This window comes from Streptosporangium sp. NPDC000239 (genome assembly GCF_040300765.1).
Taxonomy (GTDB): domain Bacteria; phylum Actinomycetota; class Actinomycetes; order Streptosporangiales; family Streptosporangiaceae; genus Streptosporangium.
Window position 1 is genome coordinate 170,806 of record NZ_JBEPEI010000006.1, and the last position, 223,048, is coordinate 393,853.

A 223,048-nucleotide genomic window follows, 5' to 3' on the forward strand; every position below is an offset into this window, starting at 1 on the left:
CAGGCTCTTCGCGACACGGGCGACGAGCTCGTCGTCGAGCGGGGTCTTCGGCGTCCCGGCGAGGTCGTGGGCCACGGAGGCGGCCTCGGAGTCCGGTAGGAGCTCCCACAGGTGGGCGATCAGGACCCTCCTGAACTGGTCTCTCACCTGCAGGAAGCCGCGGTTCTCCCCGGTTCCCGGCGCTCTGTCGAGCAGGGAGGCGAGGGTGCGGGCCCCCGGCGTCGCGAGCTGGGCGTGGCTCTCCGGCAGCTCGCCGCGGCCGAGGTTGCCCCACTCCCTGACGAAGAACGTCCGCCAGTCCAGTTCGGCCTCCTGCGGGCTGTCCGAGGCGTGCAGCAGGCCGAGGATCGTGTTGACCGCCCCGTAGCGCAGCCGCAGGGAGGAGGGGGAGGCCCGTTCGAGCGGTCCGGAGCCCTTCATCTCGGTGAAGCGCCGGTGGATGTCGGGCCCGCCGGTCAGCAGGAGCGCCAGTGAGGGCCCGAGCCGGTACAGCGCGTCGATCGCGCGGTACCGGTAGGTCCCGAAGTGGATCCTCCTGAGGGCCAGGTCGTCGTAGATGACGTCGAGCAGGAGACTTCCCGGCTGGACGACCCGTGCCGCCACCTCCTCGCAGCCGGCGTTCAGCACGTCGTCCACGATTCGGCGCCCGAGCCCGCGAATGAAGGAATCGGGGCTCACGACGACCACAAGATTACGGGACCAGTCCACGGCCTTTCACCTCTCGTACGCTCAATAGAATTTCAAGAGGTTGTGCAGTGTTTCCGGACGGGCGGGAAATGAGGGTCGCGCGTCCGTTTGTCATCTTTCCGGAAACGCGGAGGGAACCCTTCCCGAGAACCGTTCCGCTATAAGGAAAGCACTGTCCCGCACGCCTGGCTGAAAAACGGCTCCCGGTGCGAGTGAATATGTTCGACTTCAAGAGCATGCGACATGTCAAGAAAGCGCGTCAACCGTGAACGGGCGATTGACGCCACGGGTCCGGCCGGTCCGGCTCGTCCCGTGTGTGACGGATGTCTCCGTTCGCGGGTGGGACCTGGGGTTTCGCGGATCATGTCCCGGCCCGACGCGCGCCCGGCGGATGAAGTGTGATCTACGTCACTCATGGAGCCCGGCGGATTCCGGCGGAGGGTGGACGCGCGGTCCTTCACTCCCGCCGGAAAGAGGCGTACGCTTCGTAAAGTACGTACTTGACGTTCATTGCGGAGTTGGCGCTTGTGGACCCTTCGGAGACCGAGTTCGTCGATCGCATGGGGCTGATCATGGAGCGTATGGGCAGGACGCGCACGATGGGCCGCCTGCACGCGTGGCTCATGATCTGCGACCCGCCCGACAGGTCCCTCACCGAGCTGGCGGCCGAACTGGGCGTGAGCAAGACCGCGGTCAGCACGGTCGCCAGGCAGCTGGAGCTGAGCGGGATGGCGGAGCGCGTTCCGACCGCCACCCGTGAACACCGCTACCGGACGGCCAGCGGCGAGTGGGCCGAGATCGTGCGGGCCCAACTGGCCGCCGTCAGGCAGAGCCTCGACACGCTCGACCTCGGACTGTCGATCGTCGGCGACGACCGGCCGGACCAGCGCGCCCGGCTGAAGGAGACCCGGGACTTCTACGCCTTCGTCCTGCAGGACGCGGACGGGATGCTCGAGCGCTGGAAGGAGTACCGCGAGAAGACGTCCTGACGTACCGCATCAGGCAGAGGGATCCTCAACCAAGGAGAGGCGATGTCAGGCATCGTCGAACGGTACGACATCCCCAAACAGCACTTCTGGCTGCACGGGCCCCGATCGGGCCCGGCGGTCGAGTTCGACAGCCGGACCGGGCTGTGGAACGTCTACGGATACCAGGAGACGCACGAGGTCTTCAGCGACCCCGCGACGTACTCCTCCGACACCATGCGGGTGATTCCCCAGGAGATGTCGTTCGGCGAGGAGTTCTCGCTGGACGGCTTCATCACCCAGATCGACCCGCCGGAGCACGGCAAACTGCGCAAGCTGGTCAGCAACGCCTTCACCAGGAAGGTCGTGGCGGACCTCGAACCGAGGATCGCCGCCCTCACCAACGAACTGCTCGACGCGGCACGTGAGCAGGACCGCTTCGAGCTCGTGCGCGACCTGGCCTATCCGCTGCCGGTCATCGTCATCGCCGAACTGCTCGGCGTGCCCAGCGGCGACCGCGCCCTGTTCAAGCAGTGGGCCGACGCGCTGTTCCAGCGTGACGCCGAGATCTCGCTCAACCGCTCGGAGGAGGAGCGCAAGGCGGACGTCGCGGCCACGTTGAAACCGTGGCGGGAGATGACCGCCTACCTCGCCGCCCACGCGGCCGAACGCAGGCGACAGCCGCGCGCCGACCTGCTCACCAGGCTGGTCCAGGCCGAGGTGGACGGCGAACGCCTGCCCGACGACCAGGTGGTCAACTTCGCGATCATCCTGCTGCTCGCGGGACACATCACCACGACGATGCTGCTCGGCAACACGGTGCTGTGCCTGGACGCCTTCCCCGAGCAGCAGGCCAAGGTGCGCGCCGACCGGTCCTCGATCCCGGCCGTCATCGAGGAGGCGATCCGGTACATGACCCCCTTCGCCCTTCTCGGCCGCGCCACCACCCGGGAGGCCGAACTGGGCGGCGTGACGATCCCGGCCGACAAGATGGTCATGGTCTGGCTCGCGGTGGCCAACCGGGACCCGCGCCAGTTCCCCGATCCCGGCGTCTTCAACCCGGGCCGTGACCCCAACCCGCACCTCGGGTTCGGCCGGGGCATCCACTTCTGCCTGGGCGCGCCACTGGCCAGGCTGGAGGGACGGGTCGCGCTGGACATCCTGCTCGACCGCTTCGAAACCCTGCGGACCGACCCGGACGACCCCGTGCTGTTCATCCCCACCCCCTCTCTGACGGGGGTGCGCCGCCTCCCGCTCATCCAGGGATAGGCACCGTACGGCCGCCCCCGGAAACTCGTCTCCGGGGGCGGCGCCTGTCCCGGCCACGCCGCTCGACGGTCCGGTGGTGGGTAGCCGCCGGCATACGGGGCAGGGGCAGGAGTATGAACTCGGAAAGGGGACCAGAGATGGAACGGGGAAGCACCAAGCACGGTCCGCGGCTGGACGACGAGCAGAAACACGAGGTCCAGGGGATCGTCCAGGGAGGAGAGGACAGCAGCGTCGAGGAGTGGAAGGAGCCGGAGCCCCTCGATGCCCCCGGCGAGAGGGATCTGGCCCCGGGGCCCCGGCCACCCGGTCACGAACCGGGCTCCCCGGAGGAGATGACCCCGCAGGAGGTGGACAGCCGTAGCGTCCTGGCCCGCTGGATCAGCGGCACCCACGCGTTTCCCGCCGACCGCGCGACCCTGCTGGCCCGCGCCGAGGCGCAGTCCGCGCCGGATCCGGTGCTCTCCGCCCTGCGGGCGCTGCCCGACCGGACCTTCGCCAACGTCGAGGAGATCGCCGAAACGCTCGGGTTCGGCGGTGGGGAGCAGCGGGACTGACCGGTGGGTACGGCCCCGCCGTACCCGGGAGGGGGGACCCGCCGGAGATGGGCGACATGACGCCGGAGAGGAGCGGGGCGGACGGGCCGAGAGTGACGGTCGTGGTCGCCAGCCGCGACCGCCGCGCCGAGCTTGAGCGCTCCCTGCCTCGCCACGAGGGGCCGGTGATCCTGCTGGACAACGGCTCGGCCGACGGCAGCGCGGAGATGGCACGACGGCGCCTCGCGCACGTGCGGGTCGTCGAGCTGGGACGCAACCTGGGCGCGCCCGCCAGGAATCTGGGGGTACGGCTCGCCGGGACGCCCTACGTCGCCTTCGCCGACGACGACTCCTGGTGGGCAGAGGGCGCCCTGGAACGGGCCGCCGACGTGCTGGACGCCCATCCCCGGCTGGCGGTGCTGGCCGGGCGCGTCCTGGTCGGCCCCGAGGGCCGGCCCGACCCGGTCTGCGCGGAGATGGCCGCCGGTCCGCTGGGTACGGAGCCGGACCTGCCGGGGCCGAGCGTGCTGGGTTTCCTGGCGTGCGGGGCGGTGGTACGGCGGGAGGCCTACCTGGCCGCCGGAGGCTTCGACAAGGTGGTGTTCTTCTTCGGGGAGGAGGAACGCCTGGCCCTGGACCTGGCGGCGGCCGGATGGGGACTGGCCTATGTCGAGACCGTGGTCGCCCACCACCATCCCTCCCCGGCGCGGGACCCCGGGGGCAGGCGGGCGCTGGCCGCCCGCAACGCCATCCTCACCGCCGTCATGCGGCGGCCGTGGCCGGTGGTCGCGCGTGCGGTGTCGTCGGCCGCGCGTGGCGGGCCCGCGGGGCGACGGGGAATCCGGGACGCCGTGGGAAGGCTGCCCGCCGCGCTGGCGAGCCGCCGGACACTGCCGCCGTGGGTGGAGGCGGCCCGTGACTCACTGGAACGACCCGAACGGCGCCGTGACCGGCCACGGAAGGCCGGGGACGCCTGAGCCCCACGCACGCGCACGCCCGCGGGGCCCCTCAGGCCGTCCGCGTGAGCAGGAGGTCCCAGTCGGACAGGAAACGGCCCAGGCCGTACCGGGCGAGGGCGGCACGTCTGGCGGCCTCGCCCGTCCGCCTCGCCAGGGCGGCGTCGGAGGCGAAGGACTCCAGGGCGGCGGTCAGGGTGGCGACGCGGGTCGAGATCACCCCCGCTCCGGCGGGGACGGCCTCCACGGCCTCCGTGGTGGCCAGCGCCACGACGGGCATGCCGAGCAGCATGGCCTCGATGAGGGACAGGCCGAGCGAGGTCCACCGGTAGGGGTGCAGGTAGACGCGGCGCCGGGCCAGTTCGGCGTGCATCGCCCGCTGGGGAAGGTCCTCGAACGTCCCGGCGGGCACCCCCAGTGCCTCCGGCAGGCCGGTGGTCCGCATGCCGAAGACGTCGAGCGGTACGGTCGCGGCGAACAGGGGGAGCAGGTCGGTCCCGGCGACCCGCTCGCGCCTGACGGGCTCGTTGACGACGACCCCCGCACGCGGTAGCTCGCCGGTGTAGCGGTGGCCGGGGTCCACGACGCCGTGCTCGATCACGTGTGTCGGCGCCCGGCCGCAGTCCCAGAACAGGTCGTTGAAGTGGGTCACGTGGACGACGGGGACGCCGGACTGCCCGGCGAGGGGATGGCGGGTGCGCGGGACGTCGCCCACGGGGGTGTTGTGCTCGACGTAGACGGCGGGCACGTCCCGCCCGGGACGGCGGCCCAGCCAGCCCTCGGCGAGTTCGAGCTCGTGCGGCCGTTGCAGGACGACCAGGTCGATCTCCTCCTCGCGCAGCCGGTCCCAGGAGACCTCGCGCACCGGATCCGGCCAGGGGTAGGTCCGTGCCCGGCCACGTCCGTCGGGGCCGCGGTCGGGCACGAGCGGCACCAGGTAGTCGTGGTCGCCCTGGACGAACGCGGTGGTCCAGGAACCGTGCACGTGCCACAGCAGGATTCTCATGTCGGTTCCCCGGGGTCGGTGGACGTGTCAGGAGGCGGGCGCAGCGCCCGTTCGACGGCGCCGGGGAGATCGGCGGCGACCTCGGGCGCCGCGGCCACCTCCTCGGCAAGGGTGACGGGGGTGGGGACGAGGATGCCGCGGGCCCCGGCGGCTCGGGCGGCCTCCACGTCGCGCCCGATGTCCCCGATGACCACGCAGTCGCGGACGTTCACCCCGAGGACGGCCGCCGCCCGAAGGACGAGCCCGGGAGCGGGCTTGCGGCAGCCGCATCCGTCGTGCTCGCCGTGGGGGCAGACCGCCCACACGTCGAACGGGCCGAGGATCTCCTCGACGCGGGCGTTCACCGCGCGCAGTTCCCGCGCGCCGATGAGTCCCCTGGCCACCCCCGACTGGTTGGTGACCACCCCGACGGGCACGCCCGCCCCGCGCAGCCGGGCGAGCGCCCGCCGTGCCCCGGGCATCGGCCGTACCCGGTGCGGATCGGCGTTGTAGGGGACGTCGACGATCAGTGTGCCGTCACGGTCGAACAGGACGGCGGCTGGGCGAGGGACGGTCAACGGCACCTCCGAGGACGGACTCGCACGAGAACCTCCCCGCGACAGGGCCGTGCTCTACCCCCGAACAGGTCAAGCAAACGATGCCCTTCACAGGCCGGAGCCGCCCGTGGCGTCGACGACCCGGCCGCTCACCCAGCGGGCGTCGTCGGAGGCGAGGAAGGCCACGATGTCCGCGACGTCCTCGGGGGTGCCGACCCGGCCGAGCGCCGACAGGGCCGCGGCCCGCTCCCAGGCCTCGGGGTCGGCGCGCAGCCAGCCCGCGTTGACGTCGGTGTCGATGATCCCCGGTGCGACCGAGTTGACGGTGATCCCGCGCGGGCCGAGCGCCTTGGCGAGGTTGAGGGTGAAGGTGTCCAGCGCGCCCTTGGTCGAGCTGTAGGCGATGATCTCGGGCAACGCCATACGGGCCGCGCCGCTGGAGACGTTGATGATCCGGCCGCCGTCGTTGAGCCGGGGCAGCGCGTGCTGGACGACGAAGAACGGTGCGCGGACGTTCACCGCGAACACCTTGTCGAACTCCTCCTCGGTGAGGGTGGCGATGCCAGCGCTGCGCCCGATGCCGGCGTTGTTGACCAGGATGTCGACCCGGGCGTCGCCGGTCACGGCGTCGAAGGCCGCCCACATGGCCTCGGCGTCGCCGTGCTCGCCCAGTTCGGCGCGGAGGGCGAAGGCCCGTCCGCCGTCCTTCTCGATGCTCTCGACGGTCTCCGCCGCCGCCGCGCCGCCCTGGGCGTAGGTCAGCACGACGGTGGCCCCGTCGCCCGCCAGCCGTCGCGCGACGGCCCGGCCGATACCCCGGCTGCCCCCGGTGACCAGCGCGACCTTGTCCGTGAGACGTCCCATGACGAAACTCCTTTGTTGAGTGATTGCTCAAAAAATACGGTAGCACGGATTATTGAGTGAGTGCTCTAGAATTTGTGCCATGACCGAGAGCCGCCGGGGCCGCCCCCGCACCTTCGACCGTGACGAGGCGCTGGCCAAGGCCGTCCGCCTGTTCTGGGACCGCGGCTACGAGGCCACTTCGGTCAGTGACCTGACGGAGGCGATGAACATCAGGCCCGCGAGCCTCTACGCGGCCTTCGGTGACAAGAAGTCCCTGTTCAAGGAGGCCGTCGTCGCCTACCAGAGGGCGGCGCCCGCCACCTTCGCGAAGATCGCCCTGCGTGAGGAGCGCACCGCCCGCGGCGCCTTCGCGCGCATCCTGCGCGAGGCCGCCGAGGCCTACACCGACCCGTCCCACCCGGCGGGCTGCCTGATTATTCGCTCGGCGACCAACGTCAACCCGAGGGACGCCGACATCGAGGCCTTCCTCCGCGACATCCGCAACGCCAACGTCGCCGTCTTCACGGCCCGTCTCGACGAGGCCGTCCGTGCGGGCGAGCTGCCGGACTCCGTCGACACCCGGGCCCTGGCCCGGTACTTCGGAGCCGCTCTCCAGGGTCTGTCACAACAGGCGGCCGACGGCGCGACCGCCGCCGACCTGCGCCCGGTGGCCGAACTCGCCATCGGAGTCTGGCCGGCGCCACCGGAGGCTCCCTGAGCGGCCGCAGGCGCTACGTGGAGTCCTGGCCGACCTGGAAGCACCGCCGGTAGCGGCGTTTCGCCTCGGCGATCGCGCTCTCGCCGATCCACGCCACCGGTACGGTGTCCACGACCAGAGGTTCGTGGTCGGGGCCGGAGGCGACGACACGTCCCTCCAGCAGCCACGGGCGACGGCGCTCCTCCTGCCCCTCGTCCAGGTCGCCGTACTTGCAGAGCCGCCGTGCGATCCAGTCCTCGGCGGGCCTGGTCCACCACGGCTCCGGGCCGATGGTCGTGACCGACAGGCCGGGCAGGTCCACGTCGGCCTCGTAGTCGCGGCTGCTCTCCTCGGCGTCACGCTCGGGCCCGTGAGAGTAGCGGACGAACAACCCCGGACGTTCGGCGACCAGGTCGACCAGCTCGCGGAACGTCCGGACGACCGGAAGGCCGGCCCGCGAACCGGCGGATCGCCTCATACCCCTGGTTCCCGCCGCGGTGCCCGGCGTCCCGCGGACGGTTCTCCGCCACCGGGGACGTGTCCGGTCCGCGCCGCGCGAACGGTGATCTCCTGAGGGTGGCCCATCGATGTCTCTCCTCCCCATGGATACCGGCACTACTTTCCGGTCGCCGGGGGCGGTTAACCACTTCCGGTCGATCCTTGCGGCAAAGGTTGACAAATGCCGTAAGTCACCAAGTCGTCCGCCGGACACGCCCGCCACCCCTCATGAGCCTCCGCCCGGACCCTTTTCCTGCCCGTTAGGCCGTGGATGGAGAGGTTTTCCACGCGGCGCGGGCGTGCCGCAGATAAGGGGAGCGGGTGGGGGTACGGCCAGCCGTACCGAAGGGAGAGTTCTATGAGCCAGGCTCAGACCATCCCCGAGCTCATGGGGGAGAACGACGTGATCGACCTGCTGCTGCGGCAGCACGCCCTGATCCGTGACCTTTTCGACGAGGTCGAGCGGGCGGCCGAGGGGGAGCGGGACGAGCCGTTCCGGCGGCTGGTGCGGCTGCTGGCCGTACACGAGACGGCGGAGGAGGAGGTCGTCCACCCGTACGCCCGCCGTAAGATCGACGGCGGTGAGGAGGTGGTCGAGGACCGGCTGGCCGAGGAGAACGAGGCCAAGCGGCTGCTCACCCGGATGGAGAAGGCGGGGACCACCGATCCCGCCTTCCCGGCGAACCTGGCCACGCTGCGCGAGGCGGTGACCGCCCACGCCCGTGCCGAGGAGCGGTACGAGTTCGTCAGGCTGCGGGCGGAGACCACCGAGGCGGAACGGCGCGCGATGGCGGCCGGAGTGAAGGCGGCCGAGGCGATGGCGCCGACCCACCCGCATCCGGGCGTGGAGTCGGCGGTCAAGAACCTGCTGGTCGGCACCCCGACCGCGATCATGGACCGGGTTCGTGACGTCATCCGTGACGCCATGGGTGGAAAGGGCTGACGCAACGGCGCCGCCGTTCGGAAAGGTCCCTCCGCCGCCACGGTCCCGTGATCATCGGGCCGTGGCGGCGGAGCCCCGGACGTCCGGTGCGGAGGTCCCGCTCAGCCGAGCCTGCGGTCGGCGCGCAGACTGGGCACCGGGTGCGGTCCCTCGGTCTCCAGCCGGTACTCCTCGCCGGACTTGGCGCGGTTGTCGTCCATGACGATCTCGCTGGGCGGCCGCTCCCCGCCCATGATCTCCTCCTGCCACCTCTCGAAACGCTCGTGCGCCTCCTGGACGTAACCGGTGCCGAGGGTGGTGTAGTCGATCTGGGTGGCCAGCAGTTCGCGCAGGTAGGCCTTGTTCGGCTCGAAGGTCACCGGCGCGGGCAGCGCGGGGGCGACGACCTCCTGGGGGTCACGGCCGTCGTGCCGCTCGAACAGCTCGGCGGCGATGCGCAGGTGTTCGAGCTCCATGTTCAGGTGCAGTTCCCAGATCGCCTTGACCCTGGGGTCGGACTCGGTCTCCATGAACGAGTGGTACAGGTAGCACTCGTTGTACTCGTGGTTGAGCAGCATCTCCCACCAGGTCTCGCCGGGATCGACCAGTGACTCGTAGTGGGTGACGTGCTCCTCCTCGACCAGCCCGATCTCCTGGTAGAGCCGGCGGGCGATCGGCTCCATGTAGGTCGGCCCGACGTTCATGTAGAAGTTCATGGTCTGCTGCTCGGCGGACATGATGGTCAGCGCGTGCAGCTTGGAGATCGGCGCGGCGGCGGACCTGTCGTACGGCTCGCGCAGATTGTCGATCGGGTGCCGGTGGTGCAGGTAGGTCGGTCTGCCCGGCATGACCTCCGTCAGGTTGTCGACGATCTTCTCGGCCCTGCGGTGCTCGATCATCTCGTACAGGTTGGCGTAGCGGTACAGGTGATCGAAGTCCTCAAGCACGCCGAACTGGTAGGCCTGCTTGAGGTAGGGGTCGGGTTCGGATCGGGCCACCCAGGCGGTCAGGTCGACCGCGACCTGCTCGTAGGCGATGGTGGTCTCCAGCACCGAGGCGAGCCCCGGCAGCAGCCAGTTGACGGCCTTCTGCTGCTGGGCCTCGATGTAGCGGACCTGCGCCAGCTGCTGCTTGACCGCCGGGTCCGGGCAGTGCCGGGAGAACTGGTGGCTGAACAGGATCGCCTCGACCTCGATGCCGTTCATCGTGATGATCCGGCACCGGGTGTACGGGTCGGTGTGGTCGGGGTCGATCGGCGTCACGTCCAGTTCACGCCAGTTGCGTAGCTGCCGGTCCAACGGAATGCCGCGTTCCCGCAACGGATTGAAGGACATCTCGTCCCTCCTCTGTAGGGTGTGAGGCGCGCCCTCCATACCCTCCCGATGAGATGTCAACCGGGCGGTGTCCTTCCTTGGGGAACGGACCCGGCTCTCGTGACCCGGTCTTACACCGGCCTTGCCGGACGCGTCCGGCAAGGCGTGCGACCTTCGAGGGCGACGTTGCGTTCCCCGGAATCCGGGAATCCCGTCTTTAGTGATGATTAACGACAAGTCGCTCGGGGTGGGGAGGCGCCACAGGCTGACGCGGCCGGCCACGATGCGGACAGGGGGTGGCCGATGTCCTCCTCACGCGATGTCACGGGGATGCTGACCGGCCTGCTGGAGGCCAGTCATCTGGCGGAACTGGAGCGCCTGCCGTTCCTGGTCAGCGAGTACGCCGCCCGCGCGGGACTTCGGGAGGTGGCGATCTACCTGGCCGACCTCCAGCAGACGGTGCTGCGGCCCCTGGCCGGGCCGGAGGAGGCCGGTGGGGAACCGGAGGAACTGCGCATCGACGCCACCCTGGCCGGGCGCGCCTTCCAGGAGGTGCGCCCGCTGGCCAAGGCCGGCGCCGACGGGCGGGCGGACCACTGGTGGGTGCCGGTGCTGGACGGCACGGGACGGCTGGGCGTGCTGCGCGTCCGGCCGCCGGAGGACGACCAGGCGGATCGGGACGCCATGCGGCATCTGGCCTCGATGGTGGCGTTGCTGCTGGTCAGTTACCGCGAGCACAGCGACTCCTACGCCCGGTTGGTGCGCACCCGGCCGATGAACGTGGCCGCGGAGATGCAGTGGAACCTGATGCCGCCGCTCACCTTCGCCAACCGCCGGGTCACGGTCAGCGCGGTCATGGAACCGGCCTACGAGGTCGGCGGGGACGCCTTCGACTACGCCATCGCCGGTGAGACCCTGCATCTGGCCGTCTTCGACGCCATGGGACACGACACCTCGGCGGGGCTGACCGCCAACCTCGCGATGGCCGCCTGCCGGAACCACCGCCGTCAGGGCATGGGACTGGCGGACAACAGCGAGGCGATCGAACGTGTGCTGATCGGCGAGTTCGGCAGGACCACCCGGTTCGTCACCGCGATCATGGCCGACCTGGACATGACCACCGGCCTGTTCGGCTGGGTCAACCGCGGCCACCACCCGCCGGTGGTGATCCGCCACGGTCGCTGGGTCACCACCCTGCGGTGCGTCCCGGCCCACCCCATGGGGCTGAACCTGAACCTGCCGGTCACCTCGTGCCGGGAACAGCTGGAACCCGGGGACCGGGTGCTGCTGTACACCGACGGCATCACCGAGGCCAGGGGCCGTACCGCACAGGAGTTCGGGCTGCAACGGTTCGTCGACTTCGTCGTCCGTCACGACGCCGCGGGCCTGCCGGTGCCCGAGACGCTGCGCCGCCTGACCCACGCCGTGCTGGACTACCACGGCGGCCGTCTGCAGGACGACGCCACCGTCCTGCTCGTCGAGTGGCACGGCACGGAGGGCCGCCGGTACGACGGGCCGGAGGGCCTGCGTTCCGCGCTGACCGGTGAGCGCGCGTGAGCGGCCGTCAGGACAGGTTCCACATCCCCACCCGCACCCGCACCCCCGAGGAGGCGTGCAGGAGCGGATCACCCTCGGGGGAGGGAAGGCCCCCGGCCCGCAGGAGGTCCTGGTCGAGACGGACCAGGCGGGCGCGGCGCAACGGCCACGGCCGGTGCTCGACCTCGGCGTGGGCCGGCCTGCCTCCGACGACGGTGAACAGCCGGTAGCGCTCGGTGAGGAAGTCGGTGAGTTCGTCCCGCTCGGTGTCGAGCAGCGGGGCGCCGAGTTCCACGTCGGCGTCGCACCGGGCGCCCGCGGGGCCGATCAGCCGGCGCCGGCAGCGGTAGGCCCGCCGTTCCCCCTCGACGCGCACGGACATGTCGGACCAGTGGTAGGGCAGCCCGTAACCGGCCCTGCCGCCCAGGGCGGGAAGGAGCCGCCCGGCGTCCAGCGACAGGAACCACAGGCCACGGCGCCCCCGCGCGTCCCGCACGTAGGTGCGCACGTTCGTCTCCGGGAACCGCGACAGCCATGGCAGGGCCGGTGTTCCGGGCACCCGTACGTCCTCCATGAGGAAGGGCGTCAGGCCGACCCACGCCGAGCCGTCGAACTCCTCGGCCGTGAGCCAGCCGGGAAGCAGCGCCTGGACCTGGGCGGGGGAGTAGCGCCAGTGGATGAAGGTCATCTGGGACCACCCGTGGTACATCACCGGCCGGGTGATCCGTGGAGGCTGTGTCGTCCGCATCCTGTATCGCTACCCAGGAGCGGCCGGTTCAGGGGTGTTTGAGAAGGTCGATGACCGCGCGTTCCGCCGCGCCGTGCGTGGCCGGGCCGTCGGCCTCGCCGAGGCCGGTCAGCGCCCGGTGGATGGTCCTGCCCCGTTCGTAGGCGGTGACGACGCGGGGGTCGACATAGGAGGCGCGGGCGACCGCGGGGGTGTTGCCCAGGTGCCCGGCGACCTCCCGCATGACACGGGCGACGGCCCTGCGGCGCCCGGCCCGGCTGCGGACCCGCCGCGAGACCGCCAGGCCGACGGCGGCGTACACCGTGGCGTGCCAGGTACGGAAGTCCTTGGCGCTGACCTCGGTCTCCATGCGTTCACGCAGGTAGGCGTTGATGTCGTCGCTGCGGACGTCGACCCAGGAGCCGTCGTCCTCGTAGCGCAGCAGCTCACCCTTGGCGCCGGTTCCGCGCAACGCGGTGACGACCTCGCACACGTCCGGATCGTCCAGTTCGACCTCGCGCAGCCTGTTGCCCTTCGCCGGGTAGCGGAAGGAGACCCGTCCGCGTGAGCAGGTCACGTGCTCCATCCGCATCGTCGCCAGCCCGAAGGACTCGTACGCCTCGCCGCCCACCCGGAACAGCCCGATGTCGAGCATGCGGGCCGCGGCGGCCAGCACCCGCTCGCGCGTCAGGCCCGGCTGGTCGAGGTCGGCCTGCACCTTCTTGCGGAAGTCCGGCAGCCTCTCCGCCAGCTCGGCGACCCGGGCGAACTTGAGCCGGTCCTGCTCCTCACGCCAGACGTCATGGTAGCGGTACTGCCGCCGCCCGGCCGCGTCGGTGCCCACGGCCTGGATGTGGCCTTCCGCGTCGCGGCAGATCCACACCTCCCGCCAGGCTGGTGGCAGCGCGAGCGCCCTGATCCTGGCGAGCGTCCCACGGTCCCTGACCGGGCGCCCGTCGGCGTAGGCGTAGGAGAAGGAACGCCCGCGGCGTCTGCGGGTGATGCCGGGCTCGGCCGGGTCGCTGTGGCGCAGTTCGTGCATGCCGTTCCCACTACCCCGGGAGCGGCTCTCATCCAGATGGCGCGTGTTCGGTGTGGACAGCGCGACGTGCAGATGCAGCTGCGGCGCGCAGTGGCCGGAGACCTGCAGGTTCCAGGCGGCGGCGACCGTCGCGGCGCACCGCCGCCGCGGGAGGCCGCCGCAGCGGGTGACGTCGGCCTGGAGGCAGTTGACGGCACCGGCCATGCGCCGGAAGTAGCGCAGGTCGTAGCCGTACTCGCCCGCGGCGACGTCGGCCCGTACGGCCTCGCGCACCCGGCGCAGCCCGGAGAGGTCGTCGGAGGAGACCGGCTCCTCGAACCAGCGCACGTCCCACTCCTCAGGCTCGGCGGCGAGCCGGATCGCCTCCTTGGCGGTGTAGGCGCCGTTGGCGTCGACGTACAGCTCCGCCCTCCGCGCCGATCGCCTCACGTGCCCGCCGTACCGGACGGACGTCCCTGCCCCGCCCTATCTTGAGCTTCACCCTGGGGATGCCGTCCCGGTGGACCCAGCCGCCGAGCTGCCCGGCCAGTTCGGCGTCGGTGGGCACGGTGCAGACGGCCGCGGTGATCTCCTCGACCGTGGTCACGGCGTCCTCCTCTCCGCCGGTTCCGGCCCGATCGTGGGTCCGGCCGGTGGGGGAGTCCGGACGCCCGCCGGTGTTCCCGGTGGGCGCGCGCAACCCTATGTCCGAGTTGTCATGCTTTGTCGTTTGGTGTGCCGGGGTGGGGGTAGGGCGGGCCCTGACCTGCGGATCGGGGGACGCCATGCGCGAGATCGTGGGAGAGAGCCTCGCCGAACGGCTCATCGACTGGGGCGTCGACACCGTCTTCGGACTTCCTGGGGACGGCATCAACGGCCTGATGGAAGGCTTCCGGCGCCACCAGGACAAGCTGAGGTTCCTCCTGGTGCACCACGAGGAGGCGGCGGCCTTCATGGCCACCGGATACGCCAAGGCGACCGGCAGGCTGGGGGTCTGCGTGGCCACGTCGGGGCCGGGAGGCATCCACCTGCTCAACGGCCTCTACGACGCCAAGCTGGACCACGTGCCGGTGCTGGCGATCACCGGAATGCAGGAGACCTCCCTGCTGGGCAGCCACTACCAGCAGGAGGTGCACCTGGACCGGCTGTACCAGGACGTCGCCGGATACAACCTGATGATCACCAACCCGCAGCAGATGCCGGGCGTGGTCGACCTGGCGATCCGCGAGGCACTGGCCGGGCGGACCGTGTCGCACCTGACGTTCCCCAACGACATCCAGATCGCGCCGGTCGAGCAGGACCCCTACCGGCACCCCGCGCCGGGCGCGCCGCCGTCGAGCCTGCCCACACTCGACCGCCCGCCGCCGCCCCCCGAGGAGGAGGCGCTGCGCGCGGCGGCACAGGTGCTCAACGCCGCGAGCAAACCGGTGATCCTGGTGGGCGCCGGGGCCCTGCACGCCCGCGACGAGGTGATCGCGGTCGCCGAGAGGCTCGGCGCGCCGGTGGTGAAGACCCTCCCGGGCAAGGCGGTGGTCCCCGACGACCACCCGGTGACCACCGGGGGCATCGGGCTGCTGGGGACGAAACCCAGCGAGGAGGCCATGGAGGAGTGCGACACGCTGCTCATGGTCGGCACGTCCTTCCCCTACGGCAAGTACCTCCCCGAACCCGGCAAGGCGCGGGTGGCGCAGATCGACGTCGACCCCGCGCTGATCGGGCTGCGGCTGCCCGTCGAGGCGCCGGTCGCCGCCGACGCCAAACTGGCGCTGCGGGCGCTGCTGCCGCTGCTGACCGGGACGGACGGCTCGTTCCTGGCCAGGTACCGGGGTGAGATGGACTCCTGGCGGGCGAGGATGGCCGCGTTGTGCGACGCGAGCCGGGACCCGATCGCCCCGCAGTACCTCATGGGATGCCTCGACGAACTGGCGGCCGAGGACGCGATCCTCACCTGCGACTCCGGCACGATCGCCACCTGGGCGGCCAGGCACTGGACGATCCGCGGCGACCGGCGCTTCTACCTGTCGGGCAACCTGGCCACGATGGCGCCCGGCCTGCCGTACGCGATCGCCATGCAGCACGCCTTCCCCGGGCGGCAGGTGATCGCCTTCGTCGGGGACGGCGGGTTCGCGATGCTGATGGCCGAGTTCCTCACCGCCGTACGGCACGAGCTGCCGATCAAGGTGGTCGTCAACAACAACAACTCCTACGGGCAGATCCTCTGGGAGCAGATCGTCCTGGGCTACCCGGAGTACGCGGTACGGCACCGGCAGCCCGAGGCGGACTTCTCCTCCTGGGCCCGGGGCTGCGGCGCCTACGGCGCGAAGGTCACCGCCCCCGGTGAGGTGGCAGGCGCCGTGCGCGAGGCACTCGCCCACCCCGGCCCCGCCCTGGTGGACGTGGACGTCAACCCGAACGAGCCGCCGATGCCGGGGAAGGTGAGCTACGAGCAGGCCAAGCACTTCACCGAGGCCTTCCTGCGCGGTCAGCCGCACAAGGTGGCCACCCTCGCCACCGTCGCCCGCGACAAGATCAGCGAGCTCAGGTCATGACCGCCCAGGTGGTCCTGCCCGGCCCCGTGACACGCGTTCCGGCCCTCGCCGTCGACGTCGCGGCACTCGAAGGCGACCTGTCGGCGGAGGTGGACGGCGAGGTCCGCTTCGACGCCGGATCCCGCGGCGCCTACTCGACGGACGCCCCGAACCACCGGCAGGTCCCCATCGGCGTCGTGGTGCCCAGGACCGTCGAGGCCGCCGTCGCCGCGGTGGCCGCCCACCGGCCGCTCACGGCGGCGGTCGCCCCGCTTCGAATGCGGTCGATCGGCACCCGCGCGGCGCGGCCGTGTCAGACGAGGGCCGTAGGACCTCCGCCCAGGAGGGTAGACGGGAGATCATCCGGCGGGAGGAACCGGGAGCGCGATCACCGGCCGAGAATCAGCAGTGCGGCACCGGAGATCATCGGGGCGTCCGGTGACCGCAGCCACAGAATCCGCACGCCGCGTTCTTCGCGTATCCAGCACAGGAGTCCACGTGACCCGTCTTCGTCCCGCGTTCACCGTCGTCGCCGTCACGCTGTCGGCCGTGGCCTTCGTGGGGGCGCTGTCCTTCCCGGCCCAGGCGCAGGCCCAGCCTCCGCAGCCCTGCACCACCGGCCCGAACGGCCCCGCCTGCCACGCGCCCGGCGTCGACCCCAAGTAGCCCGGCCGGTCCGTTCCTCACACACAGGTCAGGCACGGCTCAGCCGGGGCACGGGCCCCTCGCCCGGGTCCGCCGGAGCGCCGTGCCGCCTGTGACCCCCCACCCCGGAAAGGAACCCGCACCATGCGTATCCGCCCCCTGATCGCGGCGGCCCTGGTCACCGTGTCCACCACGGCCACGCTCGCGATCTCCGCCGCACCGGCCGGCGCCGGCACCGACTGCGTGCAGGCGGCCAACTACGCCTACCAGCTCTGGCGCTCCACCGGCATGGGCGAGCTCGCCGCCGCCGAGCGGGCGAGCGCCACCTACAACGCCTGCGTCCAGATGACCTGATCGTGCCGGGGCGGGTGAGGCGACCCTCACCCGCCCCGATCACCCCGGCGTCCGGGATGTCCGGGATGTCAGCCCAGGCCGCCCTCGGACTCGTGAAGAAGGTGGGCGACGACGTCCGCGGCCGTGTAGTCGCCGGGCAGGTCACGCAGGAACCCGAGGTCCTGGCCGAGGGTGAGCAGGGCGGGCTCGGCGTAGCCGTCGAGGCGGCGCTGCCCGAGCCCGATCGCGCTGACGAGCCCGTTGCACAGGCACCTGCGGCCGGCCGTGTCGCTCTCCGGCCGGTTCTTGCGGACGTAGGTCTCGACCGGCTCCGCCGGGCAGCGGTAACCGACCTCACCGTCGGCCTTGAGGTACGGCGCGCGCAGGTGCCCCATGTCGCACAGACGCGGCCGGGCGGCGTAGACGTCGGGGTCGGCCACGGTGCCGGGCAGGGAGGCGACCTTGAAGGGGAACCCGGCCGGTGAGGCGCCGGGGTCGTTGCGGACCGGCAGGGTGCCGCCGGAGGCGGCGTCCAGCAGACGGCGCCGGAGCGTCTCCTCAAGGCCGGACTCCCTGCACAGGGCGAAGGCCGTACCCACCTGGACGCCGGTGGCGCCCGCCCGCAGCGCCCGCGCCAGCCCTCGCCGCCCTGCCTGGCCACCGGCCAGCCAGAACGGCAGCCCGAGTGCGGTGATCCTCCCGGTGTCCACCCGGTCGCGGGGACCGTAGAGAGGTTCGCCCTCCTCGTCGAGACGGAGCCTGCCCCGGGGCGGGGCGCTGTGGCCACCGGCGACGGGACCCTCGACCACGAACCCGTCGGGCCGTGTCTCGGGCCTCCTGGCCAGATAGACGGCCAGCACGTCGGAGGAGACGACGGCTAGGAGGCGGGGGCGTTTGAGCGGGGGCGGCCTGAGGGGGCCGTACAGGGCGGCGGGGTCGACGCCGACGGTGTGCCGCCGCCCGGACTCGGCCCCGGCGACGGTGACCGAGATCTCGGCGGGCCGGTGGGTGGCGAGGGCGTCGAGCAGGCCGGGGATCTCCGAGGGGATGCCCGCGCCCATGAGCACGTAGTCGACACCGGCGAGCATGGCGCCGTAGACCGCCGCGGGCGTGGCCAGCTGGATCTTCTCCAGGTAGTTGACGCCGACCGGGCCGTCGTGACCTTCGCGGGCCAGGAACACCTCGGCGAAGTTGGCGGCCACGGTCAGTTCGGTCCGGCCGGAGTGCGGGCGCAGCCCGAGCCTGGGCACCGGCCGGTACGGCTCGCCGGGCAGGATGCCGCCGGGCACGTGGTAGCGCCTCCAGATCCGTTCCGCGACCTCGGGGAAGGGGAAGGCGTCCAGGGCGCGGCGCAGGTCACCGCCCGGATCGCCCTGTTGCAACCGGCGGGCCAGCACGACGTCCAGGGCGACGCCGGACACGACACCGAGCTGCCCGGTGGTGGAGACGGCCCGCGCCAGCCGCCATCCGGACACGCCGACCCCCATACCGCCCTGGATGATCGTGGGAAACGCGGTGTCGAGCGGCAAGACGGGACCTCCCGGTCGTCGGTGTCTGGAACGGGGCGTGGCGGTCATCCGCCGGAGGACATCACGGCGCCCACCGTGACGAAGGCGGCGCCCGCGCCCATCAGGACCGCGCCCAGGCCGACGGTCAGGGAGGTGATCTGCCAGGCCTGGTAGGCCGTCATCAGCGAGGCGCGCAGCGTCTCGCCCATGAACGCGGTCTGGCGCAGCGCGGCGAGGGAGTCGTCCTGGCCGCCGGCGGCGTGCAGCTCCGCGGTGACCTCGGAGTAGGTGCGGCCCCGTGTGGCGTGGCGCACGTTGCCGCCGATCATGTCGGCGAACGCGCGGGCCTGGACGCCGTTCTCCACCGGGTGCCCGGCGTACGCGGTGAGCTCCGGAGGCAGTCCCTTCTCCGGGAAGGTGATCCGCTGCCGGGAGAGCTCGTCGCGGATCTCGTCCCTGCCCCGCAGGCCGCGGGCCGTCATCACGGCCCCGGCCGTCAGGGTGGTGACGCCGACGGCGCCAACCAGCGTCGCCGCCAACCGGCGCGGGTCGTTCATGGGGGTCTCCTTCGTCGTGACGGCAGGGGCTCTGTCAGGAGTTTTCGGCGGCGGGCGGGGCGCGATGAAGGGGCGCAGGCCCCTGCTCGGCGGGCCGAAAGTCCCAAATCCCGGTAAAGGAGCGGCCGGAAGGACTTTGGTCCCACGGGTGATGGTCCTTGAGCCCATGCCCGCCACCGTCCTGAGGATTTACCGTGAGGTGAATTCAGCGCCCCGTGACATCCGGCGGAGGAGAACGGCCATGCCCGCGGAACCGGCGAGGGCGGAGTCCTCGGACCCCCTCCCCGCGCCCGCGTCCGGACGCGCCGTCACGCCGGTGCTCCGGCCGCCGAGGGAAGGGCGACGAGGGTGACACCGGTCGAGGTTCGCATCGAGAAGAGACCGCCGTCAGGACCGGGCGAGCCCGTACGCCGCCGCGGACCGTGGCACCTGCGGGCCAACGCGCTCGTGGTGGCGTGGCTGGGACTGACGGTCACGGCCGCGCTGACGGGGGAGGCGCTGCCCGCGCCGCGCTGGCTGCTGGTCCACGTCCTCCTGCTCGGCGCGGTCACCACGGCCATCCTGATCTGGAGCGAGCACTTCACCGTGGTGCTGCTGCGCGCCCGCACACCGGACCCGCGTCTCGGCCTGACCCGGCTCGGGCTGCTCAACGCCGCCACGGTGGCCGTGCTGTACGGCGTCTCGGCCGGACCGGTCGCGGTGGCCGTGGGCGGGGCGGCCGTGATCGTGGCGGTCGTGCTCTGGCACGCGGCCACGCTGGTACGGCTGGCACGCGGCGCGCTGCCCGGCCGGTTCGGCCATGTCGTCGCCTGGTACGTGTGCGCGGCCGGGGCCCTGGCGGCCGGAGGCGTCCTCGGCGGGCTGCTGGCCGCGCAGGCCGGTCCCGGTGTCCCGCACGAGAGGATGCACGCGGCGCACGCCCAGGTGAACCTGCTCGGCTGGGTCGGCCTGACCGTGCTCGGCACGTTGTTCACGCTCTGGCCGACGGTGCTGCGCACCCGCCTGTCCGAGCGGACCCGCGGGGCCTCCTCCGCCGGACTGAGGCTGGCCGTGCCCGGCCTGGCGCTGCTGACCGGCGGCCTGCTGGCGGACCTTCGCTGGGTGGCGGCGGCCGGGCTGGCGGCCTACGCGGCGGGGACGGCGGCGGCGCTGGTGCCGCTCGCGGAGGCGGTGCGTTCCCGCCGTCCGCACACCGGCGCGGCCTGGACGATGGGGGCCGCCGTCGTCTGGTTCGAGATCGCCCTCGTGATCGACGTGGTGATCGTCGTCACGCGGCCGACCGGCGAGGTGGCCGGGGCGCTTGAGCCGCTGCTGCCCCTGGTGCTGGCCGGGTTCGTCGCCCAGGTGCTGCTCGGTTCGCTGCTGCACCTGCTGCCCGCGGTGCTGGGCGGCGGCCCGGCCCGGTTCAAGGAGAACGCGGCGTTGCTGGAACGCGGCTGGGTGGTACGGCTGGCCGCGTTCAACCTGGGCACGCCGCTGCTCGCGCTTCCCGTGCCGCGTCCGCTCGCCGTACTGGGCTGGGCACTGGTGCTGGCCTCCGGCTCGGCGTTCGTCGTGCTCGCCGCGCTCACCCTGCTGCGGGCGGCCACCCCGGCCACCGCGCCCACCGCGCCCGGCACAGGAAAAAGGCGCGGCGTTCCCGCCCTGGCCGGGGTGGCCGCCGGATGTCTGCTGACGGCCGCCGCGGTCGTGGTGGCCGTCGACGGCGGGTCCGGTCCCGCGACGACGGTCGTCGCCACGGGCGCCAGAACGGTCGAGGTGACGCTGTCGGGGATGCGCGTCCGGCCCGCGGTGATCGAGGCCGCTCCGGGCACCGTGCTGACGCTCCGCGTCACCAACGCCGACGCCCAGCGCCACGACCTGCGGCTGGCGACCGGTGAGCGCACCCCGACGCTGGCGGCGGGGCAGAAGGCCACGCTGACGCTGAAGCCGCTCGGCGAGGCGGTCGACGGCTGGTGCACCGTGGCCGGGCACCGGGCCGCGGGAATGACGATGCGGATCATCCCCTCCTCCGTCCCCGTCGTCTCCCCGGAGGCCGGGCAGGCCACGGGGACGGCCGGGCCTGGAGCACACGGCGAACACGGCGGGGCGGGGAACGGCATGGGGGACGGCACACCCCTCCTCGACCTCGCCGCGCCGATGTCACCGGGCTGGAGGCCGTACGACGCGGCGCTCGGGCCCGCGCCGGGCGGCGGCGAGCACGCCGTGGAGATCCGGGTGGACGACAGGGTCGTGCGGGAGGTCGCGCCGGGGGTGCGGCAGCGGGTGTGGACGTTCGGCGGGACGGTTCCCGGGCCGGTTCTGCGGGGCAGGGTCGGCGACGTGTTCACGGTGACGTTCGTCAACGGCGGGTCCATGGGGCACGGCATCGACTTCCACGCCGGTGCGACCGCTCCCGACGGGCCCATGCGCACGATCCAGCCGGGTGAGCGGCTGACCTACCGGTTCCGCGCCGACTTCGCGGGAGCGTGGCTGTACCACTGCTCGACCATGCCCATGAGCCAGCACATCGCGAACGGCATGTACGGAGCCGTGATCATCGATCCGCCGGACCTGGCACGTGTGGACCGTGAGTATCTACTGGTCTCGGGGGAGCTGTACCTGGGGGAGCCGGGCAGTGAGGCCCAGGTCGTCAAGCTGCGCGAGGGCCGCCCCGACGGGTGGATGTTCAACGGGACCGCCGCCGGTTACGACCACGCCCCGCTGGAGGCCAAGGCCGGTGAGCGGGTGCGGATCTGGGCGGTGGCGGCCGGGCCGAACTCGGGGACGGCGTTGCACGTGGTCGGGGCGCCGTTCGACACCCTCTACGAGGAGGGGTCCTACCGGCTGCGCGCCGGGGACCCGGGCGGCGCGCAGGTGCTGGACCTGGCCCCGGCGCAGGGAGGCTTCGCCGAACTGGTCTTCCCCGAGCCGGGTACCTATCCGGTGGTGGACCACCTGATGCGTAACGCCGAGGCCGGAGCGCACGGGCTGTTCCGGGTGAGCGCGTCATGACGTGGTGGACGGTGGTGCGCTTCGCGCACGTGCTGTCGGCGGCACTGTGGGTGGGCGGGCAGCTGACGGTCTCCCTGGTGCTGCTGCCCCTGGCCCGGCGGCTGCTGGACGCGGAACGGCGTGGCCGGGTGCTGACCGCGGTCGGCCGCCGCTTCGGGATGTTCACCGGCGCGGTGTTCCTGCCGGTGCAACTCGGTACGGGCGTCGCCATCGCCTGGCACAAGGGCGTCACCTGGGCCTCGCTGGCCGAGCCCGGCTACGGGCGGATCCTGGCCGCGAAGCTGGCGTTGTTCTGCGCGGTCATGGTCGCGGCGGCCCTGCACGGATGGGCCGTGCGCGCCGGACGCCCCTCCTTCGCGCGAAGCATGGCGGTGACGGCGCTGGTCGGCTCGGTCGGCGTGGTGCTGCTGGCCACCGCCCTGCCCGCCACCTGAGCCCGTCTCCCCGGGTCCGTCCTTCCCGGGTCCGTCCTTCCCGGCAGGGCGGGGACGGTCATCTCCGTGGTCGTCTGGTGGCCGCGGAGACGACGCTGTCGAGCAGGCCGGGGAAGAGCTCGTCGAGGTCGGCCCTGCGCAGAGAGTTGATCTTCGAGGTGCCCTGGTAGACCTGGTTGATGACCCCGGCCTCGCGCAGGACGCGGTAGTGGTGCGTCCCGGTGGACTTGCTGACGGCGAGGTCTATCTCCGAACAGGCGGCTCCGTTCTCCGTCGTGGCGAGGAAACGCACCACCTCCAGCCGCATGGGGTCGGAGAGCGCGTGCAGCACCGACTCCAGCCGGATCTCCTCGACGTCCGGGTGCTCCAGGACTCTCATGTGTGTCTCCCCTCCGCGTTCCCCTCGATATTACGTCACTTGTCGTACTACGATGAATCTCGTACTACGATGAACGTCGTACAAAACACCGAACCGGGAGTCCCCATGCTGTTCGACCCCATCACCCTGCGCTCGCTGACGATTCCCAACCGCGTCTGGATGGCGCCGATGTGCCAGTACTCGGCCGCCACGGACGGCCCCGAGGCGGGAGTGCCGCACGACTGGCACCTGTCCCACCTGGCGGCCCGCGCGGTGGGCGGCGCCGGGCTGATCCTCACCGAGGCCACGGCCGTCTCCCCGGAGGGCCGGATCACCCCCGCGGACCTGGGGCTGTGGAACGAACGCCAGGAGCGGGCGTTCACCCGGGTCACCCGGTTCCTCCAGGAACACGGCACCGTACCCGGCATCCAGCTCGCGCACGCCGGGCGCAAGGCGTCGACGGACCGGCCGTGGCGCGGAGGCGGACCGGTCGGCGTCGCCGACGGCGGCTGGCAGCCGGTCGCGCCGAGCCCGATTCCGTTCGCCGAGAACCATCCCGTGCCGAGGGAGCTGACCGTGGAGGAGATCCGGCGCGTCGTCGACGACTTCGCCCAGGCGGCCCGGCGTGCCCTGCGGGCGGGCTTCCAGGTCGTCGAGGTGCACGGCGCGCACGGCTATCTGATCGGGGAGTTCCTCTCTCCGCACAGCAACCGCCGTACCGACGCCTACGGTGGCTCGTTCGGCAACCGCATCCGTCTCGCGCTTGAGGTCGTCGAGGCCGTGCGCGCCGTCTGGCCGGAGGAACTCCCCGTGTTCTTCCGCGTCTCGGCCACCGACTGGCTCACCGAGAACCCCGAGGACGAACGCGAGGGGTGGACCGTCGAGGAGACCGTGCTCCTGGCCGGGGAACTGCTCTCCCGCGGCGTCGACCTGCTCGACGTCTCCAGCGGCGGGAACGCGCCCCGCGCGAGGGTCCTCACCGGTCCCGGCTACCAGGTGCCGTTCGCGGCCCGGGTCCGCGCCGAGACCGGCATGCCGGTGGCCGCCGTCGGCCTGATCACCGAACCGCGTCAGGCGGAGGAGATCCTCACCTCCGGCCGGGCCGACGCCGTACTGCTCGGCCGCGAACTGCTCCGCGACCCTCACTGGCCCCACCGGGCCGCCCGTGAACTGGAGCCCTCCTCGTCCCTTTCCTGGCCCGAGCAGTACGGCTACGCCGTCTGACCGGGCCGGCGCGTGCGCGCACCGGCCACCGGCCCCGGTGTGCGAAAGCCCACCGGCGCTCGGGGCTGGGCGTTTCTGTGAAGTCCTCGCTCTTTCCCGGGAATCTCCGTGGAACGGCGAGACCACCCGAAGGCGAAAAAGACCGGGGGCGAGGGGAACGCCGTTTGCTGTGACTTTCCGTTATATCATCTGCCTCACCGTGACGGCGTTTCCGGTCCGTGGCCGGCGATTGAAGGGAAACGCTGTGTGAACGGCGCGTCCTCGGGTACTCGCGTCGAAACGTCAACGCAGCTCGCGGGGTCTTATACAGGAAATATACGGACTCTGCACAAGGCTCTCCTAGGGTTTCTCAAGCCTGCAACCGAACTGGGGGAGAATGGTCATGCTGGTAGGTGTAGACGTTGTGCACGCCTCCGTCTGGTCGCTCGATTTCCATCGGAAACCGGGACCGGGGCGGCCTGCTGATTTTTCCGATCTCGGTGTCATCGGGCCGGTCACCGAACTGGTCGACGTATGCTTCGGCGACACCGTCCACTCTCTGGAGCTCGGCTGGGACGAGGCGGCCCTGAGAGAGCTGGACCTTCTGGTGATCCCCGCCGCCGGGGGAGACGGCGCGTCGTTCACCGAGGCCGAGTGCCGGCTCCTGGAGACGTATGTGCGCGAGGGCGGGTCGGTTCTGATCCTCGGTGACGGCGAAGGCCGGTCGGCCACGTCCGGCCACCACCCCTTCGGGATCACCGTGAACGGCCTGCTTCCCGGAACACGCGGTGATTCGCCTGACTCGCACCTCCTCACCTACGACTTCACGGTCGAGGCGAACAGCACGCATCCGGCCGCCCCGGGAGTCGGCGGCGTGCACCTGTACCGGCCGAAGGGCGTGGAGAGTTCTCTGGTAAAGCTGGTCCCGGTGGTGGAGTACGACGGCCACACCCTGCTCGGAACGGCGCAGTACGGCGCGGGCCGGATCGCGGTGATCGGCAACGCGGAGATGTTCGCGCTGCCGTTCCTCGGCCGCGAGGACAACGCCCGGCTCCTGCTGTCCCTGCTGTCGTGGCTGTACCGCGGTGAGGCCGTCCAGCACATCGACCAGAAGGTGCTGCACGTGGTCGACGAGCACCGGTTCACCACCCGCACCCTTCCGCAGGGGGAGAACCTCAAGGAGGAGCCAGGGCCGCACGTCGTCGACGCGCGTCCCTACGCCCACCTGCTGGCGAGCCTGGCCGACGGATATCTGCCCGATTCGCGGGAGGACCAGGAAGCGTTCCTGGCCGAGGCCGAACTTCGCTTTCACGAGTTTCCCCGGGTGATCCGGCACGCCCTCGCCAGGTTCCGGCGGAACAGCACCGACAGCGGCGTCCTGCTCATCAGAGGACTGCCCGTCGACCCGGATCTCCAGCCCACGCCGGCGAAACCGGCCGAACCGTTGCCCAGGCCGACGCCGATGAGCGAACTGTGGCTGGCCGGATTCGCCCAGGCGCTGGGCGAGCCCATCGCCTATGTTCAGGAGAAGCAGGGACAGCTTTTCCAGAACGTGGCTCCGACGAGGCACAACGCGGAGAAGCTCTCCTCGGAGAGTTCCTCGTTTCTTCTGGACTTCCACACCGAGGCGGCCTTTCACCCCTTCATGCCGGACTACGTGCTGCTGCACTGCCTGCGTCCCGACCATGAGCGCTCGGCCAAGACGATCAGCGCGAGCCTGCGCCTGGCGGTGTCGCGACTGAGCCTGCGCGAACGGGCGATCCTCAGCGAGCCGATGTTCCAGACCGGTATCGACTACTCCTTCGGCAGCGCCAACGGCCAGAAGGGCAACGGTCCGGTGCTCCGGGTTCTGTACGGAGACCCCTTCGACCCCTACATCACGGTGGACCCGGACCTGATGGTCGGTCTGACACCCGAGGCCGACGCGGCCCTGAAGCGGCTGCACGTCGCGCTGAACGAGGTCAAGCAGTGGGCCCGGCTGGACACCGGCGACCTACTGATCATCGACAACAGGCGGACCGTCCACGGGCGGTCCGAGTTCCAGGCCAGATACGACGGCCTCGATCGATGGCTTCAGCGAGTGTGCGTGGTCCGCGACCTCGTGCCCTCCGCGGCGCACCGCAGGCTCCGCCGCCGTGTCATCGAAACCGCCTTCGCCGTCTGATGGACCTCACGGGGAGAGACTTTCCAGATATGCGTGATCTATCGTTCGCCCGGGTGCTGGTCGTGGAACCGGTCTCTTCCGGAAACGCCCTGGTCACAGCGGCGCGTGACCTCGGCCTGCAGGTCGTCGTCGCGTCCTACGACGCCGACGACCGCACGCTTCCCGATGAGATCCGCGCGCTGGCGCACGCCGTACTCGTGGTGGACACCAACGACCAGGCCGCACTCGAGCAGGCGGTGCTCGACATGCACAGGGACGCCCCGTTCTCGGCGGTCCTGGCCGGTTGTGACTTCCACGTGCCGGCGACCGCCAGACTGGCCGCGGCTCTGGGGCTGACCGGACTGCGGCCGGAGACGGTCGAGGAGGTCAGGGACAAGGTGCTCATGCGGGCGCGTTCGGCCGAGGCGGGCCTGCGGACCCCCAGGTTCGCCCAGGTGACGTCGCTCACGGAGCTGGAGCAGGCCGCGGAGCACGTGGGCTACCCCTGCGTGATCAAGCCGGCCGGCTCCTCGGGAAGCATCCACGTCAGCCGTGCGAACGAGTGGGCGGAGCTGCGCGCGGCCTTCGATCGGCTCTCCGCCGACCAGAGCCTCGACCTGGGCAGGCCGCTGGAGCACCGGGCCATCGTCGAGGAGTACATCGCGGGACCGGAGTTCAGCGCCGACGGATACGTCGCGGAGGGCCGCACGACGGTCGTCGCGCTCACCCGGAAACTGCTGGGACCGGAACCCGCCTTCGTGGAGATCGGACACCTGACCCCCGCCGACGAGAGCGTGGAGGTGACGGCCCAGATAGAGAAGTACGTGCGTGCCGTCGTGGACGCGGTGCACCTGACCGTCGGCGCCTTCCACTGCGAGCTGAGGATGACCCCCGACGGGCCGGTGCTGATCGAGATCGCGGCCCGCCTCCCCGGAGACCGGATCGTCGATCTGGTTCACCTCGCCACCGGCGTCAGCCTCCCCAAGGCGATGATCGCGGCGCATCTCGGATGGACGCTCGAGGACGTCGGGGCCATCGGCGTGCCACAGGCGAAGAACGCCGGAATCCGCTTCTACCTCGCCGACGGTCACCACGCCTACCGGCGGTTGAACGGATGGGACGATCTCCTCGCCCTGCCGGAGGTGCTGGAGACGAAGCTCACGATCGCCGCCGGGGAGCCGATCCCGGAGCCGGGAGATTTCCGCTCCAGAATCGGACACGTCATATTCACCGCCGACTCCTTCCAGGAGGCGACGGACATCTGGCAGGCGGTTGGCAGAGCCGTCACGGTGGAGTAGGCATGCTGTTCTATCTCGCGCTCCGCGGGGTCGGCTGGCTGGCCAATCAGACGCTCCAGTTCGTGGTGCCACTCATGATCTACCGGATGACGGGCAGTCTGATGTGGTCGGGCGTCGCCCTGTTCGTTGAGTGGACGCCCAGGCTGGTCGCGCTGCCCCTCGCCGGCTACCTCGCCGACCGGTTCGAGAGCCGCCGAATCCACATCCTGAGCGATGTGGTGCGCACGGCGGTCGGGGCGGGGGCCGTGGCCGCCGTCGCCCTCATGCCGGGGAACGCGGGAGTGGCCCTGGTCGTTCTGGCCCTCGTCGCGGGCGCGGGGTTCGAGCTGACCTTCGTGGCCGGTGAGAAGGCGGGACTCTCCCTGGTCTCGGCCAAGGAGATGCCCCGCCTGCAGACCATGCTGAGCGCGATCGAGCAGAGCTGCATTCTCATCGCACCGGTCCTCGGCGGTGTCCTGCTGCTGGTGGGGACGACCGCGACGGTCGCCGTTCTCACCGTGCTCTTCGGGACGAGCCTGCTGCTGGCCCGGAACATGAAGCCTGCGGCGGTGGTGGCCGCGAAGCCGCCGCCGGTGATGGCCGGGGTACGCCAGGTGATCGCCAACACGCTCCTGCGAGACGTGGTGGCCATCACCATGGTGATCAACCTGATGCTGGCCCTGCTGCTGGCGGCCGCGCCGGCCCTGGTGCGGCACCACTACGGGGTGGACGAGGGGCGACTGGCCCTTGTGTACACCGGAGCCGCCCTGGTCGCGCTGCTCGTGCTGGCCCTGCTCACCCGGTTCATCCGGAGGTTCGGCCTTCTGATCGCCGGAGCGGCCAGCGCCCTGATCCAGTGCCTGGCCTTCCTGGCGATCGGCGCGTCCAACGAGTTCGTCGCCTTCGTCGCGATCGTGATGGTGTTCATGGCCGCCGACGCGGCCTTCAGCGCCTTCATCAGGACCGTCAGGGCCCGGGCCGTCCCGGCCGCCGAGTTCGGCAGCACCGCCGCCGCCATCTCACTGCTCAACTGCGTGTCGATGCCGCTGGCGGGCGGGCTGCTCGCGGTCACCGGCGCGTCCGTCGACCCCGTGCACCTGTTGACGATCACCGGTGGCCTGGCCCTCCCCGTGGTCGTCGGGCTGCTGATCCACCTACGAGCCGCCACCCGCACGAGAACGGAGGTCATGGCATGAACGCCTTGTCCGCAGGCCTCCCCCAGGGCATCGAGAGCCGCGCCGCGCGTCGTCCGCGTCCTGGAGCGCCCGCGGACCCGCAGGCCTCCGAACCCGTCGGGCCGAGGCCGTTCGCACCGCTGCGAAGCAGTCGTAAACCGGTGATCCTCACAGCTTTTCCCTGAAGGGACCGTGCAGATGACTGATCTAGACGGATTATCCGTTCTCATCGTGGAACCGGTCTCGGGCGGCGCGGCCCTCGCCCGGGCCGCGCACCGTCTCGGTGCCAGGGTGGTGACGGCTTCTCAGGACGCGGGTGACTGCGAGATACCCGCGAAGCTCAGGGAGATCGTCGATGAGGTCCTGGTCGTGGACACCAACGACGAGGCGGCTCTGGCCGAGGCGGTCACCCGGCTCCACCGCCGCAACCCGTTCGACGCGGTGCTGCCCGGCTGCGACTTCTACGTGGCGACGGCGGCCAGGCTCGCCGCGCGGCTCGGCCTGCCGGGCCTGCCGGTGGAGACGGTGGACTCCGTACGCAACAAGGCCCTCATGCGGGAGAGCGTCACGCGCGCCGGGCTGCGTTCGCCGCGCTTCGCCGAGGCGGACACGACGGACCGGCTGAGAAGCGCCGCCGAGCACGTCGGATTCCCGTGCGTGATGAAGCCGGTTGAGTCCTCCGGGAGCATCCATGTGAGCCTGGCGCGGGACTGGCCACAGCTCCTGAGGGCGTTCACCGAGCTCGCCCAGGACGAGACCCTCGATCTCGGACGCCCGATGGGGCACCGGGTCATCGTCGAGCAGTACGTCCCGGGCGAGGAGATCAGCGCCGACGGCTACGTCGCCGACGGGGTGACGACCGTCGTGGCCGTCACCCGGAAGGTTCTGGGGGCCGAGCCGAGATTCGTGGAGCTCGGCCACCTGACGCCTGCGGACCTGCCCGGCGACGTCACGGACCAGGTGAAGGCCTACACCGAGGACGTCGTCCGGGCGCTCAACGTCACAGCGGGTCCGTTCCACTGCGAGCTCAGGCTCAGCGACCAGGGGCCGGTACTGATCGAACTCGGCGCGCGGCTGCCGGGGGACGGCATCCCCGAACTCGTCAAACGGGTGACCGGCGTCGACCTGACGCTGATCATGCTCGCCGCGGGACTCGGAGCCGACCCCCGGCGGCTGGGGGCCTTCGGCGAACCCGTCGCGGCGAGCGCGGCGGTCCGGTTCCTCACCCTCCCCGAGGGGGACTCCTACTCCGGCATCAAGGGCTGGGACGAACTGTCCGACCTGCCGAACGTCGTCGAGACACACGTCGCCATCCCGCCCGGTGTCCCCGTTCCCGAGGTCCGGGACTGCCGGTCACGCCTGGCGCACGTCCTCTACACGGCGGACTCCCACCGCGCCGCGCTGGCCTTCTGGGACTCCCTCGACAAGAGGGTGGTCATCCAGTGACCGCCGCCGAGCCGTACGACTACGCGGCCGTCGGCATGGGGCCGGCCAACCTGAGCCTCGCCGCGCTCGGAGAGCCTCTCCCGGACCTCAGGCCGATCCACCTTGAGGCCAGGGAGAGCACCGCCTGGCACCCGGGGCTTCTGCTGCCCGAGGCGACCCTGCAGGTCTCACCGTTGAAGGACCTGGTCACCCTGGTCGACCCGACCAGCCGTTTCTCGTTCCTGGCCTTCCTCGCCCAGGAGGACCGGCTCTACAGGTTCCTCACCGCGCGCTTCCCCGCCGTCCACAGGACGGAGTTCAACCAGTACCTCCAGTGGGTCTCCCAGTCGATTCCGTCCATCGAGTACGGAACCCACGTTCAGGACATCGACCTCCGCGACGGCCTCTTCCGGCTCCGCTCCGAGCGGGGGGAGGTCCTCGCGCGCAACGTCGTGCTCGGCACCGGCCCGGTCCCCAGGATCCCGCCGCACCTGCGCAACCACCTGTGCGCCGACGTGTTCCACGCGGGGGAGTTCCTCCTGCGCGAGCGGACGACCGCTGACCGGGACGTCACGGTGCTCGGCGGAGGCCAGTCCGGCGCCGAGATCGTACGGCACCTGATGCGGCTGGACAGGGTCCCGCGGAGCATCACATGGATCACCCGGCGGCCGGGGTTCCTGCCGCTGGACGACTCCCCGTTCACCAACGAGTACTTCTTTCCCCAGTACGCCCGCGAGTTCCACAAGATGCCGGGGGAGCGCAGGCGGACCCTTCTCGCGGAGCAGAAGTACGCCAGTGACGGAATCGACACGGCGACCCTTGAGGACATCTACCGGGAGCGTTACCGGCACGAGTACATCCTGGGCCGCAAGGACTGGATCCGTCTGATGCCCGGGATGGAGGTGACCGGCTGCACCCGCCTGCCCGACGGATGGGGACTGACCGTCGAGGGCGCCGAACCCCGCGTTGTGACGACCGACGTGGTGATCCTCGCGACCGGTTACGAACACCGCCTCCCGTCCTGCATGGACACCCTCACCCCGCGGTTGTCCACCACCGGGGGGACTCCGGACGTGGGGGAGGACTTCTCACTCCGGCTGGACGGTGACGTCAGGGGCAAGGTCTACGTCCAGAACGGCGCCCAGCACGCCTGGGGGATCGCCGACCCCAACCTCAGCCTTCTGGCCTGGCGCAGCGCGGTCATTCTCAACGACATCCTCGGATATCGGAGGTACAACACATGAGCCTCCCCCGAGTCGGGCTCCGTGCCCTGCCCGCGGAGTTCCCCGCGCTTGAGGAGTGGGAGATCCCTCTCGACGAACTACCGGGCGACCGGCCGTTCAGCATGGCCCGCTTCACCGTCGCCCCCGGAGGACGGACACCGCCCGACAGCCACGCCGTCACCGAGATCTGGCTGCTGCTCGACGGCAGGGGGACGCTCCACTACGGAGGCGTTCCGCACGAGGTGGGCGCGGGCGACGTCGTGGGGTTCGCGCCCTTCGTCGAGCACATGTTGCTGGCCGACCGCGGTACGCCGGTGTCCGCGCTTTCCATCTGGTGGCGGAGCAGCTGATGGGGAGGCCGGAGAAGGAGTTCGACCTCGCGATCATCGGTTCCGGGATCATCGGGGCGATGATCGGCCATCTCGCCGCGGAGGGGAACCCGGGGCTCCGGGTCCTCACGATGGACGACGGCAACACCGGCGCCACGCACCTGTCAGCCGGACTGGACGTTCCCACGGGACACACTGCCGGGCAGCGGGCGTTGGCCGCGCGGGGATCGGCTGTCTACGCCAGGCTGAGGGCCGAGCTGCCCGCACTGCCGATCCGGCCGGTCGACACCTACTGGGTGATCGACAAGGCGAACCTCCACAGGCTGCGGGAGAGCATGGCCGGTCCCCGCCTGACCGAGGCCGACGCGGAGCGGCGGGACTGGCTGGCCGGAGTCCTGCCCGGACTGCGAACCGCCGACCGGCTGCTGCTGCGCTCCGACGGGGGCGCCCACGCCGACGTGGGACGCCTGGCGGGACGACTGCTGGACGAACAGCGGCGGCGCCCGGGGAGCGAGGTGCGCGGTGGTTCGCCCGTCACCGGTGTACGGCCCCGCGACGGCCGCTACGAGCTGACCCACGGCGACGAGGTGTACGCGGTCGCGGGAAGGGTCGCCGTGGCGACCGGGGCGCGGGCGCCCTGGGGGCCGTTCGGTGACGTGGCCCGGGCGCGGGGGCTCCGAGTCAAGAAGGTCGCCGCCCTCCACCTCGGCGTACGGCCACCGGGCGACGCGCCGGTTCTCGTCTTCGACGACCACGACGCCTTCCTGCTCCCCGTGCACGAGGAGGGGTACTGGCTCCTCAGCTTCACCTCACGGCATTGGGACCTCTCTCCGGGCGACGGCCCGCCGGACCTGAGTCCCGAGGACCGGGCGACGGCGGCCGGCGTCCTCGACGCGTACGTCCCCGCCCTGGCCGCGGAGACCTGCGGTGGCCGGGCCTTCTACGACGGTTACACCCCGGACCGGATGCCGCTGGTCGAACCGGTGGACGGATGGCCGGGCGTCGTCCTCGCGCTCGGCGGCAACGGATCGGGCTACCGGCTGGCCCCGGCCATCGCTGAGCGCGCACTGGAACTTCTCAGTCTCGACACACGTAAAGGCGACCGTTCGTGACCGTGCCAACCGAGGGTCTGATCAGGACCTCGAAAACCGCTCACCCCAGGCACTACCTGCTGGCTCCCTCCGAGCCCACTCCGAACGGGCGCCTGCACCTCGGCCACATCGCGGGGCCCTTCCTGCGTCTGGACATGCTCAGCCGCTTCCTGCGCATGCGCGGTGACCTGCCGCTGATCATCACCGGGAGCGACGTCTACGAGCCGTACATGACGTTCAAGGCCGTGGCCGAAGGACGTTCCGAAGCGGAGATCGCGGCCGAGTACGACGCGCTCATCGCGCAGGACCTCAGCGCCGTGGACATCGGCGTCGACCAGTTCATCAACCCCTGTGAGGACCCCTGGCGGAAGGTCTTCGAGGAGGAGGTCGACGCCTGCGTGCGGCGGCTGCGCCACCGGGGAGCGGTGGTCGAGCAGCGGGAACGCGTTCCGTACAGCCGCTCCGCCGCGCGGTACATCGTCGGGCCATGGCTTACGGGCGGGTGCCCGGACTGCGGGAGCAGGGTCTCCAGCTACTTCTGCGAGACGTGCGGCGGTCATTTCCGCCCGGAGAACCTGCTGGAACCGCAGGGGCCCGACGGCGCAGGCCCACTCGAATGGCGGGAGATCTCCTCACTCTTCCTCAGGGTCGCGGAGCCGGAACCGCTCCGGCGCCGGATGGCGGAGATGCGGGTGCCGCCGCGTTTCCAGGAGGCGGTCGAGCGTTTCCTGGCCCGCGAGGGCGGTACGGTCCGCCTGAGCGCGCCCCAGCAGTGGGGTGTGGCCCTGGAGGGAGGCGTGCCCGGCGTGCCGCGCACGCTCTTCTCGTACGCGGGGATCTTCATGTTCGCCAGGCTCATGGGCGCCGTCCACGGGGAGATGAGCGGGACCGGGGTCAACGCCTTCGATCCAGGCTCCGGGGTCACCACGGTGACCAGCTTCGGTATCGACAACGTCATCCCCACCATGGTCTGCATCGTGGGGACGGCGCTGCGGCACGGCGACATGAAGGGCTACGACCGCGTTCTGGTCAACGACTTCTACCAGCTCGAAGGGGAGAAGTTCTCGACGAGCCGGGGACACGTCATCTGGTCCGCCGACATCGCGCGGGCCCCGCGGATCAGCGCGGACGCCGTACGGTACTTCCTGGCCGGGACGAGACTGGAGGAGGGGCCCGAGAGCATGGAGCCCCGGTCCTTCGTCGAGGTGAACAACACGCGGCTGGCCGGCCGGTTGACGTCCCTTGTCCGTGCCGCCTCGGCGGTGTCCGCCGACGTCCTTCCCGAACCCATGGGGCAGGATCGGCTGGCCCGGCTTGAGGAGCTGTTACGCCGGCAGGAAGCGGCTCTGGACGGGTTGGTCATCGCGACGGCGGACGCCGTCGCGGCGTTCGACCTCTGGTGGCGGGAGACGCCCGGCGAGTGGGGTTCTGCCTCCCAGGCCTACTGGTGGCTGAAGGGCGTGGCGGTCCTGGCCTTCCCGATCATGCCGCGGCTCGGCCGGCGGTTGTGGGAGTCGCTCGGGGGCACGGGCGAACCACGCCTGGCGGCCTTCCTGGAGCCCACCCGGCCGCGTGCGAGCGGTGGGCCCGGTGGCTTCGAGCCGATCACGCTGGGTGATCTGGTGTCCGTCCTGCCTGTCTCGTCGCGTCATGTTCCGGCCTGACGCTCGCCATCGAGCAAGGAGAGCAATGTGAGAGTCCTCGTCGTGAACCGGTGGGACGATGAGTTCTCGGCCTACGGCGACTACGTCGACCACCTCCGTCACGAGGTGTGTTACGTGACCGTGCCCACGCATCTGCCGTGGATTCCGGAAGAGGCGCGGCACGTCACCGTGCTGGACGGCCTCGACGACGAGGCTGAGGTGGTCGCCGCGGCCCAGGCCGTCCAGGAGGCCTGCGGAAGGTTCGACCTGGTCCTCGCGCTGTCGGAGTTCGACCTGACCACCGGTGCCCGCATCCGGGAGGTCTGCGGTGTTCCAGGAGACGACTCCTCCCGGGTACGGCGTTTTCGCGACAAGGTGACCATGAAAACCGTCCTGGCCGACGCCGGCGTACGGGTCCCGCGTTTCGCGACGGTGAAGTCACCCGCCGATATCGGGGAGTTCCGGCGACGCGTGGGCGGGCCCGTCGTCGTCAAACCGCGCGCGCAGACCGCGAGCAAGGGCTGCCACATCGTTCACAACTCCTTCGAACTGTCGGAGGTTCTCACGGAGCTCGAACGGTCCGGCCACGACGACTACGAGGTCGAGGAGTACGTCGACGGCCCGATCTGGCACGTCGACGGGATCGTCGAAGCCGATCGGTTCCTTTTCGCCCGCGCGTCGCGCTACGTCAACACCTGCTACGAGTACAGCCGTGGCACACCGCTCGGGTCCGCCGTGCAGGAGGGGCCGGTGGCCGACGCCATGCTCGCCTTCACGCTGCGTTGCCTGACCGGGCTCGGTCTTCACCGTTCGGCGTTCCACCTGGAGATCATCGAGTCCGCGTCAGGGCCGGTGTTCCTTGAGGTGGCGGCACGGGTGGGCGGTGGCGAGATCGCGTTCGTCCTGCGGGACGTCTACGGGGTGGACGTCATCGGCGACTGGATCCGGCTGCAGCTCGGAGAGCGCCCGCAGACCATCGGCGTTTCGTCCGAGAGCCGGGAGATCGCTGGATACCTGCAGGTTCCCGGCCCCGCGGGACACCGGTTGCTGTCGCGGCCCTCCCTCGCCGGGACGATCGAAGGGCTGTACGGCGAGGACCTCCTCGAACCCGGCCACTGCTTCGACGGCCCGTCCGGTGGCGAGGAGCTTCTCGGCCGCTTCCGCTACCGTGCCGGGACCGTCGCGGACGTCGAGTCGGCGATCAACGCCACCCTGGACGCCTTCGTCTGCGTCACGGAACCGGTGCAGCGGTCATGCGTGTGATCTCCTCGCCGCTGGCTCCCTACGCGCGGGTGCTCGCGGTTCCCGGCGCCAGAGGGATGGCGGTCTCGGGGGTGCTGGCCAGGCTTCCCGTGGCCGTCATCGGCGTCAGCATAGTGATCATGGTCGCCGCCCGGTACGGTTCCTACGGGCTGGGCGGTGCCGTCACCGCGACCCAGACGCTCTGTTACGCCGTCTTCGGGCCACCGCTGTCGCGAGCGGCGGATCGCCTGGGGCAGCGCCGGGTGGTCGTGCCGGCGTCGCTGGCCGCCGTCACCGGGCTGACGGGCCTGGTGGTCTGCGGTTCGCTGCGAGCGCCTGCCTGGACGCTCTTCGGCTGCGCCGCGCTGGTCGGTCTGATGCCCAACGTCGGCTCCATGGTGCGTGCCAGGTGGGCTCACCTGCTGCAGGGAACCGATCGGCTCCACACCGCGTACGCGATGGAGTCCGTGGTCGACGACCTCATCTTCATCGTGGGACCGGTGCTCGCGGTCAACCTGTCCCTGGTGGCGGGAGCCGAGGCGGGGCTCGTGGCGGCGGCCGTGCTGTTGTTCACGGGATGCCGGCTGCTCGCCTCGCGGACAGCCACCGAGCCGCCGGTCGTGACCGTCTCCGAACGCCGTGGCGGCGTGCTTCTCAAGGCGCGGGGGCTGTGGGCCGTGGTCGCCGTCTGCACGGCGATGGGGGGTCTTTTCGGGTCCGTTGAGGTGGCCGTCGTCGGCTTCGCCACCGAACACCGTCAGACCGTGCTGGCGAGCTGGATTCTCGCGCTTTACGCGCTGGGGAGCGGGATTTCCGGCGTCCTCTTCGGCAGGCGCCGGCTTTCCTGGAGCGTCCCCAGGCAGCTGACGGCCGCGGCGATCCTGCTGACGCTGACGACGGCGCCCATGCTGGTGACGGACAATCTCTACGTCCTGGGCGGTGTGCTCCTGGTCTCCGGTGCCGCGTGCGCGCCGATCCTCATCCTCGCCACCGGCCTGGTCGAGCGGCTGGTTCCCCCGGAGAGGCTGACCGAGGGGATGACCTGGATCAGTACCGGTCTCGGGGCCGGGGTGGCGCTCGGCGCGCCGATGGCGGGATGGACCGCGGACGAGTACGGCGGTAACCGGGTTTTCCTGACGCCGCTCCTCTGCTGTGTCGTCGTCGCACTCGCCGCCGTCATGGGAACGCGTCGTCTTTCCGCGGCACAACACCCAGCTCCCGGAAGATGACGCCCGCGATGTGGAACTGCCCCGCCGCCTCGGCCGCCCGGCCACGGGCGTGGGCGAGTTTGCCGAGGTACTGATGGATCTCCGCTTCGACGATGCGCTCGTTGGTGTCCTCGGCGTGCGTCAGCGCGAGGGCGAGCGTCTGACCGGATTCCTGGAGCCGCCCCATGGCCGCCTGCGCCCGGCCCAGTCCGTAGAAGGCGTAGGCCATGCCGACCCGGTCCCCGATGGAGCGGCAGAAGTCCAGTACGGCCTCGAAACGGGGGACGGAGGCCTGCGGCCGTTCGCATTCCACGTCAAGTTCTCCCAGCCGGTAGTTGATCTGCTGGACGAGGCGGGACGCTCCGGCCTGTTCGGCCGCGCTCAGCGCTCGTTCGAAGTGTTCCCGGGCTCGACAGTGCTCGCCGAGCTGGGTGTGTATCTGCCCGATCTGCCGAAGGGCGAGTGCCTGGTTTCCCAGGTCACCCAGATCGTTCAGGACGGTCACGCTGTCCTGCGCCCGCCGCAGGGCCATGTCGAGCCGCCCGCCCAGCCGGTCCAGTGCGGCCAGCTTCAGCTGGGCGAGGGCGTGGGCGTGCCTGTCCTGCAGGCCGGTGAGGATGCGCGCGGCGTCCTCCAGGAAGTCGACCGCCCTGCGGTGGTCGTGAAGCCCCAGGCTCAGCTCGCCCAGCTCGGTCAGGATGACGGCCTCCCCGCGCGGATTGCCGGCGGCCCTCACGGTGGCGAGCGCGATCTCGTGCATGTGCTGCCACTCGTCCAGATGACGGCGTACCTCCAGAAGGGGAGCCGCCGTCACCGCGATGTCCCAGCACAGCTCGTCAAGGCCCAGCGCCGCCGTCTGCTGCACCGCGGCGGAGATGTTCGTCAGTTCGGTCTCGCACCACGCCACGGGATCGGTGACGATGTCGTCCAGCACCTCGGGGCCGACCTCCCAGCGGGGGGCGTTACTGTGCACCACCAGGTGGTCGCGGCCCGCGAGGAGCGTGTGGGCGTGTTCCGTGACGGTCAGCAGCGCGCCGAAGGCGCGTTGCAACGCCTCCCGGAGATCGTCGGGCGCGAGCTCCTGCTGGGCGCGCTCACGCGCGAAGATGCGGATCAGATCGTGCAGGCTGTAGCGGACCCGCCCGGAAGGCGTGGTCGCGGTGTTGACCAGATGGCTGTCCACGAGCTGGTCGAGGAGGTCCTCGGCCTCAAGGAACGAGCTGTCCAGCAACGTGACCGCCACCCACTCCTCAAGGTCCACGGCGTCCAGGGCCCCCAGGAGCATGAGCAGGAGACGTGCTCGCGGCTGCAGCGCCCTGTAGGAGACCATCAGGTTGGCCCGTACGTCGAGCTCTCCGTGGACGAGTTCGTCGAATCGCCGGTGCTCGTCGGTGAGCCTGCTGACCATCCGGGCCAGCGACCAGTGCGGCCTGGCGGCGAGACGGGCTCCGGCGATTCGCAACGCCAGCGGATGCCGTCCGCAGAGACGGGTGAGCGCGAGGCTCGCCTTGGAGTCGGCGTCCATCCGGTTGGAACCGACCATGTGCCGCAGGAACCTGAGTGCCTGGTCCTCGGTGAAAGGCTCCAGTTCCAGCAGGCGCGCTCCGGGGATGGCGGTGAGCCTGCGTCTGCTGGTGACCAGCATGGCGCATCCGCCCATGCCGGGTATGAGAGGCATCACCTGACTCTCGTCGCCGGCGTCATCGATGATCAGCAGGACTCTCCGGTCAGAGAGTATCGCCCGGAGCATGCCCCCACGCTCGTCGTGGTTCTCCGGAATCCGGGTGTCGGGTACCCCGAGGGCGCGAAGCATGCTGGCCAGCGCGACCTCGGGCATCGTCCGGTGCGTCGTCTCGGCGCCGCGCAGATGGACGTAGATCTGACCGTCGGGAAACCTGTTCCGCAGACGGTTGGCCATGTGGACCGCCAGGGTGGTCTTTCCCGCGCCTCCGCGTGCGGACACGACAACGATCGGAGGAGTGCCTCCAGGAGAGCCGGTCAGCCACTCGGACAGCAACGCGACCTCCTTGTCCCGGCCGGTGAAGTCGGCGGTGTCCGCGGGGACGATGTTGCGAGGGGGTGACGTCACGACGGGCTCCGCAGGCTCCCCCTCCGCCAGGGAGCCTCCGCGCAGTACCAGTTGTTCCAGTTCCCGTAGTTCCTGGCCCGGTTCGATGCCGAGCGATTCGATGAACAGCGCCCGTGTCTCCCGGTACACCTCCAGTGCCTCCGCCTGCCGGTCGGCGCGGTAGAGGGCCTCCATCAGCTGGGCGCGCAGCTTTTCGCGCAGGGGGAAGTCTTCGATGAGCTGGAGAAGGATCGGTATCATTTCCGCGTGGTGCCCGAGTTTGATCTCCAGCTCCACCCACCGGTGAGCGGATCTGAAACGTTGCTCCTCCAGGACCGCGGCCTCGGTGCGGAGCGGGCCGCTGGCGTGAAGCCCTGAATAGGCTGGGCCGCTCCACTTGTCCAGTGCCTGCCGGAGCAGGTCGGCCGCCCGCCTGATGTCCCCCTGTTCGATGAAATGATCACTCTGGGCGGTCAGCTCGGCGAAATGCAGAACGTCGATCTCGTGAGGCTCCGCCCGCAGCAGATATCCGCGCGACATGCGCGCCACCCTCTGCGGATCGCCGAGAAGCTGCCGCAGGCTGCGTATGTAGGCGCGGAGGTTCGCGGCCGCCGACGGCGGGGGATTCTCCGGCCACAGTCCGTCGATTAAATGACTGTCCGAAACCGCCTTGTTCGGCTGGCTCAACAGCAGGCCGAGGGTCGTCTGCAGTCTGGTGCCGCGCAGGGGGACACAACGGCCGTCGACCGTCAGCTGGAGAGGCCCCAGGACCTGGAACAGGAGGCGAGGGGGGAGGTGATCCACTGCCGAAGCCGGAGGCGACCCGTCGACGGCTCTTCGATGAATCTCATCATCCACCATGATCCATTCCATGACGAAGGCCCCAACGGGGCGTCAGACATAACTGTCGGACGAGTATGTATATCTCATGCGGGATTTTCGGGCGGAAAACCTTCTAGGATGCGGTCGGGCTTTAATCAGCCAAGTGCTCAACTTCTCTACGAACCCCGTCTCCCGACATTGTAGGTCGTCTGTTGATTGGTTATGGGTTGGTAGGTTCGGTGTTTATTTGCTGATTTCGGATGGCCTATGGCGTGTCATCCGCTGCGGTACGCCCTGTCTGATCCGGGCGGAGACGACTACTCCAGGTGAGGGGAGCGGCGCGGACGGCAGGGGGCGCCGACCTACGCCCGCGCCGGGCGGCTCCGTCCCCGCGGTGGCACGCGCGCCCGGCGTCCTGGCGTGCTCGCCTCGGCGTGCCTGGGAACGCGCCGCCCCGGCACGCGCGGTGGCCCGGAGGCGCCGCTCGCGGGTTCGGGTCAGTCCGCGCTCGTACCGGGCCTACCGGGCCACCAGGGGCGGTTCACTCAGTCGAGCACCGTGTCCCTGGTCTCGCGCATGCGGATGTAGACGACGGTGGAGACAAGAGTGAGCGCGCTGGCGTACCAGCCGAAGACCTGTCCGTGCCCCCCGTCGGCGAGCATCGTGGCGACGTACGGTGCGGTGCCGCCGAACAGCGCCACGGTGAGCGCGTAGGGAAAACCGATGCCCGTCGTGCGGACCTTCGAGGGGAACAACTCGACCATGACCGCTGAGCACACCGAGGTGTAACCGGTCAGCAGCACCATGGCCACGCACGAGATGAGCAGCAGATTCCAGAAGGAGTCCTGCAGCATGCCGAGCATCGGGACCGTCAGCACGGTGAAGCCCGCTCCGAAGACGACGAGCAGGGGCTTCCTGCCCACGCGATCCGCCAGCAGCCCTCCGAGGGGCTGGATCGCCGTGAAGAACACGAGCGCGATCGTGCTCACCGTGAGCGCCCGCGCCGGGTCCGCGCCTGCGGTGATCGTGGCGTACGTCGGCAGGTATATGGACCAGGTGTAGAAGCTGACGGTGGCTCCCGCGGTCATGCCGACGATGAGCATCGACTCCTTGGGATGCCTGCGAAGGAAGTCGAAGAGTCCCGGCCTGTCCACGGCGCCCTTCCTGATCGCCTCGGCGTGGACGTACGTCTCCTCGGCTCCGTATCGGACCCACAGGCCGAGCAGGGAAAGCAGCGCCCCCAGGGCGAAGGCGAGCCGCCATCCCCAGGAGGACATCTGGTCCATGGAGAGCATGTTGCCGAGCAGGCTCGCCACGCCGGCCGCCATGAGCTGGCCGAGGTTGGAGCTGAAGTAGCTGAAGCTGGAGAACAGCCCGCGCCGGCCGGGGGGTGCCGACTCCACCAGGAACACCGACGACACGGCGAACTCGCCGCCCACGGAGAATCCCTGGACCAGGCGTATGACGATCAGCAACAGCGGGGACAACAGCCCGGCCTGCGCGTAGGTGGGCAGAAGGACCATCGCGAGCTGGCTCACGCCCATGAGTGCGACGGTGAGGGTCATGGCCGGGCGCCGGCCGGCGCGGTCGGCGATCGCACCGATGGCGAGGCCGCCGATCGGGCGCATGACGAAGCCGACCGCGAAGACGGCGAAGGCGCTGAGCAGGGGGACGAGGCTGTGCCCGGTGTCGGGGAACACCTGATCCGCGAAGTAAGTGGTGAGAAACGCGTACGCCAGCCAGTCGTACCACTCCACCAGGTTTCCCGCTGAGGTGGACAGTAACTGGCGTGTGCGGCTGCGGAGGGTGGGAGTGACCGCGGAGTCGACCGTCACCACTGAACTCCTTCGTCGTCTGACGGCTGGCTGTATGCCGAGAAGTTTGCACCTGATGACATATTGAGGCAAGGAGTGGTATTAATGTTTACGAAAGCGCTATATTGAGGTTCTGGATGTTAGATTCCGACATACTTGATGAATTGGATCGTCGTCTCGTCGCGGCGCTGCAGATCTCACCCCGGGCCACCTGGGGGGACCTGGGGCGGGTGCTCGGTGAGAACGAACGCACGGTGGCGCGGCGCGTGCAGCGCATGCTCGCCGTCGGCGCCATCCGGATCACGGCCACCTACGACGACCTGCGCGCCGGTGTCGGCAGCCCCGTGCACGTACGCGTCAGCACGGAACCGGGATCGGTGGACGCCACGGCCCGTGTCCTGGCCGCCCGGCCGGACGTACGCGGGGTCTTCGCGATCACCGGGGCCGCCGATCTGTGGTGCGAACTCGTCGCCTCGGGAGAGGGTCCGCTGCGGAACCTGCACGGGATCCTCGCCGACGAGATACCGGCCGTCCCCGGGGTACGGGCCACCGAGGCACAGGTGGTGCTCAGGACGTTCACCACGGTCGCCGACTGGCACGCCCCCCTGCTCAGCGAGCAGGAGTGCGCCGCGGTGGGGGCCCTGGGTGTCCCGCTGCTCGCCGAGCTACCGGATCGGGTCGACTTCGGGGGCGTCGACCGCCAGGTGGCGGAGATGCTCGTGCGCGACGGCCGCATGAGCTACACCCAGATCGCCGACGAACTCGGCATCTCGGTACCGACCGCTCGGCGTAAGGTGACCTCGCTGCTGGAACAGCAGATGGTCCACCTGCGCGTCGAGGCGGAACCCGCGCTGCTCGGCCTGCGCGTCGAGGCCCAGCTCGGCCTGGAGGTGCGTCCCGCCGGCCTGGACGAGGTGGGGAGGGCGCTCGCCCGCCATCCCGGAGTCCGCTACTGCGCGGCCATCGCGGGCAGCCATGATCTCCTGGTCGAGGTCTGCCTGGCCCACGAGGCGGACCTGTACAGATTCGTCACCCGGGTCGTCGGAGGACTGACCGACGTGGTCGATGTGGACATGGCGTTCATCACCCGGGCCTACAAACGAGGGCACCTGCCGAAGGACGGCCTTCTGACAAGGAGTCCGCATGACGGTCCTTGAGGACGAGACCGTACGCATGTGCGCCGAGCTCATCCGGATCGACACCAGCAATCTCGGCAGCGACGGCCCCGGCGAACGCGAGGCGGCCGAGCTGGTCATGCGGTGGCTCGGCGAGGTCGGCCTCGACCCCACCTACATCGAGAGCGAGCCTCGCCGGGGCAACGTGATCGTCCGCATGAGCGGGACCGTGCCCGGGCTTCCCGCGCTGCTCGTGCACGGGCATCTCGACGTCGTCCCGGCCGACCCGCGTGACTGGACCGTGCCCCCGTTCGCCGGTGAGGTGATCGACGGCTGGATATGGGGCCGCGGGGCCGTCGACATGAAACACATGGACGCGATGATGGTCGCCGTCGTGCGCGACATGGTGCGCAGGGGAATCCGGCCGCGGCGGGACCTGGTCTTCGTCTGGCTGGCCGACGAGGAGGCCGGCGGGGACCACGGCGCACGGTTCCTGGTGCGCGAGCACCCGGAACTGTTCGAGGGATGCGCGGAGGCCATCGGCGAAGTCGGCGGTTACTCCGTCTCGATCGCCCCCGACCTGCGGCTCTACCTGGTGGAGACGGCGCAGAAGGGGCTGGCGTGGATTCGCATGCGCGCCGAGGGCCAGGCGGGTCACGGCTCCATGATCCACCCGGACAACTCGGTGACGGAGCTGGCGGCGGCCGTGAGCCGGATCGGCGCCCACCACTGGCCGCAGCGGCTGACCCCCACGACCCTCCGCATGCTCAAGGAGATCTGCCACGCCTGCGGCGTGCCGTTCGACGAGGACGACATCGACGGTGTCCTCGGCAAACTCGGGCCGACGGCCCGTTTCATCGGGGCCTCACTGCGCCACGTGGCCAATCCGACACAGTTCCACGCCGGGTACGCCACGAACGTCGTGCCCGAACTGGCCGTCGCCGAGATCGACGGGCGTTTCCTTCCGGGGCTGAAGGACGACTTCCTCGACACGCTCCACCGGCTGGCCGGGCCCCGGGTGTCCAGTGAGCGCATCGACTTCGAGGAGGCGGTGGAGGCTCCGTTCGACACCCCGCTGGTCGAGGCCATGCTGGGCGCGCTCAGGACCGAGGATCCACAGGGGCGCGTCGTGCCCTACTGCCTGTCCGCGGGGACCGACAACAGGACCTTCCATCGGATGGGGATCCACGGGTACGGGTTCGTCCCTCTGCGGCTCCCGCCGGAGATGGACTTCGCCGCCATGTTCCACGGGGTGGACGAACGTGTTCCCGAGTCCGCGCTCCGCTTCGGCGTGCGTGTCCTGCATCATCTGCTCTCGACCTACTGACGTCGCGGGGTCCGGCAGCCGGGGCGCGCCGTCCCGGCTCGTCCGCGGCTCGCGCGCCCTGGACCGGGCCGCCGGAGCGAGAGCCGCCTGGCATGATCCACTGCTGGGGCGAAGCCCCGGAGATCCCCTGGCAGGCTCAGCAAGACGAAGGAATTCAGCCACGTGAGAACCCCCAGCGGCGGTCAGGCCGGGACACGGAGCAGACGTGTCGCCGAGCTCGGCCTCGTCGGCGTCGCCCTCTGTTTCGGCCTGACGTTCACCGTGACCCAGGACGCCATCCGGGACGTTCCGCCGTGGTCGTTCATCGCGCTCCGGTTCCTGTCGGCGGCGGCCGTACTGCTGGTGCCCTACGGCAGGGACCTGCGGCGGCTTCCGGCGGCCGGCTGGCGGGCCGGTCTCACGCTGGGGGCCCTTCTCACGGCCGGGTACGGTCTCCAGACCGTCGGACTGGCCTACACGACCGCGTCCAACTCCGGATTCATCACCGGCCTGTCCGTGGTCTTCACCCCGATCCTCGCCTGGCTCGTGCTGCGCCAGGCGGTCAGCGGCCGGGTGTGGGTGTGCATCGCCCTGGCCGCGTGCGGGCTTCTGCTCCTGTCGGGGTTCGGCGGCGCCTGGAGCCCGGACGGCGACGCCCTCACGCTGGGCTGCAGCCTGGGCTTCGCCGCGCACATCATCGTCACGGACAGGACCGTCCGCCGTTTTCCCGTGGGCTCCATGGTCGTCGTGCAGCTGGGCGTCTGCGGGATCGCCGCGCTCGCGGTCGCCTCGGCCACCGGCGGGCTTGTCACACCGACGGCCACCGACACCTGGTGGGCCATCGCCTTCACCGCGGTGGTGGCCAGCGCCCTGGCCTACTTCGTCCAGTCCTACGCGCAGCGGCACACCTCACCGGTGCGCACGTCCCTGCTCCTGACCACCGAACCCGTCTTCGCGGGGCTGTTCGGCTTCTGGCTCGCCGGTGACCGGCTGACCGTCGTCGGATGGTCCGGCGCGGCGCTCATGCTGCTGGCCGTACTCGCGGCCGAGAACGGCGGCGCGTCCGCCCGCCTGCTCCACGCGCTGCGCACGCGGCGGCCCACCGTGCGGGGGAGGACTCCGGAACCGGCGTCACGAAGCGAGTCCTCCCAGGACGCGGGCGGAGCGGCGCGGCGGTAGGCCGCTCACGAGGCGACCACCAGGGCCTGGGGGGCGGCCTGCTTCATGCGGGTGCGCAGCCACAGCAGCTGGACGGCGGTCTCCTTCTCGCAGACCTCGACGACGCCGAGCAGGTCCTCGTCCCGCGCCCCCTGCGCGGCCTGACCGATCAGGGTCCAGGAGATGTCGCACTCGGCGGCCATGAGGTAAAGGTCGTGCAGGTCGCGCAGCAGTCCCAGGCCGCCGGTGCGGGTGCCGGAGAACAGGGTGGCGTGCAGTCTCTCGGGCTCGTCGGGAGCCTTCTCGGAGTAACGCCGGGCGAAGGGCGCCAGCCTGCGGGCGTGCTCGTCGCACTGCCCGGCCAGCCGCTCGCAGACGTGATGGACGTCGGGCTCGTCACGATGGCCCCGCCCGACCTCGCGGAAGGCGTCCGCCAGCTCGGTCTGCGACCTGTGCAGCAACCCAAGATAGTGCGCCAGGTGCATGTCACGCCTCCTCGACGCGTTCGCGGACCTGCGCGGCGGGCCCGCCCCTCGTGGCCGGGACCCGTGGGTCGGCGGGGACGACGCCGACGGTGGGGGCGGCGGAAGGCACCCCGCCCCCGGAGGAGACCCTGGTCACCCGGACCGCGGCGACCTTGAAGATCGGCTGCTTGGACACCGGGTCCCAGCCGGTGAGCGTCAGCTCGTTGGCCGCGCGGGGGGCCTCCCCGCCGGGGCCGGGCTCGCCACGGTCCCAGTAGCCGTAGTGGAACGGCACGAACACCACCCCGGGACGGGTCCCGCACACCCTGGCCCTGGCCTCCAGCGCCCCCCGGGGAGACTCCACACGAACCAGGTCCCCCTCGGCCACCCCCAGCGCGGCGGCGTCACCGGGGGCGATCTCCACCCAGCATTCGGGGGCGGCGTCGTTCAGCTGGGGCGCGCGGGCGGTCTTGGTGCGGGTGTGGAAGTGATAGACGGTGCGGCCGGTGGTCAGCAGCGCCGGATGCTCCTCGCTCGTCACCTCGGGGGAGGGCTGGTACGGCGCGGCCCGCAGGAACGCCCGCCCCCGCGGTTCCATGGCCCGGTGGCGTTCCTCGTCGTAGGCGGCGCCGGTGAGCAGGTCGTGCCCGTAGTCCTCGCAGTAGCCGGGGTCGGTGTTGAAGCGTCCGCCGGTGTAGAGCCTTTCGGTGCCGCGCGGAGCCGAGGGCGTGCACGGCCACTGGACACCGCTTCCGCCGCGCAGCAGCTCGTAGGTGATGCCGGTGTAGTCGCACGGACGCCCGGCCGAGCACGCCTTCCACGCCTCGAACGCCGACTCGGGATCGTGCCATTTGACCAACGGCGCGCCGTCCTTGTCGCGGAAGTCCATCCGGCGGGCGTAGTCGAGGAAGATGTCCAGGTCGGAGCGGGCCTCGCCGGGCGGCTCCACCGCCTTGTCGGCCAGGTGGACGGTACGGTCGACGCTGGTGAACGTGCCCTGTTTCTCCCCCCAGGTGGCCGCGGGCAGCACCACGTCGGCCAGCATCGCGGTCTCCGTCAGGAAGATGTCCTGCACGATGAGGAACAGGTCCTCCTTGGAGAGGATCCGGCGGACGCGCGCCAGGTCGGGCAGGGAGACGGCGGGATTGGTCGCCGAGACCCACAGCAGCTTGATCGAGCCCTGTTCGGCGTAGCGGAAGACCTGCATGGCGTGCGTCGGGGGAGCCCAGTGCGGGATGACCGAGGGCTCGACGTTCCACAGTTCGGCGAGCTGCCGAACGTGCTGGGGATTGTCCCAGTTGCGCATCCCGGGCAGGTCGCCGTCGGCCCCGGTCTCGCGGGTGTTCTGCGCGGTCGGCTGGCCGTTCATCTGGTAGAGCCCCGCTCCGGGGCGGCCCAGCATGCCGCGCAGCAGATGGATGTTGTTGACCTGGCAGGCGGCGGCGGTGGCCTGGTTGGACTGGTAGAAGCCCTGCAGCACCGTCGACAGCAGCCTCCTGGAGGACCCCAGGATCTCCGCGGCGTGCTCGATGGAGCGCACCGGCACGTCGCAGATCTCCGCCGCCCATCCGGGCGGGCAGTCCCGCACGACCCGGCACAGCTCCTCGAATCCGATCGTGTGCGAGCGGACGTACTCCTCGTCGTACCACCCCTTGTCGATCAGCCGGTGGATCAGGGCGTTCATCAGCGCCATGTTCGTGCCGGGCCGTACCGCCAGGTGCACGTCGGCCTCCCGCGCCACCGGCGTCTCCCGAGGGTCGACGGCGATCATGGCCGGGGGCCGGGGGCCACGGCGCCGGTCCAGCATCCGCATCCACAGCACCGTCTGCGTCTCGGCCACGTTGTGACCCCACAGCGCGATCGCGTCGCAGTGGTCGACGTCGGTGTAGGAGCCGGGCTGCCCGTCGGTGCCGAAGCTCTCCTTCAGCGCCGCGGCGGCGGTCGCCGTGCACAGCCGGGTGTTGCCGTCCATGTGCGGCGTGCCGATCCCGGCCTTGCCGATCACGCCCAGGGTGTAGTACTCCTCCAGGAACAGCTGGCCACTGGTGTGGAAGCCGAAGTGGCCCCAGCCACCCGGTCCGTCGAGCAGTTCCCTTGAGCGGGCGACGATCCGCCCCATCGCGGTGTCCCAGTCCGTCTCGACCAGCCGGTCGCCCTCACGTACCAGGGGACGTGTGAGCCGGTCGGGGCTGTTTGCGGCCTGCCAGCCGTACAGGTCCTTGGGGTCGAGCCGCCCGTGGTTGACCCTGTCGCCCGCCCGGCCGCGTACTCCGACGATCCGGCCTCCGGCGACGGCGATGTCCATCGCGTCGCCGTTGGAGTGCAGGATCGAGGCGGCCTGCACCCACTTCTCGACGTCCTTCTCCTGGACGCCCTCCTCAAGGAAGGCGTCCACCCGCACCGGCCAGGCACTGTGCCGGACCGGATCGCCGGGCAGCAGGGCGCGCACGCCCTCGGGAAGCGAGGCGGCGATCCGCTCGGCCGCGCCAGGAGGGCCGTACGGCGTACGCGCCCCCCACGGGTCGGTGATCCGGTCGGTCATACCGGCGGCTCCCTCCAGGAGGACGCGACATGGGGATGACAGATGCGCTACCCCGCCTGGCGCCCGTCACACGACGTGCTCAACGCGAGACGCACGTGGCGACCGGCACGGGGCGGTCCGCACAGTGGTCTGGAACCCCAGGTCGGGAGGGTAACGGCACTCCGTCCATCCGCCGCTCCGCAGGCCCGGCGCCGCCGCCCGGCGGCCCGGGATCCGGAGGGAGAGGTGGGCTCAGACGGTCTCCAGGGTGGTGGTGATCTCCACGCAGCCGCCGATGGTTCGCGCGATGGGGCAGTGCCGGGTGTGCCGGTCGTGGGCGCGTGCCACCTCGGCGGGGTCCACCCCCTCGGCCAGGCGTACCCGGTAACGCACGTGGACGGCGGCGATCCGCAGCACCCCGCCGTCGTTGACGATGGTCCCCTCGGCCTCGGACGTCAGCGCGCCGTCGGTGGTCGGCTGGCCGAGCTGTCCGAGCATGCCGGACAGGGTGCCGGTCAGGCATCCCGCGGTGGCGCCGACCAGGTAGTCCAGGGTGGTGGCGTGCGGCTCGATGGTGTCGAGCGGCACCTTGTAGTGTTCGGCCACGCCGCCGTGCATGCCCATGGGCACCTGCCCGTCCAGGGGAACGGTGACCAGCTTGGTGCGTCCGGGCGCGGCCTCGACGCTCACCCGGGAGGTCTCGACGACGGCGCTGCTGTCGATCATGGTGCTGCTCCTTGTTGGGGCGGGATGGTGGTCAGCCGGCGGCGTTGGACGCCTCGGCGGTCAGCGCGCCGAAGTCGACGGGGGTGCCGTCCAGCGGGACGACGGCCGCCACGTAGCAGTCGGGGCGCACGAGGTAGACGACATCCTGCTCGCCGGCGTAGATGTCCCACATCTTGTCGGACAGCACGGTGAGCGTGCCGGGGCCCGCGGGCGCGGGGGCCAGGACGCGGCGCCGGACCCAGGCGGGGGCGGGGACGGCGTCGAGCGCGGCGCTCAGGCCGGGGGTGAGGCCGTCGCGACCGGGTACGGCGAGCAGGGTCAGCGACCCCGCCGTGATGGCGCGCAGCGTGGTCGCGCGGCCGCCCTCGGCGCAGCGCAGGTCGGGCAGCGGCGCACCCGGCCGTACCCGGGGAGAGGACAGGACGGTCGGCGCGGTCAGCGGCGAGTCGTAGTAGGGGAAGGGTTCGTACAGCCTGCCGCTGTCCACCCGGTGGGCCTGACCGGGGTCGTCGGCGGCGGCCGCGAGCGCGGCGTCGCGCTCGCGGCGGCCCGGCTCGCCGTCGGGGGTCATGAACTTCATGGAGGCCCCGGTCAGCTCCAGGTTGTGGTCGGCCGCCGCCGCCCGCTCGGTCTCGTAGCTGTCCAGGAGCGCGTGCCCCGCCTTGCCGTTGAGCACGAGGCCGAGCTTCCAGGCCAGGTTCTCCGCGTCCTCCATGCCGCTGTTCATGCCGCGGGCGCCGAACGGCGAGACGACGTGCGCCGCGTCGCCCACCAGGAACGCGCGGCCGCTGCGGAAGGCCGAGGCCCTGCACTGCTGGAAGGTGTAGGTGTTGCTGCGGACCACCTTCACCGGGTGGTCGCCGATCACGGTGGCGATCCGCGCCCGCACCCGCTCGGGCTCGGTGAGGACGTCGGCGTCGGCGTCCAGCGGGATCTGCCAGTCCAGCCGCCACAGTCGCCGGCTCACCCCGTGCATGAGCACGATCCCCTCGGGATAGAAGGGCGGGTTGAACCACAGCCGCCGCTCCCGCCTGAACGGCAGTTCGGCCTCGAAGTCGGCGACGAGGAAGCGTCCTTTGGTCTGCCAGCCGTCGAAGGTGATGCCCAGGCGGCGCCGTACGCCGCTGCCGATGCCGTCGGCCGCGACGAGGTAGGCGCCGGTGTGGGTCTCCGGTCCTTCGGGGCCGTCTGCCGTGACCCGCACGCCGGAGTCGTCCTGCTCGAAGCCGGTGACCGTGCGCTCCAGCCGGATGTCCACCAGACCGGTCGCGAGCGCCGCGTCGTGGAGCAGCTCCTCGATGCGGAACTGCGGGAAGTTCACGAACGGCGGGTAGATCTCCTCGCCGTGCGGCGGGAACCTGAGCTGGAGTATCTCCTTGTCGCCGTAGTACGTGCGGCCCAGCGACCAGCTCATCCCGTCGTTGACGATCTCGTCGGCCACGCCGAGACGGTCGTACAGCGCGAGGATGTCGCGTTGCACGGTGACGGCTCTGGACTGCCGGCAGCTCGGCTGGTCACGGCGTTCCAGCACCACCGAGCGCACGTTCTGCCTGGCGAGCAGGATCGCGGTGGCCATGCCCACGGGCCCCGCGCCCACGATCACCACGTGCGGGAAAGAACCTGAGCTGTCCGGCAGAACCATCGCCACCTCCGAAGTGACCGATATCCGGTTACTACGACCGTATATTGGTCATAGATTGCCCTGTTTGCGGCGGGACTTCAAGAGGGGCGACGGGATGCGACGCGAATCGATGTTGGCGTGCGAGCGGGGGAGGCGCGATAATCGCTCGTGTAGCCCGATTTTCGACTAGGAGTGAGACCGTGACCGAGGAACCGGCCAGATCTGGCGAAATCGCGCAAACGCTCGATCGGGGGCTGCGCCTGCTGGAGATCCTCGCGGAGGTGGACCAGGGGTTGTCGCCGACCGAGGCCGCCGCCCGGCTCGGCGTCCACCGCTCCATCGCCGCCCGCCTGCTGGCGACCCTGCTGCACCGTGGATTCGTCCGGCGCAACCGTGAGGGACGTTACCTGCTGGGCATGGGGCTGTTCACCCTGGCGCGCCAGGTCTCCCAGAATCTCATGGTGGTCGCGGGGCCGTTGCTCACCGAGATCGCCGAGCGGCTCGACGCCACCGCCGTCATGCATGTCGCCGACGGGGACGGGGCCGTCACCCTGGCCTCGGTCGAGCCCAAGCGGGCCAGTTTCCACATCGGCCTGCGCACCGGCTCCCGGCATCCGCTGGGCACCGCCGCCACCGGTATCGCCATCCTGGCCGGGCGTCCCCCCGAGCCCGGCGAGAGCGACAAGGTCAGCCACGGGCGAAGCCGGGGGTACGTCGTCACCACCGGCGAACTGGTCCCCAACTTCACCGGCATCGCCGCCCCGATCGTGGTCAACGGCTGGTGTGACGCCAGTGTCGGTGTGGTGATCCCGAAGGAGCGCAAGCACGACGAGAAGGTTCTGGCCGGCGAGGTGATCGCCCTGGCGGGGCGCATCGCACTCGGCCTGACCTGACCTCCGGCCTGCCCTGACGCAGGCGCGACGGCCCCGGAGCCCCGAGCGGGCACCGGGGCCTTTCGCATGTCCGGGCGATTGACAACCCTCTGTCCGTGCGCAAGGATCGCCGATATACGGTCTATGTAACCGATAATAGAACGCCAACAGAGCGCAGGGCTCGACCCCGGATTGAGGTGGGCATGGTCTACTACAGGCGTCTTGGCGAGGTGCCACGTAAACGGCACTCCCAGTTCCGCGGCGCCGACGGCGCCCTCTACCACGAGGAGATGCAGGGCGAGGAGGGGTTCAGCTGGACCCAGTCGTTCCTGTACCACCGCAGGATCCCGACCGCCATCACCGCGGCGGAGAGCCATGCCGACGACGGCGGGCCGATGCGGCCCAACGATCCGCTGCTGCCACGGCACCTGCGCACCCACGCCTTCGAGCCGGGCGGGGACCCGATCCTGGGCCGGCGGGTCCTGATGGGCAACTCCGACCTGACGATCTCCTACGTCGCCGCCGACGCCGACAGCCCCCTGTACCGCAACGCGGTCGGCGACGAACTCGTCTACGTCGAGGCGGGCTCGGCCGTGCTGGAGTCCCCCTACGGCCGGATGGAGGTCGGCGACGGCGACTACGTCGTCATCCCCACCTCCACGACGCACCGCTGGCGGCTGCTCGGCGGCGAGCTACGGCTGTTCGTGGTGACCGCGTCCGGCGGCGGGCACATCAGGCCGCCCAAGCGGTTCATGTCGCCGTTCGGGCAGTTCCTGGACGGCTCGCCGTACAACGAGCGGGACATCCGCGGCCCCGAGGAGCTGACCTCCGCCGACGGACCGGCCGAGGTGTACGTCAGGCACCGGCGTGGCGTCACCCGTTACACCTACGCCTACCACCCCTTCGACGTGGTCGGCTGGGACGGCTACAACTACCCCTACGCGCTGTCCATCCGTGACTTCACCCCCTCGACCGGCGCGCTGCACCTGCCGCCGCCCACCTACATCACCTTCGAAGGGCCGGGCTTCGTCATCTGCTCCTTCGTGCCGCGCATGTACGACTACCACCCGGACGCGGTGAAGGTCCCCTACAACCACGCCAACGTGGACTCCGACGAGGTGCTGTTCTACTGCGGCGGCGACTTCATGAGCCGTGCGGGCACGGGCGTCGGCATGGGGTCCATCTCCCTGCACCCCGCCGGTTACATCCACGGCCCGCAGCCGGGCAGCGCAGAGAAGAGCATGACGGTGACCAGGACCGAGGAGTACGCGGTCATGGTGGACACCTTCAAACCGCTCGACCTCGGCCCCCACCTCGACGAGGCGGAGGACCCCGGTTACGCCTGGTCGTGGGCCCGCGGCGCCGGCGTCGACGTCGGCGGGTGAAACGCCCGCCCACCCGCTCAGAAGGGCCCCGCGACCACGGTCGCGGGGCCCTTCTGAGCGGGAAGGCCGTCATGATGCCCTCATGGGCCCGTCATGAGGGCGTCATGACGGGCCCATGAGGGCCGTCACGACGGCGCCGCGTGGTCGGCCGGGACGGGGCGGCGGGACGTCAGCGCCTTACGCGCCCGGGTGGCCAGCGCCGCCAGCCCTCTGGGCTCGTAGAACAGGATGACCACGATCAGCCCGCCGTACATGATCTGCGCGACGTAGGCGGGCCCGAAGTCGGACACCGCGCCGCCCATGCCCGGGATCGCGTCGCTGTAGCGCTGCAGGAGCAGCGGCAGCGAGGACACGAACGCCGCGCCCGCGATGGCTCCCGCCACCGACGCCTGCCCGCCGATCACGACCATCGCCAGGTACTCCAGCGACAGGAACAGGTCCCAGTACTCGGGCACCACCCGCTGGAACAGCAGGGCCAGCAGCACGCCGGCGAGTCCCGCGTACACACTCGACAGGGTGAAGGCGACCGACCGGTACCACGCCACCCGCACGCCGAGCGCCGCCGCGTGCACCTCGCCGTCGCGGACCGCGGCGAACGCCCTGCCCACCCGGCTGCGCAGTACCAGCACGGCGAACACCGTGGTCAGCACCAGGATGATCAGGGTGACGTACCACCCGCGCTCGGCCTGGCGCAGCGGCACCCCGAGCAGCGAGAGCTCGGGCTCGGCGCCGAGCACCTGGAACGAGCCGACGGTCAGCTCGGGCACGTTACGCCCGTTGTAACCACCGGTGAGCGGCTCGGCGGTGAACAGCACGTGCTGGCCGATGAACACCAGCGCCAGCGACGCGACCCCCAGGTAGATGCCCTTCAGCCGGCCGGCCAGCGGGCTGAAGGCCAGCCCCGCCAGTCCTGCCAGCGCCACCGCGATCACCGCGGCGGGCAGGCTGGGCAGGCCGAGCCCCCAGGAGCCCTCCTTCGCCGGTGAGCCGAGCCAGATGTACCCGTAGGCGCCCACGGCCAGGAAGAACGAGTGCGCGAGGGAGAGCTGACCGACCCGGCCGACCAGGATCATCAGCCCGACCGCGCCGATGGCGGCGGCGAAGGCGAAGGAGCCCAGATTGAGCCAGAACCGGTCGGCGTACAGCGGGATGGCGAGCAGGACGACGCCCGCCACGACCGCGACCGGCGTGCGCCACCGGACCCCCGCGCGCGCACCGCGCCGTGTCTCCTCTGATGTGTTCGCCGGCTTAAACACGGACGGCCTCCCGTATCCCGAACAGCCCGGCGGGCCTGATCAGCAGCACCACCAGCATCAACACGTACGGCGCGGCCTCCTCGAACCCCTGGCCGAGGAACGTCAGGTACTCTCCGTACCCGCGGACCAGGACCTCGCTCAGCCCGACCAGCAGCCCTCCGGCGATGGCGCCGGTGGTGGAGTCCAGGCCACCGATGATCGCGGCGGGCAACGCGCGCAGCGCCACGGCCTCGACCGAGGTGTCCAGACCCGGGCTCGGATAGGCCACGATGAACAGCCCCGCGCACACGGCCAGGGCACCGGCCACGGCCCACGCCGTGGCCGAGACCCGGCCGAGCCGGATGCCCATCAGGGACGCCGTCTCCGGGTCCTCGGCGGTGGCCCGCATCGCCACGCCGAAGTCGCTGCGGTGCAGCCACAGCTGGAAGAGCACCAGCAGCAGCGCGCCGACGACCAGCGCGGCGATCCGCGCCTCGGCGACGCCGATGCCCAGGAACCGCACCACGGCGTTGCCCCACGGGTCACCGGTGGTGAGGATCTGCGAGCCGATCCGCCGGTCGGTCTCGGTCAGCAGCACCACGTCGAGGCCGATGGTCATGATGCTCGCCGCGACCACCGCGTGCGTCTTGCGGAACCTGCTGACCAGCAGGCGGTCGATCAGCACGGCCAGGACCGCGGCCGCGGCCACGCCCAGCGGGAGCGCCACCCAGAACGACAGCCCGTGCAGGGTGTACGCGCTGGCCAGCACGTACGTGCCGAACATCAGCAGGCTCGGCTGGGCGAAGTTGACCACGCTGGAGGACTTGTAGACGACGACGATGCCCAGGGCGACGAGCGCGTACACGGCACCGAGTGACGCGCCCTCCACCAGCATCGAGAGAAGTTGTGCCATGAAACCGGCTCCTAGGATGGCGGCTCGGACTCGGAACGTTCCTTTTCTGCGGCCCTGCCGAGGTAGGCGGCGATGACCGCCTCGTGCGCGGTCACCTGGTCGGGCGGCCCGGTGAGCACGACCTGACCGAAGTCGAGCACGGTGACCTGCTCGGAGATGCCCATCACCAGCCCCATGTCGTGCTCGACCAGCAGGACCGTGATCCGCTGTTCGGCGGCGATCCTGCGGATGGTGTCGCGGACGGCGATCTTCTCGTGCGTGTGCATGCCGGCCGCCGGTTCGTCGAGCAGCAGCAGCCGCGGCTCGGTGGCCAGGGCGCGTGCGATGTCCACCCGCTTGGCCTCGCCGTAGGGGAGTTCGGCCGCGGGCAGCGCGAGCAGGTGGTCGACCCCGAGGAACTCGGCGACCTCGCGTACCTTGGCCCTGGCCTCCCGCTCGGAGCGGCGGGCATGGGGAAGGCGCAGCCCGGCGCCGAACACCCCGCCCCTGCCCAGCCGGTGCCGGCCGAGCAGCAGGTTCTCCTCCACGGTCAGCCCCGCGAACATGGACGCGTTCTGGAACGCCCGGCCGACTCCCAGGCCGGTGACCCGATGCGGGGCGAGCCCGACCAGTTCGCCGCCGTCCACGAGCACGCTGCCCCGGGCGGGTTTGTAGATCCCGGACAGCACGTTGAACAGGGACGACTTGCCCGCTCCGTTCGGGCCGATCACCGCGTGGATCGTGCCGGGTTCGGCGGTGAAGGTGACCCCGTCGAGCGCCGTCACCCCGGCGAACCTGACGGTGACGTCGCTGACCTGCAGGCGGGCTCCGGGTGCCGTCATGCCGTCCCTCCCTGTGCTTCGGCGGGAATCGTGGCCGCGTCCTCCTCGTCGGGCTCTCCTCCCAGGTACAGGCGGCGCACCCGGTCGTCGCCGCGCAGGCGTTCGGCCGGGCCCTCGATCGCCACCTCGCCCACGGCGAGCACGTACGCGTGGTCGGCGAGCTCCAGTGCCACCGCCGCGTTCTGCTCGACGACGAGCATCGCCGTGCCCTGCCTGTGGATCTCGCGCAGCAGGTCCACGATCCTGTCGATGATCTTGGGCGCGAGTCCCAGGGACGGCTCGTCCAGGAGCAGCAGCCGGGGCTCGGCCATCAGGGCCCGCCCGATGGCCAGCATCTGCTGCTCGCCGCCGGACAACAGGCCCGCGGTCTGCCCCCTGCGCTCGCCGAGCACGGGGAACAGCTCGTACACCCGTTCCAGGTCGCCGGGCCGCCTGCCCTTCGGGTTGCCGTACCTGCCCGCGCGCAGGTTCTCCTCGACGGTCAGGCGGCCGAACACACGACGTCCCTCGGGGACCTGCACGATGCCGGACTTGACCCGGCGCTCGGCGCCCACACCGTCGATGCGGGCGCCGGCGAACGTGATCTCACCGCCGGTCATCCGGCCGGCCTGGCCGGCCAGCACTCCGGAGACGGCGCGCAGCAGCGTGGACTTTCCCGCGCCGTTGCTGCCGAGCACCGCCACGATGCCGCCGTGCGGGACGTCCACGCTGACGTCCCGCAGGGCGGTCACCGCGTCCCCGTAGCGGACCCCGAGGCCGCGCACCGAGAGCAGCGGATCGTCTGTGGCCCGAGCGGTCATCGCGCCTGGAACTTCGCCGTGTCCGGACCGGTGTAGCCGCTCTGGACCAGTTCCAGCCCGCCCTCGGCGCTCTTGGACGGCTTCATGACGAAGGTCTTGGTGGACGGCGAGACGCCCGGCTTGGAGAAGTCCAGCGGCACGGTGGTCTGCTGGGTGTCGTAGACGCCCTTCTGCCGGAAGGCCTTGGCCAGGCCCTCCCTGGTGAGGTCCTTGTTCTCGCACGCCTGGGTGATGGCCTGGTCCATCACGCTCGACGCCGCGTAGCCGAGCGTCACCCACAGGCTGGGTGTGATCGACTTCTCGCCGGACTTCGCGTACAGGTTCCTGACCTGCTCGGGGCCGGGGCCCTCGCCGGCGAACGGCGCGGCGGAGCTGACCACGAGCATGTTCTTCTCCATGGCCGCTCCCGCGCCGGTGGTCAGCGACTCGGGGGAGAAGCCGGGGGAGGCCGCCACGATCGGCACGTCCAGGCCCTCCACGTCGGCGACGGCCACCGCGGAGGAGACCTGCCGTCCTGACGCGCTCAGGAACAGCGCCTTGACGCCCTCCCCGGCCATCTGCTTGACCTGCCCGGAGAGGTCGCTGACCGTCGGGTCGATCTGCTGGCTGACCACGGAGATGCCGTTGGCCTCGGCGGCGAAGGTGGCCCCCGCCAGGCCGGGCTCGCCGTAGTCGCCCTTGAGGTGGATGTAACCGATCTTGTCGCCCTTGGCGAGCTTCTTCTGCTCGATCAGGTAGTCGACCGCGTTCACCATCTCGATGTCGTACGTGGTGCCGGGGATGATGATCGATTCGCTGTCCTTGACGCTGGGGGACCAGCCCATGGACACCGCGAGCATGCGGTCCTGCTCCAGCTTGGGCAGTACGGCGAGCGTGGTGGGCGAGCCGACGGTGATCTGCAGGGCGAGGACCTGCTGCGACAGGTCGGAGTACAGGGACACCGCCTTCTGCGGGTCGTATCCGTGGTCCCGGGTCACCAGGTTGACCTTGCGGCCGTCACAGACGCCGCCCGCGGCGTTCTTGGCGTCCCAGTAGAGTTTCACGCCCAGGTTCTGCTGCTTGTCGATCGCGGCGAACGGGCCGGTGACGTCGGTGAGCAGACCCAGGTTGATCGTGGAGCCGTCCACACCAGGCCCCGTGGGCATGCCACCGGAGGTGTCGGAACTGGTCTGCGCCTTGGTGGAACAGGCGGTCACGGTGGTGATGGCGAGAGCCGCGGCGCCCAGCGCGGCGGCCATGCGGAGCGTGTGGGATGGCATGCGTCCCCTTTCGTGCCGGTACGGGTCCGCGTCCGTCGGAAACGCGTGGCCGCAGGCAGTAGAGATCACGTTGTGGTCGATGGGGAGAGAACGGCCCGCAACCGATATTCGGTTAAACCGTTCGACTATCGTGCTGTGGCCCATCTGGTGTGTCAAGAGGGTGGCCGAACGGCAACAGGAATGATGCGGGGCGGTGAAACGGCCGTCTCACCGCCCCGGGGGAGGGGAGGTGATCAGCCGGCGGACGCGCGGATCTCGCGCACGGCCCGCAGGGCGTCGGCGGGCTCCATCCGTGTCCGGTAGTTCATCGTCACGTGCCGGGCCCGCACCACGCCGGAGGGGTCGAGCACGAACGTCGCGGGCACGGGAAGGCTCCAGCGGCCGTCGGGCTGCTGGCGGGCCAGCGCCGCCGCGGTGACGTCCAGCAGGTGCGGTTTGATCTCCTCGGGCAGCTCGAACCGCACCCGGTAGGCGGCCATGACCTCCTGGTCGGCGTCGGAGAGCACGTCGTAGGCCAGGTCGTGCCTCTCCTGCATCGACAGCGCGTCGTCGGGCAGCTGCGGGCTCACCGCCACCAGCCGTGCCCCCGCCTCACGGAACTCGGGCAGGGCCGCCTGGTAGGCGGCCAGCTCAAGGTTGCAGTACGGGCACCATGAACCGCGATAGAAGATCAGGACGACCGGTCCCTCGGCGAGCCGGTCGCGGAGCCGTACCTTGGCTCCCACCGCGTTGGGCAGCGTGAAGTCGGGCGCCTGCTCTCCGACCTTCACCCCGGGGACGAGGCCGGCGGCCTCGATCTCGGCGAACGCCTCGTTGATGGCGCGTTTGGCCTCCTCGGGCCGTTGGACCGATGCGGCCTTGGCCGCGAGGATCTCGTTGAGCGATTGCACCGGCGCCAACTCCTTGACCGTTATTCGGTTGCGATGTTCGTTTTTTGTGCACTTCGGTTACGTGCATCCTCGGAACCCGGTCGCGCCCCTGTCAAGACGTGAGGGTGTGCGCTAGGGTGAGCGATACCGATATATGGTGACAGTAACCGTTAATCGAACGCGGGTGAGGTGGTCAGGACATGGCTGAGCGGGAGCTGCTCACCGTTCCCATCGGGACGGCGGCCGCGGCCTCGGAGGTCTACTCGGGCGTGGCCCGGATGGCGGGAGTGCTGTGGTGCTCCCGGGTCCGCGCGAACCCCGGCCGGCGCGCCGACACCGCCGTGGTGGTGGTCCACCCCTCCTCCAACTTCCTCGGGCACTACGCGCTCGGGGCGTGGGCCGAGCGCGGGGTCGACGCGGTGGCCATGACGACCCGCTACCTCGGCAACGACTCGGTGCTGCTGCTGGAGAACTGCGTACTCGACATCGCCTCCGTCGTCGGCCACCTGCGCGCCGAGGGGTACGAGAAGGTCGTCCTCGTCGGCAACTCCGGCGGCGGCGGGCTCGTCGCCCTCTACCAGGAGCAGGCGCGCAACGCCACCATCACCTCCGCGCCCTACGGCGGCGGCCCCGACCTGACCAAGGCCCACCTGCCGCCCGCCGACGCCCTGGTCATGCTGATGGCCCACCCCGGCCGGGCCAACCTTCTCGTCGAATGGCTCGACCCCGCGGTACGCGACGAGGACGACCCCTTCGACCGCGACCCCGAACTCGACATGTTCGCCGCGCACAACGGCCCGCCGTACCGGGAGGAGTGGCTGGCCCGCTACCGCGAGGCGCAGCGGGCGCGCAACGAGCGGATCACCGACGCGGTCGTCGCCCGGCTCGACGCGCTCACCGAGCGCGCCGGAGGCAGGGTCACCGACCTGCCCATCAGGATCCACGCCACCTGCGCCGACCCGCGTAACGTGGACCTGTCCATCGACCCGTCCGACCGCGCGCCGGGCACCCTGTGGGGGGAGCCCTACGAGGCGAACCTGCGGCCCACCACCCTCGGCCACCTGACCAGCCTGCGCTCATGGCTGTCGCAGTGGTCCATCCGCACCTCCAACGGCGACGGCCCCGCCCGGCTCGCCACCGTGGACGTCCCCGTGCACGTCATCTACGGCACCGCCGACCAGGCGTGCTTCCCCTCCCACGCCCGCCAGCTGTACGAGGCGGTGCCGCACGACAACAAGACACTCACCGCGGTGGAGGGCGGCCGTCACTACCTCAACGGCCAGCCCGAGCTCACCGCGGTCATGGCCGACGCCCTGATCGGCTGGATTGGAAAGGTCCTGTGAACCGTCCGACGATCGCCGACCTGAGCACGGCCTGGGTGCGCGTCCCGCTCGGCGCGGGACGCGGCGGCTCCGGCGCCACCCGGGTCGACCTGCTCCACGTCACCCTCACCGACGACGAGGGCGCCACGGGCACCGGCTTCACCTACGCGCTGACCGGCGGCGCCGAAGCCCTGTACGCCCTGCTCACCGGCCTGGTCAAGGAGATGGCCGAGGGCACCCCCCTCGACGCCTGGCCGCGCCGCTGGCACGAGATCACCGCCGCGACCCGCAGGCTGGGCAGGGGCGTCGCGCTGCCCGCGCTTTCGGCCGCCGACATCGCCGTGTGGGACCTGCGCGCCCGCCGCGCCGAGCTGCCCCTCTACCGTTACATCGGCGCGCACACCGACACCGTCCCGGTGTACGGCAGCGGCCGCTCAACCCACGCGATGACGGTGGACGAGCTGATCGAGGGCTCCCGCCGGTACGTCGCCGAAGGTTACGACGCGGTGAAGCTGCGCGTGGGCGCCCGCCGCGCCGAGGAGGACGTGGCGCGGGTGCGCGCCGTACGCGAGGCGCTCGGCGACGACCTGCGGATCATGGTCGACTGCAACGAGCGGCTCGACCTGCCCACCGCGGTGTGGCTCGGCCGCCGCCTCGACGACCTCGGCGTCTACTGGATCGAGGAGCCGCTGCCCTCCGACGACCTGGCGGGGCACGCCCAGCTCGCCGCCCGTCAGGGCGTCCCCGTCGCGGTCGGCGAGCACCTGCACGGCCGGCACGAGTTCGCGAACTACCTGCGCGAGGGCGCCGCGTCCGTGCTCCAGCCCGACGTGCCGCTGTGCGGGGGCGTCACCGAATGGCTGCGGATCAGCGCGGTGGCCGAGGTGTTCGGCGCCGTGCTCACCCCCCACTTCCTGCCGGAGCTGCACATCAACCTGGCGGCGGCCGTACCCAACTGCGCCTACGTCGAGCACTTCCCGCTGATCGACGAGGTGCTCGCCGAGACCCTGCCGGTCAGCGGTGGTGTGGCGGCTCCGCCGGACCGCCCCGGCCACGGGATGTTGTGGGACGGCGCCGCGCTGGACCGCCTCCGGCACGCCTGACGAACCACCACGACAAGAAGGAGCACACCGTGTCCAAGCCATTCGCCTCCACCGGCGACACCGAGGAGAAGCCCGAGATCCTGGAGGTCCTCGCCGACGGCGTGTACGCCCTGACCACGGGCGGCGACCCGAACGTGGGCGCCATCGAGGGCGAGGACTTCCTGGTCTGTTTCGAGGCCCGTGCCACCCCCGTGATGGCCAGGCGCTGGCTCGCGCAGCTGCGTCAGCACACCGACAAGCCGGTCAGGTACCTGGTCCTGTCGCACTACCACGCGGTACGTGTGCTCGGTGCCGCCGGGTTCGACGCGCAGGAGATCATCACGCACACCGAGACCAGGCGGCTCATCGTCGAGCGCGGCAAGGAGGACTGGGACGTCGAGTTCGGCCGGATGCCGAGGCTGTTCGCCGGTCACGAGACCATCCCCGGCCTGACCTGGCCGACCCTCACCTTCGACGACCACATGTCGATCGAACTGGGCGGCGACCGCGGCACCGTCGAACTGGCCTGGGCGGGCAACGCGCACACCTCCGGTGACATCTACGCCTACGTGCCCAAGTCGAAGGTCCTTTTCGCGGGTGACCTGGTGGAGAACGGCTCGGCCGTCTACACCGGCGACGCCTACCACCGGGAGTGGATGACCACCACGCTCGACCGGGTCAAGGCCCTCGACGTGGAGATCCTGGTGGGCGGACGCGGCGAGATCGCCCATGACCGTGCCGCCTCCCAGCGTGCCGTCGAGCTGACCCGTGACTTCCTCAGCACGCTGATGACCGCCGTGGAGAAGGTCAAGGAGGGCGGCGGCACGGTCGAACAGGCGTACGTGGCGGCCCGCGAGGCCCTGCTGCCCGTATACGGCGGCATGCCGGTCTTCGAGCACGCCATGGTCTTCGACACCTGGCGCGCCTGGGAGGAGCTCGACGGACAGGCCCCCGGCATCTGGACCCCGGAGCGTGACCGCCAGGTCTGGGACCGCCTCACGGGCTGAGCGCCGCCCGGCCGGTCGGACTCCGGCACCCCGTCCGGTCACGACCTGGGACGTGGCCCGTGAGGGTGCCGGTACGTCCGGCCTCAGGAGACGGCGGTCCGCCGCGGACCCGGCCGAGTCCGCGGCGGAGCACGTGGACCGCCGTCTGAAGGAGCACACCGCGTGGCCGGGTTCCGGAGGTTTCAGGAGGCGACGGCGGGTAGGGGCGGAGCCGGTTGAGGCGATCAAGAAAGCCGATCGCCGGGTGTCCGCCAGGGCCCGTTCCTGAGACCGAGGAGACGAACATGCCCCAGAACGTCATCGAGCTGATCATGGCCGACCACCGCGACGTCGAGACGATCTTCGAGAGGCTGAGGAGCCAGCCGGAGAACCGGCCCGCCCTGGTGGCGGAGCTGGCCGCGAAGTTCGTCGCGCACGCCCGAGCCGAGGAGACCAGGGTCTACCCCGAACTGGCCGAGGCAGATCCCGGTGAGCGCGGCGAGGTCCGCCACGGGATCGGGGAACACCACGAGGCCGAGGAGCTCCTGGCCGCCCTCATGGAGGCCGACCCCGACCGGCCGGAGTTCACGACCGCGCTGGAGCGGCTGGTCAAGGCGGTCGAGCACCACGTCGAGGAGGAGGAGAGCGACATCCTCCCCGCCATGGCCAAGGCCCTCTCCGCCGACAGGCTGGCCGCGATGGGCCGGGCCTTCAGCCAGGCCAAGGCCGAGGAACTCGCCAAGCCGCCCAGGCCGAAGGGCCGCACCAAGGAGGAACTGGTCGAACAGGCCAGGAAGAAGGGCGTCGAGGGCTACGGCTCCATGACCAAGGACGAACTGCTCGCCGTCCTCGGAGGCTGAGGCGTCGGCGAACGGTCCGTGCCCCCTACGGCTTCCCGACGGCCGCGGGCCGTACGGCGCGCGGCCGTCCTCGTGGGTCCGGTCCCGGGAGGCCGCCTCAGGGGGTGAGCTGGAGGAAGTGGGAGAGCACGAGCCCGGCGGCGCCGAGGAGGGTGGAGTCGTCGTGCAGGGCGGAGAACGCGATCTGCGGCTGGCTGCCCGGATGGGCGGCGGTGCGCTGACGTACCTGCCGCTCGATCTTGCCGCGCAGCGCCTCGCCGCCCGCGACCACGTCGCCGTGCAGGATGAACAGGCCGGGGGCGAGGATCTGCTGGATGTTCGTGATGCCGACGGCGAGGTTGTCGACGTACCGGTCGAACAGCTGCGCCGCCCCGGGGTGGCCCTTGGCGGCGAGGCGGGTCAGCGGCCCGACCGTCAACGTGGGCGCCGAGGGCAGATTGAGCCGGGCCGCCTCCTCGCGTAACCAGCGGTGTGTGGCGATGGTCTCCCAGCAGCCGCGCTGACCGCAGTGGCAGGGGAGGCCGTCGACCTGCACGATGCTGTGCCCGATCTCGCCGCCCGCGCCGCCGGGCCCGCGGTGCACCGAACCGTTCAGCACCAGTCCCACGCCGAGCGCCTCTCCGGCGTAGAGCGAGGCGAAGGTGGACAGGCCGCGTCCCTGCCCGAACCAGCGGTCACCGAGAGCCTGGACGCGCGGGTGCAGGTCGACGTAGACGGGCAGGCCGGTGCGGTCGGCGATGAGCGGGCCGAGCGGCAGGCCCGCCAGACCGGGAGCCAGGTTGACCTGCACGATGGTGCCGCTGTCGGTGTTGACCATGCCGCCGACCGCGATGCCCACGCCGAGGGCGGCCGGCCGGTTCGGGGCGAACAGCTCCTCCAGCGCGTCGGCGACCGCGCCGACGACCAGGCCGGTGTCGTGGGTGTCCGCCGGATACTCGCGTCTCGCCGTGGTCAGGATCGTGCCGCCCGCGCTGACGAGCGCGGTCTCGACGTGTCCGGGCAGCAGGTGGACGGCGGCGATGGGAGGGCTGTTGGGAGAGAACCACAGCGGGCGCGACGGTTTGCCGCCGGCCGCGCTGCTGGGCTGGGGGTCGCCCTCGGCCAGCATTTCGCTGTCGATCATCGGCTGCACGATGGAGCCGATCGTCGCCCGGCTGACCTCGGTGAGCCGGGCCAGGTCGGCGCGGGACAGCGGGCCGACGTCGTAGAGCGCCTGCAGCACCCGGGCGCGGTTCACCTGGCTGACCGTGTTCGGGGAGATCAGCGGTGAGTAAGGCCGGGGCGGCGGAGCAGGTGTCTCCGGGCGCGTCCAATCCGACGGCACGCTACAGCCCCTCTCGATCCAGACGGAATACCCAATGCGGCGCGCCCAGGCAGGGCGTGGTCGTGCGTGATCTTTCCCCCGCCTCAATATACGGCTCGCGCCGGTGGCCGTTGTGACACGTGATCGCTGGCATGTGCTCCTCCTCCGGGCGCGGGTTCAGCCGACGAGCGGGAAGGATCGGGACAGCACCAGACCGGCTGCGCCGAGCAGGGTGGTGCGGTCATGAGCAGGGCCGAAGGTGATCTGCGGTCCGGCCGCCGACCGCGCGGGAAGGCGGCTGCGTGCCTGCCGCTCGACGCGGCCGCGCAGCGCCTCGCCACCGGCGGTCACGTCGCCGTGCAGGATGAACAGGCCCGGGGCGAGGATCTGCTGCAGGTTCACCACACCGAGGGCGATGTTGTGGGCGTAACGCTCGAACAACTCCCTGGCGTCGGCGTCGCCCGCGGCCGACAGGCCGGCCAGCAGCGCCGTGGTCATCGCCCGCGCGGCCGGTAGGCGCAGCCGGGCGGCCTCTTCGCGCAGCCAGTCGCGTGTGGCGACGGTCTCCCAGCAGCCGCGCTGGCCGCATCGGCAGGTTCGTCCACGGATGTCCACGACGGTGTGCCCGACCTCGCCGCCGGCCCCGGCGGGTCCGCAGTGGATGGCGCCGTTGAGGAACAGGCCCGCGCCGATCGCCTCACCGATGTAGATGGAGGCGAAGGACTGTTCGCCTCGGCCTGGACCGGACCAGCGGTCGCCTATGGCCTGGGCCCGGGGGTGCAGATCGAGGTGGACCGGCAGGCCGATCCGCTCGGAGACCAGAGGGCCGAGCGGAAGGCCGGAGAGCTCCGGCATCAGGTTGCAGGCGACGATGGTTCCGCTGGTCGACTCGACGATGCCGCCGACCGCGATGCCCACGCCGAGGGCCCGGGCCGTGCTTCCCGCGAGGACCGCGTTGAGCTGGTCGACCACGCAGTCGACCACCGTGGCGGCGGGGGCGGTGGCCCGGAAGCGCCCGCTGGCGACGGCCAGGATCCCGCCGTCCGCCCTCACCAGCGCGGCCTCCACCCAGCCGGGCACCAGGTGCACCGCGGCCAGGGGCGGGCTGTCCGGAGCGAACCACAGCGGACGGGCAGGCTTGCCGCCGGGGGCGGCGCCGCGTTGTGGTTCGCCCTCCACGAGCAGCCCTCCCTCAAGGAGGGGCTGCACGATCGATCCGATGGTGGCCCGGCTGACTCCGGTCAACCGGGCCAGATCGGCCCGGGACAGCGGACCGAGGTCGTGAAGCGCCTGCAGTACCCGGCCCTGGTTGACGCGCCCGGCCTTGACCGCGGTCATCAGGACGGTCGGCTGCCCGAACCGGGGGGTCTCGCTAGGTGGCCACACCGCACTACCGCTCTCACTAGGTATGTACGGGATTCTGACATACCGGTTCGGGTGAGGGCGACATGGATCCGTAACTCAAACGATCTACCTGATGTGTTGACACCTAAACCATCTAATACGGCAGACCGAAACCTATTGACAGGGGTGGGTATGTAGTTACCCTTAACTAACCTCGCGACTCTGATCCACCCCCGGCGAGGTAGAGCTTCAAGCAGGAAACGGTGTGACATGAGAGTAAGGCGCAGGGCTCAGCTGTTCTCGCTGGTGAGTGCGTGCACGGTGCTGGCAGCCACGGGTTGTGCGGCGGGTGGCCCCTCCGCCTCAGGGGCCGCCCTCGACCAGGCGAGCTGCGACAAGATCACGAGTGGGGCGGCGGCCGGCGCCGGCGCGTCGCCGAAGCGGCCGGGCGGAGACGGCCGGAGCCTCCACGTCCAGCAGGCGTCGCTCAGAACCGGGCTGCCCAAGACCGCGGCGAGCGGCAAGACCATCAACTTCGTCGGCGGCGCCTACACCGGGACCACCGAGGCGTACTGGAAGGACCTCGCGGGCAAGTTCGAGGCGGCCAACCCGGGATACAAGGTCAACATCCGGATCATCGACTGGAACAACATCGACCAGCAGGTCAGCACGATGATCCAGACCAAGCAGTATCCGGACGTCCTCAACCAGAACAAGTTCTCCGGATGGGCCGCGAACGGACTGCTCCAGCCGATCGACTCACTGGTCTCCCCGGAGGTCGGGAACGACTTCATCCCGTCGTTCAAGGAGAACAGCTTCTACAAGGGCAGCCAGTACGGCCTGCCTCTGATCGCCAGCACCCGCGCGCTGTTCTACAACAAGGACATCTTCGCCAAGGCCGGGATCGACAAGCCCCCGGCCACCTGGGCCGAGTTGGTGGCCGCGGCGCAGAAGATCAAGGCGGCCGGGTACACCGGGTACGGCCTGCCGCTGGGCGGCGAGGAGAACCAGGGCGAGTGGTCCCTGTGGATGTGGTCCAACGGCGGCGACTGGAAGTCGAACGACCAGTGGAGCGTCAGCAGCGATCGGAACGTCGAGAGCCTGAACTTCCTCAGCTGCCTCGCCAACGTCTACCAGGTGACACAGCCGAACCCGGGTCAGACGAACCGCACCGACGGGGTCTTCCGGCCGTTCGCCAACGGCCAGACGGGCATGATCATGGGTGCGAGCTTCGCCCCCAGCCTGTTCAAGCAGTGGAACTCCACCGTCGACTACGGCATCGCCCCCATCCCGGTGAACAAGGGCACCAAGCCGTTCACCCTGGGGGTGCAGGACTATCTGGTGTCGTTCAAGAACCCGGGCAACACGGAGGCCGTGTCGAAGTTCCTGAACTTCTTCTACCAGACCGACAACTACGTGCGCTTCCTGACGAGCCAGGGCTTCCTGCCTACCACAAAGACGGCGTCCGCCGCCCTGAAGGACGAGCCCGATTTCGCGCCGTACCTGGATCTGCTGCCGATCGCGAAGTTCTACCCGTCGACCGACCCCGGCTTCCCGAAGGCGCAGGGCACCCTTGAGGCGCAGCTCGGCACCGCGCTGACCCCCGGTGCGGACACCAAGTCGGTTCTGGACCAGGTCCAGACCGCGGCGACGCAGGGCAACGGCGGCTGAGCCGTGACACCGAGGATGCGGCACCGCACATGGCGGTCGCTGGCCTGGATCTCGCCGAGCGTTCTGCTCATCATCGCGGTGATCACGCTGCCCGCACTGCGCATGGTGTGGACGTCGCTGCAGCTCACCGACGAGACCGGGGTGAGCCACGGGTTCGCCGGGCTGGCCAACTACCGCCGCCTGCTCGCCGAACCGGCGCTGGTCAACGTCCTGAGCAACACGGTGGTGTGGGTGCTGCTCGTGGTCGGCGTGTCCATCGTCGCCGCGCTCGGCCTGGCACAGCTGCTGAACAAGCGGTTCTTCGGGCGGCGCCTGGTGCGCTGGGCGCTGATCGTGCCGTGGGCGACCTCGCTGGTGATGACCTCGACGGTGTGGCGGTACATGCTCGAAGGCGGCAACGGGATCGTCAACCGGTTCCTGATGGACCTCGGCGTGATCGGCGCGCCGATCGGCTGGTACCAGGATCCCCGGTACGCCTTCTGGTCGGTGGTCGGGGTGGGAATCGTGGTGACCATCCCGTTCACCACCTATGTTCTGCTGGCCGGGTTGCAGGCGATCGATCCGCAGGTGTACGAGGCCGGAAAGCTGGACGGCGCGGGGCCGTGGAAGACATACCGATACATCACCCTGCCGCTGCTCCGCCCGGCCCTGGTGATCGCCACGATCCTGGTCACCATCTACGTGTTCAACTCGTTCCCGGTGATCTGGGTCATCACCGGGAGCAACCCGGGGAACTTCTCGGACATCACCCTCACCTGGGCGTACAAGATCGCTTTCCGGCAGCAGCTGAACACCGGGGAGGGAGCCGCGCTTTCGGTGTTCAACGTCCTGATACTCATCGTCGTGGTGCTGCTGTACCTGCGTGCGGTCAACGGTGACAAGGAACGGCAGACGTGGCTGGGCCGCGCCTGGGCGGCGCTGACCGAGCGGCTGGGCCGGCGATGGAGCCGGCGGCCTCCGGCGGGCCCCGTCCCGGTGGTGGCGCCCGGCCGGGCGGACCGGGGGGTGTGGCGGCGGGTGCGCCCGGTGGCGCTGCCGCTTGCCGGGCTGGTCGTCGCGGCGTTCTTCCTGGCCCCGTACGCGGTGATGTTCCTGGCCTCGTTCAAGGACGGCGCCGACCTCTACGCGGTGCCCGCCACCTACCTGCCGCAGCACTGGGAGTGGAGCAACTGGGTGAAGGTGTGGGACGTGCTGCCGCTCACCATGTTGCTGCGCAACAGCCTGATCATCGCGGCCGCCTCGACCGCGCTGGTCATGGTGATCGCGGTGCCGGCCGCGTACTACACCGCTCGCAACCGGTTCACCGGCAGGACCGGTTTCCTGAACCTTGTGCTGATCACGCAGGTCCTCGCCCCGGTCGCCCTGGTCGTCGGCATCTACCAGGAGGTCGTCTACGTCGACGGGGTCAACCAGTACTGGGCGATCGTCGTGGTCAACGCGGCGTTCAACCTCGCCTTCGTCACCTGGATCATGAACGGTCAGTTCGCCGGCGTCGACTTCGCGATCGAGGAGGCGGCCATGATGGAGGGGCTCGGGCCGATGCGCCGGATGCTGCGCATCATGCTGCCGGTGGTGCGCCCGGGGCTGGTGACCGCGCTGGTCTTCACCTTCATCCAGGTGTGGAACGAGTTCGTCATCTCGCTGACCGTCTTCAACGACCCGACCCATGAGCGGGTCACCCTGCCGGTCGGCATCCAGCAACTGGTCGGCCTCAACCAGACCAACTACCAATACCTCTTCGTCGCCTCGCTGATAGCGACGGTGCCCGTCGTGGTGCTGTTCATCACCGTCGAGCGGCATCTGGTGGGAGGACTGACCGCGGGGAGCGTCAAATGATCGAACTGACCGCCGGGGCCGCCGCCGTCCGGGTGGACCCCGAAGACGGCGGCCGCCTGACCTCCCTGCGAGTGGGCGACGCGGAGCTGCTGGGCGCCGGTGGCGCGGGCCCCGCCGGCCTGGACCGGATCATGTACGGCAGTTTCCTGATGGCGCCGTTCGTCGGCCGGTTGGAAGGGGCCCGGTTCACCTTCGCCGGGCGGGAGTGGACGGTACCGGCGAACCTCGCCCCGCACGCCCTGCACGGTCTCGTCTTCGACCGCCCCTGGACCGTCGACGGCACCGCGACCCTCGGAGCGGCCGTCGGCGCGGCCATCGGCATCGAGCTGGACGGGCGATGGCCGTTCGGCGGCGCCGTACGGCAGGAGTTCGAGCTGACGCCGGACGCGCTGACGGTACGCGCCACGGTGACCAACGAACGCCGCGCCATGCCGGCGATCGTCGGTTTCCACCCGTGGTTCGCGCGCAGGATCGACGGCGGGCCGGAGCTCGCCTACCGCTTCGAACCCGGTCTGCGCTATGTCTGTGACGAGGACGGCATCCCGCGGCATCTGTCCGCCTCCACCGGCCCGCGGCCGTGGGACGACTCCTTCACCGCCGTCGCGAGCCCGCCGGTCCTTCGCTGGCCCACGTTTGACCTGACCGTCGCCAGCGCGGCCGGTCACTGGATCGTCTGTGAGACCAAAGCCGACGCCGTCTGCGTCGAACCACTGTCCGGGCCGGTCAACGGCCTGAACACCGACCACTACCAGATCGTCGAGCCCGGAGCACCGTTGCGTTTCTCGATGACGCTGCACTGGACCGCACGACAGCCAACCGACAGGAAGACGACATGACCGTCTTGGATTCGTTCTCGTTGCAGGGCAAGGTGGCCGTGGTCACCGGAGCCAGCCGTGGCATCGGCCGGGCCCTGGCCCAGGCACTGGGTGAGGCGGGGGCGGCGGTCGCGGTGACCGCCCGCACCGTCGAGGCCGCCGAGCGAGCGGCCGGTGAGCTCCAGGCGTCCGGGATCACCGCGTTGCCCGTCGGTCTTGAGGTGACCGATCCGGTCCAGGTCGATCGGATGGTCGAGCTGGTCGGCGAGCGGCTCGGCCCGATCGACGTACTGGTCAACAACGCCGGCATCAGCATCGGCCGGGCGGCTCTGGACACCCCCGACGAGCTCTGGCGCGAGGTGCTGGCCACCAACCTGGACGGGGTCTGGTACTGCAGCAAGGCGGTCGGCGCGCGGATGGCCGAGCGGGGCGGCGGGAGCATCGTCAACATCGGCTCCATGTCGGCCATGATCGTCAACCGGCCCCGGTGGCAGCCCGCGTATCTGGCCTCCAAGGCGGCGGTGCACCAGCTGACCAAGGCCCTGGCCGCCGAGTGGGCACCGTACGGGATACGGGTCAACGCGCTCGCCCCCGGTTACATCCTCACCGAGGCGTCCCCCGTGGACCAGCCGGAGTACCGCGAATGGTGCGTCGAGCCCGCCGCGATGAAGCGGTACGGCCTGCCTGAGGAACTCGGCCCGGCGGTGGTCTTCCTGGCAGGCCAGGCCTCCAGCTTCATGACGGGCTCGGTGGTGGTGATCGACGGCGGATTCACCCTCTTCTAGGAGCGGCGGAGGCTTTCCAGGAGCGGCGCAAGCGAGCGGACAACGAGCGGCATGGCGCAGGCGGCGCCGGGGACTCGGATCCGGGAGCCACGGGCGCCGCGTACGCCCCCGGCGGCGCGGTGTCACCGCGACGGAAGACGCAGGGCGAACGTCGTGCGGACGCCCGGCACGCTGGCGACCGTGGCCGTGCCGCCGTGCGCCTCGGCCAGGTTGCGCACGATGGCCAGTCCGAGCCCGCTGCCGCCGGTCTGGCGGTTACGGGACTTCTCCGCCCGCCAGAACCGGTCGAAGACATGGGGGAGGTGCTCGGCGCCGATCCCGATCCCCGTGTCGGTCACCTCGACGACGACCTGGTCGCCGTCCTGACGGGCGCCCAGCGTGATGTGCCCGCCACGTGGGGTGTAGCGCAGGGAGTTGGTCACCAGGTTGCCGACGGCCTGGCGGAGCCGTACCGGATCCGCGGTCAGCGGGGGGTCGCCGGTGACCGTCGTGGTCAGCGTGAGCCCGGCGGCCTCGGCCCGGCCACGGTGGGCGGTGGCCACCTGGTCGAGAAGGTCGCCGAGGTGGACGGGTTCGACGTGCAGACGGAGTTTGCCCGCGTCGGCGAGGGCGAGCTCCTGGAGGTCGTCGACGATGTGCTGCAACAGCAGGGTCTCCTCGACCAGTGAGGCGATCAGCGCGGGGTCCAGCTCGGCGACGCCGTCCTGGGCGGCCTCCAGCCAGCCTCTGAGGTTGCTCAGCGGTGTGCGCAACTCGTGGGAGACGTCGCTGACCATGGCCTTGCGCTGCTCCTCCATGAGCTGGAGGTGCTCCGACATCTCGTTGAACGCCGTGGCGAGCTCGCTGATCTCGCCGGTGGTCCTGACCGTGACGCGGGCGGAGCTGTCCCCGTCGCGCATCCGCTGCGCGGCGTGGGTGAGCGCGTTGACCGGTCTGACCAGGCGTCTGGCCGCCATGACGCTCACGCCCACGGTCAGCACGAGCACGAGGAGGGCGGCACCGGCGATCGAGGGCAGCGGGATGCGCTGGCCGGAGCCCTCGGCGGGGGAGCCGATGTACAGGTACGCCGCGGGGGCGACGTAGGGATCGAGCTGTTGCCTGCGGGCGGTGACGATGCAGGAGGAGATCGTCTGGTCGGGTTCGGCGGCCGGCCGTCTCTCCTGGGAGACCCAGGTGAGGTCGAGGCCGACCGAGCCCCTTTCCTCGCTCTTGCCCTTGAGACACCTGCCGACCAGGAGGTTGAGCTGTTTCAGCGCGGTCTTCTCGCTGCGCGTCGGCCTGCTGAGGGCGGTGGCGTCGCAGGGGCCCATCACGGTGGGAGCCTCGGTCGGGGCCGGTCTCGGCGCCGGGGTCGGCTCCCGACCGCCCCCCTGGCCGAGCGGCGTGACGACGGGCCTGCCGGAGTTCGAGACGTCCACCCGTACGGCCTGCCCGGTGCGGCCCGCGCAGGCGGCGTAGGTGTCGGCGGCCTTCCTCAGCCGGGCGCGATCACGGGCCGACAGCAGGAAAGGACCCACCGCGCGTGGGTCGATACGGTCCTTGGCCGCCTCCGGTACCAGGGTCACGTCCACGGCCAGCGGGTCGACGACGGCCGAGACCCTGGCGGGCAGCGCGGTCCCGGTGGCCGCCGAGTCCGCGATGAGGGCGCCGTTCTCGGTGACCAGCGCGATACGGCGGTTGTTCTGGGCGGCGAGGTCGCGCAGGGTCGTGGCGACGCCCGACCAGTCCGAGTGACGGGAGGCGTAACCGAGAAGGCTGTTGTTGATCCGGGCGTCGCTGGCCAGCGTCTGGCCCTGCTCCTGCCGGATGGCGCCGGAGGTGCTGCTGGCGGCCAGCCACGCGGTCGCCGTGATCGAGCAGACCGCGACGACGGCGGAACTCGTGAGCAACCTGGCGAACAACGACCTCATGCGCGGGTCAGTTTGTAGCCGACGCCGTACACGGTCAGCAGCCGGACCGGGCGGCGCGGGTCAGGCTCGATCTTCTTGCGCAGGTTCATCACGTGCACGTCGACCGTGCGTTCGGTGATGAACCTGTCGAAGCCGTGGATGCGCTCAAGCAGCTGCTTCCTGGTGAACACCCGCTCCGGCTCGGCGGCCAGCGTCTCGATGATCCGGAACTCGACGGGTGTGCAGTCCACCGGTGTGTCCGCCGAGGTGACGACGTGCCTGACCGGGTCCACGAGGAGGTCGCCCGCCTGGAACACCTGCCGGTCGGCGCCGTGGGACCTCCCGGTGCGGCGCAGCAGGGTCCGCACGCGGGCCATCAGCTCACGCGGGCTGTACGGCTTGGCGACGTAGTCGTCGGCGCCGAGGTCGAGTCCCAGCAGCAGGTCGTCCTCGGTCGACCTGGCGGTCAGCATCAGGATCGGCAGGTCGGACTCGGCACGCAGCACCCGGCAGACGTCCAGCCCGTCGACCTTCGGCATCATCACGTCGAGCACCACGAGGCCGGGATCCGTCCGCCGTGCCTCGTCGATGGCGGAACGACCGTCGTGCACGACGAGGACCTCGTGGCCCTCCTGCTCCAGATACCGGCTGAGCAGTTCGGCCTGCTTGGGGTCGTCCTCGGCGACCAGCACGTACGCGCACATGGGCCGAGGTTATGCCCCTGCCGGGGGTGCATATGGGATTCGCATGACAACCAAACAGGTTTCACACATTCTCTCGCCAAGCTGCGGCAGGTGAGAACCAACCTGCTTCGCACGGCCGCCGCGGCGGCACTCGCCTTCCTGCTGACCGGCTGCGCGGGCGACACGAGCAGCGCCGTACGGCCGGAAACGGCGAGCGGAGTGAACCGTGCCACACGGTCCGAGCCGATGGGCGACGTGAGCCGTGCCACACGGCCCGGACCGGCGGGCGGTGTCAGCTCGAAGATCGCGAGCGTCAGGGGATCCCGGATCACGGTCTACGGAGCCAAGGAGGGGGCGCGGACGAGGACGATCACGAGCCCCAACGACTACGGCGCGACGCGTGTATTCCTGGTGGAACGTGACGAGGGCGAGTGGCTCCAGGTACTGCTGCCGATCCGGCCGAACGGCAGCAAGGGCTGGATCAAGGCCGCCGACGTGACGCTCGCGGAGACCGCCCACCGGGTGGAGATCGATCGCGGGGCGTTCGGGTTCACGGTCTACGACGGGGACAGGGCCGTCAGGACGGGCAGGGTCGCGACGGGCGAAGCGGGCACACCGACGCCGCCGGGCCGGTACTTCCTCACCGAGCTGGTGAGGCCCGTCGACCAGGACGGGGCCTACGGCGCCTACGCCTTCGGGCTGAGCGGCTTCTCACCGGTGCTGAGGAGCTTCGCGGGCGGCCCGGGGCAGCTCGCGATCCACGGGACGAACAAGCCTTCGGCCATCGGTACGCGGGCCAGTCACGGCTGCGTCCGGGTCAGCGACGACGACATCACCTGGATGGCGAAGAACCTGGCGATCGGTACTCCGGTCGTCGTACGGGGCTGAGGCCCGACTCGAAATGAACAGGGGAAACCTATGAAGATCAAAGCCATGCTCGTCGGCATCGGCGCGGCGCTGGCCCTGACCGCGGGTCTCGGGGGCCTCGCGGGCACGGCCGCGGCCGACCAGAAGCCGTCCGTCACGTCCGCCCCGGCACCGGCCAAGGAGCGGCCCACGTCCGCCCCGGTACCGGCCGAGGACCGGCCCACGGCGGCTCCGGCGCCCGCCGACGAACGGCCCTCGGTCAGGAAGGCCGGTCCGCAGGAGCCCGTCGTCGTCAGGCCGTCCTACACCGGCTGACCGAAGCGCGGCGCCGCGGCCACCGGGCCGGCGGCGCCGCGCCCCGGCGTCCGCGGGTCCCGCCGCTGACCCGGCGGCGCCGCCGTACCCTCCCCGGCAGGCCCGACGCGGGCCCTCGCCGTCCGGTCGCGCCCCGTCGGCATGCAACTTTTCTCCAGGAATGCGCGTCTCACCCTTATGGGATTGTTGTTTCGCGGCACCGCTGCAGTCGTCGCCCTCTTCGTCGCCGCGGAGCCGGCCGTCGCCCACGCCGTGGCGCCGGCCGGACAGTGGAGTGTCGTCCACGACGACCGCCGCGCCTCCTACGACGCGGTGACGGTGACGCCGGGCGGGGCGGTCTGGGTCGCCGGGACGAGAGGCTCGGAGCAGCTCCTGCTGAAGGGCGGCCGGTCCGCCTTCAAACGTGTCACCGGGCCGGGCTTCCGGGTGAAGCGGCTGGCGTCGGCCTCCGACACCAGGGTCTGGGCGTTCGGCGCGTCGCGATACGCCCGGTGGGACGGCAGGCGCTGGCAGGTCAGGCCGTGGAGCCACGGCCGGGTGGACCGGGCCTACTCCATCGGGGAGAACCTGTGGGTCGTCGAGAACGCCAACGTGTTCCCGAAGGCCGGCGCCGCCGGGTGGAAGGCGCGGTCCACACTGCGGCGCCTGGCCGGGTCGGTGTGGCGTGAGGTCCCCACGCCGATCGTGGTCAAGGGACTCGACGGCTCGTGGGCGGCGGGCTCGGCGCGGGGCACGGCGGCTCTGGCCCACTGGACCGGTAAGGCCTGGCGCGCGGTCGAGCTTCCTGCGCTCCCGACCGCGCGTCCGGGTCAGATCTCGGAGCTGACGGATGTCGCGATGGACGGCGAGACCGGCCGGGTGATGGCCGTCGGCTGGGCCGCCTGGCCGTGCGGCGGTGCGAAGTTCTGCGGGGAGACCCTGCTGCTGTCCGGCTACCCGGGCAGCTGGAACTTCGAGGTCCGTGGCGAACCGGGCATCCAGCCGCGCGCCCAGGCCGAGCCCGACGGCAGAGGCGGGGCCTGGGTCGTCTACGACGACAAGGGCGGAGGCAGCGCGTTCCTGCACATCGGCGTCGACGGCGTCGAGCCGGGCGTCTTCCCGGCGCCGCCGAACCGGAACGCGTCCGTCCGCGACCTCGCGATCCAGCTGGAGAGCGGCGGTTCCGGCTGGGCGGTCGGCGCGGCGCCCTCCGGCCGTGACGGCCTGATCTGGGCCTACCGCCGCTGAGCTTCTCGTACCGGCCGGCGGCCCGGAGGGGACTCCGGGCCGCCGGTCACCTCGCCGACTCCGCCGCGAGCAGGGCCGCCCCGAGCTGTACGGCGACCAGCGCGCGGATCGGGATCGGGGTGGCCGTCGCGTCGGCTTCGGCCTCGGTGAACCAGGCGTCGAAGAGCGCCTTCACGCGGGCGCGCTCGGCCCGGATGGCAGGGGTCACGTTTCCCGCGGCGATCTCGGCGTCCAGCAGGCGCAGGCATGTTCCGCCGTACCTCAGCCGCATGCTGTGCGCGACCTGCCGGCTGCCGACCACCTCGGCCACCGTGGCGGGCCGGTCCGCGCCGGGCAAGGAGTCCCACTCGGAGAGGAAGTCCTCGTAGGTGTCGAGGAAGTCCTGCAGGGCGCGGCGGAACGGTGAATGCACCGTCAGGTCCGCCCTGACCGCCGACATGGACCGCGCCAGCTCGGTGATCAGTGCGCGCTGCGCGGTGAGACCGGCCTGGAGCGTCTCGCCGTACCCCTGGCCGGTCGGGGTCTCGTCGGCGACGCGGGGGTCGGCCCAGTAGGGCAGCTCGGTCACCAGGTGCAGGGCTCCGAAGCGTTCGGCGTAGTCGACGCTTCCGCCGCCGATGCCGTAGACCGGCCCCAGCTCGGCGCCTCTGGGGGTCCGGTAGGCGGCGGGGCCGATCGGGACGGCACTCGGCACCTCGGGCGGCCCCATGTGCAGGGGCAGTCCCTGGGCGCTCGCGATGGCGGTCAGGCGGGCGGCGAGCGCGGGGTCGTCCTTGCTGAGGTAGTAGAACGCGCCCTGGAGCTCACCGTTGTGCAGGGAGTAGACGAAGGTGGGCCTGACCTCGTCCATCAGCCGCATCAGCGCCTCGGTCTCGGGCAGCGTGCGGTCGAAGAAGTAGTCCTCGCCGGTCAGCGGGAAGGTCCACTCGACCTGGTCGGCCTCGGCGGGGCGGTAGAAGTGCTCGGCGTAGGCGCGGCGGTCGCTCGGCCGGGTGTACCAGCCCTCGTTGAGCCGGGCCCCGTCGGGGTCGACACACGGGATGAGGTGCCAGCGGTAGCCGAGGCCCTCGCGCAGTGAGGCGTCCTCGACGAGCTGGCGCAGCAGGTTGCTGACGGTGAGCGAGCCGATGGGCTCGTTGGGGTGGGGGCCGCCGATGATCACGGCATCGTGGGGGCCGGAGCCGACGGTCGCCACACGCAGCGGTTCACCCAGGCGGGAGGTGCCGATGCGGCGCAGCCGTACCAGGTCGGGGTGGGCGGCGGCGAGTTCGTCGAGTTCGGCGTGCATCCGGTCCACGGTCGGGAACGCGGTGTAGTCGGGCACCCGGCTCATGTACAGGTCGACGTTCATCTTCGGCCTCCTGATAATCTGGATTATTCTAGTAAAGCAGATTATTGTTTGCCGGGCAGCAGACGAGGAGAGGTCGACGCCATGCGGCTGACCAGGGCGGAGAGCAAGGCGGCAAACAGGCGCGCGCTGATCGACGCGGCGCGTGAGGTCGTCGGGAAGGAGGGCTCACAGGCGAAGCTGGAGCACATCGCCGAGCTGGCCGGCCTGACGACGGGGGCGGTCTACTCGCTGTTCGGCGGCAAGAACGACCTGATGGTCGCCATGGTCGAGGACTACACCGGCCCGCTCGACCTGCGGCAGATCGAGGCCTGCGGCCCGGGGCTGTCACTGGAGGAGGTCGTGGCGGAGGTCGCCCGCCGGTTCCAGCGGATGTCGGCCGATCCGGACGCCGTGGGAAAGCTGCTGTTCGAGACGCGCGTGCTCGACCTCGTGCTCAACGACCCGGAGCTGCTGGGCAAACTCAACGCCTCGATCAGGTCGACCGAGGTCGGCCTCGCCGCGCTGTTCACCGGCCGCGGGCACGACGGGGCACCTGTCACGGAGAAGCAGGCCGTGCGCCTGGCCCGTGCGCTCAAGGGCCTGCTGTCCGGGCTCGGGCAGAGCGTCGTGCTCGGTGTCCACGAAGGCTCCGAGGAGTTCTTCGTCGACGCCGCGCACGCCCTGATCACGCCGAAGGTGCTCGGGCCCGCCTAGCCGGGCCGCGGGTCGGGGAACGCGCGGCCGTACACCAACCCCCCACCCGAAAGGCACGACCATGTCCCGATCCGGCTTTGGCATCATCGGCGCGCCGGTGTTGTTCATCGGCGTCTTCCAGTTGCTGGAGATGATGCTGTCGCCGGCCCTCCCGCTCATCCAGCGGGAGCTGGCCGCCTCACCCACCGAGATCGCGTGGATCTTCACGGGCGGGCTGATCAGCTCGGCGATCAGCACCCCGATCGTCGGCCGCCTGGCCGACACCTACGACAAACGCGCCCTGCTGCTCACCCTGATGGCGGTCACCAGCGCCGGAGCCCTCGTCTCCGCGCTGGCGCCCAACGCGCTCGTGCTGATCTGCGGCCAGGCGGTGCAGGGCGTCTGGCTCGGCGTGCTGCCGCTGACCGTCGGCCTGTTCCGCGACACCCTCGCACCCGAGCAGGGCGCCACCGGCAACGGCCTGGTCATCGGTGTCGGAGCCCTGGCCAGCGCGCTCGGCCTCGTCCTCGCCGGGCCGCTCACCTCGGCGCTGGGCTACCGGTGGCTGTTCCTGCTGACCCTGGCCGGTGCGCTGGTGGCGGCGCTGTGGGCCTGGCGCACGGTACCCGCCACACCCCGCGCGGCCTCCGGGAGCGTCGACTGGGCGGGCGGGTTGCTGCTCGGCGGCGGGCTCGCCCTGCTCATGCTGGGCCTCACCACCTCCGCGAGCTGGGGCTGGGCGGCCCCCGCCACCGTTGCCCTGCTCGCGGCCGCGGTGCTGACGCTGGGCCTGTGGGCGGCCGTCGAGCTCCGCTCCGGCGACCCGCTCGTGGATCTGAGGCTGCTGGCCGGGCGTTCTCCGGCCGGGGTGACCGCGATGGGGTTCGTGTTCGGCTTCTCCTCCTTCGGGCTGGCGGTCGCGCTGCCGATGATGTTGTCGCTGCCCGTGGAGACCGGCTACGGCCTGGGCGCCGACACCCTGCGGATCGGTCTGTACATGTTCCCGCTGGGCGTCGCGGGCACCCTGGTCGCGCCGCTGGTCGGGCCGATGACCAGGTTGCTCGGGCGGCGCGCCGTGCTGGTGCTCGGAAGCGGGCTCGTCCCGGCGGGCACCGCCATGCTCGCCTTCTGGCACGCCTCCCCGTGGCAGATCGTGGCCGGGGTGACGGTCGTGGGACTGGGCGTCTCCATCGGTCTCACCTCCGCGCTCAACGTCGTGGCCGCCGACGTGCCCGCCGACCGGGCGGCCGGGGTCAGCGGCGTGGTCTTCGTCGCCAAGAGCGTCGGCGGCACCTTCGGGGCGCAGCTCGGCGGCATGGTGCTGGCGTCAGGCGCCGTCGCGGGGGTCCCCGCGGAGAGCGGCTTCCTCAAGACCTACCTGCTCTCCGCGCTGCTCGGCCTGCTCGCCGTCGGCGCGGCCCTGGTGATCCCCGCCGCCGCGCGGCACACCCGGGACGGCCACCCGGATCCGGGTCCGACGGCGAAGGCCGCCGCCCCCCGGGGATGAGAACCTCGCAACGGCCGCCTGCGGGCTTACGAGGACGAAGACGGCGCCCGGGACTCGGATGGTGGGTCCCGGGCGCCGTCTCGTGTGAAAGGTCAGCCCTGGTGCGGGTAACGGTGGTCGGTCGGGGGGACGAAGGTCTCCTTGATCGTGCGGGCGTTCACCCAGCGGATCAGGTTGAAGATCGACCCGGCCTTGTCGTTGGTGCCCGAGGCGCGGGCGCCGCCGAAGGGCTGCTGGCCGACGACCGCCCCGGTCGGCTTGTCGTTGACGTAGAAGTTGCCCGCCGCGAAGCGCAGGCGCTCGGAGGCAGAGGCGATCGCGTAGCGGTCCTGGGCGATGACCGAACCGGTCAGCGCGTACGGCGAGACGCTCTCCATCTGGTCGAGGACCGTGTCGAAGTCGGCGTCGTCGTAGACGTGCACGCCGAGGATCGGCCCGAAGTACTCCTTGACGAAGATCTCGTCGGTCGGGTCGCCGGAGACCAGGACGGTCGGCTTGACGAAGTAGCCGGTCGAGTCGTCGTAGGAGCCGGTCAGCACCTCGATCGAGTCGAGTTCGCGGGCCCGGTCGATCGCGGCCTTGTGCTTGGCGAAGGCCCGCTCGTCGATGACCGCGCCCATGAAGGTGGACAGATCGGCGGCCACGTCGCCGATGGTCAGCGACTCGGCCCTGCCGACGAGGTCGTCACGGATCGCCGCCCAGACGGACCGGGGGACGTAGGCGCGCGAGGCCGCCGAGCACTTCTGCCCCTGATACTCGAAGGCGCCCCTGACCAGCGCGGTGGTCAGCACCGCCGGGTCGGCGGAGGGGTGAGCGAGCACGAAGTCCTTGCCGCCGGTCTCGCCGACCAGCCGGGGGTAGGACCGGTAGGAGGCGATGTTGGTGCCGACCGTCGCCCACAGGTGCTGGAAGGTCGCGGTCGAGCCGGTGAAGTGGATGCCCGCCAGCTGCGGGTGGGTGGTCGCGACCTCGGAGACGGCGGAGCCGTTGCCGGTCACCATGTTGATGACGCCGGGGGGCAGGCCCGCCTCCTCCAGCAGGCGCATGGTGAAGTGCGCGGCGAACTGCTGGGTTGGGGAGGGCTTCCAGACGACGACGTTGCCCATCAGGGCGGCCGACGTCGGCAGGTTCCCGGCGATGGCGGTGAAGTTGAACGGCGTGATGGCCAGGACGAAGCCCTCAAGCGGGCGGTACTCCATCCGGTTCCACACCCCGGGCGAGGAGGCGGGCTGGTCGCTGTAGAGCTGACGCGCGTAGGCCACGTTGAAGCGCAGGAAGTCGATCAGCTCGCACGCCGAGTCGATCTCGGCCTGCTGGACCGACTTCGACTGGCCGAGGATCGTGGCGCCGTTGAGCGTCTTGCGGTACGGCCCGGCCAGCAGGTCGGCCGCCTTGAGGAAGATCGCGGCCCGCTCGTCGAACGACAGGGCCCGCCAGGCGGGAGCGGCGGCCAGCGCGGCGTCGATCGCGGCCCGCACGTCGTCGGCGGTCGCCTCAGCCGTACGGCCGAGCACCGAGGCGTGGTTGTGCGGCTGGACCACGTCGAGGAGGGCGCCACCGCCCATCCGCTGCTCGCCGCCGATCGTCATGGTCAGGTCGATTTGGGCCCCGGTCAGCTCCTTGAGGCGGTTCTCCAGTGCGGAGCGTTCCGGGCTTCCCGGGGCGTAGCCGAGGACGGGCTCGTTGACCGGTGCCGGGACGTTGGAGATGGCATCCATCATTTGCCTCCAAGGGCGCGAAGGAAGAAGGCGATGTTGGCCGGGCGTTCGGCGAGGCGGCGCATGAAGTAGCCGTACCAGTCGTCGCCGTAGGGAACGTAGACGCGCATGGTGTGCCCGGCGCCGGCCAGGGCCTGCTGCTTGTCGGTGCGGATGCCGTAGAGCATCTGGTACTCGTAGCCGCCCCGTGAGCGGCCGAAGCGGTCGGCGAGCGTCTCGGTGATCGAGATCAGCCGGTCGTCGTGCGTGGCCACCATGGGGTATCCCTGCCCGGCCATCAGGATCCGAAGACAGCGGACGTAGGCCTTGTCGACCTCGCCCTTGTCCTGGTGGGCCACCGAGGCGGGCTCGGCGTAGGCGCCCTTGACCAGGCGGACCCGCGACCCCTCGTGGGACAGGTCGCGGCAGTCGTCCTCGGTGCGGAACAGGTAGGCCTGCAGGGCGACCCCCGTGGACGGGAAGTCCCCGCGCACCGCCCGCAGGATGGAGAGGGTCGAGTCGACCGTGGTGTGGTCCTCCATGTCGAAGGTCACGCTCGACCCCACGCCCGCCGCGGCCTCACAGATGCGGCGGGCGTTCTCCAGGGCGATCTTGTCACCGTCGGCGCCGAGCGCCTGGCCGACGGCGGAGAGTTTCACGGAGACCTCGGCGCGGGAGCCGAGATCGAGTTCACGCAGCGCGTCGAGCAGCACGACATAGGCGTTGGCGGTCGCGGCCGCGGCGTCGGCGTCCCGGGTCTCCTCGCCGAGGTGGTCGATGGTGACGGCGAGATCGGCGTCGGTCAGCCGCCGGATGGCCTTGACGGCCTGCTGGACGTCCTCACCCGCCACGAAGCGGTCGACGACCTTGCGGGTCAGCGGAACGCCGGAGACCGCGCGCCGTACCAGCGGCATCCGCGACCCGGCGAGAAGAAGGGAACCGAGCATGCTTCTAGACTAAAACGGACGTTCCGTCAACCCCATGTGCATCTGCCACGACCGGTGTGATCGTATTTCATACAGATGTACAACAATGGGGGAGTGCTACAGGAGACAGTCGACGAGATCGCCGACCGGGTCGGGGCCTCGGCCACCATCGAGGACCGCTCGCTGCAGCTTCTCGCCTACGCCGCGCAGAGCGGTGACATCGACACGGTCCGCCAGGAGTCGATTCTGCGCCGCCGCGCGACCTCGGAGGTGCGTGCCTACTTCGAGGGGTACGGCATCGCGGGCGCGAAGGGGCCGGTGCGCATCCCCGCCGACGCCGAGCTCGGCGTGCTGGCCAGGGTCTGCGTGCCGCTGCGCTACCACGGTGTGACCTACGGCTACCTGTGGCTGCTCGACGACGGCACCCTCGACGACGGTACGCTCGCCTCGATCTCCGGCCTCGTGGCCCAGGCCGCCGCCACGCTCGCCCAGGACGCCCGCCGCCGTCAGCACCTGGGCAGGAGTCTGCGGGAGCTGTTCTCCTCCGACGCCGAGGAGCGCGCGCAGGCGCTGGCGCGGCTCGACGTGACGGGCCCGGTGACGGCGGTCGCGGTCAGGACCTCGCCCGACCGGGTGGCCGCCCTCTGGACGCTGCCGAGGACCGTGCTCGCCGACCCGGGGCCGCTCACCTCGGGGGAACCCGCCGCCGCCCTGCTCGTCCCCTCGGGCCAGGCGATCGAGCTGGCGTCGAGGGTCCAGGGCATGTACGGCACGGCCGCCGGGGTGGGCGGTTCGCGGGAGGATCCGGTCCAGGCCTGGCGGAGCTGGCAGGAGGCCGTACGGGCGCTCAGGGTCGCCGGGCGGGTGCCCGAGTTCGCCCCGGTCGCGGCCTGGTCCGGGCTGGGCGTCTACCGGATGCTCACCCGCCTGTCCCGGGCCGAACTGGGGGAGCTGGCGGGGGAGGTCACCGGGCTGCTCGGTGATGCGGACGCGGCCAGGACCGTCGAGGGGTACCTCGACCGGGCCGGCCACGTCCAGGAGTCCGCCGCCGCGCTCGGCGTGCACCGCCAGACGCTCTACTACCGTCTGGGCAAGGCCGAGCGGCTCACGGGCCGTGACCTGGCCGACGGACAGGAACGGCTGCTGGTCCACCTCGCCCTCAAGGCCGCCCACCTGCTCTGAGCTCCGGACCCCGCCCACGGGAGGGGGTCGAGCCGCGACCCCGGACGGCCCGCCCCGCCACCGGGCCGGGCCCCGCTCACAGGAGGGCGTCGAGGGAGCCCGAGCGCACGTGGCCGTGGAGCAGGCGCAGCAGTGAGGCCCACCGCTCCCGGTCCTCCTCGCCGAGCGGTGCCAGCAGGGCCTCGCGCACCCGCAGTTCCTCCCGGCGGGCGCGTTCGAACACCTCCCGCCCCTCGGGCGTCACGGTGAGCAGGTAGCGGCGGCGGTCGGAGGGGTCGCGTTCCCGTCCGGCCCATCCGGCCGCCACGAGCCGTTCGGCCATGTCCACCATGTCGCTGGGATCGACGCCCAGGAGGGCGCCCGCGGCCCGCTGCACGATGGGTCCGTGGTCGGTCAGGACCGCGAGCACGGCCACGTCCCAGCGGTTCAGGCCCAGCTCGGCGAAGCGTTCCGTCAGCCGTCTGCGCACGGCGAGGGCGAGGTTGGACAGAACGAAGACGTCCTGCTCCAGGAGGCTCTGGGAGAAGGGTGGAACTGTCATGCCCATACCGTAGGATAGTTCCAATCATTGGTAGTTACCAACGAATGAGGCACGACCATGGACGCACTCCATCCGCGACTGCTCGTGGATGACTTCCCCGGGACCTTCCGCTTCTACCGGGGCCTTCTTGAGGGGGTCGCCGGGGCGACCCCGGCCAGGGGCGCGGAGGAGGGTCCCTACGCCAGCTGGGACCTGGACGGGCAGACCCTCCTTTCGCTGTACGACCGCGCGGCGATGGCGGCCGACGTCGGCGCCCCCGCCCCCGCGCCGCGATCCCCGGGGCAGGACGTGACGGTCCTGGTGCTGCGGGTGCCCGCGGGCGAGGGTGTCCTGGAGGCCGCCGCCGAGACCGGTGAGTGCCACGGCGGCACCCTCGTGGCGGCCGCGCGCGCCCTCCCCGGCTGGGGGCCGACACTGCGCGCCGCCCACCTGCGTGACCCCGAGGGCAACCTGGTCGAGCTCCAGTCGTACTGACCGGAGAGGGTCACCCGAGTCCGCGCAGGAGGCGGGCGCGAGCGGGGGCGTCACCGGGGCCGCCCCGCTCGGCCAGCCGCTCGGCGACGTGGCGGCGGTGCGCCTCGTCCACGTTGCCGCCGTACTTGAACTTGCCGACGACCTCCCTGATCCTCAGCCGCAGGCCGAGGATGCCCCTGAGGCGGCGCCCGTGCACGGACGGGTCCGCGAGCGCGCCGTCCGCCTCAAGGCGGGCGAGCTGGGCCCTGAGGATCTCCGCCTTCTCCTCCGCGCCGGAGACGATCTCGGCGTCGCAGACGAGCTGGACGGCGGCGTAGTAGGTGGTGGGGACGCCCATGCGGGGGTCCTCTCCGTCCTCGGGCAGGATCTTCCACGCTCCGGGGACGTAGGCCCAGTCGCCGGCGACGGAGAGCACCACGGCGGGGTTCTCCTCGACGGCGGCCCAGATCGGGTTGGGCCTGGCCAGATGGAGCAGGACCGTGCGCTCGCCGGTGAGCAGGAACTGGGTCGGCACGACCACCGGGACCTCACGCCCCCGCCCGGCGGCGATCAGATGGCCGAACTCGTTGGCCCTGACGAACTCCAGCGCCTCGTCCTCGGTCGCCGCGTCCCATGGATGAATCAACATGCGGATAAACGTATGCCTATCCAATGGGCGGGGCAAGAAGGGCCGGGACCCTCCCCCTCCGGAGGTTCCCGGCCCGTGCCGTACGGCGGCGGCCTCAGCGCTGGACGGCCATCGCGTTCTCGTAGACCTGGACCAGCTCCTGGCCGATCCGCTCCCAGGAGTAACGCGAACGCGCCCGGTCCGCCCCCGCGAAACCGATCGCGGTGCGGCGGGTCGAGTCGGCGAGCAGCTCACGGGTGAGGCGGGCGGCCTGCGCGGGCCGGTCGGCGGGCACCAGCAGCCCGGTCACCCCGTCCACCACCGAGTCCAGGTGGGCGCCGACCGCGGAGGCGACGACCGGGACGCCGCACGCCATGGCCTCGATCGCCACGACCCCGGACGGTGCCTCCCGGGGCAGTGAGACGACCACGTCGGCGCTGCGCATCAGCTTGGGGATCGAGGAGTGCGGCACCTGGCCCAGCAGGGTGACACGGTCCTCGACGCCGACCTCCTTGGCCAGCAGCATCACCCGGTGCGCGTCGGCGTCGTGCTCCAGGTCACCGGCCGGGGATCCGCCCGCGACGACCAGCTCGGCGTCGGGGATCCCCGCCAGCGCGCGCACCGCGGTGTGCACGCCCTTGTACGGGCTCAGCGGCCCCACGTGCAGCAGCCGGGGCCGGGTGCCCCTGGCCGCCGCCGGGCCTTGGCGCCGGAAGCGCTCGACGTCGACGCCGCAGGGGATCACCGCGATGTTGCGGCGCGGTACGCCCATGCGGATCAGCGTCGACTCCTCGTCGCCGCACCCGGCGATCACCACGCTCGCCCGGCGGCCGATCGCCCGCCGCAGCTTGACCTTCCTGGCGTCCTGGCCGTCCTCGCCGCCGAAGGTCTGGGTGAACGGCACGCCGAGGCCGCTGGCCCCGGCGATGGCGGCCAGCCCGCCGGTCCAGGAGTGCGCGTGGATGACGTCGGGGCGGTCCTGGCCCCAGCGCCGCATGAGCTGCTCGCCCAGGTCGGACAGGTAGGGCAGCAGGCCGTCCTCGGGGAGGTCCTGCGCGGGGCCCGCGGGAAGGCACTCCAGCGTGACGCCGGGGGAGAGGCGGACCTTCGGCCTGTCGGCGTCGGAGTGCCTGCGGGTGTAGATCGTGACCTTGTGCTCGCGGCCGAGCTCACGGGCGACGGCCATCAGGTAGGCCCGCTGCGAGGCGAGGTCGTCCTTGCCCTGGGGGGCGGAGGGAGTGTCCGAGGAGACGAATGCGATGTTCACGGCACACCTCTGGGAGGAGATAGGCATGGAAAAGCCTGGAATCCTTCAGGGGTGCCTGCTTCTTAGGCACTCATCTGCGACGCCCATCACCATACCCAACTCCCAGACTCGGGCAAACCTCTGAATTGCCCTGAATTCCATGGGGTTGTCATACGACGCGCAGTGCGAGGATCACGATCTCGTCCCACACCCGGCCGCCGGAGAAGGCGTGCCGGTCCTCCTCGACCGCCTTGACCACGGTCGCGGGCGCCTGACCCGCGCAGCGCGCCAGCACGTCCGCCAGACGGGTCTCACCGTAGGCCTCCCCCTGGTCGTTCTGCGAGGCGACCAGCCCGTCGGAGTAGAACACCAGGGTCTGGCCCGAGGTCAGCGTGATCTCCTCGGTGAGGATCTCCGCCTCCGGGGCGATGCCGAGCGGCACGCCTCCTCCCGCGGTGAAACGCACCCCGCCGTCCGCCTGGAGCAACGCCGCCGGGTGGTGCCCGGCCCCGGCCAGCATGATCCTGCGGGCCCTGACGAACCCCGCGACGGCCATCACGAACATCCCGCTGTTCTGCGCGACCAGCGCGTGGTTCAGCCTGCGCATGGCCTCGACGGGGTCGGACTCCCACACGCTCAGCACCCGCAGCCCGTTGCGCACCATGGCGGTGACGGAGGCGGCCTCCTCGCCCTTGCCCGCGGCGCCCCCGAGCGCGAAGCCCCACCCGTCCCGCACCGGGAAGACGTCGTAGAACTCGGCGCCGACCGGGCTCGACCCCGCGTGGTAGATCGCCGCCGCCTCGACCCCCGGGATGTCCGGCAGGTTCTTGGGCACCACGCTGGTGCGCAGCGCGTCGGCCGCCTGGGAACGGGTCTGGAAACTGCGCCTGGCGCGCAGCGCGAGCCCCAGGTGAGCGCCGATCTCCTCCATCAGCCCCAGGTCGGCCAGGGAGAACGGCTCGCGGTCGCGCAGCCGTACCAGGGTGAGGGCGCCCAGCGCGCCCGCCTCGCCCTGGATCGGCACGACCAGCAGCGAGGCCGCGCCCATGACCCGCAGCAGCGGCGGTCCGCCGGGGACCTCGCCGAGCAGCGACTCGTCCTCAAGCATCTCGTGGACCACGCCCGAACCCCCGGTCAGCACGTGAGCCACGGTGGGCGCGGTCAGCGGCGTCAGCCCCTCGACGAGGCGGACCAGTTCGGTCACCGGCTTGTCGCTCGGCCCCAGCACGACCGCGCGCCTGGGCACCCCGTCACGGACCACGTCGGCGATCACCCAGTCGGCGGTCTCCGCGGCCAGCAGCCGCGCCGCCCTGGTGACGGTCACCGGCTGGCGCAGGCTCTCCTCGTCGAGCAGCAGGCGGGTCATCCTGGCCAGCAGCTCCTGGCGGCGCGCGGCGGCCATGACCAGGGACGCGTCCGAACGGTCGACCGGCCCCGGGGGGTCGCCCGCGACGTGCGCCTCCAGCGGCAGGATCACGACCGCGGTCATCTCCTGCGGCTCGCCGGGCATGGTCAGCCGGATGACCGCCAGCTGCACCGTGTGCGCGCGGCCCTGGTGGGTCAGCCGGGTCTGGAACGTCGCGCTCTGCCCTCCCTGCTGCACGGCCGTCAGGTGCGAGCGGAAGGCCGCCCGCCGCGAGACGTCGACCAGCAGCGGGAAGGACCGGCCGATCAGGTAGCCCGCCGGGCTGCCCAGCATCCGCGAGGTCTCCGCGCTGATCCGCCTGACCACCCCCGAGGCGTCGAGCACCACGACCGGCACCGGGAAGGAGCGGAAGACCTGCCGCAGCAGCTTGAGCTCCCGCTGCGAGCCGCTCTCCCGGTCGCCGGAGCGTCTGGGCGCCTTGCGCAGCTCACGCAGGGCCGACTCCAGCAGCTCACGGGCGGTGTCGAGCTCCGCCAGGGCCGCGTCGAGTGTGGACCGGGGGTCGGCGGGGTAGGCGGACCTAGCCTCGCGCAGGGAGGAAACCCTGGAGGCGAGCGCGCTCAGCGCCTGCTCCAGCGTGTTGAGGCCAATGGCGTCGGTCAATGCTCGTCCTCGTCGGCGGCCGGGGACCGGGCGGTCCCGTCGTAGACGGTACGTCACCCGGCGGGGTCGGATCGATGCGCGGTCGGATAGTGATTAAGTTAGCGAAACAGATAGGGGGACCCGCACCATGGACATGGTCACTCCCATTCTCGCCCGTGACCTCGCCGCTCTCGGCAGGGTCAGCGAGGAGACGTCGAGTGAGAGCGTGCTGCGCGGGCTGACCACCACGCTCGCGGGCGGGGTCCCCGGATGCGCGGGCGGCTCAGCCGAGCTGTGGCGGGGGGAACGCGTGGTCGTCTCCGCCTCGCACAGCGAGCTCATCCTGCTGGTCGACAGCGAGGCCGACCTGGGGGAGGGGCCCTCCGCGGAGGTCCGTGAGACCGGCCGCCCGGTGATCGTCCAGGACGTGCTGCGCGACTCCCGCTGGCCCGCCTACGCCGGGATGGCGGTCCGCTGCGGCGTCCGCACCGTGCTGTCCATGCCGATCACCGTCGAGCGCTCCGTCCTGGTCCTCGGCCTGTACGGCGTGCTCCCCGGGGTGTTCGCGGCCAGGAACGTCCCCCCGCTGGCGGACATGCTCGCCGAGCAGGTGACCGTGGCGCTGGCCAACATGTGGGACTACGACGAGGTCAGGACCGACGCGGCGCAGATGCAGGAGGCGCTGGCGGGCCGGGCGGTCATCGACCAGGCCAAGGGCATCATCATGAAGTCCAGTGGCTGCTCGGCCGAGGCCGCCTTCGACGAGCTGCGCAGGATCTCCCAGCACCACCAGGTGAAGGTGGCCGACCTGGCCAGGCTGCTGGTCGAGGAGCACCAGCGCAACCAGCGCTCCTCATGAGGCCCCAGGACCCGCGACGGCGGGGAACCCTCAGCCGAACGCGGCCAACGCGTCGTCGACCGTGTCGTAGAGCGGCAGCCGCTGGGCCAGCCCGGTGATCCACATCACCTTGGTCTTGGCGTACTCGACGCCGATGAGCGCGAACCTGACCTCGGCGTTCGTGCTGAGCTGCCAGTGATGGACGATCAGGCCGAGGGCGCGGGAGTCCATGAAGGTCACCCCGCTCAGATCCAGCGCCATCTCGGGGCCGTGCTCGCTCACCTCGGCGGCCAGGTAGTCGGCGAACTGGTCCCTGGTCGTCGCGTCGAGCAGGCCGGTCACCCGGATCACGTTGATTCCGCCGACAAGCGCCGACGTCAGGGTCAGCGCCGCCGCTCTCTCACCGTTCTCCGACACCGTCACTCAGGTCCTCCTAGCCCGTTCGATTAGCAACCTTACTGTTACCTGCGGGCGAGCAATACTCCCGGAATCGGGGTAATACTAGAACCGAGGTCCAGCAGAGGGCCTCGCCTTGAGAAACGTCGAGGCGATGCCGTCTGCCCGGACACTGTTCCGCGTGTGGCGTCGCTCGACAGTCCCACCAGGGAGCAGCGATGTCTGTCCAGGCCCTCGAAATCACCGAGATGACCGCCGAGGATCTCCTCGCCGAGATGGCGCTTCCGGAGGTCTCCGGCTACCGCGCCGAGCGGCTGCGCGAACGCCTCGTCGAGATGCACCGGCCGCTCGCCATGGAGATCGCCCGCCGCTACCGCTACCGCGGCGAACCGCTCGAAGACCTTCTGCAGGCCGCCTACGTCGGGCTGATGAAGGCGATCAACGGATTCGACCCCACCCTCGGCCACGCCTTCCGCGGCTACGCGGTGGTCACGATGACCGGCGAGGTCAAGCGTCACTTCCGCGACCGCACCTGGGCGATCCGGGTGCCGCGCGTCTACCAGGAGCGCAGGGCCGAGCTGAACCGGCTGGTCGCCGACCTCAGCCAGGACCTCGGCCGTTCCCCGACGGTCGCCGAACTCGCGGCGAAGATGAACATCTCCGAGGAGGACGTCCTGCTCACCCTGGACGCCTCCGCGGCCTACAGCGCGCTGTCGCTGGACGCGCCGCTCGGGGCGGACGACGACGCCGCCGCGCTCGGCGACGTCATCCCCGACCAGGACGACGCCGTGGGCATGCTCGTCGACCGCGAGGCGGTCATGCCGCTGATCGACAAGCTGCCGCCGCGGGAGAAGAACATCCTGCTGCTGCGCTTCTTCGGGAACATGACCCAGGCGGAGATCGCGGCCGAGTTCGGAATCTCCCAGATGCACGTTTCCCGTATCCTGCGGAAGGTTCTGGACCGGCTTCGCGCCGACCTGGTCGCCGAATGCTGAATACACCGGCCCTCATCGGGCACCCAAACCGGCGACGGAGCGATGTGGCATAGGGTGCGGTTGAAATGATCCCCAGGTGCTGAGAAAGACGGCGCGGTGGGACAGGGGAGGCGGATCTCGCGTGAACGAGGACGGTGTTCGTCCGGCTCGCTTTCTGGCGAGCGGCGACCGTTCCCGGCTTCCCCCCGCCGGAGCCCCCGTGGCGGAACTGGCCTTCTGCCTGCCCGACCTGCCCGACGTGCGGGACTTCGCCGCCGTGCAGGCCGTACAGGGCGGGATGGCCCGCGAGAGACTGGCCGACTTCCTCGTGGCGGTGAACGAGGTGGCCACCAACGCCGTCACACACGGTCACCCCACCGCCAAGGCCGTGATGCGGATATGGTCCACGGGCCGCACCCTCGTCGTCGAGGTGCACGACGAGGGGCGGTGGACCCCCGAGACTCCCCCCGGCGAGACGGCTCCCGCCCCCTACGCCACCAGCGGCATGGGCCTGTGGGTGGCCCGGATGGTCAGCTCCGACATCAAGTTCGAGACCGGGGCCGCGGGCACGTTCATCACGATGTCCTTCAAGGTCTGAGGCGGCTTCCGGCCGCGCCCGGTTCAGGACTGACTTCCTCCGCGCTCATCCCGGCCCTGCTCGTTCAGGGCCCTTAAGGGGCCCGTCCAGAGGCCCGCCCCCGGGTACGGCGTCGGCTTCGAGAACCCCGCAAAGGCCGTTCACCCGCGCGACCGTGCGCGGGTCCGGCGGGGAGGACGAGCCCGAGCCCGCGGTTCCCGGAGGACCGGGGACCACGGGCTCGGGCATTCGGCGGGTCAGCGTCTGCGGCGCCAGGTTCCGCCCGCCGTTCCCACCCCGCCCTGATGGAGCGCGAGAAGCAGCAGGCCGCCAAGGATGAACGTGGTGCCGGTGATGCCGCCGATCCTGGTGTTGATCAGGTCGAGCAGCAGGCCGAGACCGAAGACGACGGCGGCGGCGATCGCCAACATACGTCACCTCCTCCCGGCGGGCAGGCCTTCGGGGCTTCCCGCGGACGACATGTCGAGCAGCCGGTCGAGCAGCGCGCGGTAGTCACGCAGGGCCGTGCGCAGGTCCTCGGTGTCGCTTCCCCGTGCCCCCTCGGTGTTCTTCCAGCGTTCCCGCAGGCCGGCGGAGCGGGCCTCCAGCGCGGCGCGCAGGCGGTCGCCGACCTCGGCGACAAGGGAGTCGGCACGCTCGACCGAGTCACGGGGGTCGTCGACGAAGCCTGCCTGGACCTCCTGCCAGCGACGCCGTACCTCGTCGGGGTCCTGGTCGAGCAGCGCGCCCTCCCGCGGGGCCTCTTCGGCCCGGGTCCGGGGTGTCTCCGAGGCGGGGGGACCGGCCTCCGGTGAGAGATCGGCCGGGTGGGCCGGGTCGGGCGTGTCACCGGTGAGGGGACGGCTGTCCGTGCCGGGGAGTCCTTCGGGCGTCCGGAACACGGAGGTCACCTCCTCGGCGCGCTGGGAGGGGACGCCCGCCGTCTCACCGGCGCCTCCGTGGACGAGACGGTCCTGGTCGTTTCCTGATCGGTTCTTCATCTCAGATCACTGTCCTCGCACGTCGCGTCGGGCGGTCTGGTCCTGGGGAGTGCGCACGGCCGGTCGCGTCGAACGGCCGTCGGGGGTTTCGAGCAGTTCCTCGAACAGGACGCGGTAGTGCACCATCGCCTGCCTGAGCTCCTCGGTCGAGGCCTCCTGGTGCGCGGCCCTGCCGCTGATCGCGTGGGCCTGCCGGTAGTGGTCGAGGGTACGGCCGTGCGCGACCGACAGGTCGGACAGCCGCTGCTCGAAGTCCTCGGTCGGGTATCCCCGCTCCGCCATCACCGAGGTCACCAGGTGGTCGGCCTCGGTCACGGCGAATCCGGGGGCGTCGACGAAGCGCTCCTGGACCTCCATCCACTTCCTGGCGTAGCCGTCGCGGGCCTGAGGGGCGAGCGGGCGGATCTCAAGGCCGCTGAAACGCTGTTCACGCGCCAGAAGCTCCTGCTCGGCCTCGCGCCGGTTGTCGCGTTCCCGTACGGTTCTGTCGTATTCGGGGCCGAATCGATCACGAAGTCGGTGCCGGCGCCGCTGCTGCAGTACGGCGGAGCCGACTGCGATGACCGCCACCACCGCGACCACGATCACGACCACCCAGATCACGGTGGACATGTCTGCCTCCGGTTGTGTAAGCGTCTGTCCCCGTGCGCTGCCCCAGGGATTCACTCCAAAACCGGCCACTGTCGCTAGTGATTCGTCGCAGAAAACACGTTTTATATGGATTTATCGGGCAGGTAGGACTGTTCCGTGCCGGTCGCCGGGAGAGCGGTGATCCGGGCGTCGTCAGGTGTCGAGGGCCGCGCGCGCCTCGGCGGAGAGCCGTCCGACGAGCGAGCCCTCCGGGGACGCGGGCACCTCGGTGAAGCCCGTCTCGGGGTCGTAATCGACGTCCAGCCCCGCCGCGACCAGCCGGTCCGCCCAGCGCAACGCCGTGTTGCGCTTCTCCACGGGGATCGCGCGCCCCTGCGCGATCGACGAGAGGTTGCGCAGGTTCGTCGCGGGCCCGGACTGGCCATGCGCGCGCTCCAGCTTCCACGGGATGGCCCGCGAGTGGTCGAGCATCGGCTTCGACAGGCCCGCGGCCCGTTTGGCCTGCAGGACCCCCGATTCGCTCACCCCGAAGTGGGCCGCGAGCTCGGCGTTGGACAACCCCTGCCCGGCCAGCCGCCGCAGTTCCTCATGGTCGATCAGCGCCTTTCGCCCCACCCGTAGTCAGCCCCTCACCCGTCCACGCTCGCTTTGAGTGCGCGATCCCGTCTGATCTCAGGTAAGCTACCTGATGTTCAGCCCACAGGGCCGACAAACCGGGACGTAGCGCAGCTTGGTAGCGCACTTGACTGGGGGTCAAGGGGTCGCAGGTTCAAATCCTGTCGTCCCGACCAGGTTTCCACTGGTCAGCGAGGGTGTCTCTCACATGGGAGGCACCCTTTTCGCGTACTGAGGTACCAACTGAGGGCTGGCCGGGAGGGCACAACAGTATTCACTGTCTGCTGTCGAACGGCTACTCATTGCTATGAAGGGTGGCGTCTGCATCCCGCCGACACCCCCCAGCAAGGAGTGACCATGAACAGGTTCACCCGATGGGCGGCGCTCACGGCCGCCGCCGTCACCGTCAGCACCGGACTGGCCATGCCCGCGTCCGCCGCGACGGCCCCCGCCACCCAGGCCACCACCGCCCGGGACGGCTTCGTCTGCCCCCTGATCGCCGCGGTCTGCGCCTTCTCCCAGCCCGGAGGCGTAGGCCGGCGCGTCATACTCGTCAACGGCCGCGCACGCATCGTCCCGCCCCTGCGCAGTGCGGCCAACAACTCCGCGGAGTTCTGGTGCTTCTACTCCGAGCCCGGCTTCAGGGGCGAGCGGCGCGAGGTCTCCGCCGGGGAGACGGTTGAGGACTTCGGCTTCGCCGTCAACTCCGCCAAGCCCGGGCTGTGCTCCGAGCAGTAGATCCACCTTCTCCGGCGCGGCGCCACAGACCGGACAGGCCGTGGCGCCGCGCCCCGGGGAACGACCGGGGAGGAACCGCCGAATCCGCCGCGGCGTCGCCGAGTCGTTCTCATGAGTGCCCGGGTGATCCCCGGCTACATCGTGCGATGGATCGGCCGGGGGTCGGAGGCCCGAGGGCGCCCTGCGTCCACGGCACCGCGCTCGTGGAGGACCGTGCGACGTTGCGGATCCCGGGCTGACTGCGGGCGTACCGGCTGGCACACGGCGCGATCCACGCGGACGAGACCGGCGTCGGCCTGCGCCGTCTCGCCGTGCACGGCGGCCCGTGGAACGCCGGGGCCGCCGGGGCCGCCGGGGCCACGGTCTGATAGCCGCTCATGTTCGTCGTCGCCCACCGGTTCGTCCTCCGGCGTACCGCCCGGCCGGGCGGGCACACCGTGCGATTCCCCGCGCGCCGAAGCGGGAGGGGAGGGGCTCGGCCGCGGAGCGAGGCGGCCGGGTGGCTCTCGTCCGGCCGTCGTCCGGCTCGCGACGATCTCCGCGGCGAGAAGGCCGGCGTGGACCTCCAGACGGCCCGCGCCGCTGAACAGGTCCACCCCCAGCCTCGCCTCGACCTTCCTGATCCGGTGGTAGACGGTCGCACGGTGGAGATACAGGTCCGCCGCGACCTGCTTGACGTTCCCCGCCGTGGTCAGGAACGCCCTGAGGGTCCGGACGAGGTCCTCCGCCGACTCGTCTTCGAGAAGCCGTCGCAGGGACGGGCTGATGAAGTGGCACATGAGGACGTCCGTGGGCACCGCGGCGAGCCCGCGCATGTGCGCGGTTCTCTCCCAGTGGACGACCTGGTGCTTCCAGCCCATGCCCTCGGCCAGGTCCAGGCTCTGCCTGGCCTGCCAGACGGCGACGCTCGCGCGATCGGTCACGATCGTGCTGACGGCGACGAGCCACGGGAGGTCGGTGCCGTTGCGCCGGGACCGGAAGATCAGGTCGACGGTCTTCGTCGCGAGCCGCCCCGGCAGGGTCGTCTGGACGTCGCGCGGGTGAGGCGCCAGCAGCGCGAAGCTGACGGAGCCGCTGAACGCGATGAGGCACCGGTCACGGAGATGGTCCTCGGCGAAGCGGTTCATGACGGCGGTCAGCCGTCGTTGCGCCGCCGATCCCGACGAATCCGGGTCAAGCACCGCGGGCATCGAGAGCGCGAGGCAGACGAAGGTACCGTCGTGCAGCAGCCTTCCGCCGCCGATGGCCTGGCCCAGCAGTGAGTCCAGCCCGTCCAGGTCTCCCGAGGCGAAGGCCCGGCCGACGTGGTCGTCCGCCCATTCGGGCGACACGAGCAGCCCGGCCGCCTCCAGCGAGCAGACGGTGGCCTCCGCGATCCGTCCCACGCTCTCGATCCGCTCGGGGGAAAGCGGCCCTCTCACGCAGGTGATCCAGAGCAGCAGCGACGGCGCCGAACCAGGTGATCGCACCGGGATCACCAGCATCAGGGGCATCCCGAGGTCGGCGCCCCCGCCGATGTAGACGGGTTCGGAGATCAGGGCCACCGAGCGCGCGCTCAGCCCGAGATGCCGAGGCGAAACCGCCTCGGCGAGGTGCTCGTCCGCGGAGGAGCTCGGCATCGACCGGGCGATCCGGTTCAACTGCACGTCGGTGACCTCGACCGGCACGTCCAGTGACGCGCCGAGAGAATGCACCAGCTCGTGGAGGTGCTGAGTGAGGACGCCGTTCACGCCGCCCCCTTCCGCCGGAGAGCCTTCCGTTCCGCTCTGACCGCCGGCACAGCGATCAGCTCCCGCCGGTCGCGGGCGGGGTACCGGACGCCGATCTCGACGACGCGGCCACACCGGCGGACAGGGTGGCGCCGACGCGGGTCGACCGCGTCGGCCGGATCGCACCGTCGTGGATGCCCTCCGCCCAGTGGCAGGCGACTCGATGGGCGGCGGTCGTCCCCGGAACCTCGATGGCCCGCAGCTGCGGGCGCTCGGTGTCGCAGCGGGTCTGCTGCCTCCACGGGCAACGGGTGCTGAACCGGCATCCGGGCGGCGGGTCCGCCGGGCTGGGCAGATCACCGTGGAGCAGGATCTGCTCGCGAGAGTCCTCATACCGGGGGTCGGGCTGCGGCACGGCGGACAGCAGCGCCCGCGTGTAGGGGTGCAGCGGCTCGGCGAACAGCTCCGCGGTGGGCGCCTCCTCCACCATCCCGCCGAGGTACATCACCCCGATCCGGTCGCTCACGTGCCTGATCACGGCGAGGTCGTGCGCGATGATCAGGTAGGTCAGTCCGTACGCGGCCTGGACGTCCTCAAGGAGGTTGATGACCTGCGCCTGGACCGACACGTCCAGGGCGCTGACGGGCTCGTCCGCGACGATCAGCTGCGGCTCGACCGAGAGCGCCCTGGCGATGCCGATGCGCTGACGCTGCCCTCCGGAGAACTCGTGCGGGTACTTGCGCAGCGCCGTCCGCGGCAGTCCGACCGAGTCGAGCAGTTCGTCGAGACGCCCGGAGACGTCTCCCTTCGCCAGCCCGTGCGCGGCCATCCCCTCACGGAACATCTGCTCGACGCTCTGCCGGGGGTCCAGGCTCCCCAGCGGATCCTGGAAGACCATCTGCATGTGGCGGCGCTGGCGGCGCAGCGCCTCACCGCGCAGCGACCGCAGGTCGACCCCGCCGAAACGGATCTCCCCCGAGGTCACGGGGGTCAGCTGGAGCACGGCGCGCCCGAACGTCGACTTGCCGCACCCCGACTCCCCGACCAGGCCGTAGGTCTCCCCGCGCATGATCCTCAGGTCGACGCCGTCGACCGCGTGGACGTGGCCGACGGTCCGGTCGACGAGCGTCCCCCGGCGGATCGGAAAGTGGACCTTGAGGTCGCGGACGTCGAGGAGAGGCTGCTCCTCGACGTCCGGTCGGGTCGGAACGGCGGCCGTCGTCATGGAGTCTTCTCCTTCGCCACGATGATCGGATCGGGCAGCGGGTGGTGGCAGCGCGATCGCCGCTCGCCGTCGGCCGACCAGGCCGGCTCCTCCCGGAAGCAGAGGTCGGTGGCGACGCGACAGCGCGGCGCGAAGGCGCACCCCTGCGACCAGGGTATGTTGTCGGCGACAGAACCCGGGATTGGGCGCAGCCGATTCTCCCCGTCGTCCAACGACGGCACGGACTCCAGCAGCCCCCCGGTGTAGGGATGCCGGGGCGCGTCGAACAGCGAATAGCGGTCCGCCCGTTCGACGATGCGTCCGCCGTAGAGCACGTTGACCGTGTCGCACAGGCCGGCGACGACGCCGAGGTCGTGGGTGATCATGATCAACGAGGTGCCCGAGCCGATGACGAGCTCCTTCAGGAGCGCGAGGATCTGGGCCTGGATCGTGACGTCCAGCGCCGTGGTCGGCTCGTCCGCGATCAGCAGCCGCGGTTCGCAGGCCAGGGCGATGGCGATCAGCACACGCTGACGCATGCCACCGGAGATCTGGTGCGGATACTCGTGCATCCGCCGGGCGGGATCGGGGATGCCGACGCGTTCCAGCATCTCCTGCGCCCGCCGCGTCGCCTGGGACCGGTTCGCCCGGCGGTGGCGCCGGATGACCTCCGTCACCTGCACTCCCAGCGGCACGACGGGGTTCAGCGAGGACAACGGGTCCTGGAAGATCATCGCCACGTCGGTGCCACGACGGTCGCGCAGCTCCCGGTCGGGCAGCGAGAGCAGGTCCACGCCGTCGAAGAACGCCCTGCCGCTGACGCGGGTCCCCCGGCGGGGCAGGAGCCCCATGACGGCGAGCGAGGTCACGGACTTGCCGCAGCCCGACTCGCCGACCAGGCCGACGACCTCGCCGGGACGGACCTCGAACCCGACCCGGTCCACGGCGGTGAAGGGCTCCTGGCCGGGCCGTGAGAAGGTGACCGACAGGTCTTCGACCACCAGCAGCGGGTCCGCTCCGTGCCGGGCCCCGTGCGCACGCGCGTTCATCTCCGTCACCTCCGGGTACGGGGGTCGAGGGTCTCGCGAAGCGACTCTCCCATCAGCGTGAAGCCCAGGGCGACGACGATGATGCACAGCGCCGGGTAGATCGCGAGGTGCGGGAACGAGTTGAAGTACTGCTGCGCGCCGCCCAGCATCTGCCCCCACTCCGGCCGGCCGTCGTCGGGGTTGCCCAGCCCGAGGAAGGACAGGGCGGCGGCGTCGAGGATGGACACGGCCAGGCTGAGGGTCGCCTGCACGATCACCGGCCCGAGCGCGTTGGGGACCATGTGCCGGAACACGATGGCCCCCGGCTTCACGCCCAGCGCCCGCGCGGCCAGCACGTGGTCGGTGTCGCGCTGCACCAGCATCGATCCGCGCATGAGCCGGGCGAAGACCGGCACCTGCACGATCGCGATGGTGAGGATCAGGGTCCACTCGCTGGGGTGGGCGAACAGCGCCGCGATCGAGAAGGCCATCAGCAGCGACGGGATCGCCAGCATCACGTCCACCGCCCGCATCACGAGCATGTCGACCTTGCCGGCGAACACGCCCGCGACGAGGCCGAGCGCGATGCCGCCGACGAAACCGCCGAGTGTCGCCATCACCCCGACGACGAGGGTCTGCTGGGCCCCGGCGACCAGCCGGGACAGCAGATCACGACCGGCGGGGTCCCCGCCCAGCGGGAACCCCTCCTGCGGGAGCGGAACGGGGTTCGACTGGGCGCGTACCTGGTCGAGGAGCAGCGGGGCGGCCGGGTCGTGCGGCGCCAGCACCGGCGCGGCGATCGCGACAAGGACGAACACGAATGTGATCACCGAGCCGATCAGGAACGCCGGCTGGCGCAGCAGCCGCCTCAGGGTCTGCGCGCCCGGTCGTGCGGTCGCGGTACGGCGGCGCGGAACGGCCGGGGCGGTGGTCACGGCGTCCTCACTCTCGGGTCGCACAGCGCGTAGGCGATGTCGACGACGATGTTGATGACCAGGTACAGGACGGCGGCGATCATGATGAGGGCCTGCAGTACCGCGTAGTCGCGTGTGGAGAAGGCCAGTGCCATCGACTGTCCCAGCCCGCGGTAGTTGAAGACGGTCTCGGTGAGCACGGCTCCGGCGAACAGGCCGCCGGCCTGCAGCCCGATCACCGTGATCACCGGCAGCAGCGAGTTGCGCAGCACATGGCGCCCGGCGACCGTCGGGTTCCGCAGACCCTTGGAGTTCGCCGTGCGGACGAAGTCCTGCTGGAGCGTCTCGGCGACGGACGCCCGGGTCAGCCGGAAGATCACGGCGAAGGGGATGATCGTCAGGGCGATCGTCGGCAGCGTGAGGTAGCGAAGGCTCTCGACGAACGCGGCCCCGCTCCCGGCGAGCAGCGAGTCCAGGAGCGTCAGCCCCGTCGGCGTCGGTATGGATCCGCTCAGGTCGGCCCGTCCTGACGGCGGCAGCCATCCCGCGCGGACGGCGAAGACGTACTTGAGGACGAACCCGGTGAAGAAGACCGGTACGGCGAGGCCGAGCACGGAGAAGCCGAGGAAGGCGACGTCGAACACGCCGCGTCTCGTCGCCGCCCAGTAACCGGCGGCGACGCCGAGCACGGCGCCGACGACCAGTGCGCACAGGGCGAGCTCGATCGTGGCGGGCGCCCGGGTGAGGAGCACCTCGGTGACCGGCGCGCCGCGCCAGACGCCCGTCGACACGCCGAGGTCACCGGTCCAGAACCGCCCCAGGTAGCGCAGGTACTGCGTCCACAGCGGCGCGTCCAGGCCGAGTGACTCGACGAGCTTCGCGCGGTCCTGCGGGCTGGCGTTCTCACCGAGCAGCGCGTCGAGTGGTCCGCCGGGGAGACTACGCAGCCAGGCGAACAGGATCGCCGTGAGGGCGACGAAGGTCACGACCGCCTGGAGTGTCCTTCGGAGGATGAACCGGAACATGTCTATCCAATCGGTGCGGGCGCGCGCCTGCTCGCGCCTGCGCGCGGCCCGCACCCCGGGTGGAGCTATTCGCCGAAGGTGGCCGTGGCCAGGGGCTCGCCGCCGACCGGGCTGGTGACGATGCCGCGCACGCTGCCGTGGAGAACCAGGGCGGAGGGGCTGCTGGCGATCGGGATCGACGGCAGCCAGTCCTTGGACATCTTGCGGTTGATCTCGAGGTACATGCCGACGCGCTTCTGCGGATCCGGCTCGCTGTCCGCCTCCTTGAGGTCGTCGACGAGTTCCTGGCCGAAGCCGAGAAGGCCGGTGTCGAAGGCGTTGTCGGTGGCGCCGAACAGGATGCCCAGGAAGTTCTGGGCGCTGTTGTAGTGGCCCGTGGTGCCGAGCAGGTAGACCGGAGCCTCGCCCGCCTCACGACCGCTGAGGTAACCACCGGCCCACGGCTTCGCGACCGGTTCGATCTGGATGCCGACCGCTTCGAGATCGGCCTTGATCAGGTCGAAGAAGCGCTTCGGCTCGGGCATGTACGGGCGCGTGACCTCGGTCGGATACCACAGCTGGATCTTGAGGTTCGGCACACCGGCCTCGGCGAGCAGGGCGCGCGCCTTGTCCGGGTTGTACGGGTATCCCTCGACGGCGGTGTCGTAGCCCTCGACGGAGCGGGGGACGAACTGCGTCACGGTCTCGGAGCCCTCGGGCAGCAGCGTGTCGACGATCTGCTGCTTGTTGATCGCCCAGGCGATGGCCTGACGGACGCGGAGATCCTTGAGCTCGGGCACGGTGGTCGCGTTCAGGCCGAGGTACATGACGTTGAACGGCGGCCGGGTGACGACCTGGAACCCCTGGTCCTTCAGGCTCTGCCAGTCACGAGGGGCCGGCAGGTCGTAGGCGTGGATGGTGCCGGCCTCTAGCTCCTGCCGGCGGGCCGTCTCATCCGGGATCGTCCGGAACTCGACACCAGCGATCTTCGGCGCCTCGCCCCAGTACTTGTCGTTGCGCGCGAGCTTGACCGTACCGGTCGAGTCGTCGTACGAGACGAAGGCGAACGGGCCGGTTCCCGTCGGGTGCAGGCGGCCGTACTCAGGGAAGGCGAAGCCCTCGCCCTTGGCCTCGACCCCGTTGGCGTTGTACTTCTCCATCGCCGCCGGGCTCGACATGGCGTAGGTGCCGTGCGCGAGGATGGTGGGGAACTTCGAGCTCGGATTGGTCAGGCGCAGCACCACCTTGGACTTGTCCTGCGCCTCGCATCCGGCGTACAGCGAGGGAGTCTTGTCGCCCTCGAAGCCTCCGAAGTCGTTCACCCAGGTGTGGCTGACCGCCGAGGTGCGCGCGATCTTGGGCTGCCGGTACCACCGTTCGAAGTTCGCGCAGACGGCGGCGGCGTCGAAGGCCGTGCCGTCATGGAAGCTGACGCCCTCGCGGAGCTGGAACGTCCACTGCTTTCCGTCCTTGCTCTGCTCCCACGAGACCGCCAGGCCGGGCGCGGGGTCGGCCGTGCCCGGCTTGAGGCTGAGCAGCCCTTCGAACATCTGGTTGTTCACCCGGGCGGACTCCCCGTCCGAGGTGTAGAACGGGTCGAAGAGCGACGGAGCGCCCGCGGCGCCGAACACGAGGACCTTGGAGCCCGATCCGTCACCGGTGCCCTTGGCCGCAGTGCCGCTCTCCGATGAGCACGATGTCAGGAGCATCACGCCGGCGACCGCGATGACCCCGGTCTTCTTGAACTTCATTGTCACTCCTGACCTTGGGGGTGGGGGAGGGGGAGCTGAGCGCCGTAGAACCAGAGGCGGGAGAAGCCGCCGTCGGGCAGGGCGCGTACGCGGACCCGCCGCGCGTCGGTTGAGGGGAGCTCGACGGCGGTCGTCGCCCCGGAGGTGATCTCGAAGGTTCCCAGCGCCGCCCAGCCGGACGCGTCGTCCGTCCGCGCCTCGACGGTGATCCGAGCCGCGCAGTTGCCGCGGAACGGCGTGGCGACGACCTCCAGCGTCCGCAGCCGGACGGGGTCCGGCCAGGAGAGCTCGACGAAATGCCGGTCGGCGTCGGACCGCCGGGGGGTCTCCCAGCCGTCGTGCGTGTTCCTCGGCATCGCGTGAGAGATCACCGACCACGGCTCCCCGAAGGAGCCCTCGGAGGCGCGCACCCGGCATCCGAGCCGGATGTCCGACAGGCGTACGCCCTCCGGCGGGCGGCTGCGGGAGACGTCGACGACGCCGTGCGCGCGGAAACGGGCGACTCCTCCGTCGGGGAAGATGCGCAGCCGGACGAAGGAGGCCGAGCGTCCGGTGTCGGCGACCGGGTACTCGTTCACGGAGTTCGGCCGCACCTCGGCGTCGGCGAGGACCTCCTGCCACGGGCCTTCGGCGGAGTCGGAGACGTCGACGCCGATGCTCCGCGGGGCGTTGAAACGGAACCCGGTGGTCTCCAGTTCGACCTGCTCGATCCGGCCCGGATGGGCGGCGCGGATCACGACCCAGTCGTGGCCGGGGTTGTGCCTGCGGCTCTCCCATCCGTCGACGTCCGCTCCGCGCAGTCCGTAGGTGCCGGGGCGCTGCGGCGGGGTGGACAGGAGCAGGGCGTCGGCCGCGCCGAAGAACTCGTCCGAGCAGTCCACCACGGATGCCCCGAGCTCACGGGCCAGCAGGTTGAGGGTCATCGCCGGTCTCCTTCTTCGTGCCGTGCCTCGCCGTCCAGGTGCGCGACGACATCCGTGCCGCGCGCCCACCACAGGCCGTCCATGCCGCGCAGGGCGCGCAGCGTCTCGCGCAGGCGCGCGAACCGGAACGGCTGGCCGATGAGCCAGGGGTGCAGACCCAGCACCAGAGTCCGGGTGCGCGGCGCGTCCTCCTCGAGCAGCCGCCGTGCGGAAACGGTGACGTCGTCGGCCCACCTGCCGATCGGCGTGCCGCGCTTGAGGTGGGAGAACACGTCGTCGAGGTGGATGTTCACCGGGATGTCGACGATGTCGCCGCGGGACGTGGCCAGGATGTTCGGCGCCTCGTCGTTGGGCCAGTCGGCGGTCCAGCGGATGCCGAGGCCGGCGAGATCCTCCAGGGTCGTGGTGGACTGCGCGTAGTCCAGGCCGCTCCAGCCGGTCGGCCGGACGCCGCAGGCCTCGGCCACGGCGTCGATCGACTCGGCGAGGTAGGCGCGCTGCTCCTGGGCGCCCATCCCGTCGTGCAGGATGCCGGCGCCGTCAAGCCCGTGCGCCGCGAACTCCGCGCCGGACTCGGCGACGCGCTCCACCAGGCGGGTACGGTGCCGGGCGGAGAAGGCGTCGATCGCGACCGTCGGGGCGATCTCCAGCTCGTCGAGGAGGTCGAGGACGCGGAACGCGCCGACCCGCAGCCCGTACTCGTGCTGCGAGGTGGAGTGCACGTCCATGATCTGCGGGTACGGGCCGCGCATCGCCACGCTCGACGGCGGGAGGCCGGGTGCGGAGCCGGGCAGCGCGGGCACGTGGTCGAGGTGCATCAGCACGACCACGGCCAGGCGCGCGCCGCCGGGCCAGCCGCGGTTCGGAGCGAGGCGGGACCCGCCCTCGGCCTCGTGCAACGGTCTCACGAGCTGCATGTCAGCACCATCCGATCGCGTCGACGTGGGCGGCGATCCGCTCCGGGGTGGTCCACCAGATGTCGTCCTGCGAGCCCAGCCGCTCGAACATCTGCGCCAGGTGGCCGATCCGGTGTGGAATGCCCATGTACAGGGGGTGGAGCGCGATCGTCATGACGTACGCGGTGTCGCGTTCGCGGGCCTCGGCGGAGAGCACCTCGTACTGGGACTGGACGATCTCGGCGAAGTAGTCGCTGTCCAGACCGAACATCGGCGACCCGGGGAAGAGCAGCGCGTCGTTGACCTCGCGGGAGTAGGGAACGCCGACCAGCCCCCCGCCGCTCGGCCCGTCGAGCCGGAACGGCTGGTCGTCGACGAACCAGTCGGTCGTGTAGGTCATCCCCGCCTCGGCCATCAGCCGGTAGGTGGCCGGGGTCGCGCTGAACGAGGGCCCCAGCATCCCTCGCATGCGGTAGCCGGTGAGCTCCCGCACGGTGGAGACGGTGTAGTCGTAGAACTCGCGCTCCGCGCTCTCGGACTCGCCGAACAGGAGACGGCTGTTGTAGGTGCCGTGGCTCATGAAGCTCCACCGCCGGTCGACCATCGCCTCCGCGATGTCGGGGTACAGGCGCAGCACCTCGCAGTTGAGCGAGCAGGTGACCTGCACGGGGGAGTCGTCGAGTACCGGCAGCATCCGCCAGAAGCCGACACGGTTGCCGAAGTCACGGAACGCGTAGCCGACGATGTCCGGCTTCGCCGGCACGCGGTAGAAGTAGTCCCGGTGCGGGTTCGTCGGCGGAAGATACTCGTAGTGCTCGATGTTCATGACCACGTTCACGGCGACGCGCTTGCCGTCGGGCAGGGGCAGGCTCTTCCGCCGGTCGAGGGGCCGATAGCTGAGGAACTCGTCCATCTTGGTTCTTTCCGTATTCGCTTCAGGGCACGGTCGCGGGCTGAGGGGCCAGCGCCTCGACGACCTCGTCCAGGCCGCGGACACGGCCGAGCTGCGGGAAGACCGCGCGCACCGAGTGATGGTGCTGCTCGGCGGTGTAGGCCGACATCGCCTCGGGGACGAAGACGACGTTGTAGGCGTGGTCGTAGGCCGCGCGGGCGGTCCCCTCGACGCCGAATCCGGTGGAGATCCCCGCCATGATCACGGTGGTGACGCCGCGCCGGCGCAGCTGCAGGTCGAGGTCGGAGCCGTGGAAGGCGTTCCAGCTGCGCTTCACGATCACCGGCTCGGTGGGCAGCGGATCGACGCCGGAGAGGAAGTGGTCCCAGCCGGGCCGCCGTACCGGACGTGCGGGACGTTCGACGTCGGTGAGCAGCTTGCCGCCGAGTGAGTCACCCTCGTCCGGCAGGAAGCTGGTGCGCACGTGCACGACAAGGCCGCCCGCGTTCCGGGTCGCGTCGATCAGCCGAATGCAACGTTCCAAGACGTCCTCAACGGGGTGCGGGTGCACGGGGTGGTCGGCGTTGGAGCCCTGCAGGTCGATGAGGACGAGCGCGGTGCGCAGCGGATCGAGGTGGGTCACACGATGTCCTTTCATGGGATGTGAGCGGGATCAGGCCCCGAGGATCTGCCGGGTCATGCGAAGCAGGGTCTCCTCGGAGCCGGTCCCGGTGGCCTTGCAGAGCAGTCGCAGGTCGTCGAAGTCGCCCCCGGTGATACGGGCGGTCGGGCACAGCGGCTCAAGTTCGAGCCCGGCGCTCAGGCTCGTGCCACCGAGCTGCTGGACCAGTGCCGTGGTCGTCAGGCCACCGCTGACGACCACGCCGAGGCACTTGTTCTTGCCGTGGGCCGAGGCGTCGAGCAGGCCGCGTACCGCCCTGGCGAGCTGTTCGGCGACGACCCAGCGGTCGGGGTCGTCACGGTCGGTCTCGTGCAGGGCGAGGATCCGATGCGAGGCGAGCACCTCGTGCGCGGCGGCCGTCCCCCAGCTCGCGGCTTCGGCGGCGGTGGTGATCAGCGCACGGGAGCCGTAGGCCGCTCCGAGCCTGCGCAGCTGCGCGAGGTCGGTTTCGTGGTTGCCGGGGGTGACGACGACGACGAAACCGTCGCGGCCGAGGTCGGGGTAGAACCTCAGCCAGCCGCCGGTGCTCGCGGTCGCGACGGCGTGCCCCTCCTCGCGAAGCCGGGTCGCGGCCTGCGCGGCGGTGCCGAGGTGCGCCTCGACCGTGCCGTCGAGGACGAACCGCCGGATGCCGCGGGCGCAGGCCTCAAGAATGTGCGTGGTGACGGCGTCGGCGCCCTGGTCAAGGGTCGTGAGCCCGATCAGTTCGGCGTTCTCGGTGCGGATCGCGGACCGCACGTCGACGTCGAGCCCGGCGCCCACCGGCATGGGGGCGAGCAGGTGGCCGTCGACGCAGACACGGCCGGCGGTCGGATAGGCCGGGACGACGAGAAGGATGCCGTTCTCGTCCTGCCCCGCGTCGATCCCGGCGACCAGCGCGTCCGGAGAGCCGCGCAGTTCGGCGTTGAGCTTCGCCTCGACCCGCTCGCAGCCGTGGTCGTCGAGCCAGGCCGCCCACTCGCGGATACGCGCCTCCGCGGCACCCGCGGCGTGGTGCAGGTCGAGGTCGACGACGATGGCGTCCGCGTCGGAGACGACAGCTGCGGGGTGACGCACGATCACCGGGTCGAGCCCGCGCTGGCGCAGCCGGCAGGCGACCGCGACGGACCCCTGCAGGTCCTCCGCGAGGATGCCCATGGCCGGTGCACGAGGGGGACGCGGCAGCTTTGAGGGGGCCATCGATGGGGGTTCCGTTCTCGACGTCGGCAACTCCCCCGAGAGTATTGAGCCGATGACCGGCAGTCATTCGACGAATGTCGCACGTTCCCCGGCAGGGCCGGGGCGGGGAGCGGAGCCGCTCCGACCCGGCCGGTGACGCCCCGACGACGCGGGCCGGTCCGCGTCGTTCCTCCGAGGTCTCGTGCGCTACGCCGTACGGCCGAGAGCCCGGCGGCGGCGAGGCCGTCCGTGTGGTCGCGGACATGGACGAACGGACCGCGCCTCGACGCGCGGGCGCGGTCCCGCCGAAGGTCAGGACTCGCGGGTGGTGATGCCCTCCAGCGCCAGGCGGAGCAGGCGTGCGCTGGCGTCCCCCCGGGAGACCGTCTGCTCGCGCACCCAGGCGACGCCGCTGAGAAGGTCGAACAACTCCCCGGGGGTGAGGTCGGCACGCACGTCACCCGCCGTCTGGGCGGCGCGCAACAGGTCGGCGCCACTGCGGTGCATCGCGGCGCACATGGCGTGCGAGGGGGTTCCCTCGTCGTACATGCTCCGGGTGAGGATGCCGACGAGGCCGCGGAAGGTGCTGAAGTGCACGACGGCCTCGCTCATCCACCCGGTCAGCGCGTCGAGCGGGTCCCGCTCCGAGGCCAGCCGTCCGGCCTGGGCGACGAGGTTCTCCAGGCCGTCACGGGTGGTGGCCTCGACGAGCGCGGCGCGGGTGGGGAAGTGGCGGTACAGCGTGCCGATCGCCACTCCGGCCTGGCTCGCGATCTCCTCCAGGGAGGCGTCGGAGCCGGAGGCCTCGAACGCCTTGCGCGCCGCGGCGAGGATGGCGTCGTAGTTACGCTGCCCGTCGGCCCTCCTCGGGCGCTGGGCGATGTATGGCCTGTCGTCCACCGGCTACCTCCCGCTTGACAACCTGAGGAACCCTCAGTTTGAATGCTGCCGCCTAACCTGAGATCGCCTCAGTATAGGCATGCCCATTAACCTGAGGGTGCCTCACTGTGCGCCCCGCCGGTGAACCGTGGAGGTTTCATGACCCAGGAAAGCGTCCCGGCCGGTCTCCCGCGGAGCGACAGGGCGTGGGCCCTCGTGCTCACGGCGATCGTCGGCGCCGAGTTCATGCTCCAGCTCGACGGCACGATCGTGAACGTCGCGCTTCCCGCCCTGCAGTCCGATCTCCACCTGTCGGTGTCCGGAGGGTCGTGGGTGCCCAACGGCTTCCTCCTCGCCTTCGGCGGCCTGCTGCTTTTCGCCGGCCGCCTCGGCGACGTGCTGGGACACCGCAAGGTCTTCCTCGCGGGGATCGCGCTGGTCGTGGTGGCCTCGCTGGTCGCCGGTCTCGCGCCGAACCTGGAGGTGCTGCTCGCCGGCCGGGTCCTGCAGGGCGCGGGCGCGGCCATCGCCGGTCCCACCGGCCTGGCGCTGCTCGCGATCGTCTTCCAGGGGGAACGGCAGCAACGGGCCCTCGGCCTCTACTCCACCGTGACCGGCCTCGGAGCCTCAGCCGGGATGGTGCTGGGCGGAGTGCTGACCTGGGCGGGGGACTGGCGCTGGAGCCTGCTGGTGAACGTGCCGATCGGGCTGGTTCTCATCGTGATCACCGCCAGGGCGCTGGGCCTGCGCGACGAGCCGACCCGCTCCCGCCCGCTCGGGCTGCCCAGTGCGCTGCTGAGCACCACGGTCCTCGTCACCGCCGTGTACGGCATCGTGCACGCCGCCGAGAGCGGCTGGGGCGACCGCTGGACCCTGACGGCCCTCGGCGCCGCAGCCGTGCTGGTCGTCGTCCTGCTCCTGGTGGACCGGCGGGCCGCGGAGCCGCTGCTGCCCGTCGCGGTCCTCACCGGGCGGGACCGGGCCGGAGCCTTCCTGAGCCTGCTGCTGCTCGCGGCGGTCCTCACCGGCTTCCTGGTCTATCTGGTCCAGTATCTGCAGGGGGCGCTCGGCTTCGACGCGCTGCGCAGCGGCCTGGCCATCCTGCCCTTCGGCCTGGCGCTGCTGGCCACGACCCAGCTCCTCACCGGGCGCATCGCCGCGTTCGGCCTCAAGACGCGGGCGCTCGCCGGTCTCGCGGTCGTGCTGGCCGGGGTGGCCTGGCTGACCCGCCTCGACGGTGGCGGCGCCTACGCGAGCGACGTGCTCCCGGCCCTCGTGGTCACGGGACTCGGCGTCGGCGTGGCGATCGTCCCGCTCAACATGATCGTGCTGAGCACGGCTCCGAGCGAGTACGCCGGGGTCACGGCGGGGGTGCTGCAGACCGCGCTCACCGTCGGCGGCTCACTTGGCCTGGCCACCCTGCTGATCCCGCTGACCCAGGGGACCGGGGACGTCGCCCGGACCATCTCGTCGGTGTTCGTCTGGGCCTGCGGCGCGCTGGCCGTCGCGCTGCTCCTCGCCCTGACCCTCTGGGGCCGCCCGAAGACCTCCGGCCCGAAGGACTGAGGGACACCATCTTCAAGAGAGGGCGGGACGACGGTGGTCGCCCCGCCCTTCTGCGTTGGACTGCCGCCCGGTGGCCATACGGACTGTCGCCGGGCCCGTCGCCGTCCCGTGAACCCTCCTTTCGCTGAGCCGTACTCCTTGACGGGTGCTGAGGGGATCCGGCAGCTGCATAGTAAAAATCAATCAGCTGCAAATCAGGAAATATGCGCATATAGCCGCTCGACAGAGGGCGGTGTTTCCCATTCGATTCGAAGTGGAAACGGGAAACACCGGTACCGGCCTTGTCGGTGGCTCTTCGGCTGCCGCACCCTTGCGAGTGGTGAATCACGGCCGTCCGGGCAACCCTCGACGGAGGTTCGTGTGGTCCAGCAGCGAATCCGATTCGGCGGAGAACTCCGGAGAAGGCGTCTCGCCGCCGGTCTCACTCTCAGTGATCTGGCCGGAATGGTCCATTACAGCAAAAGCCAGCTGAGCAAGGTCGAACGAGGACTCAAGGCGCCCAGCCGTGAGCTGGCACGTCACTGCGACAGCAAGCTCAACGCCGGAGGCGCGCTCGCCTCCCTGGTTCGTGAACGGTCCTCAACGACGGGGATCGCGGAGGTGGGCGATGACAGTGAGGAGGTGTGGTTGATGCAGTTGTCCGAGGACGGGCGGAACCTGTTCCAGCCGGTCAGCAGAAGACAGATGATGGCGGCGGGCGCGGCCTCGATCGCCGGGATGAGCATCGGCGGGCATGGGGCCTCCTCAGCGACGGAGGAGATGACGCTTCTCGGCGCGTCCCGGTCGCTGTTCGATCAGTACCGGCAGCTCGGTCAGACGGTCAGGCCCGGTCTGCTGCTTCCCGTGCTCATCGCGCAGACCGGCACGCTCAGGGAACTCGCCGCCACCGCGGGTCCGCGTACCCGCCAGGGGCTGTTGAGACTTGGTTCCCGGTACGCCGAGTACGTCGGCTGGCTGATGCAGGAGTCGGGGAACGAGGAGGCGGCCCTGTGGTGGACGCGCCGTGCCGTCGATCTGGCTGCGGCGGGTGGTGACCGCGACCTCGCGGCCTACGGTCTGGTGCGCCGGGCATTGGTCACGCTCTACCGGCAGGACGCGGGACAGACCGTGGAACTGGCGCGGCAGGCGCAGGACGGCGGGACTCCGCCACGAATTCGTGGACTGGCCGCGCAGCGGGAGGCGCAGGGGCACGCGCTCGCGGGTGACTACGACGCCTGTATGCGCAGTCTGGACAGGGCGCGGGCGTTGCTCGCGAGTCATGTGCCGGATTCGGACACCCCTGTTATCGGCACGACGAACCTGCCCGATCCGGCTGGGATGATCACCGGTTGGTGCCTGTACGACCTGGGGCGTCCTGAGGAGGCGGCCGAGGTCATGGACAGGCAGATGGCGCAGGTTCCTGTCCACGCCGTGCGCACCCAGGTCCGTTACGGAGTGCGCCGCGCCCTCGCCCACGCCGCAGCCGGCGAGATCGATCACGCGTGCGACCTGGTGGCTGGGCTGCTCGGCAGCGCCGTCACGGTGAGCTCGGCCACCATCACCGCCGACCTGCGGGCTCTCGCCCGCACTCTGGCCCGTCACCCGCGCAATCCATCGGTTCGCGCTCTGGCTCCCGAACTCAACATCGCTTTGCAGATCGACGTTTCCTAGAAAGGGCAATCACCATGCACGAGGTATTCGTCAACTATCGAACAGGAGACGGCGACAAGAGTGCCGTCGTCATCGAGCAGGAACTCAACAACCGTTTCGGAGAAGGCACGGTTTTCCGTGCGGGAACGTCCATCAAATCCGGCGAGCGCTATCCGGAGAAGCTGATCAACGGTGTGAAGCGCAGCTCCGTCCTGCTCGCCGTCATCGGCCCGAACTGGATTCACCACCCCGCACTGCACGACGAGGACGACTGGGTCCGCAGAGAGATCGTCCAGGCACTCGCGGACGGAATCCCGGTCATACCGCTTCTCGACGGCCGCAGGACCGAACGGCTGAAGCGCGGTGACCTGCCGAAGGAACTGGCCGTGCTGGCGGAGCACCAGTCGCTCCCGATGGACCTGCACCAGGACGTGCGCTCCAGCCTCGAACGTCTCGCCGACCGGATCGTGGAGTGCGTCCCGTCACTTGGCGCACCGCCTCCGGGAGCCGCCGAGACCCCTGGCTCCGTGAATAACTCGATGGCGGACGTGTACGGCACGGCCGTCCAGGCCCGCGACATCACCGGTGACGTGGGCACCGTCATCAAGGGGAACCACGGACCGGTCCACACGGGCAACGAGGGGCCGGTCCACATGGGCAAGGGGGATTTGAACGACTACCGCAACTCCTCGCGCACCTTCGGTGACGGGGCCATATATGTCGAGGGCGACAACCGCAGAGAAATCCGTCACCGCTTCGGAGATTCCCGCAAGGACGGGGACGACAACCGTTGAGTGACCAGATCAACTCCTCCGTTTCCACTGCGAGGCATGTCCACGCCGGGAGCGGGGACATGAACGTCTACGAGTTCACGATCTCCATACTCACCGACTCCCGGGGAAAGACCTCACGGGCCCGCGCCCTCGACGAACTGGTGTGGCTCCGGTCGCGGTTCGTTTTCCCGGGAGGATACGAGGATGCGCGGCACATTCTGGGGTCTCACAACGTCGTTTTCCTGGGTGGGGTGCCGGGCAGCGGGAGGAACACCGCCGCGTGGATGTTGCTGTACGGGCATTACTCGGGTGCCGAGGAGTTCCACGAACTGTCGTCGAAGGACGAGGACGAAACCCGGCGCTTCGATCCCGACCGTATCGGGGAACGAGAGTTGCTGTTGCTGGACCTGTCGGATGTGGAGCGGCGGGACTGGCGCGGTATCCAGGCGGACCTCTATCCGCTGATCAAGTCCGTACGGGAGCACGCGGCTCGGCTGGTGGTAGTGCTTCCGCGCGACGGGGTCAGGGCTGAGGAGTTCCGGGCCGATCTCGACCGATACCGGGTCGGGATCACCCGTCCCCCGATCAGGCAGGTTCTGCGGCGCTACCTGCGGGAGGGCGGCATACCGGGGGAGGAGATCGACCTTTCCATTCCAAAGCTGTCCGCATTCTTGGACGGGGAACCTCCCGCGCGGGTTGTCGCGAGGTTTGCCCAGATCGTGCTGGAGATAAGGGAACGGTCGCAGAGGGAAGGGGAGTTCGCCGTCTGGTGTGAGAGCGCCCGTACGGTGATGACCGAGACAGGAGAGGCGGTCATCAGACTTCTCTCCAGGACACACGGGTGGCCGCAACGTGCACTGTTGCTGACCACGGCCATGTTGCATGGTGCGCATGCCGATGCTGTGTACCACGGCGCCGCCTCTCTGCTGGACGTGACCGGGCATCAGGAGAACGAGCGCATGCTGCTGGAACGCGAGGACCTCGTTACACGGCTTCATGGCATCGATGTGAAGTCCGACACCTCAGGCAGGGTGTGGTTCACGGGAGTCGAGTACGACTCCGCGATTCGCGCCCACTTCTGGAAGCACGTTCCCGAGCTTCGTGTGCATCTGCGTGACTGGGTGGGAGAGACAGTCAGTTCAGACGAACTCGATGAGGAAGATCGCGAAAGGCTGGTCCAGCGGTTCGCCGAGCAATGCCTACACGACAAGTACCGGATGAAACTGGCTGAGGCTGTGCGGCAGTGGGTGGCGTCCTCGGCGAACCCTCACCAGCTGCGGGCAGCCGCCATGGTCCTTGAGAAGGGGCTGCGAGAAAAGGAACACGGCCGGTTCTTCAGGAAACAGGTCTATGAGTGGTCGCGTGAGGACCAATTGCCCGCGAGGTTTATCCAGATGCTCGTTGCGATGTGTCGTGAGGTCATCGCCGTACACCATCCGGACCAGGCCGTGGTCCGCCTTCACCACATGGCCAGACGGGAGCATACGACCACGACCGCTCGGAACGCCCTCGTGGAACTGGTCCGGGAGAAGGCTCAGTTGCACCGCCTCATGCTGGACAGGCTCAACTACCAGCTCGCCGTGGAGCCGGAGAAGAAGAGGCGGTATCCGGCCGACATCGACCTGTTCCTGGAACTCGCCGCCCCGGCGTCGCTGACGGACCCCAGGGGCCGACGTCGGGCACCGATCACAGAAACCGTCGTAAGGGGGTGGTTGACGGGCTGCTGGGGAGCCGTCTTCAAGTGCCCACCCGACCTGTGGAGTCCTCGGATGCGTGACTGGCTTGTCGAGGCCTCGCGGGATGAGCGGCACCGTGGCTTTCTCCTAGACACGCTCGTGGAAGGCGGGGACCAGCACATGGACGTCCTGTCCCGTCTGTACACCACCGCACGAGACCTGGCCTCGACCTCCCCGCCGGAAGAGCGGGAAGACCGGACTCTTCTCGTCAAGCTCGTCCGGCGAAGGATCGACACCGTCATCGGCATTCCGGGCGCGTGAGACGTCACCGGAACGAAGGATCAAGGAGACAACGTCATGAATTCCGGCCGCAAGATGGTGACGGCCTACTTCACGGTTTTCTGCGGGCTGCTTCTGGCGGGTCTTGCCCTGTTCGCCCCCCTGCCTCTGTGGGCGTGGCCGGCGCTGGCCCTGCTGGTCGCCGTGGCGGTTCTGGTCGTCCGGGCCATCGTCCGTCCACGGGATTCCGGGTGGCCGGAACCGGAGCCGCTGGTGATGCCGGTGATACCGGTCGAACGAGAGGGCCTGCAGGAGGTCGTCCTGCCGAGCTGCGAGCCAGACTACGACTTCCGGTTCTCCGCGACCGTCCGCTGGCGTCTCGTCGGTCCGGAGCGCGATGCGCCGACCTTCGGTAATCCGGGTGCCCTGGCAGTCAAGGCGATCCTGGAACGTGCCAGGACGGTCACCGAGGAGAGGCGGCCGGAGCGGGTCTCGCTCGTCCAGCACGAGCTGAACGCCGTGCTCGGCACGATGGAACCGATCATCGGAGGGCGGCTGGAGGCGATGGCCGAGTCGGTCGCACTCACCCTCTCCGAACAGGACCAGAAGCGGCTGGACAGGCTCGCCGTGGTGCGTAAGAAGGAGGCGGTCTGGGAGCACGAGAGAAGATACGAGCGGAGCAGACGGGAGTATCTCGGCGGGGACGTGCTCAAGGACACTGGAAGTGCCGTGGTCTGGTGGCTCGCCAAGAACGACGACCAGGTGCAGAAGACGGTGGAGGACATCGAACTGCTCGCCAGGCTCACCTCGGCGGCGAACAACGAGAATCTGTCCCAGCTCTTCCAGCATCTCGCCTCCTCCCCAGCGGGAGGTGGGACGGCGGGTGACCACTTCGAGGGCTTCCTGCAGGCGATGGGACTTCCCGAGGGGGAACCGCAACGGGCCTTGTTCGCCCGGCACGTGATCGAGGTCGTCTCCAGGCACGGCAGGCAGGACGTGGCCGACGAACTGGAACGCCGGTTCGACACTCCGGCGACCTCGGCACCCGACGACCCCGGTTCCGAACCGGATCCAGGGGATGAGGAACCAGGATTCTGACGACCGACCCGTGGAGGCGGACATGGAGACCGAACTCGTGGCGCTGGCGAGCGCGGGGGCGGCGACGCTGGTCGAACTGATGATCTCCGACTCGTGGACACAGGTGAAGGACGGAGTCGCACGTTTCCTCGCCCGTGACGGTGAGACCGGGTACATGACCCGGCGACTGGACGCCTCAAGGGAAGAGATCGCGGCCATCGGTGAGACGCGCGACGCCGTCGAGGCGGACTGGCGGGCCAGGTTGTACGGCATGCTGCGATCCGACCCGGCCCTGGCCGAGGAACTGCGTCGGCTGCTCGGGTCCCCGGAACGGTCAGGTGATGTGCACAACGTCGTCAGCGGCGGCGTGCAGTACGGCCCGGTGATCCAGAGCGGGAGTATCTCCGGTCTGATCTTCCATGACCCCGACCGCGGATCTCGCAGGGGTAAGGGGAAGCCGGGCGAAGGGTAAAACTCGTGGAACGTCCTTGGTTTGGAAAAGGTCGTTCCTCGGTGGTGGGCATAACCCGTGGAGGAGACGAAGGGTGGCCGTCATGGCGGAGCGGGTGTTCGAGGACCGGCGGGACGCGGGCCGTGTCCTGGCCAGGCTCCTGGAGCACTACCGGGGCAGGCCCGACGTCGTCGTCCTGGGCCTTCCCCGGGGTGGTGTGCCCGTGGCCTACGAGATCGCCGTGGCCCTCGGGGCGCCGCTCGACGTCTTCGTCGTCCGCAAGCTGGGGCTCCCCGGCCACGAGGAGTTGGCGATGGGGGCGATCGCCGGGGGCGGGGTCGTCGTGCTCAACGAGGACGTCGTCCGGAGGGCGGGCGTCTCGCCCGAGACGTTGCGGGAGGTGACGGCCGGGGAGCGCCGGGAGCTCGTCAGGCGGGAACGGGCCTACCGGGAGGGCGGCGCCCCGCTCGACCTCATGGGCAGGACCGTCGTCGTGGTCGACGACGGGCTGGCGACGGGGGCGACCATGCGCGCCGCCGTGGCGGCGCTGCGCCGCCACGAGCCCGCCGGGATCGTCGTCGCCGTCCCGACCGCGCCGGAGCCGGCCGTCGGAGAGCTGCGTGAGTCGGCCGACCAGGTGGTCTGCGCCTCGACTCCGCCTCTCTTCTCGGCCGTCGGGTTCTCCTACCGGGACTTCGAGCAGACGACGGACGAGGAGGTGCGGGACCTCCTGCGCGCCGCGGCCGCCAGGCGGGTGCGGGCGTGACGGAGCGGTCGAGGAGGACAAGAGCGGGCAAGGGGGAACGGTGAACGCGGTCAGGATGAACCTGGAGCGGTTGGAGATCCCGGCCGCGGACGTCGTGCTTGAGGCCGACGTCGTGGTGCCCAGGCCCGCGAGCGGGGTCGTGCTCTTCGCGCACGGCAGCGGCAGCAGCCGCCACAGTCCCCGCAACCGCTACGTGGCGGGCGAGCTCAGGAGGGCGGGGCTGGCGACGGTTCTGGTCGACCTGCTCACCCCCCTTGAGGAGGAGGCCGACCTCAGGACGGGGGAGTTCCGCTTCGACGTCGGCAGGCTGGCCGTACGGCTGGCCGCGCTGGCGGGGTGGCTGGCGCGGCACGAGCCGACGGCGGGCCTGCGCGTCGGGCTCTTCGGCGCGAGCACGGGGGCGGCGGCCGCGCTCGCCGCGGCCGCCGCCAAACCCGGCCTGGTGAGGGCGGTCGTGTCCCGGGGCGGGCGGCCGGACCTGGCCGGTGAGGCGCTCGCGGCCGTCCGCGCGCCCACGCTGCTCATCGTCGGGGAACGCGACCAGGCCGTCATCGAACTCAACCGCGACGCTCTGGCGCGGCTGCCGGGGCGGACGGGGCTTGAGATCGTGCCGGGGGCCACGCACCTCTTCGAGGAGCCGGGGGCGCTGGAGAGGGTCGCGGCCCTGGCGGGGGACTGGTTCCTGCGTCACCTGCAGGGGAGCCCGCAGGCCCCGCAGGACCCGCAGGCCGGGGGCTGAGGGACGGGGATCAGGCGGGGAAGGTCGAGGTCGCCAGGCCGCCGAAGTCGAGGACGTGCGCGGTGCCGTTGACGCCCCTGGCCGCGGGGGAGGCCAGGTAGAGGATCGCGCGGGCGACGTCCTCGGGCCGCAGCACGGGACAGTCGAGCTCGTCGAAGGCCTCGCCGAGGTCGCCCCTGGCCATCGGGGTGTCGACGATGCTCGGGCAGACGCAGTTGACCCGGATGCCGTCGGACGCGAAGTCGACGGCCAGCGCCTTGGTGAGCATCAGGACGCCGCCCTTGGAGGCGCAGTAGGCGGCCATGCCGGGGGCGGCGACGAAGCTGGAGTCGGAGGCCACGAACACGATCGAGGGACAGGAGCTTCCGGCGAGAGCGGCCGCGGCGTGCTTGGCCAGCAGGAACTGCCCGGTGAGGTTGACCTCCAGGGTCCTGGCGAAGTCGTCGCGGGCCGTCAGCCGCGCGTCGGTGCCCATGGGGCCGGAGATCCCCGCGCAGCCGACGACGACGTCCAGGCGCGGCGGGACCGCGGACCGTACGGCCTCCTCGTCGGTGACGTCCCCCTGGATCCAGGTGACGTCCAGGCCGTCCGGCCGGGGGGCCCGGTCCAGGACCGTCACGGCCGCCCCCTCGGCGAGGAGGGCGTCCACGGTCGCGCGGCCTATCCCGCTGGCTCCGCCGGTGACCAGGGCGGAAAGACCGGACAGTCCGAGATCCATCAAGGACTCCTTGCTATGTGCCGAAATTTCGGATATCTCGCCCGGCAGTGGACGGCGGGCAATTCATTTGCTTCCGTACGATAGATGGGGGGCGGGTGAGGCACAAGCCATGCGTCCGGGGTAACCGTGGGACGACGTGGTGATTTACCGGAAAATCAGGCCTGTGATGCCTTGTTCCCCGTGACCTCCCTGAAATATGGTTCGGGACCAAACCCTTGTTGTCCGGATATTTCCGGCGGTTGGTCTCCCGCTCGGGTGCCCCCGGAAAGAAGCCGCGGCGAGCATGATCGTAGGGTGGAGCGGAACAGTGAGGGAGCGCCGCACCGAGATGACGGGACACCACACCCTGCGCAGCACGGAAGAGGCCGTCGGCGATCGGCTGGGCGGCCTCGACCTCGACTTCGAGGCGATGTGGGCCGTCTCCAACATCTACCGGGCCTCGACCGCGATCCGTAACCACCTCGAACAGACGGTGCTCCGCGACACCGGCCTCACCTGGACCGGGTTCGTCGTCATGTGGGTCGTGTGGATCTGGGGGGAGAGCGAGACCCGGTACGTCGCCAAGGAGGCTGGCATCGCCAAGGGCACCCTCACCGGCGTCCTGAAGACCCTGGAGTCCCACCGTTACGTACGGCGCGCGCCCAACCCCGCCGACAGGCGCCGGGTGATGGTCACCCTGACCCCTTCGGGCGAACGCCTGATGCGGTCCCTCTTCCCGCAGTTCAACCGGGAGGAGGCCTTCGTCGTCAAGGAGCTCGACAGCCAGCGGCGCCGCGCCCTGGCCGCGAGCCTGCGGGTGGTGGTCCAGCATCTGGAGGGAACCGCGCGCCCCTGACCCCGCCCGGCCGGGGCGCATGAGGCCGGGCGGGGAGCCCCACCGCCCCGGGGCACCGGAGCGGCGGGACGCCGGGGGCGTCAGGAGCCGGACGGAGGCGGCTCCCCGAGATAGGCCGCGTGCAGCCGTTCGGGAGCCGAGCGCAGCCCGGCGGCCGGGCCCGAGTAGGTCAGCGTGCCGCCGGCGAGCACGTGCGCGGTGTCGGCGATCTTCAGGGCCAGTGTCGCGAACTGCTCGACGAGCAGCACCGCCACCCCGGAGGCGGCCAGGTCCCGCACCACGGGCAGCAGCCGCTGGACGATCACCGGGGCGAGGCCGAGCGACATCTCGTCGATCAGCAACGCCGACGGCCTTGCCGCCAGAGCCCTGGCCAGCACGAGCATCTGCTGCTCGCCTCCGGACAGCAGCGAGGCGGCCACGTCGAGTCTCTTGTGCAGTTCGGGGAACAGCTCAAGGGCCTCGTCGATCACGCGGGGGCCGCGCCGTACCACCAGGATGTTCTCCGCGACCGTCAGGTCGGGGAAGACCGTACGGCCCTGCTCGACGTGGGCGACGCCCGCCCTGGCCCGGGCCACCCGGTCCAGGGCGTTGAGGCGCCCGCCGTTGAGGGAGACGGTGCCGCCGGTGATCGGGATCACGCCGGAGATCGACTCCAGGAGCGTGGTCTTGCCCGCGCCGTTCGGCCCGAGCAGCGCCGTCACCTCCCCGGCGGGCGCGGTGAGCGAGACACCTCTGACGATCGGGGCGCCGCCGCGTGCGACGGTCACGTCGTCGAGAACCAGGCTGGAGGTCATGCCAGCGCCACCTCGTCTCCCAGATACGCGCGGGCGACCTCGGGTCTGGCCAGCGTCGTCGCGGGCGGCCCGGCCGCGATCACCTCGCCGAAGTCGAGCACCACGACCTCCGCGCAGGCCCGCCGTACCATCTCCAGGTCGTGTTCGATCAGCAGGACCGAGGCGCCGAACCTGCCGGGCACCTCCGTGAGGCGTTCGGCGAGCTCCATGGACTCGGCGTGGGCCAGGCCCGCGGCCGGTTCGTCGAGGATGATCACCTTGGGCCGGGAGAGCAGCGCCCCGGCGACCTCCAGCAGCCGCCTGCTGCCCACGTCCAGCTCGCTGACGTGCCGGTTCAGGGCGCCCAGGTTCAGGAAGCCGGCCATCTCGTCGAGTTCGGCCGCGCTCACCCGGCGGTGCGCGGAGAAGCGCAGGAAACCCGCGACGGTGAGGCCGGGCGGGACCCGGTCCTGCTGGAACGTACGGCGCAGCCCCGCGGCCGCCCTGCGGTGCACGGGCAGGCCGTCAAGGCGCCGCCCGTCGAGCGTGACCGAGCCGGTCGCGCCGCGGACGAAGCCGGTCACCGCGTCGGTGAACGTCGACTTGCCCGCGCCGTTCGGGCCGATCAGTCCCATCACGGTCCGCTCGGGCACGACCAGGTCGACCCCGGAGAGCGCGGTGACCCGGCCGTAGGAGACCGACAGGCCCTCGACCACCAGGACGGGCCGCTCGCCCCGCTCGGGCGTGACGCCCGAGGCCCGGTGGGACGTACGATCGCCGGGTTCCCCGGACACGGCGGCGGCCCTGCGGCGCCGGAAGCGGCGCACCAGGTCCTCGCTCATGCTGAGGCCGGTGGACAGCGTCTGCACGGCGCCGACGGCGAACAGCAGGCTGCCCCAGTCCTGGGGGACGCCCAGGCCACGGAGGATCTCCGGGACGAACACCATCAGGACGCCTCCCGCGATGGCGCCGCCCGCGTACTCGCTGCCCGCCATGACGGCCACGACCAGCAGGATGAGGGAGTCCACGGTGTCGAAGTTCTGCGCGGTGACCACGCCGATCTGCCCGGCCAGCACGCCTCCCGCGATGCCGCCGAAGAAGGCGCTCAGCGCGAACGCGGCCAGCTTGGCGCGCGGCACGCTCATGGCCGCCGCGGCCGTGGCGCGCTCGGAGAAGCGCAGCGCCCGCCACGCCGTGCCGTACCGGGTGCGGCCGAGCAGCCGCACCGCGACCGCGCCCGCCACGAAGAGCAGGGCGGCGAACACGAAGTAGGCGGTGTCGGTGGCGATGAAGGCGGGCCTGAGCACCTGCTGGAAGGTCGTCGCGCCGGGGAAGCCGGCCGCCGCGATGATCACGTCGGCCGCGGCGGAGAAGCCGAGCGTCACCACGGCCAGGTGCACCCCGCGCAGCCGCAGCGCGGGCAGGCCGAGCAGGACGCCCAGCGGTACGGCGGCGACACCGCCCAGCAGGATCCACAGGACCAGACCGCCGGGCGCCGCCAGGACGTTCAGCTCGCAGACGACCCAGGCGCCCAGCGCCATGAACGACATCTGGCACAGCGAGATCATGCCCGCGCGGCCGGTGACGATCCCGAGCCCGCTCAGCGAGATCGCCGTCACCAGGGCCGTCGTGCCCAGGAAGAGCCAGTACTGCGGGACGAGGGCGGCCAGCACGGCGATCGCGGCGAGTGCGCCGGCGAGCTGGGCCGCGGGCCCGGTCATCTCAACGCGCCGCATCCCACACCTCCCCACGCTGGGACCACAGCAGGATCGCGAGGATCGCCACGAAGGGGACCACGTCGCGGAACTCCTGAAGCTGACTGACGTGCGCGAGCGCCCCCTGCAGGGCGCCCAGCGCCAGACCGCCGACGGCGGTGCCGACCAGGCTCCTGAACCCGCCGACCAGGGCTGCGGCGCACGCCGGGATCACCATCAGGCCGAGGGAGAGCTGGTCGCTGTTCTGCTGCGGGGCGACCACCAGCAGGACGGCGGTGGCCAGCAGGCCGGTCACCGCCCACAGCCCGACGCCGAGCCTCCTGCTCGGGATGCCCATCAGCTCGGCCGTGGTCGGCCGCTGCGACAACGCCCGCAGCCGCAGGCCGACCGCGGTCCTGGCCAGGAACACCGACACGCCCGCGGTGATGAGCACCGCCGCCGCCACGCAGACCGTGGCCGCCTGGGTGATGGTGACACCGCCGACGGTGGCCAGCGGGCCGCCCAGGACACCGGGGATCTGCCGGGGGTCGGTGCCGAAGACGAGGTACTCCGCGGCGAGCAGGCCCACGAGGTAGGCGATGGCGATCGCGGAGCGCTGGTCGGTTCCGGCCTCGGCGAACCAGCGCCCCATCATGTAGCCGAGCGCGGCGGCGACCAGCGCCGACCCCGCCAGGCCGATGAGGACCGCCACGGCGTACGGCACGCCGCCGTCGGCCAGAACGGACATCGTGTAGACCCCGACGACGCCGATCGCCGCCTGGGCCAGGTTGACCACCCGGCCCAGGCGGTACATCAGGGTCAGGCACAGACCGAGGACGGCGTAGGCGCCGCCCGCGGTCAGGCCCGCGATGGCGCCCTCAAGCATTGGGCAGCCGGATCCAGTCCGGGGTCATGACCTTCCAGGAGCCGTTGTCCGGCTGGACGAACTTGGCCGCCCGGTTGGAGGAGTGCGCCTGGTCGGGCCCGAAGGCGTACGGCGTGCCGACCATGGGCGACTCGATCGGCGTGAGCGCCTTCAGCGCCGCGGTCACCGACTCGCGGGTGATGTCGCCCTTGATGCCCTTGAGCGCGGTCACCAGGTTCGTCGCCGCCAGGTAGCCGCCCTCGGCGAAGGAGGTGAGCGGCACCTTGTTCTGGGTCATGAGCTCCCGCCAGTCCTTGGTGGCCTCGGAGGAGGTGTCGGAGTAGGGCTCGAACTCCGACAGGGCCACGACGTCCTTGCCCGCGTCGCCGAAGGCCTTGACCGCGGCGTCGGTGTAGGTCGAGGTGAGCACCAGCCACTTGATGCCGGAGACACCCTGCGCCTGGGCGGCCTTCACCCAGCCGACCGACATGGGCTCGGTGCCGTTGAAGACGACGCCCTTACAGCCCGCGTCCCGCGCCCGCAGGATGTAGGGGGTGTAGTCGGTGGTGTTGCCCGACAGGCTCCGGTCGTTGATGAGCAGCTGCTTGCCGGTGATCTTCGACCACTGCTCGACGGCGCCCTTGTAGGCGTCGGAGGTGCCGCCGAGGATCACGAAGAAGCCGCACAGCTTGTCGATCTTCAGGACCTCGGAGGCGTGGTAGAGGGTGACGGTCGTGCCGAGGAAGGGGCCGGTGTTGACCGGGGAGATGGCGGGGGAGGTGAAGCAGCCGGGGTCGATGCCGGTCCCGGAGATCGAGGAGATCCCGGACTGGGCGTAGAAGGCGCCGTTGACCTGGCAGTCGAGGAGGCTGGCGCCGCCCGCGAGCGCCACGGCGCCCTTGTTCTGGATGAGGTCCCTGGAGGCCTGGGCGGCCGTGCTCGGGTCGCCCTTGTCGTCCACGCTGACGTAGGAGATCTTGCGGCCGTTGACGCCGCCCTCGGCGTTGACGCGGTCGAAGACGGCCTTGGCGGCCTGGGAGGCCTCGGGGAAGGCGGCGGGGCCACTCAGCGAGCTGATCGCTCCGACGACGATGGGGTCGGTGGACGTGGCGCCCTTGGCGTCACCGGGACTCCCCGTGTCGCCCGAACCGCACGCGGCGGCGCTGACGGTCAGGAGCGCGATCGCTCCCGCCGCGAGGCCCTTGGAGATCTTTCCCATGGGACGGTGCCTTTCATGAGGTGGGGGGTCTTGCGATCGGCGGCGGCGTCGGGGGCCCGCCGTCCGGGATCGTTGGGACGGTGGGCACGTCGGACGGTCCGGCGGGTCCGCCCGGATCGGCATCCGGTCGTGGGCGTGGGACGCCGGTCCCCCTGGTTCGCCACGGGTCTCACACGGTTCGAGGCAGGATCGGCTGCCGGCGTCGTGGTTTCCGGCACCCCGGGATCGGGGGTGAGGCGCATCGAGACCTCCTGCGGCGAGGAACACTCAATGTTTGGTCCCAAAACATATGGCGCTCACCCCCGGTGAACAAGTCACATCAATGTAAAGAGTGAGGATTTACTTTGGCTCCGTATGATCTTGGGGGAGTGGGGCGCTTTCGAGTCGTTCGTCCCCTTCGGTGGCCGGGTGAGGATCTACGACGCCGGGTAGCATCGGACGATCCGCGGACGGAGCGGATAGAGGGGAGCCGCACGCGATGCGCGGTCTGGGGGACCTGGAGTCCGTGATCATGGAACGCCTGTGGTCGTCCCGCAGGCCCGCGCCGGTCAGGGACGTGCTTGAGGACCTCCGCGCGGAACGGGAGATCGCCTACACCACGGTCATGACCGTGATGGACAAGCTGCACACCAAGGGCCTGCTCCGCAGGCGGATGGTCGGCAGGGCCTACGTCTACGAGACGGTCGCCAGCAGGGAGGCCTACGTCGCCGACCTCATGCGCGACGCCCTGGCCTCGGGCGGCAACCGTACGGCCACGCTGGTGCACTTCCTTGAGCGGCTCACCCCGGAGGAGTCGGCGGCGCTGGGCGCGGCGCTCAGGGTGTGCCCCCTGGAGTAGCGGGGCGGACCTACTACCTCAGGTAGGAGAATATCCCGATTTCGGGGCGCGAGAGCGCTGGAACGGTCCTCGGAAGAGGGGTTGGGCGCCTGATTTGGCATGCCCGGCCTGTTCGGTGCACCATCTCCTACTATCGTCCATCGGATGGGAGGCGACGCCTCCGAAACCCCTCCACATCCGTGGGAAGGGGCCCTGGACGCCCCTCCCGGCGGGAGGGCCGGTGCGAAGGAGAGACGTGGCGGCGCTGTCCCGTTCAGGCCGATGGCGGGGCGCGTTCAGGGGGCTGACCGCCTCGGCCGCCGTCCTCGTGCTGTGCGCCGTACCCCAGGCCGAGGGCCACGCCGCGCCGAAACCCACCGCCAAGCAGCTCCGTGCGGAGCTGGCACGGCTCCAGAAGCGGTCCGAGTCCATGATCGCCGAGTACTACACGGGGCGGGTCGCGCTGCAGAAGGCCGAGAAGGCGGAGAAGGCCGCCGCGGGCGAGCTGCGGCGGGCGCAGACGGACTTCGACCAGGCCGCGCGGGAGGTCCGCACACTGGCCGCCCAGCGCTACCGCACCGGCATCCCCGGGACGCTCCCGGTCCTGATGAGCGCGGGCGATCCGGCGGACCTGCTCAACCAGATGGCCCTCATGCAGCAGATCATGGAGGGCCGGGACGCCAGGCTCAACGGGTTCTCCCAGGTCAGGGACACCTACCAGCGGGCGAAGGCCTCGGCGGAGCAGCGCGCGAAGGAGCTGCGCGACTCGCTGAGGAAGCTCGGCGAGCAGAAGAAGCGGACCCTGGAGCTGATCGACACGATCAAGGACAGGATCGACCGGCTCTACCCCACCCCGGGCACCAGGAGGGCCGACGGCAGCTGGGTCCCCCAGCTTCCCTCCGGCCCCGACAACATCACTCCCCGGATGCGCCTGGTCCGCCAGCTGGTCGCGCAGCGCTTCAGCCCGCACTTCGGCATCGGCTGCTACCGGGTGGACGGGGGCATCGCCGGAGGCGGGGAGCACCCGCTCGGCCGCGCCTGCGACTTCATGATGAGCTCGGGCGGCTCCATGCCCAGCGCGGGCAACGTCAAGCTCGGTGACGAGGTGGCCGCCTGGGCCATCGAGAACAAGGACCGCCTCGGCGTCAAGTACGTCATCTGGCGCCAGCGCATCAACACCGGCTCCGGCTGGCGCGGCATGTCCAACCGGGGCGGCGTCACCGCCAACCACTACGACCACGTCCACATCTCGGTCTACTGACCGCTCGCCCCCGGCCGGGGCGTCAGGTCAGGTCGAGCACCGCCTCGCCGTGCAGGCGGCGCCGCCGTACGGCGTGCCCGTAAAACGGGTTGCCGCGACCGTGACCGGGTGACCAGCATGGGGACGTGCTCACCGACGTTCAGGTGGAGGCCTTCGTCGAGGACGGTTTCGTCCGGATCGAGGGCGCCTTCCCCCGCGAGACCGCCGAGAGATGCCGCGAGATCGTGTGGCGGGACCTCGGGGCCGACCCCGCCGCCCCGGCCACGTGGCCGGGGCCGGTCGTGGCCCGCCCGGACTACGCGCAGCCACCGTTCAGGGACGCGGCCAACACGCCGCGCCTGCACGCCGCCTTCGACGCGCTCGTGGGCAGGGGGCGCTGGGTCCCCCGCGCCACCCTGGGAGGGTTCGTGATCCGTTTCCCCGGGGGCGAACCGGCCGTCGTGGACGGATGGCACGTCGACGTGAGCTTCTCCGGCCCCGGCTCCGTCCCGGGCGACTACCTGACCTGGCGGGCGAACGCGGCCTCCAGGGACCGCGCGCTGCTGATGCTCTTCCTGTTCTCGGACGTCGGGGAGACGGACACGCCGACCCGGCTGCGCGCCGGTTCCCATCTGGACGTGGCGCGGCTGCTCGCCTCCGAGGGCGAGGACGGCCTCGACGCCGTGGAACTGGCCCGGCGGGCCGAGGCGGCGAGCCGCGACCGCCCGGTCGTCCAGGCCACCGGCGGCGCCGGTGACGTCTACCTGTGCCACCCGTTCCTCGTGCACGCCGGGCAGCCGAACCGCGGCCGGAGCCCGCGCTTCCTGGCCCAGCCGGGACTCAGCCCGGCCGGGCCGCTCCGCGGGGACGGGGCGGAGAGCGGCCTCTCACCCGTCGAGACCGCCATCAGGCGGGGCCTCGAACGGGGACACGGCGCGGGGGCGTCAGGGACCGCCGGGGGCTGAGACCACACCGCCCGCGACGTCCAGGTTCGTGATCGCGTGCGGGTGGGGCGGAGAGCCCTGACGGCAGGGCCCTCCGCGTGAGGTTCGCCGCTCCTGGGACCAGGGGACGAAGTGGCGACCCGCTCGGGTGTCTCGTCCCCGCGCGGGCCGTACCGGTTCCTGTGGGCGGGGAAGGTGGTCCAGACCACCCCGAAACGTGAAGGCCGCCTCCAGGTCCAGGTGGGGAACGGCGCACGTGGAAACGGTTCTCCCGGCGGGAACGGCGGCCGATGCCGGTTCCGGCTCGGCGGAAAGGGACGCGTGAGCGGCCGGTACTTCCAGGCCGGTACGCCCGGCGGACCAGACATGGTGGCCCACGATTCCACGGATCTCTCCAGCCGACTTACTAAGGTTCGTAGTTCGTCATCGAACCGGTCGGCAACGTAACCCCAGGTGAACCGCCACTTCTTAAGCGGAGACGCCTCCTACCGGTAATAGTGAATCCGGTCGTCGCCGTGAGAATCCGGTACGGACCGGTGGCGCGCTCTCTCGATCGACGTTGTCAAACCGATATCAACCGGTATAGACCAGTCCTATAGGACGAACCTACTCTGGTCCGCACCACGGGAAAGCCCGGAGCTCCGCGACCCACAGGCCGCCACCGGCTCTCTTTCGAGCATTCCAACCCGCCGGGTGAACTCCGGCGGCCCCCCAGCTGGTACGGACCGGCTCCGATCGTCTGAATATCAAGGTGGTAATTCACGTGAACAAGAGGCTCGTCGGTGCGCTGACGCTCGGTCTGTCCGCGGCACTGGTCATGACCGGCTGCGGTTCGACGCAGAGCGGGAGCGACGGCGGTGACAAGGCGGCCGGTGGCGACGTGACGCTGAAGCTGGTCGCCGCCGACTACGGCGACGGCCCCACCGCCGACAACAGCGGTGAGAAGTTCTGGAAGGGCGTCGTCGACGGCTTCCAGAAGGCCAACCCCGGCATCAAGGTCGACGTCCAGGTCATCAACTGGAACGACATCGACAAGCAGGTCGCGACCATGGTCCAGAACGGCCAGGTGCCCGACATCCTGCAGACCGGCGACTACTCCGGCTTCGTCAAGGACGGCCTGCTGTACAAGACCGACGAGGTCCTGTCCCCGGCCACCTCGGCCGACCTGCTGCCCAAGTTCGCCGACTTCGGCAAGGTGGACGGCACCGGCTACGGCATCCCGTTCGTCTCCTCGGCCCGCGCCCTGTTCTACAACAAGGACCTGTTCACCAAGGCCGGGATCGCCGAGGCGCCCAAGACCTGGGACGAGCTCAAGGCCGCGGCGGAGAAGCTGAAGAAGGCCGGCGTCAGCCAGCCGTTCGGCCTGCCGCTGGGCAACGAGGAGGCCCAGGCCGAGTCGTTCCTGTGGTTCATGGGCAACGGCGGCGGCTACAAGGACTCCTCCGGGGCGTGGGCGGTCGACTCCGCCGCCAACGTCGAGGCCCTCCAGTACGTCAAGGGCCTGGTTGACGCGGGCCTGACCAGCCCCAACCCCGGCACCAAGAACCGCAAGGACGTCTGGGCGGACTTCGCCGCGGGCAAGGTCGGCATGGTCAACGGCGGCCCCATGTCCATCCCGATCTTCGAGAAGGGCGGCCTGACCAACTTCGGCGTCGCCCCGATCGCGGGCAAGACCGCGGCCCTGGACACCACGCTCGGCGTCGAGGACTGGATCATGGCCTTCAACAAGAACGGCCACCAGGAGCAGATCAAGAAGTTCTTCGACTACTTCTACTCCGGTGACGCGGCGCAGAAGATCAGCGACACCTACAAGCTGCTGCCGGTGACGAAGTCCGGCATCGAGAAGCTCTCCTCGGACGAGAGGCTCAAGCCGTTCCTGGACGCGCTGCCCAACGCGACGTTCTACCCCTTCCAGGACCCCAAGTGGTCCGAGGTGAACACCCAGGTCAAGCAGACCATCGGCGGCGCCGTCAGCGGTGACCCGAAGGCCGTGCTCGGCGCGATCCAGAAGGTCGCGACCGCGGGCTGACCCTCACCCCCGGGTACGGCGCGCCCGCCCGTCCTGCCGCGTGGCGGGCGCGCCGTACCAGTCCATCCGAAAGCAGGACTCATGCAGCAAACATCCGCGCGAGGCGGAGCGCTGCGCGCGCTCGCCCCGCTGGCCTGGGTCGGCCCCGCCGTGGCGCTGATCGCCGTGGTGGTCGTCTGGCCCGTCGTGGTGATGGTCCAGTCGTCCTTCCTGAAGATCAGCCGTTTCGGCGTCGTCCAGGGCGGAAACGGGACGGGCAACTACGACAAGCTGTTCGCCGAGCCCGACTTCGGCGGGGTCATGGCCAGGAGCCTGGTGTGGGTGGTCGCGGTGGTCGCGCTGACCGTGCTCGTCTCCCTGGCGCTGGCCCAGCTGTTCAACCAGCGCTTCCCCGGACGCCGCTTCGCCCGCTGGGCGCTGATCGCGCCGTGGGCCGCCTCCGTCCTGATGACGTCGATCATCTTCAAGTGGATGCTCGACCCCGAGGTCGGCCTGATCAACATGCTCAGGCGTGACCTGGGGCTGCTGGACGCCCTCGGCGGCGCGGACGCCGACCCGCTCGGCAGCGCGTCGGGCGCGATGCCGTGGCTCATCTTCGTCGCGGTCTTCGTCTCCGTCCCGTTCACCACCTACGCGCTGCTCGCGGGACTGTCGGCGATCCCGGCCGACGTCTACGAGGCGGCCAAGATCGACGGCGCCTCGAAGCTGCGGACCTACTGGTCGATCACGCTGCCGCTGCTGCGGCCCGCCCTCACGGTCGCGGCGCTCATCAACGTGATGAACGTCTTCAACAGCTTCCCGATCATCTGGGCCATGACCCACGGGCAGCCGGGCTACTCGACGGCGACCTCGACCATCTTCATGTACATCCTCAAGGGATCCGACATCGGCGAGTCGGCGGCCATGTCCGTCGTCAACTTCGGCATGGTGATCGTCCTGACGATCGTCTTCCTGAAGGTCAGCAAGTGGAGGACGGCACCCGCATGACCCTCACCCAGAACGCGCCCTCGGTCGCGGAGAAGACGACGGCCCCTGTCGCGGCGCCGCGCTCGCTCCCGTCCGTCAAGACCGTCGTCATCGCGGCCAGCGCCTACCTGATCGCCTTCGTCTTCCTCTTCCCCTACCTGGTGATGGTCCTGACGGCGCTGCGCCCGCAGGGGGAGCTGCGCCAGGCGACCTACCTGCCGCAGCGGTTCGAGTGGTCGAACTTCACGAACTTCTGGACCGGTGGCCTCGCCCAGAACCTGGGCGTCACCCTGCAGGTCGCCGCGGGCTCGACCGTGCTGGTGCTGCTGGTGGCGCTGCCCGCGGCCTACTACACCGCGCGGCACGACTTCAGGGGCCGCACCGCGTTCATGATCCTGGTGCTGATCACCCAGATGTTCCAGCCGACCGCGATGCTGGTCGGCATCTACCGCGAGTTCTTCCAGTTCGGGCTGGTCGACTCGGTCTGGGCGCTGATCCTGGTCAACGGCGGCTTCAACCTCGCCTTCGCGGTGTGGATCCTCAACGCCTACTTCTCCTCGATCCCGCGTGAGCTGGAGGAGGCCGCGTTCATCGACGGCAACGGCCGCTTCGGCGCGCTGTTCCGGGTCACCCTCCCGCTGGCCATGCCCGGTGTGGTGACCGCGCTGATCTTCACCTTCATCGCGGCCTGGAACGAGTTCGTCGTCGCCCTCACCCTGACCACCACCCCGGGCAACCAGCCCCTCACGGTCGCCCTGAACTCCTTCATCGGCCAGTACCAGGTGGACTGGCAGAACCTGTTCGCGGGTTCGGTCATCGCGACGATCCCGGTCATCATCCTGTTCGCGCTCATCGAACGGAAGGTGGTCGGCGGTCTCACCGCCGGTTCCATCAAGTGACCCGCCCGGGCCCAAGCGGTGGGGGCCCGGTGGGCGGCGGTCCCGTGTCGAGTCGCTCCGGCACGGGACCGCCCGGGACGCTCAGGGGGCGGTGACGCCCAGGACCAGCTTGCCCGAGGTACGGCCCGCCGCCAGCCGTTCGTGGGCCTCTGCCGCCCGGTCGAGGGGGAAGACCTCCTCGACCTCGACGGTGAGAAGGCCCGAGTCGGCCAGTTCGCCGATGCGCGCCAGCGCCGTGCCGTCCGGCTCGACCAGGAACCCCGTCGCGCGCACACCGCGCGCCGCGGCCGACTCGGCCAGTTCGGGCGAGACCCCGGAGGGCACCGCGACCAGCAGCCCGCCGGGACGCAGGACGCCGAGGGAACGGGTGCTCGTGGCGTCGTACCCGTCGCCGACCAGGTCCACCACCAGGTCCACCTCGCGCACCACCTCCTCGAACCGGACGGCCGTGTAGTCGACGAGTTCGTCGGCGCCGAGCCCGCGCAGCCAGTCGTGCTTGGCCGCACGGGCCGTGCCGATCACGTACGCCCCCAGGTGTTTGGCGATCTGGACGGCGAAGTGGCCCACCCCGCCCCCCGCCGCGTGGACGAGCACCCGCTGCCTGGGCCGCAGGTCGGCGGTGTCCACCAGGACCTGCCAGGCGGTCAGCGCCGCCAGCGGTACGGCCGCCGCCTCCTCGTGCCCCAGGGAGCGGGGCCTGCGGGCGAACTGCCGCGAGGGGGCCGTGACGTACTCGGCGTAGGCGCCCGCCTGGCGGGGGAACCACGGCATGCCGTACACCTCGTCGCCGACGGCCAGGGTGTGCACGCCGTACCCGATCTCCTCGACGACGCCGCAGACGTCCCAGCCGAGGACGAAGGGCGGGGCACCCAGGACACCCGCCATGCCGCCGCCCGCCCTGGTCTTGGCGTCGACGGGGTTCACCCCGGCGGCGACGACCCGGACCAGCACCTCGGTCGGCAGGGGTTGTGGCCTGTCCAGCAGGACGGGGTGCAGCACCTCGGGGCCGCCGAAGACGTCCTGGCTTACGGCGCGCATGGAAGTCATGTTCTGTCTCCTCCTCGGTCGTGGCCGCAGGGCGGCGCGGCGCGGCAGAGGGTAACCCCGCCCGCCGGGCCCGCGCGGGCGCCTTGTCCTTTCCGGGAAACCTCCGGCACCTTTCGTTCACGGACTGTTCAGGAGAGCGTTCCCGGGAACCGGGGTAGACCGGATCTTCCGGTTATGGAGGGGTAGTAACTTCGACGCATGCGACTGGGCGTTCTCGACATCGGTTCCAACACGGTTCATCTCCTGGTGATGGACGCGCACCGGGGCGCCCGGCCGCTCCCCGCCTACTCCCACAAGGTGGACCTCCGGCTCGCCGAGTACATGGAGGACGGTGAGCGGCTCTCCGAGGAGGGCGCGGCGCTGCTGCGCGGGCACGTCGAGGAGGCGCTGCGCCTGGCCGAGGACAAGGGCGTCGAGGACCTCATGGCGTTCGCGACCTCGGCGGTCAGGGAGGCGGTCAACGGCGAGGAGGTGCTCGCCGACCTCAACGCGCGGGCCGAGGTGAACATCCAGGTCCTCTCCGGTCAGGACGAGGCGCGGCTGACCTTCCTGGCCGTGCGGCGGTGGTTCGGCTGGTCGTCGGGGCGGCTGCTGGTGCTGGACATCGGCGGGGGCTCCCTGGAGATCGCCTCGGGCATCGACGAGCAGCCGGACGTCGCGATCTCGCTGCCGCTCGGGGCGGGCAGGCTCACCCGCGACCGCCTCAGCGCCGACCCGCCCTCCCAGGAGGAGATCAGGGCCCTGCGCAGGCACGTGCGGGCGGAGATCGCCCGCAAGGTCGGCGACGTCGCCAGGTACGGCAGGGCGGACCACGCGGTGGCGACCTCGAAGACCTTCAGGCAGCTGGCGAGGATAACCGGGGCGGCCCCGTCGAGCGAGGGGAACGTCCGCCGGGTGCTCAGGCACACCGAGCTGGTGGAGTGGACCGGAAGGCTGGCCGGGATGGACCCGCGCGCGCGGGCGGGCCTGCCGGGGGTCTCCGAGGGACGGGCGCCACAGCTGCCCGCGGGGGCGATCGTCGCCGACGCCGCGATGGACCTGCTGGGGGTGGGGGAGCTTGAGGTGTGCCCCTGGGCGCTGCGCGAGGGCGTCATCCTGCGCAGACTCGACACGATGCCCGAGATCTGAGGTTTACCGGCTCTTCGTCGGGTAGGGGCGCGCCTTCATGAACAGCGCTCAGGTACAAGGTGCCGCCCGCAGAGCGGCCGGCAGCCGGACTCTGGAGAGACTGACCCGCCTCGGGCTCGCCTGCCGTGGCGTCCTGTACGGCCTCATCGGCTTCCTGGCCCTGCGGATCGCCTTCGGCGGCGGAAGCGGGGGCAAGGAGGCCGACAAGACCGGGGCGGTCGAGACGGTCGCCGAGCAGCCGTTCGGCACCGTGCTGTTGTGGCTGATGGTCGCCGGCTTCGTGGCCCTGACCCTCTGGCAGATCTCCGAGGCGGTCCTCGACCGGGGCGGGAAGGTCAAGGACCGGGCCGAGGCGGTCGCGCGGGCGGTCACCTACGGGCTGCTGGTGGCGACGCTGCTCGGCCTGCTGCTGAGGGGCGACCCGGGCAGCTCGTCCGACGACAGCTCCAAGGACCTGACCGCCATGGCGATGGACCTGCCCGGCGGGCGGGTCCTGGTCGGCGTGGTGGGACTCGGGGTGGTCGCGCTCGGGGCCCACTGGATCCACAGCGGATGGAAGAGAAAGTTCCTCGATGACCTGAGCACCGGGGAGGTGCCGCCGGGCGCGCGGCGCCTGGCCGAGCGGCTCGGCACGGCCGGATACCTCGCCCGTGGCGTGATCGCGGTGGCGGCCGGGGTCTTCGTCGTCCAGGCCGCGGTCACCTACGACCCGGAAAGGGCCAGGGGCGTCGACTCGACGCTGCGCGCGCTGGCGGACACTCCGGCCGGGCCGTGGCTGCTGGGCGTCGTGGCCTTCGGCCTGCTGCTTTTCGCGGCCTACTGTTTTCTCCAGGCGCGCTGGCACCGGCTGTGACGTACGGCCACGCGCCTCGGCGCCGCCGTGGCAAGCCCCACCTACCTATCCGGTAAGTCACCCTATTGGTGCTTTTCCATGACATCGCCCTGTCCGGGTCCCGCGTCCTTCCATGGAGGCGGATGGCATCGGGAGGGCCATATGGATTTGTCGGAGCGCGACGGCGGTGAACGGATTCTCCACCTGGAAGGGTCCCCCGACCAGGTGGGGAGGGCCAGAAAACTGATCTCGGCGGCTCTCGGCAGGGACCACCCCCTCCACGACGACTGCGTGCTGCTCACCAGTGAGATAGCCACCAACGCGGTCGTCCACTCCAGGTCGGGGGACGGCGGCATGTTCACCGTCACCGTCACCCACTGGGCGGGCGGCGTGCGGGTCTCCGTCCAGGACGACGGCTCGGCCGAGGTCCCCTGCCTGTGCCACACCCCCGCCGACGCCACCGGGGGGCGCGGCCTGCCGCTGCTTGAGGCGCTGTCCCACAGCTGGGGATTCACCCGGGAGGCGGGGACCAACCTGGTCTGGTTCGAGCTCGTCCTGGAGACCGCCGGGGTGCCGGGGGACAGGCTGGCCGCCGTACGGTGAGCCCTCAGGCGGCGGGGGAGGCCAGTAGCCGGTCCAGCACCCGGACGCCGAACTCAAGCCCCTCGACCGGGACGCGCTCGTCCACCCCGTGGAACATGCCGAAGTAGTCAAGGTCGGGGGAGAGTCGCAACGGCGCGAAGCCGTACCCCCTGATGCCGATCTCGGCGAAGGACTTGGCGTCGGTGCCCCCCGACATCACGTACGGCACCGGCCGCGCCTGTCCGTCCTCGGCGAGGATCGCCGCGCGGAGCAGCTCGAAGAAGGGCGCGGCCGGCGACGCGTCCGGCGCCTCCTCCAGGCTGAGGAACTCGCGGGTGATCCTCGGCCCGAGCAGCCGGTCGATCGTCTCCAGGAACTCCTCCCGGTATCCGGGCAGGAACCGCCCGTCCACGTGGGCGGTGGCGGTGCCGGGGACCACGTTGACCTTGTAACCCGCCTGGAGCATCGTCGGGTTGGCCGAGTTGCGGATCTGCGCCGCGAACAGCGTGCCCGCCCGGCCGAGCCGCTCGGCCTCCTGTTCGAGCCGGTCGCGGTCGATGCGTTCCCCCAGGATCTCCTCAAGGCTCGTGAGCAGGGCGGCGACGCCGGGCGTCAGCCGTACCGGCCAGCGGTGGGCGGCGAGCCTGGACAGGGCGTGGCACAGCTCGGCGACCGCGTTGTCCGCCGGAGGGCGGGAGCCGTGGCCCGTCACGCCGTCCGCGGTCAGCCTCATCCACGCGGTGCCGCGCTCGCCGACCGCGATCGGGTAGACGCGCCGCCCCCGCACCTCGACGCTGTAGCCACCCGACTCACCGATCGCCTCGGTGCAGCCGTCGAACAGCTCCCTGCGCCGCCGCACCGCGTACCGCGCGCCGTACTCGCCGGTCGCCTCCTCGTCGGCGAGGAAGGCCAGCACCATGTCCCTGGCCGGCCGCACGCCGCGTCTGGCCCAGTCGCGGACCAGGGCGAGCGTCATGGACAGCGTGCCCTTCATGTCGACCGCGCCCCTGCCCCAGACGCAGCCGCCGGTGATCTCCCCGGAGAACGGGTGGATCCGCCAGTCGGCGGGCTCGGCGGGCACCACGTCCAGGTGGCCGTGGACCAGCAGGGCCTCGGGCGAGTCGCCGGGAATCCTGGCGACCACGCTGGTCCTGCGGCTGGCCGACTCGAAGACCACCGGCTCGATGCCCACCTCGGCCAGCAGTTCGGCGACGTACTCGGCCGCGGGCCGTTCCCCTGCGCCCGGATTGGTGGTGTCGAACCTGATCAGGTTCGAGCAGATCGACGAGACCTCGCCAGTCATGGAACACGCCCCCCGCAAACCGACTGATCATGGGTGCATACCCACGGTGACGTCTTTGCATCTTGTTATCCAAGCGTATAAATTTATCCGCATGGATAACAAAGTGTGGAGTCTGGTCAGGGCGCTCTTCGTCGCCGTGCTCGTCATCTCCGTCGCGGCACTCGGGACGGCCGCCGTCGTCGGCGGCAACTGGGTGGTGTGGCTGCGCGGCGCCGCCGTCGCGGTCGCCTCCGCCTGGCTCGTCGTCCTCGCCGGGCAGGCCGCGCACGGCAGGCGGTCGGCCTACGTGCGCATCCGCTTCGTCACCGCCGCCGCGCCCGTCGGAATCGTGCTCATCATCCTCGCGCCGGACAGCGGCTACCCCGGCTGGATGAAGGTGGAGCAGGGCGTGATCGGCGTCCTGGTCGCCGTCGTCGCGTTCACGATCAACCGCCGCGCCGTGCGCGAGGCGTTTCCGAAGCGTGGCAGGCTGAGGTGACATGGAGATCGCCAGAACCCGCCGGGCCGCGGCCACCGAGGCACGCAGGGCCCAGATCGCCTCCGCCACCATCGCGGTGCTCGCCGAGCGCGGCTACGCGGAGACCACCTTCGAGGCCATCTGCGAGCACGCCGGGCTGAGCAGCAAGAGACTGATCTCCTATCACTTCTCCACCAAGGAACAGCTCTTCGAGGCCGTCGTCGGCCAGGTCACCGCCGACGCCGCCGCCTTCATGCGCCCGCGGCTCGACGCCGCCACCGGGGCCCGCGCGCTGCTTGAGGCCTACATCAGGGCGAACATCGCCTTCGTCGCCGCACACCCCGGGCACGTGCGCGCGATACAGCAGATCGTGTACAACCACGTGCCCGTCGGCGGCCGGGAGCACGACGCCGCGATCGGCAGACTGGTCGCGCTGTTCGAGGACGGGCAGCGCGCGGGAACGTTCAGGGCGTTCGACGGCGAGCTGATGGGCACGGCGCTGCGGTCGGCCATCGACGCGACGGCCGACCGCGTCGTCAACGGCCACGACGCGGACCACTGCGCCGACGAACTCGTCGAGATCTTCGACAGGGCGACACGGGCCGAACCCTCGTGAACCCCTGTTCCCGGGCGGCAGCCCGGGCCTCGGCCGGATCGTGATCACTGTCAGCGACACGCACTTCGGCGACCTCAGGCACAACCTGGGCAGGGTGCCGGGCCCGGTCCGGAGGTCCCCGGACGCTCTGGCCGGCCCGGGTTCCTTTGACGTCACCGTGCCGCGGCCGGGTGTGGCGCCGGGCCGGGCGGGTTCAGGCGTGGGAGCCGGAGTGTTCCATCGGCGGCGCGATCGCCTGGGCGTCCACCCCCTCGCCGACCCAGAGCCCGATCAGGAAGGCCGCGGTCGCCTCAAGCAGGCCCGCCCGTTCCAGCCCCCCGCCGTCGAACGGCTCGCAGCCCAGGTCACGTACCAGGCTCCGTACGGTCTCCAGCGCCTGCGCGTCGTCACCGCAGAGCGGGACCGCCAGCGGACGGCCGCCGAAGACCGGAGGGTCCAGGTGCCACACGCTCCGGTGGCAGAGGTTGAACGCCTTGACGACGCGCGCGCCGGGCGCCGCCGCGGCCACACGCTCGGCGGCGGAGGGGCCGCCCGCGGTCTCCAGCAGGAAGCCGGGGGCGACCGGGTTGGTGCAGTCGATCAGCGTGCGGCCGTCCAGGACGCCGGCCAGGGCGGAGACCACCTCGGTGGCCGCGCCGTACGGCACCGCAAGCAGCACCGCGTCCACGCCGTGCCAGGCCGCCCGCCGGGGGTCTCCCGCGCGTGCGCCGATCCTGTCCGCGAGGGCCGCCGCACGGCCCTCGTCCCGCCCGCCGACCAGCACGTCGTGCCCGGCGCGCGCCCACCTTCCGCCCAGGGCCTCCGCCATGCCGCCGGTGCCCACGATTCCGATCCTCATCATGTTCGTCCCTTCCTGTGGTCGGACCCGGGTACGACGTTAGGCAGCCGATCGGGCACCATTTGGTGCGTGTCCGCCGACCAGGGGTTCCTCGCCGACTGCCGGGCCAGGCTCGCCTTCGACCTGCTGGCCAACACCTGGAACGCCGTGGTCGTCTGGGCGCTGCGCGAGGGCCCGGTACGGCCCGGCAGGCTGCGCGAACGAATCGGCGGGATCAGCCCCAAGGTGCTCACCGAGACCCTGCGCAGGCTGGAGTTCAACGGCCTGGTCGAACGCCGGGTCCACCCCGGCGCACCGCCCCACGTCGACTACGGTCTCACCGACCTCGGCCGGAGCCTGCTGCCGCCGATAGAGGCGTTCGGCCTGTGGGCCGCCGAACACGGCGACGAGGTCATGCGCGCCCAGGAACGCGTGGAGACCCGCGACGGGTCCTGAAACGGAACCGCGGCTCATGGTCGCCGGTCTCGCGGCGCAACCCCCTTGAGTTTGGATCGCAAGCTGGTTTACAGTTCAAACCAGAGGTTTACGGTTCAAACTAGTTTGAGGAGCAGGGGGATGGATCGGCTCGACGACGACGACCGGCCACTGAGTCCGGAGGAGATGCTCCGCCTGATCGAGGAGCAGCAGGCCACGACGACCAGGCGGCTCGGCGGCGACCCGCTGCTGACCCACACGCCATGGGGGATCACCTGGTTCGCCGGGTTCGGCGCCCTGTTCCTGAACTACGCCTACGGCCTGCTCTCCCGGAGCACGGCACTGGCGGTGCTGTTCGCGCTGATGATCCTCTCCATGGCGACCACCCTTTTCGCGCAGCGGACGGTCAGCGGCCAGGTGAGGGGAGAGGCGGCCGACCGGGGCATGATGTACGGCATCTCCTGGTCGTTCGGCTTCGCCTGCGTGGTCGCGATCTGCGTCAGGCTCTCGCTCCTGCTGCCCTCCGAGGAGTCCGGCCTGCTGTGGTCGGTGACGTCCATGACGGTCGTCGCCGTCCTCTACGCCGTGGGGGGCGCGCTGTGGCGGGTGCGGACGATGTTCTTCCTCGGCGCCTGGCTCGCCGCGCTCAACGTGGCGGGTGCCATCGCGGGACCGACCGTCCACGCCCTGCTCATGTCCGTCGGAGCCGGTGGAGTGTTCACCGTCGTCGGAGTGGTGCAGCGGGCGCGGCAGCGGGGCGGGGCATGACGGGACCGCGCGAGCTCGACCCGGTCATCCACGCCCAGGCCAGGCTCCGGGTGGTCGCCACGCTCAACACGCTGGGCGAGGCCAACCAGATCACCTTCCCGGGGCTGCGGGAGCTGCTCGGGATGACCGCGGGAAACCTGTCCGTACACCTGGGGAAGCTGGAGGAAGCCGGTTACGTGGAGATCGTCAAGACCCACCGGGGGCGCACCCCGACGACCTACGTCGCTCTGACCCGGCGGGGGCGCCGGGCCTTCGAGGACTACACCGCCGCCATCCGTGAACTTCTCGACCTGTCCTAGGAGGGGACCCCAATGACAGAGATCCTGGCCCGCGCCGTCGAGGTCACCCGTGCCTACGGGGCCGTCACGGCGCTCGACCGCGTCAGCCTGGACATCCGCGCCGGTGAACTGGTCGGGCTGCTCGGTCCGAACGGCGCGGGCAAGTCCACGCTGGTCAACCTGTTCGCCGGGCTCAGAAGGCCGACCTCGGGAACCGTCGAACTGCTCGGCGGCTCACCGCTCGACCCGGCCAGGCGCCGCGGCATCGGCGTCACCCCGCAGGAGACCGGCCTGCCGCCCGCGCTGCGGGTCGGCGAGTGCGTCGACTTCGTGGCCGCCCACTTCCCCGGCGCGGTGAGCAGAGGGGAACTGCTCGAACGCTTCGGCCTCGTCGACCTGGCCAGGCGCCAGATCGGCGGCCTGTCCGGCGGGCAGAAGCGGCGTCTGGCGGTCGCGCTCGCCTTCACCGGAAACCCCCGCCTGGTCTTCCTCGACGAGCCGACCACCGGTCTCGACGTCGAGGCCCGCCACGCCCTCTGGGGGGCGGTCAGGGACTTCCACGCCGGAGGCGGGACCGTGGTCCTGACCAGCCACTATCTGGAGGAGATCGAGGCCCTGGCCCAGCGGGTCGTCGTGATCGGCGAGGGCCGGGTGCTCACCGACGACACCGTTGGGGCGGTGCGCGGCCTGGTGGGCGTCCACCGTGTCACGCTGACCGTCTCCGAACCGCCCGCCCTCGCCGGAGTCATCGGTGTCGAGCGAGAGGGCGACCGTACGCACCTGCTCACCTCCGACGCCGACGCCCTGGTCCGCGAGCTGGTGCTGAGCGGCGTCCCCTTCTCCGGCCTTGAGGTCAGGCCGACCTCCCTTGAGGAGGCCTTCCTCTCCATCACCGGCCGTGAGCCCCAGGCCGCCTGAGGCCGCCCCTCGCGGCCCGACCCCCAACGGACCCCTCCCACCGGACCCCGACAGGAGCCCGTGATGTCCCTCGTCCTCACCCACACCCGCTACCAGTTCCTCGAAACCGTCCGCGTGCCCATGACGGTGATCGGAAGCTCCGTCTTCCCCGCGCTGTCGATGCTGTTCTTCGTGGTGCCCTTCGCCGGGGACGACTCGGTCGCGGCGACCTACGCGACCGGCGCGATGCTGGTCTTCGCGGTCATGTCCTCCTGCCTGTTCACCTACGGCATCGGTGTCGCCGAGGACAGGGCCCAGCCGTGGGACCCCTACCTGCGCACCCTGCCCGCCGGGCCGCTGCCCCGCTTCACCGGGCGCATCCTCACCGTCATGGGCATCATGACGATCGCGGTCATCCCCGTCCTGCTCATCGCGGCCTTCCTCACGGAGGCGACGGTGACCCTCGGGCAGCTGCTGCTCGGCCTGACCGCGCTGCTCCTGGGATCGCTTCCCTTCACCCTGATGGGCCTGTTCATCGGCTACGCGCTGCCGTCGAAGGCCGCCATCGTCGTGGCCCAGGTGGTGTTCTTCCCGATGGCCGTCGGCGGCGGTCTGCTCACCGGTCCTCCCAGCACCGCCCCGGCGTTCATCCAGGCCGTCGCCCCCTACCTGCCGACCAGGGGCGCGGTCGAGCTGGTCTGGGCCGCCAGCACGGGCTTCTCGCCCGCCCCGCTCTCCCTGGCGATGCTGGCGCTGTGGGTCGCGCTCTTCGCCGGCCTGGCCGTGTGGGCCTACCGCCGCGACGAGGGGCGCCGCTTCTCCTGAGCTCACCCGAGAGACCTTGGAAGGAGCCCTCACCCGCCTCACAGGGGCAGGCGGGGACCGCGACGCCGGAGAAAGTCCCCGGTCTCGCGTAACACGATGTCAGCGAGGGCGGAACGGCCCGGGCCAGGTGGCCCGGGCCGTTCCCGTGTCCGGGAAGGGGAGTGTTTCCGCAGGTCAGCTCGTGGCGCTCCTCGGTCGCCGCCACCACCCGAGCGCTCGCGCTCCACCTTCTCAAAGCGGGAGTCTCTGGTTTTGTCCTGGTGTGCCGACTTTTCGGGACCCGTCCTGTACATCAGGCGCTGTCGCTCGTTTCCTGGGCCCCGTGGATTTCCCCCACACGAAGGTAGCTCTGTGTAGCCGACGGTTACGGTTCGTGTTTAATGGGGTGGCTACCACTTGAGGTGGATCGACAACTCCAGGAAAGAGGAGAAAGCATCGTGCGCCGCATCGTCATCGGGTTCGCTGCCGCTGGGATGGCCGTCTTCGGCATGCTGGCGGCCACGGCGGCACCGTCAGCCGCCGACCCCGCACCGTCCAATGGGCTCGGCGTTCTTGAGTCCAACTCAAACCCATGCGTAACGGCTAGTAATACAGGAATCCTCACCGCCATCCTGAAGAAGTGCTGACCGTGCCGGCTTGACCGTGGGTCCGGCAGCCGTAGCCGGTGATCGAGATCGATGGTGTCGTTGGGAAGCCGGGTCGCCCGGGGTGGTCTGCCCTGGGCGACCCGGCTTCTGAGCGCTGTCCCAGGCGGTTCTGCACGGCTGTCGATGAACCCGGGTTCCGATGTCACCGGCCGGCGCCGACCGGTAAGCCGGCACGTGTCCGGCTCAGGTGACGATGCGGCCCGCGAAACCTCTTGACCTGGGATTTCCTGCCTTACCTCCGCGCTTCCCCTGGCCGGCCCTCCTCGGCCGTCGCCGTTACCCGCACGCCTTTCGCCTCTGTGGTGAAGCCGGGCTGCCTGCGAGTGCCCACCTCGCTGCTCGCCCTCATCTCGGGGTGCCGGCCGGGCCGGTGCCGCTGACCGTGCTCGGGGCCGGGTCCGGCGGCCTGGCGCTCGGCGTCCGCGCGATGCGGCGCGGGATCTGCCCCCGACCGGAATATCGGACGATATTCCACGCCTTATTTCACCATTTTTAGGCATATAACATAATCGCATATGTCAGGCTTTTCTTGTCTCTTTCCTAGGTCAAAGATAACTTTTGTCGCGCACCTCTGTGCGGGCGTCCCGCCCGCGGTCCACCCCTCGCTTCCCATCGGAGGTACCAGCGCGTGATCACCAGAAAGGCGGCCGTCGCCGCCGCGGGCGTTCTGGCCTTGGGAGGACTGGTGTACGGCCATCCTCCCGCCCAGGCCGGGACCTCCGGTCTGTCCGCCCCCCTGGCGACCTGCCGTTCCTACACCAACGACGCCAGGACCATCGGGTACGGCGGCTGCACCATCATGGACGGCTGGGAGCGCTGGCGGCTCGGCGTGCGGTGCACGACCGGCGGCGCCGACTACCACTCGCCCTGGCAGTACACCTCGCACACGAAGAGCTATCGGTGCCCGGGAGGCGGCAGGGTGACCGGTGTCTGGACCGACAGCGAGTCCTGAGCCCGGAATTCTCCCCGAACGGTCCGAGGTGATTCACGGCATATTTCATGACATATGCAATATGCCGTGAAATCTCAGGGTGAGCAGAGCGTTCTCTCGATGGCCGTCAGGACGCGCTCCGCCTTCCGGGAACCGGTCACGACTGTTTCGCCGAAGCGGGCGCGTACCCGCCGTCTCGCCTCCGCCCGCTCCGTTCCCTCCGCCAGGTCCCGGCACGAGGCCAGCGCCCGGCCGACCGGCTCCCCCCGGCCGGGCGCGGCGCCGAGCGCGGGATCGATCTCCCGCAGGGCGCCCAGCAGCGCCCGGACCCGGCGCGCGTCGGGGGACACGCCGACGGACGTCCCCGCGGACGGCGGGCCGGGCGCGGGGGTGGTGGGGGCCGGGGTGCTCGCCTTGACGGCGTTGTGCGCCCTGCTGATCCGGTCACCGACGGCGCCGATCCCGGCGACCAGGGCAAAGCCTGTCACGGCCGTCAGCACCAGCGCCTTCAGCGGGCTGTGCCGCTTCGGCCCCCGGTCACGGCCGGGGGAACGTTTGCCGAGAGTGCCCATCCACCGGACAATAACGGCGCGTCCCTCGTGGAGCGACATCCTGTCACATGCGGGGAACGACCCGGGAGACCACACGATCTCCCGGGTGCGACGCCCGCGGACACAGCCCTCAGAGGTACAGGCCGATGCTCTCCGGCTCGGCCGGGGCCTCGCCCACCCCGTCACGCAGGGCGAACAGCTCGGCGAGGGTCGCGCCCGACACCGGGACGCCCTCCGCGGTGCCCAGCCACCCGACCGCCTCGTCGTGCGGAAGGGCGCCGACCTCAAGCTGGGCGAGGCAGCGGCCCGGGCGGACCACCGCAGGGTGGAGCCGGGACAGGCTCTCGTTGGTCGTGATCGCGACCAGCACGTCACGGCCGTGACCGAGCAGGCCGTCGGTCAGGTTGAGCAGCCGGGAGAGACCCTGCCCCGTCACCTCCTTGGCTCCGGCCCTGATCAGCTCGTCACAGTCCTCAAGCACGAGGAGGCGCCACTTCTTGCCGCCCTCGTCGTCGGAGTCTGAGCCGACCGCGACCTCCATCAGATAGCCGGGGGAGTTGAACAGCCGCTCCGGGTCGAGCACGCAGTCGACCTGGCACCAGGAGCGCCACTCACGGGCGAGCGTGCGCAGCAGCGTCGTCTTCCCGGTGCCGGGCGGTCCGTGCAGCAGGACCAGGCGGCCACGCACGTCGGCGGGGGTCAGGGCCATCAGCCGGTCCAGCGGGCCGCGCAGGGACCGGGAGTAGTTGCCGCCGATCTCCGCCCAGGGGACGGCGGTGATGGGCTTGCCGGAACGGCGGGCGCCGTGCGGGCCCTGCCACCAGAAGCCCATCTCGACGTGGTCGCTCTCCGGCACGGCCTCCCGCGCGTCCTTGACCGTCTCCTCGATCACCGAGCGGGCCAGCCCCTCGTCGACCGCGGTGACGCTGACCAGCGCGGAGCGGTTGCGGTAGCGGACGACCCGCAGCGTCCAGCCCTCCCCGCGGATCAGCCGGGACTCCCGCCCGTCGTCCTCCCGCGCGACCCGCACCAGCGTCCCCGTCGCCGGGGCGAGCGGGGCGTCGGCGCGGATCCGTTCCAGTTCGGTGGTGCGCGACCACGGCTGGGCGCCCGTCGCGAACGGCGACAGCGCCAGGGCGTCGATCACGTCGACCGCCGAGTCGCCGTCGTCGAGCCAGATGTTCATCGGTACTTCCGCCGGGTGCGGCTCCGGAGTGATACTGACCTCCCTGAGAACGGACATGTCGGCAATGATTCCCTTCGCGGCCATCCGGGTCGAGGGATTTACCTCACTTCCTGGACAGCACGCCGTCGTAGGTGGTGCCGAAGCCCATGCCGTCGGTCCAGTGGTAGGCCAGCCGTCCGCCCTTGCCGGTGAGGGTGAGGTCGCCCGGGACGCACTGGAGGACGTCGTGGACCTTCAGCTCGAACCCGAGGGTCTTCCCACTGGTTCTGGCGAGCGCGAGGGTGCCCGAGCACCCCGAGGTCGGCTCGGTCCACGAGCCCGACTTCTCCCCCTGGGCCAGGACGATCGTCACGTCGTGCTCGCGGAGGGGGAATGGTCCGCTCTCCGTCGGCTTGATGTGCCCGGACCAGGTCCCGGCGAACGCGGCGGGGACTCCGGCGCCTCCTGGACCCGCCGAGGACTCGGGGACCGGCTCCCCGGTGTCGTAGACGTCGCCGGGCAGGTCGTCGTACTCCCCCCGGGGTTCGTCTGAAGGGGAGGCGGTGGCGCCCGCGGGCGTGCCCGTCACGCGGGGGCCGCCCGTCGAGGCGGGGACCGAACCCGGCCCGCCGGCCAGGTACCAGACCGTGACACCCCCGGCGGCCACGAGCGCAACGGCGGCCAGACCGGCGCCGAGCACGGTCCCGGAACGCCGCCGGGACGCCTGGGTGCGCAGGTCCGCGCCGCCCTCACCGGTGCTCTCCCCGGCCTTCGCCCCTCCGGTGGCCTCTCCGGTCACCGCCCCGCCCACCGGCTTCCCGGACGGCGGAGCCTGCCCGCCCGGATCGACGAGGCTCACCATCAGGGAACGGGCGGTGGGCCTGCGCGCCGGGTCCTTGTCCAGGCACGCGCCGATCAGCCCGGCCAGCCTGGCGGGCAGTACGGAAAGGTCGGGCCGGTGGTTGAGGATCCGGTTCAGCACGGCGGGCAGTGTGTCGGCCCCGAACGGCGAACGCCCGCTCGCCGCGCACAGCATGGTGGCCGCCCAGGCGAACACGTCGGAGGCGGGCGAGGCCGGGGAACCGCCGATCTGCTCGGGCGCCATGTAGGCCGGGGTGCCGACGATGCCCGAGGTCATCGTCGCCGCGCCGTCCGCCCTGGCGATGCCGAAGTCCACGACCCGGGGGCCGTCGGGACCGAGCAGCACGTTGGCCGGCTTGAAGTCCCGGTGCACGACCCCGGCCGCGTGGATCGCCGCCAGCGCGGTCGCCGTGCCGACCACGAGCCGCTCCAGCTCACCGCCCCGCAGCGGCCCGCGCTCCCTGATCCGCTGCTGCAGGGACGGCCCGTCGACGAACTCGCTCACCACGTACGGCCGGGGCCCGTCGACCGAGGCGGCCAGCACGCGGGCCGTGCAGAAGGGGGCGACGCTCTCCAGCGCCGACAGCTCCCTGGCCAGTCGCGCGCGGGTCTCGGCGTCGGCGCCGAACAGCAGTTTGACGGCGACCTGCTCCCCGCCGGGCGTCTGCCCCAGGTAGACGACGCCCTGGCCGCCCTCGCCCAGCCTTCCGGTCAGCCGGAAGGCGCCCAGGCTGCGGGGGTCGTCCTGGGACAGGGGGGTGGTGCTCACGGGGCAAGGCTAGCGATGCCCGCCTGATATAGGCATATTTTGAGACATGCGGACGATCGACTGGGTGGACGACGCCATCGAACTCGTGGACCAGACGGCGCTTCCCGACAGATGCGACATGCTCAGGATCGGCACGGTGGACGAGCTCATCGGGGCCATCCGGCGGCTGGCCGTACGGGGGGCGCCCGCGCTGGGGGTCGCCGGGGCGCTCGGGGTGGCGCTCGCCGTACGCGACGAACCCGACCCCGTGGCGGTCGCGGCCAGGCTGCGCGCGGCCAGGCCGACCGCGGTCAACCTCGCCTGGGCCGTCGACGCCGCGCTCGGCCATCTGGACGGCGGGTTCGAGGCGGTCCTCGCCCACGCCCTGCGGATCAGGGACGACGACATCGCGGCCTGCCGCGCGATGGGGGAGCGGGGCGCCGACCTGGTGCGCGAGCTCACCGGGCGTGACCGGGTGCGGATCATGACCGTCTGCAACACCGGAGGCCTGGCCGCGGTCGAGCGCGGCACCGCCCTCGGCGTCGTGCAGACCCTGCACGAGCGGGGACGGCTGGCCGAGGCGCTGGCCATGGAGACCAGGCCGCTGCTGCAGGGCGCCAGGCTGACGGCCTGGGAGCTGGACCGGATGGGCGCGCCGTACCGGCTGATCGCCGACTCGGCGGGACCGTTCCTGCTGGCCAGGGGGTACGCGGACGCGGTGCTCATCGGCGCCGACCGGATCGCCGCGGACGGCGACACGGCGAACAAGATCGGCTCGTACGCCCTGGCCCTGGGCGCCCGCCGGGCGGGCGTGCCGTTCGTCGTCGTCGCCCCGGAGAGCACCGTCGACCCCGCCACCCCGACCGGCGCCGGGATCGAGATCGAGGAACGCGACCAGGACGAGGTGCTCGGCGTGCGCGGGACACGGCTCGCGCCCGCGGGGGCCCGCGCGGCCAACCCGGCCTTCGACGTCACCCCGCACGATCTGGTCACGGCCATCGTCACCGAGCGCAGGGTCATCCGCCCTGACCTGGGAGAACGACCCTGAATGGGTTTGGGGGGCTTTCTATGGGTAGGCGAGGGTGATCGGTCGCCAGAGTCCCGTTTCTTCAGGAGATCAGTTCGTAAACCACGGGATCAGGCGAAGCGTCAACGACTACGCTCCGATTAACCCCCTGTACCCAAACCGTGGAGAACCCTCGTGGCCATCGATCTTGTTACCCGTCGAGAGTGGGGTGCCCGGGAGCCGCGCGGTTCCTACGGCAGGCTCACCTCGACCAAAGGAGTCAAGGTCCACTACACCGGCGGCCAGGTGAGCCCGGGCATCGTCGACGACCACGCCAAGTGCGTCGCGATGGTCAGGTCGATCCAGAACTTCCACATGGACGGCAACGGCTGGATCGACATCGGCTACTCGATGATCGCCTGCCCGCACCGCAAGGTGTTCGAGGGCCGTGGCCCCGGTCACCTGCCCGCGGCCAACGGCGCCGGTCTCAACAGCGCCCACTACGCCGTGCTCGGCCTGGTCGGCAACGCCGGTCTGGTCCAGCCGACCGACGACACCCTGAACGCCATCCTCGACGCCGTCGACTACCTGCGCCTCAAGGGCGGTGCCGGCAGAGAGATCAAGGGCCACCGCGACGGCTACTCGACCGACTGCCCGGGAGACGCGCTGTACGCCTGGGTCAGGAGGGGCGCCCCCCGCCCCGGCGGCGGCCAGACCCCCGGCGAGCCCCAGGAGCCGTCCCCGCCCGCCTTCCCCGGCCGCGTCCTGAAGTACCCGCCCCTCCTGGAGGGGGAGGACGTGCGCACCTGGCAGGCCAAGATGAAGGCCCGAGGCTGGGACATCGACGTCGACGGCCTGTACGGCGAGCGCTCCCGTGAGGTGTGCCGCGCCTTCCAGACGGAGAAGAGCCTGCCGGTCACCGGCGCCGTCGACCGCGCCACCTGGGACGCCACCTGGAAGGCCCCGGTCACCTGATCCGCCCTGGTGGGCATCCGGCCCACCAGAAGGCCCCGCCCTCCCGGCCCCTCCGCCGGGAGGGCGGGGCCTTTCCTCGTGTGACCCCGGGTAATCCCAGGCCGGTGAGGCCGTACGCCTCGGCCGTGAGCGGGAGCCCGCCGTTCGGGACCGGGGGGAGGGAAGGCGGTTTGGCGGGTGGGCTTACTATCCGGTTCATGACGGTGCCGCCTGAGGAACTTCGAACGGCCGACGGTTTCCCGCCGACCACGCGGGAGCGGTGGCGTGAGCTCGCGCTCGGCGTCCTGCGCAAGTCCGGGATCGAGACGGACTCACCGGAGGAGGCGCTGTCCTCCACCACCTACGACGGCGTGACCATCGCGCCGCTCTACGACTCCTCCGACCTGCCCGGCGACCCGGGCCTGCCCGGTGTGGCGCCGTACGTCAGAGGGGCCCGCCCTGTGGGGGGCTGGGACGTCAGGCAGCGCCACGAGGTGGCCGACAGGGAGGCGGTCCTGGCCGATCTGGAGAACGGCGTCACCTCACTGTGGCTCACGCTGGAGCCGGAGGACCTGCCGCGTGTCCTCGGCGAGGAGATCTACCTGGACCTGGTCCCGATCGTCCTGGACGCCGGGGAACGCACCGCGGAGGCGGCCGGGACACTGTTCGCGCTGGCCGAACGGCGCGGCGTCGCCCGGGGCGGCCTGACCGGGAACCTGGGGGCCGACCCGGTCCGCGACCCCGCGACCGCGGCCGAACTGGCCCGGCGCTGCGCGGCCGACTTCCCCGGGCTGCGCGCGGTCGTGGTCGACGGCACGCCGTACCACGACATGGGGGCAGGCGACGCCGAGGAGCTCGGCTGCGCGACGGCGGCGGGGGTGGCGGCCCTGCGGACGCTGACCGGCGCGGGACTGCCGGTCGAGGAGGCGTTCGGCCAGCTGGAGTTCCGCTACGCGGCGACCGCCGACCAGTTCCTCACCATCGCCAAGCTCCGCGCCGCGCGCCGGGTCTGGGCGCGCGTCGCCGAGGTGTGCGGGGCGGTGGAGAACGCGGGGCAGCGCCAGCACGCGGTGACCGGTTCGGCGATGATGACGGCCCGCGACCCCTGGGTGAACATGCTCCGCACCACACTGGCCTGCTTCGCGGCCGGGGCGGGCGGGGCGGACGCGGTGACCGTGCAGCCGTTCGACGCCTGCCTGGGGCTGCCCGACGCCTTCGCCCGCAGGATCGCCCGCAACACCCACGCGCTGCTCGTCGAGGAGGCGGGGACGGCCAGGGTGACGGACCCCGCGGGCGGGTCGTGGTACGTCGAGCGGCTCACCGAGGACCTGGCGGGCAAGGCCTGGGAGTGGTTCCAGGAGATCGAACGCGCCGGGGGCATGGCCGTGGCCGTGGAGTCGGGGCTCGTCTCCGGCCGGATCGCCGCCACCTGGCGTGAGCGCTCCGGCAACATCGCGCACCGCCGCGACCCGATCACCGGGGTGAGCGAGTTCCCCGACCTCGGTGAGCGCCCGCTGAGCAGGCCGCCCAGACCGCGTCCCCGGGCGGGTGTCCGTTACGCCCAGGAGTTCGAGGCGCTGCGCGACCTGGCGGACGCCCAGGAGGTCAGGCCCGCGGTGTTCCTGGCCGTCATCGGCCCGGTCGCCGCGCACACCGCCAGGGCCTCCTTCGCGGCCAACCTGTTCAACGCCGGGGGCGTCGCGGCCCTCACCGCCCCCGTGCCGCCGGGAGGCACGGTCGATCCGGCCGCGATCGCCGCGGCCTTCGCCGCGAGCGGCGCCAGGATCGCCTGCCTGTGCTCAAGCGACCGGCTGTACGGCGAGCACGCCGAGGCCGTGGCCGCCGCGCTGCGCGAGGCCGGGGCGGTGAAGGTGTGGCTGGCGGGCAGGGGGGACCACGTGGGCGTGGACGCCACCGTCCACGCCGGGTGCGACGCGCTCGGCGTGCTCCACACGATCTTCGACGACCTGGAGGTGGCTCGTTGATTCCCGACTTCTCCGGAATCGGGCTGACCGGAGAGCCCGCGGCGCTCCCCGACCGGGAGGGCTGGGCGCGGGCCGTACGGCGGGCGACCGGTCAGAACCCGGACGAGCTGACGTGGCGGACGCCGGAGGGCATCGACGTCAAGCCGCTGTACACGGCCGACGACCTCGACGGGCTCGGCTTCCTGGAGACCTACCCGGGGGCGGTGCCGTACCTGCGCGGGCCGTACCCGACCATGTACGTCAACCAGCCGTGGACCGTCAGGCAGTACGCCGGGTTCTCCACGGCCGAGGAGTCCAACGCCTTCTACCGCCGCAACCTGGCGGCCGGGCAGAAGGGACTGTCGGTCGCCTTCGACCTGGCCACCCACCGGGGCTACGACTCCGACCATCCGAGGGTGGCCGGGGACGTGGGCATGGCGGGGGTCGCCATCGACTCCATCTACGACATGCGGCAGCTGTTCGACGGCATCCCCCTCGACCGGATGAGCGTGTCGATGACCATGAACGGCGCGGTGCTCCCGGTGCTCGCGCTCTACATCGTGGCCGCCGAGGAGCAGGGGGTGGCGCCGGAGCAGCTGGCCGGGACCATCCAGAACGACATCCTCAAGGAGTTCATGGTCCGCAACACCTACATCTATCCGCCCGCTCCGTCGATGCGGATCATCTCCGACATCTTCTCCTACACCAGCGAGCGGATGCCGAAGTTCAACTCCATCTCGATCTCCGGGTACCACATCCAGGAGGCCGGGGCCACGTGCGACCTGGAGCTGGCCTACACCCTGGCCGACGGCGTCGAGTACCTCAGGGCGGGCACCGCGGCCGGGCTCGACGTCGACAGGTTCGCGCCCCGCCTGTCGTTCTTCTGGTGCATCGGCATGAACTTCTTCATGGAGGTCGCCAAGCTCCGCGCCGCCCGGCTGCTGTGGGCACGCCTGGTCTCCGGGTTCGGCGCGGAGAACCCCAGGTCGCTGTCGCTGCGGACCCACTCGCAGACCTCCGGCTGGTCGCTGACCGCCCAGGACGTCTTCAACAACGTGGTGCGCACCTGCGTCGAGGCGATGGCCGCGACCCAGGGGCACACCCAGTCGCTGCACACCAACGCCCTGGACGAGGCGCTGGCGCTGCCGACCGACTTCTCCGCGAGGATCGCCCGCAACACCCAGCTGCTGCTGCAGCAGGAGTCGGGCACCTGCCGGGTGATCGACCCGTGGGGCGGCTCCTACTACGTCGAGCGGCTCACCCACGAGCTGGCGGTCAGGGCCTGGGGGCACATCCAGGAGGTCGAGGCGGCGGGCGGCATGGCCAGGGCGATCGACCAGGGCCTGCCCAAGCTGCGCATCGAGGAGGCCGCGGCCCGGACCCAGGCCCGTATCGACTCCGGGCGCCAGCCGGTGATCGGCGTCAACAAGTACCGGCCCGACGCCGAGGAGCCCATCGAGGTCCTCAAGGTCGACAACAGCGCGGTGCGCGCCCAGCAGCTCGACAAACTCCGCAGGCTGCGCCAGGAGCGCGACCCGGCGCGGGTCGAACGGGCCCTTGAGGCGCTGACCAAGGGCGCGGCCGGGGACGGCAACCTGCTGGCGCTGTCCATCGAGGCGGCGCGGGCCATGGCGACGGTCGGGGAGATCTCCGACGCGCTGGAGAAGGTCTTCGGCAGGCACGCGGGCCAGATCCGCACGATCTCCGGTGTCTACCGGCAGGAGGTGGGTCCGGGAGTGGACGAGGTCCGTACGGCCTGCGCCGAGTTCGAGCGGCTTGAGGGGCGCCGCCCCCGCATCCTGGTCGCCAAGATGGGCCAGGACGGCCACGACCGGGGGCAGAAGGTGATCGCGACGGCCTTCGCCGACCTCGGGTTCGACGTGGACGTCGGCCCGCTGTTCCAGACGCCCGAGGAGGTCGCCCGCCAGGCGGTCGAGGCCGACGTGCACGTGGTCGGGGTCTCCTCGCTGGCCGCCGGGCACCTGACGCTGGTGCCCGCGCTGCGGACGGCGCTGGCCGAGCTGGGCGCGGAGGACGTCATGATCGTGGTCGGCGGGGTGATCCCGCCGGGAGACTTCGAGGCGCTGCGCGCCGCGGGGGCCTCGGCGATCTTCCCGCCCGGGACCGTGATCGCCGGGGCCGCCGGGGAGCTGCTGGCCGAACTGCGTACCCGGCTCGGCCATGTCCAGGACGGTTGAGGACTACGCCCGGGGGGTCAAGGAGGGCTCCCGGGCCTGGATCGCCAGGGCGATCACGCTGGTCGAGTCGAGCAGGCCCGACCACCGGGCCATGGCCCAGCGGCTGCTGGTCGAGCTGGCCCCGCTGGCGGGCAGGGCCCGCCGGGTCGGGGTGACCGGGGTGCCCGGCGTGGGCAAGTCCACCTTCGTCGACACGCTCGGCACCCTCCTGACCGGCAGGGGGCACCGGGTCGCGGTGCTCGCCGTCGATCCGTCGTCGACCAGGACCGGCGGCAGCATCCTGGGCGACAAGACCAGGATGTCCAGACTGGCGGCCGACCCGGCCGCCTTCATCCGCCCGTCCCCGACCTCGGGCACGCTCGGCGGGGTGGCCAAGGCGACCCGTGAGGCGATGGTCGTGGTCGAGGCGGCGGGCTACGACGTCGTACTCGTCGAGACGGTGGGGGTCGGCCAGTCGGAGACCGCGGTCGCCGACATGGTGGACACCTTCCTGCTGCTCGCGCTGGCCAGGACCGGCGACCAGCTCCAGGGCATCAAGAAGGGCGTGCTGGAGCTGGCGGACGTGATCGCGGTCAACAAGGCCGACGGGCCGCACGAACCGGACGCCAGGAGGGCGGCCAGGGAGCTGGCCGGGGCGCTGCGGCTGTTGCGCTCCGAGCGCACGGTGCCCGTGCTGACCTGCAGCGGACTCGAAGGCGCGGGGATGGAGGAGCTGTGGCGTCAGGTCGTGGCGCACCAGGAGGCCATGGAGGTCTCGGGCGAGCTGTCCGCCCGCCGCCGCGCGCAGCAGGTCGGCTGGACCTGGGCGCTGGTGACCGAACGCCTGCTGGCCGGGCTCCGCGGGCATCCGGAGGTGGCCGCGATCGCCCCGGAGGTCGAGCGGCTGGTGCAGACGGGGGAGCTGACGCCGTCCCTGGCCGCCGACCGCATCCTGGACGCCTTCGGGCACCGGCCCGCGTGACCGCGCGAGGTCATGTGATCCCGGTCACGCTGAGCGACCACAGGTGGGAACTGATTTGCGAATTCTGCCCACATTACATGAATCCTTGCTTAAGAAACTGATTCATTACAGTTATGGTAAAACGATTATTTGGCTGCGACCTTGATCGCCCACTGCCAATCATGTGATACTTCGCCCAAAGGGTTGTGAAAGGCGTATTAAAGCCCTTTAGTCATGTGAGCGTGAGAAGGCGCATGGTGAGGCGCGGGAAGGACACAGAGGGGCCGCCGGTCGACCGGCCCTGACTGTTTCCCGTGTGGGACGGGTCACACCGGAGTGGCCGCGGTCCCTGATTGCGTTCGACCGCCCCGGCATCGCCGCGGGCGGCGGTCACGCTGCGTGTGTTCGCGTCAGGCGAGGTGGGAGAGCGTAGCAATGTCGATCGACGCGACCGCGGGAACATTCCGGCGGAGCAGGACCGTCCCCGTTCACCGTGCCCTTCCCGGGCTGATGAGGGACCCGGTGAACGCCCTGGCCGAGATGGGCAGACGGGCGAAGGGCGAGGTCGTCCGGCTTGACCTCGGGCTCTTCCGCCCCTATCTGGTCACCCATCCCGACCACGTCCAGCGGGTGCTGAGAGCCGAGTGGACCGGCTACCGCCGCGACGGCATGTTCTGGCGCCCCCTGCGCCGCATGACCGGTGCCAGCGTCCTGGGCGAGGACGAGCCCTGGGAGTCGAGCAGGAAGGTCCTGCAGCCCCTCTTCACCAGACGCTACATCGCCACGCTCGCCGGGGAGATGGCGAAGGTGATCACCGGCTGTGTCTCCCGCCTCGACGCGTACGTCACGTCGGGACGGCCCGTCGACATCATGGAGGAGATGTCCAGGATCGTGAACAGGGCCGTGATCCGGGTGCTGTTCGGCGACCGGATCACCCCCGAGGAGGGCGAGCTCCTGGCCCCCGCCTACGACACGGCCGCGACCTCGATCAACTTCCGGCTGCTCATGCCGTTCATGCCCTACTCGGTACGGGTCCCCGGCGACCGGGCCTTCATGAGGGCCGTCAAGACGGTGGACGACGTGGTGTTCCCGGTGATCCGCCAGGCGCGGGCCGAACACGGCGACGGCCACGACGTCATCTCCGCGCTCTGCCGGGTCGGCCAGGAGGACGGCGGCGCGCCGCTCGACGACCAGCAGATCCGCGACAACCTCGTCAGCGTCTACGGCGCGGCCTCGGAGTCGACGGCCATGACCCTGACCTGGCTGTGGCCGCTGCTGGAGGCCCACCCGCACGTCGCGGCCAGGCTCCAGGAGGAGATCGACCGGGTCGTCGGCGCCGGCCCCGTGACGCCGGAGCACCTGCCCGAGCTGCGCTACACCGGCATGGTCCTGCAGGAACTGCTGCGCCTGTACCCGGCCGGCTGGATCTTCCCCAGGATGGCCGCCAGGACCGCCGAGCTGGGCGGGACGCGGATCAAGGCGGGCGCCCAGGTGCTGATCAGCCCCTACGCCACCCACCGGCTCGACGAGTTCTGGGAGCGCCCGCTCGACTTCGACCCGGAGCGCTTCGCGCCCGGCGCGCGGGACGGCGCGCACCGCTACTCCTACTTCCCCTTCGGCGGCGGGCCGCACCAGTGCCTGGGCAAGCACCTGTTCCACGTCGAGGCGCCCCTCATCGTGGCCGCCGTGCTGAGCCGCTTCCGCCTCCAGGTCGCGGCGGGGCCGTACACCCCCTTCCCCGCGGCCTCGCTCAGACCCAGGGAGAAAGTGATGATGAACCTTCTCCCGCTCAGGCACGCCCCCGGCGCGGCGGCGTGACCCGCACGGACGCCGCACCCCGGCCCGAGGCCGCGGAGTGCGGGACGATCTGCGCCGTCGCGGGCCGGGCCCAGCGGGACATGCGCGAATGGGCCGAGGCCTACCCCGGCCTGTTCTCCGCCAAGCCGTTCGACGCGGCCCTCTACAGCACCCTGTCGCTGGCCATGGCCTTCAGCGGGCCCTGGTTCACCGCCGAGCAGCTGCGCATGGCCAACAAGGTCTGCCTGTGGGCCTTCGGCCTCGACTGGCTCGTCGACTACGTCGCGACCTCCCCCGAGGAGGTGGAGGGCGTCGTACGGCGCTGCCTGGAGGTGGCAGGCGGCGCGGCGCCGGAGGACGGCGACGACCTCACCCTGATGCTCGCCGGGATCCGCGACGAGCTGGCCGCCTCGCCCGCCCACCCCGTGCTGGGCCCGTTCTGGCGCGCGGAGCTGGGGCGGATGCTGGAGGCGATGCTGCGCGAGGCCCGCTGGAAGGCCGACAAGGTCACCCCCGGGTTCGACGACTACCTCGGCAACGCCGACAACCTCGGTTTCTGCTTCGCCTTCGCCGCCCACTGGCTGTACACCGCGGGCTCGGCCGAGAGCCCCGTCGAAGGTCTCGGTGAGATCCTCGACGAGGTCGTGGAGGCGTCGAGATCGGTGCAGCGGGTGATCCGCCTCATCAACGACCTGGGCACCTACGAGCGCGACGTCGTCTGGGGCGACCTCAACGCCCTGCTGCTCGGGCCGGAGCGCGCCGAGGTCGAACGGCGGGTCGCCGAACTGGCCGCGCGCAGCCGCGAGCTGATCGCCCCGCTGCGGGACAGGGCCCCCGAACTCGCGGGCTACCTGGAGCGGCAGATGGACTTCTGCGCGGGCTTCTACCAGGTCACCGACTACTGGGGTGCGCTGTGACCGTCGAAGACCTGCGGGTGCCCGGTGCCGTACCGCGGGGCCGGAACACGACGCCGGAGCCGGGCGCTCCCCCCGAGGAGAGCCGGGTGGCCGCGGCCGCGGCCGAGCTGGTCGCGAGCCTGACGGCCGAGCCGTGGGGCCAGGTCTCCGTCTCGGTCTACGAGACGGGACGGCTGGTGAGCCTGGCCCCCTGGCTCACGGGCCACGCCGAACGCGTGCGGTTCCTGCTCGCCGCCCAGCGTCCCGACGGCGGCTGGGGCGCCCCCGGCGGCTACGCGCTGGTGCCCACCCTCGCCGCGGTCGAGGCGCTGGCCGCCGAACTCGGGCGTGTCCCCGGCGCCTCGGGGACTCCCTTCGCGGACGAGGCGGCGGTCGGCGGAGCCGTACGGCGTGGCCTGGCCGCGCTGCGCCGCTGGGCCGGTACGGAGCCGGAAGCGGGCCGGGGCGGTGATCCACGCGTCCCCTACGACCTGCGGGAACTGCCGGACATGCCGGCGGTCGAGCTCATCGTGCCCGACCTGCTCGCCCGCCTCAACGGGCACCTGGCGGCGCTGGAGGAGGGGGAGCCGCTGCCGCCTCCCCGGGGCATGAACGGCGGGAAGCTGGCGCTGGTCAGGACCGGGCTGGCCGCGGGTGCCGCGGTCCCGCAGAAGATGCTGCACGCGCTGGAGGTCGCCGCGGAGGCGGCGTCGAAGGCCCCGGGAGTCGTCCCGACGCCCCTCCGCGAGGGGCGGGCCGCCGCGATCGGCGCCTCGCCCGCCGCGGGCGCCGCGTGGCTCGGCGGCCCGGGGGAGGACTCACCCGTGCGCCACTACCTGGAGGCGGTCGTGGACCGCTACGCGGGCCCGGTGCCCTGCGCGGCCCCCGTGACGGTCTTCGAGCGGGGCTGGACGCTGAGCTGGCTGCGGCGCGCGGGCGTCCCGGTGACCGTGCCGGAGGAGCTGACGGCCGGGCTGGCCGCCGCCATCGGCCCCGGCGGCGTCGCCGCGGGCCCGGGGCTGCCGCCGGACGCCGACACCACCTCCGTCGGCCTGTACACGCTGGCGCTGCTGCGCGCGCCCCGGGAGCCCGACGCCCTGTGGGCCTACGAGACCGAGACCCACTTCTGCACCTGGCAGGGGGAGGAGGGGGCGTCGCCGACGGTCAACGCGCACGTGCTGGACGCCTTCGGCGAGTATCTGCGGCTGGCGGGCACCGGCGGGCGGAACGCGCGTTACGCGGCGGCGACGGGCAAGCTGTCGGCCTGGCTGCGCGGGCGCCAGCTACCCGACGGCAGCTGGCTGGACCGCTGGCACGTCTCGCCGTACTACGCGACCGCCTGCTGCGCCCTGGCCCTCGGCGAGTACGGCGGCGCGGAGTCGGCCGACGCGGTGCGCGGCGCCACGCGCTGGCTGCTGGACACCCAGCGTGAGGACGGCTCATGGGGCCGCTGGACGGGAACGGCGGAGGAGACCGCCTACGCCCTGCAGACCCTGCTGCTGACGCCTGCCGCCCTGCCGGCCACGGAAGAGGCCCCAACAGAAGCCACGACAGGGGCCGCAACAGGGGCCGCAACAGGGGCCACAGAGGGGGCCGCGGAGGAGGCCGTCGAGCAGGAGCGCCGCGCGGCGGCCGTCGAGCGCGGGCACCGCAGGCTGCTGACCATGGTGACCGGGTTCGGGGAACCGCTGGACAGACCCGCTCTCTGGCACGACAAAGACCTTTACTACCCGGCGGCGATCGTCAGGGCGGCCGTCCTGGGCGCCCTTCACCTGGCGCGTCGCCACCGTCCGTGACCTGCCGTGGCACACCGGTCACGGCAGGGCGGCCCGGCCGGCGCGTCCCTGACAGCGGACGGTGACCGGAATTCAACGCAGAATATTGATCTGCGAAAAGGACAGAAGCCCACATCTGGTCAATGTTGCCTTGAGTGTAATTGGCTATATTGCTAAGGTTCTCCGGGTGCCATGGCCGGATGCCGTCGTCCGGCGCAATGTGGCGTCTATTCCTTCACACGTATTTATCGTCGTGAAACGATAATGTGACTTTCTCTCACTTTTGCCGGGATGGGTGCTATGCGCTTGCGCAATGCGCGTTTGCGGACCAAGGTCACGGCACTGCTGGTGTCACTTATCGCGCTGTGGGCCTTCACCGCATGGGTCACCGTACGTGAGGGCTTCAACATGCTGGGCGTGGCCAGGCTCGACGCGAGCGTCGCGGAACCGAGCGAGAAGCTGCTGGTCGAGCTGCAGAACGAGCGCAGACTCAGCCTGATCTACCTCGGCACCTCGGGCTCGGCCCGCCAGCAGCGCGAGACCCTCAGCGCCCAGCGCAGACGCACCGAGGACGCGGTGGCCAACTTCAGGGCCCTCGCCCAGGGCGGCGACGTCCAGTGGCTCGGCGGCGACGCCCTCAACCGGCGCATCACGGAGACCGTCCAGAGACTCGACGGCCTGCGGCAGGGCCGCAAGGCCATCGACGCGGGCACCATCGACCGGCTCAAGGCGGCCGACGTCTTCACCGACGTCGTCGACTCCCTCTACCGGATCTACGACTCCATGGCGACGCTCGACGACGCCGCCATCGCCAAGGACACCCGGACGGTCATCGAGCTGAGCAGGGCAAGGGACCTTCTGGCCCTGGAGGACGCCGTCGCGGCGGGCGGCCTGACCGCGGGCCGCCTGACCGACGCCGAACGCGCCCTGTTCGCGCAGACCGTCGGCACCCGGCGCTTCCTCTTCCAGGACGCCCTCACCGAGCTGCCCGCCGCGGACCGGGCCATCTGCGACAGCCTGATCGGCAGCGAGCCCTTCACCCGCATGCGCGTCATGGAGGAGCAGCTCATGCGGGGCGGCGCGCCCGCCCCCACCGAACCCGTCGACGCCCGGCAGTGGGCCGCCTCGACCCAGGTCGTGCTGGCCAGGTTCCAGGAGGTGGTGCTGAGCGCGGGAGACGGCGTCGTCCAGCGGGCCACCCCCGTCGCCACCGGCGTGATCGTACGGCTCTCGCTCGCGGGCGGACTCGGCCTGCTGGCCGTCATCGCCTCGATCGTCCTGTCCATCACCACCGCGCGGACCCTGGTCCAGCAGCTCGACAAGCTCAGGGTCGCCGCCTGGGACCTGGCCAACGAGCGGCTGCCCTCCGTGGTCGAGCGCATCGGCCACGGCGAGGACGTCGACATCGCGGCGGAGGCGCCGCCGCTGGAGTTCGGCAACGACCAGATCGGCCACGTCGGCCAGGCCTTCAACGCCGTACAGCGCACCGCCGTCAAGGTCGCGGCCGAGCAGGCGCAGCTACGGCGTGACATCGCGGACATCCTGCGCAACCTCGCCCGCCGTACCCAGTCGCTGGTCCACCGGCAGCTGAGTGTCCTGGACATCATGGAACGGCGGGAGGACGACCCGCAGGAACTGCGTGACCTGTTCCGCCTCGACCACCTGGCGACCCGCATGCGGAGATACGCCGAGAACCTCCTGGTGCTGTCCGGGGCCGCCCCCGGACGCGCCTGGCGCGACTCGGTGCCGATGATCGACGTGGTCCGCGGCGCGCTGGCCGAGATCGAGGACTACACCCGGGTCGACGTGCTGCCGCTCGGCGAGGTCGCGCTGGACGGGCGGGCCGTCGGCGACGTCATCCACCTGGTCGCCGAGCTGGTGGAGAACGCCGCCGCCTTCTCCCCGCCCTACACGACGGTGCAGGTCAGCGGATACTCCGTGGCCCACGGGCACGCCCTGGAGATCGAGGACCGGGGCCTGGGCATGAGCCAGGAGGACATCGACGCCGCCAACGAGCGGATCGCGAACCCGCCGGAGCTCAAGCTGTCGGGCAACGCCCGCCTGGGCCTCTACGTGGTCAGCCGCCTGGCCGAACGGCACGAGATCCGGGTGACGTTCAAGGCCTCGCCGTACGGCGGCACGACCGTGGTGGTCCTGCTGCCCCAGGAGCTCATCAAGGAACAGGCGGAGCGGGAGCCGGAACCCGCCGTCGCGGTGCCGCAGCCCCGCACGGTCGGCGTGGGAGGCCCGGGAGGCCTGGGAGGGCCGCTGGCCCAGCCGGCACCGCACGCCGGACCCCGCGCGGCGACCCAAGGCGGGCCCCAGGGAGGGCACCAGGCAGCGCCTCAGCCGCCGCAGGGGCCACGGAACCGGGGCGCTGATCCGCTGACGGGCACCGGCCAGGGCGGCGCCGGGCGGCGCGAGACGCGCCCGGTCACCCACAGGAGGATCCCGGGAGGAGTGCAGGAGCCCCAGGTGGGCGAGGGCGGTCCCGGTACGGCGCTGCCCCCCGTCCTGCCTCCCCCCGACACCAGCCACACGCCCGGCGGCCTGCCGCGGCGCGTGCCGCAGACGCACCTCGCCGCACCGCTGCAGGAGGACGAGCCCGCGCCGCGGGGGCCGGGCACCGAAGATCCGGACGAGCGTTCCCCGGAGATGATCCGCACGGCCATGGCGTCCTTCCAGGACGGCACCCGCCGGGGGCGTTCGGACGCGGCACAGCTGCTCGACAAGGAGGATGACCGCGCCGACGGGGGCGGATCCCGCGGGTGAGAACCGGGACCGTCCCGGATCTCCGCCGCGCCGATCCGGTGCAGACGGGCCGCCAGAGACACACGATCGAACGCCCACCGGCAGAAAGAGGACTACGAGTGGTGCAGGGAACAGGATCTTCCACCGACCTGGCCTGGTTGCTGGACGATCTCATCGAGCGGGTCGGAGAGGCCGAACACGGCATCGTCTTCTCCACCGACGGTCTGTTGCTGGCGACCTCGGCGGAGTTCGACCGGTCGGACGCCGAACACCTGGCAGCCGTCGGATCGGCGATCCAGAGCCTTGGCAAGGGCGTCAGCGACCGGGTCAACGGCGGCGCGGTACGCCAGACCATCATCGAGATGCGTTCCGCCTACCTGATCGTGACCGCGGCGGGCCAGGGCGCCTGCCTGGCGGTGCTCTGCACGAACGAGGCCGACGTGGGCCTGGTGGCCTACGAGATGGCCATGCTCGTCGCGCGGGTCGGCCAGTACCTCATCTCGCCCGCCAGAACGGCGGAGCCGGTCAAGGACGACGTACCACGATGAACGACCCCTTCGAGGAGCTGCCCGACACGCAGTGGGTGGGTGACGATGCCGGGGCGATCGTCCGGCCGTACATCCTGACCCGCGGCAGGACGGAACCGGCCAGCGGCAGATTCGACCTCGTCACACTGGCGGTGGCCGTCAGGGCCCTGTCGCAGCGGGACACCGGGCTCGATCCTGAGTGCCTGGCCATCGTGCGGCTCTGCCTGCAGCCGCAGTCGGTCGCAGAGATCGCCGCGCACATCAACCTTCCGGCGGGCACGGTCCGTGTCCTGCTGGGCGACCTGCTCGACCAGGGCTACATCGCCCTGCAAGAGCCGCATTCGGAGACCGACATGCAAGACGAGAGGCTGTACAGGGCGGTGCTCGATGGACTCCGTGCGCTCTAGCCGCGACGCGGGCCGGATCAAGCTGCCCAGGGCGATCAAGATCCTGGTCGCGGGAGGCTTCGGCGCGGGGAAGACGACCCTGGTCGGCTCCGTCTCCGAGATAGCGCCGCTGAGCACCGAGGAGACGCTGACCAACAGGGGCGTCGGCATCGACGACCTGTCCGGCGTCGAGAGCAAGCGGACGACCACGGTCGCGATGGACTTCGGCCGCATCACCATCGGCGACGCCTACCGGCTCTACCTCTTCGGCACCCCCGGCCAGGAGCGGTTCTGGTTCCTCTGGGACGAGCTGGCGCTCGGCGCGCTCGGCGCGGTCGTCATCGCCGACACCCGCAGGCTGGCCGACTGCTTCCCCTCTCTCGACTACTTCGAGCGGCGCCAGACGCCCTTCATCGTCGCGGTGAACTGCTTCGACGACTCCCGCCGCTACGACCTGGAGGAGGTACGGCTCGGCCTCACCCTCCACGAGGACATCCCGATCGTGATGTGCGACGCCAGGCAGCGGGAGTCGGGCAAGGAGGTGCTGATCGCCCTGGTCGAGCACGCGATGCGGACGCGTCTCGGCGCGACGGTCGGAGGGGACCTTCACGGGGGCGCGGTCTCCCAGTGAGGGATCCCGCCGGGCGCGCCGTACGGCCAGGTGCGGCACCGGCGGTCCCGGTCGCTAGTGTGGCCTGCGTGGTTCACCGAACGCGGGCCGTCGCGGCCGTACTGACGGTTCTGCTGACCGGCCTGGCGGGTCTGGTCACCGGCTGCGGTGCCGGAGGCGCCGTCTACAACTTCGGCACCGTCGTGCGCGGGGAGGCGGGCAGGACCGTCGAGGTCGGCCTCCCCCTCGGCAGGCGCTTCTCCCTCGCCGTGACCGACGGCGCCGCGGGCTGGCGGCTCGCGGCCCTGCCGGACGCCAGGGTCGCCTCCTTCATCAGTCAGGAGCGGCGGACCGAGGACGGGCGCGCGACCCGCTACTTCGTGTTCAACGCCAAGTATCGCGGCACGGCCACCATCACCCTCCTCGCCTGCGCCGACTGCGCGGACGGCGGGCGGGAGCAGGCGACCTTCAAGATCACCGTCACCTGAGCCGGTGGCGGTCCCGCCGCCTTCGATGTCAGGCTTGGGGTCATGAACCACCGTTTGTCCGATGTCGATCTCTCCCAGAAGCTCTCCAAGAAGGAGGCCACGGAACGGCTCGACGCCGCCCTCGAACGGCTGCTGCGGCTGAGACTCATGCTGGGCGGGCAGATCGGCGAGCGCCGCATCGGCCCGCCGGTGTGCGTGGTGTTCGAAGGCTGGGACGCCTCAGGCAAGGGCGGGGCCATCAAACGCCTCGTGCGTCCCCTCGACCCCCGGCACGTACGGGTCGCCCAGTTCGCCGCGCCGACCTACGACGAGAAACGGCACCACTTCCTGTGGCGGTTCTGGCCGGTGCTGCCCGGCTGGGGCGGGATGACCGTGCTCGACCGCTCCTGGTACGGGCGGGTGCTGGTCGAGCGGGTCGAGGGGTTCGCCACCGAGGAACAGTGGTCGCGGGCCTACGACGAGATCGTGGAGTTCGAGCGGTCCCTCGTCGCCGAGGGCATGATCATGGTCAAGTTCTGGATGCACGTCTCGCCGGAGGAACAGCTACGGCGCTTCGAGGACCGGGCGGGTGACCCGCTGCGGGTCTGGAAGCTGACCGACGAGGACTGGCGCAACCGCGAGAAGCGCCCGCAGTACGAGGCCGCCGTCGAGGAGATGCTCGCCCGCACCGACCGGCCCTGCGCGCCCTGGCACGTCGTCCCCGGCGACGACAAACGACTGGCCCGCGTCGTGGTGGTGGAAACGGTCTGCGCCGCGATGGAGGAGAAGCTGCTGTGACATCCGCCCCGCCTGGCGGCGTCGCGGGCCTGGGCGCTTTCGGGCCGGTGCTTTCCCTCGCCGCTCATCCGCTTCGCTCCTTCGCTCCTCGGTCCAGGCACCGACGCGCCCAAGCCGAAGCGCCTGGTCGCAGGACTAGAGATCCAGCTCTGAGGAGGTGAAGCGGTCGCGGAGGAAGCGGCCGTGGTCTCTCAGGGCCTGGTCGTCGCCCCTGTGCACGGCCTGGGCCACCTCGCCCAGTTTGGTCTCCAGCAGGCCGAGCTGGGCGAGCAGTTCCTCGTGGGCGCTGCGTTCGCGTTCCGAGCGGCGGCTCAGCGCGTAGGAGCGGGGCAGGTTGGCGTAGGCCTCCAGGCTGGAGGGCAGATAGTCGCGGATCGTCTGGGAGACGACGTGCAGGTGGTCGGGGGAGGTGGTCAGCGCCTCCGCCCGGCCGAGGACGCCGTCGAGCACCTCGGCCAGGGCGCCGACCCTGGCCTGCACGTCCTCGGGAAAACGCGCCGAGCCGCGCACCTTCCGCCGCAGCGCCTCCAGGTCGGTCCTGAGCAGGCCCGCCTCGACCTCGGCGTTGGAGACGGCCAGCCTGATCCGCTCCGGCGGGGCCAGCAGCGCGCCGACGCCGTACAGACCGGCGACGACCAGCGGCCAGAACGCGCCCGCCAGGCCGAGCAGGTGGGCGCCGAGACCGGCCAGGGCCAGGACGCATCCGGTGATGTTCCTGGTCGAGCCGAGATACCTCAGCACCCGCTCACTGGTAGCCACGGATCTCCTTGAACGCCGCGGCCAGTGACCCGTCGCGGGCGTCGAAGACGGCGCCGCCGGTCAGCGTGGCGATCTGCCTCATCTCCTCGACGTCGCTGTCGCCGAACAGCACCACGAACGTCCTGGTCCGCCGCTGCTCGCCGGGCAGCGCCCGGTAGAAGGCGGCGAAGTCGTCGTAGGAGATGCCGTCGGTGTTCTCGCCGTCGGTCATCAGCACCACCGACGTGTAGTGCCCGTCGCCGGCCGTCGCCGCCTGCTGGTACGCGGTGCGCAGCCCGTCGAAGATCGCCGTCCCGCCCTCGATCCGCAGGCCCTGCGCGTAGGACTTGATCTCGTTGAGGACCGGCTGCGGATTCCCCTCCGGGAGGGTGAACGACTTCGGCTGCCCGACCGAGCCGCTGAACGGGATCATGATCACGTTCTCCCGGTCGCGGAAGCGGGAGAACGTGCCGGAGGCCGAGGTGTCGGCGCCGGTGAGGGTGACCAGCGCCCGGCGCAGGTTCTCGATCCTGTCGCCCTCCATCGACCCCGAGACGTCCAGCACGAACAGGGCCCGGGAGGGGACGCGCGCCTCGTCGAGGTAGGCGGTGATCAGCCCGTCCGCGGTGCTCCTGCGGTTGGGGAAGGGCAGTTCGAGCAGCGGCGCGGTGCCGAACTCGGGGCCGGGCCGTACCTGTGGCACGGCGGGTCGCCTGTGGGTGGTGGTCATGATCTGCCGCTGGGTGTCCGGGGTGCGCAGCCAGGAGGTCAGCCTGCCGTACAGCTCCCGCTTCTCCTGGGTGGCCGAGGCCAGCAGGGTCAGCGGGTAGTCCGCGGTGACCACCCCGTCGCTCGGGTAGATCAGGCTCATCCCCTTGACGCCCAGCAGCACCGACTCGTAGTTCACCAGGCCGTCGACCCCGCCGTCCCTGGCGTAGGCCTCGGCCAGCCAGCCGGAGGAGCCCGAGGTCAGCCGCTGGGCGGAGAAGAACTGCTTCAGCTTGGGCGTGACCGCCGTGACCTGCTCCGGGCTCAGCGCCTCCCCGGCGTCCGACAGCGCCGCGGCCACCCCGACAAGCGCGGAGAATCCGGAGTTGGACGAGGCCGGGTTGGTCATGCCGAAGGTGAAGCGTCCCTGCTGGGCGGCGTCCGCGATCTGCTGCCAGCTGATCGGTCTGCCCTCCCAGCCGAGTTCGCGTGCCTTGGCCGTCCTGAGGCCGAGCAGCACGGGGGAGGACATGATCCTGGTCTCGGTGGACAGGCGGCCCTTGGCGCCGTCGATCAGCGACAGGTAGCGGTTGGAGGAGAACCAGATCGCGTCGTAGGAGCCGTCCGCGTCGCCCCTGGCCACCTGCTCGGCGCCGTCCAGGGTGCCGGCGTAGGAGATCCGCACCTTCACCCCCGAGTTCCGCAGCATCGGTTCGAGGTCCTTGACCTCGCTTCCCGCCAGCACCCTGAGGACGTCGGGGCCGTCCTCGACCTCGTCGCCCGTTCCGTTCGAGCACGCCGCGAGCGCGGTCACGCAGAGCAGCGCGAGCGCCACCGTCAACCGGGCCGTACGACGGCCTGCGAGACGCCTCATCGGGCCCCCTCGGCGCGCTCAAGGTAGGTCCTGGCGTGCGCCAGCTCGGTGTTCAGGCTCTCCACGGTGGTCGCCATGCTCTCCACGGCCTGCGACCTGAAGCCGTCGATCATGTCCATGGTCGCGTAGACGTTGTCGAAGGCCCTGCGCAGCACGTCCATGTCGACGACCGTCGAGGCCGCCTGGTTCTGGATCGCCCCCGCCTGGGTGCGCAGCATCTCACTGGTGGCCAGGATCAGGTCGCCGGTCGTCGCGTTGAGCGCGGTGATCTGGTCGAGCACCAGCTTCTGGTTGGTCAGCGCCTGGGCGACGGTGACCGCGGTGCGCAGCGCGGCGACCGTCGTGGTCGTGGCGCGGTCGACGCCCTTGCTGAGTTCGAGGTTGTTCTTGCGGACCAGGTCGAGGGCCAGATACCCCTGAACGGAGACCGCGAGCTGGGTGAGGATGTCCTGGTGCCGCTGCCGTACGGTGAACAGGGCGTCAGAGCGCAGCGCGGTGGCCTTCTCCGGGTCGGAGGCCTCCAGGACGAGGACGCGCCCCTCAAGCTCGCGGTCGAGCTCGGCGGCCATCACGGCGTACTCCTGCAGGCGGGTCATCGTCTCCCACAGGTTGGCCTTCTCGCCCTCGATGGCGGCGTTGTCCTTCAGCAGCTCGTCCTGACCGGACTTCAACGCCCTGATGATGTCGTCCAGGTGCTGCTGCGCGGAGCGGTACCTGGCGAAGTAGTCGCGCAGCCGGTCGCCGAACGGGATGAGCCCGAGCAGCTTGCGCGGGCCGCTCGCCGCCTGCCTGGGGTCGAGGTCGACCACCGTACGGCGCAGCGCGACCAGCCGGTCGGCCACCCGGCCCTGGGCGTCCGCGCTCTCGCCCTTGGCCGAGGCCAGGGCGGTCACCGGGCGCTTGAGCATCCGGTTGGCCGTCTGGGAGGCGGAGCGGATCTCGCCGTCCCCCATGGAGGAGATGTCGTTCACCTTGCGGGTGAAGTCAGGGGCCCTGTGGTCGAGTGCGGCCAGTTCGTCGGCGAACCGCCGCGCCTTGGCGGCGAGCTCGTCCGCGCGGCCCTCGGCCAGCGGCAGCATGGTCGCCGCCGTGGACGGGGAGACGGCCGTGACCGGGGCCGGGGGGGTGAGCACCAGTTCGTTCTCGGCCACCTTCAGCGCACTCCTTCCGAGGTTTTTTCCGGCGCTTTTTCCGGCGCTTTTTCCGGGGCTTCCTGACGTCCCGGGCTGCCCGGGTTTCCCTGCTGGGGCACGGCGCCGCTGGCGTACAGCCGGTCGATGTTCGTGATGAGCCCCTCCAGGTGCTCGTAGGTGGGGGGTTCGACCACGTCGACCAGGTCACGCGCCGCCGGGGCGCCGGACTTGGCGACCAGAGCGGTGAAGGCCGCGGGGTCCGCGGTGCGGAAGCCGTACCTGGCGGCCAGGCCCCGCAGTCCGGGGTCCTCGGTCAGCAGCTTGCCGACCCGCGAGCCGTCGGCGGTGAGGGGCACCAGCGTGTGCTTGCTCAGCACGGTCGGCGACGGGTAGAGCAGCCGCATCCCGGGTTTGATCGAGCCGTCCCCCGCGAAGGCGTGGGAGAGGTACTGGGCTTCGTAGATCATGACCATCGGCGTCTTGCCCGACCCCATGACCAGGTAGTCGTCGAAGGGGGCCTCGGAGGAGGCCTGGGAGTAACCCTGGTCGAGGAAGATCGGCGCCACGGTCCTCGCCACCCCGGTCACCTGCGCGGTGCTGTTGACCACGTCCTCGCCGTTGGCGACGTAGCTGGTGATGGCCAGGTACATGGCCGCCGAGTTGGAGGTCCTGACGTCGGTCGTGGTCAGCAGCACCCGTTTGCGCGCCGGATAGGCGGTGTTGCCGGGCAGCTTGTCCCAGCGGGTGCCCTTGGCGGCCAGGTCGAGATACTTGGCGACGTCGAACACCGGGTAGCCGTGCCCCGAGTCACGCACCAGGCCCGCCTTCGTCAGCAGGTCGGCGATCGGCTGGAAGGTCGCGATGGCCATGGGGGAGTAGAAGGGGGAGAAGACGGTGGAGACCCCGCGGTCCTTTCTGATCTTCTCGGCGGCGGGAAGGCTTGAGGGAAAGGCGAACGCGTAGCCGTCGAGTTTGACCTCGGTGGCGATCTGCCGGGAGCCCGCGGTGTCCACCTCGACCCGCAGGCCGTGTTTGGCGAACGCGGCACGGACCTGAGGATCCTCGAAGAAGGGCTTCTTCTCCGAGCCGATCACCCCGCGCACCGTCACCAGGCCGCCACCTGGGCCTTCGTCGTTCCTGTTGCCCAGGACGACGGCCACGACGACCGCGGCGCCGAGCAGCAGCGCGAGGACGACACCGATCGACCGTTTCATTCCACCCCATTTCTACAAATAGCATCTCTTGTTGGAATTATCGGAGGAGGGGAAACGAACGCGCGCCGGATGCCGGGGTATGCATGAGAATTAAGAGGCCGTTCATTCTTTCGTCATCTGGAAAGGCCGTCATGCGACTGAGATCCCGGCTGGGCGCACTGGACCGGCGGGTGTTCGCGGCGGTCGCGGACGCCAGGCTCCCCGGCCTCGAACGCCTCCTGCCCGCCCTGTCGCGGGCGGCCGACCACTCGCTGCTGTGGGCGGGGGTCGCCGGGGGATGCGCGCTCAGCGGCCGTGCGCCGCTGCGCCGCGCGGCCACCCGGGGGCTGCTCGCGATCGGGGTGGCCAGCCCGACGGTGAACCTGGTCTGCAAGCGGTTCTTCGGCCGCTCCAGGCCCTCCCTGGAGGGCTTCCCGCTGGCCCGGCTGATCAGGGTGCCCGCCTCGACCTCGTTCCCGTCCGGGCACTCGGCCTCGGCCGCCGCCTTCGCCACCGCCGTGGCGATGGAGGCTCCGCTGCCCGTCGCCGCCCCCGTCACGCTTCTCGCGGCGGCGGTCTGCTTCTCGCGGGTCTACACCGGCGTGCACTACCCGGGCGACGTGTTCGCGGGGGCCGGGGTCGGTGTGGCGGCCGGGGTGCTGACCCGGCGGCTGTGGCCGGCCGTACGTCTGCTGAGGGCCGCGCGCATCAGGGGAATGGCCCCAGGAAACGCCGTAAACGAGGCGGAGGATGACTGATCGGGTTTTTCACGTTTGACGGGTCGTGACAGGCCCGGCGATAGTTGGGCAGGTGACTGCCCCCCGACTGATCTCATGCGCCGTGGTCACCACGATGGCCCTGAGCGCCTGCACCACCGTAAGCTCGAACGATCCCGTGGTCGGCGGCCCGACCGCCGGCGGTGTGGTCGGAGAGGGAACCGGACCCGTCGTGGGATCGGACCCGGCCACCGCGCCGACGGTCGTCGAGCTCACGGCCGACGCCTACCGCGCCGAACTGAACAAGGCGCGCGGCCCCATCAGGGACGCCATCAGGAAACTGAACGACACCGGAGGCAAGGGCCTCGGCGAACGGCTCGAACGGACGGTCTCCACGATGGAGAGCGCCGTCTCGGGCCTGGAGGCCCTCGTCCCGCCGTCCGACGTCAAGGTCCAGCACGGCAACTACGTGGGCGCGCTCAGAAGTCTCACGAGCGCGCTGTCCGACGCCAAGGAGGACGTCGAGGCGCAGGACGTGTGCACCGGGCCCGCGGTGCTGACGGGGGCCGACGAGAGCGGACGCCTCTCGCCGGTGCGCGACAGCGGCCGCGCGCTGACCGGCTATCCGGCCGACGTCGTCTCCGTGAAGGTCAGCGGCGAGCGGTCGCGCCGCCTGGGCAACGGCTCCTACATCTCCTCCGAGAGCCGTCCGGGACGCGCCTACCTGGAGCTGAAGAACGGCAACAACAGGGACGCGGTCGTCGTGCTGACACGCGGCAAGAAGAAGGTGATCTCGGTCTACGTCCGCAAGAAGTCGTCGTTCAAGATCAAGGGGGTGCGGGACGGCACGTACAAGGTCTACTACACCCTCGGCGTCGACTGGGACTCCAGGGCCCGCGCCTTCAGCCGCTCGTGCACCTTCGAGCAGTTCGGCAAGTCCGTCAAGTTCAGGACCACCCGCACCTGGTCGCAGATCCGCTGGACCAACTGGACGCTGACCCTCAACGCCGTCGTCGGCGGCACCGTACGGCCCAGGCACATCAAACCGAGCGAGTTCCCCAGCTGATCCTCCGGGGGCCGGGAACGACGAGACCGCGACCTCCGTCGCGAGATCGCGGTCCCGGCCTCTCCGGTGGCCCGTAGGGCGTCAGCTGGAGAACAGCATGCCCACCCAACTGCGGCGGTGGTGACCGTAGTGACCGTGGTGCGGCGCGCCCCAGCCCGGAGCCCCGTGCTGCATGGGCGGCGGCGGGGGAGGCGGGGGAGCGGAGTGGTACTGGCTCTCGATCCGGGTCAGCGTCTCCAGCTCGCCGTAGTCCAGGAAGATGCCGCGACAACTGTCGCACTGGTCGATGTGGACACCGTTGCGCTCATAGGTGCGCATGTTGCCCCGACACTTCGGGCACTGCATCTGGCCGATCTCCTTGTTCTAGGGTTGCTTTTGGCGTAACCACAACCTACTGCGTGGGCACACTATGGCAGGCGGTTCGGAACTGGACAATCCTCTGACAGGTGTCGACGAGTGTCTGTTCGACCTCGTCCAGTGGCCGCCCCTCCCGCTCCGCCGCGATCACGGCCGCCGCGGTGAGCTGCACGGTCATCGCCTGAGCCGGGAGGTTCAGCCGTTCCCACGGGTCGCCGTCCACACCCGCGGCGAGCCCGCCCGCCGCCCGGTAGGCGGCCAGGAAACGGTGCCAGACGGCCGGGTCGAGCAGCCCGGCGGCGAACCACGCCGCGGGCCTGGCCAGGTCCCAGGCCTGGTCGCCGACCCCCAGGTCGTCGACGTCGATGAGGATCCACCCCTCCCCGGTCCTGACGAGCTGGCCCATGTGCCAGTCACCGTGGGTGAGCCCCGTCACCTCGGGGGCGGGGGCGGCGTCCAGGGCCGGAAGGCAGGCCAGCGCGACCAGGGCGGCCCGCGCCGCGGCCGAGGGGTTGCCCCGCAGCCGGGCGGCCATGGCGGCCACCTTGCCCGGTCCGCCCGCGGCGGGCAGCGGCGGCAGCGCCCCGGCCGGTACGGCGTGCAGCCGGGCCAGTAGCCGCGCCGACTCCTCCCAGGGGGCCGCCTCGGGGGCGGCGGGATCGACCGGGGTGCCCGCGGGCCACACGGTGACCAGCCTGCCGCCCACCGACAGCACCTCCTCGGTCACGGGCCCGAGCATGCTCCCGCGCAGCGCCGGGTGCGCCACGGCCCGCATCCGCCGTTCGAGCGGCTCGCGCGGGGCGCCGGGGGCGTGCGCCTTCACCACGACGCCGCCCGCCCGGACGATGACCACGTCCGGCCTGGTCGGCACCACCTCGGCGGGGGCGGTGCCGTACCGGGCCGCGACGCGGCCGAGCCCGGCCATGAGATCGTCGTCGGGGCCGTCGTGAAAGTCCTCACTGTCGCTCACCCGGCAAGTGAACCACCGATCCGGGCCCGCGTAGGGTGCTGGCATGAGGATCGGATTCGCGGCGCCGCTGTCCGGGGCCTGGGCCTCACCGGCCAACATGGTGCGGATCGCCCGCAGGGCCGAGGAGCTCGGCTACCACGAACTGTGGACCTTCCAGCGGCTGCTGTACCCGCGGGGCCACGGGACGGACCTGGTCTACCGCAGCGTGCACGACCCGGTGGTGACGCTGGCCTACCTGGCGGGGGTCACCGAGCGGATACGGCTCGGCGTCGCGGTGCTCAACATGCCCTTCGCCTCGCCGCCGCTGCTGGCCAAGCAACTGGCCAGCCTGCAGGCGGTCTCCGGCGGGCGGCTTGACGCCGGGCTCGGGCTCGGCTGGATGCCGGAGGAGTTCGCCGCCTCCGGGGTGCCCCTCGAACGGCGGGGGCGGCGCGCCGAGGAGTACATCGGCCTGCTGCGGCGGCTGTGGTCGGAGGAGACGGTCGAACACCGGGGCGAGTTCTACGAGTTGCCGCCCGCGTACCAGGACCCCAAGCCGCCCACGCCGCCGCCCATCCTGCTCGGCGGGAGCGCCGAGGTCGCGCTGCGGCGGGCGGGCCGGCTCGCGGACGGCTGGATCGGTTCGAGCCGTGAGGACCTGGGCCGCGTCGACAAAAAAATCTACATTGTAAAGGAGGCGGCGCGTGCGGCGGGCAGGGACGCCGAGGCGCTGCGCTTCGTCACCCGGGGCGTCACCCGGGTCAGGCCGGGGGGAGAGGCCGAGCGCGCCCCGCTGACCGGATCGTTCGAGGAGATCAGACGGGACGTGGCCGCCCTTGAGGCCAAGGGCGTCACCGAGGTCTTCCACGACCTCAACTTCGATCCGGAGATCGGTTCGCCCGACGCCGACCCCCGTGAGTCGATGCGCAGGGCGGAGGCCGCGCTGGAGGCCCTCGCACCCTGACCTGGTGTTGGGTTGGATGGGGACATGAGGGAACGGGAGATCGCGGACCGGCTGGAGATCGCCGACCTGCTCGCCAGATACGCCCACGTCCTGGACGCCGGAGACTGGGCACGCCTCGACCTCGTGTTCACCGCGGGCGCGGTGCTCGACCACACCTCGGCGGGCGGCGTCCGGGGCACCCGCGAGGAGGTCAGGCGGTGGCTGGCCGAGACGCTGTCGCGCTGGCCGGTGCGGCACCACCTGATCGGCCTGCCGGTCGTCAGGTTCGAGGGGGACGAGGCCGAGGTGACCGTCCCCTACACCGGCACGCTCGTCCCTCCCGGAGGCGTCCTGGACGCCGGCCTCGTCCGGCACGGCGGCTGGCACCACCACCGCCTGGTCCGCACGCCGTACGGCTGGCGCAGCGGGGAACTGGTCGAGGAACAGGCCTGGCGTGTGACGGGGGACGGCGGCGTGTGAAGCATGCCGGACCTGTCATTCTTAGTTGCGTGATGTCGTATCTGTCGGGCCGTAACGCGGGGGAACGGTGAAAGAAAGCAAGCCGATCGAGTGCTGGCTGTCGGACATGGACGGGGTCCTCGTCCACGAAGGACACCCCGTTCCCGGCGCGGACGAGTTCGTCCGCCGCCTGCACCAGTCGGGCAGGCGTTTCCTCGTGCTCACGAACAACTCCATCTACACCCCCCGGGACCTGTCCGTACGGCTGCGCGCCGTCGGCCTGGAGATCCCGCCGGAGTCGATCTGGACCTCCGCGCTGGCCACGGCGCGGTTCCTGGACGGTCAGCGGCCCGGCGGCTCGGCCTACGTGATCGGTGAGGCGGGGCTGACGACCGCCCTGCACGAGGCCGGTTACGTGCTGACCGACATCGACCCCGACTACGTGGTGCTCGGCGAGACCCGCACCTACAGCTTCACCCAGATCACCCGGGCCATCCGGCTCATCGAGGGCGGCGCCCGCTTCATCGCGACCAACCCCGACCCGGTCGGCCCGTCGAGTGAGGGGTCGCTGCCCGCGTGCGGCGCGGTCGCGGCGATGATCACCAAGGCGACCGGCGTGCAGCCGTACTTCGTCGGCAAGCCGAACCCGATGATGATGCGCAGCGCGCTGCGGGCCATCGAGGGGCACAGCGAGACCACCGCCATGATCGGCGACCGGATGGACACCGACATCGTCTCCGGCATGGAGGCCGGGCTGCACACGATCCTGGTGCTCAGCGGTGTCACGTCCAAGGACGAGATCGAGCGGTACCCCTTCCGCCCGTCCCGGGTGGCCGACTCGGTCGCCGACCTGATCGATCTGATCGACGCCGACGTCTGACGCCGCCCGGGGTCAGCGCAGCGGCAACTCGGAGGCGGGGGCGCGGGCGGTCGGCGAGTCGGCGTCCGGGATGAACAGGCGCGGCGCGCCGCCGCTCAGGGACACCACCCAGACGTCGGCGTCGCGGCCGCCCGCGCCCCCCTTCGGCACCGCGTACATCACATGGTCGTCGTCGAGCCACGCCGCCTGGTCGTCCACGCTGCGGGTCTCCGCGAGCGGGGTCTCGGCGCCGGTCGCGAGGTCGAGGGAGTGGAAGCGCCAGACGTCGGTGTTGAGCCCGGTCCGTTTCTTGTAGACCAGGCGCCCGCCGTCCGGCGACAGGGACGGGCACTCGGCGTTCTCCCGCAGGGCGGTCAGGGTGCGCCGCCCGATGTCGCCCTCGACGAGGTACCTGCGGTCCTGGGTGGCCACGGTGGCGAAGAAGCGCTCCCCGCCGGGGACGAACGTCACACCCCACACGTTGCGGTCGGCGTTGTCGTTCGGCCGCCCGTTCAGCAGGAACGTGAACCGTTCGACGTTGCCGACCGGGTCGCCGCCGACCCGGCCGATGAGGGTCTCGGTCGAGAAACCGTCGGAGAGGTAGGAGTGCCCCGTCACGAAGGTCGTCGTCGCGTAGTAGCGGCCGTCCTCGGAGATCCGGGCGCGGCTCGGGATCCCGGTGACCGGGGCCTCCCCTTCGGGCCGGAGCCGCTCGTCCAGCAGGGTGACGGCGAACGGCTGGATCGGGTTGCGCGTCTGGCGCAGGCAGAGGCCGCCCGCGGGGGAGGCGGCCGTGCGCTCGCAGCGGGGCGGCAGGACGACGCGCTCGCGCCGCACGTCGGCGGCCGGGAGCACGGCGAGGTGGCCGAACCCGGGTCCCGGGCGCAACGACCGGAACACGACCTGCCGGCCCTCGGGCAGTTCGGCCCGGCCGTCGCCCGCGGCGCCGGTCGCCCCCGCGCGCAGCACCGAAAGGACGACGTAGCCCACGGCAACGGCGGCGACGAGGACCGCGGCCGTCTTGATGAGCCTGTCGTTCCCGGTCCCGCGCGCGCTGGGCTGGGTCATCGGGCCTCCGTACGGCGGTCGCGGGCTCGTGTGATCATCGGTACGGCGGTGAGCAGGGCGGCGGTGAGGGCGGCGACGAAGATCCACACGGCGGTCTCGCCCTCGGCGACCGTCCAGATCGCGCCGAAGGCCACCGCGCCCAGGGCCCGCCCGCCCGCGACCGCCGTCTGGACGACGGAGATCCCGGTCGCCGTCAGCCCGGCGGGCAGCATGGGGGCGGCCGCGGCGGGCAGCACGCCGTCGGTCGCCGCGTAGTAGGCGCCGAGGAACGCCAGGCACAGCACGGCCCCGGCGACGCCTCCGGCCAGGATCGCGGCGAGGTAGGCGCACAGCAGCAGGCCGTACCCGGCGGCGAAGACGCGGTTCCTGCCGTGGCGGTCGGAGAGCCTGCCGAACGGCACGGCCAGGGCGAGGTAGACCAGGCTCGTGCCGACGAACAGCAGCGGGAACCAGCGGGTCGTGACCGACTCGCCGCGCAGCAGGACGAGGTAGAGGAAGCCGTCGCCGATCGTCGCCGCCGACAGCACGGCGGCGGCGCAGAGAAGCCGCAGGAACCCGCCGATCCGCAGCAGCGCCGCGACGTCGCGGGGCGAGAGCGGCCCGGCCGGGGACGGGGTGTGCTCCGGTACACGCTGCAGGAACAGCAGCACGCCGAGGACCGCGGCGCAGAACGAGACGACGAAGACCATGTCGAAGTCGCCCGGCGCGAGCGCGAGCAGCCCGAAGGCGGCGACGGGGCCGAGCAGCGCGCCGGTCGCGTCAAGGGCCCGGTGCACGCCGAAGGACCTGCCGAGCCGGCCGGGGGGAGCCGCGGTGGCGATGAGCAGGTCACGCGGCGCGGTCCGCAGCCCCTTGCCCGCGCGGTCGACCGCGACCGCGGCCGACAGCGCCCCCGCGCCGGCCACGGGCAGCAGCATCAGCTTGGCGGCGGCCCCGAGGGCGTACCCCGCGCCCGCCACGAGCTTGGGACGGCGCAGCCGGTCGGCGAAGAAGCCGCCGAGCAGCCGGACCAGGACGGTCGCGCCCTGGTAGAGACCGTCCAGCATGCCGTACGCCAGAGGGGTGAGCCCCAGGGCGAGCGTCGCGAACAGCGGCAGGACGGCCGTCACCATCTCGGAGGAGACGTCGGTGATCAGGCTCACCAGGCCGAGGACCACGACGACCCGGGGCACGGGGGCTCTCGGCCCCGTGCCGCGCGTGATGTCGCGTACCGATACGTACACCTCAGCCGGTGCCCGGGAGCGGTCCGTCGGTGGAGAAGGCGTTCAGGACGTTGCCGGTGATGGTGGAGATGTCGTTGTCGTAGTGGTTGTAGAACAGGCTGCCCGCCCAGGAGATCGAACTGGCGGAGAAGACCGCGCCCCCCTTGGGGTAGAAGGTGAGGGCCACGTCGCCGCGGACCAGCCAGTTGACGGTGCCGCCCTCCATGAGGTTGGCCGTGTTGTTCTCCTCCTTGACGAACATGTACTCGTCGCCGAAGCCGGTGCCCGAGCCCAGGACGACGGTGTTGTCCGGGGTGCCGAGGGCGTAGTCGGCGCGGTCGAGCTCCTCGCCCATGGGGCCGCCCCTGCTCTGCAGGGAGTCGAAGTCGCCGATGGGGCCGGTGGCCTTGACGCCGTCGAAGACCCAGGCGGCCCTGGGGTCGTGGCTCTCGGGGGAGCGGTCGAGGGGGCGGCTGTACAGGCCGGTTCCCAGCCGTGAGCCGAAGCCCTGGGCGGTGAAGCCGACGCCGACCAGCTGCTGCGGGGGTCTGCCGCGGAAGCGCCACAGGCCGCCGAACTCGCCGGTGGTGTTGTGGTAGTACTCGCCGGGGGCGCTCTGCCAGGCCTCGGTGCCGTCGTGCCTGCGCAGTTCGGTGTAGGTGCCGGTGCGGTCGAGCGGGGTGACCCAGTAGAAGCCGTTGCCGCCCAGGTACATCAGCCTGCCGCCGTCGTTCAGCCAGCCCTCCAGGGCGTCGAGCATGGGTTCGGAGGTGTACTCGGGGTGGCTGCCGGTGACGACGACCTGGTAGTCGTCCAGCAGTTTCCTGCCCTCCCGGTGCAGGTCGTGGTCGGTGACGTAGTCCACGGTGCGGCCGGTGGACTCCAGCCAGTCGATGATGTGGGTGTCGGCCTCGAACTGCCACGGCCTGCCCTCACCCTTCGGGCCGGTGGAGAGCGGGCGCAGGTTGGTGATGGGCCGCAGCGCGGAGGAGTAGACCACGCCGCTGCCGTCGCTGTGCCGGGAGTACTGGCTCATCCCGCTCGTCAGGCCGCCCGTCATCCCGTAGGCCAGGTAACTGAAGGTCGGCACCAGCAGGGCGACCTTGGAGGTGGCCTTGCCCCGCTTGGGGCGCACCACGAAGGTCGCGTGGTAGACGCGTCCGTCGGCCTCCAGCTTGGCCGCGTACACGCCGCTGCGGGCGTCGGCGGGCACCCGCCAGGTGAAGGCGCTCTCCCAGGCGGCGTCGCCCAGGTCGTCGTCGTGGAAGTACAGTGCCCCGTACTGCCCAGGCGCCCGCCTGAAGTTCTGCTCGTCGGCCTGCCAGTTGTGCCCGGTGACGGCGCGGACCGGCAGGTTGACCGTACGGCCGCGCAGCCGGTTGGGGGAGACGTCCACGACCTGGTCGGTGTCCATCCGCTGGGAGAAGTCGAGGGCGAGCGCCGTCCGCCCGGCCGGGCCGCCGTCGCGCAGGGCCTGGACCTCCCGCTCCTCCAGCGCCCGGCCGTACACCCGGGGGGCGTCGACCTTGCCGTTGTAGAACCCGGTGGGCCGGTCCTGGGCTCCCTGGTAGGCGGCCACCAGCAGCGGGGCGGTGGCGTCTCTCAGCCCGCGGGCCTCGATCGTGCGGGTGATGACGGCCTGGGAGTCGTTGGGGTGGCCGGTCAGCGGGTACTGGTACAGCCTCACCTTCCCGGTCCCGGCGTCGTAGGAGACCGCGGCGAAGTACCAGCCGGAGGAGTTCACGTGCTGCGGCCGTACGGCGCCGCCGGGCTCGACCCCGCGCAGCGCCGGGGCCCACGGCTTGAGCCGCACGCCGGTGCTCACCGTGTGGGCCTGCCCGGACCGGTCGGCCAGCCGCAGGCCGAGCCCGCCGTCCCGGTCCACGAACATGCCGTATCCGGCCTGTTCCCTCTCCGACCACTTGGTCACGATCCCCTGCGCGGCCCCGGTGCCGACGGGGGTCCGCCGGTAGGCGACGGGGTTGAGCTCGGAGCCGGGAACGGTGGTCGGCGCGATCCACGCCGTGATGGTGAAGCTTCCGCCGAGCCGCAGGGCGGGGGCGTCCGGGACGCTCACGTACGAGCCGACGGGGAGGGTCTGGTGACGGCCGGGGTACTCCTTGTTGACGGCGGACTCGATGACCTGCTCCTTGAGGCCGGGTCCGCGCGGGTCCGCGTCGCCGTGCACCACCCGGACCATCGTCGCCCTGAAGGTGGGGCTCTTCGTGCTCACCATGAACTTCACGGACTCACCCGGCTGGACGCTCAGCCGGTCCGGATAGCCGCTGATCCCCAGGGCGTCCAGCGCCTCCTGGGGCGTGCCCGGATCGACGGGAAGCGGGAGAGGGTCGACCTTCGGGGTCTGGGGCCAGGCCGCCGCCGTCCCCACTCCCGTGGCCAGGGGGCCGGAGCCGCCGATCGCGACGGCCAGAGCCGTGACCAGCAGTGCCGTCCTCAGTCGTCTGCGCGCGATCACTCGATCACCTCTCTGCCGGCCCTGGAACCCTGGTCACACGGGACGACATGCCGTCTCACCGGCGAGGCGCCGGGGCGACCGCTGTGCCGACGCGATCGAACGATGCGTGCTCTCGTCGCCTCGTGGAGAACGTGCGCTGTCTCCTCTCGCCAAAGGCTCCGCCTCAAGTTAAAACAAACAGCTAAGAACAAGCCATAGGGTGCGTATCGGCCTTCTGGCCGATAGTGGACAGCTCGCCGTACGTGGTTCCGCGACGCCGTCGAGCGCTTCGGCCTTCCCGCCGGTTGGCAGATTCGGCCTGTGCCCTAAAGGTCTCGACAGTGGTTTGAGGCGTGATCCGGCCCGCGGAACGAGGTGTCCTCACAGATCAGAGATCGGTGTTTCCCGCCCGGGCGTGATCTACATACGGAACAGGCCCAGCAGGTCGTCCATCGCGACGGTCAGTCCCGCGATGATCAACCCTGTGAGAATGGCGAGGGTCATGCCGCTGATATGCGCCCGGTGGTCCGTACCGGCCGTTAACACTCCTGTGACGGCCATACCGGCCAGAAGTGAATTACGGACCACATGACGTAAGGAATACTCCGCCCCTGCTGTTCCGAAGCAGTTGCATCTCGCCCGCACACCGCGTTTGAGTGCCAGGACGATGACGCCGGTGAAACCGATCAGCAGGGTCAGGGCGCCGGAAAAGCCGACAACGGCTGCCTTCGGCCCCGCCACCGGTGAGGCGGCGAACGCAAGGACCACCAGCAACTCCATGGCCGCCACCGACCGCGCCACCGTCGGCACTACTCCGGGCGGGAACCAGTCCAGGTCTCTGATCGATTTCTCAAAACCTTTCCGGTCACGGGCTTTTCCCAGCCCGGCGTGACCGAACACCGCGGCCAGTGACACCGCACACGTCAGCGACACGTACATCATCGCGCACCACCGTCAAGATATCCGGCGGCCTGAGTCCTGAAGAGCCCGGCATAGATCCCTCCTGCCAGCATCAGGTCGGGATGCGGCCCCTCTTCGACTATTCTTCCCTCCTCAAGCACGACCAGGGAGTCGGCATCGCGGAGTGCGCTCAACCGGTGGGAGATAAGCAGGCCGGCACGTCCCCGACGGTATTCGCTGAGCTGTTTGTGGATCTCGTATTCGGCCTGCGCGTCCAGGCCGGAGCTCGGCTCGTCAAGGATCAGGAGATCCTTCTCCACCTGAAGCGCTCCTCGCGCAAGCGCGATGCGCTGCCACTGCCCGCCCGACAGAAACACACCCCTCTCCTGGTCGGCGCCGTTCTTCTCAAGATTTTCCCCGTCAATGAAAAGGCGCGTGAGCGGTGTCTCATAACCGCGTGGGAGAGCCAGTAGATCTTCGTGGATCTTGGCCCGCTGAGCAGCCGCCTCAAGCCGGGGGCGATCGCCCATGTAGGGCATATGCCCTATCCCGATGTTTTCGAACGCGGGGAGGTCGTAGCTCATGAAGTCTTGGAAGACCGCTCCCATACGCTGCCGGAGCTGGACCGGGTCGATGTCCCGGATATCGATCCCATCCCAGTAAATACCGCCACGCTCTACTTCGTAGAAACGGCAGAGGAGTTTGACCAAGGTGCTCTTTCCTGACCCGTTCCTTCCGACCAGCCCCACGGTCTTGCCTGCGGGGATCTCGAAGGTGACGCCACGAAGGGTCCACGGATGGTCAAGGCTGTAACGGAACCAGACGTCGTGGAAGACTATGCCGTGGCGGAGGGGGGCCAGCGTCCCGGTGCGGACCGGCACCGGGAGGTCGGGATCGTTCTCCTCGATGTCGCTGAGCTGCTGGAAGTACAGGGTCTGCTGATGGATGAAGGCGACCTGGGTCGTCAGTCCCCCCAGGGAGCCCTGAACACCCGCGACCGAGGCGATGAACATCGCTATGTCGCCGGCGCTCATATGGCCGTTTCCGGCCCCGATGATCGACCAGATCAAACCGGCTCCCACGGCAACGGCCGAGACCGTGCCCAGGCTGGACTGGAGGAACAGCTCCCGCCGATCGGTCGCGCGCTGTTCGGCGTCGGCCCGGCGCACCTCCGCGAGCATTCTGTCCTTTAGGAAACCTCCGATGCCGAACAGCCTGATCTCTTTCGCCGCCTCGACACCCGCGAGCAGGGTGCTGTAGAACAGCTCACGCCGCTGCATCGGGCTGATCTTCAGGGTCGTCGACGCACGTCGTCTCGACAGCGCTATTTCGCCGGCCAGCGTCGTGACGGCTCCCAGGGCTATCACGAGTGCCATGACCGGGCTCAGTGCGATCAGCGACCCGAGGAATCCACCGACGAGAAGGGTGCCACCGAAGATGTCCAGACCGCTCCGTACGATGTGTCCGGGAGCACTTCCGCCTGAATGACCGGCCATCCTGAGTTTGTCGAGAAAGACGGGATCCTCGAAACGGGAGATACCCGGAAGCCGGTTCACCGCGTCGTAGACGCGTTCTTTGGCCAGAAGTCTGGTCTGTCTGTCCAGGTCGTTCTGGAGATATCTGCCCCACCCTCGCAGGACGATCGGGACCATTCCCAGGGAGGCCAGGGCGGTGGTCAGCCACACGATGTCGAACTCTCCCGCCGCGATCTGATCGATCACCAGTTTGGTGAGCCACGCGGTCGCGACGGGGACGATCGAGGACAGAAGAGAGACGAGCGCGAGCACGGTCAGCCGGCCGGCGGCCGTGCGCCAGGCGAGGGCGATCGCCAGACCCAGCGTCCTCAGCGAGCGCCGCGCGGACGACCACCTCATGCCGGCCGTCACGAGCCCAGCTTTCTGATCATCTTTCCGGTGACCCAGGCGGCCGAGATGTAGCCGTATTTGCGTGAGTCCTCACTTGTGTTCGGATTGTCGCCGAGGAGCACGAGCTTTCCGGCCGGCACGACGGAGTCCCGGGGAATGGACCGTGTGACGCCGAGGTCGGCGCCGACCCGTTCGCCGGGCAACGCGGCGACCCGTTTGACGATGTGCGAGCGGAATCCGGACGACGGCAGTATCGGCCGTCCCGGGGTCCAGCCCAGTGGCTCACCCATCTCCAGGAAGACCACATCGCCTCTCCGTATACCGGAGGCCGTGCAACGCTTGACGAGAATCTTCTCACCGTTCAATAGACTTGGCTCCATGCTGCAACCTCGGACGGTGACAACGCGCAGTTTTCGCCGGACCGTCCATGTGGCCACGCAGAGCCCCAAGACGCATACGCTCGTGAACGCGAGCACTAAAGTGATCATCTACGTGCCCTATACCTGAATCGGGCTCAACAGGGATTCAAGGTCCATTCCTACGGCGGTGACGAAGCCGGCTTCGTCGAGCAGGCACATCACCGGGAAAGCCTTGACCTGAAAAGCCTTGACGAGCGATCCGTCCGTCGGCTCGACAACCACTTCTCCCGTTTTCTCCAGTGCCACGACCATGTCCGCGCAGGAGGCATAATCGCCTACCACGACGTTGATGACGGCCGGGGCCTCTCGCTCGTTCCGTGCGGCGTGTTCTCTTATCTCCTGCACCTGGCCGGTGAAGGAGGGTATTTTTTCCCGGCAGGCAGAGCAGGTGTCAGAGAAGAACGCCACGACGGTCCATGTCGCCCATGAGTCGGAAGAGAATACGTTGCCACTCTCCAGAGTCGCCTTGAACGGTGCCGGCGACATGCCCTTGTCAAGGACAAGAGATGAGATCGGCGACATCTCCGAACCCATGGAGGCGGAAGGCCTTCGGATTCTTCTGATGACTGCGAGAGTGAGAAGAAGATTAAGAAGGGAAAGTCCTCCGATGAGGACAACACTCACTTCGAGGAGCATTGGACGGGCCTTTCGGTAACCGCTGCGCCGGACAGTCGAAGCGCGATGGCCGAGCCACCCCGCGCTCCGGCCGGTTCCGCGCAGAGAGGACGGGCCGGTACACCATCGATCACCGGAGGATCGAGAGTGGTTGGAGTGAGCAGGTCCGGCGATCACCGAGCCCTCTCGGCGCGGAGCGTCGAGCCTGCCGCCCTGGACGGAACCGGGTGATGTGGCCGATGACGACCGTCAGGAATGACGAGATTCTCGAAATGCCGGCCGTCATCGGCTTACCACGCGTCGCGCACAGGGCGTGTGTGCCCAGCGATCAAGGGGGGTGTTCTCACCATGGAGCCCTCCTTCGATCGGAGAACCCGCGTGACGGGCGCCTTCTCCCACACGGGGCGAAAGGCGGGCGGCAGGTCCGGATCGGTGATCGGGCCTGTTCTGCGGCCTGCAACCGCCTTCCCGGCACTCAGGGTGAGGACGTCTTGACTACGCTCTCAGCAGTCGCCGCAGGAACTGCCGGGGGCCGGGACGTATCCGCATGTACTGGTGTCGGGGCCCGTGCAGTAGTACCAGGCCCGCCGGTACAGGTTCTGGGTCTGGGAGCAGGTTATGCACGCGGCGGCCGCTTCTGTGCGCGGCGCAAGGCGCTCCAATAGCGCGTCGCCGAACTTGTTGATGATCTTCATGCGCTCACCTCTTTCTGCTGTTTTCGAATCAGTCTCTGACTCGATTTCGAAACATGACATCACATGCGAACGTGAGTGTCGTTGACTGTGCGTGCGGGCCGACTTGTCAATTCTGGCACTCACTCAGTGTGGGGATGGTGGAACCAATGGTGACGGGATTGGCTTTGGGTTTGCGCAGGAAGACGAGCGCCGGCGGCTCCTGCCGCCCACACCAGGTTGCCGATCGGTTGTTCATTCCTTGCACCGGTCGGTTCCGGCGGTCGTCCGTGCATTGAACATCCAGTGCAGAGCGTCTTTCTCTCTGCTGTTTCCTCGGTTACCATCACCGTGTTCGACGATTGCGGGCGGACGGGAACGGGGTGGATGTGCCTGAACCGCCGGCATTGGAAATTGGAATCTGCGGTGATAGATGTTGATGACGGAATTCAGTACCGACGGTCTTCCTGCGGGGGAAAGATTCGCCTGGTGGACGGAACAGATGGCGGCCACCTTGTGCCCCTCCCAGATGTTCAGCGACGAAGAAGAATGTTTTCGCGGCCGGGCGCGCGTCCTGGAACTGGAGGGCATACAAGTATGCGCGCTCACTCATCCGTCCGTGTGGGTACGCAGGTCGGAGAGGATGGTACGGCAGGGCGGTCCGAAGCCCTACCAGGTCCACCTCGTCCTCAACGGCGAGGCCGTCGTCGATCACGTGGGGCGGAGGGCGCGGCTCGGCCAGGGGCAGTTCGTTCTGGTGGACACCTCCCACCCGTACGCGGCGTGGCGGAGCTGCACACCGGAGACCACGTCCGCGCTGGTGGTGCAGATCCCGCGCACGCTGCTGCCCCTGCCGCAGGACGCGGCCGGACGTCTGATAGCGGTACCCTTCTCGGCGAGCCGGGGCATGGGTGCGCTGTTCGCCCAGTGGCTTGTCGGCCTGGACCAGCGCGCCGAGCAGTTCGGCGCGGCAGACGCGTCGCCCCTGGCCTCGGTCACCGTTGACCTGCTCGCCGCCGTTCTGTCCTCCCGTCTGGACAGCCTCGTGGACGAAACGCCGGAGACGCGCAAAAAGATACTTGGTCTGCGGATACGTGAGTTCATCCGGCAGAACCTCGGCGACCCGGATTTGTGTCCCATGGGCGTCGCCGTCGCGCACCAGATCTCACTGCGCTATCTGTATGACATCTTCGACGCAGAGGGCATGGCGCCGGCGGCCTGGATCCGGAGGCTCCGCCTGGAACGCTGTCGCAGTGATCTGTCGGACCCCCGGTTCCGCACGCATCCCGTGCACACCATCGCCCGCCGCTGGGGCTTCACCGATCCCGCCCACTTCAGCCGGGCCTTCCGCGCTACCTACGGTGCGCCACCTCGGCACTATCGGCACATCTCTCTCCCCGCGGAGCCGGTCGACTGGCTCACCGACTCCAACTCCGCCGAGGCCTGAACGGACGGCAACGGAACGGCGGGCACATCCGGGATCCGAAGTCTTCGCAGGGTGTCGTCCAGGGAGCACCCGGACAGTGCGCGGCGCACAGTGGCGTGCCCGCGCGGAGGACGCCGCGACGTGCTCACGGACTGATCCCGTCGGGCCGATTCCACGAGGACGGCCCGGATTCCGGAACCCGGGCTACAGGAGCGGCCAGCGGGGATCGAGAAGAAGCGCGGAGGTTCGTGGGTCAGCGCAGCGTGGCCGCCAGGTGCTTGGCCAGGCCCTCCGAGGCGGCCCGCACCATCTCCAGCACCTCGGTGAAGCCCGTGCGGCCCCCGTAGTAGGGGTCGGGCACCTCGGCGTCCCGCGGCGCCGCCGGATCGAAGGAACGCAGCAGTCGTACGTCGGCCCCCGCCGGGGCCAGGCGGCGCAGCACCCGCAGGTTGTCCCGGTCCATCGCCAGCACCAGGTCCACCTCGCCGAACCAGCCCGCCAGGAACTGCCTCGCCCGGTGCGCGGAACCGTCGTAGCCGTGCTCGGCCAGCACCTCCGAGGCCCGCTGGTCCATCGGGTCGCCCTGGTGCCAGCCTCCCGTGCCCGCGCTGTCGACCGTCACCAGATCGCCGAGCCCGTGGTCGGCCAGGGTGTCCCTCAGGACGACCTCGGCCATGGGGGAGCGGCAGATGTTTCCCAGGCACACCAGACACACGCGATAACTCATGTCCCCAGCATGCCGCCCCGCCGGTTCCCCCGGAGCGGGAGCCCCCGCGGGAACGGCGGGGCCACATCGGGTGCCGGGTGGGCCGTGTGAGACGCCGAGGCGGTGCCGGGCCGGGTGGCCCGGCACCGCCTCGCGGTTCGGGGATCACCTCGCAAGAGGTGGGACGGGGTCAGCCGACGGTGAACTCGCCGTGGTAGCCGACGCTCTTGGCGCCGCCGAAGGGGCCGCCGACGGTGCACTTGAGGGTGCCCCGGAGCAGGTCGGCGCTGAGGTGGGCGGAGAACCTCTCCCCGTCGAGGGGGCCGCCGACGACCTGGCCGGACAGGGTCACCTCGCTGGCGATGTTGCTTTCGAAGTTCAGGTCGAGGTTGCTGCGGGTCCGCGTGCCGTCGTCCTGAATCCAGTCCAGGGTGCCGGTGCCGTGGCCGGTGCCGCCGCCGCCGAGTTCGCAGGTGAGCCAGACACCGCTGAAGTTCGCGGTGAGCCTGGCCTCGTCGATGCCGAGGCCGGTGGAGTCGCGGCAGGAGCCGTTGGCTCCGCGGATCTCGATGTCCTGCCTGAGGGGGACGATCTGCACCCCGGGCTTGAAGTACATCGTGCCCGCGGTGTCGCAGGTGACGCTCCCGGCGGCGTGGGCGGGTGAGGTGAGAGAGGTGAGAGAGGTGAGACCGGTGGCGGCGACCAGGGCGGCCAGCAGGGCGGCGCCGCGGATGCGACGGGGCTGGGACATGGGAACTCCTCCAGGGGGCTGATCGGGCGCGTCGTGGTCTTTGACGCGCCCGGATGTTCCCTCTCACCATGGCCATCACGGAAAGTGAATACAAGAATACTTTCCGTGACATCGGGTAAGGCGGTCCTTGCCGCGGGGCGCGGGCGGAGCCGATCAGGCGTGGATGAGCGCCACCTGGCGTCCGACGAGGGGCTCATGGGCGGGCCTCGGCGACGGGTTCGTGACGGGGCACCGGAATCGGGCCCGCCCGCCGCTGGCTATCCTGTGGCACGTCGAGCCGGGCACGGCTCCCCACCACGAGCCCACCGGAAGGCGACGACCGTGACAGCCTCCCAGCGCCGGAGCGCATGGCCGGTGGTGGCGCACGTGGTCCTGTTCCTCCTGACGACGGTCATCCTGGCGGGCGCCCTGTGGTACCTCGGCGCGGGCCTGTGGCAGGCCCTCGCCGTGGCGGGTGCCGCCGTCCTGCTCCATGTGGGAGCGGTGACGGCCCGCCGACGGCCGTGGGAGGGATACGCGATCGGCGCGCTGGCGATGCTCGTCCTGGTGCTGACGCCCCTGCTGGGCTGGTCACCGGTCATGCTGCCCTCGGCTGTGTGCTTCCCCCTCGCGTTGTGGCGGCTGACCGGCCTGGTCCCGGTCAGGTCCTCGGTGGCCGCGCTGGCCGTCGCCCTGCTCGGGATCGTCCTCAACGAGCTGGTGACATGGGCCCGGCTGCCCTCCGGCGTCTCCGCGTGGACCCACCTGGTCGAGGGTGGGCTGCTGATGTCCGTGGTCGGCGGCGTGTGGCTCGCGGCCCTGCTGGTGCGCCGCAGGCACGAGGCCCGCCGAAGGGCGGAGAGCGAACGACTGGCCGCGGCGGTCGCGGAGGAACGGGCCGGTATCCGCCGCGACCTGCATGACGTGATCGCCCACACGGTCACCGTCATGGTCGCGCGGATCGAGGCCGCGGCGGTGACGACGGCGGACCCGGCGACCCGACGCGAACTCGGTGACATCGCCGAGACCGGCCGGGACGCCCACCAAGGCCTGCGCGCGATGCTGGCCACCGTGGCACCGCGCGCCGACTCCCGGCCGGGAAAGGTCCCGATCTCGCTCGACGTCCTCCCCGACCTCGTGGCCTCGGCGGCCAGCCCGCTCCACACGGTGACGTTCGCCGAGGTGGGGGAGCGACGGCCGCTGAGCCTGAGCGCGGAGGTCGCGGTGGTCCGGACCGTGCAGGAGGGCGTCACCAACGCGCTGCGTCACCTCGAACCACCGGTCGAGGTGACCGTTCACCTGCGCTGGACCCCGGCCGAGGTGGTGGTCGAGGTGCGCGACGACGGCGGCAGGGCGCCTCGCGGCGGTAGCGGCCAGGGGACCGGCCTGATGGGGATCGGGGAACGCGTGAGTACCGCGGGTGGCACCCTGTCGATCGACGACGGGGACGACGGATGGGTGCTGCGGGCGCGGCTGCCCACGAAGGAGGGGGCATGACCGCGATCCACGTCATGCTCGTCGACGATCAGGAACTGCTGCGGGCCTCGCTCCGTACGGTGCTGTCGGCCGACGAACGCATCGAGGTCACCCACGACGTCGCGAACGGCGGCGACGCGATCGAGGTCGTCCGGCGGCACCGGCTCGACGTGGTGCTGATGGACATCCGCATGCCGCGCGTGGACGGGGTCGCCGCCACGGCGGAGATCGTCAGGATCTCCCCGGCGACCCGGGTGCTCATGCTGACGACGTTCGACGACGACGAACTGGTCGTGGCCGCCATCCGGGCCGGCGCGAGCGGTTACCTGACCAAGGACGTCCGGCCCGCCGCCCTGGCCCAGGCCGTGTGCGACGTCGCCTCCGGAACGTCGGCACTGGCCCCCGGGGTGGCGGCGACGGTCCTCGATTTCGTACGGCAGGTGCCGGTGCGCAGGACGGCGGCCCTGAACGGCCTCACCCCACGCGAGGTCGAGATCTTCGACCTGCTCGCCCGCGGCAGGTCCAACAGCGAGATCCGCGCGGAACTGGTGCTGAGCGAGAACACGGTGAAGTCGCATGTCCGGGCCGTCCTGCAGAAACTGAACCTGCGCGACCGTGTGCACGTGGTGATCCACGCCTACGAGAACGGGCTGGTGGGCCGCAACGATCTGCCTGTCTGAGATTCCACCCCGCCGGGCGGCGCCCTCTCACCCCTCGGGGTGATGTCGGCCGGTGGCGCCCGGCCTAGGTTCGACGTCGTGCGTTTCCTACGTGTGATTTCCCTCCTCGCGCTCGTCGCCGTACTGCTCGGCTGGACGGCACCGGCCACCGCCACCGCCACTGTCACCGCCGCCGGCGGACGACTGGTCGACGAGTATCGCTCCGTCTTCGGCACGCCGGGGGTCGCGGCGGCCGTGATCGACGGGTCCTCGGTCGAGACGACCGTTCGCGGCCGGGACGGGGACGGCAACGCGGTGACGGCGCGAACCCGGTTCCGGGTCGCGTCGATGAGCAAGTCGATGACGGCCACGGCGATCATGCTGCTGGTCGACCGTGGACGCGTCTCCCTGGACGACCCGGTCGTCAAGGTCCTGCCCGACTTCAAGATGGCCGATCCACGCTTCACCGGGATCACCGTGCGCCAGATCCTCAGTCACACCTCGGGATTGTCGATCAGCACGAACAACGAGTACGTGTTCCCGCCCCCGCGCGGCGCACGGGAAGTCGTGGCCGGGCTGGCCGACAAGACCCTGGCCACCGCTCCGGGCACCCACGCGGAGTACCACAACACCAACTACTCGATCGCGGCACGGATCGTCGAGGTGGTGTCGGGGAAGCCCTTCGACGCCTTCCTGCGCACCGAGCTGTTCACACCGCTGGGCATGACCGACACCGGCTCGACGCTGGGATGTTCGGATCAGGCCGAGGGCCTGACGTCCGGGTACGAGGTCGTTCTCGGGGTCGCGGTCGCGGCACCGGAGATGCCGGGGTTCTGCGTCGGCAACGGCGGAGTGATCTCGACCCTGGACGACATGGTGCGGTGGCTGCGGTTCAACCAGGGCACCCTCGGTACGGGCCTGCTGAGCGCCGCTTCCCTGGCCGAGTTGCACACCGCCCAGCCGAACGCCGGTGGCTACGCCCTCGGCTGGCAGGTTCGCCCCGTCACGGCGGACGCGTCGCCGTTGTTGATCGGCCACGGCGGGACGCTGGCGACGTGGACCGGGGACATGGTCTTCTCTCCCAGGAGAGGGGTGGCCGCCCTCGTCCTCACCAACGGCGGCGGAGATCCCAGCCTGCTCTCGGGCAACCTCGTCGCCGAACGGATCGGGTCCCCGGAAACGCCGATGAGCAACCCGCTCACCATGGTGAACGCGATCCTGCTCGGGCTCACGGCGGGGATGGCCGCGCTGCTGGTCACCGTGGCCGTCCGAGCGCGCCGCTGGGCCGCGCGGCGTCGTGCGGCGCGCCGGCCGAGGCTGGTTCCGCGGCTGGTTCCCCTTGCCCTGGTGACGGTGCTGGGCGTGGTGCTGCCGACACCGATCTGGGGGGAGTTCAGCTTCCATTACTGGATCGTCACCGCCTGGCTGATGCCGCTGCTGGCGATCTTCTGCCTCACCTGCTCCGTGCTCGGGGCGGTCGCGCTCGGCCGTCGCCTCTGGTGCTTGCGCCGCGCGGGCCAGGCGGTCTCCGCCCCGGTTCCCGGCGGCGCCCCATCGTGAGGCTCGCCGGATCGGCTGTGGAAGGTTGCTGATATCTTAACTCGCACCTACTGTGATCTCAGCCGCGCGTCACGCGAAGGAGACCCCGGTGCCCCGGTCGCGGTCCTCGACCGGCGGGGGCGCAGGACGGAGCGGCCGGACGGGAGCTTTTCATGACCACCGCACTGATCATCGGCGACGTCCAACGGGGCATCACGGGCGGTTATCCGTTCGCCGGGCAGGTTCTGCCGCCGCTCACCGAGCTGCTCCCGCGCGCACGCGCGGCCGGTGCGCTCGTCGTGTTCGTGCACTTCGCCTTCCGCGACAACGGGGCCGACCTGCCGCCGGGCAACGCGCTGTACCGGACGTTCTACGACGCCGGGGACGCCTTCCACGAGAGCTCGGCCGGGACCGAGATCGATCTGCCGGTCGCCGGCGAGGACGTCGTCGTGCTGAAGCGCCGTGCCAGCGCGTTCGCCGGTACGGACCTCGACCTCGTGCTGCGCGCCCGCGGCGTCGACGCGCTCGCCGTCGCCGGGGTCGCGACCAGCGCGATGGTGGCCGCGACGTGCTACGACGCCGCGGACCGCGGTTACCGGGTGACCGTGCTGCGCGACGGCTGCGCCGACGGCGACCAGGCGATGCACGACTTCTTCATGGACGCCGTCTTCCCCAGCCGGGGGTTCGAGGTCGTGTCCTGCGCCGGGTGGCACGAAGGGCGGGTGTGACGGCCGGGTCGCGTCGTGGCCTCGTGGTCCCGGCGGAGCGGGTCCCACGCCGGGACCGGGAACCGGGAGCGCTCGGCCGGATCGGAGACGGCCGGGCCCGTCCGTGGCGCCCCGGCCTTTGGGCCGGAGCGAGCAGGACAAGCCGATCCGTCATCCGGAGGCGCCGGGAGGCTTCCCGGTCGTGGCACCGGGCCGGGGAGACGACGGTGCGGGCAGCTCGATGTGCGCCCTGCTCACGGAGGCGCTCTTCGCGAGGACCCGAAGCACGTCGCGGCGCACGCGTTCGCACCGCGCGCGCATCGCGTCCTGGGCGCCGTCCGCGTCCCGCGCGCGCAGCCGTTCGAAGACGGTCCCAAGCTCTCCGGGCGGGCTCGCGATGCCGGGGTCGATCAACGCGGCCATCCGCAGGACACGCTCCAGCTCGTCGAGCACGTCGACGATCGCCTTGCCCAGACGGCTGTTCCCGCTGAAGTTGGCGATGACGCCCTCGAACTCGATCCCGGCCCGGAGAGACTCCTCCTGCCCCGTCTCGCCCGCCGCGAGCGCGAAGGGCACCCTGGACAGCGCTTCGAGCCGTTCGAGTGCCGGTGCCGTGACTCCCAGGCGCGCCGCGGCGCCCGCGGCCTCACCGGACAGCAGTGACCGCAGGGCGCAGAGATCGTCGGTGTCCTGGAGCGTGATCGGGCTGACGACGTAGCCCGCGCGCGGAAGCGCGGTCACGAGCCCGTCGCGCCTCAGCCGGGCGAGCGCCTCGCGCACGGGCGTCTTGCTGATGCCCCACTGCTGGGCGAGTGACGTCTCGGTGAAGCCGCTGCCGGGCGGCAGTGTCAGGTCGATGATCTGGCGCCTGATCGCCCGGTAGGCCTGGCTCGTGCGGTCGAGGCCGCTCTCGTCCCCGCCGACCAGCAACAGCGCGGGGACGTGCGGCGTTCCGGCGACCACGTCATGGATGTCGGACACCGGCCAAGGATATCAACGTGAAACGTTGATACATCAGAGCGCGGACGAGGCCTCAGGCCGTCTCGCCGGGGGTCGGGGAGAGACCGGAACGGACGTCGCGGAAGTAGACGTTGGCCGCGGGACTGAACATGAGGGCCATTGCGGCCAGCACCGCCGTCAGGTGCACCACCCGGCTGAGGACGAAGGCGAGGGTCATGAGGTCGGCGTCGGCGAAGAACCCGAGGATCGAGTTCCCGGCCATCAGCCACCGGACCGGCTCGACGACCAGCGACAACGTGCCGAAGATCCCCAGGGTCAGCGCCAGGGCGACACGTGCCCAGCCCCGGCCCTGACGCAGGCGCACCGCCAGGAGGATCGCTCCGGCGAAGACCGCGAGCCGGAGACCGAGACCGCCCGCCAAGCCGGTCGCGGAGGCCGTTCCCCTGGCGAGCAGATCGGCCACGGCCAGGGCGGACTCGAACGCGCCCGTGCCCACGGCGATGAACCAGAGCGACGCGGCGGACCTGACGGAGGCGGGCACGGAGGGAGAGCCGGCCAGGAGCTGGGTGGACATGAGGCCTCCTCGAAGTCGGGGGTGATCGATACGTGAAGAGTCTCCACCGCGAGGACGTGGCCGTTCATGCCCGCGCGCACCCGAGCCGGGGGTAGGGAGGGCCTTACCGCGAACCCCGCCGAGGGGCCTCGTCGTTAAGGATTCCTTCACCGGCAGGTGTGGGAACTGTGGGGTACTCACGATCGCGGAGCCTTGCGGGAGGGAAAGAGGCCGTCCTAGCCTCGATTGTCGACGATCGACAATCGAGGAGGCGTGGTGGCAGACAAGCTCCGCGTGCTGGTGGCGTCACCGTTGGAACCCGAGCATGTGGAGGCCGTCAGGGCCGTCGATCCACGTGTCGAGGTCCTCTACGAGCCGGATCTGCTGCCCCGTCCGCGTTATTCCGCCGACCACACCGGGATCAGGCCCGAGCTGTCTGAGGCCGACCTCGGCCGCTGGCGGGACCTGCGGGCCGGAGCGCACGTCAGCTTCGACTTCGACTGGCTCGACCCGGCGGCCATGCCGGTCAACTGCCCCGAACTGCGCTGGGTGCAGGCCACCAGCGCGGGCATCGGGCAGTTCGCCCGCAGGACCGGGCTGGCGGACAGCGACCTCGTGCTCACCACCGCCGCGGGCGTCCACGCCGTTCCCCTGGCGGAGTTCGCGCTCACCGGGGTGCTGCACTTCGTCAAGGGTGTGCCCGACCTGGCACGACGGCAGGCGCGGAGGAACTGGGAGCGCTACACCACCCGGGGGCTGACGGGCCTGCGGCTGGCCGTGGTCGGTCTCGGCGGCATCGGGCGCCAGGTCGTCAAGGTGTTCTCGGCCCTCGGGGTCGAGGTCGTCGGCGTCGGCAGACCGGGGCGGACCTACGACATCCCCGGGCTGTCCGAGCTGTGGCCGTTCACCGAGATCGACGACGCCCTCGCCGGGGCGGGGGCGCTGGTGCTCGCCTGCCCGCTCACCGACGAGACGGAGGGCCTCGTCGGGGAACGGCAACTGGCCGCGCTGGCTCCGGGGGCCGTGCTGGTCAACATCTCGCGCGGCCAGGTGGTCGACGAGCGGGCGCTGACGGAGGCGCTCGCCGCCCGCCGGCTCGGCGGCGCCTTCCTGGACGTCTTCTCGACCGAGCCGCTGCCACCCGGGTCGCCGCTGTGGGACATGGACAACGTCGTCGTCTCCCCGCACTCCGCCTCGACCGTCGACACGGAGAACCGGGCGATCACCGAGTTGTTCACCGACAACCTGAGGCGCTGGCTCGACGGGCGTCCGCTGCGCAACGTCTTCGACCGGGAGAAGGGTTACTGACCGCACGAGGGATGTCCTGACGCCCGTCCCGGAGTTCCGGCGGGCCGCCGTGGGGCGGCTCGCCGTACGGCGTGTCCCCAAGGGGGCCGCGGTGGGGCGGGCGATCGGGCGTGCCCGCGTTTCGGCAGCTCACAGCCCTGCAAGGTATGTTGAACGCGGATTTATAACGGGCTGAATCAGCTATTGACGGTAGCCCGAATCTCGTTCCATATTGTCGATTGTCGACGATCGACAGCGGAGGCAGCGAGCAGGACGGCGGGCCAGTCCCTCCACCAGGTCCTCGGGGGATCGAGGACTCCGCATTGCTCTTCCAGAGGAGGGAACCGATGGCGAAAACACGCCGCTCCCGCATCATGTTCGCCACGGCGACGACCGTGGTCGCGCTCGGAGCCGCCGCGGCCTGCGGCGGGGTCCAGCGAAACGCGGACACCCCCGGCACGGGCCCGGCCGACGGCACGCCCAGGGCCGGCGGGACCATGACCGTCGCCTACAAGTCCGACCCCAAGACATTCGACCCGGCCGTCTGCTACGACGCGACGTGCTGGAACAACATGCGGATGCTGTACGACCGCCTCTACGACTACAAGGGCTCGACCAGCGAACTCGTCCCGCAGGGCGCCGAGGCGCCGCCCGCGGTCTCGCCCGACGGTAAGACCTACACGATCAGGATCAGGCCGGGGATGACCTTCTCCGACGGCTCGCCCGTCACGGCCAAGGACTTCGCCTACTCCTTCGCCCGCATCCTCGACCCCGCCACCAAGTCACCGGTGCGCGGCTTCTGGACCGGCGTCGCGGGCGCCGAGGAGTACGGAAACAAGCCCGAGGGCACCCCCAAGGGCATCCAGGCCGTCTCCGACAGCGAGCTGCGGATCGAGCTGACCCAGCCGAACTCCGCCTTCAAGTACATCCTGGCCATGCCGCACGCCTCGGTCATCCCCGAGGGCTCCGGCGCGGAGGCGGCCACCAAACCGCTCGGCTCCGGCCCGTTCGTCTTCAAGGAGTTCTCCCCCGGCCGCCAGATCGTGCTGGAGAAGAACGCCAAGTACTGGGACAAGCCCCGCCCCTACGTGGACAAGGTCGTCGAGCTGCTCGGGGTCAACCCCGACGTGGCGCTGCTGCAGCTGGAGAAGGGCCAGATCGACCTGATGGGCGACCCGATCCCGCCCGCCCAGTACCTGTCGGTGACGGCCAACGCGGCGCTGAAGGACCGCACCGTCACCATCGCCAAGCCCAGCACCTACTTCCTGACGCTGAACGTCAAGATGAAGCCGTTCGACGACCCGAAGGTCCGTGAGGCCGTCTCCTACGCCGTCGACCGCGCCTTCCTGCTCAAGCTGGTCAACGGCCAGGGCCAGGTGGCCAACGAGTTCCTGCCGCCCGGCGTGCTCGGCCACACCGACGAGAAGCTGGTCCACGACCAGGACATCGCCAAGGCCAAGCAGCTGCTCGCCGAGGCGGGCTACCCCGACGGCTTCTCCACCACGCTCTACTCCTGGAACACCCCGCCGTGGACCAACCTGCTGCCCCAGCTCCAGCAGGACCTCGCCAAGATCGGCGTGAAGGCCGAGCCCCGCCCGCTCCAGCAGAGCACGTTCTTCGAACTGGCGGGCACCCCGGGCAAGGCGCCGATGGCGCTCAGCTTCTGGGTGGCCGACTACCCCGAGGGCAGCAACTTCTTCCAGGCCCTCACCGCCTGCGCCGCGGCCGTCCAGGGCGGCCAGAACTACGCCTTCTCCTGTGACAAGGAGACCGACGACCTGGTCGCGAAGGCCCTGGCCACCGACTCGGAGCAGGAGGCCCAGCGGCTCTACACGCAGGCCAGCACCAGGCTGCTGGCGGGCAACTCGCTGGTGCCCCTCTACTACGGCTCCAAGACCGAGGTCTTCGGCAAGAACGTGGGCGGTTACTTCCCGCAGCCCGTCTGGGCCTGGGACATGACCAACTACTGGAAGACCGACGGCAAGCCGCTCGGCTGACCCCCTGTGACGATCCCCGATGCTCCCGCTGCCCCCGGTGAAAGGCTGACCATGGACGCGCTGCTCGACGTGGACGACCTCGTCGTCCGCTTCGCGACGCCCAACGGCGACCACACGGCCGTTCGCGGGGTCTCCTTCTCCGTCGCCGCGGGCGAACGCCTCGGCATCGTCGGCGAATCCGGTTCGGGCAAGTCCGTCACGGCCCAGGCCGTGATGCGGCTGCTCGGGCCCGCCGCGACCGTCGAGTCGGGCGCCGTGCGCTTCGAGGGACGCGACGTGCTCGCCTTCCCCAGGGACGAACTGCGCCGCTGGCGGGGCGCACAGGCGGCCATGGTGTTCCAGGACCCGCTCTCCAGCCTCAACCCGCTGGTGCGGATCGGACGCCAGGTCACCGAGACGCTCCGTGAGCACCTGGGCATGGACCGCGGGGCCGCCGCCGTACGGGCCGCGGAGCTGCTGGCCGAGGTGGGCATCCCGGACGCGGCGGCCCGGCTGCGCGACTACCCGATGACGTTCTCCGGCGGCATGCGGCAGCGGGTCGCCGTCGCCATCGCCGTGTCCTGCTCGCCCAGGCTGCTCATCGCCGACGAGCCGACCACGGCGCTCGACGTCACCGTGCAGGCCCAGGTGCTCGACCTGATGGACAGGATGACCGCCGAACTCGGCACGGCCGTCATCCTGATCAGCCACGACCTGGGCGTCGTCTCGACGTTCTGCGACCGCGTCCTGGTCATGTACGGCGGGCGCGTCGTCGAGAGCGGCACGACCGAGGAGATCGTCGGCGCCCCCCGCCACCCCTACACCCGCGCCCTGCTCGGCTCGATCCCCGCCATGACGGGGCCGCTGCCGCGCAGGCTGCCGTCCATCCCGGGCAGCCCGCCCCAGGCGGGCGCCCGCCCGCCCGGCTGCTCGTTCGCCTCACGCTGCCCGCTCGCCGAGGACGTCTGCCACGAGATCGAACCGCTGATGAAGGACGGCGTCGCCTGCCACGTCGCCACCGCGGCCGGGGAGCGCCCGTGAGCACCGGGACCGCACACCAGAGAGGAGAACGCGAGGTGAACGTCGTCGAGGTCGAGGACCTGCGCGTGCACTTCTCCCGCCGCCGCGGCGTGACCGTGCGGGCCGTCGACGGCGTCTCGTTCACGGTCGCGCCGGGGGAGACCCTCGGCCTGGCCGGTGAGTCGGGCTCGGGCAAGAGCACGGTCGCCCGCGCCCTGCTGCGCATCACCGATCCCGCCGGTGGGCGCGTCCGCATCGGCGGGCGCGACATCGCGGGGCTGCGGGGCGCGGCCCTGAAGACCTTCCGCCGCCAGATGCAGATGGTCTACCAGGATCCCTACGACTCCCTCGACCCGCGCATGAGGATCGGCGCGACCGTCGAGGAGGCGCTGATCGTCAGGGGCCTGCCCGCCGGGCAACGGCCCGCGCGGGTGCGGGAGCTGCTGGAGCGGGTCGGGCTGCCAGCCGCCCTGGCCACCCGCTACCCGCACGAGCTGTCCGGCGGCCAGCGCCAGCGGGTCTCCATCGCCCGCGCGCTCGGCGTCGACCCGGCCGTGATCGCCTGCGACGAGGCGGTCTCCGCCCTCGACGTCTCGGTACGGGCCCAGATCCTCAACCTGCTCAAGGACCTGCAGGAGGACAGCGGGCTGGCCTACCTGTTCATCTCCCACGACCTGTCCACGATGCGGTTCGCCGCCGACCGGATCGCGATCATGTACCTCGGCAGGCTGGTGGAGATCGGCACCAGGGACCAGGTCTTCGGCGCCCCGCGGCACCCCTACACCCAGGCGCTGCTCGCGGCGGTCCCGGTGCCCGGCGCGCGCCGTACCGGGCCGAGGGTCAGGCTCGCCGGGGAGCCGCCGAGCCCCGCCGACCCGCCCGCGGGCTGCGCCTTCCATCCGCGCTGCCCGCTCGCCGAGGAGATCTGCCGCACCGTCAGGCCCGAACTCGCGGTCAAACGGGGCGGCCAGCTCACCGCCTGCCACCTCGCGCCCGAACCGGAGCGCGATTCCGAGGTGACACCGTGACCGCCGCACAGCCCACCGAGCCCACCGAGCCCCGCGTGCGCGACGGCCTGCGCAGGGCGGGACGCAGCCTCCTGCGGGACATCCCCGCCCTCGTCTCGGTCGCCGTGCTCGTGCTGCTGGTGCTCGCCGCGATCCTGGCGCCGCTGCTGGCCCCGCACGACCCGATGCGCACCTACGCCGAGGGGCTGACCGCCAGGGGCGCGCCCGTGCCGCCCGGCGGGGAGTTCCCGCTCGGCACCGACCCCAACGGCCGCGACGTGCTGTCCAGGCTCCTGTACGGCGCCCGCGTCTCGCTGACCATCGGCGTCGTCGCCAACGGCCTGGCCACCGTCGTCGGGGTCGTGGCCGGGGTGACCGCCGGTTACTTCGGCGGCCTGGTGGACACCGTGATCAGCCGGATCACCGACATGGTCATGTCGTTCCCGATCCTGCTCTTCTGCGTCGCGCTGATCTCCGTCACCGGGCCCAGCCAGCGCAACGTGGTGCTGGTCATCGCGCTGGTCTACTGGACCTACCTGGCACGTGTCATCCGGGGGATGGTGCTCTCGCTGCGCGAGCGGGAGTTCGTCACCGCGACCCGCACGCTCGGCGTGAGCGACACGCGGATCATGGTCAGGCACATCCTCCCGCACCTCGTCCCGGCGATCATCGTCTACGCGACGCTGGGCGTGGCCAGTTCGATCCTCATCGAGAGCTCGCTGTCGTTCATCGGCGTCGGCGTGCCGGTGCCCGAGGCCTCCTGGGGCCAGATGGTCGACGACGGCCGCAGATACTACGAGGTCGCGCCGTGGCTGCTGTTCGCCCCCGGTCTCTGCCTGATCGCCACCGTCCTGGCCTTCAACCTGGCGGGCGACTGGCTGCGCGACCTGCTCGACCCGACCGCACCGGAACGGAGGTGACGGCGTGACGGGATGGGTTCTGCGCCGGATCGGGCAGATGGTCCTGGTCCTGCTCGGCGTGGTCACACTCGCCTTCCTCATGGCCTACGCCGTACCCGGCGACCCGGCCAGGCTGATCGCGGGCCCCAACGCCGACGCGGCGACCGTGGCCTCGATCCGGCACCAGCTCGGGCTCGACGCCCCCCTGTGGTCGCAGTACACCGCCTTCCTCGGCAGGCTCCTGCACGGCGACCTCGGCACCTCCTACGCGCTGCACGGCGCGCCGGTCGCCGGACAGCTCGCCCAGGCCCTGCCGACCTCGGCGCTCATCGCGGTCGGCGGGATCGTCTGGCAGCTCCTCCTGGGCGTCCCCGCCGGGATCGTGGCCGCCTACCGGCCCAAGAGCGCCGCCGACAGGCTCGCCACGCTCGGCGCGCTCATCGGCCTGTCCGCCCCGCCGTTCTGGGTCGGGCTGCTGCTGCTGTACTACCTGGCCTACCGGTTCTCGATCTTCCCGCTCAACGGGCTCGGCGACCCGCTCTGGTGGTACCTGGCGCTGCCGACCTTCACCCTCGGCCTGGCGGGCGCGGCGTGGTACGCCAGAATGACCCGCGCCCAGATGCTGGAGGTGCTGCGCTCGCCGTACATCCAGATGGCGCGGTCGAAGGGGCTGCGTGAGCGGACCGTCCTGACCAGGCACGCGCTGCGCAACGCGCTCACCCCGCTGATCACCATGATCGGGATGGACTTCGGCTACTTCCTCGGCGGAGTCCTGATCATCGAGTCGGTCTTCGGGCTGCCGGGCGTCGGCAAGCTGACCTACGACGCCATCGACCAGCTCGACGTCCCGATCGTCACGGGCGCGGTGCTGCTGGCCGCCTTCTTCGTCGTCGTCATGAACTTCCTCGTGGACCTCACGTACGCGGTCGTCGACCCTCGCGTGCGCAACCGCCGCTGACCGGGTCGGCACAACCCCCGAAGGGATCTCTCACAATGGGACAGGACAAGGTGCGGGTCGCCGTCGTCGGCGCGGGCCGGTGGGCACAGGTCGCCCACATCCCCGGCTGGCAGCGTGACCCCCGCGTCGAGGTGGTCGCCCTCGCCGACTCCGACGCGGACGTGGCCGGGGAGGCCGGCAGGCGCTTCGGCGTCGGGCGCGTCGTCACCGACTACCGCGAGCTGCTCGACGACCCCGGCATCGACGTCGTCGACGTGGCCACCGGGAACCGGGCGCACTTCGAGATCTCCTGGGCCGCCCTTGAGGCGGGCAAGCACGTCCTGTGCGAGAAGCCGGTGCACCACGACTACCGGCAGACGCGCAGGGCCGCGGAACTGGCCAGGTCGAAGGGGCTGAAGACCAAGCTGGGCTTCACCTTCAGATACGCCCCCGCCGTGCTGTACGCCAAGGAGCTCATCGACGCGGGCTTCGTCGGCGAGCCGTACATCTTCAACGGCTACGAGCAGAACAGCCAGTGGCTCGACCCCTCGACCCCGCTGCGCCAGGTGGACGCCGACGCCGACCCGGACGTCATCCAGGTGTCGTCCATCGAGGGGTACGGCGCGCCGATCATCGACATCATGCACTGGTGGGTCGACTCCCCGATGACCTCAGCGGTCGGCACGATGCGGAACTTCGTCCCCGAACGCGTCGTACGCGACACCGGCCTGATGACCAGGATGAACATCGACGACGGCGACATGTGGATCGCCGAGTTCGAGAGCGGCGCGCTGGCCTCCATCCAGTCGTCGTTCGTCACGGTCGGCAACTTCCCCGGCATCGAGGCCCGCGTCTACGGCTCCGAGGGCGCGATCGTCGTCAGGCTGGTCGAGGAGGCGGGCGTCTGCCAGACGATCAGGACGGCCAGCAAGGGCTCCGTCGAGTTCGTCGAACGGGAGATCCCGCAGCGTTTCTTCCCCGAGGGCGGCCGCTCGACCGAGCCCTGGCCGCTGCTGTTCTACTCCAACCTGTGCCGGGACTTCGCCGACGAGATCCTCTCCGGCGGCCCGCTCAACCAGGGCGACTTCGGGCAGGGCGCGCTGGTCCAGGAGACGATCAACACCTTCGAACGGTCCTTCCGCGAGCGCAGCTGGGTCACCTTTCCCCTTGAGGGCCCCCTGGAGAGCCCTCTTGAGGGCCCGCTCGAATCGCTTGAGGAGGCCAGGTGACGGGCCAGGAGGCGCACACCTGGGGGAACGCCCACGACGACGCGGCGGCACGGGCCCTGTGTGAGACGGCGCTCGGCGCGGCCTCGGGTCCCGGCGTCGAGTACGCCGACGTCCGGCTCGTCGAGTGCGAGGAGACCCGCCTGTACGGCAGGCACGGCGGGGCGCGCGACGAGCGCTCCGAGCTGAACATGGGTGTCGGGGTGCGGGTCCTGCGCGAGGGGGTCTGGGGGTTCGCCGCGGCGCCGCTCGGTGACGAGGCCGACGTCCGCGCCGTCGCGGGACGGGCCGTCGCCGCCGCACGCGCCGCCGCCTTCGCGGGCGCCGAACGCGTCGCCCTCCCGCCGCGCCCGCCCTCAAGCGGGCGCCACACCACCGAGGTCACGACCGACCCCTTCTCCTTCCCCGGCAGGTACGGCCTGCTCGACCAGGCCCTCGCCGCCGCCGGGGCACCGGAGAAGGTCGTCTCCGCCGAGGTCGGGCTGAACGCCAAACGGCAGCACCGGCACTTCGCCGACAGCGAGGGCTCCCGCCAGCACCAGCACCTGGTCGAGTCGGGCGCCATGGTGCTGGTCTTCGCCGCCGACGAGCACGACGTGCAGCGCCGCTCCTACCCCAACTCCTTCCACGGCAACACCGCCGCGGCCGGATGGGAGTACGTGGAGTCGCTGCGGCTGGCCGAACAGGCCGCGCGGGTCGGTGAGGAGGCCGTCGCCCTGCTCACCGCGCCGGTCGCCCCCTCGGGCACCGCGGACCTGGTGATCGGCCCCGCCCAGATGGCGCTGCAGATCCACGAGTCATGCGGCCACGCCCTCGAACTGGACCGCATCCTCGGCGACGAGTCCAACTTCGCCGGGACGTCCTTCATCACCCCGGACGCGCTCGGCGCGCTGCGCTACGGCTCACCCGCGGTCAACGTCACCGCCGACCCGTCCGTGCCCGGCACCCGGGGCTCCTTCGGCTGGGACGACGAGGGCACCCCGGCCGCGCGCCGGGAGCTGATCCGCGAGGGCGTCGTGGTCGACTTCCTGTCCAGCAGGGACAGCGCCGCCAGGCTCGGCCTCACCCCGATCGGCGCCGCGAGGGCCGACGGCTGGGCCTACCCGCCGGTCTGCTTCGCCACCAACGTCTTCCTCGAACCCGGCTCGGGGAGTCTCGACGAACTGCTCGACCGCCTCGGCGACGGCTACTACGTCGACGACAACCGCAGCTGGTCCATCGACGAGCGCCGCTGGAACTTCCAGTTCGGCACCGAGGTCGCCTACGAGGTACGGCGTGGCAGGCGCGGGCGGCTGCTCAAGAACCTCTCCTACGGCGGTGTGACGCCGCGCTTCTGGGGCTCGGTCGAGGCCGTCGCGGGCCCGGAGGAGTTCAGGGCGTTCGGCATGCCCTGCGGCAAGGGCGAGCCGAAACAGTGGGGCTTCCTCGGGCACGGCGCCTCCCCGGCGCTCGTACGCGGCGTGCGGATCGGGGTCGCGTGATGGCGGGCCCGAACGGAATCCCGGACAGAGGCCGGGACGGAAACCTGGACGGGGGAGACGGGATGAGGCCCTACACCGGCGGGGACCGCGCGCTTGAGGCGGTCGAACGGGCGCTCGCGGGCGCCGCGGGGGCCGACGAGGCGGAGGCCTTCCTCGCCGTGCGCTCGGGGGAGTACACCCGCTTCGCCGGGGAGCGCATCCACCAGGCGCAGGACATCGTGGAACGGCAGCTCATGGTGCGGGTCGTCGTGGACGGCCGTACCGCGCGGGCCGCGACCTCCAGGATCGAGGAGCCGGAGACGGCCGCGCGGGCCGCGCTCGAACTGGCGCGCGGCGGCGCCCGGGGGGCCTGCGGCGTCGCCCGGGCGCGGCCGTACCCGGAACCGGACCTGTGGCACGCCGACGTCGAGGAGTGGGACGCCGCCGCCCGCTCGGCGGAGGCCGCCCATGTCATCGGTGAGGCCAGGGCCGCGGGCGCCGGGGCCTACGGCATGTTCGGCCGCGCCGTCACCGAGCTCGCGGTCGCCGGGACCGGCGGCGTGCGGGCCTACGCCGCCGCGACCGAGGCCTCGGGCGCCCTCACCGTCAAGGCGGGCGAGGGCTCCTCCTACTGGTGTGACCTGGGCAGGTCGGCGCGGGCGCTGGGCCTGCGGGAGGCGGCGAGCCGTACCGTGGCCGAGGCGGCGCGGGCCAGGCGGCCGGTCGAGCTGCCCGACGGCGTGCACGACGTCGTCCTCGGCCCGATCGCCGCCGGTGAGCTGCTGCACTTCTTCGGCGCCTTCGGGTTCACCGGGCAGGCGCTCGCCGCCGGGGTCGGCGCCGTCGCCCGCACCCCGGGCGAGCCGGTCGCCGCGCCGTGCGTCACGGTCGCCGACGACGCGCTCGCCGGGGTCGGGCTGCCGTTCCCGTTCGACATCGAGGGGACACCGAAACGACGGGTCGGGTTCCTCACCGCGGGGCGGGTCGGGGAGGCGGTGACCGATCTGGCCACGGCCGCGGAACTCGGCGTCCCCTCGACCGGGCACGCCCACATCGCCCGCGAGGAGTCACCCCTGGCGATCCCGGCCAACCTGGTCATGGCCCCCGGCGCGACGCCGTACGAGGAGCTCGTCGCCGGGGTCGAACGCGGCGTCTACGTGCAGCGCTTCTGGTACACCCGCGTCGTCGACCCCGGGCGGACCACCATCACGGGGGTGAGCAGGGACGGCTGCTTCCTGATCGAGAACGGCAGGATCACCCGCCCCGTGGCGGGCAAGCGGTTCACCGAGAGCGTCTTCGGGCTGCTGTCCCGGGTGGACGCGGTCGGCGACACACTCGCCACCCAGCCTCTGATGAACGTGTGGAACGGCGCCGCGACCGCCCCCGCCCTGCGGGTGCGCGGCTTCAGGTTCGGACCCAGGCCATGAGGGCGGAGACCAACGCCGCCCGCCTGGTCACCCAGATCCTGACCGGCGAGGTCTGGCCGCCGCTGGCCGACAGGAACGGCCCCAGGCCCGACGCCGACGGCCGCGCCTTCCTGCTGCCCGGCATGGGCGGCGTCACGCTCGGCGTGCACTGTGGCGACCCGGCCACCGGCTACGCCGCCGACCACCTGGAACCCGGCCTGTCCATCCGGCACCGCGACCCCGGGGCCAACATGGCGCTGCAGTTCCTCACCTGCGTCGGCAACACGGTGCGCACCGCCTCGGGGGCGGAGGGGTTCGTGATCGGCCAGCACGCCTACGTGCTCGCCGACCTGCCGGAGGAGGCGCTCGCCGAGGTCACCGTCGGCGACCCCGTCACGGTCGTGGCCAGGGGGCAGGGGCTGCGGCTCACCGACCACCCCGCCCTCACCGTGAAGAACTGCTCTCCCGAGCTGGTCGAACGGATGCCGGGCGGCACCCGCGCAGACGGAAGGCTTGAGGTGCACGTGGCGGCGACGGTGCCGGCCGAGGCCGTCGGGGCGGGCGCGGGCATGGCCTCCGAGTTCGCCAACACCGACCTCATGGGCGCCTACGCGGGCCTGTCCCCCGACCTGTCGCTGGGCCTTGAGGGGCTGCGGATCGGTGACTTCGTGGCGATCGAGGACGCCGACCACCGCTTCGGTCGCGGCTACCGGTCCGGATATGTCACTATCGGCGTGATCTCCACCGGGCACTGCATGCTGCACGGTCACGGACCGGGGCCGTCGTCCCTGATCACCGGCCCCGCCGAGGCCTTCCACATCGTCCGCAGTCCCGACGCCAACCTGGAGGTGATCCGATGAGCACGCTGGCCGTGAACCTGCTCGGGATCGTCGAACACCCGGAGATCGACGGCATGACGCCCTACCGGATCGACGCCGACGGCAGGCCGTACGTCCCGGCCGGCGACGGCGGTGTCGTGCTCGGCGTACGGCTCGGCGACCCGGCGTTCGGCTTCGACGCCGACCACGTGGCACCGGGGGCCTGCCTGGTCCACCCCGACCCGGCGGCCCGGCACGCGCTGACCGCCTACGCCTGCGTGGGCAACGAGGTCGTGGTCCGTACCGGGGCGGCGCGGGGCGCGCGGGGCTGGGTGGTCGGCAAACGCGGCGAGGCGGGCCGGGTGATCGTCAGCATGGCGCAGGAGCACCTGGCGGCGCTGCGCCCGGGGGACGGGATCTCCGTGCGCGGGCACGGCCAGGGCGCCTCCCTCGGCGTGCCCGGCGTCGAGGTGCTCAACCTCGACCCGCGCCTGCTCGGCCCGCTGCCGCTGCGCGTGGAGGACGGGAAGGTCACGGTGACCGTGCGCGGGACGGTCCCCAGCCGCCTGGTGGGCAACGGCCTGGGCCGTCCCGCGCAGATGTGGGACCTGGACGTGCAGGTCACGCCCTCCACCCCGGGCCTGGCCGGGCTGCGCCTGGGCGACCTGGTCGCGCTCGACGACGTCGACGTGCGGCACAACATGGGTTACCGGCGCGGCTGGCGCACCGTCGGCGTCGTCGCGCACGGCGACAGCCCGCTGCCGGGCCACGGTCCCGGCGTCACCCCCGTCCTGACGGGCCCGGCGGACCTGCTGCCCGTCACGGTCGACCCCGGCGGGGAACCCGCGCTGTCGGAGACCGTGCTGAGCGGCGCTCCATACTGAACCAGACAGGCGTCAACGCGAGCGACGCGAGAGAGGACACCAGGGGAAGTGCTCGAACACCTATCCCTACCCGAGACGGTACGGCTGGCGCTGCGACGCAAGATCCTCAACGACGAGCTGCCCGCCGGGACCAGGCTCGTCGAGGCGGGCATCGCCGAGGAGTACGGCGTGAGCCGGGCGACCGTGCGTCAGGCGCTGCGCGACCTGTCCAACGAGGGACTGGTCGACATCAACCCGCGCAGGTACAGCATGGTCACCCGCATGTCCACCGAGGACATCCAGGACATCTGCTACGCCCGCTGTGTCCTTGAGTCCGCCGCCGCCCGAGACGCCGTGACCAACCTGCCCTCCGGCTTCTTCGAACGTCTCGAACAGCTCGTCCAGGAGATGGACGGCGCGGCCAGGGCGGGTGACATGCAGGAGCTGGTGGACATCGACACCCGCTTCCACCGCGAGATCGTCCTGGCCTCCGGGCGCCGCCGCCTGGCCGAGCTGTGGGAGACCATGAACGGCCACATGTACGCCCTCATGCGTTCCTCGCTCGACCGCCAGCAGCTGGAGATGGCCGAGGCGGCGGGCCGCCACCGTCTCGTCATCAGCGGCCTGGCCTCCGGCGACCCGGAGCGGATCGAGTCGGTCATCCACGCCCACTACCTCGAACCCACGCTGCCCGCGGACACCGGGGGCTGACTTTTCTCACCCGGCACGTTCGAAGGTCTCCCCTTGGGGGAGCGGAGGGCTTGCCGTGTGAGACAAGCAGGGTAGGGGGAGGGACATGGCAGAGTTTCTGACCGACATCACGGAGATCCGGGACAGGGCCCGGCAGGAGATCGACAAGGGGCCGATCACCCCCGCGTACGGCGCCGACCTGGAGCGAGTGATCCAGGTGTGCAACGAGGCGCTGGCCACCGAGCTGGTCTGCGTGCTGCGCTACAAGCGGCACTACTACACCGCGACCGGCATCTACGCCGAGCCGGTCGCCGCCGAGTTCCTCGAACACGCCGGTGAGGAGCAGGAGCACGCCGACATGCTCGCCCGGCGCATCGTGCAGCTCGGCGGCGATCCCGATCTCAGCCCCGAGGCGCTGGCGACCCGGTCCCACACCGAGTACGACGCCAGCCTCGACCTGGTGGAGATGATCAAGGAAGACCTGATCGCGGAGCGGATCGTCATCGTCTCCTACACCGAGATCATCCAGTGGCTCGGCGACCACGACGTCACCACCCGCAGGGTCTTCGAGCACATCCTCGCCCAGGAGGAGGACCACGCCGACGACCTCAGGGGACTGCTCGAACGACTTCCCGCCGCGCTGAAGGGCTGAGGGCGCCGGGCACCGGTTGGAGGACGGCACAACGGGACCGGCCCGGTTCGTCGTGGCGGCCGAAGAAGCGGGGCGGACGGGCGCCTAGCGTTCGGACATGCCCCGCCTCTCCCTCAGCGACCTCTACCGCATAGCGGTTCCGGGAGACCCCCGGCTCCGCCCCGACGGAGGCGCCGTCGCCTACACGGTGACGACGGCCGACCGGGAAACCGACGCCAACCACTCCGAGATCTGGCTCGCCGCCCCCGGCGCCGAGCCGCGCCGCCTGACGGGCGGGCCGCACGACTCCTCCCCCCGCTGGTCTCCGGCGGGCCGTACGCTCGCCTTCCTGCGCCCCGTCGAAGGCAGGGCGCAGATCCACCTGCTGCCGATGGACGGCGGCGAGCCGCGCGTCCTGACGGACGCCCCGCTGGGAGCGGGCGCGGCGGTCTGGTCGCCCGACGGGACCAGGATCGCCTACGCGGCGCCGTACGGGGAGGCCGACCCGGTGGCGCCGGTGGTGACCGACCTGCTCGGCTACAAGGCCGACGGCGCCGGCCTGCTGCGCGGCCTGACGACGCAGCTGTTCGTCGTGGACGTCGAGACGGGACGGACCGTCCGGGTCACCTCGGGAGACGCCTTCGCCGGTGAGCCGTCCTGGACGCCGGACGGCCTGCGCCTGACCTTCGTCACCGACACGGGGCAGGACCGCGACCTGGTCATCGGTGGGGCCGCCTACTCGATCGACGTGCCCGATCCCGGCCCCGAGGACGAATCAGGGGGAGACCCCGAGGGTGTGCCGGAGCGGCTCACCGGCGAGGAGCTGATCTGCGCCGGGGCGTGGTGGACCGGCGGACGGCTGCTGGTCGCCGGGATGACCGGCGGCCCCGTCGGCCACACCCGCCTGTTCCACCTGGACGACGGCGACCTCACCGAGGTGACCGAGGGCCTGGACCGCAACCTCATGGTCGGCGCCCCCGGCTACCCCGGGGCGGTCCCCCAGCAGGCCGGGGACGAACTGGTCTTCTGCGCCCGCGACGGCGGCTGCACCCACCTCTACCGCGCCGGCGGGGACAAGCTCGTCGGCGGGGACCAGGTGGTCTCCGGCGTCAGCGCCGCCGCGGGCAGGATCGCCTACGTCGCGGCCACGCCGCACAGCGCGGGGGAGGTCTACCTCCTGGACCTGCCGGGCGGCCGGGAGGCGGGACAGCCCGCGGCGATGCGGCTGACCTCGTACGCGCTGGAGGACGTCGAGCTGTTCACGCCGCGCAGCCGTACCTTCACCGCGCCGGACGGCACACCGGTCGAGGGATTCGTGCTGCGCGACGAGACGCTCACCGGGCCCGGCCCGCTGCTGCTGGACGTGCACGGCGGCCCGCACAACACGTGGGCCCCGATCTTCGACGGGGTGCACCTCTACCACCAGATGCTCGCGGCCAAGGGGTGGACCGTGCTCACCCTCAACCCCAGGGGCAGCGACGGGTACGGCGAGGCGTTCTACACCGCGACCGTGGGCGCGTGGGGGATCGCCGACACCGACGACTTCCTCAGCCCGATCGACGACCTGGTCGCCGAGGGGGTGGCCGACCCGGACCGGCTCGGGCTGACCGGCTACAGCTACGGCGGCTACGTCTCCTGCTGGCTGCCGACCAGGACGGACCGTTTCAAGGCGGCCATCCCCGGCGGCTGCGTCAGCGACCTGAACAGCATGGCCGGGACCTCCGACCTCGGGTACCTCCTGAAGGTCCACGAGTGCGGCGGGGACGTCACGGGCCAGTCGCCCATGGAGAACGTCGGGAAGGTCACCACGCCGACCCTCCTCCTGCACGGCGAGGACGACGACCGCTGCCCCGTCGGCCAGGCCGAGCAGTGGTTCGCCGCGCTGCGCGAGCGGGGCGTCCCGGTCAGGCTCGTCCGCTACCCCGGCGGCTCCCACCTGTTCATCCTCAACGGCAGGCCCTCCCACCGAACGGACTACAACGAAAGGATCGTCGCATGGCTGGAACAGTGGATCCCCAGCGCTGGCACGGCCGTCTCGCCGAGCTGATCGCCGAGTACGAGGTTCCCGGCGCGAACCTGGCCTTCCTGCACGAGGGGGAGGTCCACGAGTTCGCCGCGGGGCTGCTCAACGTGGACACCGGGGTCGAGGCGACCACGGACTCGCTCTTCCAGATCGGTTCGGTCACCAAGGTGTGGACCGCGACCCAGATCATGGTCCTGGCCGAGCAGGGCGCGCTGACGCTGGACACGCCGGTCTGCGAGGTCCTGCCCGAGTTCCGGGTCGCCGACCCCGAGGTGACCAAGACCGTCACGGTCAGGCACCTGCTCTCCCACACCTCGGGCATCGACGGCGACCTCTTCCTCGACACCGGCCGTGGTGACGACTGCGTGGAGAAGTACGTCGCGGCCTGCGCCGACCTCGCGCAGAACCACCCCCTCGGTGTGACCCAGTCCTACTGCAACTCGGGCTTCGTCGTCGCCGGGCGTGTCATCGAGCGGCTCACCGGCAAGACCTGGGACGCCGCGCTGCGCGAGCAGATCATCGAGCCGCTCGGGCTGACCCACACCTGGACGCTGCCCGAGGACGTGCTGCGCTTCCGCGCCGCCATGGGACACCTCGACGGCAAGCCCGCCCCCGTCTCCAGCCTCATGCGTTCGGCCGGCCCCGCCGGGCTGATCTCCGCCCGCCCCGCCGACGTCGTCGCCTTCGGCCGCGCCCACCTGGGCACCGGGCTGCTGGCCGACCCGAAGGCGATGTGGGAGCCGCAGGTCGACATCCCCAACCCGTACACCCTCGGCAGGCAGTGGGGCATCGGCTGGATCCTGGACGAGTGGCAGGGCCACCGGGTGATCTCCCACGGCGGCAACACCATCGGCCAGGCCGCCATGTTCTGGGTGCTGCCCGACACCGAGACGGTCGTGTGCTCGCTGGCCAACGGCGGCCACACCGCGGCCTTCCACCAGGCGGTGGCCACCGAGCTGTTCGCCGAACTGGCCGGGATCACGGTCCCGCCCGTGCTGGGCCCGCCCGCCGAGCCGTTCCAGACCGACCGGGAGCGTTACACCGGCGTGTACCAGCGGGCGGGCAGCCGGATGACGGTGAGCCTGCGCGAGGACAGGATGTTCCTGCTCATCGAGCCCACCGGGGCCCTCGCCGCGCTGCAGCCGCCCGTGGAGATCGAGCTCCTCGCCGTGAACGAGACCACCTTCGTCGGCCGCCCCGAGGGGGACCCCCAGTGGCTCTCGGCCGTCTTCTACGAGCTCCCCGACGGCTCGCCGTACGTCCACCTCGGCGTCCGCGCCACCCCGAAGATCGCCTGAGGAGTGAGAATGCTGGAGAACCTTCAGGAGCGTCTCGACGGGATCGCCCGTGAACACGGCGTGCCCGGCGCCTCGCTCGCGCTCTGGGCCGGCGGTGAGCTGATCCAGGTCGCCACCGGCGTGGTCAACCGGGACACCGGCGTGGAGACCACGCCGGACAGCGTCTTCCAGGTCGGCTCGACCACCAAGGTCTGGACCGCCACGCTGGTCATGCAGCTCGTGGACGAGGGCCTGGTCGACCTGGACCGTCCGGTTCGGGACTATCTGCCGGAGTTCGCCGTCGCCGACGGCTCGGAGAAGGTCATCACCGTCAGGCACCTGCTCACCCACAGCGGCGGCTTCGACGGTGACCTGTTCGAGGACACCGGGCGCGGCGACGACTGCCTGGACAAGTACATCGGCTTCCTGCACGACGCGGGGCACGTCCACGAGCCCGGAGCCCTGTTCTCCTACTGCAACTCCGGCTACTGCGTGCTCGGCGCCCTGGTCGCCAGGCTGCGCGGCACCACCTGGGAGCAGGCCATGCGCGAGCACCTGCTCGGGCCGCTCGGCGCGACGCACTGGGCGCTGCTGCCCGAGGAGGCCATCCTGTTCCGGGCGGCGGCCGGGCACCTCGGCCCCGACGGCGCCGTCCACCGGTCGTGGGCGATGCCGCGCTCCAACGCCCCCGCGGGCTCGACCATGTGCCTGGCCCTGCGCGAGCTGGTCCGCTTCGGCCGCATGTTCGTCGCGGGCGGCGTGGCGCAGGACGGCACCCGGCTGCTGTCGGAGGAGGCCGTCGCCGCCATGCGGACCGGGCAGATCGACGTGCCCGGCGTTCCCGGGCTGCTCGCCGACCGCTGGGGCCTGGGGTTCGAGCTGTTCGACTGGGGCGGCGAGGTCTACGGGCACGACGGCGGCACGATCGGGCAGAGCACGTTCTGGCGGGTCGTGCCCGGGTCGGACTTCGTGATCGCGATGAGCGTCAACGGCGGCTCCGTCGCCGGGATGATCTCCGACCTGGCGCTGCCGCTGATCCGCGAGGTCACCGGCCTGCCCGTGCCCGACCTGCCCGTCCCGGCTCCCGCGCCGGGGGAGGTCGATCCGTCGCCCTACCTCGGTGAGTACTCCGGGCCGATGTACAGCTGGGAGGTGGCCGGGGCTCCCGGCGGCCTGGACGTCACCCTGGTCCCCGGCGAGTTCATGCGGCAGACCGGCCAGACGCGGACCACCACCCGGTTCGTGCACCACGAGGGCCACTCCTTCATCGCGGCCGAGCCCAGGGGCGGCATGCACGAGACGGTCACCTTCGTGGTCGGCGAGGACGGGCGGATCACCCACCTGCACTCGGGCGCCAGGACGCTGCGTCGTGTCTGAGATCTCCGGCGCGCTGCGCGCGGTGTTCGAGGAGGCGGAGACCGAGGGCTTCGTCCACGTCCGGGAGATCGACGGCGACGCCGAGGTCTGCCTCGGCGCCGACGACCCGGTGGTGCTCGCCTCGGTGTTCAAGCTTCCGATCCTGCTGGAGTACGCCAGGCAGGCGGCGGACGGGAGGCTGGAGCGCACCGAGCGGCTGACGGTGACCGGGGCCGACAAGGACGGCGGCATCGGCACCTCCGGGTGCGTGGACGACGTCTCGCTCACCCTGCGCGACCTGGCCCACTTCATGATGACCATGAGTGACAACGCGGCGACCGACGTGCTGCTGCGCCGGGTCGGGCTCGGCAACGTGCACGCCACGCTGCGCGAGCTGGGCCTGGAGCGGACCCGGCTGATCGGCGGCTGCGCCGAACTGCTGGGCAGCGTGGTCACCGAACTCGGCCTGTCCGGCCTGGACGACGAGGAGGGGCTCGCCGCGGTCACCGAGGAGCGGATCAGGTCGCTCGCCGTGCGCGACCCCGAGCGGACGACCTCCGGTACGCCCCGGGAGATCACCACCCTGCTGGGCCTGATCTGGCGGGACGAGGCCGGTCCGGCCGAGGCGTGCGCCGAGGCGCGCAGGATCCTGGGCAACCAGATCTGGCCGCACCGCCTGTCCTCCGCGTTCGGCGACGAGGTGAAGATCTCCGGGAAGACCGGAACGCTCTGGGGCATCCGCAACGAGGCGGGCGTGCTGGAGTATCCGGACGGGCGGCGGTACGCGGCGGCGGTCTTCCTGCGGACCCGCTCGTTCGGGCTCAGGCTGCCCAAGGCGGACGCGGCCATCGGTCGTGCGGTTCGTGTGGCGATAGACCATCTGCGCACCTAATGTCACTTTATGTCCATTATCGTGAGCGGATGAGCAATCGGCCACGTTCCAGCCTCCGACGCATCCTGGAAGACCTGGGAAGCACGGTGCTGGACGTGGCCGCCTCGCCCGGCGAGCTCGACGCCGAGGTCACCGGCGTGCACATCTACGACCCCCTCGACGAGCTGTTGCTCGCCGAGGGGAACATCCTGCTGGCCGTCGGGGTCGACCGCGCCGAGCAGATCTGCGCCCTGCTCGACGCGGCGGGCCCGGCGGCGGGCGTCGTCGTCAAGCAGCCCGTCGACGTCGACGAACTCGTCCGCGCCAAGGTGCTGGAGACCGGGGTCGCCGTCCTCGGGCTGACCAGGGCCGCCTCCTGGGCGCAGGTGGCGGCCCTGCTGCGCTCCCTGCTGGCCGAGGGCGACCTGGCCGAGCCGGGGGAGGCCCCTGCCGACGACCTGTTCTCGCTGGCCAACGCCGTGTGCGCGCTGCTGGACGCCCCGGTGACCATCGAGGACCGCTCCTCCAGGGTGCTGGCCTACTCGGGACGGCAGGACGAGGCCGACCCGGGCCGTGTCGAGACGGTGCTCGGCCGCCAGGTGCCCATGCGCTACCGGCGGATGCTGGAGGAACGCGGCTTCTTCAGGAAGCTCTACCAGAGCCACGAGCCGATCTACCTGGAACTGGACGGCGACAGCATCCACCGGGCCGCGGTCGCCGTACGGTCGGGCGACGAGATCCTCGGCTCCATCTGGGCCGCGGTGCGCGAACCGCTGAGCGACCAGCGGCAGCGCGCCCTCGCCGACGCCGCCAAGATCGTCGCCCTGCAGCTGCTGCGGCAGCGGGCCGGGGCCGACACCCGCCGCAGGCTCCGCGCCGACCTGCTGTCGACCGTGCTGGCCGGGGGCAAGGACGCCGCGGAGGCCGCGGGACGGCTCGGCGTCGCCAGCGAACGGCTGTGCGTGCTCGCCGCCCAGCTCAGCGGCAGGTCCGACGGCGACGCCGCGCGCAGGGAGAGCGACAGGCAGCGCTTCTGCGACGCGCTCGCCCTGCACGTCGGGGCCATCCACCCCAAGGCGGCGGCCGCGCTGGTCGGCTCGGTCGCCTACGCCGTCCTGCCGCTGCACGCGGGCAGCGGCGGCGAGGAGGAGTCGCGGGCCGTACGGGTCGCCGAGAGCTTCCTGGCCCGCGTCGGCCCCAGACACCCCGCCAACATCGGGGTCGGGCGCCTGGCGGGAAACCTCTCCGAGGTGGCCAGGTCCAGGGCCGACGCCGACAGGGCGCTGCGCGTGCTGCGCGCCAGGGAGGCCTCCGGCGCCGTCGCCGGCTACACCGGCGTGCACTTCGAGGCGCTGCTGCTGCAGCTGGCCGACCTGGCCGAGGCGGAGGAGCAGGCGCCGACCGGCCCCTACGAACGGCTGCTGGCCTACGACGCCGAACACGGCAGCGAGCTCGTCCCCACCCTGCGGGCCTACCTCGACGCCTTCGGCGACGTCAACGCCGCCGCGGCCAGGGTCCACGTGCACGCCAACACCTTCCGTTACCGGCTGAAGCGGCTCACCGAGATCGGCGGCCTGGACCTGGGCGACTCCGAGGCCAGGCTGACCGTGATGCTCCAGATGCGGATCTTCGGCAGATAACACGACGGGCGACCCGCTTTTTGTGATTGAGCACGAAGAACGAGCCGCGCGAAAGAGCGATTGTGGGGCATCGCCCTCCACCTTCCTGGAGTTCCGTTGACATCCTCCTCTCCCTGAAGGGAGGGGATTCCCGCGGTCGCCCGTGGGGGTTCCTGCTTCACGGCCAGTTGCCCGCCCGAGAGGACTCTCGTTGAGGTCTTACACCAGCTCAGCAGGCGTTTTACCTCTCCGCCAGCCCGGCGGCGAGGATGTTCTTCGCGGCGTTGACGTCCCGGTCGTGGACCGCGCCGCATGGGCAGGCCCACTCCCGGACGTTCAGCGGCATCCTGCCTTGCAGGGTCCCGCACGCCGAGCACAGCTTCGAACTCGGGAACCAGCGGTCCACCGCCACCAGTTCCCGCCCGTACCACCGGGCTTTGTACTCCAGCATCAAGCGCAGTTCCCGCCAGGAGGCATCCGAGATGGCGCGGGCCAGCGAGCGGTTCCTCATCATGTTGCGGACGGTCAGGTCCTCCACGGCGATCACTTGGTTCTCGCGAACAAGCCGTGTGGTGACCTTGTGCAGGTGATCCCTCCTGCGGTCGGCGATCCGGGCGTACACCTTGGCCACCTTCAGCTTGGCTTTGGCCCGGTTCGCACTGCCCTTCTCCTTGCGGGCGAGCGCCCGCTGAGCCTTGGCCAGTTTGCGCCGGTCGACCCGCTCGTGACGCGGGTTGGCGATCTTCTCTCCGGTCGAGAGGACGAGCAGGTGGTTCAGGCCCGCGTCGATTCCCACGTTCGCTTCGACGGACGGAAGCGGAGCGATCTTTTCCTCGACCAGCAGGGACACGAACCAGCGGCCCGCGGCGTCTTTCGACACGGTCACCGTGGACGGCTCCGCGTCCTGCGGGAGCGGGCGCGACCACACGATGTTCAGCGGCGCGTCCATCTTCGCCAGCGTCAACCGGCCGTCCCTCCAGCGGAACGCCGAGCGGGTGTACTCCGCCGACGGCCGCGACTTCTTCTTGCTCTTGAACGTCGGGTACTTCGCGCGCTTGGCGAAGAAGTTCGCGAACCCCGCCTGAAGGTGGCGGAGTGCCTGCTGAAGCGGGACGGACGACACCTCGGACAGGAAGTCGTGGTCGCCGTCGCGCTTCCACTCGGTCAGACGCGCGGACGACTCCACGTAGGAGACGCGGCGCCCTTCCAAGGTGTAGGCGCGGGTCCGCTCCTCAAGCGCTTTGTTGTAGACGAGGCGGACGCAGCCGAACGTCCGGGCGAGATCTTCGGCCTGCTCGGGGGTCGGGTGGAAGCGGTACTTGTAGGCCCGCTTCACGATCTGCGCCATGCCTCACATTCTAACAACGATCAGCTAAGGCTCGTCCGTGCGTTCGATACAGCGGCGCCGTGCCACGTTTCCTCCCTGCCCTGAAGGACGGGGTATCCACGCTCAAGGAGCTTCGATGAAAAAGACAGGAGCGGTGGCCGCTCTCGCCACCCTGAGCCTGCTCGCGACCGCCTGTGGCGGCACCTCCGACGGCCCCTCGGGCAAGGCCGCGGCGGGAGGCACCTTCTCCTTCGCGCTCAGCGCCGATCCCGGAGCGCTCGACCCGGCCATGGGCATCCTCGGGGTCACCAACACCACGCTGTCGCTGGCCTATGACACCCTGGTCGCCTACGCCCCGGACGGGAAGCTCCTGCCCAGGCTCGCCGAGAAGTGGGACGTCAAGCCGGACTCGGTGACCTTCACTCTGCGCAAGGACGTCACCTGCTCCGACGGCTCCAAGCTCACCCCGTCCGACGTGGCCGAGAACGTCAGGCACATCGCCGACCCCGCGACGCAGTCCCCCGTGTACGGCGTGCTCGTCCCCGCCGGGATGAAGGCCGAGGCGGACGACGCGGCGGGCACCGTGACGCTCTCCACGCCCCAGCCGTTCAGCTTCATCCTGGAGAGCACCACGCTGATGTTCGTGGTCTGCGGCAAGGGGCTCAAGGACCGTTCCTCGATCGCGCACGCCTCCTCGGGCTCGGGGCCGTACACGCTGACCGAGGCGGTGCCCAGCGACCACTACACCTTCAAGCTGCGTGAGGACTACGTCTGGGGGCCGGGTGGCGCGGCGACGAAGGGGTCCGGCATGCCGGAGAAGGTCGTGCTGAAGGTCGTGCCGAACGAGCAGACCGCCGCCAACATGCTGATCTCCGGCGACATCAACGGGGCGATGGTCTACGGCGCCGACCGCAAGCGTCTTGAGGCCACCCCGGGCATGGGCAAGACGATCGCGTCGGCGGGCAACGGGCAGTTCTTCTACCACCAGGGCGACGACCGGCCCGCCAAGGACCCGGCGGTGCGCAAGGCGCTCACCCAGGCGATCAACCTCCCCGAACTGGCCGGGATCGCCACCAGCGGCACGGGACGGCCGGCGACCGGGCTGGTCGGCGACCCCAAGCCCTGCCAGGGCGACAGCGTCACCGGCCACGTCCCGGCGTTCGACCCGGCGGCCTCCGCCGCGGCGCTGGACGCGGCGGGCTGGAAGGCCGGAGCCGACGGCATCCGCGTCAAGGACGGCAAGCGGCTCAGCCTGCGCCTGCTGTACATCACCACCAAGGGCGCGGCGACCCAGGCCGCCAACGAGTACCTCGCCCAGTCCTGGAAGAAGGCGGGCGTCGAGGTCACGCTGAACGGCGTCATCGACACCAAGCTGTCGGAGTCGCTCAACGCCGCCCAGGACTGGGACGTGGTCTGGCTGCCCATCGGGGTCACGCTTCCCACCCAGCTCGTCGGGTTCCTGTCCGGCCCCGCGGCCCCCAAGGGCGCCAACTTCGCCCACCTGAGCAACCAGCGCTACAGCGAACTCGTCGCCGAGGCCGTGACCAAGCCCGGCGAGGAGGGCTGCAAGCTCTGGTCCCAGGCCGAGTCGGCCCTGTTCGAGGCCTCCGACCTGGTGCCCGCCGTGGACACCACCATGCTCATCGCCAAGCGGAACGCCACATTCGACATGGTGGCGGGCACGTTCGTGCCGACCTCCATCCGGATGACCGAGGCGGGCTGAGTGGCCGTCATCCCTCGTCTGCGGGGCCGCCGCCCGTCCACGGACGGCGGCTCCCGGGGCCGCGCGCGAGGGGCGTTCGTGCTGCGGCACCTCGTCCGTTTCGTGATCTCGCTGGCCGTGCTGCTCGTCGCGTCGTTCGCGATGATCCACCTCATCCCGGGCGACCCGGTGCGCGCCTCGCTCGGCCCGGCGGCCCCGGTCGAACTGGTGGAGGCGAGGCGCGCGGCCCTCGGTCTCGACCAGCCGATCCTCACCCAGCTCGCCTCCTACGTCGGCCACGTGGTCTCCGGCGACTTCGGCACCTCCTTCCTCAGCGGGGAGCCGGTCGGCGAGGTCATCGCCTCCCGGCTGCCGAACACCCTGGCGCTGGCCCTGCTCGCGACCGTCGTCGCCCTGCTGGTGGCGGTCCCGCTCGGCATGTGGGCGGGGGTCCGTACGGAGAACGGCCGCAACCGGGGCACCGAGGCGGCCTTCACCTCGGCCACCGGCACGGCCGTCGCGATACCGGAGTTCCTCTACGCCATCGCCGCGGTGGCCCTGTTCGCCATCGGGCTCGGCTGGTTCCCGCCCGCGGGCAAGGGCGGCCCCGATTCCTACGTGCTGCCCGTCCTGGCCCTGGCCATCGCCCCCGCCGCGATGATCGCCCGCATCTCCCGGGTGGAGACGCTGCGCGAACTCGGCAGCGACTACGTACGGCTGGCACGTGCCAAACGGCTGCCCTCCGCCCGGATCCACCTGCGGCACGTCCTGCCCAACACGCTCACCGCGACCCTCACCATCGGCGGCCTGCTGCTCACCGGCCTGATCGCCGGGAGTGTGCTGGTCGAGTACGTCTTCGCCTGGCCCGGTCTCGGCCTGCGGATCGTGGAGTCGATCACCCAGAAGGACTATCCCGTCGCCCAGGGCGTGATCCTCGTCTACGGCGCGATCGTGCTCGTGGTGAACCTGCTCGTCGACGTGCTGCTCGGCCTGCTCGACCCGACCTCCGCCCTGAAGGAGACCTGATGCGGCACCTGCTGCGGACCCCGGCCGGGCTCGCCGGGACCATACTGGTCACGCTCATGGTGGTCCTCGCCGTCATCGGGCCGCCGATCTGGGGGGCGGAGGCCGAGCGCATCAACCCGGCGGCCATCCTCCAGGGGGTCTCGGGCGAACACCTTCTCGGCACCGACAACCTGGGCCGGGACATCCTGGCCAGGGTGCTCGTCGCCGGACGGCTCTCCCTCGTCCTGGCCCTGCTGACCACGCTCATCGGCGCGGCCGCGGGCGTCGTGCTCGGCGCGCTGCCCTCGGTGCTGCCCCGCAGGGGCGCCCGCCTGGTCACCGGCACGGTCAACGCCCTGGTCGCCTTCCCCAGCCTGCTGCTGGCCATGTTCACCGCGGTGATCTCCGGGCTGGGCGCCAAGGGCGCCGTGCTCGGCATCGGCGTGGCCCTCGCGCCCGGCTTCGCGCGGCTCACCCAGACGCTCGCCGCCTCCGTCGCGAGCGCCGACTACGTGGCGGCCTCCAGGATGCTCGGCGTGCCCCGGATGCGGGTCATGACCCGCCACGTCCTGCCCAACATCGCCGAACCGCTGATCCTCAACCTCACCCAGGCGCTGGGCAACGCCCTGCTCGCGCTGGCCGGGATGTCCTTCCTCGGGCTCGGCGTGCAGCCTCCGTCGTTCGACTGGGGCCGTCTGCTGTTCGACGGGTTCGGCCGCATCTACGACACCCCGGCCGTCGCCCTCGGCCCCGCCGTGGCGGTCGCGCTCGCGGGCATCGGGTTCAACCTGCTCGGAGACGCCCTGGCCAGGGCCGCGGCACGCGGCGGCGCGGCGGTCAAGGCCGCCCCCGCGGGCGCGGCCGTACCCCGGCAGGAGACCGAGCCCGACCCCGAGGCCGTCCTGGAGGTGCGCGACCTCACCGTCACCTTCCCCGGCGGCGTGACCCCGGTCCGCGGCCTGTCGCTGACCATCGCGCCCGGTGAGATCGTCGGCCTGGTCGGCGAGTCGGGCAGCGGCAAGAGCCTGACCGCCTCGGCCGTCGGCGGCCTGGTGCCCTACCCGGGCGAGGTGACGGCGAGCAGGCTGCGGCTGTGCGGCTCCGACCTCGACGACCTGACCGAGCAGCAGCGCCGCAAGCTGCTCGGCACCTCGCTCGCCATGGTCTTCCAGGACCCGATGGCCTCCCTCAACCCCGCGCTGCGGATCGGCGGCCAGCTCGCCGAGGTGTCCACCGTGCACCAGGGGGCGGGGCGCGCCCAGGCCTGGGAACGGGCGGTCGACCGCCTCGACCACGTGCGCATCCCCGAACCCGCCAGGCGGGCCCGCCAGCACCCCCACGAGCTGTCCGGCGGCATGCGCCAGCGCGTGGTGATCGCGATGGGCCTGATGGGCACGCCACGGCTCATCATCGCCGACGAGCCGACCACCGCGCTCGACGTGACGGTGCAGCGGCAGATCCTGCGCCTGCTGCGCCAGGTGACCGCGGAGACCGGCGCCGCCACCCTGTTCATCTCCCACGACATCGCCGTGGTCGGGGAGCTGTGCCACCGGGTCGTCGTCATGTACGCGGGCAGGGTGGTCGAGGAACTGCCCGTCGAGCAGCTCGCCACGGGCGCCGCGCACCCCTACACCCGCGCCCTGGTCGCCTCGCTGCCCGACATGGACACCGACAGGTCCCTGCCGCTGGCCAGCATCCCCGGCCGTCAGCCCGCCCCGGCCGAGGTCGGTTCCGGCTGCGCCTTCGCCGACCGCTGCGAGCTGGCCAGCGACCGCTGCGCAGAACTGCCGCCCCTCGTCCCGTACGGCAAGGCGCACCGCGTCGCCTGCTGGGAGGCCTCATGATCATCAAGAACCTGACGGTGCGGTTCGGCGCCTTCACCGCCGTCGACGACGTCACGCTGGAGATCCCGCCGGGGGCGATCGTCGGGCTGGTCGGGGAGTCCGGCTCGGGCAAGTCGACCCTGGCCAAGGCGGTGACCGGGCTGGTGCCGTACCGGGGGGAGATCACCGGGGCCGATCCGCGGCGCATCCAGATGGTCTTCCAGAATCCCTACGCCTCCCTCGACCCCAGGATGACCGTCGGCGCCTCGGTCGGCGAGGGGCTCCGCCTGCCCCGCGCGGAACGCCGGGCCGAGGTCGAGCGGCTGCTCTCGCTGGTCTCGCTGCCCGCGGCCCTGGCCGGTCGCTACCCGCGCGAGCTGTCGGGCGGCATGCGGCAGCGGGTGGCCGTCGCCAGGGCGCTGGGCGCCAGGCCGGAGCTGCTGGTCGCCGACGAGATCACCTCCGCCCTGGACGTCTCCGTGCAGGGCGCGGTGCTCAACCTCGTCCGCTCGCTGCGCGAGGAACTCGGCCTGTCGATGCTGTTCATCTCGCACAACCTCGCCGTGGTCCGCTACGTCTCCGACGTCGTCGCGGTGATGCACCAGGGCAGGCTGGTGGAGACGGGGCCGACCGAGGAGGTCGTCGGCGCCCCGCGGCACGACTACACCCGCTCCCTGCTCGAAGCCGTCCCCCGCCTGGGCCGTACCTCCTGAGACGTCACGGCCTGGGGGCGCCGATCGGGTTGGGCACCGGGACGACACCGGTGTCGACGAGGTGCCTGCCGAGCGGGGCGGCCAGCGCGACGACCTCCTTGAGGCCGGACTCCCCGAGGGCGGTGACCGGGTCGGCGGCCAGCCGGTCGGTGGCGTCCTCGATCTCGCGCCGCAGCCGCTCACCGGACCCGGTCAGCCGCCCGGCGCGGTCGAGCAGCCCCCTGGCGGTGAGCACGTCGTGGCTCTCCCGCCACTCCTCGTCGCTCCAGCCCCGGTTGATCTGGATGGACTCCCTGGTGATCGCCCCGGTGGCCACGTGGGTGAGGATGGCGTCCAGCCCCCGCAGCCCGGCGTGCACCGACGCGATGACGTGCCCGTCCCCCCGGTGCTCACGGAGCACCGTCGCCGCCAGCCACAGGCGCCCCACGGGGTCAGGGGGAGCCGGGACGCCGGACCACCCGGCCGCCAGCGGCCTGCCGTCGAAACGGCACGCCCCGGCCGCCGTCTCCAGCAGCGACGCCAGCCGTTCCAGACCGTCCCGGCCGGGTGGCAGCGCCCGTTCCAGCACGGCGCGTACGGCGTCGAGCCGGGCGGCGAGCACGTCCCCCGGAGAGGCGTGGGTCCAGGCGCCGGGAAGCGCCCTGGCGACCCTGCCGGGGGCGAAGCCGTACAGCACGGCCGTGGCGGCGGGGGCGTCGAGCGGGCCGAGCGGCGCGACCCGCCCGGTGAGGTAACCCGCCCACCACCCCGGCAGCCCCAGCGCCCTGGCCGCCTCGGCGGGCTCGGGCGTGAAGTACACCGCGGCGTGCAACGGCTCGACGGACCGCCAGAGACGTCTGGCCGATGTGGGGTCCACGGGCGTCCTCCTCTCGGATCCTCTCGGCCCCAGTGTGCTGGCCGGTCCGGACGGAGAACAGCGCCGTTTTCGGAAAGCGGACCGGAAACCGGCGCCCCGGCCTCTTCGGCGACGTCGTGGTGAACCGAAACCATCCGGAAGGGAAACTCGACCGGGGACCGGAAAAGGAGCATCCTCGTGTGGAGAGTAAGGTTGCCCTGCCCTAAATTAGGTAAGCCTTCGTAGTTTTCCCGGGAGTCCAGGTGTTCGCCAGCTACCTCATCGGACTGCGAGAGGGCCTCGAAGCGACCCTCGTCGTCTCCGTCCTCGTCGCCTTCCTCGTCAAGAGCGACAGGAAGAACCGGCTTCCCCAGGTCTGGGCGGGCGTCGGCGTGGCCGTCGCCCTCTCCATCGGGTTCGGCGCCCTGCTGACCTTCACCGCGGCGCACCTCAGCCACGGCCAGCAGGAGATGTTCGACGCCGTCACCTCACTGCTGGCGACGGTCTTCGTCACCTGGATGATCTTCTGGATGCGCCGGGCCGCCCGCTCCCTCTCCGGTGAGCTGCGGGCCAGGCTGGACGAGGCCATCCAGGTGGGCACCGGCGCCGTCGTGGTCATGTCCTTCCTGGCCGTGGCCCGCGAGGGGCTGGAGACCGCCCTGCTGTTCTTCGCCTCCGTGCAGGGCGCGACGACGTCGGCGAGCCCGCTGATCGGCATCACCCTGGGCATCCTCACCGCCGTCGCCCTCGGCTGGGGCCTGTACCGCAGCGCACTGCGGATCAACCTGACCGTCTTCTTCACCTGGACGGGCCTGCTGCTGATCCTGGTCGCCGGGGGCATCTTCAAGTACGGCGTGCACGACCTGCAGGAGGCCAACATCCTGCCCGGCCTGTCCACCTACGCCTTCGACATCAGCTCCGTCATGCCCGCCGACTCCTGGTACGGCGCGCTGGTGTCCGGGATGTTCAACATCACCCCGCAGCCGAGCGTGCTGGAGACCGCCGCCTGGCTCCTCTACGTCGTGCCCACCCTCTTCCTCTTCCTGCGGCCCCAGCGCAAGCGGCCCGCCTCCCCGCCCCTCTCCGTCTCCGACCCGCGTCCCGCGGCATGAAACCAGGGTTCAACATGCGTACTCCCATCGTCGTCGCCATCGGATTCCTCGCCATGGCGGGCCTGACCGCCTGCTCAGGCGGCGGCACCCCCGCCGCGAGCCCGCAGGCGGCGAGCAGCTCGGCGGGCGGCCCCATCGCCGTCGCCGCGAACGACACCGAGTGCAAGGTCGCGGTCACCGAGGTCACCGCGGGCACCTCGACCTTCACGATCACCAACGCCGGCAGCAAGGTGACCGAGTTCTACGTCTACGCCCCCGGTGACCGGGTGATGGGCGAGGTGGAGAACATCGTGCCCGGCCTGACCCGTGAGGTGATCGTCGAGCTGCCCGCGGGCGCCTACGAGACCGCCTGCAAGCCGGGCATGACCGGCAAGGGCATCAGGGGCCCGCTGAAGGTGACCGGCGAGCACAAGCCGCTCAGCGACGACGCCAAGCTGGCCGAGGCGACGGCGGGCTACAAGCGCTACATCAAGACCCAGAGCGACACCCTGCTGACCAAGACCCAGGAGTTCGTCGACGCGGTCAAGGCCGGTGACATCGACAAGGCCAAGGCGCTCTTCCCGGTCGCGCGGACCTACTGGGAGCGGATCGAGCCGGTCGCGGAGATCTTCGGCGACCTTGACCCGGCCATCGACGCCAGGGAGAACGACCTGGCCGAGGGCGAGAAGTGGACCGGCTTCCACAAGATCGAGAAGGACCTCTGGGTCACCAAGGACGTCAGCAAGGACGGCCCGGTCGCCGACAAGCTGATGGCCGACATCAAGACCATCGTGGACAAGGCCAACGGCGCCGAGATCTCCCCGGTTCTGCTGGGCAACGGCGCCAAGGGCTTGCTGGACGAGGTGGCCTCCGGCAAGATCACCGGTGAGGAGGACCGTTACTCGCACACCGACCTGTGGGACTTCGACGCCAACCTGCAGGGTTCGAAGGCCGCCGTGCAGGCGCTCAGGCCGGTGCTTGAGGAGCGGGCTCCCGACCTGGTCAAGACACTTGACGAGAGGTTCGCCGCGACCGAGGCGGAGCTCGGCACGCACCGCGCGGGCGACGGATGGAAGCTCCACACCGAGCTGTCCAAGGACGAACTGAAGAAGCTGTCAGACTCGATCAACGCGCTGGCCGAACCGATCAGCAAGATCGCCGCGATCGTCGCGAAGTAACCGGGACCGTCGCCTGCGGCGCGGGCCGGACTGAGGAGAAGGCATGAGTGAGCGGATCAGCCGCAGGAAGCTGTTCGGCCTGGGCGCGGCGGGGGTCGCGGCGGCCGGGGCGGGTGTGGTCGCGCTGCGGGCGGGCGAGGGCGGGCAGGGCCCGACCGCGGCCCGTGTCGCCTCCGCCACCGACGCGGTGCCCTTCTACGGCGAGCACCAGGCGGGCATCGTCACCCCGGCCCAGGACCGGCTGCACTTCGTCGCCTTCGACGTCATCACCGGCAAGAAGGCCGAGCTCGACGAGCTGATGCAGGAGTGGACGGCCGCCGCGGCACGGATGACCCAGGGCAGGGAGGCGGGCACCTTCGGCGCCGTCGGCGGCCTGCCCGAGGCGCCTCCCGACGACACGGGGGAGGCGCTCGGGCTGCCGGCCTCCGGGCTCACCCTGACGGTCGGCTTCGGCGCCTCGCTGTTCGACGACAGGTTCGGCCTGGCGGCCCGCAGACCGGCCGCCATGGCCCCGCTGCCGAAGTTCCCCGGCGACGCCCTGCTGCCGGAGATCTCCGGCGGCGACATCTGCGTCCAGGCGTGCGCGCACGACCCCCAGGTCGCCGTGCACGCCGTGCGCAACCTGGCCCGCATCGGCTTCGGGCGGGTCTCGGTGCGCTGGTCGCAGCTCGGCTTCGGCCGTACCTCCTCGACCTCACGGGCCCAGGCGACGCCCCGCAACCTGATGGGGTTCAAGGACGGCACCAACAACCTCAAGCTGGAGGACGAGGCGCTGCTCGCCGAGCAGCTGTGGGTCGCCCCCGGCGACGGCCAGGACTGGATGACGGGCGGCAGCTACCTGGTCACCAGGAAGATCCGGATGATGGTCGAGACCTGGGACCGGGCCCCGCTGGACGAACAGCAGCAGATCTTCGGCCGTGACAAGGGCGAGGGCGCCCCGCTGGGGAGGAAGGCCGAGTTCGACCCGGTCGACTTCAACGCCAGGGACGCGGCGGGACAGCCGTTCATCAAGGCCGACGCCCACGTACGGCTGGCCCACCCCAGCAGCAACGGCAACGCCCACCTGCTGCGCAGGGGCTACAACTACGTGGACGGCTCGGACGGGCTCGGCCGCCTGGACGCGGGCCTGTTCTTCATGGCCTACCAGCGCGACCCGCACCGCCAGTTCGTCCCGATCCAGCTCTCCCTGGCCAGGCACGACGCGCTCAACGAGTACATCAAGCACGTGTCGAGCGGCCTGTTCGCCTGCCCGGGCGGGGTCCGCGACGCCGGAGACTACTGGGGCAGGACCCTGCTCACCTGAGCCGGGCCCGGCCGTGACGTACGGAGACGGCCCGCGCGGAGGTTGCGCGCGGGCCGTACGGCGTGCTCAGAAGGGGATCCACTCGGTGGAGACCGTGACCTCGTCGAGCAGCTCGGGGATGGGCTCGACGCCGATGCCCGGGCCGGTGGGAACCGGCAGGTGACCGTCCTGGAGGACGAACGGGGCGGTGATGTCGGTGGTGTAGTAACGGCTTGAGGCCGAGGTGTCACCGGGCAGGGTGAAGCCGGGCAGGGCCGCCAGGGCGACGTTGGCGGCGCGGCCGATGCCGGTTTCGAGCATGCCGCCACACCAGACGGCCACGCCGTGGGCACTGGCGAGGTCGTGGATGCGGCGGGCTTCGAGGTAACCGCCGACCCGGCCGGGCTTGATGTTGATGATCGAGCAGGAGCCCAGGGTGATGGCGGCGGCGGCGTGCTCGGCGGAGTGGATGGACTCGTCGAGGCAGACGGGGGTGCTCATCCGCTTGGCGAGCTGGGCGTGCTGGACGAGGTCGTCGTCGGCCAGGGGCTGTTCGATCAGCAGCAGGTCGAAGGCGTCGAGCTTGGCCAGGTGGGGGGCGTCGGCGAGGGTGTAGGCGGCGTTGGCGTCGGCCTGCAGGAGCAGGTCGGGGCCGAAGCGCTCCCGGACGGCGCGGACCGGGGCCAGGTCCCAGCCCGGCTCGATCTTGAGCTTGATGCGCCGGTAACCCTGGCCGACGTAGTCGTCGACGGCGTCGAGCAGGGCCTCGACGGAGTTCATGATGCCGACCGAGACGCCGCAGGGGACGGACGGGACGGCGGCGCCGAGATAGGAGCCGAGGGACTGGCCCGCGGTGCGCAGCCCGGCGTCGAGAACCGCGGTCTCCAGGGCGGACTTGGCCATCTGGTGGCCCCGGTAGCGGCGCAGGGCCCGGTGGACGGCGTTGATGTCGAAGGGGCCGGGCTGGGCCAGGTGGGGGACCAGCGCGGGGACGAGGTAGCGGCGCAGGACGTCGATGGCCGTCTCGGTGTACTCGGGGGAGTAGAGCGGGGCGGTCATCGCGGAGCACTCGCCCCACCCCTCGGTGTCCAGGGTCACCGCGCGCACGAGGAGGGTGTCGCGGTGGTGCTCGGTGCCGAAGGAGGTACGGAAGGGGGCGATGAGGGGCATCGTGATGCGACGGAGTTCGATTCCGGTGATCTTCATGATGTGTGCGGCCGGTGCCGCGTCTCCTTTGCGATGTGCCTGCTGTGGTGTGCCTGCGGTCTTCGGAGCGTCCTGAGGGGTCAGGCGGGGAGCCGGACGACGTAGCTGCTCTTGCGGTGGAAGCCGACGACCTGGGCGCCCCGCGCCATCAGGCCGCCGAGGACCTCGCGCAGGGCCTGGCGCCAGGCGCGGGCCGTGGACGGGTCGGTGTGGCGCAGCGTCTCGATGTCGGCGGGCAGGTCGATCAGCACGATCTCCGCGTCGGTACGGCCGGGCGCGGGGCGGCCGTCCCTGTCGCGCAGCCCGACGACGGCGTCCACCGGGACGTCCACCGCGTACGGCGTGCCCGCCGCCGCGGCGACGACGTGCGGGACGGTCAGCGGCCAGGTCGCCAGGACACGGTCGGACTCGTCACCGGCGTTGATCGCGTCGCCCATGACGCCGTAGAAGGACGGCAGGTACTCGGTGGGGAAGGCGCCGAGCTTGGCCAGGTTGAAGTGGGCGTTGCGGCGCACGAGCGGATCGTAGGTCCAGGTGATGGTGTCCAGGCCGCGGTCGAGGGCCCACAGACGCTGGTGCTGTTTGAGGGCGAAGCCGACGCCGTTGCCCAGGGTGGTCCCGGTGATGTGGGAGTGCAGCGCCTGTCCGGCGGGGGCGGCGAGGAAGCCGACCGAGGCCCCGACCATGCGCCCGTCCAGGTAGGCCCCGGTGATGTAGTTGCCCGCGTGCGACAGCGCCCGCATCAGTTCGACGCTGATCGGCGCGTTGCCCGGCTCCGACTGCCAGATCTCAACGAGCAGCCGGTACACCTCCTCCAGCTCCTCAAGGCGGTGGAGCTCACGGAGACTGACCCCGGTCGCGGTCGCGTCGAGCCCGACCCCGCTCATCGCAGTTCCCGCTGGAACAGACGCCGCACGTTGCCGCCCAGGATCTTGAGGATGTCCTCCTCGGGCAGCCCGCGCCGCAGGAGCGCCTCGGTGACCATGGGCAGGCCACGCGGCCCGTCGAGGCCGGGGATGGCGGCTGTGGCGTCGAGTCCGTCGGGGGCGGTGTCCTCGCAGCAGGGTGGGGTGGTGTCGTGGATGACTTCGCGGACGAAGTC

The 223,048-nt window shown here is 70.9% G+C and carries 208 protein-coding genes, 1 tRNA gene and 1 pseudogene (1 of these 210 cut by a window edge); 124 read left to right on the forward strand and 86 right to left on the reverse strand.

Annotation, left to right across the window (positions count from 1 at the left end):
- On the reverse strand, positions 1-678 hold the 5' portion of the coding sequence (locus ABT340_RS17985) for a nucleoside-diphosphate kinase (RefSeq protein ID WP_352011871.1). Its footprint begins 210 nt before the window's first position; 678 of the gene's 888 nt are visible here — the first part of the coding sequence; its start codon is at positions 676-678; the stop codon falls past the left edge of the window.
- 509 nt (positions 679-1,187) lie between these two features.
- Here ABT340_RS17985 and ABT340_RS17990 point away from each other — a divergent pair.
- The 4 genes from ABT340_RS17990 to ABT340_RS18005 all read left to right on the forward strand — a co-directional run bounded on the left by ABT340_RS17990 (position 1,188) and on the right by ABT340_RS18005 (position 4,431).
- Positions 1,188-1,676, forward strand: a complete 489-nt coding sequence (locus tag ABT340_RS17990; protein WP_352011872.1) for a GbsR/MarR family transcriptional regulator — start codon at positions 1,188-1,190, stop codon at positions 1,674-1,676.
- A 42-nt stretch (positions 1,677-1,718) separates the two neighbouring features.
- A complete protein-coding gene (locus ABT340_RS17995) occupies positions 1,719-2,921 on the forward strand; it encodes a cytochrome P450 (protein WP_352011873.1) in 1,203 nt (400 codons plus the stop codon).
- A 137-nt stretch (positions 2,922-3,058) separates the two neighbouring features.
- The gene (locus tag ABT340_RS18000; protein WP_352011874.1) at positions 3,059-3,475 is read left to right on the forward strand and encodes a DUF2795 domain-containing protein; all 417 of its coding nucleotides are present in this window, start codon (positions 3,059-3,061) and stop codon (positions 3,473-3,475) included.
- Positions 3,476-3,531: 56 nt separating this feature from the next.
- Positions 3,532-4,431: a glycosyltransferase family 2 protein gene (locus ABT340_RS18005; protein ID WP_502992513.1), complete on the forward strand. Its 900-nt coding sequence runs from the start codon at positions 3,532-3,534 to the stop codon at positions 4,429-4,431.
- 31 nt (positions 4,432-4,462) lie between these two features.
- On the opposite strand, the gene ABT340_RS18010 is transcribed toward ABT340_RS18005, so the two are convergent.
- From ABT340_RS18010 to ABT340_RS18020, 3 genes are all read right to left on the reverse strand, one after another.
- Positions 4,463-5,416, reverse strand: coding sequence for a glycosyltransferase (locus tag ABT340_RS18010; protein WP_352011876.1), 954 nt, complete (start codon positions 5,414-5,416; stop codon positions 4,463-4,465).
- Positions 5,413-5,973, reverse strand: a complete 561-nt coding sequence (locus tag ABT340_RS18015) for a D-glycero-alpha-D-manno-heptose-1,7-bisphosphate 7-phosphatase (RefSeq protein ID WP_352011877.1) — start codon at positions 5,971-5,973, stop codon at positions 5,413-5,415. Before ABT340_RS18015 ends, ABT340_RS18010 begins: the two co-directional genes overlap by 4 nt.
- Before the next feature lie 87 nt (positions 5,974-6,060).
- Complete coding sequence (locus tag ABT340_RS18020; protein WP_352011878.1) at positions 6,061-6,816, reverse strand: SDR family NAD(P)-dependent oxidoreductase; 756 nt, start codon at positions 6,814-6,816, stop codon at positions 6,061-6,063.
- A gap of 79 nt (positions 6,817-6,895) precedes the next feature.
- Here ABT340_RS18020 and ABT340_RS18025 point away from each other — a divergent pair, with 79 nt between their 5' ends.
- Complete coding sequence (locus tag ABT340_RS18025) at positions 6,896-7,513, forward strand: TetR/AcrR family transcriptional regulator (RefSeq protein ID WP_352011879.1); 618 nt, start codon at positions 6,896-6,898, stop codon at positions 7,511-7,513.
- Between the two features lie 13 nt (positions 7,514-7,526).
- Here ABT340_RS18025 and ABT340_RS18030 read toward each other — a convergent pair whose 3' ends face one another.
- The gene (locus tag ABT340_RS18030; RefSeq protein WP_352011880.1) at positions 7,527-7,970 is read right to left on the reverse strand and encodes a DUF6098 family protein; all 444 of its coding nucleotides are present in this window, start codon (positions 7,968-7,970) and stop codon (positions 7,527-7,529) included.
- 378 nt (positions 7,971-8,348) lie between these two features.
- Between ABT340_RS18030 and ABT340_RS18035 the strand changes: the two genes are divergently transcribed.
- Positions 8,349-8,933, forward strand: a complete 585-nt coding sequence (locus tag ABT340_RS18035; RefSeq protein ID WP_352011881.1) for a hemerythrin domain-containing protein — start codon at positions 8,349-8,351, stop codon at positions 8,931-8,933.
- Positions 8,934-9,034: 101 nt separating this feature from the next.
- Here ABT340_RS18035 and ABT340_RS18040 read toward each other — a convergent pair whose 3' ends face one another.
- Positions 9,035-10,246: a hypothetical protein gene (locus ABT340_RS18040; protein ID WP_352011882.1), complete on the reverse strand. Its 1,212-nt coding sequence runs from the start codon at positions 10,244-10,246 to the stop codon at positions 9,035-9,037.
- Positions 10,247-10,528: 282 nt separating this feature from the next.
- Here ABT340_RS18040 and ABT340_RS18045 point away from each other — a divergent pair, with 282 nt between their 5' ends.
- Positions 10,529-11,782 (forward strand): PP2C family protein-serine/threonine phosphatase, encoded by a 1,254-nt coding sequence (locus ABT340_RS18045; protein ID WP_352011883.1) that lies wholly within the window; start codon positions 10,529-10,531, stop codon positions 11,780-11,782.
- A 7-nt stretch (positions 11,783-11,789) separates the two neighbouring features.
- Here ABT340_RS18045 and ABT340_RS18050 read toward each other — a convergent pair whose 3' ends face one another.
- The 3 genes from ABT340_RS18050 to ABT340_RS18060 form a co-directional block, all read right to left on the reverse strand.
- Complete coding sequence (locus tag ABT340_RS18050) at positions 11,790-12,449, reverse strand: YqjF family protein (protein ID WP_352011884.1); 660 nt, start codon at positions 12,447-12,449, stop codon at positions 11,790-11,792.
- 88 nt (positions 12,450-12,537) lie between these two features.
- Positions 12,538-13,959 carry an enolase C-terminal domain-like protein gene (locus tag ABT340_RS18055; RefSeq protein WP_352011885.1) on the reverse strand — a complete coding sequence of 474 codons (1,422 nt, stop codon included), beginning with the start codon at positions 13,957-13,959 and terminating at the stop codon, positions 12,538-12,540.
- Positions 13,868-14,116 (reverse strand): hypothetical protein, encoded by a 249-nt coding sequence (locus ABT340_RS18060; RefSeq protein WP_352011886.1) that lies wholly within the window; start codon positions 14,114-14,116, stop codon positions 13,868-13,870. The genes ABT340_RS18055 and ABT340_RS18060 overlap by 92 nt, the downstream gene beginning before the upstream one ends.
- A 178-nt stretch (positions 14,117-14,294) precedes the next feature.
- On the opposite strand from ABT340_RS18060, the gene ABT340_RS18065 reads away from it, so the two are divergent.
- The 3 genes from ABT340_RS18065 (at position 14,295) to ABT340_RS18075 (ending at position 17,036) form a co-directional block, all read left to right on the forward strand.
- Positions 14,295-16,058 (forward strand): thiamine pyrophosphate-dependent enzyme, encoded by a 1,764-nt coding sequence (locus tag ABT340_RS18065; protein ID WP_352011887.1) that lies wholly within the window; start codon positions 14,295-14,297, stop codon positions 16,056-16,058.
- 477 nt (positions 16,059-16,535) lie between these two features.
- The gene (locus ABT340_RS18070) at positions 16,536-16,703 is read left to right on the forward strand and encodes a hypothetical protein (RefSeq protein WP_352011888.1); all 168 of its coding nucleotides are present in this window, start codon (positions 16,536-16,538) and stop codon (positions 16,701-16,703) included.
- Between the two features lie 123 nt (positions 16,704-16,826).
- Positions 16,827-17,036 (forward strand): hypothetical protein, encoded by a 210-nt coding sequence (locus ABT340_RS18075; protein ID WP_352011889.1) that lies wholly within the window; start codon positions 16,827-16,829, stop codon positions 17,034-17,036.
- Positions 17,037-17,104: 68 nt separating this feature from the next.
- Here ABT340_RS18075 and ABT340_RS18080 read toward each other — a convergent pair whose 3' ends face one another.
- Both ABT340_RS18080 and ABT340_RS18085 read right to left on the reverse strand, forming a co-directional pair.
- A complete protein-coding gene (locus ABT340_RS18080; protein WP_352011890.1) occupies positions 17,105-18,544 on the reverse strand; it encodes a nitronate monooxygenase in 1,440 nt (479 codons plus the stop codon).
- Between the two features lie 44 nt (positions 18,545-18,588).
- A complete protein-coding gene (locus ABT340_RS18085) occupies positions 18,589-19,080 on the reverse strand; it encodes a hypothetical protein (protein ID WP_352011891.1) in 492 nt (163 codons plus the stop codon).
- Positions 19,081-19,428: 348 nt separating this feature from the next.
- On the opposite strand from ABT340_RS18085, the gene ABT340_RS18090 reads away from it, so the two are divergent.
- Both ABT340_RS18090 and ABT340_RS18095 read left to right on the forward strand, forming a co-directional pair.
- Positions 19,429-22,074 (forward strand): multicopper oxidase domain-containing protein, encoded by a 2,646-nt coding sequence (locus ABT340_RS18090; RefSeq protein ID WP_352011892.1) that lies wholly within the window; start codon positions 19,429-19,431, stop codon positions 22,072-22,074.
- Complete coding sequence (locus ABT340_RS18095) at positions 22,071-22,508, forward strand: hypothetical protein (RefSeq protein ID WP_352011893.1); 438 nt, start codon at positions 22,071-22,073, stop codon at positions 22,506-22,508. The genes ABT340_RS18090 and ABT340_RS18095 overlap by 4 nt, the downstream gene beginning before the upstream one ends.
- A gap of 58 nt (positions 22,509-22,566) precedes the next feature.
- On the opposite strand, the gene ABT340_RS18100 is transcribed toward ABT340_RS18095, so the two are convergent.
- Entirely contained in the window at positions 22,567-22,887 is a 321-nt protein-coding gene (locus ABT340_RS18100) for an ArsR/SmtB family transcription factor (RefSeq protein ID WP_352011894.1), read from the reverse strand.
- Positions 22,888-22,956: 69 nt separating this feature from the next.
- Here ABT340_RS18100 and ABT340_RS18105 point away from each other — a divergent pair, with 69 nt between their 5' ends.
- The 11 genes from ABT340_RS18105 to ABT340_RS18155 all read left to right on the forward strand — a co-directional run bounded on the left by ABT340_RS18105 (position 22,957) and on the right by ABT340_RS18155 (position 36,846).
- Positions 22,957-24,090, forward strand: coding sequence for an NADH:flavin oxidoreductase/NADH oxidase (locus tag ABT340_RS18105; RefSeq protein ID WP_352011895.1), 1,134 nt, complete (start codon positions 22,957-22,959; stop codon positions 24,088-24,090).
- A gap of 382 nt (positions 24,091-24,472) precedes the next feature.
- Entirely contained in the window at positions 24,473-26,233 is a 1,761-nt protein-coding gene (locus ABT340_RS18110) for a TauD/TfdA family dioxygenase (RefSeq protein WP_352011896.1), read from the forward strand.
- A gap of 29 nt (positions 26,234-26,262) precedes the next feature.
- Complete coding sequence (locus ABT340_RS18115) at positions 26,263-27,510, forward strand: ATP-grasp domain-containing protein (RefSeq protein WP_352011897.1); 1,248 nt, start codon at positions 26,263-26,265, stop codon at positions 27,508-27,510.
- A 2-nt stretch (positions 27,511-27,512) separates the two neighbouring features.
- Positions 27,513-28,685, forward strand: coding sequence for an MFS transporter (locus tag ABT340_RS18120; RefSeq protein ID WP_352011898.1), 1,173 nt, complete (start codon positions 27,513-27,515; stop codon positions 28,683-28,685).
- Between the two features lie 210 nt (positions 28,686-28,895).
- Complete coding sequence (locus tag ABT340_RS18125; RefSeq protein WP_352011899.1) at positions 28,896-30,110, forward strand: ATP-grasp domain-containing protein; 1,215 nt, start codon at positions 28,896-28,898, stop codon at positions 30,108-30,110.
- Positions 30,107-31,333 carry a lysine N(6)-hydroxylase/L-ornithine N(5)-oxygenase family protein gene (locus ABT340_RS18130; RefSeq protein ID WP_352011900.1) on the forward strand — a complete coding sequence of 409 codons (1,227 nt, stop codon included), beginning with the start codon at positions 30,107-30,109 and terminating at the stop codon, positions 31,331-31,333. The genes ABT340_RS18125 and ABT340_RS18130 overlap by 4 nt, the downstream gene beginning before the upstream one ends.
- Positions 31,330-31,662, forward strand: a complete 333-nt coding sequence (locus tag ABT340_RS18135; protein ID WP_352011901.1) for a cupin domain-containing protein — start codon at positions 31,330-31,332, stop codon at positions 31,660-31,662. Before ABT340_RS18130 ends, ABT340_RS18135 begins: the two co-directional genes overlap by 4 nt.
- Positions 31,662-32,753 (forward strand): NAD(P)/FAD-dependent oxidoreductase, encoded by a 1,092-nt coding sequence (locus tag ABT340_RS18140; RefSeq protein WP_352011902.1) that lies wholly within the window; start codon positions 31,662-31,664, stop codon positions 32,751-32,753. The genes ABT340_RS18135 and ABT340_RS18140 overlap by 1 nt, the downstream gene beginning before the upstream one ends.
- Positions 32,750-34,396 (forward strand): class I tRNA ligase family protein, encoded by a 1,647-nt coding sequence (locus tag ABT340_RS18145; RefSeq protein WP_352011903.1) that lies wholly within the window; start codon positions 32,750-32,752, stop codon positions 34,394-34,396. Before ABT340_RS18140 ends, ABT340_RS18145 begins: the two co-directional genes overlap by 4 nt.
- A 27-nt stretch (positions 34,397-34,423) precedes the next feature.
- Positions 34,424-35,638: an ATP-grasp domain-containing protein gene (locus tag ABT340_RS18150; RefSeq protein ID WP_352011904.1), complete on the forward strand. Its 1,215-nt coding sequence runs from the start codon at positions 34,424-34,426 to the stop codon at positions 35,636-35,638.
- Positions 35,629-36,846: an MFS transporter gene (locus ABT340_RS18155; protein WP_352011905.1), complete on the forward strand. Its 1,218-nt coding sequence runs from the start codon at positions 35,629-35,631 to the stop codon at positions 36,844-36,846. The genes ABT340_RS18150 and ABT340_RS18155 overlap by 10 nt, the downstream gene beginning before the upstream one ends.
- Here ABT340_RS18155 and ABT340_RS18160 read toward each other — a convergent pair.
- On the reverse strand, positions 36,794-39,697 hold the full coding sequence (locus ABT340_RS18160; RefSeq protein WP_352011906.1) for an AfsR/SARP family transcriptional regulator: 2,904 nt from the start codon (positions 39,695-39,697) through the stop codon (positions 36,794-36,796). The genes ABT340_RS18155 and ABT340_RS18160 overlap by 53 nt on opposite strands.
- 563 nt (positions 39,698-40,260) lie before the next feature.
- Positions 40,261-41,550, reverse strand: a complete 1,290-nt coding sequence (locus ABT340_RS18165) for an MFS transporter (protein ID WP_352011907.1) — start codon at positions 41,548-41,550, stop codon at positions 40,261-40,263.
- 143 nt (positions 41,551-41,693) lie between these two features.
- On the opposite strand from ABT340_RS18165, the gene ABT340_RS18170 reads away from it, so the two are divergent.
- The 3 genes from ABT340_RS18170 (at position 41,694) to ABT340_RS18180 (ending at position 45,129) form a co-directional block, all read left to right on the forward strand.
- The gene (locus ABT340_RS18170) at positions 41,694-42,686 is read left to right on the forward strand and encodes an Lrp/AsnC family transcriptional regulator (protein ID WP_352011908.1); all 993 of its coding nucleotides are present in this window, start codon (positions 41,694-41,696) and stop codon (positions 42,684-42,686) included.
- Positions 42,673-43,971, forward strand: a complete 1,299-nt coding sequence (locus tag ABT340_RS18175) for a M20/M25/M40 family metallo-hydrolase (RefSeq protein ID WP_352011909.1) — start codon at positions 42,673-42,675, stop codon at positions 43,969-43,971. The genes ABT340_RS18170 and ABT340_RS18175 overlap by 14 nt, the downstream gene beginning before the upstream one ends.
- Before the next feature lie 162 nt (positions 43,972-44,133).
- Positions 44,134-45,129 (forward strand): DMT family transporter, encoded by a 996-nt coding sequence (locus tag ABT340_RS18180; protein ID WP_352011910.1) that lies wholly within the window; start codon positions 44,134-44,136, stop codon positions 45,127-45,129.
- 5 nt (positions 45,130-45,134) lie between these two features.
- On the opposite strand, the gene ABT340_RS18185 is transcribed toward ABT340_RS18180, so the two are convergent.
- The 4 genes from ABT340_RS18185 to ABT340_RS18200 form a co-directional block, all read right to left on the reverse strand.
- Entirely contained in the window at positions 45,135-45,593 is a 459-nt protein-coding gene (locus ABT340_RS18185; protein WP_352011911.1) for a hypothetical protein, read from the reverse strand.
- A 1-nt stretch (position 45,594) separates the two neighbouring features.
- Positions 45,595-48,114: a molybdopterin oxidoreductase family protein gene (locus ABT340_RS18190; protein WP_352011912.1), complete on the reverse strand. Its 2,520-nt coding sequence runs from the start codon at positions 48,112-48,114 to the stop codon at positions 45,595-45,597.
- A 231-nt stretch (positions 48,115-48,345) separates the two neighbouring features.
- A complete protein-coding gene (locus ABT340_RS18195; RefSeq protein ID WP_352011913.1) occupies positions 48,346-48,819 on the reverse strand; it encodes an OsmC family protein in 474 nt (157 codons plus the stop codon).
- Positions 48,820-48,850: 31 nt separating this feature from the next.
- On the reverse strand, positions 48,851-50,461 hold the full coding sequence (locus ABT340_RS18200) for an FAD-dependent monooxygenase (RefSeq protein WP_352011914.1): 1,611 nt from the start codon (positions 50,459-50,461) through the stop codon (positions 48,851-48,853).
- Positions 50,462-50,640: 179 nt separating this feature from the next.
- Here ABT340_RS18200 and ABT340_RS18205 point away from each other — a divergent pair, with 179 nt between their 5' ends.
- A complete protein-coding gene (locus tag ABT340_RS18205; RefSeq protein ID WP_352011915.1) occupies positions 50,641-51,333 on the forward strand; it encodes an IclR family transcriptional regulator in 693 nt (230 codons plus the stop codon).
- Between the two features lie 182 nt (positions 51,334-51,515).
- On the forward strand, positions 51,516-52,697 hold the full coding sequence (locus tag ABT340_RS18210; RefSeq protein ID WP_352011916.1) for a homogentisate 1,2-dioxygenase: 1,182 nt from the start codon (positions 51,516-51,518) through the stop codon (positions 52,695-52,697).
- Positions 52,698-52,822: 125 nt separating this feature from the next.
- On the opposite strand, the gene ABT340_RS18215 is transcribed toward ABT340_RS18210, so the two are convergent.
- The 6 genes from ABT340_RS18215 to ABT340_RS18240 all read right to left on the reverse strand — a co-directional run bounded on the left by ABT340_RS18215 (position 52,823) and on the right by ABT340_RS18240 (position 58,615).
- A complete protein-coding gene (locus tag ABT340_RS18215) occupies positions 52,823-53,953 on the reverse strand; it encodes a branched-chain amino acid ABC transporter permease (RefSeq protein ID WP_352011917.1) in 1,131 nt (376 codons plus the stop codon).
- Positions 53,946-54,845, reverse strand: coding sequence for a branched-chain amino acid ABC transporter permease (locus ABT340_RS18220; RefSeq protein WP_352011918.1), 900 nt, complete (start codon positions 54,843-54,845; stop codon positions 53,946-53,948). Before ABT340_RS18220 ends, ABT340_RS18215 begins: the two co-directional genes overlap by 8 nt.
- 11 nt (positions 54,846-54,856) lie before the next feature.
- Complete coding sequence (locus tag ABT340_RS18225; protein WP_352011919.1) at positions 54,857-55,666, reverse strand: ABC transporter ATP-binding protein; 810 nt, start codon at positions 55,664-55,666, stop codon at positions 54,857-54,859.
- Positions 55,663-56,466 (reverse strand): ABC transporter ATP-binding protein, encoded by an 804-nt coding sequence (locus tag ABT340_RS18230; RefSeq protein WP_352011920.1) that lies wholly within the window; start codon positions 56,464-56,466, stop codon positions 55,663-55,665. The genes ABT340_RS18225 and ABT340_RS18230 overlap by 4 nt, the downstream gene beginning before the upstream one ends.
- The gene (locus ABT340_RS18235) at positions 56,463-57,725 is read right to left on the reverse strand and encodes an ABC transporter substrate-binding protein (protein ID WP_352011921.1); all 1,263 of its coding nucleotides are present in this window, start codon (positions 57,723-57,725) and stop codon (positions 56,463-56,465) included. The genes ABT340_RS18230 and ABT340_RS18235 overlap by 4 nt, the downstream gene beginning before the upstream one ends.
- Before the next feature lie 233 nt (positions 57,726-57,958).
- Positions 57,959-58,615, reverse strand: a complete 657-nt coding sequence (locus ABT340_RS18240) for a peroxiredoxin-like family protein (protein ID WP_352011922.1) — start codon at positions 58,613-58,615, stop codon at positions 57,959-57,961.
- A gap of 179 nt (positions 58,616-58,794) precedes the next feature.
- Here ABT340_RS18240 and ABT340_RS18245 point away from each other — a divergent pair, with 179 nt between their 5' ends.
- The 4 genes from ABT340_RS18245 (at position 58,795) to ABT340_RS18260 (ending at position 62,844) form a co-directional block, all read left to right on the forward strand.
- Entirely contained in the window at positions 58,795-59,937 is a 1,143-nt protein-coding gene (locus ABT340_RS18245) for an alpha/beta fold hydrolase (protein WP_352011923.1), read from the forward strand.
- Complete coding sequence (locus ABT340_RS18250; RefSeq protein ID WP_352011924.1) at positions 59,934-61,019, forward strand: mandelate racemase/muconate lactonizing enzyme family protein; 1,086 nt, start codon at positions 59,934-59,936, stop codon at positions 61,017-61,019. Before ABT340_RS18245 ends, ABT340_RS18250 begins: the two co-directional genes overlap by 4 nt.
- Positions 61,020-61,048: 29 nt before the next feature.
- Positions 61,049-62,005 (forward strand): MBL fold metallo-hydrolase, encoded by a 957-nt coding sequence (locus tag ABT340_RS18255; RefSeq protein WP_352011925.1) that lies wholly within the window; start codon positions 61,049-61,051, stop codon positions 62,003-62,005.
- 284 nt (positions 62,006-62,289) lie between these two features.
- On the forward strand, positions 62,290-62,844 hold the full coding sequence (locus ABT340_RS18260; RefSeq protein ID WP_352011926.1) for a hemerythrin domain-containing protein: 555 nt from the start codon (positions 62,290-62,292) through the stop codon (positions 62,842-62,844).
- 97 nt (positions 62,845-62,941) lie between these two features.
- Here ABT340_RS18260 and ABT340_RS18265 read toward each other — a convergent pair whose 3' ends face one another.
- Together ABT340_RS18265 and ABT340_RS18270 are read right to left on the reverse strand one after the other, a co-directional pair.
- A complete protein-coding gene (locus ABT340_RS18265; RefSeq protein ID WP_352011927.1) occupies positions 62,942-64,081 on the reverse strand; it encodes an ROK family protein in 1,140 nt (379 codons plus the stop codon).
- A gap of 243 nt (positions 64,082-64,324) precedes the next feature.
- Positions 64,325-65,485 carry an ROK family protein gene (locus ABT340_RS18270; RefSeq protein WP_352011928.1) on the reverse strand — a complete coding sequence of 387 codons (1,161 nt, stop codon included), beginning with the start codon at positions 65,483-65,485 and terminating at the stop codon, positions 64,325-64,327.
- A gap of 276 nt (positions 65,486-65,761) precedes the next feature.
- Here ABT340_RS18270 and ABT340_RS18275 point away from each other — a divergent pair, with 276 nt between their 5' ends.
- Genes ABT340_RS18275 through ABT340_RS18290 form a run of 4 tightly spaced genes read left to right on the forward strand, consistent with a single transcriptional unit; the run spans position 65,762 to position 70,598 of the window.
- Complete coding sequence (locus ABT340_RS18275) at positions 65,762-67,162, forward strand: extracellular solute-binding protein (protein ID WP_352011929.1); 1,401 nt, start codon at positions 65,762-65,764, stop codon at positions 67,160-67,162.
- A gap of 15 nt (positions 67,163-67,177) precedes the next feature.
- On the forward strand, positions 67,178-68,998 hold the full coding sequence (locus tag ABT340_RS18280) for an ABC transporter permease (RefSeq protein WP_352011930.1): 1,821 nt from the start codon (positions 67,178-67,180) through the stop codon (positions 68,996-68,998).
- Positions 68,995-69,834, forward strand: coding sequence for an aldose 1-epimerase (locus tag ABT340_RS18285; RefSeq protein ID WP_352011931.1), 840 nt, complete (start codon positions 68,995-68,997; stop codon positions 69,832-69,834). The genes ABT340_RS18280 and ABT340_RS18285 overlap by 4 nt, the downstream gene beginning before the upstream one ends.
- Positions 69,831-70,598: an SDR family NAD(P)-dependent oxidoreductase gene (locus ABT340_RS18290; RefSeq protein ID WP_352011932.1), complete on the forward strand. Its 768-nt coding sequence runs from the start codon at positions 69,831-69,833 to the stop codon at positions 70,596-70,598. The genes ABT340_RS18285 and ABT340_RS18290 overlap by 4 nt, the downstream gene beginning before the upstream one ends.
- Positions 70,599-70,720: 122 nt before the next feature.
- Here the strand turns inward: ABT340_RS18290 and ABT340_RS18295 are convergent, their stop codons facing one another.
- Positions 70,721-72,508 (reverse strand): sensor histidine kinase, encoded by a 1,788-nt coding sequence (locus ABT340_RS18295; RefSeq protein WP_352011933.1) that lies wholly within the window; start codon positions 72,506-72,508, stop codon positions 70,721-70,723.
- Positions 72,505-73,191 carry a response regulator gene (locus ABT340_RS18300; protein WP_352011934.1) on the reverse strand — a complete coding sequence of 229 codons (687 nt, stop codon included), beginning with the start codon at positions 73,189-73,191 and terminating at the stop codon, positions 72,505-72,507. Before ABT340_RS18300 ends, ABT340_RS18295 begins: the two co-directional genes overlap by 4 nt.
- A 90-nt stretch (positions 73,192-73,281) precedes the next feature.
- Between ABT340_RS18300 and ABT340_RS18305 the strand changes: the two genes are divergently transcribed.
- The 3 genes from ABT340_RS18305 to ABT340_RS18315 all read left to right on the forward strand — a co-directional run bounded on the left by ABT340_RS18305 (position 73,282) and on the right by ABT340_RS18315 (position 75,579).
- A complete protein-coding gene (locus ABT340_RS18305) occupies positions 73,282-74,058 on the forward strand; it encodes a L,D-transpeptidase (RefSeq protein ID WP_352011935.1) in 777 nt (258 codons plus the stop codon).
- A gap of 30 nt (positions 74,059-74,088) precedes the next feature.
- Positions 74,089-74,352, forward strand: a complete 264-nt coding sequence (locus tag ABT340_RS18310; protein ID WP_352011936.1) for a hypothetical protein — start codon at positions 74,089-74,091, stop codon at positions 74,350-74,352.
- A 183-nt stretch (positions 74,353-74,535) separates the two neighbouring features.
- A complete protein-coding gene (locus ABT340_RS18315; protein ID WP_352011937.1) occupies positions 74,536-75,579 on the forward strand; it encodes a hypothetical protein in 1,044 nt (347 codons plus the stop codon).
- Between the two features lie 46 nt (positions 75,580-75,625).
- On the opposite strand, the gene ABT340_RS18320 is transcribed toward ABT340_RS18315, so the two are convergent.
- A complete protein-coding gene (locus ABT340_RS18320; RefSeq protein WP_352011938.1) occupies positions 75,626-76,930 on the reverse strand; it encodes a M14 family zinc carboxypeptidase in 1,305 nt (434 codons plus the stop codon).
- Between the two features lie 81 nt (positions 76,931-77,011).
- On the opposite strand from ABT340_RS18320, the gene ABT340_RS18325 reads away from it, so the two are divergent.
- Together ABT340_RS18325 and ABT340_RS18330 are read left to right on the forward strand one after the other, a co-directional pair.
- Complete coding sequence (locus ABT340_RS18325; RefSeq protein WP_352011939.1) at positions 77,012-77,623, forward strand: TetR/AcrR family transcriptional regulator; 612 nt, start codon at positions 77,012-77,014, stop codon at positions 77,621-77,623.
- 61 nt (positions 77,624-77,684) lie between these two features.
- Positions 77,685-79,109: an MFS transporter gene (locus ABT340_RS18330; protein WP_352011940.1), complete on the forward strand. Its 1,425-nt coding sequence runs from the start codon at positions 77,685-77,687 to the stop codon at positions 79,107-79,109.
- A gap of 92 nt (positions 79,110-79,201) precedes the next feature.
- Here ABT340_RS18330 and pruA read toward each other — a convergent pair whose 3' ends face one another.
- Together pruA and ABT340_RS18340 are read right to left on the reverse strand one after the other, a co-directional pair.
- A complete protein-coding gene (pruA, locus tag ABT340_RS18335) occupies positions 79,202-80,827 on the reverse strand; it encodes an L-glutamate gamma-semialdehyde dehydrogenase (protein ID WP_352011941.1) in 1,626 nt (541 codons plus the stop codon).
- Positions 80,827-81,753 (reverse strand): proline dehydrogenase family protein, encoded by a 927-nt coding sequence (locus tag ABT340_RS18340; RefSeq protein WP_352011942.1) that lies wholly within the window; start codon positions 81,751-81,753, stop codon positions 80,827-80,829. Before ABT340_RS18340 ends, pruA begins: the two co-directional genes overlap by 1 nt.
- A 93-nt stretch (positions 81,754-81,846) precedes the next feature.
- Between ABT340_RS18340 and ABT340_RS18345 the strand changes: the two genes are divergently transcribed.
- Positions 81,847-82,914 (forward strand): PucR family transcriptional regulator, encoded by a 1,068-nt coding sequence (locus ABT340_RS18345; RefSeq protein WP_352011943.1) that lies wholly within the window; start codon positions 81,847-81,849, stop codon positions 82,912-82,914.
- A gap of 76 nt (positions 82,915-82,990) precedes the next feature.
- Here ABT340_RS18345 and ABT340_RS18350 read toward each other — a convergent pair whose 3' ends face one another.
- Positions 82,991-83,455, reverse strand: a complete 465-nt coding sequence (locus ABT340_RS18350; RefSeq protein ID WP_352011944.1) for a MarR family winged helix-turn-helix transcriptional regulator — start codon at positions 83,453-83,455, stop codon at positions 82,991-82,993.
- Positions 83,456-83,512: 57 nt separating this feature from the next.
- Here ABT340_RS18350 and ABT340_RS18355 point away from each other — a divergent pair, with 57 nt between their 5' ends.
- A complete protein-coding gene (locus ABT340_RS18355) occupies positions 83,513-83,929 on the forward strand; it encodes a VOC family protein (protein WP_352011945.1) in 417 nt (138 codons plus the stop codon).
- A 10-nt stretch (positions 83,930-83,939) separates the two neighbouring features.
- Here the strand turns inward: ABT340_RS18355 and ABT340_RS18360 are convergent, their stop codons facing one another.
- From ABT340_RS18360 to ABT340_RS18370, 3 genes are all read right to left on the reverse strand, one after another.
- The gene (locus ABT340_RS18360; RefSeq protein WP_352011946.1) at positions 83,940-84,557 is read right to left on the reverse strand and encodes an FMN-binding negative transcriptional regulator; all 618 of its coding nucleotides are present in this window, start codon (positions 84,555-84,557) and stop codon (positions 83,940-83,942) included.
- Positions 84,558-84,651: 94 nt separating this feature from the next.
- On the reverse strand, positions 84,652-85,803 hold the full coding sequence (locus tag ABT340_RS18365) for a glycosyltransferase (RefSeq protein WP_352011947.1): 1,152 nt from the start codon (positions 85,801-85,803) through the stop codon (positions 84,652-84,654).
- Positions 85,804-85,951: 148 nt separating this feature from the next.
- The gene (locus tag ABT340_RS18370) at positions 85,952-87,811 is read right to left on the reverse strand and encodes a SpoIIE family protein phosphatase (RefSeq protein ID WP_352011948.1); all 1,860 of its coding nucleotides are present in this window, start codon (positions 87,809-87,811) and stop codon (positions 85,952-85,954) included.
- A 133-nt stretch (positions 87,812-87,944) separates the two neighbouring features.
- On the opposite strand from ABT340_RS18370, the gene ABT340_RS18375 reads away from it, so the two are divergent.
- Positions 87,945-88,649: an ANTAR domain-containing response regulator gene (locus ABT340_RS18375; RefSeq protein ID WP_352011949.1), complete on the forward strand. Its 705-nt coding sequence runs from the start codon at positions 87,945-87,947 to the stop codon at positions 88,647-88,649.
- A gap of 30 nt (positions 88,650-88,679) precedes the next feature.
- Here the strand turns inward: ABT340_RS18375 and ABT340_RS18380 are convergent, their stop codons facing one another.
- Positions 88,680-89,051, reverse strand: a complete 372-nt coding sequence (locus tag ABT340_RS18380) for an STAS domain-containing protein (RefSeq protein WP_352011950.1) — start codon at positions 89,049-89,051, stop codon at positions 88,680-88,682.
- A gap of 191 nt (positions 89,052-89,242) precedes the next feature.
- Between ABT340_RS18380 and ABT340_RS18385 the strand changes: the two genes are divergently transcribed.
- Positions 89,243-90,019 (forward strand): SigB/SigF/SigG family RNA polymerase sigma factor, encoded by a 777-nt coding sequence (locus tag ABT340_RS18385; protein ID WP_352011951.1) that lies wholly within the window; start codon positions 89,243-89,245, stop codon positions 90,017-90,019.
- Between the two features lie 121 nt (positions 90,020-90,140).
- The gene (locus ABT340_RS18390; RefSeq protein WP_352011952.1) at positions 90,141-90,596 is read left to right on the forward strand and encodes an ATP-binding protein; all 456 of its coding nucleotides are present in this window, start codon (positions 90,141-90,143) and stop codon (positions 90,594-90,596) included.
- Positions 90,597-90,832: 236 nt separating this feature from the next.
- On the opposite strand, the gene ABT340_RS18395 is transcribed toward ABT340_RS18390, so the two are convergent.
- The 4 genes from ABT340_RS18395 to ABT340_RS18410 form a co-directional block, all read right to left on the reverse strand.
- A complete protein-coding gene (locus ABT340_RS18395; protein WP_352011953.1) occupies positions 90,833-91,006 on the reverse strand; it encodes a hypothetical protein in 174 nt (57 codons plus the stop codon).
- 3 nt (positions 91,007-91,009) lie between these two features.
- Complete coding sequence (locus tag ABT340_RS18400) at positions 91,010-91,576, reverse strand: hypothetical protein (RefSeq protein WP_352011954.1); 567 nt, start codon at positions 91,574-91,576, stop codon at positions 91,010-91,012.
- A 6-nt stretch (positions 91,577-91,582) separates the two neighbouring features.
- Positions 91,583-92,188, reverse strand: coding sequence for a hypothetical protein (locus tag ABT340_RS18405; protein ID WP_352011955.1), 606 nt, complete (start codon positions 92,186-92,188; stop codon positions 91,583-91,585).
- 171 nt (positions 92,189-92,359) lie between these two features.
- Positions 92,360-92,782, reverse strand: a complete 423-nt coding sequence (locus ABT340_RS18410) for a hypothetical protein (RefSeq protein ID WP_352011956.1) — start codon at positions 92,780-92,782, stop codon at positions 92,360-92,362.
- 99 nt (positions 92,783-92,881) lie between these two features.
- Here ABT340_RS18410 and ABT340_RS18415 point away from each other — a divergent pair.
- Positions 92,882-92,958, forward strand: a tRNA-Pro gene (locus ABT340_RS18415).
- A gap of 181 nt (positions 92,959-93,139) precedes the next feature.
- Positions 93,140-93,520, forward strand: coding sequence for a peptidase inhibitor family I36 protein (locus ABT340_RS18420; protein WP_352011957.1), 381 nt, complete (start codon positions 93,140-93,142; stop codon positions 93,518-93,520).
- 134 nt (positions 93,521-93,654) lie between these two features.
- Here the strand turns inward: ABT340_RS18420 and ABT340_RS18425 are convergent, their stop codons facing one another.
- The 12 genes from ABT340_RS18425 to ABT340_RS18480 all read right to left on the reverse strand — a co-directional run bounded on the left by ABT340_RS18425 (position 93,655) and on the right by ABT340_RS18480 (position 106,581).
- Positions 93,655-95,250: a PucR family transcriptional regulator gene (locus tag ABT340_RS18425; RefSeq protein WP_352011958.1), complete on the reverse strand. Its 1,596-nt coding sequence runs from the start codon at positions 95,248-95,250 to the stop codon at positions 93,655-93,657.
- Between the two features lie 55 nt (positions 95,251-95,305).
- Positions 95,306-96,454 (reverse strand): ABC transporter ATP-binding protein, encoded by a 1,149-nt coding sequence (locus ABT340_RS18430; protein WP_352011959.1) that lies wholly within the window; start codon positions 96,452-96,454, stop codon positions 95,306-95,308.
- Positions 96,451-97,482, reverse strand: coding sequence for an ABC transporter ATP-binding protein (locus tag ABT340_RS18435; protein ID WP_352011960.1), 1,032 nt, complete (start codon positions 97,480-97,482; stop codon positions 96,451-96,453). Before ABT340_RS18435 ends, ABT340_RS18430 begins: the two co-directional genes overlap by 4 nt.
- Before the next feature lie 5 nt (positions 97,483-97,487).
- Positions 97,488-98,420 carry an ABC transporter permease gene (locus ABT340_RS18440; protein ID WP_352011961.1) on the reverse strand — a complete coding sequence of 311 codons (933 nt, stop codon included), beginning with the start codon at positions 98,418-98,420 and terminating at the stop codon, positions 97,488-97,490.
- Entirely contained in the window at positions 98,393-99,400 is a 1,008-nt protein-coding gene (locus ABT340_RS18445; RefSeq protein WP_352011962.1) for an ABC transporter permease, read from the reverse strand. The genes ABT340_RS18440 and ABT340_RS18445 overlap by 28 nt, the downstream gene beginning before the upstream one ends.
- A 65-nt stretch (positions 99,401-99,465) precedes the next feature.
- Positions 99,466-101,130, reverse strand: a complete 1,665-nt coding sequence (locus ABT340_RS18450) for an ABC transporter substrate-binding protein (RefSeq protein ID WP_352011963.1) — start codon at positions 101,128-101,130, stop codon at positions 99,466-99,468.
- Between the two features lie 2 nt (positions 101,131-101,132).
- A complete protein-coding gene (locus ABT340_RS18455) occupies positions 101,133-102,053 on the reverse strand; it encodes a hypothetical protein (RefSeq protein ID WP_352011964.1) in 921 nt (306 codons plus the stop codon).
- Entirely contained in the window at positions 102,050-102,970 is a 921-nt protein-coding gene (locus ABT340_RS18460; protein ID WP_352011965.1) for a polysaccharide deacetylase family protein, read from the reverse strand. Before ABT340_RS18460 ends, ABT340_RS18455 begins: the two co-directional genes overlap by 4 nt.
- A gap of 1 nt (position 102,971) precedes the next feature.
- Positions 102,972-103,862, reverse strand: a complete 891-nt coding sequence (locus ABT340_RS18465) for a polysaccharide deacetylase family protein (RefSeq protein WP_352011966.1) — start codon at positions 103,860-103,862, stop codon at positions 102,972-102,974.
- 22 nt (positions 103,863-103,884) lie between these two features.
- Positions 103,885-104,484, reverse strand: a complete 600-nt coding sequence (locus ABT340_RS18470) for an isochorismatase family protein (RefSeq protein WP_352011967.1) — start codon at positions 104,482-104,484, stop codon at positions 103,885-103,887.
- A 30-nt stretch (positions 104,485-104,514) separates the two neighbouring features.
- Positions 104,515-105,702 (reverse strand): four-carbon acid sugar kinase family protein, encoded by a 1,188-nt coding sequence (locus tag ABT340_RS18475; protein ID WP_352011968.1) that lies wholly within the window; start codon positions 105,700-105,702, stop codon positions 104,515-104,517.
- 291 nt (positions 105,703-105,993) lie between these two features.
- On the reverse strand, positions 105,994-106,581 hold the full coding sequence (locus ABT340_RS18480) for a TetR/AcrR family transcriptional regulator (protein WP_352011969.1): 588 nt from the start codon (positions 106,579-106,581) through the stop codon (positions 105,994-105,996).
- A 138-nt stretch (positions 106,582-106,719) separates the two neighbouring features.
- Between ABT340_RS18480 and ABT340_RS18485 the strand changes: the two genes are divergently transcribed.
- The 8 genes from ABT340_RS18485 (at position 106,720) to ABT340_RS18520 (ending at position 115,516) form a co-directional block, all read left to right on the forward strand.
- Positions 106,720-108,126 carry an MFS transporter gene (locus ABT340_RS18485; RefSeq protein ID WP_352011970.1) on the forward strand — a complete coding sequence of 469 codons (1,407 nt, stop codon included), beginning with the start codon at positions 106,720-106,722 and terminating at the stop codon, positions 108,124-108,126.
- Positions 108,127-108,486: 360 nt separating this feature from the next.
- On the forward strand, positions 108,487-109,776 hold the full coding sequence (locus tag ABT340_RS18490; RefSeq protein WP_352011971.1) for an NsdA family TPR-like regulatory protein: 1,290 nt from the start codon (positions 108,487-108,489) through the stop codon (positions 109,774-109,776).
- Positions 109,777-109,790: 14 nt separating this feature from the next.
- On the forward strand, positions 109,791-110,549 hold the full coding sequence (locus ABT340_RS18495) for a TIR domain-containing protein (protein ID WP_352011972.1): 759 nt from the start codon (positions 109,791-109,793) through the stop codon (positions 110,547-110,549).
- Positions 110,550-110,608: 59 nt separating this feature from the next.
- On the forward strand, positions 110,609-112,525 hold the full coding sequence (locus ABT340_RS18500) for an nSTAND3 domain-containing NTPase (protein ID WP_352011973.1): 1,917 nt from the start codon (positions 110,609-110,611) through the stop codon (positions 112,523-112,525).
- Positions 112,526-112,561: 36 nt separating this feature from the next.
- Positions 112,562-113,581 carry a hypothetical protein gene (locus tag ABT340_RS18505; protein ID WP_352011974.1) on the forward strand — a complete coding sequence of 340 codons (1,020 nt, stop codon included), beginning with the start codon at positions 112,562-112,564 and terminating at the stop codon, positions 113,579-113,581.
- A gap of 22 nt (positions 113,582-113,603) precedes the next feature.
- Positions 113,604-114,032 (forward strand): hypothetical protein, encoded by a 429-nt coding sequence (locus tag ABT340_RS18510; RefSeq protein WP_352011975.1) that lies wholly within the window; start codon positions 113,604-113,606, stop codon positions 114,030-114,032.
- 82 nt (positions 114,033-114,114) lie between these two features.
- Positions 114,115-114,777: a phosphoribosyltransferase gene (locus ABT340_RS18515; RefSeq protein WP_352012083.1), complete on the forward strand. Its 663-nt coding sequence runs from the start codon at positions 114,115-114,117 to the stop codon at positions 114,775-114,777.
- A gap of 40 nt (positions 114,778-114,817) precedes the next feature.
- Positions 114,818-115,516, forward strand: coding sequence for a dienelactone hydrolase family protein (locus ABT340_RS18520; RefSeq protein WP_352011976.1), 699 nt, complete (start codon positions 114,818-114,820; stop codon positions 115,514-115,516).
- A gap of 10 nt (positions 115,517-115,526) precedes the next feature.
- Here ABT340_RS18520 and ABT340_RS18525 read toward each other — a convergent pair whose 3' ends face one another.
- On the reverse strand, positions 115,527-116,234 hold the full coding sequence (locus tag ABT340_RS18525; protein ID WP_352011977.1) for an SDR family NAD(P)-dependent oxidoreductase: 708 nt from the start codon (positions 116,232-116,234) through the stop codon (positions 115,527-115,529).
- A gap of 307 nt (positions 116,235-116,541) precedes the next feature.
- On the opposite strand from ABT340_RS18525, the gene ABT340_RS18530 reads away from it, so the two are divergent.
- Positions 116,542-117,069, forward strand: coding sequence for a MarR family winged helix-turn-helix transcriptional regulator (locus ABT340_RS18530; protein ID WP_352011978.1), 528 nt, complete (start codon positions 116,542-116,544; stop codon positions 117,067-117,069).
- Positions 117,070-117,149: 80 nt separating this feature from the next.
- On the opposite strand, the gene ABT340_RS18535 is transcribed toward ABT340_RS18530, so the two are convergent.
- The 4 genes from ABT340_RS18535 to ABT340_RS18550 are packed head-to-tail and all read right to left on the reverse strand — an operon-like array spanning position 117,150 to position 121,620.
- Positions 117,150-117,863, reverse strand: a complete 714-nt coding sequence (locus ABT340_RS18535; RefSeq protein ID WP_352011979.1) for an ABC transporter ATP-binding protein — start codon at positions 117,861-117,863, stop codon at positions 117,150-117,152.
- Complete coding sequence (locus ABT340_RS18540; RefSeq protein ID WP_352011980.1) at positions 117,860-119,578, reverse strand: branched-chain amino acid ABC transporter ATP-binding protein/permease; 1,719 nt, start codon at positions 119,576-119,578, stop codon at positions 117,860-117,862. Before ABT340_RS18540 ends, ABT340_RS18535 begins: the two co-directional genes overlap by 4 nt.
- Positions 119,565-120,422, reverse strand: coding sequence for a branched-chain amino acid ABC transporter permease (locus tag ABT340_RS18545; RefSeq protein ID WP_352011981.1), 858 nt, complete (start codon positions 120,420-120,422; stop codon positions 119,565-119,567). The genes ABT340_RS18540 and ABT340_RS18545 overlap by 14 nt, the downstream gene beginning before the upstream one ends.
- Positions 120,415-121,620, reverse strand: a complete 1,206-nt coding sequence (locus ABT340_RS18550) for an ABC transporter substrate-binding protein (protein WP_352011982.1) — start codon at positions 121,618-121,620, stop codon at positions 120,415-120,417. The genes ABT340_RS18545 and ABT340_RS18550 overlap by 8 nt, the downstream gene beginning before the upstream one ends.
- A 478-nt stretch (positions 121,621-122,098) precedes the next feature.
- Here ABT340_RS18550 and ABT340_RS18555 point away from each other — a divergent pair, with 478 nt between their 5' ends.
- The 6 genes from ABT340_RS18555 to ABT340_RS18580 all read left to right on the forward strand — a co-directional run bounded on the left by ABT340_RS18555 (position 122,099) and on the right by ABT340_RS18580 (position 128,515).
- The gene (locus ABT340_RS18555) at positions 122,099-122,458 is read left to right on the forward strand and encodes a BlaI/MecI/CopY family transcriptional regulator (protein WP_352011983.1); all 360 of its coding nucleotides are present in this window, start codon (positions 122,099-122,101) and stop codon (positions 122,456-122,458) included.
- Positions 122,459-122,678: 220 nt separating this feature from the next.
- Positions 122,679-123,698, forward strand: coding sequence for a coiled-coil domain-containing protein (locus ABT340_RS18560; protein WP_352011984.1), 1,020 nt, complete (start codon positions 122,679-122,681; stop codon positions 123,696-123,698).
- 125 nt (positions 123,699-123,823) lie between these two features.
- Positions 123,824-124,642, forward strand: a complete 819-nt coding sequence (locus tag ABT340_RS18565; RefSeq protein WP_352011985.1) for a phytanoyl-CoA dioxygenase family protein — start codon at positions 123,824-123,826, stop codon at positions 124,640-124,642.
- A 742-nt stretch (positions 124,643-125,384) separates the two neighbouring features.
- Positions 125,385-126,650: an extracellular solute-binding protein gene (locus ABT340_RS18570; RefSeq protein WP_352011986.1), complete on the forward strand. Its 1,266-nt coding sequence runs from the start codon at positions 125,385-125,387 to the stop codon at positions 126,648-126,650.
- A gap of 81 nt (positions 126,651-126,731) precedes the next feature.
- Positions 126,732-127,637 (forward strand): carbohydrate ABC transporter permease, encoded by a 906-nt coding sequence (locus ABT340_RS18575; RefSeq protein WP_352011987.1) that lies wholly within the window; start codon positions 126,732-126,734, stop codon positions 127,635-127,637.
- Entirely contained in the window at positions 127,634-128,515 is an 882-nt protein-coding gene (locus ABT340_RS18580; RefSeq protein ID WP_352011988.1) for a carbohydrate ABC transporter permease, read from the forward strand. Before ABT340_RS18575 ends, ABT340_RS18580 begins: the two co-directional genes overlap by 4 nt.
- Positions 128,516-128,596: 81 nt before the next feature.
- Here ABT340_RS18580 and ABT340_RS18585 read toward each other — a convergent pair whose 3' ends face one another.
- A complete protein-coding gene (locus ABT340_RS18585; RefSeq protein ID WP_352011989.1) occupies positions 128,597-129,562 on the reverse strand; it encodes an NADP-dependent oxidoreductase in 966 nt (321 codons plus the stop codon).
- 198 nt (positions 129,563-129,760) lie between these two features.
- Between ABT340_RS18585 and ABT340_RS18590 the strand changes: the two genes are divergently transcribed.
- The 3 genes from ABT340_RS18590 (at position 129,761) to ABT340_RS18600 (ending at position 132,125) form a co-directional block, all read left to right on the forward strand.
- Positions 129,761-130,690, forward strand: coding sequence for a Ppx/GppA family phosphatase (locus ABT340_RS18590; RefSeq protein ID WP_352011990.1), 930 nt, complete (start codon positions 129,761-129,763; stop codon positions 130,688-130,690).
- Positions 130,691-130,727: 37 nt separating this feature from the next.
- Complete coding sequence (locus ABT340_RS18595) at positions 130,728-131,543, forward strand: DUF1206 domain-containing protein (RefSeq protein WP_352011991.1); 816 nt, start codon at positions 130,728-130,730, stop codon at positions 131,541-131,543.
- Positions 131,544-131,684: 141 nt separating this feature from the next.
- Positions 131,685-132,125 carry an ATP-binding protein gene (locus ABT340_RS18600; protein WP_352011992.1) on the forward strand — a complete coding sequence of 147 codons (441 nt, stop codon included), beginning with the start codon at positions 131,685-131,687 and terminating at the stop codon, positions 132,123-132,125.
- A 4-nt stretch (positions 132,126-132,129) separates the two neighbouring features.
- Here ABT340_RS18600 and ABT340_RS18605 read toward each other — a convergent pair whose 3' ends face one another.
- A complete protein-coding gene (locus ABT340_RS18605) occupies positions 132,130-133,407 on the reverse strand; it encodes a M20/M25/M40 family metallo-hydrolase (protein WP_352011993.1) in 1,278 nt (425 codons plus the stop codon).
- Positions 133,408-133,498: 91 nt separating this feature from the next.
- Here ABT340_RS18605 and ABT340_RS18610 point away from each other — a divergent pair, with 91 nt between their 5' ends.
- Positions 133,499-133,885: a hypothetical protein gene (locus tag ABT340_RS18610; RefSeq protein WP_352011994.1), complete on the forward strand. Its 387-nt coding sequence runs from the start codon at positions 133,499-133,501 to the stop codon at positions 133,883-133,885.
- 1 nt (position 133,886) lies between these two features.
- Positions 133,887-134,480, forward strand: a complete 594-nt coding sequence (locus tag ABT340_RS18615; protein ID WP_352011995.1) for a TetR/AcrR family transcriptional regulator — start codon at positions 133,887-133,889, stop codon at positions 134,478-134,480.
- Between the two features lie 193 nt (positions 134,481-134,673).
- Here the strand turns inward: ABT340_RS18615 and ABT340_RS18620 are convergent, their stop codons facing one another.
- The gene (locus ABT340_RS18620) at positions 134,674-135,321 is read right to left on the reverse strand and encodes an NADPH-dependent F420 reductase (RefSeq protein ID WP_352011996.1); all 648 of its coding nucleotides are present in this window, start codon (positions 135,319-135,321) and stop codon (positions 134,674-134,676) included.
- Positions 135,322-135,387: 66 nt separating this feature from the next.
- On the opposite strand from ABT340_RS18620, the gene ABT340_RS18625 reads away from it, so the two are divergent.
- The 7 genes from ABT340_RS18625 to ABT340_RS18655 all read left to right on the forward strand — a co-directional run bounded on the left by ABT340_RS18625 (position 135,388) and on the right by ABT340_RS18655 (position 140,099).
- The gene (locus tag ABT340_RS18625; protein WP_352011997.1) at positions 135,388-135,753 is read left to right on the forward strand and encodes a winged helix-turn-helix transcriptional regulator; all 366 of its coding nucleotides are present in this window, start codon (positions 135,388-135,390) and stop codon (positions 135,751-135,753) included.
- Between the two features lie 120 nt (positions 135,754-135,873).
- On the forward strand, positions 135,874-136,500 hold the full coding sequence (locus ABT340_RS18630) for a hypothetical protein (RefSeq protein WP_352011998.1): 627 nt from the start codon (positions 135,874-135,876) through the stop codon (positions 136,498-136,500).
- Positions 136,497-136,799 (forward strand): transcriptional regulator, encoded by a 303-nt coding sequence (locus ABT340_RS18635; RefSeq protein ID WP_352011999.1) that lies wholly within the window; start codon positions 136,497-136,499, stop codon positions 136,797-136,799. The genes ABT340_RS18630 and ABT340_RS18635 overlap by 4 nt, the downstream gene beginning before the upstream one ends.
- A 12-nt stretch (positions 136,800-136,811) precedes the next feature.
- Positions 136,812-137,696 (forward strand): ABC transporter ATP-binding protein, encoded by an 885-nt coding sequence (locus ABT340_RS18640; RefSeq protein WP_352012000.1) that lies wholly within the window; start codon positions 136,812-136,814, stop codon positions 137,694-137,696.
- Positions 137,697-137,759: 63 nt separating this feature from the next.
- A complete protein-coding gene (locus ABT340_RS18645) occupies positions 137,760-138,500 on the forward strand; it encodes an ABC transporter permease (protein WP_352012001.1) in 741 nt (246 codons plus the stop codon).
- Between the two features lie 437 nt (positions 138,501-138,937).
- Positions 138,938-139,126, forward strand: a complete 189-nt coding sequence (locus ABT340_RS18650; RefSeq protein WP_352012002.1) for a hypothetical protein — start codon at positions 138,938-138,940, stop codon at positions 139,124-139,126.
- A gap of 649 nt (positions 139,127-139,775) precedes the next feature.
- Complete coding sequence (locus ABT340_RS18655) at positions 139,776-140,099, forward strand: hypothetical protein (protein WP_352012003.1); 324 nt, start codon at positions 139,776-139,778, stop codon at positions 140,097-140,099.
- 74 nt (positions 140,100-140,173) lie between these two features.
- Here the strand turns inward: ABT340_RS18655 and ABT340_RS18660 are convergent, their stop codons facing one another.
- The 3 genes from ABT340_RS18660 to ABT340_RS18670 form a co-directional block, all read right to left on the reverse strand.
- On the reverse strand, positions 140,174-140,650 hold the full coding sequence (locus ABT340_RS18660; RefSeq protein WP_352012004.1) for a hypothetical protein: 477 nt from the start codon (positions 140,648-140,650) through the stop codon (positions 140,174-140,176).
- A gap of 109 nt (positions 140,651-140,759) precedes the next feature.
- Positions 140,760-141,872, reverse strand: a complete 1,113-nt coding sequence (locus ABT340_RS18665; RefSeq protein ID WP_352012005.1) for a DUF5925 domain-containing protein — start codon at positions 141,870-141,872, stop codon at positions 140,760-140,762.
- Between the two features lie 46 nt (positions 141,873-141,918).
- A complete protein-coding gene (locus tag ABT340_RS18670; RefSeq protein ID WP_352012006.1) occupies positions 141,919-143,424 on the reverse strand; it encodes a serine/threonine-protein kinase in 1,506 nt (501 codons plus the stop codon).
- Between the two features lie 46 nt (positions 143,425-143,470).
- On the opposite strand from ABT340_RS18670, the gene mtnA reads away from it, so the two are divergent.
- From mtnA to ABT340_RS18740, 14 genes are all read left to right on the forward strand, one after another.
- Positions 143,471-144,451: an S-methyl-5-thioribose-1-phosphate isomerase gene (gene mtnA / locus ABT340_RS18675; protein ID WP_352012007.1), complete on the forward strand. Its 981-nt coding sequence runs from the start codon at positions 143,471-143,473 to the stop codon at positions 144,449-144,451.
- A gap of 153 nt (positions 144,452-144,604) precedes the next feature.
- Positions 144,605-145,384 (forward strand): peptidoglycan recognition protein family protein, encoded by a 780-nt coding sequence (locus ABT340_RS18680; protein WP_352012008.1) that lies wholly within the window; start codon positions 144,605-144,607, stop codon positions 145,382-145,384.
- 197 nt (positions 145,385-145,581) lie between these two features.
- Positions 145,582-147,348 (forward strand): methylmalonyl-CoA mutase family protein, encoded by a 1,767-nt coding sequence (locus ABT340_RS18685; protein WP_352012009.1) that lies wholly within the window; start codon positions 145,582-145,584, stop codon positions 147,346-147,348.
- Positions 147,345-149,525: a methylmalonyl-CoA mutase gene (scpA, locus tag ABT340_RS18690; protein WP_352012010.1), complete on the forward strand. Its 2,181-nt coding sequence runs from the start codon at positions 147,345-147,347 to the stop codon at positions 149,523-149,525. The genes ABT340_RS18685 and scpA overlap by 4 nt, the downstream gene beginning before the upstream one ends.
- Positions 149,509-150,486 (forward strand): methylmalonyl Co-A mutase-associated GTPase MeaB, encoded by a 978-nt coding sequence (gene meaB / locus ABT340_RS18695; protein ID WP_352012011.1) that lies wholly within the window; start codon positions 149,509-149,511, stop codon positions 150,484-150,486. Before scpA ends, meaB begins: the two co-directional genes overlap by 17 nt.
- A 501-nt stretch (positions 150,487-150,987) precedes the next feature.
- The gene (locus ABT340_RS18700; protein WP_352012012.1) at positions 150,988-152,283 is read left to right on the forward strand and encodes a cytochrome P450; all 1,296 of its coding nucleotides are present in this window, start codon (positions 150,988-150,990) and stop codon (positions 152,281-152,283) included.
- Entirely contained in the window at positions 152,280-153,179 is a 900-nt protein-coding gene (locus tag ABT340_RS18705; RefSeq protein WP_352012013.1) for a terpene synthase family protein, read from the forward strand. The genes ABT340_RS18700 and ABT340_RS18705 overlap by 4 nt, the downstream gene beginning before the upstream one ends.
- Positions 153,176-154,954 carry a prenyltransferase/squalene oxidase repeat-containing protein gene (locus ABT340_RS18710; protein ID WP_352012014.1) on the forward strand — a complete coding sequence of 593 codons (1,779 nt, stop codon included), beginning with the start codon at positions 153,176-153,178 and terminating at the stop codon, positions 154,952-154,954. The genes ABT340_RS18705 and ABT340_RS18710 overlap by 4 nt, the downstream gene beginning before the upstream one ends.
- 279 nt (positions 154,955-155,233) lie before the next feature.
- The gene (locus ABT340_RS18715; protein WP_352012015.1) at positions 155,234-157,705 is read left to right on the forward strand and encodes a sensor histidine kinase; all 2,472 of its coding nucleotides are present in this window, start codon (positions 155,234-155,236) and stop codon (positions 157,703-157,705) included.
- Between the two features lie 98 nt (positions 157,706-157,803).
- Positions 157,804-158,232, forward strand: coding sequence for a roadblock/LC7 domain-containing protein (locus ABT340_RS18720; protein ID WP_352012016.1), 429 nt, complete (start codon positions 157,804-157,806; stop codon positions 158,230-158,232).
- Entirely contained in the window at positions 158,229-158,618 is a 390-nt protein-coding gene (locus tag ABT340_RS18725) for a DUF742 domain-containing protein (protein ID WP_352012017.1), read from the forward strand. Before ABT340_RS18720 ends, ABT340_RS18725 begins: the two co-directional genes overlap by 4 nt.
- Positions 158,599-159,228 carry a GTP-binding protein gene (locus ABT340_RS18730; RefSeq protein ID WP_352012018.1) on the forward strand — a complete coding sequence of 210 codons (630 nt, stop codon included), beginning with the start codon at positions 158,599-158,601 and terminating at the stop codon, positions 159,226-159,228. Before ABT340_RS18725 ends, ABT340_RS18730 begins: the two co-directional genes overlap by 20 nt.
- Before the next feature lie 68 nt (positions 159,229-159,296).
- Positions 159,297-159,695, forward strand: a complete 399-nt coding sequence (locus tag ABT340_RS18735) for a hypothetical protein (RefSeq protein ID WP_352012019.1) — start codon at positions 159,297-159,299, stop codon at positions 159,693-159,695.
- A gap of 42 nt (positions 159,696-159,737) precedes the next feature.
- Positions 159,738-160,472, forward strand: a complete 735-nt coding sequence (locus ABT340_RS18740) for a polyphosphate kinase 2 family protein (protein ID WP_352012020.1) — start codon at positions 159,738-159,740, stop codon at positions 160,470-160,472.
- 135 nt (positions 160,473-160,607) lie between these two features.
- Here the strand turns inward: ABT340_RS18740 and ABT340_RS18745 are convergent, their stop codons facing one another.
- From ABT340_RS18745 to ABT340_RS18760, 4 genes are read right to left on the reverse strand one after another with little or no spacing between them, the layout of a single operon-like run.
- Positions 160,608-161,231 (reverse strand): hypothetical protein, encoded by a 624-nt coding sequence (locus tag ABT340_RS18745; protein ID WP_352012021.1) that lies wholly within the window; start codon positions 161,229-161,231, stop codon positions 160,608-160,610.
- Positions 161,218-162,792 carry a vWA domain-containing protein gene (locus tag ABT340_RS18750; protein ID WP_352012022.1) on the reverse strand — a complete coding sequence of 525 codons (1,575 nt, stop codon included), beginning with the start codon at positions 162,790-162,792 and terminating at the stop codon, positions 161,218-161,220. Before ABT340_RS18750 ends, ABT340_RS18745 begins: the two co-directional genes overlap by 14 nt.
- Positions 162,789-163,943 (reverse strand): toxic anion resistance protein, encoded by a 1,155-nt coding sequence (locus ABT340_RS18755; protein ID WP_352012023.1) that lies wholly within the window; start codon positions 163,941-163,943, stop codon positions 162,789-162,791. Before ABT340_RS18755 ends, ABT340_RS18750 begins: the two co-directional genes overlap by 4 nt.
- Before the next feature lie 2 nt (positions 163,944-163,945).
- Entirely contained in the window at positions 163,946-165,139 is a 1,194-nt protein-coding gene (locus ABT340_RS18760) for a hypothetical protein (RefSeq protein ID WP_352012024.1), read from the reverse strand.
- 131 nt (positions 165,140-165,270) lie between these two features.
- Here ABT340_RS18760 and ABT340_RS18765 point away from each other — a divergent pair, with 131 nt between their 5' ends.
- Positions 165,271-165,876, forward strand: a complete 606-nt coding sequence (locus ABT340_RS18765; protein ID WP_352012025.1) for a phosphatase PAP2 family protein — start codon at positions 165,271-165,273, stop codon at positions 165,874-165,876.
- Positions 165,877-165,928: 52 nt separating this feature from the next.
- Positions 165,929-166,900, forward strand: coding sequence for a hypothetical protein (locus tag ABT340_RS18770; protein WP_352012026.1), 972 nt, complete (start codon positions 165,929-165,931; stop codon positions 166,898-166,900).
- 81 nt (positions 166,901-166,981) lie between these two features.
- On the opposite strand, the gene ABT340_RS18775 is transcribed toward ABT340_RS18770, so the two are convergent.
- Both ABT340_RS18775 and ABT340_RS18780 read right to left on the reverse strand, forming a co-directional pair.
- Positions 166,982-167,245 (reverse strand): TFIIB-type zinc ribbon-containing protein, encoded by a 264-nt coding sequence (locus ABT340_RS18775; protein ID WP_352012027.1) that lies wholly within the window; start codon positions 167,243-167,245, stop codon positions 166,982-166,984.
- A 46-nt stretch (positions 167,246-167,291) separates the two neighbouring features.
- Positions 167,292-168,227, reverse strand: a complete 936-nt coding sequence (locus ABT340_RS18780; protein WP_352012028.1) for a phosphotransferase family protein — start codon at positions 168,225-168,227, stop codon at positions 167,292-167,294.
- 43 nt (positions 168,228-168,270) lie between these two features.
- Between ABT340_RS18780 and ABT340_RS18785 the strand changes: the two genes are divergently transcribed.
- From ABT340_RS18785 to ABT340_RS18795, 3 genes are all read left to right on the forward strand, one after another.
- Complete coding sequence (locus ABT340_RS18785; protein ID WP_352012029.1) at positions 168,271-169,170, forward strand: TIGR03619 family F420-dependent LLM class oxidoreductase; 900 nt, start codon at positions 168,271-168,273, stop codon at positions 169,168-169,170.
- Between the two features lie 24 nt (positions 169,171-169,194).
- The gene (locus ABT340_RS18790) at positions 169,195-169,629 is read left to right on the forward strand and encodes a nuclear transport factor 2 family protein (RefSeq protein WP_352012030.1); all 435 of its coding nucleotides are present in this window, start codon (positions 169,195-169,197) and stop codon (positions 169,627-169,629) included.
- Between the two features lie 106 nt (positions 169,630-169,735).
- On the forward strand, positions 169,736-170,488 hold the full coding sequence (locus tag ABT340_RS18795) for an HAD-IIA family hydrolase (RefSeq protein WP_386188055.1): 753 nt from the start codon (positions 169,736-169,738) through the stop codon (positions 170,486-170,488).
- 12 nt (positions 170,489-170,500) lie between these two features.
- On the opposite strand, the gene ABT340_RS18800 is transcribed toward ABT340_RS18795, so the two are convergent.
- From ABT340_RS18800 to ABT340_RS18835, 8 genes are all read right to left on the reverse strand, one after another.
- Complete coding sequence (locus tag ABT340_RS18800; RefSeq protein ID WP_352012032.1) at positions 170,501-171,535, reverse strand: TolB family protein; 1,035 nt, start codon at positions 171,533-171,535, stop codon at positions 170,501-170,503.
- Positions 171,532-172,707: an MFS transporter gene (locus ABT340_RS18805; RefSeq protein ID WP_352012033.1), complete on the reverse strand. Its 1,176-nt coding sequence runs from the start codon at positions 172,705-172,707 to the stop codon at positions 171,532-171,534. The genes ABT340_RS18800 and ABT340_RS18805 overlap by 4 nt, the downstream gene beginning before the upstream one ends.
- Positions 172,708-172,759: 52 nt before the next feature.
- Positions 172,760-175,213, reverse strand: a complete 2,454-nt coding sequence (locus ABT340_RS18810) for a N,N-dimethylformamidase beta subunit family domain-containing protein (protein WP_352012034.1) — start codon at positions 175,211-175,213, stop codon at positions 172,760-172,762.
- A 399-nt stretch (positions 175,214-175,612) separates the two neighbouring features.
- The gene (locus ABT340_RS18815; RefSeq protein ID WP_352012035.1) at positions 175,613-176,134 is read right to left on the reverse strand and encodes a MauE/DoxX family redox-associated membrane protein; all 522 of its coding nucleotides are present in this window, start codon (positions 176,132-176,134) and stop codon (positions 175,613-175,615) included.
- Positions 176,131-177,978, reverse strand: coding sequence for an ABC transporter ATP-binding protein (locus ABT340_RS18820; protein WP_352012036.1), 1,848 nt, complete (start codon positions 177,976-177,978; stop codon positions 176,131-176,133). Before ABT340_RS18820 ends, ABT340_RS18815 begins: the two co-directional genes overlap by 4 nt.
- Entirely contained in the window at positions 177,975-178,433 is a 459-nt protein-coding gene (locus ABT340_RS18825) for a S26 family signal peptidase (RefSeq protein ID WP_352012037.1), read from the reverse strand. The genes ABT340_RS18820 and ABT340_RS18825 overlap by 4 nt, the downstream gene beginning before the upstream one ends.
- Positions 178,434-178,454: 21 nt before the next feature.
- Positions 178,455-179,000, reverse strand: coding sequence for a thioredoxin domain-containing protein (locus tag ABT340_RS18830; protein WP_352012038.1), 546 nt, complete (start codon positions 178,998-179,000; stop codon positions 178,455-178,457).
- 494 nt (positions 179,001-179,494) lie between these two features.
- Positions 179,495-179,686, reverse strand: a complete 192-nt coding sequence (locus ABT340_RS18835) for a hypothetical protein (RefSeq protein ID WP_352012039.1) — start codon at positions 179,684-179,686, stop codon at positions 179,495-179,497.
- Between the two features lie 478 nt (positions 179,687-180,164).
- On the opposite strand from ABT340_RS18835, the gene ABT340_RS18840 reads away from it, so the two are divergent.
- Positions 180,165-181,109, forward strand: coding sequence for an AraC-like ligand-binding domain-containing protein (locus ABT340_RS18840; protein ID WP_352012040.1), 945 nt, complete (start codon positions 180,165-180,167; stop codon positions 181,107-181,109).
- 232 nt (positions 181,110-181,341) lie between these two features.
- Here ABT340_RS18840 and ABT340_RS18845 read toward each other — a convergent pair whose 3' ends face one another.
- Together ABT340_RS18845 and ABT340_RS18850 are read right to left on the reverse strand one after the other, a co-directional pair.
- The gene (locus ABT340_RS18845) at positions 181,342-181,815 is read right to left on the reverse strand and encodes a low molecular weight protein-tyrosine-phosphatase (protein ID WP_352012041.1); all 474 of its coding nucleotides are present in this window, start codon (positions 181,813-181,815) and stop codon (positions 181,342-181,344) included.
- 169 nt (positions 181,816-181,984) lie between these two features.
- A complete protein-coding gene (locus ABT340_RS18850; RefSeq protein ID WP_352012042.1) occupies positions 181,985-182,545 on the reverse strand; it encodes a hypothetical protein in 561 nt (186 codons plus the stop codon).
- A 321-nt stretch (positions 182,546-182,866) separates the two neighbouring features.
- On the opposite strand from ABT340_RS18850, the gene ABT340_RS18855 reads away from it, so the two are divergent.
- The 4 genes from ABT340_RS18855 to ABT340_RS18870 all read left to right on the forward strand — a co-directional run bounded on the left by ABT340_RS18855 (position 182,867) and on the right by ABT340_RS18870 (position 186,926).
- Positions 182,867-184,021, forward strand: a complete 1,155-nt coding sequence (locus tag ABT340_RS18855) for a sensor histidine kinase (protein WP_352012043.1) — start codon at positions 182,867-182,869, stop codon at positions 184,019-184,021.
- Entirely contained in the window at positions 184,018-184,680 is a 663-nt protein-coding gene (locus ABT340_RS18860; RefSeq protein WP_352012044.1) for a response regulator, read from the forward strand. The genes ABT340_RS18855 and ABT340_RS18860 overlap by 4 nt, the downstream gene beginning before the upstream one ends.
- Positions 184,681-184,758: 78 nt before the next feature.
- Positions 184,759-186,219, forward strand: a complete 1,461-nt coding sequence (locus tag ABT340_RS18865; RefSeq protein ID WP_352012045.1) for a serine hydrolase domain-containing protein — start codon at positions 184,759-184,761, stop codon at positions 186,217-186,219.
- 152 nt (positions 186,220-186,371) lie between these two features.
- Positions 186,372-186,926, forward strand: coding sequence for a cysteine hydrolase family protein (locus ABT340_RS18870; RefSeq protein WP_352012046.1), 555 nt, complete (start codon positions 186,372-186,374; stop codon positions 186,924-186,926).
- Positions 186,927-187,076: 150 nt separating this feature from the next.
- Here ABT340_RS18870 and ABT340_RS18875 read toward each other — a convergent pair whose 3' ends face one another.
- Together ABT340_RS18875 and ABT340_RS18880 are read right to left on the reverse strand one after the other, a co-directional pair.
- On the reverse strand, positions 187,077-187,886 hold the full coding sequence (locus ABT340_RS18875; protein ID WP_352012047.1) for a GntR family transcriptional regulator: 810 nt from the start codon (positions 187,884-187,886) through the stop codon (positions 187,077-187,079).
- 52 nt (positions 187,887-187,938) lie between these two features.
- Positions 187,939-188,439, reverse strand: coding sequence for a hypothetical protein (locus ABT340_RS18880; protein WP_352012048.1), 501 nt, complete (start codon positions 188,437-188,439; stop codon positions 187,939-187,941).
- 255 nt (positions 188,440-188,694) lie between these two features.
- On the opposite strand from ABT340_RS18880, the gene ABT340_RS18885 reads away from it, so the two are divergent.
- From ABT340_RS18885 to ABT340_RS18970, 18 genes are all read left to right on the forward strand, one after another.
- On the forward strand, positions 188,695-189,726 hold the full coding sequence (locus ABT340_RS18885; protein ID WP_352012049.1) for a D-2-hydroxyacid dehydrogenase: 1,032 nt from the start codon (positions 188,695-188,697) through the stop codon (positions 189,724-189,726).
- Between the two features lie 326 nt (positions 189,727-190,052).
- On the forward strand, positions 190,053-191,702 hold the full coding sequence (locus ABT340_RS18890; protein ID WP_352012050.1) for an ABC transporter substrate-binding protein: 1,650 nt from the start codon (positions 190,053-190,055) through the stop codon (positions 191,700-191,702).
- Between the two features lie 6 nt (positions 191,703-191,708).
- The gene (locus ABT340_RS18895; protein ID WP_352012051.1) at positions 191,709-192,722 is read left to right on the forward strand and encodes an ABC transporter ATP-binding protein; all 1,014 of its coding nucleotides are present in this window, start codon (positions 191,709-191,711) and stop codon (positions 192,720-192,722) included.
- Positions 192,723-192,757: 35 nt separating this feature from the next.
- A complete protein-coding gene (locus tag ABT340_RS18900) occupies positions 192,758-193,729 on the forward strand; it encodes an ABC transporter ATP-binding protein (RefSeq protein WP_352012052.1) in 972 nt (323 codons plus the stop codon).
- Positions 193,726-194,628, forward strand: a complete 903-nt coding sequence (locus tag ABT340_RS18905; protein ID WP_352012053.1) for an ABC transporter permease — start codon at positions 193,726-193,728, stop codon at positions 194,626-194,628. The genes ABT340_RS18900 and ABT340_RS18905 overlap by 4 nt, the downstream gene beginning before the upstream one ends.
- 4 nt (positions 194,629-194,632) lie before the next feature.
- On the forward strand, positions 194,633-195,565 hold the full coding sequence (locus tag ABT340_RS18910; RefSeq protein WP_352012054.1) for an ABC transporter permease: 933 nt from the start codon (positions 194,633-194,635) through the stop codon (positions 195,563-195,565).
- A gap of 35 nt (positions 195,566-195,600) precedes the next feature.
- The gene (locus ABT340_RS18915; protein WP_352012055.1) at positions 195,601-196,773 is read left to right on the forward strand and encodes a Gfo/Idh/MocA family protein; all 1,173 of its coding nucleotides are present in this window, start codon (positions 195,601-195,603) and stop codon (positions 196,771-196,773) included.
- A complete protein-coding gene (locus ABT340_RS18920) occupies positions 196,770-198,251 on the forward strand; it encodes a TldD/PmbA family protein (protein ID WP_352012056.1) in 1,482 nt (493 codons plus the stop codon). The genes ABT340_RS18915 and ABT340_RS18920 overlap by 4 nt, the downstream gene beginning before the upstream one ends.
- A gap of 62 nt (positions 198,252-198,313) precedes the next feature.
- Positions 198,314-199,657 (forward strand): TldD/PmbA family protein, encoded by a 1,344-nt coding sequence (locus ABT340_RS18925; protein ID WP_352012057.1) that lies wholly within the window; start codon positions 198,314-198,316, stop codon positions 199,655-199,657.
- Positions 199,654-200,496: a DUF4438 family protein gene (locus ABT340_RS18930; RefSeq protein ID WP_352012058.1), complete on the forward strand. Its 843-nt coding sequence runs from the start codon at positions 199,654-199,656 to the stop codon at positions 200,494-200,496. Before ABT340_RS18925 ends, ABT340_RS18930 begins: the two co-directional genes overlap by 4 nt.
- On the forward strand, positions 200,493-201,338 hold the full coding sequence (locus ABT340_RS18935) for a DUF4438 family protein (protein ID WP_352012059.1): 846 nt from the start codon (positions 200,493-200,495) through the stop codon (positions 201,336-201,338). The genes ABT340_RS18930 and ABT340_RS18935 overlap by 4 nt, the downstream gene beginning before the upstream one ends.
- Before the next feature lie 48 nt (positions 201,339-201,386).
- Positions 201,387-202,028: a GntR family transcriptional regulator gene (locus ABT340_RS18940; protein WP_352012060.1), complete on the forward strand. Its 642-nt coding sequence runs from the start codon at positions 201,387-201,389 to the stop codon at positions 202,026-202,028.
- An 85-nt stretch (positions 202,029-202,113) separates the two neighbouring features.
- Complete coding sequence (locus tag ABT340_RS18945; RefSeq protein ID WP_352012061.1) at positions 202,114-202,659, forward strand: ferritin-like domain-containing protein; 546 nt, start codon at positions 202,114-202,116, stop codon at positions 202,657-202,659.
- Between the two features lie 97 nt (positions 202,660-202,756).
- Positions 202,757-204,685, forward strand: a complete 1,929-nt coding sequence (locus ABT340_RS18950) for a S9 family peptidase (protein ID WP_352012062.1) — start codon at positions 202,757-202,759, stop codon at positions 204,683-204,685.
- Positions 204,634-205,959, forward strand: a complete 1,326-nt coding sequence (locus tag ABT340_RS18955) for a serine hydrolase domain-containing protein (RefSeq protein WP_352012063.1) — start codon at positions 204,634-204,636, stop codon at positions 205,957-205,959. The genes ABT340_RS18950 and ABT340_RS18955 overlap by 52 nt, the downstream gene beginning before the upstream one ends.
- Positions 205,960-205,968: 9 nt before the next feature.
- Positions 205,969-207,315: a serine hydrolase domain-containing protein gene (locus ABT340_RS18960; RefSeq protein WP_352012064.1), complete on the forward strand. Its 1,347-nt coding sequence runs from the start codon at positions 205,969-205,971 to the stop codon at positions 207,313-207,315.
- Positions 207,308-208,186, forward strand: a complete 879-nt coding sequence (locus tag ABT340_RS18965; RefSeq protein WP_352012065.1) for a serine hydrolase — start codon at positions 207,308-207,310, stop codon at positions 208,184-208,186. The genes ABT340_RS18960 and ABT340_RS18965 overlap by 8 nt, the downstream gene beginning before the upstream one ends.
- A 29-nt stretch (positions 208,187-208,215) precedes the next feature.
- Entirely contained in the window at positions 208,216-209,805 is a 1,590-nt protein-coding gene (locus ABT340_RS18970; protein ID WP_352012066.1) for a PucR family transcriptional regulator, read from the forward strand.
- Positions 209,806-210,025: 220 nt separating this feature from the next.
- Here ABT340_RS18970 and ABT340_RS18975 read toward each other — a convergent pair whose 3' ends face one another.
- Positions 210,026-211,132: an RNA-guided endonuclease InsQ/TnpB family protein gene (locus ABT340_RS18975; protein ID WP_352012067.1), complete on the reverse strand. Its 1,107-nt coding sequence runs from the start codon at positions 211,130-211,132 to the stop codon at positions 210,026-210,028.
- Positions 211,133-211,247: 115 nt separating this feature from the next.
- Here ABT340_RS18975 and ABT340_RS18980 point away from each other — a divergent pair, with 115 nt between their 5' ends.
- The 4 genes from ABT340_RS18980 to ABT340_RS18995 are packed head-to-tail and all read left to right on the forward strand — an operon-like array spanning position 211,248 to position 216,354.
- On the forward strand, positions 211,248-212,834 hold the full coding sequence (locus ABT340_RS18980) for an ABC transporter substrate-binding protein (RefSeq protein WP_352012068.1): 1,587 nt from the start codon (positions 211,248-211,250) through the stop codon (positions 212,832-212,834).
- A complete protein-coding gene (locus tag ABT340_RS18985; RefSeq protein ID WP_352012069.1) occupies positions 212,835-213,839 on the forward strand; it encodes an ABC transporter permease in 1,005 nt (334 codons plus the stop codon).
- On the forward strand, positions 213,839-215,662 hold the full coding sequence (locus tag ABT340_RS18990; RefSeq protein WP_352012070.1) for a dipeptide/oligopeptide/nickel ABC transporter permease/ATP-binding protein: 1,824 nt from the start codon (positions 213,839-213,841) through the stop codon (positions 215,660-215,662). The genes ABT340_RS18985 and ABT340_RS18990 overlap by 1 nt, the downstream gene beginning before the upstream one ends.
- Complete coding sequence (locus ABT340_RS18995; RefSeq protein ID WP_352012071.1) at positions 215,659-216,354, forward strand: ABC transporter ATP-binding protein; 696 nt, start codon at positions 215,659-215,661, stop codon at positions 216,352-216,354. The genes ABT340_RS18990 and ABT340_RS18995 overlap by 4 nt, the downstream gene beginning before the upstream one ends.
- A gap of 4 nt (positions 216,355-216,358) precedes the next feature.
- Here ABT340_RS18995 and ABT340_RS19000 read toward each other — a convergent pair whose 3' ends face one another.
- Positions 216,359-217,210 (reverse strand): SCO6745 family protein, encoded by an 852-nt coding sequence (locus ABT340_RS19000; RefSeq protein WP_352012072.1) that lies wholly within the window; start codon positions 217,208-217,210, stop codon positions 216,359-216,361.
- Positions 217,211-217,452: 242 nt separating this feature from the next.
- Between ABT340_RS19000 and efeU the strand changes: the two genes are divergently transcribed.
- The 3 genes from efeU to efeB are packed head-to-tail and all read left to right on the forward strand — an operon-like array spanning position 217,453 to position 220,761.
- Positions 217,453-218,301 carry an iron uptake transporter permease EfeU gene (gene efeU, locus ABT340_RS19005; RefSeq protein ID WP_352012073.1) on the forward strand — a complete coding sequence of 283 codons (849 nt, stop codon included), beginning with the start codon at positions 217,453-217,455 and terminating at the stop codon, positions 218,299-218,301.
- Between the two features lie 14 nt (positions 218,302-218,315).
- Positions 218,316-219,458, forward strand: a complete 1,143-nt coding sequence (gene efeO, locus ABT340_RS19010; protein ID WP_352012074.1) for an iron uptake system protein EfeO — start codon at positions 218,316-218,318, stop codon at positions 219,456-219,458.
- A gap of 43 nt (positions 219,459-219,501) precedes the next feature.
- Entirely contained in the window at positions 219,502-220,761 is a 1,260-nt protein-coding gene (efeB, locus tag ABT340_RS19015) for an iron uptake transporter deferrochelatase/peroxidase subunit (protein WP_352012075.1), read from the forward strand.
- A gap of 66 nt (positions 220,762-220,827) precedes the next feature.
- Here efeB and menC read toward each other — a convergent pair whose 3' ends face one another.
- From menC to ABT340_RS19030, 3 genes and pseudogenes are all read right to left on the reverse strand, one after another.
- Positions 220,828-221,946 (reverse strand): o-succinylbenzoate synthase, encoded by a 1,119-nt coding sequence (gene menC / locus ABT340_RS19020; RefSeq protein WP_352012076.1) that lies wholly within the window; start codon positions 221,944-221,946, stop codon positions 220,828-220,830.
- An 80-nt stretch (positions 221,947-222,026) separates the two neighbouring features.
- Positions 222,027-222,833: a GNAT family N-acetyltransferase gene (locus ABT340_RS19025; protein WP_352012077.1), complete on the reverse strand. Its 807-nt coding sequence runs from the start codon at positions 222,831-222,833 to the stop codon at positions 222,027-222,029.
- Positions 222,830-223,048 (reverse strand): annotated as a pseudogene (locus ABT340_RS19030) (membrane dipeptidase); the annotation flags it as partial. The pseudogene ABT340_RS19030 and the gene ABT340_RS19025, both read right to left, overlap by 4 nt.

What these genes read in the sequence shown, in the direction of transcription:
- ABT340_RS17995 (WP_352011873.1), top strand. Translation starts at nt 1,719, where the DNA reads ATGTCAGGCATCGTCGAACGGTACGACATCCCCAAACAGCACTTCTGG.
- ABT340_RS18000 (WP_352011874.1), top strand. Translation starts at nt 3,059, where the DNA reads ATGGAACGGGGAAGCACCAAGCACGGTCCGCGGCTGGACGACGAGCAG.
- ABT340_RS18005 (WP_502992513.1), top strand. Translation starts at nt 3,532, where the DNA reads ATGACGCCGGAGAGGAGCGGGGCGGACGGGCCGAGAGTGACGGTCGTG.
- ABT340_RS18010 (WP_352011876.1), bottom strand. Translation starts at nt 5,416, where the DNA reads ATGAGAATCCTGCTGTGGCACGTGCACGGTTCCTGGACCACCGCGTTC.
- ABT340_RS18020 (WP_352011878.1), bottom strand. Translation starts at nt 6,816, where the DNA reads ATGGGACGTCTCACGGACAAGGTCGCGCTGGTCACCGGGGGCAGCCGG.
- ABT340_RS18025 (WP_352011879.1), top strand. Translation starts at nt 6,896, where the DNA reads ATGACCGAGAGCCGCCGGGGCCGCCCCCGCACCTTCGACCGTGACGAG.
- ABT340_RS18030 (WP_352011880.1), bottom strand. Translation starts at nt 7,970, where the DNA reads ATGAGGCGATCCGCCGGTTCGCGGGCCGGCCTTCCGGTCGTCCGGACG.
- ABT340_RS18035 (WP_352011881.1), top strand. Translation starts at nt 8,349, where the DNA reads ATGAGCCAGGCTCAGACCATCCCCGAGCTCATGGGGGAGAACGACGTG.
- ABT340_RS18040 (WP_352011882.1), bottom strand. Translation starts at nt 10,246, where the DNA reads ATGTCCTTCAATCCGTTGCGGGAACGCGGCATTCCGTTGGACCGGCAG.
- ABT340_RS18045 (WP_352011883.1), top strand. Translation starts at nt 10,529, where the DNA reads ATGTCCTCCTCACGCGATGTCACGGGGATGCTGACCGGCCTGCTGGAG.
- ABT340_RS18050 (WP_352011884.1), bottom strand. Translation starts at nt 12,449, where the DNA reads ATGACCTTCATCCACTGGCGCTACTCCCCCGCCCAGGTCCAGGCGCTG.
- ABT340_RS18065 (WP_352011887.1), top strand. Translation starts at nt 14,295, where the DNA reads ATGCGCGAGATCGTGGGAGAGAGCCTCGCCGAACGGCTCATCGACTGG.
- ABT340_RS18075 (WP_352011889.1), top strand. Translation starts at nt 16,827, where the DNA reads ATGCGTATCCGCCCCCTGATCGCGGCGGCCCTGGTCACCGTGTCCACC.
- ABT340_RS18085 (WP_352011891.1), bottom strand. Translation starts at nt 19,080, where the DNA reads ATGAACGACCCGCGCCGGTTGGCGGCGACGCTGGTTGGCGCCGTCGGC.
- ABT340_RS18095 (WP_352011893.1), top strand. Translation starts at nt 22,071, where the DNA reads ATGACGTGGTGGACGGTGGTGCGCTTCGCGCACGTGCTGTCGGCGGCA.
- ABT340_RS18100 (WP_352011894.1), bottom strand. Translation starts at nt 22,887, where the DNA reads ATGAGAGTCCTGGAGCACCCGGACGTCGAGGAGATCCGGCTGGAGTCG.
- ABT340_RS18105 (WP_352011895.1), top strand. Translation starts at nt 22,957, where the DNA reads ATGAACGTCGTACAAAACACCGAACCGGGAGTCCCCATGCTGTTCGAC.
- ABT340_RS18110 (WP_352011896.1), top strand. Translation starts at nt 24,473, where the DNA reads ATGCTGGTAGGTGTAGACGTTGTGCACGCCTCCGTCTGGTCGCTCGAT.
- ABT340_RS18115 (WP_352011897.1), top strand. Translation starts at nt 26,263, where the DNA reads ATGCGTGATCTATCGTTCGCCCGGGTGCTGGTCGTGGAACCGGTCTCT.
- ABT340_RS18120 (WP_352011898.1), top strand. Translation starts at nt 27,513, where the DNA reads ATGCTGTTCTATCTCGCGCTCCGCGGGGTCGGCTGGCTGGCCAATCAG.
- ABT340_RS18135 (WP_352011901.1), top strand. Translation starts at nt 31,330, where the DNA reads ATGAGCCTCCCCCGAGTCGGGCTCCGTGCCCTGCCCGCGGAGTTCCCC.
- ABT340_RS18140 (WP_352011902.1), top strand. Translation starts at nt 31,662, where the DNA reads ATGGGGAGGCCGGAGAAGGAGTTCGACCTCGCGATCATCGGTTCCGGG.
- ABT340_RS18155 (WP_352011905.1), top strand. Translation starts at nt 35,629, where the DNA reads ATGCGTGTGATCTCCTCGCCGCTGGCTCCCTACGCGCGGGTGCTCGCG.
- ABT340_RS18175 (WP_352011909.1), top strand. Translation starts at nt 42,673, where the DNA reads ATGACGGTCCTTGAGGACGAGACCGTACGCATGTGCGCCGAGCTCATC.
- ABT340_RS18185 (WP_352011911.1), bottom strand. Translation starts at nt 45,593, where the DNA reads ATGCACCTGGCGCACTATCTTGGGTTGCTGCACAGGTCGCAGACCGAG.
- ABT340_RS18190 (WP_352011912.1), bottom strand. Translation starts at nt 48,114, where the DNA reads ATGACCGACCGGATCACCGACCCGTGGGGGGCGCGTACGCCGTACGGC.
- ABT340_RS18195 (WP_352011913.1), bottom strand. Translation starts at nt 48,819, where the DNA reads ATGATCGACAGCAGCGCCGTCGTCGAGACCTCCCGGGTGAGCGTCGAG.
- ABT340_RS18200 (WP_352011914.1), bottom strand. Translation starts at nt 50,461, where the DNA reads ATGGTTCTGCCGGACAGCTCAGGTTCTTTCCCGCACGTGGTGATCGTG.
- ABT340_RS18210 (WP_352011916.1), top strand. Translation starts at nt 51,516, where the DNA reads ATGGTCTACTACAGGCGTCTTGGCGAGGTGCCACGTAAACGGCACTCC.
- ABT340_RS18220 (WP_352011918.1), bottom strand. Translation starts at nt 54,845, where the DNA reads ATGGCACAACTTCTCTCGATGCTGGTGGAGGGCGCGTCACTCGGTGCC.
- ABT340_RS18225 (WP_352011919.1), bottom strand. Translation starts at nt 55,666, where the DNA reads ATGACGGCACCCGGAGCCCGCCTGCAGGTCAGCGACGTCACCGTCAGG.
- ABT340_RS18230 (WP_352011920.1), bottom strand. Translation starts at nt 56,466, where the DNA reads ATGACCGCTCGGGCCACAGACGATCCGCTGCTCTCGGTGCGCGGCCTC.
- ABT340_RS18235 (WP_352011921.1), bottom strand. Translation starts at nt 57,725, where the DNA reads ATGCCATCCCACACGCTCCGCATGGCCGCCGCGCTGGGCGCCGCGGCT.
- ABT340_RS18245 (WP_352011923.1), top strand. Translation starts at nt 58,795, where the DNA reads ATGGCTGAGCGGGAGCTGCTCACCGTTCCCATCGGGACGGCGGCCGCG.
- ABT340_RS18260 (WP_352011926.1), top strand. Translation starts at nt 62,290, where the DNA reads ATGCCCCAGAACGTCATCGAGCTGATCATGGCCGACCACCGCGACGTC.
- ABT340_RS18270 (WP_352011928.1), bottom strand. Translation starts at nt 65,485, where the DNA reads ATGACCGCGGTCAAGGCCGGGCGCGTCAACCAGGGCCGGGTACTGCAG.
- ABT340_RS18275 (WP_352011929.1), top strand. Translation starts at nt 65,762, where the DNA reads ATGAGAGTAAGGCGCAGGGCTCAGCTGTTCTCGCTGGTGAGTGCGTGC.
- ABT340_RS18280 (WP_352011930.1), top strand. Translation starts at nt 67,178, where the DNA reads ATGCGGCACCGCACATGGCGGTCGCTGGCCTGGATCTCGCCGAGCGTT.
- ABT340_RS18285 (WP_352011931.1), top strand. Translation starts at nt 68,995, where the DNA reads ATGATCGAACTGACCGCCGGGGCCGCCGCCGTCCGGGTGGACCCCGAA.
- ABT340_RS18290 (WP_352011932.1), top strand. Translation starts at nt 69,831, where the DNA reads ATGACCGTCTTGGATTCGTTCTCGTTGCAGGGCAAGGTGGCCGTGGTC.
- ABT340_RS18295 (WP_352011933.1), bottom strand. Translation starts at nt 72,508, where the DNA reads ATGAGGTCGTTGTTCGCCAGGTTGCTCACGAGTTCCGCCGTCGTCGCG.
- ABT340_RS18300 (WP_352011934.1), bottom strand. Translation starts at nt 73,191, where the DNA reads ATGTGCGCGTACGTGCTGGTCGCCGAGGACGACCCCAAGCAGGCCGAA.
- ABT340_RS18310 (WP_352011936.1), top strand. Translation starts at nt 74,089, where the DNA reads ATGAAGATCAAAGCCATGCTCGTCGGCATCGGCGCGGCGCTGGCCCTG.
- ABT340_RS18320 (WP_352011938.1), bottom strand. Translation starts at nt 76,930, where the DNA reads ATGAACGTCGACCTGTACATGAGCCGGGTGCCCGACTACACCGCGTTC.
- ABT340_RS18325 (WP_352011939.1), top strand. Translation starts at nt 77,012, where the DNA reads ATGCGGCTGACCAGGGCGGAGAGCAAGGCGGCAAACAGGCGCGCGCTG.
- ABT340_RS18330 (WP_352011940.1), top strand. Translation starts at nt 77,685, where the DNA reads ATGTCCCGATCCGGCTTTGGCATCATCGGCGCGCCGGTGTTGTTCATC.
- pruA (WP_352011941.1), bottom strand. Translation starts at nt 80,827, where the DNA reads ATGGATGCCATCTCCAACGTCCCGGCACCGGTCAACGAGCCCGTCCTC.
- ABT340_RS18340 (WP_352011942.1), bottom strand. Translation starts at nt 81,753, where the DNA reads ATGCTCGGTTCCCTTCTTCTCGCCGGGTCGCGGATGCCGCTGGTACGG.
- ABT340_RS18350 (WP_352011944.1), bottom strand. Translation starts at nt 83,455, where the DNA reads ATGACAGTTCCACCCTTCTCCCAGAGCCTCCTGGAGCAGGACGTCTTC.
- ABT340_RS18355 (WP_352011945.1), top strand. Translation starts at nt 83,513, where the DNA reads ATGGACGCACTCCATCCGCGACTGCTCGTGGATGACTTCCCCGGGACC.
- ABT340_RS18360 (WP_352011946.1), bottom strand. Translation starts at nt 84,557, where the DNA reads ATGTTGATTCATCCATGGGACGCGGCGACCGAGGACGAGGCGCTGGAG.
- ABT340_RS18375 (WP_352011949.1), top strand. Translation starts at nt 87,945, where the DNA reads ATGGTCACTCCCATTCTCGCCCGTGACCTCGCCGCTCTCGGCAGGGTC.
- ABT340_RS18385 (WP_352011951.1), top strand. Translation starts at nt 89,243, where the DNA reads ATGTCTGTCCAGGCCCTCGAAATCACCGAGATGACCGCCGAGGATCTC.
- ABT340_RS18395 (WP_352011953.1), bottom strand. Translation starts at nt 91,006, where the DNA reads ATGTTGGCGATCGCCGCCGCCGTCGTCTTCGGTCTCGGCCTGCTGCTC.
- ABT340_RS18400 (WP_352011954.1), bottom strand. Translation starts at nt 91,576, where the DNA reads ATGAAGAACCGATCAGGAAACGACCAGGACCGTCTCGTCCACGGAGGC.
- ABT340_RS18405 (WP_352011955.1), bottom strand. Translation starts at nt 92,188, where the DNA reads ATGTCCACCGTGATCTGGGTGGTCGTGATCGTGGTCGCGGTGGTGGCG.
- ABT340_RS18420 (WP_352011957.1), top strand. Translation starts at nt 93,140, where the DNA reads ATGAACAGGTTCACCCGATGGGCGGCGCTCACGGCCGCCGCCGTCACC.
- ABT340_RS18430 (WP_352011959.1), bottom strand. Translation starts at nt 96,454, where the DNA reads ATGACGACGGCCGCCGTTCCGACCCGACCGGACGTCGAGGAGCAGCCT.
- ABT340_RS18435 (WP_352011960.1), bottom strand. Translation starts at nt 97,482, where the DNA reads ATGAACGCGCGTGCGCACGGGGCCCGGCACGGAGCGGACCCGCTGCTG.
- ABT340_RS18445 (WP_352011962.1), bottom strand. Translation starts at nt 99,400, where the DNA reads ATGTTCCGGTTCATCCTCCGAAGGACACTCCAGGCGGTCGTGACCTTC.
- ABT340_RS18450 (WP_352011963.1), bottom strand. Translation starts at nt 101,130, where the DNA reads ATGAAGTTCAAGAAGACCGGGGTCATCGCGGTCGCCGGCGTGATGCTC.
- ABT340_RS18455 (WP_352011964.1), bottom strand. Translation starts at nt 102,053, where the DNA reads ATGACCCTCAACCTGCTGGCCCGTGAGCTCGGGGCATCCGTGGTGGAC.
- ABT340_RS18460 (WP_352011965.1), bottom strand. Translation starts at nt 102,970, where the DNA reads ATGCAGCTCGTGAGACCGTTGCACGAGGCCGAGGGCGGGTCCCGCCTC.
- ABT340_RS18465 (WP_352011966.1), bottom strand. Translation starts at nt 103,862, where the DNA reads ATGGACGAGTTCCTCAGCTATCGGCCCCTCGACCGGCGGAAGAGCCTG.
- ABT340_RS18475 (WP_352011968.1), bottom strand. Translation starts at nt 105,702, where the DNA reads ATGGCCCCCTCAAAGCTGCCGCGTCCCCCTCGTGCACCGGCCATGGGC.
- ABT340_RS18485 (WP_352011970.1), top strand. Translation starts at nt 106,720, where the DNA reads ATGACCCAGGAAAGCGTCCCGGCCGGTCTCCCGCGGAGCGACAGGGCG.
- ABT340_RS18495 (WP_352011972.1), top strand. Translation starts at nt 109,791, where the DNA reads ATGCACGAGGTATTCGTCAACTATCGAACAGGAGACGGCGACAAGAGT.
- ABT340_RS18500 (WP_352011973.1), top strand. Translation starts at nt 110,609, where the DNA reads ATGAACGTCTACGAGTTCACGATCTCCATACTCACCGACTCCCGGGGA.
- ABT340_RS18505 (WP_352011974.1), top strand. Translation starts at nt 112,562, where the DNA reads ATGAATTCCGGCCGCAAGATGGTGACGGCCTACTTCACGGTTTTCTGC.
- ABT340_RS18510 (WP_352011975.1), top strand. Translation starts at nt 113,604, where the DNA reads ATGGAGACCGAACTCGTGGCGCTGGCGAGCGCGGGGGCGGCGACGCTG.
- ABT340_RS18515 (WP_352012083.1), top strand. Translation starts at nt 114,115, where the DNA reads ATGGCGGAGCGGGTGTTCGAGGACCGGCGGGACGCGGGCCGTGTCCTG.
- ABT340_RS18525 (WP_352011977.1), bottom strand. Translation starts at nt 116,234, where the DNA reads ATGGATCTCGGACTGTCCGGTCTTTCCGCCCTGGTCACCGGCGGAGCC.
- ABT340_RS18535 (WP_352011979.1), bottom strand. Translation starts at nt 117,863, where the DNA reads ATGACCTCCAGCCTGGTTCTCGACGACGTGACCGTCGCACGCGGCGGC.
- ABT340_RS18540 (WP_352011980.1), bottom strand. Translation starts at nt 119,578, where the DNA reads ATGCGGCGCGTTGAGATGACCGGGCCCGCGGCCCAGCTCGCCGGCGCA.
- ABT340_RS18545 (WP_352011981.1), bottom strand. Translation starts at nt 120,422, where the DNA reads ATGCTTGAGGGCGCCATCGCGGGCCTGACCGCGGGCGGCGCCTACGCC.
- ABT340_RS18550 (WP_352011982.1), bottom strand. Translation starts at nt 121,620, where the DNA reads ATGGGAAAGATCTCCAAGGGCCTCGCGGCGGGAGCGATCGCGCTCCTG.
- ABT340_RS18555 (WP_352011983.1), top strand. Translation starts at nt 122,099, where the DNA reads ATGCGCGGTCTGGGGGACCTGGAGTCCGTGATCATGGAACGCCTGTGG.
- ABT340_RS18575 (WP_352011987.1), top strand. Translation starts at nt 126,732, where the DNA reads ATGCAGCAAACATCCGCGCGAGGCGGAGCGCTGCGCGCGCTCGCCCCG.
- ABT340_RS18580 (WP_352011988.1), top strand. Translation starts at nt 127,634, where the DNA reads ATGACCCTCACCCAGAACGCGCCCTCGGTCGCGGAGAAGACGACGGCC.
- ABT340_RS18585 (WP_352011989.1), bottom strand. Translation starts at nt 129,562, where the DNA reads ATGACTTCCATGCGCGCCGTAAGCCAGGACGTCTTCGGCGGCCCCGAG.
- ABT340_RS18590 (WP_352011990.1), top strand. Translation starts at nt 129,761, where the DNA reads ATGCGACTGGGCGTTCTCGACATCGGTTCCAACACGGTTCATCTCCTG.
- ABT340_RS18595 (WP_352011991.1), top strand. Translation starts at nt 130,728, where the DNA reads ATGAACAGCGCTCAGGTACAAGGTGCCGCCCGCAGAGCGGCCGGCAGC.
- ABT340_RS18600 (WP_352011992.1), top strand. Translation starts at nt 131,685, where the DNA reads ATGGATTTGTCGGAGCGCGACGGCGGTGAACGGATTCTCCACCTGGAA.
- ABT340_RS18605 (WP_352011993.1), bottom strand. Translation starts at nt 133,407, where the DNA reads ATGACTGGCGAGGTCTCGTCGATCTGCTCGAACCTGATCAGGTTCGAC.
- ABT340_RS18610 (WP_352011994.1), top strand. Translation starts at nt 133,499, where the DNA reads ATGGATAACAAAGTGTGGAGTCTGGTCAGGGCGCTCTTCGTCGCCGTG.
- ABT340_RS18615 (WP_352011995.1), top strand. Translation starts at nt 133,887, where the DNA reads ATGGAGATCGCCAGAACCCGCCGGGCCGCGGCCACCGAGGCACGCAGG.
- ABT340_RS18620 (WP_352011996.1), bottom strand. Translation starts at nt 135,321, where the DNA reads ATGATGAGGATCGGAATCGTGGGCACCGGCGGCATGGCGGAGGCCCTG.
- ABT340_RS18630 (WP_352011998.1), top strand. Translation starts at nt 135,874, where the DNA reads ATGGATCGGCTCGACGACGACGACCGGCCACTGAGTCCGGAGGAGATG.
- ABT340_RS18635 (WP_352011999.1), top strand. Translation starts at nt 136,497, where the DNA reads ATGACGGGACCGCGCGAGCTCGACCCGGTCATCCACGCCCAGGCCAGG.
- ABT340_RS18640 (WP_352012000.1), top strand. Translation starts at nt 136,812, where the DNA reads ATGACAGAGATCCTGGCCCGCGCCGTCGAGGTCACCCGTGCCTACGGG.
- ABT340_RS18645 (WP_352012001.1), top strand. Translation starts at nt 137,760, where the DNA reads ATGTCCCTCGTCCTCACCCACACCCGCTACCAGTTCCTCGAAACCGTC.
- ABT340_RS18660 (WP_352012004.1), bottom strand. Translation starts at nt 140,650, where the DNA reads ATGGGCACTCTCGGCAAACGTTCCCCCGGCCGTGACCGGGGGCCGAAG.
- ABT340_RS18665 (WP_352012005.1), bottom strand. Translation starts at nt 141,872, where the DNA reads ATGTCCGTTCTCAGGGAGGTCAGTATCACTCCGGAGCCGCACCCGGCG.
- mtnA (WP_352012007.1), top strand. Translation starts at nt 143,471, where the DNA reads ATGCGGACGATCGACTGGGTGGACGACGCCATCGAACTCGTGGACCAG.
- ABT340_RS18685 (WP_352012009.1), top strand. Translation starts at nt 145,582, where the DNA reads ATGACGGTGCCGCCTGAGGAACTTCGAACGGCCGACGGTTTCCCGCCG.
- meaB (WP_352012011.1), top strand. Translation starts at nt 149,509, where the DNA reads ATGTCCAGGACGGTTGAGGACTACGCCCGGGGGGTCAAGGAGGGCTCC.
- ABT340_RS18715 (WP_352012015.1), top strand. Translation starts at nt 155,234, where the DNA reads ATGCGCTTGCGCAATGCGCGTTTGCGGACCAAGGTCACGGCACTGCTG.
- ABT340_RS18725 (WP_352012017.1), top strand. Translation starts at nt 158,229, where the DNA reads ATGAACGACCCCTTCGAGGAGCTGCCCGACACGCAGTGGGTGGGTGAC.
- ABT340_RS18730 (WP_352012018.1), top strand. Translation starts at nt 158,599, where the DNA reads ATGGACTCCGTGCGCTCTAGCCGCGACGCGGGCCGGATCAAGCTGCCC.
- ABT340_RS18740 (WP_352012020.1), top strand. Translation starts at nt 159,738, where the DNA reads ATGAACCACCGTTTGTCCGATGTCGATCTCTCCCAGAAGCTCTCCAAG.
- ABT340_RS18750 (WP_352012022.1), bottom strand. Translation starts at nt 162,792, where the DNA reads ATGAGGCGTCTCGCAGGCCGTCGTACGGCCCGGTTGACGGTGGCGCTC.
- ABT340_RS18760 (WP_352012024.1), bottom strand. Translation starts at nt 165,139, where the DNA reads ATGAAACGGTCGATCGGTGTCGTCCTCGCGCTGCTGCTCGGCGCCGCG.
- ABT340_RS18765 (WP_352012025.1), top strand. Translation starts at nt 165,271, where the DNA reads ATGCGACTGAGATCCCGGCTGGGCGCACTGGACCGGCGGGTGTTCGCG.
- ABT340_RS18775 (WP_352012027.1), bottom strand. Translation starts at nt 167,245, where the DNA reads ATGCAGTGCCCGAAGTGTCGGGGCAACATGCGCACCTATGAGCGCAAC.
- ABT340_RS18785 (WP_352012029.1), top strand. Translation starts at nt 168,271, where the DNA reads ATGAGGATCGGATTCGCGGCGCCGCTGTCCGGGGCCTGGGCCTCACCG.
- ABT340_RS18790 (WP_352012030.1), top strand. Translation starts at nt 169,195, where the DNA reads ATGAGGGAACGGGAGATCGCGGACCGGCTGGAGATCGCCGACCTGCTC.
- ABT340_RS18795 (WP_386188055.1), top strand. Translation starts at nt 169,736, where the DNA reads ATGGACGGGGTCCTCGTCCACGAAGGACACCCCGTTCCCGGCGCGGAC.
- ABT340_RS18800 (WP_352012032.1), bottom strand. Translation starts at nt 171,535, where the DNA reads ATGACCCAGCCCAGCGCGCGCGGGACCGGGAACGACAGGCTCATCAAG.
- ABT340_RS18815 (WP_352012035.1), bottom strand. Translation starts at nt 176,134, where the DNA reads ATGATGTACGTGTCGCTGACGTGTGCGGTGTCACTGGCCGCGGTGTTC.
- ABT340_RS18835 (WP_352012039.1), bottom strand. Translation starts at nt 179,686, where the DNA reads ATGAAGATCATCAACAAGTTCGGCGACGCGCTATTGGAGCGCCTTGCG.
- ABT340_RS18840 (WP_352012040.1), top strand. Translation starts at nt 180,165, where the DNA reads ATGGCGGCCACCTTGTGCCCCTCCCAGATGTTCAGCGACGAAGAAGAA.
- ABT340_RS18845 (WP_352012041.1), bottom strand. Translation starts at nt 181,815, where the DNA reads ATGAGTTATCGCGTGTGTCTGGTGTGCCTGGGAAACATCTGCCGCTCC.
- ABT340_RS18850 (WP_352012042.1), bottom strand. Translation starts at nt 182,545, where the DNA reads ATGTCCCAGCCCCGTCGCATCCGCGGCGCCGCCCTGCTGGCCGCCCTG.
- ABT340_RS18860 (WP_352012044.1), top strand. Translation starts at nt 184,018, where the DNA reads ATGACCGCGATCCACGTCATGCTCGTCGACGATCAGGAACTGCTGCGG.
- ABT340_RS18870 (WP_352012046.1), top strand. Translation starts at nt 186,372, where the DNA reads ATGACCACCGCACTGATCATCGGCGACGTCCAACGGGGCATCACGGGC.
- ABT340_RS18880 (WP_352012048.1), bottom strand. Translation starts at nt 188,439, where the DNA reads ATGTCCACCCAGCTCCTGGCCGGCTCTCCCTCCGTGCCCGCCTCCGTC.
- ABT340_RS18890 (WP_352012050.1), top strand. Translation starts at nt 190,053, where the DNA reads ATGGCGAAAACACGCCGCTCCCGCATCATGTTCGCCACGGCGACGACC.
- ABT340_RS18915 (WP_352012055.1), top strand. Translation starts at nt 195,601, where the DNA reads ATGGGACAGGACAAGGTGCGGGTCGCCGTCGTCGGCGCGGGCCGGTGG.
- ABT340_RS18925 (WP_352012057.1), top strand. Translation starts at nt 198,314, where the DNA reads ATGAGGCCCTACACCGGCGGGGACCGCGCGCTTGAGGCGGTCGAACGG.
- ABT340_RS18930 (WP_352012058.1), top strand. Translation starts at nt 199,654, where the DNA reads ATGAGGGCGGAGACCAACGCCGCCCGCCTGGTCACCCAGATCCTGACC.
- ABT340_RS18935 (WP_352012059.1), top strand. Translation starts at nt 200,493, where the DNA reads ATGAGCACGCTGGCCGTGAACCTGCTCGGGATCGTCGAACACCCGGAG.
- ABT340_RS18945 (WP_352012061.1), top strand. Translation starts at nt 202,114, where the DNA reads ATGGCAGAGTTTCTGACCGACATCACGGAGATCCGGGACAGGGCCCGG.
- ABT340_RS18950 (WP_352012062.1), top strand. Translation starts at nt 202,757, where the DNA reads ATGCCCCGCCTCTCCCTCAGCGACCTCTACCGCATAGCGGTTCCGGGA.
- ABT340_RS18955 (WP_352012063.1), top strand. Translation starts at nt 204,634, where the DNA reads ATGGCTGGAACAGTGGATCCCCAGCGCTGGCACGGCCGTCTCGCCGAG.
- ABT340_RS18960 (WP_352012064.1), top strand. Translation starts at nt 205,969, where the DNA reads ATGCTGGAGAACCTTCAGGAGCGTCTCGACGGGATCGCCCGTGAACAC.
- ABT340_RS18970 (WP_352012066.1), top strand. Translation starts at nt 208,216, where the DNA reads ATGAGCAATCGGCCACGTTCCAGCCTCCGACGCATCCTGGAAGACCTG.
- ABT340_RS18975 (WP_352012067.1), bottom strand. Translation starts at nt 211,132, where the DNA reads ATGGCGCAGATCGTGAAGCGGGCCTACAAGTACCGCTTCCACCCGACC.
- ABT340_RS18980 (WP_352012068.1), top strand. Translation starts at nt 211,248, where the DNA reads ATGAAAAAGACAGGAGCGGTGGCCGCTCTCGCCACCCTGAGCCTGCTC.
- ABT340_RS18990 (WP_352012070.1), top strand. Translation starts at nt 213,839, where the DNA reads ATGCGGCACCTGCTGCGGACCCCGGCCGGGCTCGCCGGGACCATACTG.
- ABT340_RS18995 (WP_352012071.1), top strand. Translation starts at nt 215,659, where the DNA reads ATGATCATCAAGAACCTGACGGTGCGGTTCGGCGCCTTCACCGCCGTC.
- efeO (WP_352012074.1), top strand. Translation starts at nt 218,316, where the DNA reads ATGCGTACTCCCATCGTCGTCGCCATCGGATTCCTCGCCATGGCGGGC.
- efeB (WP_352012075.1), top strand. Translation starts at nt 219,502, where the DNA reads ATGAGTGAGCGGATCAGCCGCAGGAAGCTGTTCGGCCTGGGCGCGGCG.
- menC (WP_352012076.1), bottom strand. Translation starts at nt 221,946, where the DNA reads ATGAAGATCACCGGAATCGAACTCCGTCGCATCACGATGCCCCTCATC.
- ABT340_RS19025 (WP_352012077.1), bottom strand. Translation starts at nt 222,833, where the DNA reads ATGAGCGGGGTCGGGCTCGACGCGACCGCGACCGGGGTCAGTCTCCGT.